Consider the following 230,686-nt stretch of genomic DNA (forward strand, 5'->3'; position numbering starts at 1 on the left):
AGGTCAGCTCCAGTTTCTGCTCGCCAATCCACTCTACATCTATGACTTTTAACATACACTACCCATATCCTCTAACTTGCCGGGGTCGGAACACGGACTGATTTTTTGTAAAATGCTTTGATTAAAGCTGCTAACGGTTACCGTAATTTCTAACTATCGAGTTCAATCCTGAAAGAATCCTTTGCCATTCTATCAACTTCATTTTTAAGATGGGCGGGAAGATTACTAATGAAGCTTATTGCTGGGCCTGCATGAAAATATCTAGGGGCTAAAGAAAGCGTCTGCGCAAAAATAAGATGTTTTGCAATTCGATACCAACCATCGGAAAATAAATCCTCTGCTTCGGTTAATTCGGACAATCTCGCATAATTTTTATCAATTCTCATAGCTAGCAACTTTAATCTTGCGACATCATGTAAATATTCAGTAATTATGATGAGATCGATAGCTTCATTTTGGCTAATTTTTTTAACTTGTTCTTCAAGACACAACTCAGTTATTCGGCCTTCCTGCATATGTCTAGCTTCTCGTATTGAATTACCAAATATTTCAGCAATCGAAATGTACGATGAGGGACCTGCCGCAATTTCTGAAGTTATGGTTGTGTCTAAACCCTCTAAAATCAGTTCCATTGACGCCGTAAATCTTTGATATTCCGGTATGGCTAGTGATAAATAACGATCATTTTTTGCATTTGACGTAAACTCTCTTTGGGTATCAGACTGAATACCGATGGTGTAGAGCAGTGCGATAAATGAAGCAAAAGCCAATATAGGATTTAGCATACCACCAAAATAATCCCCCATCTGGCCCCACTGTTCAGGGTCTGAACTAAAGTCTCTAGTCCCGAATGTGTCCAAATAAAGCACTATCACTGAAAAAACAACCACTCCGAGTAATGCTATGAGAACGGGTTGCGCATAAGGCTTTAATTTAATGAGGTAGCTCGAACTATCACTTTTTAGAGACATCGCAATAACAATCACTACTACAACGATAAAAATGATCGACATTAACAATTCAAACCATACCGTACGAAAAGAATAAAAAATATCTGCCATGAGTCCTCTGTGAATGTAAATGGAATCCAGTGTCAGGTGTTGCCCCTTGCCAACAACGACTAACTTATCGCCTGAACTGGCAAAGCTCTTTCACAACGGCTTGAGTTTCTTCAGAAAATAACTCCATCTGTTTATCAGTCAATACGCCGTTATGCTTAAGCGCGGCAATTTTGAAGAAGGCGCTATTGCGTGACAGTCCATCGAACATGTCGGCTATGGCCTTATCTTCTTCTTTGATCAAAGTGTAAAGTTCAAGGTAAGTTTTATGCTGCTGCCCTGCTCTATCAGCTGAAAGCTTTTCAATACGCTGGAAAATTTGTTCACAAGCGACGTTGAGTAATTCATCTTTTAAATCTCTGATCCTTTTCCAGTCTCGTTCGGGTATGGATTTCATTTGATGAGCTCCGGGATGCAATAAGGCAAGAGCAGAGAAACTTTAACCAAAGCCTTAGTTCTGTTCGATTGGTTTGTTGTACCAAATTAACGCTGATGTACCAGTATTTCAACATGTTTTTAAGGCAAATGATCAGATTATTTCTCAACGATAAAGCTTAAAGACATTGCTCAATTGGCCTGTTTTATATTACAGGAGTAGCCATCCAAACTTCGTTGTGTTTTTTTGTAGCTCTCTGAATTACGACAAATCCCATGTTTTCATATGAAGGTTGTAAGCGATCATGAGCCAGCTGCAAAGCGATGAGCTCTAAGTTAACAATGGATGAAATTTTGCGGGCTAAAAGAATAATTTCGGCAACAATAAGTTCAGAGGCTTTGAATTGAGATTGCTCATAATACTGACCGCGAAAATCAGGTAAAACATAAAGGTATTCAATTACCATCCAGCTTGTTCTGTTGTCCGGCTTTGAAATAGATAAGCTGAAAATTCCTATGAGGTTTTGTGTATCCAGAGCTTTAGCGTAATAAAGAGTGGTTTCTTTACTCTCGGCCTGTTGAAAACAAGCCCTAAGCCAATTGCGTTCATATTCCGACTGAGGCGACAGCCTGCGAACCTCTTTCTTCACCACACTTGGTAAACGAAACGACCTGGAAACATCCTGTTTCTCGAAGACTATCATAAAATACTACTGGGTTTTGCCTTGCGCCTGGATGTATTTAATAGCATCCAGCAGTCTGTCGGACACTTTTGCGGCCTTTGCCCTTTTAATAGCTGCAGCAGAAAATACAGGCATGGTTTTAATTGGTTTATCTTGCTTAGCTGTTGAAGATTTGCTCATTTGGTCACCTCAAAGGCATAGTAGCACATCATAAATGACATTCAAGCTGGATCTGCGAACAGTCACCTATATGCACAAATAATAAGGGCGGGTATAAAACCCGCCCCTACGGCAACTGGATAATGAGGAGAGATCCCCCAAATTAATTACCAGCCAGTCAGTTCTTTCAGTGCTTTACCGATATCGGCTAAGCTTTTCACGGTTTTCACGCCTGCGTCTTCCAGTGCAGCGAACTTCTCGTCAGCTGTACCTTTACCACCAGAGATGATGGCGCCTGCGTGGCCCATGCGCTTACCAGCTGGTGCAGTTACACCGGCAATGTAAGACACAACTGGCTTAGTCACGTGTTGCTTGATATAAGCAGCAGCTTCTTCTTCAGCTGAACCACCGATTTCACCGATCATGACGATGGCTTCAGTCTGTGGATCGTCCTGGAATAATTTCAGGATGTCGATGAAGTTAGAACCTGGGATTGGGTCACCACCTATACCTACACAAGTAGACTGGCCGAAACCGTAGTCAGTAGTTTGTTTTACTGCTTCATAAGTCAGAGTGCCTGAACGTGAAACAATACCTACTTTACCTGGTAAGTGAATGTGGCCTGGCATGATACCAATTTTACATTCGCCTGGAGTGATCACGCCTGGGCAGTTAGGGCCAATTAAGCGTACGCCTAATTCGTCACAACGTACTTTAGCGTCCAGCATATCCAGTGTAGGAATGCCTTCAGTGATACAAACGATCAGCTTGATGCCACCGTTTGCAGCTTCCAGGATAGAATCTTTACAGAAAGCAGCTGGTACATAGATCACTGATGCTTCTGCACCAGTCGCTTCTACTGCTTCTTTTACTGTATTGAAAACTGGTAAACCTAAGTGAGTTTGACCGCCTTTACCAGGAGTCACACCACCAACCATTTTAGTGCCGTAAGCAATGGCTTGTTCAGAGTGGAAAGTACCCTGAGCACCAGTGAAGCCCTGACAAATTACTTTGGTATCTTTATTAATTAAAACGCTCATGGATTACCCCTTATGCCTTAGCCGCTGCAGCAGCTACAACTTTTTGTGCAGCGCTTGTCAGGTCTGTGTCAGCGATAATGTTCAGGCCGCTTTCACCCAGCACTTTAGCACCCAGTTCAGCGTTGTTACCTTGCAGACGAACTACAACTGGTACTTTAACGCCAACTTCTTTCACTGCGCCGATCACACCTTCAGCAATCATATCGCAACGAACGATACCACCGAAAATGTTGATGAATACGGCTTTCACAGCGTCATCAGACAGGATAATTTTGAAGGCTTCAACTACACGTTCTTTGGTCGCACCGCCGCCAACGTCCAGGAAGTTAGCTGGTTGGCCACCGTGCAATTTCACGATGTCCATAGTACCCATAGCTAAACCGGCACCGTTTACCATACAGCCGATGTCGCCGCCTAAAGCTACGTAGTTCAATTCCCATGAAGCAGCGTGTGCTTCACGTGGATCTTCCTGTGAAGGATCTTGCATAGCTTTTAAATCAGGGTGACGATACAGAGCATTGCCGTCGATCACCAGTTTGGCATCTAAGCAGTGCAGATCGCCAGCAGGAGTGATAACCAGAGGGTTCACTTCCAGCAGAGCTAAATCTTTATCTTTAAACAGTTGAGCCAAACCCATGAAGATTTTCACGAACTGGTTCACTTGCTTGCCTTCCAGACCTAATTTGAATGCTAATTCACGACCCTGGAATGGCTGAGCACCAACCAGTGGATCGATTGCAGCTTTCAGAATCTTTTCCGGAGTTTCGTGGGCAACAGTTTCAATTTCCACGCCGCCTTCAGTAGACGCCATAAACACGATACGACGTGAAGAACGGTCTACTACTGCACCTAAATACAACTCTTTTGCGATGTCAGTACAAGGTTCAACCAGGATACGGCTTACAGGCTGACCTTTTTCGTCTGTCTGATAAGTCACCAGGTTTTTTCCAAGCCATTTTTCAGCGAAAGCGCGGATATCTTCTTTGCTTTTCACCAGCTTCACACCGCCCGCTTTACCGCGACCACCAGCGTGAACCTGAGCCTTGACAACAAACATGTCGCCGCCGATTTTATCTGCAGCTTCTACCGCTTCTTCAACAGTTGCTGCGGCGATGCCTTTCGATACAGGCAAACCATATTGGGCAAACAGTTGTTTACCCTGATACTCGTGCAAATTCATGGCTATTTTCCGTTCATTTTGACATTGAAGGCCACACCGAAGGTGTAACCTGACCTTTAGATCGGCGCGTATTATAGTGCCAATCAGTCTGATAAAAAATGCTGTTGCCAGAAAACAACAGCACTTTTAGTTACTTTTTCCAGATATTAGATATCCAGCAGAATACGGGTTGGATCTTCCAGTAACTCTTTGATAGTGACCAGGAAGCCTACTGACTCTTTACCATCGATGATACGGTGGTCATAAGACAGTGCTAAGTACATCATTGGCAGAATTTCCATCTTGCCGTCAACAACCATCACACGGTCCTGGATCTTGTGCATGCCCAGAATAGCAGACTGTGGTGGGTTGATGATTGGAGTAGACATCAGAGAACCAAAGACACCACCGTTGGTGATAGTGAAGTTGCCACCTGTTAAGTCGTCCATAGACAGCTTACCGTCACGGCCTTTGATAGCTAAGTCTTTGATGGCTTTTTCGATTTCAGCCAGGTTCATTTTGTCACAATCGCGCAGAACTGGAGTAACCAGGCCACGAGGAGTAGACACGGCGATGCTGACGTCGAAGTAGTTGTGGTACACGATATCATCGCCATCGATAGCAGCGTTCACTTCAGGGAAACGTTTCAGCGCTTCGGTCACAGCTTTCACATAGAAAGACATAAAACCTAAACGGATACCATGACGCTTTTCAAACACGTCCTGGTACTGCTTACGCAGATCCATAATGGGTTTCATGTTCACTTCGTTGAAGGTTGTTAACATGGCTGTAGAGTTTTTTGCTTCTAACAGACGGTTAGCGATAGTCTTACGTAAACGTGTCATAGGCACACGTTTTTGTGAGCGATCGCCTTGTACCGGAGCTGGTGCAGCAACAGCAGCGGCTTTAGTAGGAGCAGCTGGTGCACCGGCCAGGAATTTTTCTACGTCTTCTTTCGTCACACGGCCATTTTTACCAGAACCCTGGATTTTAGCAGCGTCTAAGCCTTTTTCAGCAATGAGGCGACGAACAGATGGAGTTAACACCTCATCTGACTCTGCAGCAGGAGCAGCAGCGGCCACAGCAACTTCAGCTTTAGCAGCAGGTGCGGCGGCAGGAGCTGCAGCGCCAGCGTTCATGTGACCAATCACTTGTTCAGCTAATACAGTTGCACCTTCAGCGTGAACGATTTCACCCATGACGCCATCGGCCTGAGCCACGACTTCAAGTACAACTTTATCTGTTTCAATGTCCACCAGGACTTGATCACGGCTAACGGCTTCACCTGTTTTTACATGCCAGGTGGCGATTGTTGCGTCTGCAACTGATTCTGGTAGTACCGGGACTTTAATTTCCACTTTGTCACCTTTTTTTAAAAAATTGGGTTCTGAATCGTTACTTAAACTAAAGTCAGAGCGCCTTGCGGCAGCACTGACTGAATACAAAAACGGCACAACCGAAGTTGTGCCAAATTATTAAGCAATAGTTAAAGCTGCGTTGACTAAAGCCTGTTGCTGTTTGTTGTGCACAGACAAGTAACCTACTGCAGGTGAAGACGAAGCTTCGCGGCCAGCGTACGTCAGTTTTCCAGTTGCTGGGATTGAAGCCCAGAAATGGTGTTGACTGCAGTACCAGGCGCCCTGGTTTTGAGGTTCTTCCTGACACCAGACAAAATCTTTTACATGCTGGTAGTCTTTCATAATGGTTGCCATCTCTTCCGCTGGGAAAGGATACAACTGTTCAATACGGACAATAGCAATGTCTGTGATGCTGCGTTTGCGGCGTTCTTCCAGCAGATCGTAGTACACTTTACCGCTACACATCACCACACGTTTCACATCAGCTGGCTTAATTGGATCAATTTCAGCGATGGCGTTCTGGAATACACCAGAAGCGATTTCTTCTAAGCTGGAAGTAGCTAACGGGTGGCGTAATAACGATTTCGGTGACATCACAATCAGCGGACGACGCATTGGGCGTACCATCTGACGGCGGATCATGGCATACACCTGAGCCGGAGTAGTTGGAACCACAACTTGCATATTGTGATCAGCACAAAGCTGCAGGAAACGCTCTAAACGGGCTGATGAGTGCTCAGGGCCCTGGCCTTCGTAGCCATGAGGCAACAATAACGTCAGACCACATAAACGGCCCCACTTCTGCTCACCCGAGCTTAAAAATTGGTCTATTACCACTTGAGCGCCGTTAGCGAAGTCACCAAACTGGCCTTCCCAAATCACTAAAGCACGAGGTTCAGCTGTGGCATAACCATATTCGAAAGCCAATACAGCTTCTTCTGACAAGGCTGAGTCGTACACCTGGAAAGGACCTTGTGAGTCACTGATATATTCCAGTGGTGTATAGGTGCTTGCATCGTTCTGGTTGTGCAGTACTGCATGACGGTGGAAGAAAGTACCACGACCTGAGTCCTGACCGACGATACGGATACGATTTCCTGCACCCACTATAGAAGCGTACGCCAGAATTTCAGCGAAACCCCAGTCGATCTTTTTCTCGCCTTTTAGCATTAAAGCGCGATCTTCGTAGACCTTACCCACCTGACGTTGCAGCGCATGAGTTTCTGGTACGACAATGGCTTTTTCACCCAAAGCTACCAGTTCAGCTACTGGCATACTTGCATCATAAGCTGCAGTCCAATCATGACCAATATATGGAGTCCAGTCGACTGACACTTCAGTCATAGGACGCCATTCTTCAACTACGCAGTCGCCTTTGTCTAAGGCGTCACGGTAACTATCCACCATCTGCTGCACTTGTTCAGCAGTCACCACGCCTTCAGCAATTAACTTCTGAGCGTATAACTCACGTGGAGTTGGGTGCTTTTTGATTTTCTGGTACATCAGCGGCTGAGTTGCATTCGGCTCATCCGCTTCGTTGTGACCGTTACGACGGTAACACACTAAATCAATCACCACATCACGTTTAAAGGTGTTGCGGTAGTCTACAGCCAACTGAGCGACAAAAATCACAGCTTCCGGATCATCACCATTGACATGGAAAATTGGAGCCTGAACCATCTTGGCGATGTCAGTACAGTATGGCGTAGAACGCGTGTCTTCCGGGTTAGATGTGGTGAAACCTACCTGGTTGTTAATGACCAGACGGATAGAACCACCCACTTTGAAAGCACGGGTTTGAGAGATATTGAAAGTTTCAGCAACTACGCCCTGACCAGCGAAAGCTGAGTCACCATGAATGGTGATAGGCAGAGCTAAAGTACCGTCTGTGCTGCCACGGCGGTCTAAACGGGCACGTACAGAGCCCATCACCACAGGGTTCACAATCTCTAAGTGCGACGGGTTGAACGCTAACGCAAGGTGAACGTTGCCACCTTTGGTTTCGAAGTCTGATGAAAAACCCATATGGTATTTCACATCACCAGCGCCAACCACTTCGTATTTACCAGCAAATTCGTCAAACAGCTTGCCCGGGTTTTTACCCAGCACGTTGATCAACGTATTTAGACGACCACGGTGCGCCATACCGATAATACAATCTTTAGCGCCCTGCTCGCCTGCACGGTGGATCATAGCTTTGAGCATTGGCACCATGGCGTCACCGCCTTCTAAACCAAAACGCTTGGCGCCAGGGAATTTAGAAGCCAGGTATTTTTCCAGACCGTCTGCAGCCACTAAGCCTTGCAAAAGTTTGGTTTTTTCTTCTTTTCCGAGCGCACGTGAAGCCTGTTGGCTTTCTAAGCGTTGTTGGATCCAACGTTTTTCGTCCGTCGAAACGATGTGCATATACTCGGCACCTATAGAACCACAATAAGTGGACTCCAGCGCTTTGTATAAGTCGCCTAACTTCATACTGGTTTCGCCACCAGCAAAAGAGCCGACATTAAATTCGGTATCAAAATCAGCCTGAGTCAGGTCGTGATAAGACAATTCCAAATCGCGCACGCGCGGCTGCTTCCACAGATTCAGCGGGTCGAGATTTGCATGCTGATGACCACGGAAACGGAAGGCGTTGATGAGTTGCAGAACTTTCACCTGGCGCTGATCCGAACCACCAGCATTGACCGTAATGACTTCACGGTGTTTGTTTTTGGCGAGTTCAGCAAATTGCTGGCGGATATCGCTGTGACGGGATTCAAGTTCTACGCCATCAATCTTCGGCAGACTGGCAAAAAACTCACGCCATTCATCGCTGACGCTGGTTGGTTCAGCTAAATAGGATTCATAGAGCTCATCTACATAGGCCATGTTGCCACCGCCTAAATGAGAAGACTCTAACCACGCCTTCATTACACCTTCGTGCATTTAGTTTCCCTTATTCGAAGCACCTGGAAAAAATTCGCGTAAAGCGGCCTGATGGTTCAGGCCCACTTCATTTTATACCAATCAGCGCTAATTAGCTCTGACAAAGGGCGCTTAAAGCGCCCGATTTAACAGCATAGACTTGATCTGACCTATGGCTTTGGTCGGGTTCAAACCTTTTGGACATACGTTGACACAGTTCATGATGCCATGGCAGCGGAACACGCTGAACGCATCATCTAAATCGTTTAAACGCTGTTCAGTGGCAGTATCACGGCTGTCGGCTAAGAAGCGGTAAGCGTGTAATAAACCAGCTGGTCCGATAAATTTATCCGGATTCCACCAGAATGAAGGGCAAGAAGTTGAACAGCAGGCACATAAAATACATTCGTACAGGCCGTCTAACTTTTCACGATCTTCGGGCGATTGCAGGTATTCGCCTGCTGGTGGTAAATCGTCGTTGATCAGGTAAGGTTTTACCTTTTCATACTGAGTGTAAAACTGAGTCATATCTACAACTAAGTCTCGCACTACAGGTAAACCTGGCAATGGACGGATCACCAGTTTGCCGCCTTTCCCCTTGCCCAAAGCAGACAATGGAGTAATGCAAGCTAAACCGTTTTTACCGTTCATATTCAGACCGTCTGAACCACAAACACCTTCACGGCAGCTGCGACGGAAGGATAAGGTTGGGTCTTGTTCTTTTAATTTCAACAATGCGTCTAACACCATCATGTCGCGACCCTCTGGATTATCCAGAGTATAGTCCTGCATACGTGGTGCCGTATCAACGTCAGGGTTGTAACGATAGACAGAGAATACTAACTTCTTCATTCTGCATCCCTCTTAGTACGTACGTGCTTTAGGCGGGAAAGCGTCACGGAACTTAGGTTCCATATTCACTTTACGCTTAAACATTGATTCAGTATCAGGCGTGTAGACGCTGTGGCATAACCAGTTTTCGTCATCACGGTCCGGGAAGTCAAAACGAGCATGGGCACCGCGACTTTCTGTTCTGTAGTTAGCAGCAACTGCAGTAGAGAATGCGGTTTCCATCAGGTTGTCCAGTTCTAAACATTCAATACGCATGGTATTGAAATCTGAGCTCTTGTCATCCAGACGTGCATATTTCAGACGTTCACGGATTTCTTTCAGCTCTGCTAAACCTTCAGCCATAGCAGCACCTTCACGGAATACCGAGAAGTTCAGTTGCATACAGGTCTGCAGGTCTTTCTTGATTTGAACCGGATCTTCACCCTGGCCTGGCTTGGTTGCTTCCCAGCGTTGTGTACGTTCTAAAGCGGCTTGCAGATCGGAATCAGACGCAGCCCGTTGTTCTGAGGTTGCAGCTAGTGCTTCACCCAGGTGTAAACCTGTAGCGCGACCAAATACAACTAAGTCCAACAGAGAGTTACCACCTAAGCGGTTAGCACCGTGCACAGACACACATGCAATTTCACCGCAAGCGAATAAACCTGCAACTACAGTTTCAGAACCGTCAGCTTTCGGATGAATCACCTGACCATGGACGTTGGTTGGAATACCGCCCATCATATAGTGGCAAGTTGGGATGACAGGAATTGGCTCTTTTACCGGGTCAACGTGAGCAAAGGTCTTCGACAACTCACAGACACCTGGTAAACGGCTTTCTAAAACTTCAGCACCTAAGTGGTCTAGTTTCAGTTTGATGTGAGGGCCCCATGGACCATCACAACCACGGCCTTCACGGATTTCAGTCATCATAGAACGAGCTACAACGTCACGACCCGCTAAGTCTTTGGCGTTTGGAGCATAACGTTCCATAAAACGCTCGCCGTCTTTATTTAACAAGTAACCGCCTTCACCACGACAACCTTCAGTCACCAGCGTGCCGGCACCTGCAATACCTGTCGGGTGGAATTGCCACATTTCCATATCCTGCAGCGGCACACCGGCACGTAAGGCCATACCTACACCGTCACCAGTGTTGATGTGCGCATTGGTGGTAGAGGCGTAAATACGGCCCGCACCACCAGTAGCTAATACGACTGCTCGGGATTTGAAGTAAACAATTTCACCGGTTTCGATTTCAATAGCAGTACAACCTACTACTGCGCCGTCCTGGTTTTTCACCAGATCCAGTGCATACCACTCAGAAAATACCTGAGTTTTGTTTTTTACGTTTTGTTGGTACAGCAGGTGCAATAAAGCATGACCAGTGCGGTCTGCCGCAGCTGCGGTCCGAGCGGCCTGTTCGCCACCAAAATTTTTAGACTGACCACCGAAAGGACGCTGATAAACACGACCATTCTCAAAACGAGAGAAAGGTAAGCCCATGTTTTCCAGTTCTGTAATGGCTTCAGGACCAGTCTTACACATGTATTCAATAGCGTCCTGGTCACCGATGTAGTCGGAACCTTTGACGGTATCAAACATGTGCCATTCCCAATTGTCCGGGTGAGAGTTACCTAACGCAACTGTGATACCACCTTGCGCAGATACAGTGTGAGAACGGGTTGGGAATACTTTGGATAACAGAGCACAGGTTAAACCTGATTCAGTAATTTGCAGAGCGGCGCGCATACCTGCACCACCTGCGCCTATTACTACGGCATCAAATTCGCGTACTGGAATATTCACTTAAACACCCCACAGAACAAAGAGACCAACAGCCACATAGCCAAAAGCTAGGGTGTATAACAGGAACTGTAACACGCCACGCAATGCTGCGTTTTTGACGTAGTCAGTTAATACCTGCCACAAACCAATTTTGGTGTGTACTGCGATACAAGCTAAGGTTAACAAAGTGAAAGCTTTCATCAACAGGCCGGAAAACAAGGCTTTCCAGACATCGTAAGTCACTTCAGGAGTGACCAGGAAAAATCCCAGAATAAACAATGTATACAGCGTTAAAATAACGGCTGTAGCACGTAACGAGACGTAGTCTTTCACACCGTCGCGTCTTAAACTGGCTTGATTCAGAACCATAACCAAACTCCTGCTAAAACAGCTAATACAATCCACAGTACGATAGTGACGACTGCGCTCAGGTTACCGGACTTCAGTTCTTCCCAGTGGCCCATGTCCATAATCAGGTGACGAATGCCACCAATCATGTGATACAGCAATACTGTGATAGTACCCCAGGCGATAAACTTGGCGATGAAGGATTGTAATACCAGTCTGACTTGCTCAAAGCCTTCCGGAGAAGACAAAGAGACTGCCCAAGCCCAGATCACAAACACCAGAGCGAAAAACATGGCGACGCCAGTTACGCGGTGCAGGATCGATGCTAACGCAGGAGCAGGAAAAGATATTGTTGTAAGGTCTAGATTTACAGGTCTTTGCTTTTTCACAGTTTCTTGCCCATCGACGCTCTTTATAGAGCTTTGTTGTCATTATGTGTTGCTGAGTAATCAGTCAACGCCCAATGGATATACAGGCTACAGCTCAGAGTGGTTCAGCCTGTTTTTTGATCTATCAAACGCTGAACAGGTTTAAAACCCGCGACAGTATATAATTCAGTAGTTCGGATTACAATTTATGTTTGATTTGGTTATCGAATTTCTGCGTATTGGTAGAGTACAGTATTCGCTAGTGCTGACAATACGACCAGAGTCGAATACTTATTATCCAATCACGCATTAAAATTGACTTTTAGGCAGCACTTGAAGTTAGAATAGGTGCGAAAAGGTTTAACCCAATTAAAACAACAGGAGAAATCCAATGGCAGATAAAAAAGCTGTCGTGCAGATCGAAGGACAGGCACCATTTGAGCTTCCTATCTATTCTGGCACTGCAGGCACTGATGTTATTGATGTTCGTGCTCTAGGTCAGCAAGGATACTTCACCTTCGATCCGGGCTTCATGGCCACGGGATCATGCGAATCAAAAATCACCTATATCGATGGTGACAATGGCGTGTTGTTGCACCGGGGTTACCCAATAGAGCAACTGGCAGAACATTCAGACTATCTGGAGACCTGCTATCTGCTGCTGGAAGGTGAATTGCCTGCAAAAGCCAAATACGATGAATTTGTGCATACCATCACGCGCCACACTATGGTGCATGAGAAAATTGCCTCATTTTTCCAAGGCTTCCGTGTTGACGCTCACCCTATGGCCATGCTTTGTGGTGTAGTTGGCGCTCTATCTTCTTTTTATCATTCAGACCTGGATATTAATGACCCTGAGCAGCGTAAACGCAGCGCTCATCGCTTAATTGCCAAGCTACCGACTATCTCTGCGATGGCCTATAAATACACTGTAGGTCAGCCTTTTGTTTACCCACGCAATGACTTAACTTATGCAGAAAACTTCCTGCATATGATGTTCTCTGTACCAGCTGAAGACTACAACGTCAGTCCAATTGTTGCCAAAGCAATGGACCGCATTTTTATGCTGCACGCAGACCATGAACAAAACGCTTCAACGTCCACAGTGCGCTTAGCTGGTTCTTCAGGTGCAAATCCTTACGCTTGTATCGCTGCTGGCGTTGCATCTCTGTGGGGTCCTGCTCATGGCGGTGCCAACGAAGCTTGCTTAAAAATGTTACAGGAAATCGGCTCTGTAGAGCGTATTCCAGAGTTTGTGGCTCGCGCTAAAGATAAAAACGATAGTTTCCGTCTGATGGGCTTCGGTCACCGTGTTTACAAAAACTTTGACCCTCGCGCCAAAGTAATGCGTGAAACCTGTCACGAGGTATTAAAAGAGCTGAATATTAAGGATCCTCTGCTAGATGTTGCAATGGAGCTGGAGCGTATTGCGCTGTCAGACCCGTACTTCATCGAGAAGAAACTTTATCCAAACGTAGATTTCTACTCAGGCATCATTTTAAAAGCCATAGGTATTCCAACCAGTATGTTTACTGTGATTTTCGCGATGTCACGTACTGTCGGCTGGATCTCTCACTGGGACGAAATGTTGTCCGACAAGGGCCACAAAATTGGTCGTCCGCGTCAGCTGTACACTGGCTACACCAAGCGCGACTACAAAAAAGCCTAACCTGCTGATGAGGCCGGATGTTATGATCCGGCCTCATTTATTTTTGCTTTAGGTTGGCAACCTTGAACTTCGATTTATCTGCTTTACGTCAAGAATTCCCATTTTTTAGCGCTCATCCAGAGTGGATTTATCTGGATAATGCCGCCACTTTGCATAAGCCCCAAGCGGTGTTTGATGCAATGAATGAGTTTTACCGCAGCCAAAACAGCAACGTACACCGCTCTGCCCATGGCTTAAGCCAACAAGCCACAACTGCTTTCGAAACGGCCAGAACTACAGTAGCTCAGTTTTTAAATGCCCGTTTTTCGCATGAAATTATCTGGACCAGTGGTACCACAGCAGGTTTTAATCAGCTGGTATTTGGCCTGATGGGGCCTGTTTTGCAGTCAGGTGATCGTGTATTAATTTCATCTATGGAACATCATGCCAATATAGTGCCCTGGCATATTCACGCCCTGCCCTTTGGTGTGGAGTTGGATGTAGTGCCATTAACAGCTGATCACCGTTTTGACATGGCTGCTTTTGAAGAATTATTACAACTCAAACCCAAAGTGGTTAGTATCAGTCATGTATCCAATGCGCTGGGGCATATTCAGCAGGTAGCGGATATAGTGCGGCTTGCCAAGGCTGCAGGCGCTATTGTGGTATTAGACGGAGCACAGGGCATTGTTTGGCAAAGGATTGATGTACAGGCGCTGGATGTAGATTTTTATCTATTCTCAGGCCACAAGCTGTATGGGCCAACCGGCATCGGCGTTTTATATGGTAAAACCAGGTATTTAGCACTGCTGCGACCACTGCTGGGCGGTGGCGAAATGATTAAAACGGTCAGTTTTACCCAGAGTAGTTGGAACGATTTACCCTACAGACTAGAGGCAGGTACGCCCAATATTGCAGCAGCTGTGGGCCTAGGCGCCGCTATTTTGTGGCTACAACAACAAGATTTGACTGCGTTCCAGCAACATAAAACTGCCTTGGTACAACGCTTTTATGACGGTTGTAAGCAAATTCCGCTGCTAGATTTGTTATCTGGTCCGACAACTAACGCAGGAATTGTGGCGCTCAACCTGAAAAATGAGCACCCTGCCGACCTTGCAACCCTGCTAGACCAGCAAAACATCGCAGTTCGGGCCGGTACTCACTGTGCTATGCCGCTTTTTAACACAATGAATGTAAAGGGTTCTGTACGATTCTCCTTTGCTTGTTATAACAGTTTCGACGAAGTTGACCGAACTTTAGCCGCCTTAACTACAGCAGTGGAGTTACTTAGCGAATGATCCGACCAGATATCTTTACAAAAACTGCGGTTGTGCTGAAAAACATTTACGACAAGCAACTGCCAGAGTTGCGTCAAACAAAAGATTGGCAAGGTAAATACAGAATTTTAATGACGCTTGGCAAAGAATTACCGGCTTTTGACATAGAGTGGCATAGAGATGAGTTTCTGGTACAAGGCTGCGAAAGCAAAGCCTGGCTGTTACATTATCAGGATCCTATTACAGCTCGGCATTTCTGGGCCTTTGACAGTGATGCCCGTATTGTAAAGGGCTTAATAATTCTGCTGCTAGTACAACTCAATGGCCTGACAGCAGAACAGCTGGCTGAGGCGACACCAGAGTTATTGTTAAGCGAATTACAGCTGCAACAAAATATTAGTCTGTCGCGCAGCAATGGCTTACTGGCTGTATTAAATAAAATAAAGGCTGTGATCTGATTTTATTCACCGCCATCCATGGCGTTCTTCCTAAAGGACCTAGGCTCCGCGTTGTTAAACACTACTCCTGGCCATGTTTTCAGCGAGCTTTTTTAGCACTCTGGATACAGCCACAAAAGCAAAGGTGCCTGTTACTACAGTGACAGCACCAAAACCACCGCTGCAATCTAATCGCATAGGACCTTCCAGTTGTGGTTTAGTCTGACAGACGGTGCCGTCGCCTTTTGGATACACCAATTGTTCAGTGGAAAACACCGCATCTATGCCAAAACGCCTTTTGGTATTGCGACTGTAGTTGTAGTCGCGTCGCAGCGTATTACGCACTTTGGATAATAAAGGGTCATAGACAGTCTGGCTTAAATCGGCCAGCTTAATTTGCGTCGGATCCACCTGCCCGCCAGCTCCGCCTACAGTAACTATCGCAATTTTATTGCGTTTACAGTGTGCTATCAGCGCGACTTTAGCTTTGATAGAATCGATACAATCCACCACGTAGTCAAAATCTGTACTCATCAACTGAAATAAATTGTCCTGTGTGACAAAGTCTTCCACCTGATGCACAACACAATCCGGATTAATAGCTTTGATACGTTCAGCCATCACCGCCACTTTGTCCTGGCCTATAGTGCCCGACAAGGCGTGTAACTGTCGGTTAGTATTACTGATACAAATATCATCCAAATCAATCAGGGTAATTTCGCCAATGCCAGAGCGCGCTAAGGCTTCAGCGGCCCAGCTACCAACGCCACCAATGCCCACTACACAGACATGGGCCTGCTGAAAAGCTTCCAGAGCTTTGGTGCCATACAAACGGCCTATGCCGGCAAAACGTAATAAATAATCGGACACGTGAATTACTCTTTTACTCAACAACTTTAGACGTTGTTGGTTTTTGATAGGAAGGCCAATCCAGCAATACGGGTTCAGCCCAATGCTGATTCAGGTGCTGCAACAAGGGTGGCGATAAAAATTCTGTACCATCAGAGGGTGGCAACACCAGCTGAATATCAGCGCCGTTCCAGCTGAAATACAGCGCATAAGCGTGCAGGTAGAGGCGATCTGCAGCTGTCCCCTGGTACAACTCGTCGCCCAGAATAGCAGCGCTGACACTTTTTAACGCCACCCGTACCTGATGGGTTTTACCGGTAAAAGGCTTCACCAGAAAAGCTCTGCGTCCTTCTACCTCGTAAAAAGCCGAAACAAAATAACTGACGGCTGGATTCGTTAGCCCGCTGGTTAGCTTCCAGGCCGAACGGCGCGCTTGCACCATATCGCCTTTCACCCAGCCTTGTTTTTTCTTCGGTTTTTGGTCGGTCAGCGCTAAATAAAACTTTTGGATCTGCTGGTTTTGGAACAGCTCTGACAATTTTGCTGCAGCCTCGCTACTTTTTGCCAGCAGCAATAAACCCGATGTGCCTTTATCCAGCCGATGCACAGCATAAAGCTTGATGCCAAACTGATGTTCGGCCAAAGCGACTACGCCAGGTTCAAACTCGGAATGAAAACTGACACCAGATGGTTTATCCAGCACCAGAAAATCCGCATGTTCAAACACCAGTTTCAAGCTCATTTATAAAGCTCGCGCAACCAGACGGGCGCGTTCTAAATCTTCGGGCGTGTCTACTCCAACAGCAGGAGTTTCCAGCGCAGTCGCGACATGAATAGCCTCGCCTTGCCATAACACCCTCAACTGCTCTAAGCATTCAATCTGCTCAAGCTGAGACGCTGGCCAACTGACATAATCTTTAATAAAACCAGCGCGATAGGCATAAATACCTATGTGGCGACGATAGATGTCCGCTAGTTGTGTTGTAAAAGCTTTATCTCTGTCAAAAGGGATCACAGAACGGCTGAAATAGAGTGCATAGCCGTTTTTATCGCTTTGTACTTTCACCACATTTGGATTTTGTACTTCGTCTGCATGCTCGATAGGCACAGATAAAGTCGCCATTCGTGCTTTACTTTGACTGGCAAGATTTTCTGCAACCTGACGGATAATGGCAGGAGGAATAAAAGGTTCATCACCCTGTACATTTACAACTACAGTATCATCTGCCAATCCTAACAAAGATACCACTTCGGCCAGTCGCTCAGTGCCAGAGTTATGGGCCGGGCTTGTCATACAAACTTCAGCACCGAAGCATTCGCAAGCCTGTTGTACACGAACATCGTCTGTGGCGATGACAACACGTTCAGCGCCACTTTTGATGGCCTGGCGGTAGACCCGTTCAATCATACTTTGGCCAGCAATATCAGCCAGTGGTTTGCCAGGCAACCGGCTGCTGGCGTAGCGAGCCGGAATAACAACCAGAAAACCCGAGTTGATCAACGCCGGATTTACGCCCGCCATTTTTCCGCCTCATCTAAGCTTAGAGTGCGTGCCTCGGAAGTTAACAACACAGGAATATGTTGTTTTACCGGATATGCTAAACGATCTGCTGTGCAAATCAGCTCTTGCTTTTCCTTGTCCAGTTTCAGTTTGTTTTTACACAGCGGACAAGCGATGATGTCCAGTAAGGCGATATTTAAAGCCATATTAATCTCTCCATTGACGCAGCTGTTGCCGCAGCCAGAATTTAAATTCATCTGAAAGTTCGGCCTCCACCGGCAGGTAATACCAATTGGCTTTGGCAAAAGCACGACATTTGACCGCATCTTTTTCTGTCATCAGCACTGGGCCTTCGATATCCGCCAGGCTGTGTTCATCAAAGGCAAAATGGTCACGGAAAAAAGCAGTAGCTTTAATCTCAATGCCCACACTTTTGACCGTCTCGACAAAACGTTGTGGATTGCCTATGGCTGCCACTAAAGTCACAGCTTGTGTTTGTTCTGGCCAGTGGCTCTGACCGTCCAGAGCTTGCGGTGTCACTGCTTTTAACTGCATCTTGTGCTTCGCCAGTGCAAAGTCACCGCTATTCACAATGACCGCATCAACGCTTTGCAAACGTGAAACCGGCTCACGTAAAGGACCTGCAGGTAATAAGTGCTGATTCCCCAAACCACGTTGGCCATCAATTAACACCAGTTCTAAATCCCGTTGTAAGCGGTAGTGCTGCAAACCATCATCACTAATGACTATATCGCAGTCTGTGGTCGCCAACAGATATTCAGCCGCAGCAACTCTGTCAGGGCAAACCACTACCGGGCACAAGCTTTTAGCTGCCAAAAGTAAGGGTTCGTCGCCAACATCAGCTGCGAGATGCAAGGGAGTCACTCTTACAGGTTGGGTAATTCGTGCACCATATCCCCGACTGACAATGCCAGGCGTAAAGCCCTGCGAGGTTAAAAAGGCACAGAGCCACAAGGTAAAAGGGGTTTTTCCGGTGCCACCGACTGAAATATTACCGACGATAACCACAGGTTTTTCCACTGCAAAAGACTTAAACCAACCGCGCTGATAGCCCAAACGACGCAGCAGAGCAATCAGCCGGTAGAGCAGACTCAGCGGCCAGAATAACAAAGTAAAAGGGTGCTGACGGTACCAGCCTTTCTCCCACCAGTTCATCAGGCCTCGCTAAATTGCATTTTATACAACTGGGCATAATAACCATTTTGCGCCAACAAGGATTGATGATTGCCTTGCTCTACAATCTGGCCTTGGTCCATGACTAAAATTTGATCCGCATTCTCAATGGTCGATAAACGATGCGCTATCACAATGCTAGTGCGGCCTTTAAATAACTCTTCTAAGGCGCCCTGTATTTTGCGCTCTGATTCCGTATCCAAAGCTGAAGTGGCTTCATCCAAAATAAGCACTGGCGCCTGACGTAATAAAGCACGGGCTATAGCAATACGCTGGCGTTGACCACCAGATAAAGTCACACCGTTTTCACCAATTTGTGTATCCAGCCCCATCGGCATCTGGCTGACAAATTCCATCACATGGGCTTTTTCTGCCACGTTCACTAAATGCTCACGGCTTAATTCGCCACGATAACCATAAGCGATATTATTGGCGATGGTATCGTTAAAAAGTACCACCTGTTGCGACACAACGGCCATCTGAGCGCGCAATGAGTCCAGCGTACAAGCTTTGGTATTGATGCCATCGAGTAAGATTTCACCTTGCTCTATTTCATAAAAGCGCGGCAATAAGCTGGAGATGGTAGTTTTACCACTACCAGAACGGCCAACTAATGCAACGGTCTGGCCAGGCTCTACTTTGATACAGATATCTTTTAGTACCTGCTTTTCATGACCAGGGTACTGAAAGCTCAAGTTATTTATTTCGATCGCACCTTTTACCTGCACCAATTCAAAAGTACCAGTATCTTGCTCTGGTTTTTCATCCAGTACCAGAAACACATTAGTGGCTGCAGCCATACCTCGCTGGAAATCACTATTGACGGTAGTCAGCTGTTTCAGTGGTTTTAACAGTAACATCATAGCAGCGAGTATTTCGCTGAACGTACCTGGCGTCAGAGTTTCAAGCATAGCTGGAAAGCTGGCCAGATAAATCACAAAAGCCAAAGCAAAAGAAGCGATGAGCTGCACCAGCGATACACTGATGGACCGGGTTGCTTCCATTTTTACGTCCAACTGGCGGTTACGATTGTTCACAGCTTTAAATCTGTCGTTTTCCAGCTCTGCGGAACCAAAAGATAATATTACTTTATGGCCGTTTAACATTTGCTCTGAGCTGGTCGTCACATCACCCATGGCGTTTTGCATATTGCTACTGATTTTACGAAAACGTTTTGAGACATGAGTCACAATCAAGGCGATCACAGGCGCTATCAATATAAAAATAAGGGACAACTGCCAACTGTTATAAAACATCAAGCCCAAACAGCCTAAAACAAAAACCCCTTCATGGATAAGCACGACCAGTGCTTTACTGGAAGCCTGTTTTATTTGCTCTGCATCATAGGTGATTTTTGAAATCAGCTCGCCTGTAGAATGTTTGTCATGGTAACTGACTGGCAAAGCTATCATTTGGCGAAAAAGTTGTTGACGTAAGTCTTTGACTATATGGGTACCAGCCCAGGTTAAACAATAGCTGGAAATAAAATGAAAAACACCCCGTAAGAAAAACATAGCCACCACAAAAACCGGCGCCCAGGCCAGGTAATTCATGTCCTTCTGAGTAATGCCTCTGTCGATGAAACTGGAAAACTGCGAAATAAAATACACATCCACGCTGGCATAACCTGCCATCCCTAACATAGCTAATGCAAACCCAGCTTTATAGGGCCTTAAATACTGCATCAAGCGCTTAAAGGTACTGATTGAACCCGTTGTTTGTGAAGACAAATCTAACCCCAAAAGAATATCAAAACCGCGGTCATTCTACCTTGTTGTCTCTGCTCTTTCAGCAATTGTTCACTGCTTTTGCAGCCAAAAAGGTAAAGTCTGTTGTCTGTAAGGCCAGATCGCCAGCTGCTGTTCTGTTATGGTCAGCCGAATAGCCCCAAGCTCTGCAGTGTTGAACAGGGGGATTTGCAGCAAGGACAGCCGGGCTTGGACTTCTTTGCTTGGGTGTCCATAGGCATTATTCGCCGCGGCACTATTAAGAGCTACTAATGGCTGCACCTGAGCCAAAAACCTCAAGTGACTTGAGCCTTTACTGCCGTGATGCCCCAACAATAACAGGTCCGTTTTTAACTCCGGAACCCGTGTGAGCAGTTCAGCTTCTACTTTTGTACTGATATCACCGGTCAATAATATAGTCCATCCATCCACAGCTACGGCCAGTACACAGGACGAATCATTGCTATCCTGTCTTGCTGCAGTGCTTCGAAAAGTCCTTAACTGAGCGTTGAGGTATGCAGCAGGCAAAGCGTGGCAAGGTTGCTGCAAGAATCCTGTGTCAAAATCAGCAATCAACTTTACCTGAGGATAAGCCTTTAGCACTTCTGCAAAAGCACCAGTGTGATCGCTGTCGGCATGGCTTAAGACTAAATAATCCAGCTGCCGAATGCCCTGATAATGCAAATAGGGCAAAACATAAGCCTCAGTGGCATTAAAACTGCCATAGACAGGACCAACATCATACAACAGCCCCCTGTCACCTTTTTGCAATAGCAGAGCTGTGCCCTGCCCGACATCCATCAGATGTAACTGCCACTGCGGGGCTTTGGGCCATAACAAATATGTGAAAGGGAGCAACAACAAAGCCAGACACCGCTTGGAGGCTGGGACTGGCAGGAAAAAAGCCGCAGCTAACAGTAAGGCAATTAAAAGCGCAGAAACCATAGTTTGAGCAGGCAGCAACCACCAATAATCCATAGCAGCGCCGTAGAGCAACCAATGATAGAGAGGTGCTAAAATCAGCTCGGCCAATTGCCAATGCCATAGCATTTCCGCCGGTAATACCAGCTCGAGCAACAAAGCAATCAGCAAATAAGGGATCACGAGTAAAGAACACCAAGGCACAAAGATCAGGTTAGAAACTAAAGCAAGGGGCGCGATACCATGAAAAAATAACAACGTAGGTGCACTCATTAACAACGTCATCAACACCTGAAACTTAACTGCCAGCAGAAACCGGCCTTTGAAGTTATGGTCTAACAATGGATAGCGCCAGACAAACAAAAATATAAGTGCCACCGCATAGACCGTCAGCCAAAAACTAATGCTCATCACCCATAAAGGATTGAGCAATAGTAACAGACCACAAACCAGAAGCCAGCTTTGGCTATAACTTAAACGTCTGTGCTGCTGCATTAAATATACAGCCAAGGCCAATGCAACCAGAGCACGTAAGGTAGGAATGGCAAAGCCTGCCAGCAAACTGTAATACCAGGCTGCGCTCAGGGCGACAAATGGGGCTAGCTGCCGACACAGCAATAATAACGCATGACTTTTCGACAATATCACCATCAGGCCATAAACCCAGCCAAACAACAACCCAATATGAAAACCGGATATCGAAATTAAATGCCCCAGCGCTGTTGCCTGTAAACCCAACCAGAGCTCATCACTAAAAGGTCGCTCTCCAAGAGTCAAAGCCGTGATCAGAGCAAAAGCTGAAAAATCTCCGATTTTTGCTTTTAAACGCTGATACAACTGCTGCCTGTGGTCCCATACAGGATCCAGCAAAAGCGCTTCTTTTACCAGGCAATTGGCCAGGATGCCAAGCACATAGGCATTAGCCTCTGCATAAACTGAGCCTGGATTTGCTGGGGCACGAACCGCTTTACACCTTAGTTTCAGCCACCAGCGTTGGCCTTGACCTAAAAGCTCTGGCGCTTCTTGCCAGCGCAATCGGACCAGGTAACCCCGGTATGGCCCTTCATCGATTTGCCATAAAAATCTGCTGAAGTCTTGATCCTGTTGTCTGATCCCCACGACCTGCCCTTGTAGCCAAGGTTCAGATAAATGAAGTAGCTGTTTTGATTGCCACTGATGCTGCTGCACTTGCCACAGCCACAGACTGAGAGCACAGCAACAGCCGGCTAAAGCCAAAAGACGGTAATGCAAACAAAGTAGGAACAGAGAGAACAGAAAAATAAGCCATAAAAGTGCTGGCACTATCGGTAAAAATAATGACAATAGGCATCCGCTGATCGCACCGATGAAAAAACGGTTCACGTTAATTTTTCATGAATGAGTTGTAATGGCAAAGAATATAATTAAGAAATATCTACCAGATACAGAAAAAATCAAGCAACATCCTTCGCTAAAAATCTTTGGCGCTTTGTTGCATGACAACAATTTATGGCATTTTAACCGCCGCTCAGCGCGCGGAGCTTTTGCTGTGGGGCTTTTTGTTGCCTTGATACCTATGCCGTTTCAAATGGTGTTAGCTGCTGCTCTGGCAATTTTATTCAGAGTGAACTTACCTCTGTCTGTTGCGTTAGTCTGGGTCACGAATCCATTGACCATGGGACCGATATTTTTCATTTGCTATCAGTTGGGAGCCTTGATCCTGGGGCATCCTGGACATCATGTCGGAGCCGAGGTCAGTTTAAGCTGGCTCATCGACAGCCTGGACACCATAGGTAAACCTTTTCTGCTGGGCTGCCTGGTGATTGGCAGTACTTTGTCAGCCTTGAGTTATACATTGGTAGATTACTTCTGGTGTATGTCGGCCAAAAAAGCCTGGCAAAACCGCACAAAAAAACGTCAGAGCGAGACCGACTCACTCTGACGTTTTTTAAATCTGGCTTTGAAGCTATCTTTGACCTAAGACAAAAGCTGGCTGTACCTTGCTGGCATTTAACGCAGGGTAAATAGTAGCAACTAAACTCATGATCAGCGCTATGCCTATAGTCGTTACCACTTGCACAGCTTCGATTTGGGAAGGAACGTAATCCACAAAATAAATGCTGGAATCCAATAAGCTAAAACCGGTCAGATCGGTGATAAAACGAAATAGTGGTTCGATTTGCCAAGCCAATATTAAACCCACTAAGCCCCCCACTAAAGTGCCTGTTAAACCATTAAGCCAGCCTAGCCACATAAAAGCTTTCACAATGCTAGATCTGGGCATGCCCATGGTCAGCAAAATAGCAATATCTCCTTGCTTTTCCCTCACGGCCATCACCAGCGTTGCAACAATATTAAAACAGGCCACAGCCAGCACCAGGACTAACACCAGATATAAAATACTTCGCACCATCTGAATATCATTGTATAAATGCCCTTGGGTACGAAACCAGTCCAGCATATACACATAGTCCGTCGCCCTATTGCCAAGTTCACGCGACAAAAGCGGCGCTGCAAAAATATCGTCAATTTTAAACGCAAAGCCTTGAACTGCCCCTTGTGGGTAATTCAGCCATGCCCCTAATGCATTGATATTAACCCAGGCTTGTTGATAATCTAACTGCCCACCAATACTGACGATTGCGGAGACTGTTAAGCTGACGTGCTTGTGACTGGCAAGCTTACCCTCCGCTGTGACTTGCGGCAGCATCAGTTGCACTTCATCGCCAACTTTGGCTTGCACTTCTTCGGCTATGCCTTTGCCAAGCACAATCTGGTGCTCGCTGATTTCAGTCAGATCCCCAGCCACCACAAAAGACTCTAAAGCACTAATACCTTGCTCTAACTGCACATCAATACCGCGTAACGCTGCAGCTTTGACTTTAGCACCACTGCGGATCATGGTATTGGTTTTGATATAAGGCGCTCCCGCCACAACGCCAGAATGCTGTTGTAACGGCTTAATTTTTTTCTGCCAGTTTTGAATAGGGTCCGACACCGCCTGCAACTCTACATGAGGAATAACAGACAAAAGTTTATCTTTTAATGCCAGCTCAAAGCCGTTCATTACAGACAAAGCCAGAATGAGAATAGCCACACCAAGGCCAATGCCTATAGTGGACGACGCCGCAATAAAACGGATAAAAGCGTTGCTGTTCCGGCTTTTGCGATAACGCTGCGCCAGTTGCCAGGACAAACTAGCCATGAGGTAAGCCATCCATCGTTTTGCCTAAATGACCATCACGCATCCAGTATTGTTGATCCAGCTTTTTCGCCAGCGCCAAATCATGGGTCACCACAATAAAGCTGGTTTTCAACTCACGGTTTAATTCACGTAATAACTTATAAATACTTTCTGCCGTTTGATGATCCAGATTGCCTGTAGGCTCATCAGCCAAAACTAACGCAGGCTCACCCACCAGAGCCCTGGCTATAGCAACCCGCTGACGCTCACCGCCGCTCAATTCAGCAGGTCTGTGAGCCACCCTGTGGCCTAAACCTACGCGTCGTAGCATAGCTGCCGCTTTTTGCTGCGCATTTTCGTTGCTCTCTCCACGAATAAGCAGCGGCATAGCCACGTTTTCAAGCGCAGTAAAATCCATCAGCAAATGGTGAAACTGATAAATAAAACCCAGTTTTTCGTTCCTAAGCTTTGCCTTCGCATTGGCTGATAACTTAGCTACAGCTTTGCCTAACAAGGTGAGTTCACCACTGTCTGGCTGATCTAAAGTGCCTAAAATATGCAGCAAAGTGCTTTTGCCTGAACCGGAACTGCCAACTATGGCTAACATTTCTCCGGCTTTGACTTCAAGGCTGACCTGATGCAACACCGGAGTGACATTTGCGCCATCTCTGTAACTTTTACTGATGTGACGGGCCGTTAAAATACTGGTCATTAAACTCTACCCAAAGTAATTGATGTTGCGGAGCGAGAGCGCCCGGTAAACAAAACTGCGATCTCTGTTTCCTCTAAGTAATTGGAGTTGCAGCGCGACGACAAGAGATTGAGACCCCAGCAGCATAGTAGTCCTATGTGACTAGGGCGAAAGCGCGCAGTCAACAAAGCTGCGGCGCCAAGAACGACGAGGAAACTACTCATCTCTTAAAATCTCTGCTGGTTGTACTTGCACTGCCCGCCAGGCTGGATAAACCACAGCCAAGGCCGTCAGCACCAAAGCTGATACCACTATAAAAAAGATCTGCACGGGCTGAATATCCACAGGCAAAGCCACCCCGGCCACCACGCTAATACCCAAAAGCGATAAAATATCATTGAGCTGCCATGCGATGACGATACCAGCCATAGCGCCACTTAAAGTGCCAAGCAAGCCGTTATTCATACCCTGCACGGCAAAAACGGCAAAAAGCTGAGCGTCTGTCATGCCCTGAGTTTTTAAGATAGCCACTTCACGTTGTTTTTCTGTCACCATCATCACTAAAGCAGAGACTATATTAAAAGCTGCAACTGCCACAATCAGCAGTAACATCAACCACATCATGGCTTTTTCCATCGCCACGGCAGCAAATAATTTGCCATGACTGTCCCGCCAGTCTGTAACTTTTTCTACAGCAGGAAATCTGATGATGTCCTTCGCTAAAGCCGGAGCAGCAAAAGGCTCAGCTAAACTAATACGCCACTGCGGAGCCTCCTTCAGCCTGCTGCTTAATCGTTTTAAATCAGGTAAATGCACTAAGGCAACGCTATTATCTACTTCAGATCCAGTGTTAATTAAACCCGCCACAGTGAATAAGCGTTGGCGAGGTAACCAGCCCATCGGCGTGAAACTACCTCCTTCGGCTAGCAATAAACGAATTTGTTGACCAGGACCAACCTTCAACTCATCAGCAAGACCAGCACCCAAAATCACTGAATAGGGTTGAGTCGTTAGGGCAGACCAGTCACCGGACACCAGCGCTTGCTGCAAAAATATCGGGATTTGGCCAGGTGTTATACCTTGCAGTAAAACAGCGGTCAGCTGGCCAGGGCTTTGTGCCAGAGCCTCCAGTTGTAAATAAGGCGTGGCCTGCTGAATTTGTTGGAACTGCCTTTGCAGAGCACTGATATCAAGCTCTGGTTCTGCCGAGCTTTGTACTATCAGGTGAGGGACCACACCCAAAATACGTTTTTTCAGTTCTGCCTCAAAGCCATTCATCACTGAGCTGACAATAGTAAGGGCCATCACCCCCAAAAAAATACCAGTGACCGAAAACAGCGTAATAAAGGATAAAAAACCCTGTCCTTTGCGGCTTTGGCTGTAACGCAAACCTATGCGCACACTCAGAGGGAATTGCAAGCTTTTCACAGACTTCCACTTGGGTTGGTGAAGAAATTGCTGCGATAATAGTGATTATCCGTTAAGGTTACAAGCTTGCTACCCGAGGTATCCTTATGCAACAGCCAGGCACTACAACCCTAGCCGCAGAATTAGTAGACGAATTTGCGGACTACTTTCAAATTGAGCATCAGACTACTGTGAATTTAGTCCCCTTTCCCGAGCCTTTGCCGGACCAGGACAGTTTCTTACGTCTGATCCCTGATGCATTTAAAATGACCAGTGAATTGAGTTTGCTGAATAATTCTTCAATTCGCACCTTTAACGCAGTAAAAGATATATCTGTTGATTTAGCGCATTATTTACAGCAGCAAGCCCGTAAACTCGATGCGCTCACTCACTATGTATTGCGATCTCAAGATGATGCTGCCTGTCGATTTTTCACCTTCAGCTATGGTGGCTCAGGTGTTCAGGTCTGGATGGATAAAGCAGTGGCTTTAGGCCAACTCTATGAAGTGAAACTGTTTTTAGATAATAATGATGGCGCGTTATTTTGTTTAGGCCAGGTGCTGGACCTGACAGAACAACCCACGACACAACCAGAACAAAAAGCTCGCTATCTGGTCAAGATTTTGTTTCGCCGTATTCGGGATGAAGACAGAGATATGGTGGTTCGCGCCAGTTTGCATGAACAATCCAGACAATTAAAACGCAAAGCTGAACAACGGCAATTACAGGCTCAGCAAAATCAGCGATAAAGCAGCCTGGCTAAGGCCGAATGTAACGGACTAAACCCAAACAACGAGACTGACCGTAGAATGGACCGTCTTTTAATAACGAGTAAAGAATTTCCCTGATGATCCGCATTGAAGCATTACCAGCCCCCACCTCCAGCACCGATCAAAAACAATGGGGCCGCCTGACTGGCGCTGCCTTGCCCTGGGCTATTTATCAGCTGTATCAACGCCAGAAGGGCCTGTATGTCATCATAGTGCCGGACACCACCACTGCGCTGCGCTTAGAGCAGGAGCTAATGGTGTTTTTTCATGAAAACGCTCCTGATGTCTGGACTTTTCCTGACTGGGAAACTTTGCCTTATGATGTTTTTTCACCGCATCAGGATATTATTTCCCAGCGTATAAAAACTCTGTACAGCTTGCCTCGTTTGCAGCACGGTGTAGTGATAGTGCCGCTCAATACGGCATTGCTGCGTCTAACAGACGCAAGCTATTTACAGCAACACAGCCTGGTACTGAAAAAAGGCCAGCAACTGGATTTAACAGCACTGCGTCAGCAACTGGCCGCTGTCGGTTATCGTGCTGTGGATCAGGTGATGGAACATGGCGAATTTTCAGTGCGTGGCTCCTTGCTGGATCTCTATCCTATGGGTAGCAGCCTGCCTTATCGCATCGACTTTTTAGACGATGAAATTGACGGTATTCGCCTCTTTGATCCGGATAACCAACGCACAGTGCAGCAAGTCCATGAAATTGAACTCTTACCTGCCCACGAATTCCCGCAGGACAAAGCGGCAATAGAACGCTTCCGTATTCGTTATCGTGAGCGCTTCCCGGCGCGTAGCGAAAAAGAATCGCTCTATATGCAAGTCAGCCAGGGCCTGATGCCTGCTGGTATTGAATATTACCTGCCGCTGTTTGCTGAACATTCCGCACCTTTGTTTTCAATGTTACCCAAAAACACAGTGATGCTGGCTGTAGGTGATTTGGAAGCTGCAGCCGAGCGTTTCTGGCACGACTTACAACGTCGTTATCAGGACAGGGCTATCGATTTACTCAAGCCTATTTTAAAACCGCAAGAATTGTATTTAGCGGTGGATGAGTTTTTTGCTCAGTTAAAACAATGGCCACGCCTGCGGTTAAGCCGGGCTGAATTGCCGGAACGCGCGGGGCAATCCAACGCCGCTGTGGCTGATTTGCCTGAACTTACCGTCAATCATCAGTTGAAAAACCCGCTGGAAAAGCTGCAGCAATTTATTGTTGAGACCAAAAAGCAACAAGGCCGTGTGCTGTTTTTTGTCGAATCTGAAGGCCGGCGCGAAAGCTTGTTGCAGCTGATGCAGCGTAATCAAATTCGCTTGCAGCAATTTGCCTCGGTCGAAGAGTTTTTAACAGATCAGGTAGATTTAGGCATAGTCATAGGGTCGTTGGAGCAAGGTTGTTTATTGCAAGCCAGCTCTTCACAAGCAGTATCCGGTAAAGCCAAGGCCAAAGCAGGTGAAGAGCCTTTAGCCTTAGTCAGCGAAAACGAGTTATTTGGTCAAAAAGTTACCCAAAGACGTAAACGTAAACACAGCCAACAAATCTCTGGCGACACTATAATCCGCAATTTGGCTGAGTTGTCTGTTGGCCAGCCTGTGGTGCATTTACAACATGGTATAGGCCGTTATCAAGGACTGCAGGTATTGGATGCTGCGGGCATCAGCGCAGAATTTGTCACCATTGAATATGCAGGTGGCAGTAAGTTGTATGTGCCAGTGTCGTCTTTGCATTTAATCAGCCGTTACACAGGCTCTGATCAGGACAATGCACCGCTTCATAAGCTTGGCAACGACACCTGGGAAAAAGCGCGGCGCAAAGCAGCAGAAAAAGTGCGGGATGTAGCAGCAGAGTTACTGGATGTGTATGCCCAGCGCGCCGCCCAGACAGGTTATGGCTTTAAAATCGAAGCCGATCAATACGAGGTTTTTGCCGATGGCTTCCCTTATCAGGAGACGGTCGATCAGCTTGACGCCATTGCCGCAGTACTGGCCGATATGCAGGCCGAACGCGCTATGGACCGACTGGTGTGTGGTGATGTAGGTTTTGGTAAAACTGAAGTCGCAATGCGTGCTGCTTTTGTCGCAGTCAACGACAATAAACAAGTGGCGGTGTTAGTACCGACCACGCTTTTGGCACAACAGCATTTTGAAAACTTCCGTGACCGCTTTGCTAATTGGCCGGTGAAAGTGGCTGTACTGTCGCGTTTTATCAGCGCTAAAGAGCAAAAAGCTATATTGGAAGAAGCAGAACAAGGCAAAGTAGACATTTTAATTGGTACTCATAAGCTGCTACAGGACGATATTAGGTTTAAAGATTTGGGCCTGTTAATTGTTGATGAAGAACACCGTTTTGGCGTACGGCAAAAAGATAAAATCAAAGCCTTGCGCGCTAATATCGACATTCTGACCTTAACAGCCACCCCTATTCCCCGAACCTTAAATATGTCGATGTCCGGCATGCGCGATTTATCTATTATTGCCACACCGCCCGCCAAACGTTTAGCCGTCAAAACCTTTGTGCGGGAGCATGAAGAAGGCTTAATACGTGAAGCAGTGCTTAGGGAAATCTCCCGTGGTGGCCAGGTGTATTTCCTGCACAATGACGTAGCAACTATAGAAAAAGCCGCTGCTGATTTAGCCTTGCTGCTGCCTGAAGCATTAATTGGCATAGCTCATGGTCAGATGCGGGAACGAGAGCTTGAGCAAATCATGGCGGATTTTTACCATCAGCGTTTTAACCTGCTGCTCTGCTCCACCATTATCGAAACCGGCATCGACGTGCCCACTGCCAATACCATTATTATCAACAGAGCAGATAACTTTGGTCTGGCGCAATTACACCAGTTACGAGGCCGTGTTGGTCGTTCGCATCATCAGGCTTATGCCTATCTGTTAACTCCCCCGCCAAAACGCCTGACCAAAGACGCCGAAAAGCGCCTGGAAGCTATTTCCGCTTTAGAAGATTTAGGCGCAGGTTTTGCGCTGGCCAGTCAGGATATGGAAATTCGTGGCGCGGGCGAGCTATTGGGAGATGAACAAAGTGGCCAGATTGAATCTGTCGGCTTCAGCTTGTATATGGAAATGCTGGAACAAGCTGTGGAGGCGTTAAAAGCTGGCAAAGAGCCTAGTTTGGATGCCCTTTTAACCCAACAAACCGAACTGGATATGAAGCTGCCTGCCCTGTTGCCGGATGCTTATATTCCTGATGTCAGCTTACGTTTGTCCTTTTACAAAAGGTTAGCCTCCTGCCGCGACGAGCAGGAACTGGATGACGTGCAGGTAGAATTGATTGACCGTTTTGGCTTGTTACCAGATGCTGCGAAAAACTTAGTCAAAATCACAGAGTTAAAAATGCAGGCTCAGCAGCTTGGAATAAAACGTTTGGAAGCCAACAGCAAAGGTGGTGTGCTAGAATTCGCCGAACGGACGTCAGTGAACCCGTCTTACATTATCAAGCTTATCCAGACTCAGTCGAAAGTCTTTAAGCTCGAAGGTGGTAGTAAACTGAAATTTATTAAAGATTTACCTGATACCAATAGCAGATTCGCCTTTGTCAGCTTTATGCTCGAAGACTTTGCTAAACATCAGATAGGAGCACCATGAAACATCTGCGTTTAACATCGCTGGGTTTGGCTTTAGTGGGTTTAGTGGGTTTATTCACTACTACAACAGTTTTTGCCAACAGCTGGTATGAAATTGAGCTGATCGCTTTTAGCCGCACTACGGATAAAAGTTTAAAAGAACAGTTTGAAGCACCTACCGAGGAGCTGAAAACCAGCAATGCGATGGACTTAATGCGTCCATATGTGCAACCAGCGGTAGCAGACTTAATAAAAACTATCCCAGCCTGTGCACCTGCACAAGCCGATCCAACACTGCCTGCTCCACCTGCTGCAACCCCGGTATCTGATGCTGTCCAACAGCAAGTTCAGCAACTATTAACCGAGCATCAGCAGAACAAACAACCAGTAGCAGTAGTTGTAGAGGATTCACTCGATGTGCAATTAGAGCCAGAGCTCCCTTTCACCTCTTTGTTTCAGCTGAATTTTCAAAACTGTCTGATGGAACAATGGGACCTGGATGGCCAGTTGATCAGTCGTCCCCTAAGTGCTGAAGAATTAGCGTTGCAGTTACCAGCTCCAGCGCAAATTCCAGCAACTTTTACCGGGGATGGCTTAACGAAAAATAGTGCTTATCTGGTCGGTCCTAATGACTTGAACCTTAAAAATCTGGCCTATCAGTTACAACGCGAAGCAGGCAAGCAACTACTGCTGCACACGGCCTGGCGTCAACCCTTGATCTCTGGACGTAACAGCCGTACTCACTGGTATGCAGGTTTGTATCTCGATGAAAGGACATTACAAAGTGAGACGGACACAACACTGCAGATTGATTTGATGCAACAAGTACAGCAACAACTGGACGCAGTGCAACAAGGGCAGAGTAGTTTGCAGCAATGGTTTAGTCCGTGGCAGTTCGACTCCTTAGTTCAACTGCGGTTGGGCCGCTTTATTCAATTTGATGGCACCTTTTACTTGCGTCAAACTGAAGACCCGGATCAGCCGGCACAACTTGCAATTAAACAAAGTAACCGCTTAACTTTAGGCCAAATTCATTATTTGGATCATCCACGTTTAGGTGTGATTATCCAGGTGAAACGCTATACACCGCCAGATACAACTCTGGCGAGAACACCTTAAGCTATAAATAACACAAGGAATCTGTTATGAAAAAAATCGTGATTTTGTTGGCAGTTCTGCTATCTGTTGCTGCCTGCAGCAAGCTGACCCAAGACAATTATGACCAGGTAAAAGCGGGTATGACCTATGATGAAGTGAGCCGTATTTTAGGGAAAGCTACTCATTGTGACGAGGCTGTAGGCACTAAAAGCTGTCGCTGGGGGGATGACGCGAAAAATATCAAAATCACCTTTTTAGCGGACCGCGCTACAGTATTTTCTAACCATGGTATTCAATAAGTTTTGATATCCCCCTTATTGAACCGGGCGGCTTTTGCCGCCTTTTTTCTGTGAGCTTTGACTTATGTTTGAGCTTCGCTCTTATCAACAACAAGCAGTACAGTCTGTTTTAGTGCATTTCCGTCAGAAGCAGGATGCTGCAGTACTGGTACTACCGACTGGAGCGGGCAAAAGCCTGGTGATCGCTGAACTGGCGAGATTAGCTCGTGGCCGTGTCTTGGTGCTGGCTCATGTCAAAGAGTTAGTTGAACAAAACCATATCAAATACCAAAGTTATGGTTTAGAGGCTGCTATTTTTTCTGCCAGTCTGGGCCGTAAAGAAACTGCAGCTAAGGTGGTCTTTGCTTCTGTACAATCTGTCGCCCGTAACCTGAATGAATTTACTGAACAGTACAGCTTATTGGTGATTGACGAATGCCACAGAGTGGGCGATGACGAAGACAGCAGCTATTTAAAAGTGATCCGGGCTTTGCAGGGCGAAAATCCGGAGTTAAAAGTACTAGGACTGACAGCAACGCCTTATCGTTTGGGCTCTGGCTGGATTTATCAGTATCACAGCAGAGGTCTGGTCCGCACTAGTGAACCGCGTTTTTTTAAATATTGTATTTTTGATCTGCCAATCCGTTTTTTGCTGAGTGAAGGTTATTTAACACCAGCTGTCCTGATGGATGCGCCAGTGCTAAGTTATGACTTTGCTGGCTTGAAACCTACAGCCAGCGGTTACTTTAAAGAAGCCGATCTGGATTTGCGCATTAACCAGCAGCAACGTGCTACACCACAAATTATTCAGCAAGTGATACATCAGGCACAAAGCCGTTTGGGCGTGATGATTTTTGCAGCGACTACCGCCCATGCCCGCGAAATTTTAGGTTATTTACCTGCCAGCCAAACTGCGCTGATTTTAGGTGATACTCCACAAAAAGAGCGGGATGCACTGATCCACAGCTTTAAGCAAAGACAGCTGAAATACCTGGTCAATGTGGCGGTATTAACTACGGGCTTTGATGCGCCACATATAGATTTAATCGCTATTTTACGCCCCACCGAATCTGTCACTTTGTACCAACAGATTGTAGGTCGTGGACTGCGTTTAAGTCCGGGAAAAACCGATTGTCTGGTGCTGGATTATGCTGGAAACAGGTTTAATCTGGAGCAACCTGATATAGGCGAACTTAGACCTGAGCCTGGTACAGAGCTGGTCACAGTCCCCTGCCCACTTTGTGGTTTTTTTAATAACTTTTGGGGCAAAACCGACGACAGAGGCCTGGTATTGGAACATTACGGTCGCCGCTGTCAGGGTTATAAAGATAATGAGCTGGGTCAGCCTTTAGCTTGTGGCTATCGTTTTAAAGCCAAGTTTTGCCCTGATTGTGGTGCTGAAAACGATATAGCCGCCCGTCATTGTGGCGAATGTGGTCTGGTGTTGGTCGATCCGGACAAAAAACTGAAAGAAGCCTTAAGCTTAAAAGACGCCTTAGTACTTTACGTAACACGAATGCAGCTACAAAGCCATCAAAACAAAGAAGGTAAAACCTCACTCAAAGTCAGTTACTTTTCTGATGAAGGCGCTGAAATAGCTGAATACTGGAGTTTGCAGACTAAGGCGCAAAAACAAAAATTTCTAACGTTGTTTGTGCCACCTCATCTGGTCGACAGGCACAGAGTCTTTACTGCAGCTACAGTCAATAAAGTCTTACAACAAGTTCATCGACTGCAACCACCAGAGGCCATCATAGCGCGCAAGGACGGGCGTTTTTGGCAAATTCGTGACAAGCTGTTTCAAATTCAGGGGAAAGATGCTGAATAATCCCCTTTTATGAACAAGATAAAAAATTCTTTTGGTTAACTACTGGCCAAAGCTGATAAAACTCACTAATAATCAAGTTGTTCGTCAATTAGCAATAATTATTACACCACACTGATAGTTCTCTTTTTTTCACAAGGTCGCAGTTTATGTCAAACGAAAACGCGTTATTAAGCTTGCTGGTTGAGAAAATTCAAAATGATACCTTGGTGCTGCCAAGTCTTCCCGAAATTGCTTTACGGATCCGCAAAATGGCGGAAGATCCAAATGTAAATTTAAACCAGATGGCGGACATTATTTCTCACGACCCAGCCATGTCTGCCCGTATGATGAAAATTGCCAATAGTGCGTTTTTAGGTCGCTCTGTCCCTATCAATTCACTGCAGCAAGCCGTCACACGTATTGGCCTGCGTTACATCAAAAATATAGTCACAGCCATGGCTATTGAGCAATTGTTTGTCTCTCATTCCAGTTTAATCAAAGGCATGATGAGCAAGGTCTGGCAAGACACCCTAGAAGTCGCAGCAGTAGCTTTAGCCACGATGCAGTTATACAACAGCAACTTAAAAGTAAGCCCGGTAAATTTTGACACCATGACTCTAGCTGGTTTAATTCACAATATTGGCGCTTTGCCTATTCTGACTAAAGCCGAAAAATATCAGGGTCAGTTTGGTAACAAAGACTTTATTGAAGGTTGCATCACAGATTTAGCCAGCGGCATAGGTGGCAGTATTTTACGTAAGTGGGAATTCCCGGATGAATTGGTCGAAGTTGCAGAGCAATGGAATACCAAATTACCGCACGCTGACAAAGTAAATTATCTGGACTTTATTCGTATTGCTGCCATTCAAAAAGGCTTTGCCAAAGATAAAACGGAACCTCGTTTGGCGTTAAAACCTTTTGTGGACCGTGGTTTAATCACAGGTGTTGATTTCTATCGCTCACCTGAATTTACTGTGACTTATCAAGAGATGAAGCAGCTGTTTGTTTAATTGAAAATGGGGTCAGATCACATTGTTAACTGTTAACAATGTGATCTGACCCCATTTTAGTTTTTAATTAAATAACTTCTGGTGCAGCTCTTTCACTACTGCAGCAGCTGACGCATCCTGTACTAAAAAGCACAGGTTGTGGCGCGAAGCACCATGACAAATCAATCGCATATTAATTTGCTCCAAGGCGCTAAACAGTTCACCCGTCACCCCTTTGGTACTGTGCAAATGATTACCTATCACAGCAACAAGACTTAAGCCCTGCTCTACCGTCACTTCACAGAAGCTTTTTAGCTCATCTAGCGCAGGTTCAATCGCCGAATTAAAAGCGCTCCCTGAAGACTCGTCTAGCGTTAAGGCGACTGAAATTTCCGACGTAGTGACTAAATCTACCGAAATCTGATGACGACTTAAAATATCAAAAACCCGGGCCAAAAAGCCTGCTGCATGCAGCATTTCCGGGCTTTTCACCGTGATCAGAGTTTGTGATTTACGCAGTGCTATAGCGCGGTATGCTGGTTTATGTTCCACAGTTTTCGCAATCCAGGTGCCACCCGCTTCAGGTTCACGACTGGAACCGACAAAGACTTTGATATTGCGGCGCATCGCCGGAATTAAGGTGGCTGGGTGCAATACCTTAGCGCCAAAAGTCGCCATTTCGGCGGCTTCATCAAAGCTGATTTCATTGATACAGCGGGCATCTGATGTCAGACGTGGATCTGTAGTAAATATCCCAACTACATCAGTCCAGATTTGTACGATGTGCGCATTTAAAGCCTCACCCAATAAGGCTGCGCTATAATCCGAGCCACCGCGGCCCAGAGTTGTAGTTTGCCCTGTTTCATCAGCACCAATAAAGCCCTGAGTCACGATTATCTGCTCAGACAATAAAGGCTGCAAATGGGCTTGCGCTAAATCAGCAATATGCTTTATTTGGGGTTCACCTTTGCCAAATCGACTGTCGGTGCGAAGCACCCGGCGTACATCAAAGCACTGTGCTGCAGCACCTCGCTCTATCAACACCTGAGTAAATAATACGGAGCTTAAACGCTCACCAAAGGACTGGATCAAATCTTTATGAGCACCGGAATACACAGCTCCCCCAGTTTCAATCAGGTTACGTAAATCAGCCAATAAAGTATTGATTTGCGCAGCCACAGCTTCGGGTTGTTGCAGAGCATTCAGCACAGCCAAAGTAATACGCTCAATGCCCTCAAAAGAGGCATAACGGGCCTGAATTTCAGTTTGCTTGGTGATATCGACCAATAAATTGGTTACGCCTGAGCTGGCGCTGACGGCGACCAGACGAATATTAGAGTCGGCTAACACAATATCAGCACAACGGGACATAGCCGGAAAATCGGCCACTGAAGTTCCGCCAAATTTGGCGACAATAAGTTGATTAGACATTCGAGTCTCTCCTTATCAATAAGTCATAAGGCAGAGCATGGCATTTGCAGGCAGTAAATAAAGTTGTGGTGCAGGCATGATGCTGCATACAACTGATCACAGACACACAAAGGCCAGAAGCTCTCCACCACAAAAAACAGGTGACAGTCGTAAGGATTCAGCCTTAACAACCGGACCATCTGCCGCTACAGCATCTGGTCCTCGGCGTTAATCCCCCTCAAACATCCTGCGGCTTGTAGCAGCCTGAGATGTTCTACCTGGTTAACGCTCCTCTTCTGGTCTATACCCGTTGGCATTACACGGGCGGGGGTAAACCCCGCCCCTACACACATCGGGTATCTCATAATCACGTATGATTGACGGCGCAGAGCTTAAGTGACTTTTTTACAAAAGGCAACAGCCGTTTAGCCGTCTTTTCAGAAAAACTGTAATTTAGTTACAGTTTTTCATCCTTAAGCCAAAGCAAACTGCCCGACAAAATAGACGCCGACATAACCCAGGCTGTAGCAGCCCAACAGATAACCTGCCATTTTGAAGTAAGTACCAAAAGTCAGTTCTTTAACTTTACTCATGGCAATAATACCGGCCGCTGAACCTATGATCAGAATAGAACCACCTACCCCAGTGGCATAAGTTAAAGTCAGCCATTCCGCTGTCGTCATGGTTAAATCTGCTTTTAACAAAGCCGCAGTTAAAGGCACGTTGTCGATCATCGCAGACAAAACACCCATCAGGTAGTTGGCTTGCACTGGCTCTAAATACTGATACAAATGCGTAATATTGGTCAGCACACCAATTTCTTTCAGAATGCCAACCAGCAGCAAAACCCCTAAAAAAAACAACAAGGTATCAAACTCTACCTCACGGATGTAATTCAAAATATTTACCCCAGTCTTTTTACGCAGCAGGTACTGAGCCGCTAAAAACATCACGCCTAAACCAAACAGGAATGTCAGTACAGGCGGGATCTGGAACAGGATATTAAATACCAACGTTGCACCTATAGTCGCAGCAAAAATACCTGCAATAATGACATCGGCTTTTTCTATTGGTCTAGGGGACTTCTCCAGCACAATACGGCCTGTCATTTTGCGTGACAACAGAATAGCCAATACAGCAACGGCAAATAACGAAGGAAGAATTAACAATAACAGGTTAGTGATGGTCACTTTACCGCCCAAGAACAACATCAGGGTAGTGACGTCACCTGTGATCAATGACACGCCACCGCTATTGACCGCAAAAATAATCAAGGTGGCGTATTGAATACGTTTTTTCACTTCCAATTTAATACTGCTGATGACAGCGATAGACACCAGAGTCGCGGTGACGTTGTCGGCAAATGACGAGAAAATAAAAGCAAACACAGCAATGATAAACATCAAACGGCGTTCAGATAACTCGGCAGGTAATAAACGCTGCACAATTTGAGAAATAAAGCCTTTACTATTGAGATAAGCGACAAAAGTCATAGTTGACATCAGAAACAACCACAAAGTGGCTATTTCTAATAAGTTATGGTTCAACTGCTCACTGATTTCGCTACTTGTAGCGCCATGCATTGGAAATATAAAAGCGAGGATCCAGCAAAGAGTACCGAAAAAAAGTGTCGTTTTTGCCTTGTTTACGTGGATAATATCCTCTATAACGATCATCACAAAGGCTATTGCCACCAGAGCCAAAATTACTGCGCTTACCATGATGTAGTACCAGCTTTATTGTTGTGGAAAAGGAAGGATTTTGCGGGGTCGTATTCTAACAGCCCAAACCGCATGCCACTACCCTACCAAAGTCAGATTTGTGAAATATTGATGAAAAGCATGAAAAGAAAGGACAAATGATAGCGCCACGTAAAATTATCCGCTGCTTAGATGAGCACTGGACTGTCATTGAGCAGTTGGTCGAACGAAGTGCCAACGGTAACTTCAGTTTCCAGGATGTACAGCATCTGATCCTGCGCCATAACAATGGCATGAGCAGTGAGCAGGTGTTCCGTGAAGCCCAGCGTTTTTTGCAACTCGAAATTCTGATCCCTCTGGCTAAATCCAGCCAGTTGGAGCTGAATCGCTCCGTGCTGGAATTTGCCCAGCAGTTAATGCAGGAACAGCAGTTGGGGTTAGCGACCGATATCGAAAGCCGAATTCTGGAGCTAAAACGTTTATCAGAACGCATGCGAGAAGCGGCACAAAGTCGAGATAGTAGCGAGCTGCGCCGCTTCTCCAGGGTGATGGATGAACGTATTCGTGAAGTACTAAAGCATTTTGGCCAAAATGAAAGCGCCATTTTATCACTTGTCGAGCGCGCCAAAGCAGACGAAGGCAAATTGAGCCTGGCTCGGCGTTATGCCGCTGTGATGGATGCTTTTGATGACTATATAGATCCTGTTTTAGCACTGGTGGATATCAACGGCCCTTTCCAGAAAACTGTGTCAGATGTGGAGGCTATGCTCAGCGACTTGCTGCAAATCATAGAAGTGACAGGCACACTGAATACAGAAAAAGAAACTTTAATTCAGCTGCGAACTCGTTTAATTGAAATGAATCAGCTGGGCCGTGAAAGTTTAAGTCGTTGTGCGGATTTGCTGATGCCACTGCGTGATGAACTGCGCCGAAACACACTACTTTCCCGTAATGCCAGCTTTTTATTGGGACAGATGCGCAAAAAGGGTATAGATCTAACGCTGGAACCTTTAGTTCCAGCCATCAGCTCTGACAGCCAGCGCTTCTCCTTAGGTTCGGCCAATCAAATCACCAGCTATATGGCAGAGCTGTGTCAGTACGAACACGATGCCTATCAGTTACCTGAAGAAATCCTCAGCAATCACAGTATGCTGATGCAAGTACCTGAATTAAAAGATGTAGTACACAAAGCCAAAGCCTTAAAAAAACTGCCTGATTTAAGCCGTTGGCTGGCAGACAGTTACCCTGAATTGCCAGTGGATGAACTGCTTTTCCTGTATCAGGAGCTTTCTCGCTCAGACGAGCTGATACTACAACACAGCGAACACAACACTGAATTGACACTCAATGGCTATAAGCTGACCTTACACCCTTTTCAAAGCAGCGAAGCCGGGACTTTATAAATGCAATTAAACTTAGATGAACTGACTCAGCTGGCTGAAATCAGCAAAAAGCTGTCGAACGGTTACCATATCAGCGAACAGGATTTTGCCTTGTGGCAGGAACTGGATCAGCAGGAAGACTCCTACACAGCTCTGTTTGGTGCTTTAGGTAATACGCTAAAACGCGACAGTCGTGGTTTCTTTTATTTTGAAGTGGATGATGCCACTGCCAGCATGGGCAAAATCTCCAGGCTTTTTGCCCTCACCTTATTCGCTTTAGTGGAGTTTTATGCCGACAAAGGCCAGGATCCGCTGCGGGCTTTGTTTGAACATGAAATTACCACAGAAATCTGGGGCCAGTTGCTGCAGCAGCAATACCACTTATTTGAACAACTGGAAATTTTTTCAGTCACAGATATGAAACGTGAAATAGCCAACCGCTTCTTGCGTTACGGCCTGGCGCGGCCAAGCGGCGATCAAATCAAATTATTATCCCCTGTGTATCGTTATTTAGACGCGCTGATGGATGTGGATCACAGCGCTGTAACAGAGGAGAATGCAGATGTCTGAGCAGCTTAATTTAACAAAATCAGAGCTGTATGGCTTAACCAAACTGGCACTGCTCAACACTGCTGGCTACGCCAAATGTGTGATCCCTCTGGATGACTCTTCGTCCATTTGCGCGCCCAATAATACGGGCAAAAGTTCGGTGATCAACGCCCTGCAGTTCCCGCTGATTAACGATTTGCGTTTAACCGAATGGGATGGTCACGACTTAGACGAAACCCGTAAGTTTTACTTCGGCACAGACCAAAGCTACATCCTGCTGGAAGCCAATTTGCCAGACGGCCCTGTGGTGATAGGTGTAGCAGGTCGCGGTAAAATTGCAGGTTATGCCTTCCAGTATTTTTGCTACAAAGGCAAGCTGGATTTAAACCACTATTTAGACGGCAAAAGTTATGTGCGGTACAACAAGCTGGACCATCATTTACGTGGTTTAGGCTTTGACCCTATTGAGTTAAAACAGTCTGAACTGAATGCCATGCTGACAGGTGGAGCTACGCCTTTTGACAGCCGCATTAATCTTCGGATGATCCCACTGGCAAACGTGTCTGATGCGCCGGTATACAAGGATATTTTCCGCCGTATTCTGAACCTGCACCGCTTAACAGCACAGGATGTAAAACGTCTGCTGTTGCCGGTATTTGCAAGGCATCTTGGCGATCCTAAGGTCGACTTTTATCAGGTGTGGCACAACGCTTTTGAAAAGGTCAATAAAGACAGACGTGAACTCAAAGCGCTGGAAAATCAACAGGAAGCTGTTACAGCTTTAGAGAGTCTGCTCGACAACCGCTCAGTGCTCAAAGGTCGCTTAGCCACTTATGCGCCTAAACTGGATGTGGCCTTAACTGAATTTCATAGCTACTTTGACGATCAGCAAGAGCTTCTGAACGAGCAGCTGACCGGCTTATTGGCAGAGAAAAGCCAGCTGGAAGAACGTCAGCGTTTGTATGTTGGTCAGATTAAAGAATTGTCTGGCCGTCAGCAGCAGTTGCAGCAATGGTTTGGCGAATTTGATGGTCTGTCACAAAAATTCAGCTTAAGTAACGAAGCGACCTTACAGACGAACTTAAGCAATATCCGCGCAGCCTACGAGCAGTTAAGCCATAGCTTGCAAGGAGCAAGTCAGGTCAATGCCACCACTTTAGCGCATCAAAAAAGCCAAAGTGCCAAGCAGCTGCAAAGCTTAAAGCTGCAACTGAAAAACCTGGAATTTAACCTGTATTCCCGTTTACGCGAAGACTTAAGCCTGCCGGAAGTACAGCAAATGACCCGCATTCTGAATCCGGATTTGTTGTCGCTTTCGACTACGGGTGGCGGTGATATTGAAATTCTGGACGATGCGCTGTTTTCAGAGCAACTGGAGAAAATTGCCGATTGCTTTAAACAAGGCAAATTGCATTTACCTGGAGTTGTGATTGACCTGCATCATTTGCAGCCGGTCGAGCAAAATAGCTTAGAGAACAAAATCCAGCTAAAAGAGCAAATAGACGCGCTGCAGCAGACCTTGCATACGCTGGAACAGCAGCTCGCTGTTGCTGGCGACCTGGCCGGTAAAACCCGCGAAAAAGACCGCTTGTATCAGGATCTGTTGCAAGCCGAAGAGGACATTAAGAAGTTTGGCCGCTACCAGCAAATGCTGGAAATCAGTGACGAGCAACAGGCGCTTCAATCCGAACTTGAAATTGAAGAAGACAAGCTGCAAGAGCAGCTGGCTGAAGTACAGCACAAAGCCTCGACCCTATCTGATCGCCGCAACTTAGTCGGCAATAAGCAGGAGCAAATTAAACGTCAGGCCGAACGTATTGAGCAGGAGAAAAAAGAGCGTATCGACTTCCAGCTCGACTTCTACTCCGGTAAAGTCACACCTTATCCTATTGAAGTGACTTTGGATTTTGACAACTTAGCCGACGTATTACGCGACTTTAATAAGCAGTGTAATGAGCTCAAACTGATTGATGTCAATATCAAAAATACCTACCTGTTTATTTTTAACGCCGGTATCACCAAGTTTGAAGTCGAGACGGACGAAGAGCTGAAGTTCCAAAAACTGATCAGCGCCTTCCATCATCTGGACAAAGAGCGGGAAGCTATTGAACGTCGTGCCCGCGTTGCTTTGACTGAAGTAGCGTCCACGCTCAAAGGTTTACGTGATGACTTAAACCGTCTGCACCGTGAGCTGAATAGCTTTAACCGGGGCATCTGGCGTCATCAAATTTCCAACCTGCAGGATTTTAAAATTGAAATAGTTGACCGCGCTTTATTGGTTGGTCATATAGATACCATCCTGACTACCTCAGAAGCTTATCAGCAAGGCGATACGCTGGACTTATTGGCACCCAACGCCAGCAGCAACGAGCGTGAAGTGCAAGCTGCGAAAGACTATTTAATTCAGGCTGCCAGTGAAAAAGGTGGTTTAACTTTATCTGACTTGTTTGATATCCGCTTTAAAGTAGTGAACCGTGCTGGTGAAATAGAGTTCTTCGACAAAATTGACTCGGCAGGCTCCAACGGGACACGTATTACCATTAAGTTATTGTGCGGTATGTTGTTTATCCGCCAGTTATTGTCCGAGCGCGAACGCGGTAAATACCGTATTCCTATTTATATCGACGAAGCGGCTGATATTGACCCACATAACCAGCAGGCACTGATCGAAACAGCGCTGAACTTTGGTTTTGTGCCGATCTTTGCTTCGGTGAAACCTCAAACCTCGTGCCGTTATATAGTTCCAATTCGCACTGTAGCTGGTGGCGCACAAAACTGGGTGGATGAAAAAGACTGGATTTTATGTGAAAAAATTCCGGTAGCGGGTGAAATTGAAGAACAAGTTTCGGCAGCAACAGAACCTGCCTGATCCTAAACACACCATCAGCTCAGCCGTTTTAGCATAGAAAGCGGTTGAGCTGATGGTCAGATGGCGTCAGCTTTCGTCTGATAAATAGTACCCTATGCCTCTTAACGTTCTGATGTAACTCTGGCCAAACGGCTCATCCACTTTTTTTCGTAAACGCCTGACATAAACATCGACCACGTTAGTCAACGGATCTTCATTAATACCCCACACCGTTGCCAGCACTCGTTCACGACTAAATACTTTTTGTGGGCTGGACATCAGTAGCTCCAGTACAGCCAGCTCTTTGGCGGTCAGCTGCAACAGTTGGCCTTGTCGTCTGGCCTGCATACTGTCCAAATCTAATTCTAAATCACCTACTGTCAGTTGGCGCCGAACCGCAGCAAAAGGATTACGTTTAGATAACGCCTCAATCCTTGCTAGTAATTCTTCAAAAGCAAAAGGCTTCACCAGGTAGTCATCAGCACCAGCTTTTAAACCATCCACCCTGTCACAGACTTCAGCTAAAGCAGATAACATCAATACTTTTACCGGTAATTGTTGTGAACGTATTAAACGACAGATCTGCAGTCCATCCATTCTCGGCAGCATCCGGTCTAGAATGACTAAATCTGGTTTTTGTGCCAGCAGAGCTGGCAAAGCCTCGCTGCCATCTCCCACCCAATCGACAAAATAACCTTCAGCTTTCAGCCCTCTGATCAGAAAATCTGCCACTTTTTTTTCATCTTCTACAATCAGGATATGCATGCGTTGTCCTCTTCAACTAAAGGTAAAATGACAGTGACACAGGTCCCCTGCTGATAATCACTGCTCACTGTCAGCTTTGCATGCTGACTTTGTACTAAGGTCTGACACAATGATAAACCTATCCCAAGTCCGTCAGGCCTGAGCTGGCGCGCATTATCTGCTCTAAAATAGCGATCAAACACATGAGGTAAATCACCAGGCAAAATACCTATACCATGGTCCTGCACCCGAATAGTGCACTGCTCTGCCACTGTGACACTTAATTCAACCTGTTGCCCGGTACTACTATACCGCACTGCATTATCGAAGATAATTTGTAATGCCTGCAGCAACTTATCCAGATCAAGCCATAACAATTCTGTGGCTGCGTTATCAGGTAATTCTACACACTGGATCTGCACTGATTGGCTGGCAGACAACTGCCGGGCTAATGCAGTGATCTGTTGCCATAACTCGCCAAGAGTTAAAGTACGAGGCCGCAACTGCAGTTGTTGTGTGCCTCGCACCAACATCAGTAGATCATCAATACGACTGGATAACTGCACACTGGTTTGAGCTATCCGCAACAAGCTGTCCTTATAAAAATCAGCGGTTTTGTCTGCACCACGCAGACTGATTTCGGCTTCTCCCCGAATCGCTGTCGCTGGAGTACGCAACTCATGGCTAACATCAGCCAAAAAACGTTGCTGTTGCTGTTCTGCATGCTGTAGCTGTTCAACCGCATGTCGCAATTGCGCAGTGCGCTCTGCGACCTCAAGCTCAACTCTGCGGGTATGATCTTCTTCTTGTTGTCTGGCTCGCTCCAAACCTGCAGCCATCAGATTAAAGCTACGAGCGAGCATGCTGAACTCAGCCGGCCCCTGCTCTGGCAAACGATAATTCAGTTGGCCATCAGCCAGAGCTGAAGTGCCTGTCAGTAACTGCTGCACTGGCTGATACAAAGCTCTGGATAACACAAGTGCAAGACTGACAGCACAAGCCACGCCAAACAAAGACACAACCACGACCAGAACCTTGACCTGTTGCAATGCTGTCGCCGCTTTTTCTTCGGCTTGCTCTGAGCGCTGGCGTTGTAATTCAATAGAGTCAGCAATCAGATGCTTCAAATCCAGCCCTTCCAGATTATCGAAAGTTTGGATCAGCAACCGCCATATCTGCGCTTCATGCTCGGGTCTGACTTGCTTATTCTTTAAACTTTGCTCCAAAGCTGCGACGTTCGTCTCAAGAATAGACAGGGACTTTAGCTGCTGGCTGATAGCAGCAAAGTCATCCAAATGTTCCGACAAACGCTGATCATGCTGCAACAAGGTATTTAAACCAGCCAAACTTTGCTGCATTTGCCCAAGGTATTTATCCCGTTGCTCTACAGTGCTGTCTTTGGTCAATAACGATTGGGCAAGCCAGACTTTAAGCCGCTGTTTATCAGCTCCAAGTGTAATAAATTCAGCCAGCATCTGATTGGCAACCCGACTGCGCTCTACATGATAACTGGCTACACCGGAAGCCCATATCGCAAGGCCAGCCTGCACTAAGGTGATTGCCAGCAACAAAAAAAACGCAATATACAATTTACTTCGAAACACAACGCCTCCGAGTTAGCGCCTTCTATGCTGACAGAGTAATGCAAGTCATGCTCAAAGGCTGCTTTGTTCATCTGTTTTTAATCTTCAGTGCAGACAAACTTCATGTCAGATGCAGCCAATTGCACAGCTGACTGGCCGATACTAAGCCCGGACCAAAGATTGAATAGAGCAAGGAAAACATATGAACCTTAAAATGAACAGCATACTCGGACTGACTTTTGTAGCCTGGTGCGCTCCACTGGCCTATGCCAACACAACCATAACGGAAGCCGAGGTGAAGGCGGCCCAGGACGCCTGGGGAAAAGCGCTGATCCAGATCAGCTCTGATTACGAAAAATCTGGGCTTGAAAAAGCAAAAACCACCGCAAAAACTGTGCTGGACACGGCTTATGGTTACAATATAACCCCAGTGTTATTTAAGCCAACCCTGGCCACAGGTGCTCAAACTTTCCGTCCTACCTATCAGGGAGCATTGTCGTATTTTGTTGGTGACGATAAAAACTTTCCTGCAGACACAGGTTTTGCACTCAAAGGCTGGATAGCTTACGACTATAAAAATGCCGCGGTTTATATCAATGGTGATATGGCTCTGACCATGGGTCATGTGATGCTGAGAGATAAAAATGGTAAAGTTACCACTGTAGATAAAAGCTGGGGCTTTAAAAAAGATGCTGATGGTAAATTACGCATAGTACTGCACCACTCGTCTTTGCCTTATCAACCTCAGTAGCACGAGCAGGTTAAAACGGTATCAACTCCAGAGCTTGCCAACTGGAGTTGATACCGAAAAATGTTGAGCCACCTGAGCCTGAAATAATTCAGCACAGGCAATGGCGTCTGTCACCGCATGATGAGGTTGATAAGCAGGTAACTGGTAACGCTGCCGGCAATCAGCCAGTCGTAAAGATGGCTTGGCTTGGGCTGTCATACTTCGCCACCAGCCCTGTAAACCTGACTGAGTAAAACCCCGTTCTAACGCCAAAGTATCAATGATTGGAAAAATAACACCTTCACCTAAACGACTCATCACACCATGATACAAAAAAGCGCGCTCGATAGGCAGATGATGCACCAGCACCACTTTTCCTGCCAAAGCCTGCAATAGAGGCTCAATATAGAGTTCTAAATCAGCAGCCTGCGCTATAGCACTGTCGGTAATGCCATGCACTATGACTGAACGTTCGTTAAGCTGTACTCTGGGTTTTACCAGATAACTTTGAGCTTTACTGCTGTGAATTCGATTCAACGTCAGCGGCACCAGCCCTATGCTGACGATGCCATCACGCACAGGATCTAAGCCTGTGGTTTCAAAATCTAAAGCGACAAAACAGATATCTTGCAAAGCAGTATCAGCAGCTACAGCTCCGGCCTGATAAAACGCCTTTAACCTGGCGTCTTTGGCTTTTAGCTCCAACTGCTGCATGGTGTTTTGCCAATTTTTGCTCAGCATCTGCAGTGGATCTGTTTTTAATTCCTGCTTCTTCAGATAAAACATAACACCTCTGTTACTGTCGCCCGCCAGGGTAACGAAACTTCAGAAACTTTTGCGCGAAGCTTAGAATTTGAAAGGCTTCTTTTAAGGTTTTACGTTCAAAGGCAGAGAGTTCTTCAGGTTTGACTTTGTTATCTGCCGATCTGCCCGCTTGTAAGGATTTGGCTTGCTGACGAATTCGTACCATAGCTATCACTTCCAGTGCATCAATCAAATCATCAGCCCTGCCCTTGGGTAAAATTCCGGCCGCTTTGACTGCCAATAAACGCTCATAGGTATTGGTTGCAGCGCAGCCAATAGACAAAGCATGCACTCTGACCAAATCGGCCAATGGCGCTGTACCTCTGCGTTTAATATCCAGTGAGTTATTTTGCTGACCATCATTTTCCAGCACAAAATCTTTAAAGAAACCTAAAGGTGGCGTCCGGCTAATGGCGTTGCGCGCCATACAGGCTAAAAAATCCGCATTGGCTTTGACCTGACGCCTGATTTGTTGATTCAGCTGTTCAGCCCAGTGCAACTCACCCCAGACCCCTTCTAAATCAAAAAATATAGCGCTGTTGAGCAATCGCTGCGCATCAGGTTTCTCAATCCAGTCGGTGAAATACTGCTGCCAGACTCGTAGCGGCTGTCGCCATTGGCTATTGGTGGCCATAATATCGCCACTGCAATAGCTGTAACCACAAAGGGCCAGACCATCACAAACAAATTCAGCCAGCGCAGCAAAATAATCCTGATGCAACAGAGGGTCGTAGTCATTGTGCAGCACCAACGCGTTATCCTGATCCGTCACTATCAGTTGTTCATCCCGCGCCATAGAACCCAAGGCCAAAAAACAATAAGGCACAGGCGGTGGCCCCAGGTGCTGCTCTGCCAGCTCAAGCAAACGTTGCTTAAAACTACGGCCTGTCACCGCCATAGCAGCACCAATCATTCTGGAGTTGGCATCTTCATTCACCATGCGGACAAAACAAGAGGCTAATTCAGTGCTCAGGCTTTGTAGCTCAGCTACAGTCTGCTGGCGGAAAATGCTACTGACAATGTACAGGCTGTTTTGCGATTCATAACGGATCACATCAGCAATAGAGATGATACCAAGCACCTTGCCTTGGTCCAGTACGGGCAAATGGTGCACATTGTGCCGCAGCATCACTAACATGGCCTCAAATACAAACTGGTTTGATTCAATACACACCAGCTCTTTCGTCATGATAACGGAAACAGGCTGCTGATAATCCAAACCTGCTGCTATTAGTCTGTTACGTAGATCCCGATCAGTGACTATGCCGACCAGAGCAGCGTCTTTTGACTGGTCCGCCACAATCAGTAAAGAAGACACCGACTCTTGTTGCATCAATTGCGCTGCCTGCTGCACTGTGGCATCTGCGGCTAAAGTCACAGCAGCTCTGCCAATCAACTGGCGAACTTCTGAACTCATTAAATCATTGCTACTTTTGTCGGCAAGAACCCCACTCTTTTTGCGTTGGGTATCACCTATTTCAACATAATCGGCAAAGACTTCATCGGATTGATACAGCAATTCAAAACAGGCCACAGGAATAAAGTAGATCAGGCTGTCTTCTATCGCTGTTGCAGGAAAAATAACAGTTTTATCGCGCAACAAACCTTGCTCAGCAAAAATGCCGCCTTCGCTAAGTCTGTTGTACAACACGCCGTTGCGCCTGTAGGTTTCGACTGCACCGCTGCGAACCAGATGCAGAGCCTGTAACGGCTCACCAAAACGCAATATCGGCGTACCGGCTTTAAAATAACCAATATCTACCTGCAGTGCAGTCTGGTGCAACAAGTCATCCGGCAGCTCTTTAAAAGGGCTGTAGCGCTTTAAGAAATTCAGAATTTCTATTTGTTCTATCTGCATTCGCTTGCCTTCTCCATGAAAGCAGGAGGAGTGATATCCTCCCACTTTGATCATCCTGCGGTTAACTACGAGGCTCTGATCTCAGCCCTATCACAACAGACACACAAGAGGCTAATAACACCAAAGCAAAAGGAAAGCCTGTAGAGACAGCCATGGCTTGTAATGCCACTAAGCCACCGCCCAGCACCAGCGCTATAGCAACCAAGCCTTCGAAGGTGCACCAAAATACCCGCTGCGCCACAGGTACATTCACTTTACCTCCAGCCGCTATGGTATCGATCACCAGTGAGCCTGAATCAGAGGAGGTAACAAAAAACACCACCACCAGCACTATGGCAATAAAGGACGTGATATTGGCCAGTGGTAAAGCCTGCAGCATTTGAAATAACTGCAGTGGCAATTCGGCAGAGACCGCGGCCTGATAACTATCCTGCACTAATTGATGAATAGCAGTAGAACCAAAGACTGTCATCCACAATACACAAGCGAAAGAAGGCACCAGCAGTACTGAAATTAAAAACTCACGCACAGTACGGCCTCTGGATACACGAGCGATAAACATGCCGACAAAAGGCGACCAACTGATCCACCAGGCCCAGTAAAAAGCCGTCCAGCCTTGCAAGAAGTTGGTATCTTCACGGCCGACAGGATTGGCTAGCGCAGGCAAATACTGCAAGTAAGCCCCAAGGTTATCCAACACGCCAGTTAAAATCACCAGCGTTGGCCCAAGCACTATCACAGCTAACAACAATAGTGCCGCCAGAGCCATATTGATTTCAGATAACCGTTTTACGCCAGCATCCAAACCTGCAACTACTGAAACCAAAGCAATCAGCGTAATGACCACCACTAATACGATTTGGGTTGTCTGACCTTCAGGCACACCAAACAACAAATGCAAACCTGCGGCGGCCTGAGCAGACCCCAACCCAAGCGACGTAGCCAAACCAAATAAAGTGGCAAATACAGCGAGAATATCAATGCAATGGCCCGGCCAGCCCCAGACTCGCTCTCCTAACAGGGGGTAAAACACCGAGCGTATCGTCAGCGGCAAACCTTTGTTAAAGGAAAACAGCGCCAAGCCCAGCGCTAAAATGGCGTAAATGGCCCAGGGATGCAGCGCCCAATGGTAAATAGTCGCTGCCATGCCCAAACGTGCAGCTTCGATAGGATCGCCGACAGCACCAGCAAGGGGCGCCCAGTCAGTACGACTACCGTTTTCCAGTGCTGGCCCACTTAAAGCGCTGCTGAAATGGGATAAAGGTTCTGACACGCCATAAAACATCAGGCCTATGCCCATACCGGCGGCAAATAACATCGAAAACCAGCCCAAATAACTGTAATCGGGTGTGGCCTCTGTGCCGCCCAGACGCACTTTACCCAGTGGCGATACAATCAGCGCCAGGCAAAGCAGCACAAAAATATTGGCGACACTGATAAAAAACCAGTCCAGATTGCTGGTCAACCAGCCACGCATAGCTGAAAACACTGGGGCAGTCTGGTTCTGGAATAACAAAGTAATAATGACAAAAGCCACAATACTCAGGCCTGAGATCAAAAATACTCTGTTATGAATATCCAGACCAAAAGGGCCAAGTTTCACCAGTATATTGTCTTGCCCGACCTGATAGTCGGTGTCGATAGCATTGACCCTGCCATCGGGGATCATCGGATCTTTTTGTTCGTTCATTCTGTACCTGCTGTAGTTTTAATGTGCGCCTGCACCGCTCCCCTTTTGAGTGAGCAGTTAGTGCGGATCACGCGGTTAAAATGTCAGGAAAAAGACCGGCTAAAAGTAATAGCCAATGTTGATGTTAAAACGTTGTTCCTCGTCGCTACTGTTTCCGGCCATACTGCCACCGACAAAAGGCTGGTTACGGGCGTGCGCGTAATCCACATAGGTAAAAAGTGAACCTGCAGCAATAGAGAAGCCTGTGACATTCATCAAAGTGCTGCGACTTTGATCGGATTTGTCATACACCAAACTGTAGTTGTTATAAAACTGCAAATCTGTGATAGGGCCCCACTGCACTGGTAAGTCATAGGCCAGGTTGACTGTGGCTGATTTTGCTTCGGCTGCTATCGAGTCATAAAAACCATAAGCCCCAACAGCGACGCGCTCTATGTCATCCAAATCATAATGGTACTGGCTATGTTGCAGTTGTAGCTGCCAGCGCTGATAACGGCTGTTCAGATGCAAGGCAAAAGCCTGATAATCGCCAGCATTGCGAGCACCATGGTGCAACTTGCCGGAAAGCACAGAAAAACCAAGTTCGGTATTTAACTGGCCTTGCGCTACGTGATAACCAAAACGGCTGGCAAAGGTATTGGTTTCAGCCAAGGCCTGAACAGGTTCGCCATAAATATCTTCGGTCGCACCGCGAGCGCCGACTATATCGTAGGAATAGCGGTCGGTTTTATCACCAACATAACCATCTATGCCACCGAGTTCATCGTTTTTGAAAAAGCCGATATCCAACTGCCACTGATCAGAACTCAGCCGTTTAAACAGCAAACCCAAATCGTGGTCATCTTCTAAACCCAAGTAATAATTACTGCTGAAAAAGTAGTTATTTGAGTTGTAAGGCCAATTGCCAAAAGGCACCTGAGTGATCCCCAACTGGGCTTGCCACAGCTCATCCAACTGATAAGCCACATAAGCTTTTTTTACGGCAGTCATGTAATCAAAAAAACGAATTTCGGCATTTAAGCTGACATCCCCTACAGTGCCGCGAAAATCTAACCGAAGCAGGTCGAAGTCAAAATCGCCACCGCGGTTTTTATTGCCTTCATCATAGGAGGTATGGCTGAAATTTGTCCGCACTGCACCACCAACCTCGATGCCGTCTGCCGGTTTTTCATCTACATTTTTTTCAACTGCAACTGGTGCAGCATTTTGCTGATTTTCCGCTGCAGTTTGTTGTTTAGCTTGCTCTGCTAAACGGCTTTCCAAAGCCTCAACCTGAAGTTTAAGTTGCTGTAGCTGTGTCGCTAAGTCCTGCTGAGCATCCGTTGCTGCATAAACAATAGAAGGACAGGCCGCTGCGATAGACAGAGCCAGAAGTGTGGGCTTGACCATTGAATAACCTTTGGTAAGTAGTGAGAAGAAATACCCAAGTACAGAAACAGCTGAGTCAACAACGCTGTTATTGTTTGCTTTAAACAAACATTACTTTGGGCATAGAACGCTTTTATAGGGTAACGCAACACCAAGCTCAGGCCAAATTTCAAGCGGAAAAACGGGATAAATGGGGAGCTCAGCAGGATAGATGGCTAATTAGAGGATTATTATTTATGTTAATTGACTACTGAATTCAAAAAATTCAGTTTTTTCGATACTGTTCACAGAATATGAACCTGGCAACATAAACTGTAAAGTGGGCATTATTAACTCTGACTGACCAGCTAGAGCTGTATCGAAACACCAAGGCAAATGGCAGGTTTTAACAACAGCTGTGATGGCAGAGGTTCAAGCGCTTGGGTAGCCACAGAATTTAGATCAGCAGCTGGCTCTGACTAGTCAGAGCCTTGCCACTAAAGCCTGTTACACCAGCAACCCCCAATCGTCATAAGCCTCTTTAGCCAGTTGTTCCCGAAATTGTGGAGCTGCTATCTCAATTAACGCTCTGGCTCTTTCGGTCAAACTACGCGCCCGCAAATTAGCCACACCAAACTCTGTAACCACATAGTGCACATGAGCCCGGGTGGTGACCACACCAGCACCAGGCGCCAATAAAGAACTGATTCTGGATACTGTGCCGCCAGCTGCTGTGGCTGGTAAAGCAATCACAGAACGCCCGCCTTCAGACAAAGCTGCACCACGGACAAAATCCATTTGGCCACCTACACCGGAATAAATACGGGTTCCCAATGAATCCGCACACACCTGACCGGACAAATCTACCTGCAAAGCGCTATTGATCGCCATCACCTGCGGGTTCTGCCGGATCACAGCAGTGTCATTGGTGTAAGCCACATCTAAAAACACCACTTCAGGGTTGTCATCCACAAAGTCATACAAGGCCTGACTGCCCATCGCAAAAGTAGTGACTATTTTGCCCGGATGTTTTTTCTTATTTCGGTTGGTAAACACACCTTTTTCCAGCAAAGGCAAAACACCATCAGAAAACATTTCGGTATGAATACCTAAATGTTGCCTGTCGCCAAGGCAAGCTAAAGTGGCATCAGGAATAGCCCCTATACCCATTTGCAGGCAATCGCCATCGCGCACCAGGCTGGCGACATGACGGCCTATCTGAGCTGTCACAGGATCAACAACAGCAGGTAAATGCAAAGGAATCGGACTCTCGAGTTCTACATAAGCCGCAAAATCTTTCAGATGCACAAAAGAATCGCCATGAGTACGGGGCATATTCGGATTGATCTGCGCTATGATTTTTTTCGCAGACTGCAAAGCCGCTCTGGTGGCTTCCACTGAAATACCAAGGCTACACAAGCCATGTTTATCCGGCGGCGATACCTGAATAATAGCGGTATCGAGCTTTTGCTCCCCGCTGCGGAATAATTTAGGGATCTCAGATAAAAAAGCTGGTACATAATCCGCCAGACCAGTGTTCACTGCAGGACGACTAGGTCTGCCGACAAAAAACACCCGTTGGCGTAAATGACCTTTGAGCTCAGGAGCACACAAAGCTTCGCTGTGTTCTGTATGCAGGCTAAGTAAGGTCAGATTGTGTTTGTCCAACGCAACACGGGCAAGGCCATTGAGCATGGCGTAGGGAGTGGCCGCCATCGAATGACACCAGATAATTTCATCATTTTGGATTAACGAAAGTGCTTGTTCGGCCGAATAACAACGCATAAAAGTCCTGAGTTATCAATGAAGGATGACTGCAGTCTAGTTGGTTTTTATCAGACAAATACTGATAAGGATCAACAGATGCTCTGTTCTGGTTGTTTTTCTAATACATAAATGTTTACAAACTTTTTTAAAACAACAATTTACACCTTAACATCAATCAATTTACACTTCGCCCGCAAAAAAAACACACAAGGAATTGTAATGAGAAACATATGTAAGTTATTGATGGCACTACCTTTACTTTCTGTTGCTCCTTTGGCTTTAGCTGAAACAACAGGCTTTGCTGTTATTGCGGATCTGGGTTCTGCCCGCCAGTCTGCCGAAGGAGATGCAGGCAATGCAGCTTCAGCTTCTTTAGGCCTGAGCTACCAATTCAGCCCTAACTGGTCTGCCAGCCTGAGCTACATCGACTATGGTAATGCTGATGTTTTTAAATTTTCTGACAGCTTCGGTGATGATATTATTTACCACGCCACTCTATCAGCAGACAGCTCCGGACTGGGTTTGCATGCTCAGTATATGACAGACTCTGTGGCAGGACACTGGTCTTTTGGCGGCCGGGCCGGAGTGGTTCGCTGGGATACAGATATTAAATTAGCCATTGAACAAACCGGAGCAGGCGGAACTGTGGCTTCTGATTCTGGCATTGCGTTCTCTGCCGGCTTAGTCGCTGCTTATAGCATCACAGAACAACTGGATATCACGCTTAGCGCTGACTTTATGCGATACAGCATAGAAATCGAAGACGAAAAAGGTGATATGGACAATAGCCGTTTGGCTCTGGGTCTGAAATACCAGTTCTGATAAGTCCCCTGGAACCCCGGTTCAGACTTTTGAGTCCCTTTGCGGACAAAAACTAAACCGGGTTTTCTTTTCTCAGAGTCGTTCAATCAATAAAGCAATGCCCTGCCCGCCTCCGATACACATGGTGATCAAGCCATAACGCCCTGCCGTTCTTTGTAATTCAGCCAAAGCTTTTACCACTAAAATAGACCCAGTCGCTCCAACTGGATGCCCAAGTGCTATAGCGCCGCCGTTTGGATTTACTTTACTGCAGTCAAACCCCAAAGTTTGACTGACTGCCATCGCCTGTGAAGCAAAAGCTTCGTTGGATTCAATCACGTCTATCTGTTGCAGCGAAAGGCCGGTCTGACTCAATAACTTTTGCACTGCGGGTATAGGCCCAAGCCCCATCAGCGCGGGTTCCACACCAGCAAAACTATAACCTATTAAACGGGCTGCGGCTTTTACACCAAGACGATTGGCTTCACTGACGCTGGTTAACACCAAAGCAGCCGCACCATCATTTAAACCAGAGGCATTACCAGCTGTGACCAGACCGTCTTTTTTAAATACAGCGTTGAGGCGACTTAAACTCTCTTCTGTGGTATCCGGCCTGATATGTTCATCTTGTGTGACCCACAATTCGTTCTGACGGGATTGAAGCACTACAGGTGCAATTTGTTCGTCGAAATAGCCTTGCTGCTTCGCATAAGCTGCACGGCGCTGACTTTCGCAGGCATAAGCGTCCAGCTCACTACGGCTAAAGCCGTATTGAGTCGCAATAGTTTCAGCAGTCATCCCCATATGACCCGAGCCAAAAGGGTCGGACAAAATCCCCAGGGTTAAATCTGTCACTGCAGCATGACCAAGGCGTAAACCTCTGCGCACCGCAGGTAGCAAATAAGCACCATTGCTCATACTTTCAGCGCCACCAGCCAAAGCAATCTGGCTTTGCCCTAGTTGGATCAACTGGGCAGCAGAAATCACGGCTTGCAAGGCAGAGCCACATAATCTGTTGACATTAAATGCAGCACTGGTCACAGGCAAGCCCGAGCTCAGCGCTATATGACGGGCTAAATAGGCATCTGCAGTTGCTGTAGTAATAATATGACCAAAAACCGCATGGTCGATTTGCTCTGCGGCCACACCACTGCGACTGATGGCGGCTTTAGCGGCCACAGTGCCTAACTCTGCAGGACTTAGCGAGGACAAAGCGCCGGCAAAACTGCCAATAGCAGTTCGGGCCGCCGCCAAAATCACAACTTCCGATAACTGCATCATTTACCTCACGGAATTCAAAGGCCGAACAATACAGCAGAGTACCCTGCATTCGCAGTGATCACCAGCCTGTAAAAAAGCCATCCCGGTCTGGATGGCTTGCGTCGCTATGGATTATACCCAAAACCAGCTTTAGTTGATTTTAAACTTTCCCACTAAACCAAAAAGTACATCAGACAACTGCCTTATATCTCCTGATAACTTAGTATTTTCCTTGGCCACATCACCGGCTGCGCTGGCTTGGTCATGCAAAGCATATAAGTTTTTAGTGATTTCTTCCGAAACTACAGCTTGCTCTTCTGTCGCAGCAGCGGTTCGGATTGCCATATCATTCACCTGGACTGAAGACTGCATAATCTGACGAAATACCTGTTCGGCCTGAGCGAAGTTAGCCACTGTTAAGTCGGCGTTATGTTTACCGCTATTGATGGCCTGCGTCGACTCACTTACACGTTTTTGCAGCTGGGCAATAATGTCCTGAATATGATTGGTACTTTGCTGAGTACGGGAGGCTAAGGTTCTGACTTCGTCTGCAACCACAGCAAAACCACGACCTTGTTCACCTGCCCTTGCCGCTTCTATAGCCGCATTGAGTGCCAGTAAATTGGTCTGGTCAGCAATACTGCGGATCACTTCCAACACCGAACTGATAGTACCGGAGCTTTTTTCTAAATCGGCTGAGAACCCCAGGGCAGCATCCACGTCAGCGGTCAACTTGCCCATACTACCCGTGACTTTATCGACCACTTCCAAACCTAACCCTGCACTTTTGCGCGCCTGATCCGATTCGCCAGCTGTCTCTGTTGCCACTTGAGCCATTTCTTTGTTCGCCACCGTCATTTCATGAACAGCGCTGACAATAGAATCAGAAGCGATATTTAACGAGGAGGTAATAGTATTGCTTTTTAGCGCTGAGTCTGACAGCTCTGTCGTTAACTGACTTAACTGACGTGCCTGCTGCAAAATAGCAGCAATCATATTGCACTGATTGGCAATAAAGTGGTTGAACTGACAGGCCAGGTCAGCAAACTCATCTTTGCTGCTAATCTCAAGACGAGCGGTTAAATCACCGTCGCCACTGGCTATCTCGGATAAGCGTTGAGTTAAAGCATTGATTTGTAGAGTCAGAGCTTTCGGCCCCTGGTAACTGAACCAGCCTGAGATCAACAGTAAAATCAGTGTAAAGCTGTAGGTTAGCAGGTTAAAAAATTGGATTTTCTCATGCAGCAGAGCCTGCTCTGATGCTGATAATTCGAGTGCAGCCTCACCCGCCAGATTGAGTATGGCCCGCAACTGGGTAAATTTACGCTGTTCCTCTGATTGCAGCTCATTAAGGTCTGTTTCAGACTGAGTTACCAATAAGCTTTCAGCACTAACCAGCCAACTTTTATAGCTGGTCTCAAAGTCAGTAAATTTAATGCCTATATCAGGGTAGGCTGATAAAAATGCCAGGTATTCAGCGAAACGTTGCTGGACTTGTAACGCGTTTTCGTCAAAGTCCTGACGAGCAGCATCTTGCTCCGTATCCGAACTAACCTGGACATGAGCTAAGGCGACTTTCGCCTGATACAAGTCCCGATCCGCGTTCAGCACTGCAGATACGGCTGGCAGGAAGTTTTCGGCCTCAATTTTTAAAGCGTTTCGTTGTAGTAGGTTCAGATAACTGAACAGAGCTATCACGACCACCACTGTTATTGCCATCAAGGCTGTCGGAATACTACTTTTTACCCTAATACTATTGAAGTTCATACCACACCTGACCATGTATCGACTTTATCATTTATACCATACAATAAAATAGAAAGGTATCACTTTTATCATTTAAGGCATGCAAAATGCTAACCGGCCGCATGTCTGAAGCTAAAGTACAGAGAGTGAGGAGCCAGACTGCAGTAAAATCACTGTCAGTCACAGAAGAAAAGTGCAAAGCTCTTTAAGATAAAACAAAAGATGAACTGGCAAAAGCAACGGAAAACAACTCACTGTGCGGGGCGCTCAGTATCACCAACAGACAAGGCTTAGAACACTAAAACAAGCTGCACCACAGCACAGCTCTGCTTCAATGTGAAATGAACTCTGGTGCGTTCTACACTCATTATTCCGTGCTATCACAGGGATTCAACATTACAATCGATCGGCTGGACCACATAAAGCTAAAGTGTTCATTTCCTGTTCCGTAGCGCTATCATTGCATTCACCAATGATGCGCTCGTACCCCTGCTCAAAACGACTATCGAGTTCAAAATAGCCCTCTTTGCAAAAGGCTTTGGTTTGCATAAATTCGGCCAGTTCTTCGTATAAAGGACCTTCACCAGGTTCCTTATCATAGGGTTCAGCAATGGCCCTGCGAGCTGTTCGACCTTGCATTTGTCGTTCTGTGGCTATGCGCTGCAGCATCACTTTCTGCTCTATGTGCATAGGACGACCTTTGCGGTAGCTAAATTGTTTGCTCTGATCCGGATGCACACAAGCAGTAAAAACTGCAGGAGCGTCAGAACGTCTGTGATAGGTTGACGAACATCCCATCAGCAACAGAGCTGCGCCTGTGCAGAGTATCCAATACCTTGTTTTCACCTGACTATTTTCCTCGTATCAAGCTGTTTTACCAGCTTAAAGTTTACAACCTGAGACACCAGACTCAGGATAAAGCATTAGGTTCCTTCTAAGATAAAATTTTACTGACTGGCAGCACTATCTTCCAATTGACAATAAATAGCCTTGTAGCTGGCAAAATGTAAAACAATAGTCCGAAAACATGCTTAACAGAGAAGCGCAGCTATACTGGCCTGACGCTGTGTTAATCATCGAAATCCCCCATTGCAGCACTGTTTTCCTGTTGCCTTTTGTTACCTTAATGACACAACTCACTCTGCTACTGCCCCCAAAGCTAAAAATGAAGAAACGAGCCTTACTTTCAATTCAAGCAAGAAACCCAATCAAGCAAAAAACCGGATGGCTTCAGCTGAATTTGCCCTGAATTTATGTTTATTTTTTTCGCTTTTTTATCTAACCAGCGGAACCAAGCCACTTTGAGTGAGGTCAGAGCACAGGAATGAGAACTCCTCCCGGAGTGAGAGAAGTAGTACACCACCAGGGACCATTACTAAAAAGCGCTAAACCGGAGCTCAACCCATGATGACAAGTATCCGTAACCGTATTTTGGCTTTTTTAGATCTGGCACACTGCCAGTACAAAATTGAAGGTAACACCATCACGACCTCTAATGCAGTATTAGCTTTTACTGCACATCATTTATCTATTTTGCGCGAAGGCAAACCAGAACGTTTAATGCCTTATGAGAAGCTGAATATGGATAAGATCCTGTTTTTGCTGACAACTCAGTCGGATAAAAACCCGGCGCACTGAACGCTCAGTTCACCACAACAGCTTGTTGTGGTGCTGCAGGCACAAGATGCTCGCGGATAAACTGCTTGAGTTGCCATGCCGCCTGTTCAGGTATGGCCTGAAGTAAAAAATGCGGGGCATCCAATCTGACAAGTTGCATTTTAGGCTGCAGCTGCTGTAGTGTTTTTGCATTAAAAGCCCAGATCAGTCGGTCATGCCTGGCTTGCAGGTACAACAAAGGCAAGGTCAAACCAGCAAATTCAGCCAGTACATCCACCTCTAATGTTTGTTTTGCCCTGTGCTTAATCACTTGTTCTGGCACTATGGTGAGCGCATTGCCCATTAAAGTGGATAACTCTGGACTGGCATAACGCCCTTGCAACCATAAGGCTGTCCAGTGATGGACCAGTTCATTCCATGGTAATTTGTCTACAGCACCCACCAATCCTTTGATCACAGGCAGCGGATTGCGGCCAAAAGTACAGCAGAGTACCAGACCTTTCAGACTGGGTAGCTTTTCTGCTGCCAGCACTATGCCAAGTGGACCGGAAAAAGATTCAGCTAACAGCACAAAGGGAGACTTTGGCAGCTGCGGGCGGATATACTCCAGCAACTCTGTATAACCCCATAACTGATCCAAAGGATAAGCTATTACCTGTAACTCGAACTCAGGTGCCAGTTGATCAGCCAGTTGCTGGTACAAAGTGCCAGTACCGTCTAGGCCCGGCAATAGCACGATCTTCAGTTGGGTTTTGATAGTCATAAGTCCCTTCCCGCTCTGATAACCCAGTATTTCATTCTAACCTTAGCAGATGACAAAGTGCTGACAGACGCCATGAACCAGTTCAAAGTTAATAATTTGTCACATTTTTCTACTGTTAGTCCGGCTTTGCCATTGATATGCTGGACATCAACTGATATTCCGCCATTTTACAAGGACAGATCATGCTCAGGATTTCTGCAGATCAAATAGAAAAAAGTTACAGCACAGTCAAAGCTGTAAATGGTATTAGCTTTGAGGTTCAGTCAGGCCAGATCTTTGCACTGCTTGGCCCTAACGGTGCAGGTAAATCCTCACTGATCCGTATGCTTGTGGGATTAACCCGACCCGATGCCGGCGAAATAAGCATTGAATACAAAGGAGAAAAACTCAGCACATTGCCACAGCGCTGCTACGGCTATTTACCAGAAGACAGAGGCTTGTATCTGGACAGAACTGTACGGCAAAACCTTAGCTACATTGGTAAATTACGCGGTATGAGTGCGACAGACATCAGCGAGGCTTTATTATATTGGTGTACCCGACTTGATGTACTAGAAAAAATGGATGACAACCTGACGAAATTATCCAAAGGGAATCAGCAAAAAGTCCAGTTGATCAGCTGTGTGATGCACAAACCTGATTTGTTAATATTGGATGAACCGTTTTCAGGGCTGGATCCAGTCAATCAGGAACATGTGCTATCTATCCTGACCGAATTAAAACAAGGTGGTACTACTGTGATTTTAAGCGCACATCAGATGGCGCTGATTGAACGTTTAGCTGATCAGATGTTGCTATTGAACAAAGGAAAGTTGGTCGCTCAGGGCAGCCTGTCCGAAGTCAGCAGGCAACTGGATCCACAACAATGGTTTGAAGTGAGCTTTGCGCAGCAACCGCAAACTGAGGCATTGCAGCTTTTATCTGCAATAGCAGCAACAAAGCTCATCGATGATCACAAATTTCAGCTGACATTAGCGCCAGGCTCCAGCGTCAGTCAATTACTACAGCAGTTGAGCTCTGTGGCGGAGCTGACAGATTTCAGCCGTATTCAGCCCAGTTTGCATCAGCTTTATCTGGCCGCAGTACAGCAACACAATCAACAAACCACAGCAGATGCAGAAGGAGTTGCAGCATGAACTTATGGACCATAGCTGTCTTTGAATTTCAACGATACTTTAAATGGAAACAAGAGCTGATCACTGTCGCTATAATGGCGGCCTTTTTAGTGTTTTCTGCCTTCTGGCCAGTAGTAAAAACCTGGCTGGATAATGATTATAAAATAGCATTGGTCAGTCAGGTGGCAGCACCTAAGGTCAGTGGTTACAGTTTTAGCCAGATCCCCGCTGACTCAGTGGCCACAGCGCTTGCCGGTGTAGGGGATGTTTGGGACTTAGTGGTGCAGGTACAAGACAATAAGCTGCTTATGACAGCAGAATTTAGTGCCAGCTGGCAGGAAAAATTGGGGCCTGAGCTGCAGAACTGGTTACAAAAACAACGTATTAGTGAATTGCCTCTGAGCGCTGAGCAGAAAAAAGTCGTAGATCAATTGCCTGACACAGAACTGGTTTTTCTGAAAAAGGACTCTGTACAACAGAATAAAGAGCAAAAACTGGTCAGTGGTGGTTTGTTGCTGCTGATGATAATAGGGGTATTTTCAGGTTTTGGTTTTATGTTTACCGCCATCACCACTGAAAAACAGCAACGAGTGACTGAACAATTACTAACGCTGATCAGCACAAAAGAGTGGATTGACGGCAAAATTTTGGGTATTTCATTATTTTGTTTAAAAAGTATGGTCACTACTGGTTTATTTTTTTACATCATGTTGCAAGCCATTTCTATGATGAAAGGCAAAGGTATGTTTGTATTGCCTATCAGCGTTGCAGAGTTGGCTAGCGCTCTTATTTTTGTCAGTTTAGGCTTGTTGTTAATCAACAGTTTTATGGCGGGTTTCGCTGCAACTATTGACGACCCCAACCATTCCAGCCGTTCGATCATTATGTTTTTACCCAGCGTACCTCTGGGTATAGTGTACAGCGCTATGGATAATGCAGAAGGCAGCTTGATGCATATTCTCAGCCTGTTTCCTCTGACCTCTTTCGCTGCAATGCCGATGCGGATGGCAACAGTCTCAGTGCCTTGGTGGGAGTGGGTTCTGTCCTTAGTTTTGCTGATTGCCTGTCTGTTTTGGTTGAAAAATGCCGCCAGTAGAGTCTTTGAACTAGGCATTCGTATGTATGGAAAAGAGCCCGAATGGTCCTTGCTTTTAAAAACTTTTTTATTTGCCCGGGTGAAGCATTAGTCTACACAATTGGTCTGTTAAACGTTTGAAAACGCACTGAACTCTCTGTGGCTGTTATACTCTTAAAGCCAAGCCGGACCTCGATGGTCCGGCATTAACACAAAGGACAGTTCGCATTTTGTTGTACAGGACTCTGCTCATTCTTACGCTACTTGCCGCCTCTGCCGCCGCAGCACATCCCCAAATTGAACTCAAGGGCGTTTCAGGTTCCCTTGCGCAGAACATCGAACTTTATCTGGACCGGCTACCGGCTAAAAATAACCTGGGCTCCAGACGCTTTCAAAACAAAGTGATTGAAGATGTCAAACTTGCAGCCCGGGCTGTAGGTTATTATCGTATGAACATCGAGCCCAGCCTGGTTGGTAAAGCTAACAAACAAAAATTGCGGTTAACCATTAAGCCTGGCGAAGCCTTGCGCTTAAAATCTGTCAAAGTAGAAATCTTAGGTGAGGCATCGACTGATGCTGAATTTATCCAATTAGTAAAAAAAGTTGGACCCAAGGTAAATCACAGAGTGCACCATGGCCGCTATGAAGAAATTAAAAACCAGTTGAACTCTTTGGCGCTTCGACGTGGCTATTTTCAAGCGAAATTTGTAAAACAAGAACTCTCAGTTGCACCGCGTCTATTGCAGGGCTTTATCCATATTCAATTTGATTCTGGCCCACGTTATCACTTTGGGGAAGTCGCGTTTGAAGGCAGCCAAATTCGTAATGAACGCCTTCGTTCTTTACTGCCTTTCAAACCAGGCGAACCTTATCTGTCGAGTCAGTTGGGCGAACTGAATCAACGACTGGCAGAAAGTAACTGGTTTCGCAGTATAGATGTCACTGTAGATGAACCAGAAAACTCCGAACAGCAACTGGCGGTCACTGTTAAAGTAGAACCACAAATTCGTAACACAGTAGAAACTGGTGTGGGTTACTCCACCGATTTAGGTCCACGCGTCAAGCTGAACTGGAACAAACCCTGGCTGAATGACAGAGGCCATAGTTTTAACAGCAAAATGGCGTTATCTGGTCCTGAGCAAACGGTTGAAGCTGGCTACAAATGGCCAAAGAAAAACGTCAGTAACGACTTTTACAAACTGAACTTTGGTATAAAAAATAAAGATCTGGAAGATACCCGCAGCCAAGAGTACAACACAGCGCTGGAACGACACTGGTTGTTGGCAGACGACTGGTACAGAACAGTATCTCTGCGCTGGTTGTACGAAGATTACAAGCAAGGACTGGATTCTGGCAGTGCCAATCTGATTATGCCTGGTATCAGTTTTAGTCGCAGTTGGGACAGTGGCGGCAGCATGCCATCCGAAGCAAGCCGCTACTTGATTAATACTGAAGTGTCAGATCCTATATGGGGTTCAGACAGCAGCTTTGTGCGGATACGCAGCAGAGTTGGCTGGATAGGTTCCATTTCTGAAGACCATCGTTATCTGGTACGTTTTGATGCAGGAGCCATACTCAGGGAAACCCTTACCGAACTGCCGCCTTCATTACGCTTTTTTGCCGGTGGTGATAACAGCATCCGAGGTTATTCCTACGAGTCTATTTCTCCTGTCGATGCCGATAACAACCTCTTGGGCGCCCGTTACCTGGCCACTGCAGCACTGGAATACCAGTATAGAGTATCGGGTAACTGGTGGGCAGCCGCATTTTTTGACGCAGGCAGCGCCTGGAATGATAAAGCTGAGATTTACCGGGGTGTAGGTTTAGGTGTGCGTTGGGCCTCCCCTGTTGGCCCTATTCGTATTGATGTGGCCTGGGGATTGGATCTGCCCTCCAATCAGGCCTTGCAGTTGCATTTTAGCTTGGGGCCTGAGTTATGAGCGAAAAGAAGAATACAGGATCTGATGTACAGAACGTCAGTTCAGCTTTTAGTGTTAAAAAATTCTTTTTAGCCTGTTTTTTAATGCTGTTGTTATGTCTTATTGCGTTGTTTTATACCAACAAACCCCTGCAACTCCTACTCAAACTAGTACCAGAGCATAGCCCGGTTCAAGTGAGCCAGATCAGCGGCACTCTGGCGGAAGGTTTTACGCTGACTGATTTACAATTTGCACAAAACGGCATTGAACTCAGGGTTAACACTCTGACGGCGAAAGTGAGCTGGTATTGTTTAGGCCGCCTCGAGGTTTGTATAGATAAAGCCACAGTGCAAGGTGTGCATCTTGTGCTCAGTCCGGCTGCTGAACCCGAAGCACAATCGGAAGATAGCCTACTGGAATTACCCAAAGTCAGTGTTAGCCAGTTGCACGTCAGTGATCTGAGCTTGCTACAAGGTGATCTGCAACTTAGCCTGAAAAATTTCAGCACAGAGCTGAAACTAGGTGGTCAGCAGATATCGCTTGGGGACACCTTGCTGGAGCAATTCCAACTGCAGTTGCCAGAAACGTCTGAGCCAACACGCGCAACTGCCAGCACGCAAGCCTGGTGGCATTATCAGGTGCCAGAACTTCAGCGTATTGAATTGCCTTTATGGCTCAGTGTAAAAAAACTTACTCTGTTGCAACCTAAAGTCAGTGGTGTTCAACAATTCTCAGCAGAGCAGCTTAGTTTTTCACTGCAAGCCACCCCTGATCAGTTTGAATTAACAGCGCTGCAACTGACCGGACTGGAAACCAGCCAGCCCGACTTGCAAGGCTATGTTTTCAATGCCGAAGCACAACTCAGCCTGACCAACGCCAGTCCTTTTACACTGCAGGGTTTTATCAAAGCAGACAGTGGCTCATTAGTGCTGGACAGCAGCATTGCAGGTTCACTTAAAGAGTTACAACTCAAGCTCGCGTTAACTGGCGCACAACAAGCCACAGCACAGCTAGAAGTTGCACCGCTAAGCATCGGATTACCACTGTCACTGCAACTGAACGCCAGCAATTTGCAGTGGCCACTGCAAGGCGATGCCTTATACAAATTACATTCAGTGGCTTTAGATGCAAAAGGCTCATTAGCAGAGCTGCGACTTTCAGTGCAAAGCCAGCAGCAATTGCCACAACTGCCAGACAGCAAGCTACAACTGACAGCGTTATGGCAGGCGCCACTATTAAGTTGGTCAAGCCTGACACTCACCTCTTCTTTGGGCTCAGTCAGCAGTGCCGGAACTTTGGATTTAACTAAAGACTTAGCCCTTGACGCTACCTTGGCACTGGACAAACTGCAACTAGACCCCTGGCTAAAAGAGTATCCTGGCCAAGTCAGTGGTGATGTCGCGCTCAAAGCCAGTTACCACCAGCAGCAGTGGCAACTAAACTTGCCTACTTTAGCTATTCAGGGCCAGGTGCGTCAGCAACCATTGTCTTTGTCCGGTCAACTGGCCGCCAAAGGAAAAGCCTTATCTGTGGAAACACTCAGCAGCAAAACGCTGATACTGCAACATGGCAACAACAGCATCAAAGCCGAAGGTGAAGTGACGGATCAATGGAAAATGCAGTTTTCTGTCACAGCACCAGATCTGGCAAGTTCAATTGTTGGCGCTCAGGGCAGCCTGACTGCAGAAGCGAAGGTCACAGGGCCACAACAGCACCCTGCTGTAGATATCAAATTACTGGCTGAAAAGCTGCGCTATAAAAAATTGCTGCGTCTGCAGAGCATGAGTCTGAATGCGCAAATCAACAGCAATAACCTGGATCATCAACTCGAACTGACCCTGGGTAAAGGCATACTGTCAGGCCAGACCTTAAACTCTGCCCAAGTCTTAATGACAGGCAATAAAAACAGCAGTGATCTGGTGCTGCAACTGGATGCTACTGACTACAAAGCCCAACTACAGGCAGCAGCCACTGCTAAACCTAAACAGCAGTGGCAGATCAGCCTACAGCAAGCTCAGTTGCAAACCCCTGTAGGTCACTGGGCTTTGGTCGACTCCCTTCTAATAGCACTGGATTGGCCTAAACAACAACTGGCGTTACCTGCGCATTGCTGGACTTCTGAACCTGGCCAGCTTTGCCTGGAAAAATCAAGCAAAATAAGTACTAGCCAAGGCGATTTATCAGTCAGACTACAGCAGTTTCAACTCGCACTGTTAGAGCCTTTTATTGGTGAATCCCAGCAACTAGCGGGTGAAGCAAGTGCAGATCTGAAACTGAACTGGGGTAAAAAACAAGGCTTAAATGCATCAGTGAAGCTCACAGGCACAGCTGGCCGTTGGCAACAAACCGATGTGAATCCGTTGCAACTGCCGTGGCAAAGTTGGCATGCAGCCTTGCAACTGACGCCAAAAAAGCTATCCAGCGATTGGCACATGCAGTTTAGTGAAGAGCGTTCTCTTCAAGGCTCGGCTTCATTACCGGATTTAAGTGCAAAGGATAAAAAACTTGAAGCAGAACTCACCTTAAGCCGACTGGATTTAAGCTTTTTACGGACTTTGTTACCAGAGCAAAGCGAATTTGTCGCCAGCTTAAACGGTCAGGTTCGTGCCAGCGGTACGCTGAACCGACCTTTGTTATCAGGTCAGCTGACCGTCAGTGAGGTAAGACTGCATGGCATTAATGCGCCACTGGACATAGAGCAAGGCAGCATGCGGCTGGATTTTTTACAGCAAAAGGCCATATTGACCGCTGATATTCAAAGTGGTGAAGGCAAAGCCCAGTTGTCAGGCTATGCCGATTGGTTTGACTTAAAAAACTATCAGGCCCGGCTTGCTTTAACTGGCCAGGCATTACCACTGAACTTGTCGCAAGGTGTGGTGTATATCAATCCAGAAGTGACAGTACTGGCGCAAAATCAGGTGGTTGCGGTACAAGGCACAGTACAGATCCCACGTGCTGATCTGGCCATAGATGACTTACCGCAAAATGCTGTACAGGTTTCAGATGACGAAATTTTGCTGAATAAAGAGCTGGAAGTCCGCCGTGGTGCTGTCACCAGTCCTATTAAATTAGTCACTGAAATGCGTTTGATTTTAGGGGATGAGGTAAAGTTGCAAGCTTTTGGCTTAAAAAGCAGACTCAAAGGCCAGTTGCTGTTTAGTCAGAATAAGCAGCAACAACGCTTAAGAGGTGAAGTGAATATTCTGGACGGTACTTTCCGTTCTTACGGACAGGATTTACTGATCCGCAAAGGCAAGCTGACCTTTAACGGCCCTGTTGATCAACCCTTTTTAAACATTGAAGCCATTCGTAACCCCTCTTCCACTGAAGATGACGTCATAGCAGGGATCAGAGTCAACGGCCCTGCCGATCAAGCCTCTGTGGTAATTTTTTCTGAGCCTTCCAAACCTCAGGCCAACGCCTTGTCTTATCTTTTAATGGGCAGGGACTTATCAGGCAGCGGCGACAGCAAAAGTAACCCACTAACCAGCGGTTTAATTGGCCTTGGTATTGCCAATAGCAATGGTATGGTCAGCCAGTTAGGCCAGGCATTAGGATTTGAACAATTTACACTCGATACTGCTGGCACAGGCGATGACTCACAAGTGACCGTCAGTGGCTATTTATCACCCAAGCTTCAACTGAAATATGGTATGGGCATTTTTAACTCTCTGGGCGAATTCACCCTACGCTACGAGCTAATGAAAAATCTGTACCTGGAAGCTGTTCAAGGTTTAGACAGTGCTGTGGATGTACTTTACAAGTTTGAGTTTGATTAGGGCCTGTTGACGTTTCAGGCAGCTCATCTGCGGCTTTGTTATGTTACAAGCCCGCAGTAATGCTTACTCAGTGCCCTCTGACTGCCTCTTTGTTCATCTCTTGTTACAAGCTTAGGTTTTGCCGGACGCGCCTAATGTGGTTTACTTGTCAGTGAATCAGAACCACACTAGGGACAGACTATGTTTAAACCTCGTTACCTTGCGCTATTTTGTGCACTCGCCAGCACCTCTGTATTGGCATCTGAGGGCACAGCCTTGCTGCGCCAGCCTGATATTTCGGCAGAAGCCCTGACTTTTGTTTACGGTGGTGACATCTGGATCAGCGATAAAAATGGGCAAAACCCTCGTCAGTTGACCAGCCATCCGGCCAGCGAATTTGCGCCTAAATTTTCACCTGACGGCAAGTGGATCGCGTTCTCTGCCAGTTACGATAACAATACTGATGTGTATTTGATGCCAGCAAGCGGCGGAGCGGCCACCCGACTTACCTTCCATCCGGGCGCGGATACAGTGAATGGCTGGAGCCCTGATGGCAACAGTGTTATTTTTGCATCCAACCGCGAGATAGCCAATAGCCGCAGCAATCAGCTGTATACTGTGCCTGTCACAGGTGGTTTTGAGCACAAGCTGATGGAAGCCGTTGCCTTTGAAGGCGACTTGCATGCCGATGGTAAGAAACTGGTCTACAGGCCTAACAATATGGCCTACAGTGGCCCTAGTGGCTGGCGTTTGCATCGTGGTGGCAGCACGCCTCCGGTGTGGATCATCGATTTAGAAAAACAGCAGCTGGAAAAAATCCCTCATCCTAATGCCAATGAATTTAGCCCGTTCTGGCTCGGCGACAATGTGTATTTCCTGTCTGATCGCGACAATACTGCGGTGAATCTGTTTCGCTACAGTGAGAAAAAAGTGGAACAGCTGACTAAGAACACCGATTGGGACCTGCGCAGTGCAGCAGGCTATAACAATCAAATAGTGTATGAAGCTGGCGGCTTTTTACATAGCTATGACATCAGCAGCGGTCAAAGCACACCTATCCCAGTTCATATTCAAAGCCAATCCGTGCAAAAACGTCCGCAGTGGAAGGATGCCAGCAAAACGCTGACGAATGCCCGTTTGTCTGCCACAGGTCAACGTGTTGTCATCAGCGCCCGCGGTGATGTGTTTACTGTGCCAGTAAAAGATGGCAGTACCCGCAATCTGACCCAAAGCAGCGGTATCAGGGAATTCGATGGTTTATGGAGCCCGGATGGTCGTTTTGTGGCTTTTATTTCAGATGTAACTAATAAACATCATTTAGTACTGCAGGCTCAGGATGGTTTAAGTAAAGCTGAATCCTTTGTGTTGTCTGATACAGGTTATTTTAACCTGCTGAGCTTTTCACCTGACGGTAAGCTGATTGCCTACCATGACAATCATCTGAACCTTTATGTCTTTGATCTGAACACCAAAAGCAGCAGAAAAGTGGACAACTCTGAACGCCGTACCGAGTTTAAAGTCTCCTTTTCACCCGACAGTCGTTATCTGGCTTATACAGTTTCAGCTGCAAATTATTTTAGCCAAATCAAACTCTTTGATTTTCAAAATAACAAAAGCACTCTGATCACTGACGGCATGAGTCAGACTGATGATCCTGTATTCACTCAGGATTATCTGTATTTTACCGCCTCGGTTAATACAGGTCCTGCTCAGGTTGGATTGGATTTATCCACCCGTGAACGCCCAGTACGTAAAGCCCTTTATGCTTATGTTCTGTCCGCTGAAGGCAAATCCCCGCTATTAGCAAAAACAGGGGATGAACCATTAAAGAGCACTGAGAAAGACGACACAAAAGATAAAAAAGACGATAAAGCCGTAAAAGCAGTTCGTATTGATCTGGACTCACTGCAAAACCGCATTGTCGCCCTGCCCCTGCCTGAGCGTAACTATGACAGCTTAGGTGTAGCAAGCGATGGCGCTTTGTTTTATCTAGAGCGGCCACAAGCAGGAGCCAGCAATGAACTGCCTGGCAGCAACGGCCAGAACAACGGCACTTTGTATCGTTTTGACTTTGAAGAAAAAAAGTCAGCAAGCATCAAAGAGGGCCTAGCCGGCTATAACCTGAGTAACGATGGTAAAAAATTGCTTTTGATCAGTATGCCAAACAGCTTGCAAGTGGCTGATGCCAAAGAGAAACTGGATGCAAAAGCTGTCAATCTGGCGGATGTACGCAGCTTTGTTGACCCACAACAGGAATGGCAGCAAATATTCAACGATGCTTGGCGTATGCAAAAAGACTATTTCTATGACGCAAAACTGCATGGCGTGGACTGGCAGGCTGTTTATGCTAAATACCAGCCGCTACTGAAAGATGTGCAACGCCGTGAAGATTTAAACGAGCTGCTGGTGGAGATGATTGCAGAGTTGCAAGTCGGCCATAACAGGATTGGTGGTGGTGATGTGCATCAGGAAACCCCAAGTAAAGCTGGTTTGTTAGGTGCTGATTTTGTCATTAACGATGGCAAGTATCAGTTTAAAACTGTGTTTGAAGGCGATCGCTGGAGTCCATTTTTAAAGGCACCATTAAATGTGCCAGGAGCGAGCGCCAAAGCCGGTGATTACCTTTTAGCCATCAATGGCCGTGAATTGACTGAACAGCAGAATATTTACGCCTTTCTGGATAACACGCTGGGCAAACAAGTTGTGCTAACCATCGCAGACAATGCCAGTGGCAAAAATAGCCGTTCTATTACCGTTGAACCGGTAGCAAACGAAAGTCAGCTACGTTTGTGGCATTGGGTGGAAAAAAACCGGCAACTCGTTGAAAAACAAAGCGATGGAAAAATCGCTTATGTGTATTTGCCGAATACAGCAGAGGGTGGATTTTATTTCTTTAACCGTATGTTCTTTGCTCAGACTGACAAAGCAGCCGTCATTATTGATGAACGCAAAAACGGTGGCGGTCAGGCGGCAAACTATATCACTGAAATTTTAGGCCGCCCTTTCCTGTCCGGCTGGAAAGATCGGGATGGTTTAGTCTTCACTACACCTGGTGCTGGTATTTATGGTCCAAAAACCATGCTGATTGATCAGGATGCAGGTTCAGGGGGGGATTTCCTGCCATGGGCTTTTAAACGTCTGGGTTTAGGTAAAACCATCGGAACCCGCACCTGGGGGGGCTTAATCGGCATCTCCACCAACCCTGATATGATTGATGGCGGCTTCCACGTCGTTCCTTTCTTCCGTTTTTATACACCTGATGGCGAATGGCGTGTAGAAAACGAAGGCGTTGCTGCAGATATCGAAGTGGAATTAGACCCTGTTGCAGTGAACAAAGGCCGTGATGTACAGCTGGAGCGGGCTATAGCTCACACTTTAGCAGAACTCAAAGCCAATCCGCCTGAAGATCATCGTCAGGCTCCTGCTATGCCCACTCAGTTGGGAAAATAAACGCCTCTCTGTAGTTTATCGCAGGCTTTAAAAATCGCTGCTTGTCAGCGATTTTTTTATCTACAACAAAAAACTCATGATAGCGGATAGGGTACATAAAAAAATGCCCGGCTGATAAGGCCGGGCCAGAACGTGGTCTTTGGATGGGCAAAGACTTCGGAGTCAGACAACAACAGCAGAACAGTTGTTGTCATAGGGTCACTACAAGTAACAGAGCGTTTATCCGCCTACGAAATCAAGTCGCCTTCCTGGCAGGGTGCAGACTTCCCACTTGATTGCATACTTTGCAAATGATAACCGTTCGCATTACGAAGTTAATCATAACAGCTTTATTCAGCACCGCAACTGTTTTTTCACATTTAATTTTCGACTAAGGAAAAAGGTTACAAAGCCCGAAGTAACAGGTGCTGATACCGCCCTATAGAGGCATAAGGTTCTTGTCTGTTGTATTGCAGTTCAAGCTGCAGCAACTTATCAAATTCAGTTTCCTGCTCAGAGCGGTCACGCAGATAGTCATGGAAACAACGCACTCCGGTTTTGCCTTCAATCGCAAAACCAGCCTCTTTGCACCAGCGATAGACGTCGTCAGGTTGCAGCGGATTTTGCGGGCTTAAACTGACTTTTTTCTTAAAGGCCAAATCACGCAGCACATAGTTAAAATTGCCATAAATAATATTGCTCAGACGTTTAGCGTCTTTGTTATAAAACATCAGTGATAACAAACCGCCTTTTTGTACTAAAGCACGCAACTGCTTGATCGCCTCTGCCGGCTCATGCAGCCATTCCAACACCGCATGACATAACACCACAGGAAACGGCTGCCACTCTTGCTCAGACAACTGCTGCAAGGCCAGAGCATGGCATTGGATCTGCGTTTCCACTGCGCGATCTTTGGCATCCTGCAACGCCATATCCAGCATATCCTGCGACAGATCAGTTAACGTAACCTGATGGCCTTGCTCTGCTAAAGCCAGCGCCAGTTGGCCCTGCCCTGCACCTACATCCAGAATACGGCTGGGCTGCTGTAAATCGGCACATTCAGCAAAGTCCCGTAACAGCACGGCCTGGCGCACCCGGCCTTTGGTGGTTTGGTAAATGTTTTTCTGAAACTTGCCCGCTATACCGTCAAAATTGCGGTCCTGCTGCTTTTTAGTCACTGTTTATTACTCACTTGGTAAAACCCTTAAGCCGGATTGTCGATATCAATAAATTCACAGACCACACCGGTTTTCTGCTGCACATATGCAGCTAAAGCTTTGATGCCATAACGCTCAGTGGCATGGTGGCCAGCGGCAATAAAGTCGATACCCAGCTCGCGGGAGCTATGAATAGTTTGTTCCGACACTTCACCGCTGATAAAGAGTTCTGCGCCTGCGGCATAAGCCTGGTCGATATAAGACTGACCACCGCCCGTGCACCAGGCCAGTTGTGTTACAGGCTTATCCAGCACTGTGTGCAACAGCGGAGCGCGATTGAGCTCATAATGCAATCGATCTGCAATCTGCTGGCTGGTCATCGCCTTAGCTAAAGTGCCACGCATCAAGACGCCTGCCGGGCTGACACCTGGCACGGCATGCCACTGGGTTAAGCCCAGCTTTAATGCCAGTTGGGCATTGTTACCCAGCAGCGGGTGCACATCCAGCGGCAGATGGTAAGCAAGCAGGCTGATATCGTGTTTTAACAAGGTTTGTAAGCGGCGTTTTTTGATGCCAGTGATCACATAGTCTTCGTTTTTCCAAAAATAACCATGGTGCACCATAATGGCATCAGCACCAGTTGCTACAGCTGCATCCAGCAAAGCCTGAGAAGCAGTGACTCCAGCCACTATTTTTTTTATCTGGCTTTTGCCTTCAACCTGTAAACCGTTGGGGCAATAGTCTTTGATCAGGCTGCTTTGTAGTTCCAGATCCAAGAGTTGAACTAACGCCTGACGGCTGATTTCACTCATCTGTTGTCTCCTGTGCAAGGCTGTGTTTCAGCTCTGCCAATTTAGTTTTTGCTTCGATCCACTGCGCCATAAATTGTGTGCTGCGATGCTGATGATGCCTGAGCATAGCGCCAGTGAAGTTCATTAATCTGTGCTGTGACAGCTGTTGCTGCACGTCCATCAGTTGCTGCCAGACGCGGGGCTGATGTTGTACCAACGTGAAACGCTCTGCCAGAATGCGAAAGCCTTGCTGCTGCTTTTGCTGCCATAAAACCTGGTCCTGATACAAAAGCACAGCGGCCTCAGCGATTTGTTCAGCAGTTTCGCCAATAAGCCCGCCCCATAATCCATGATGCGCCATGCCTTCAGCCCCTATGGCCGTGGTGACACTAGGAGTGCCCTGCACCATGGCGTCAATAAATTTGCCTTTCAGGCCAGCACCAAAAGCCAAAGGAGCCAATAACACCCGGCAACTTTTAACCACTTCAGCTGCGCTTTCAGCCCAGCCTTTGAGCAGAAACCCCTCTTTAGGCTGATGCAACTGCGTGGCTTTAGGCGGCGGATAAGCGCCATAAATATGCAGCTCAGCCTTGGGCAACTGCTTACGGATTAGAGGCCAGATCTGCTGTTTAAGCCAAAGCACAGCCTGCCAGTTCGGTTCGTGCCGAAAATTACCAATAGAGACAAAATGCTGACGTTGTTCAAATAGCGGCAACTCAGTCAGAAGCTCTGCTTCTGCTGATGTTTCAAGCCAAAACGGGCTGTAACACAGCAGCTCTGTTGGCACCTTAAAATGTTCGATCAGTAACTGCATTTCCGCTTCTGAAATAATCAACGTCAGATCAGAGCGGTAAATAGCAGCTATTTCACGCTGCGCCTGCTCGCTGTGTAAATCATCCAGTGTCACAGCCCTGCCTGCTTTAAAAGCCTGCTGACGGGCTAAACGTAAAAAATGCAGATCTTCAGTATCTAATAATCGCAGCGCATCAGGGCATTGCTGCTCAACACGCCAGCCAAACTGCTCCTCCAGCATAAACCGGTCAAACATCACCACTGTGGGCTGCCACTGTTTTAATTGCTTATCAAAACTGCTGTCGTTTAACTGGATCTGCTGTTCAGCAATTTGCCACTGGCTTAAATCAAAACGGTGCGGGCTTTTTTCGGCTGGACTGGCAAAAATAACAGTCCAGTTCTGCTGGCGAAACATCGCCAGCAAAGACAACATGCGACTGCCGGCAGCAGAAGAATTAGGTTCGGGCCACACATAACCCACCACTAAAAGCACAGACATAAAGCCGATTTAATCCTGAAAAAACAAAGATAACTAGTTTACCTTTATCTCCGGAAAATAACGAATTGCATTGGATGCTTTTCCTAGCTCAGTGTTACCATAGCACTTTACAGCTCAGACCAGATACAACAGATCATGAAAGCAGTCACCAGCTATAGCGCAACGGAAGAAGTAAGCCATGCCATCAGTCATGGTGTAGGAGTATTCGCAAGTCTCATTGGCTTGTATCTGATGCTGGAGCTTAGCGCCGAAGCCGATATATGGCGTCAAATAAGCAGTTGGGTGTTTGGTCTGAGTTTAATTTTACTCTATGGCAGTTCAACCTTATATCACGCCATCCACAATCAGCAGCACAAACTTTGGCTGAGAAAGCTGGATCATTCGGCGATCTTTGTTTTGATTGCGGGCACCTATACCCCATTTACCTTGATCAGTTTAAGAGAGAACTGGGGCTGGTGGCTTTTTGCATTCGTCTGGACTGTTGCTCTGATTGGCGTGCTGTTGAAACTTTTAACCGGCGCAAAATACCAGAAACTATCTTTGGCTATGTATCTGCTTATGGGCTGGACTGTGATAGTAGCTATTAACCCTATGCTAACCTATGTGCCAGCAGCGGGCTTGTGGTGGCTATTGGCCGGCGGTGTACTCTATTCAGGTGGCGTAGCGTTTTATGTGCAAAAAACTTTATTTATGCATCATCTGATCTGGCACTTATTTGTACTCTCTGGCAGTGTTTGCCATTTCCTGGCCGTGTATTGGTATGTTTTGCCCCAGACAGTGGTTGGTTAAACTACCACTGTCTGGATAGGTGGTTTTACAGGTAGTTCGAACCAAAATAAGGCGCCATGCTCAGGTTCACTGTCAAAACCAATGGTGCCATGATGAGCTGCAACAATAGTTTTGCAAATGTTTAATCCCAGTCCTGTGCCTTCAGCTTTCCGACTGCTGGAGGCATCAGCCTGAGAAAACTTTTCAAAAATACGGTCGCGAAAATCATGCGGAATACCAGAGCCCTGGTCCTGCACTTCAAAGCGCACAACGCTTGTCTGTTGCATCAACTGCACCCTCACAGTCTGACCCGAGCCAGAGAACTTAATCGCATTGGATAATAAATTATCGACTACCTGCCGTATTCTGGTCTGATCGGCCACCACCTGGCACTCAACAAGCATCGTCTGAAAACTTACCTGATATTTAGCAGCATAAGGCGCAATGTTATCCAAGGCCTGCAGTATCAGAGGTTTTAACTCTATTAGCTCCAACGATAAGTTGAAATTACCGGATTCAAACTTTTGTAAATCTAACAGGTCGTTAATAAGCTGAGACAATCTTTCACTGTTGCCCAGGGCTGTTTGAAGCAAATGCTGGTAATGCGCAGAACTCTGGTCAACAGCATGACTGGCAAGTAAACCAACAGCTCCTCGTATGGAAGTTAAAGGGGTTCGCAGCTCATGGCTTACAGTGGAAATAAACTCATCTTTAAGATTATTCAATCGTTTTAGTTCTTTGTTATTTTCTGCCAGTTGCAACAGGCTCTGCTCGAGCTGTTTAGAGCGCAAGGACAAGGTCGCAGTGCTATCCTGCAACGCTTTGGTACGTTCGGCCACCATAGCTTCTAACACCGTCTGATTCGTCGCTCTTTCCTGCACTGATTGTTGCAATAACTTGTTAATTTGCCGCATATGCCGTAATCGATAAGCATGCCCTCCTAACAGCAGCAACAGCAAAGCCAGCACGAATATCACTATGACCCAGGTTCGTTGCCACCACAAAGGAAGCACGTCGATTTGCAGAGTTTGAGCCTGAGCTGCATACAAACCATGCTGATTTGAGCCCAGCACATTAAATTGATAGCTACCCGGCTCTAACTGACTGTAATTTACTTTGGTATAGCCAGTATTGTGTTGCCAATCGTTATCTACGCCTTTCAGCTGGTACATAAATTGATTTCGTTTAGCGTCATGAAAATCGAGGCTGGCAAGCTCAAGACTGATACTTTGTCCGGGTTTTAATTCAACAGAAGACCACGGTTTTTGCATTAAACCCGGTTTCAACTTTTTTTGGTCAACCCAGATGCCTGAAACCCGGGTTGTGGTTTTGTAATTATTAAGCCAAAGACGGTCTGTATTCACTATGGCTAAGCCCTTGGCAGTAGCAAGATATAAATCATTACTAGTTGATACTGAAAATGCTTTAAAAATCATTTCTTTGCTATTTAGGCCATCCTGCTCAGTAAAAGTAATTAAACGCCCCTGCTGGTAAGGTTTTAAAGTTAAACCGTAAGCCGACAGCAACCAGATATTGTTTTGTTTATCTGTATAAGCACCAAGTAACTCAGTGCTTGGAAGCTTTACCGCTTCAATCAGCACCGACAAAGCGCCAGTATCCAGATCTACACTGAGCAAGCCATTTCGGCTGCATATCAGTACCGTATTGTCTGGGCCCGGCGTAATACACTGAATATCTGCAGCGTGCTTCTGAGGTAACTTTGGGTTTAGGGACTCCAATTGCATGCTGACAGGATCCACTACAAATACTCCGGAGTAGCGGGTACCCAACCAGATTTTGCCCTGGATCTGCTGTACTACTTGCACCGCATCCCCAACTTTATTCTGAGCCATATCCTGCAACCAGTGTTGATGGTTTCCAGCCGGATCCCATCGCATCAAACCGTTTTGCCACAATCCTAGCCATAAACTTCCATCGGACAGACTAATGAGGTCCCGAACATTTTGCCACTGAACCCCCTCTTTGTTCTGACTTGAGTCAAGTTTACGCAACAGCTGACTTTGCTCATCAAACTGCCACAAGCCATTGTCAAGCCCAAGGTAAAGTTCTCCCCGAGCAGTTCTGGTGATTGCATTAACCCGAGCTGAGGTTGCAAAAGAGGCGACAGCACCTGTTTGGCGGTTGAGCTGATAAAATTGATCGGCAGCACCTAACCATAAAAAATTGTCTTCGACTTTTACCGCTGTGAGTGGCTTCGCAGCCAGGACAGCGGCTTGTTGGCCCCACTGCCTCAAATCAGTAAAAGCAGAAGGCTGATGCCTGCCGTAGAACAAACCTCTTTCTCTGCTGCCAATCCACAATAAACCACTTCGGTCGACCAATAAGGATCGTACATTGATGCCTGGTAATAACTGAGGACGCTCACCAAAAGGTTCAAACTGAGCGGTAGCTAAAGCTAATTTGTAGACGCCGTCAAAAGTCCCTACCAGCAGATTGCCTTGTTGATCATCGATCAGCACATTGATAATCGGCGTTTTGGCATCGCCATAAAAAGGCACGGTGCGAAACTCTGCAGAGGCAGGATCGAACTGGAGCAAAGCTGTGCGACCCCCGACCCAAATGTGCGAGCCATCGCTATACAAGGCGCGCATTTCATTATCAGCGCTTTGCGGACCATAGGCCTGATAGGCAACACTGAGTCCATCATTGACTGTCCATTGATGTAAACCTTTGCTGGTGGCAATCCAGATAGTGCCATCTTGTGTTTGCTCCAGCGCCCAAATTCGTTGATGAATAAGAGGTCGAGCACTCTGCGCTTCACCTATAACCTGCAATTGTCCATCGGGTGATAAACGTTGCAGACCATTGTTTGTGCCTATCCATAAAGCTCCGGTCTTATCGAGTAATAAAGTTTGAATATAATTACTGACTAAAGGCAGCACACTTTGAGGTTGGTCGGAGAAATGAGTGATGTGACCTGTCCGGATATCAATTTTACTCAACCCCATACCCCAGGTACCGACCCAGAGTTGTTGGTTTTTATCTATTAACAAGGCATCAATATCAGGCACCAACATATTTTCGCTGACTGAAGACGGCAGTACATCAAAAGCTTCCAACTCATAACCGTTGTATCGCAGTAAGCCCGTATTGGTCGAACCCAACCAAATATAGCCGTCATCATCCTGCAGTATTTTATAAATACTGGCATTGGGCAATCCATCATCCACACTAATACGAGTAAACTGCGCATCAGCACAGAGCATAAAGCTACAACTCACTAGCCACAGGGTCAGAATATAATGATGGAGCCTGACTTTCATTCATTCAGCCCTTTTCAGTATTAAAAACAGAATACAGATAACGCAATTTCAGCATAAGTAGAGCAGCTGCAGCAAATAGGTGTAAACAAACAATACCATAGCAACGGATCTTGACCAGAGCCTGAAATGGAAAAAATGCAGTTATGCTTTATCTCGCTGTTGCAATGCCATAAAATCGGCCCCATTGAATGATCAACTATGTGATCACTGATTTAAAATGCCGGAGTAATGCATGTCGACGATAAAACACAGCCGTTTATTGATTTTAGGTTCAGGCCCTGCGGGCTACACTGCGGCTGTTTATGCTGCGCGCGCCAATTTAAACCCGGTGCTGCTGACTGGTATGCAAGCAGGCGGTCAATTGACCACCACTACTGAAGTAGAAAACTGGCCGGGCGACCCACATGGTTTAACAGGACCAGCGCTGATGGAGCGTATGAAAGCTCATGCTGAAACGTTCAACACAGAAATTCTGTTTGATCATATCCACACTGTGGATTTCCAACAGCGCCCTTTTATCCTGACAGGTGACAACGGCCAGTACAGCTGTGACGCGCTGATTATCGCTACAGGCGCTTCAGCCAAGTATTTAGGCTTACCTTCAGAAGAAACCTACAACGGCCGTGGTGTGTCTGCCTGCGCCACCTGTGATGGTTTCTTTTACCGCAATCAAAAAGTTGCAGTGGTAGGTGGTGGTAATACTGCAGTTGAAGAAGCTCTGTATTTAGCCAATATCGCTTCAGAAGTGCATTTAGTGCACCGTCGCGATACCTTCAAAGCTGAAAAAATTCTGGTTGACCGTTTAATGGCGAAGGTCGCTGCAGGCAACATTATTCTGCACACCCACCGTGAACTGGAAGAAATTTTGGGTGACGATATGGGCGTCAACGGTATGCGCTTAAAGTCTACCAATGGCCAGCCAACTGAAGATGTAGCCGTAGCTGGTGTGTTTATCGCCATAGGTCATAAACCAAATACCGACATTTTTGCCGGTCAACTGGAAATGAATGGCGGTTATCTGAAAGTGCAAAGTGGCACTGAAGGTAACGCCACTCAAACCAGTATTGAGGGCGTATTTGCAGCAGGCGACGTGTCCGATCATATCTACCGTCAGGCTATTACCTCTGCAGGCACTGGCTGTATGGCTGCTTTAGATGCTGAGCGTTATTTAGACGCTTTAGCTAAATAACTATCCCGACCTTTCAAAGGGTAAATAGTGGTGATTTATTTACCCGAATTGTCAAAAGCGTCGCTTGAATTCCCTCCGGTCAGTCAGGCTCTGACTGAACCGGATGGTTTATTGGCCATGGGTGGTGATTTATCGCCAGAGCGTTTGTTAAAAGCCTATCAAAGCGGCATTTTCCCCTGGTTTAGCCCGGGCGATCCACTGTTGTGGTGGAGTCCGTCACAACGCGCCATTTTTAAGCCTGGTGTATTAAAACCTAACCGTACCTTGCGAAAACTACTGCATCATTCCAGTTTCCAAATCAGTATCAACAAAGCTTTTGCGCTGGTGATCAAAGCCTGCAGTGCACCACGGCCCTCACAGCAAGGCACCTGGATAGTACCGGATATCCAACAGGCTTATATTGCTTTGCATCAGCAAGGTCATGCTCACAGTATTGAAGTCTGGTCTGATGGCGAACTGGTCGGTGGCTGTTATGGCGTGATGGTCGGCCAGCTGTTTTGTGGTGAATCCATGTTCAACACTTTGCCTAATACAGCAAAAATTGCGCTTGCGGCCTTACAACAGCATTTATCAAGCTTTGCAACAGGCTATATTGATTGTCAGATGATGAATCCTTTTTTACAGCAGTTAGGAGCAGAGCCTTTGGCTCGCAGAACTTACCTGACTTTACTGGCGAACCATAAAACACTGTTCTGCCCCGCTGATAGTTGGCGTAAGCAGGATATTCAGTTGGAGCTTTAAGATGTCTGGCCTAAAACTGGGAGTTAGTCAGCAACAGCCATGCAATTATCTGCCCGACCGACAGGAGCGTTTGTTATTTACTCTGCCGGATGAGCCTTTGGATGCTCAGTTTTATCAGCAACTACTGACGCTGAATTTCAGGCGCAGCGGTGAACAGATTTATACCACCTACTGTGAAGGCTGCCAGCAATGTCAGTCGGTGCGGCTCGAGGCAACAGCATTTCAATTCAACAGCAGCCAACGTCGGGTCTGGAATAAAGCCAAACGCACGAGCTGGCGATATCAGTTAGTACAGCACAGCAATACCGAAGATTGTACAGAAAAGTATTATGCCCTGTATCAATGCTATATCGACAGCAAACACGCCGAAAGTTCGATGTCTCCGACCAGTCCGGAACAAATGACTTACTTGTGGCAAGCCAACTGGCTGAAGATACAGTTTTTAGAGCAATATATGGGCGACGATCTAGTGGCTGTGACCGTAGTCGACACTACTGCCGATGCCTTTTCTGCTGTCTACACTTTTTACCAGACTGGTCATACTTTGGCTTTTGGCACCCTGGCAATTCTGGCACTGATTGAACAAGCCAAAATCGAAAACATCAATTTTGTTTATCTTGGTTATTACATCCAGCACTGCCAAAAAATGAACTACAAGGCAAAATTTTTGCCACAGCAACGCTTTATAGCAGGAGAATGGCACTCATTTCGCTAAATCTGTCTATGTTGCTTTACTTATCTGCCCTTTTTCGGCAAAATCTGCGGCAGTTTTTTGAACTACTGAATTTAAATAAGAGGCTGGCACGCTGAATGGCGAAAGAAGACGTAATTGAAATGCAAGGGACTATCTTAGATACCCTGCCAAACACCATGTTTAAGGTCGAGTTAGAAAACGGCCACGTAGTTATTGCCCATATTTCAGGCAAAATGCGTAAAAACTACATTCGCATTTTGACAGGTGACAAAGTCACTGTTGAATTAACTCCTTACGATTTGACCAAAGGTCGCATCGTGTTCCGTCAACGTTAAGATTTGACGGAACCAGATAGCGCTAACGCTATTTGCTTTTCTAAAGAAAAACCCGGCAAGCCGGGTTTTTTCGTATTCTCGATGTGTGATGCTGTTTTATACCCAAGTAATTGCAGTTGCAGCGCGGCGGCAAGTGCGCGAGACCCCAGGAGCATAGTTCACCTATGTGACTGGGGCGAGATGGCGCAGTCAACAAAGCTGCAACTTCAAGAACGACGGGTATAAAGACCCAAGTAATGGGAGTTGAAGGGAGGCGACAAGCCAGAGAGACCCCAGGAGCATAGTTCACCTATGTGACTGGGGCGAGATGGCGCAGTCAACAAAGCTGCAGCTTCAAGAACGACGGGTATATCAGACTAAAGCTTCTTCTTCGTTGTAATCAAATTCCAACTCATCGCCTTTCAGATCAATCCGCACATCACCACCCTGCGCCAGTCGTCCAAACAAAATTTCGTTGGCCAAAGGTTTTTTCAGTTGCTCCTGAATCACCCGAGCCATAGGACGGGCACCCATTGCCTGATCATACCCTTTATCGGCCAGCCATTGACGGGCAGTACCACTGAGTTCCATCGACACTTGTTTTTTATCCAGCTGCACCTGCAAGTCGCAAACAAACTTATCAACAATTTGCAGAATAATGTCGCGGGATAAATGTTTAAACCAAATGATGCCATCCAGACGGTTTCTGAACTCAGGACTAAAAGTGCGGTTAATTTCGGCTAAAGCGTCGTGGCTGTGATCCTGTTGTTTAAAGCCGATGGTTTTACGCACCGTCTCCTGCACACCAGCATTAGTGGTCATCACCAAAATCACATTGCGGAAATCGACTTTACGGCCGCTGTTGTCGGTTAAAGTACCATGATCCATCACCTGCAACAGAATGTTATAGATATCAGTGTGGGCTTTTTCAATTTCATCCAAAAGTACCACTGAGTACGGATGTTTTGATACTGCATCGGTCAGCAAACCGCCCTGATCAAAACCTACATAACCAGGAGGCGCACCAATTAAACGGCTGACGGCATGACGTTCCATGTATTCGGACATGTCAAAACGCAACAACTCTACACCCATGATTTTGGCCAGCTGTTTAGTGACTTCGGTTTTACCTACCCCTGTTGGGCCTGCAAACAAGAAGTTACCAATAGGCTTTTCTTCGTTGCCTAAACCAGAGCGGGATAAACGAATAGCCGAAGTTAACACTTCAATAGGTTCATCCTGGCCAAAGACCACAAGTTTAAGATTACGATCTAAATTCGCCAGCACATCTTTATCTGAGGCAGACACTGACTTTTCAGGGATCCGCGCCATCTTGGCAATAATGTGCTCAATTTCTGGCACATTAATGACTTTTTTACGTTTGGAGACAGGCAACAAGCGCTGACTGGCACCGGCTTCGTCAATCACATCTATGGCTTTATCCGGTAAATGACGCTCGTTGATGTACTTAGCCGACAGCTCAGCTGCAGCACGCAAGGCCTTTTGGGTGTAACGGACGCCATGGTGCGCTTCGTAGCGCTCTTTTAAACCCTGCAGAATTTGCGTGGTATCATCGACGCTTGGTTCAACCACATCAATTTTCTGGAAACGGCGCACCAGCGCAGTGTCTTTCTCAAAGATGTTTTTAAATTCCTGATAGGTGGTTGAACCTATGCAACGTAAACGACCACTGGATAACAGCGGTTTAATCAGATTGGATGCGTCCATTACCCCACCGGACGCTGCACCAGCACCAATAACCGTATGAATTTCGTCGATGAACAGTACTGCATCTTTTTCGTTTTCGATTTCTTTCAACAAGGATTTTAAGCGTTTCTCAAAATCACCACGGTACTTGGTGCCTGCCAGCAAAGAGCCCATATCCAGCGAGTAAATAGTAGCGTTGGCTATGACTTCCGGGACTTGTTTGTTGACGATGCGATAAGCCAGACCTTCAGCAATGGCGGTTTTACCCACCCCCGCTTCCCCTACCAGTAACGGGTTATTTTTCTTGCGACGGCACAACACCTGAATGGTTCGTTCCAGCTCCATATCACGGCCAACCAAAGGATCGATCTGACCATTTTTTGCCAGCACATTCAGATTGGCTGTGAAGCTTTCCAGGTATTTGTTTTCTTCAACCTGCACATCACCATTTTCATCTTGCTGCTCATCCTGCTGCTCGATTTTTTCGGTTTTAATCACACCATGAGAAATGTAATTAACGATATCCAACCGGCTGATATCGATTTTTTTCAGCAAATAAACAGCTTGTGATTCCTGCTCACTGAAAATAGCGACTAATACATTAGCGCCCGTAACTTCGGATTTCCCCGACGACTGCACGTGAAACACAGCTCTTTGCAGCACACGCTGAAATCCAAGCGTAGGCTGCGTGTCGCGGTCCGTATCGTCCTCTGGTAACAGAGGGGTGGTTGTATCAATAAAATGCGATAAATCGAGCCGCAGACGGTCTATATTGGCTCCACAAGACTTTAATGCTTCGCCTGCTGCCGGGTTATCCAATAACGCTAACAATAAATGTTCTACCGTCATGTATTCATGACGTTTTTCCCGCGCAAATCGAAATGCCAGATTTAAGGTTAACTCAAGATCTTTGTTCAACATACAACATCACTCCTAATCCACCTGAGTTACTACAGCAGTTGTTTGGCGTTAAGCTCGTTCCATAGTACATAACAATGGATGTTCGTGCTCTTTCGCATAAATGGACACTTGCTGAACTTTGGTCTCCGCTACCTCGGCTGTGAACACCCCACAAACCGCCATACCCTCGTAATGCACTTGCAACATAATTTCACTGGCTTTTTCATACTGCATATTAAAAAACCGGGTTAACACATCAATGACAAAATCCATTGGAGTATAGTCGTCGTTGTGAAGTATCACTTTATACATAGAGGGTGGTTTAACCTGTTGCCGGGTTTTATCCACCACTCCGTGATCTAGTACGTTGTTTTCTTTATAACCGCTCATAAACTATAGCTACGCCTGTTCAAAGCATCAAAATTGCATTGATGTATTTTTGTTGGACCTAAAGCCACTACGACCTTTACGGCCACATGTATTCTGTATCTTATAGATAGTATCTGCGGCCTCTGTTTACAAGTCTGCAAAAAACTTGACTAGTTGCACAAATTATCTACAGTGAATAGTGGAGTCTGCCAGCAGCTCCCCGTTGCTCCGCTTTAGAATACAGAATTTAGCTAACTTAGAGAAGGAAGTAGTATGGCTACCGGTAAAGTGAAATGGTTCAATAATGCCAAAGGATTTGGGTTTATTCGTGAAGATGGTCGTGACGAAGACATCTTTGCCCATTATTCAACCATTAACATGGATGGCTACCGTACGCTGAAGGCCGGCCAGGACGTGGTGTTTGACCTGTCTGAGGGCCCAAAAGGTTTACATGCAGTAAATATAGCACTGCCAGATGGCGAGAAGCCTGAATGACCACCTGAAGCTCACATATCCATATGAAATGCCGGCTAAAGCCGGCATTTTTCTTTGCTCTCTAATTAACTATGGTTCGTCTTAAAATTTGATACGGGCAGGTTGTAGGGGCCGCGGCTTGTCCCGGCCCGTCCATAAGCACCGCGGTATCATTAGACGGGAGAGGACAAGCCTCTCCCCTACAGTGAATTACAGTGCAGCTAATGCCTGATTAAAGGTATCGCTTGGACGCATAGCTTTTGACGCTAACACTTCGTCTGGTTTGTAATAACCACCTATATCTACTGCTTTACCTTGCACAGAATTTAATTCCTGCACAATTTTGGCTTCGTTTTCAGCTAAAGCTTTAGCCAGTGGAGCAAACTGAGCAGCTAAGGCTGCGTCTTTGCCTTGTGCGGCCAGAGCTTCAGCCCAATAGAAGGCCAGATAGAAGTGGCTGCCACGGTTGTCTAACTGCCCCAGTTTACGGGTTGGTGACTTATCGTTATCCAAGAACTTGGCGGTTGCCTGATCCAAGGCGTCAGCCAGTACCTGAGCTTTGGCATTGCCCGTGACCTGGCTTAAATGCTCCAGAGAAGCCGCCAAAGCCAGGAATTCACCTAACGAATCCCAACGTAAGTGGTTTTCTTCAACAAACTGTTCAACGTGCTTAGGAGCAGAACCACCGGCACCAGTTTCAAACAAACCACCACCGTTCATCAGAGGCACAATAGACAGCATCTTGGCGCTGGTACCTAATTCCAGAATTGGGAATAAGTCTGTTAAGTAGTCACGTAACACGTTGCCTGTGACAGAAATGGTATCCAGACCTTCTTTGATACGTTTTAACGTATGACGGGTTGCGTCTTCCGGTGACATGATCTGAATATCTAAACCGCTGGTGTCGTGATCTTTTAAATAACGTTCTACTTTAACAATCAGCTGAGCATCGTGAGCACGGTTTTTGTCTAACCAGAATACCGCAGGAGTTTTGCTTAAACGGGCACGGTTAACCGCCAGTTTGACCCAATCCTGGATTGGAGCATCTTTGGCCTGACACATACGCCAGATATCGCCTTGCTCAACATTGTGTTGAATCAGCACAGTACCAGCGGCATCGACTACCCGCACCTGACCTGCTGCTTTGATTTCAAAGGTCTTGTCGTGTGAGCCGTACTCTTCGGCTTTTTGCGCCATTAAACCTACGTTTGGCACTGAGCCCATAGTACGAGGGTCAAAAGCACCGTGTTCACGGCAGAAGTTGATGGTTTCCTGATATACGCCTGCGTAGCAACGGTCAGGGATAATAGCTTTGGTATCTTTTAACTTGCCATCCGGGCCCCACATCTGGCCAGAAGAACGGATAGCAGCAGGCATAGAAGCATCAATAATCACATCGCTTGGCACATGCAGGTTCGTGATGCCTTTATCAGAGTTCACCATCGCTAAAGCGGGTTGCGTGGCATACACAGCTTTGATGTCGGCTTCAATTTCAGCTTTTTTCTCAGCTGGCAGTTTGGCGATTTTTGCGTAGACATCACCTAAACCGTTGTTGGCGTCGACACCTAATTCAGCAAAAGTAGCGGCGTGTTTTTCAAACACGTCTTTGAAGAACACAGTCACCACATGACCAAACATAATAGGGTCAGACACTTTCATCATGGTGGCTTTTAAATGCACAGACAGCAATACGTCTTTGGCTTTGGCATCCGCAATTTCTGCGGCGATAAAATCACGCAGAGCTTTTTTGCTCATGGCTGAAGCATCAATGATTTCGCCGGCTTTTACTGCGGTTTTTTCTTTCAGAACTGTCACACTGCCATCAGCTGCTACATGCTCAATACGCACCTGACCTGCCTCAGCAATAGTGACTGACTGTTCGCTGCCGTAGAAATCACCAGCGCTCATGTGAGCCACATGAGATTTCGACTCTTTGCTCCATGCACCCATAGAATGTGGGTTCTTACGGGCATACTGTTTAACAGAAGCCGGAGCACGACGGTCAGAGTTACCTTCACGCAATACAGGATTCACCGCACTGCCTTTGACTTTGTCGTAACGGCTGCGGGCTTCTTTTTCTTCCGCTGTTTTTGGGTCTTCTGAGTAATCAGGCAGCGCATAGCCTTTGGCTTGCAATTCTTTAATAGCAGCCACTAACTGTGGGATGGAAGCACTGATATTCGGTAATTTGATGATGTTGGCTTCTGGCGTATTCGCCAGCTCGCCTAAACCTGTTAAGGCATCTGGCTGACGCTGTGCTTCAGTCAGAAATTCAGGGAACAAGGCAACAATACGGCCAGCCAGAGAAATGTCCTGAGTTTCAACGTCAATGTCAGCAGTTTTGGCAAAAGCTTCCACTACAGGTAAAAAAGAATAGGTGGCGAGTGCCGGGGCTTCGTCCGTAATAGTGTAGATAATTTTTGAGGTGGTCATATCGTTTCCTGGATTTACAGCAAAATTGAGTCGTTAGCCAGGCGCGTCTCACTTGATGCGGCCTATGCTGTTTAAAACGTTACAGTTACTCGTGGTGTTCGAGTATAACAGCGCTCATTCTAAGAGCCTAGTCAAGGACATGCGCTTTACGACAGAAGTAGTAGATGCCCAAACTCTGACGCGCTTTATATTACTTAAATGTCAGCCGGAAAACAGAGTTATGCGGCCCGACCACTTGAGCAACGTTAACGATTTATGGGCGTTTTGCATCAATTACAACAAAAGATCGGTTTTTTTGTTCATATATGGCATAAATAGACTGTCTTGTTGTTTTTTCGTCGTCTTCTTTTAATTCCAAGTCCTCATTTAAGGAGCCTGCTGTTTATGTCTCGTCCTTTATTACATTTAACTGTCGCCGCTGTGTTGTATTTTCAAGGGCGTTATTTACTGGTGGAAGAAAAAGATAAAAGCTCCGGCCGCCTGGTACTGAATCAGCCTGCAGGCCACGTCGAGGAAAATGAGGATGTAATCAGTGCTATTAAGCGGGAGTTACAGGAAGAAACCGGGCTGAGCTTAGAGCCTGATGCCTGGCTTGGTATTTCTCAACTCAAAGCTGCCAATGGCCATTTTTATGTGCGGGTGAATTTTGTCTTTACCCCCACCAAATTACCCGTTGTTTATCAGCCGCAAGACTCTGATATTCTGGCGCTGCATTGGTTAAGTCTGGCTGAGCTGAACGCACATCCCCTGCCCGTACGCAGTCAACTGGTGCTTGATGCCATTACGCAGTTTGAGCAAAAGCAGTTGCTGCCACTGAGTCAGATTAAAAACCCGATCATCCATTCAGATTAGAAACACTGTCGCATATTCCGGCTTATTAACATTTTTTGCTAAAGAATTTGGTGCTATAATCCGCGCCCGTTCCCATCCAGCCAGTAAAAAGTGCGGTGTAATGTCAGATAACAGCAGCAAAAAAGTCATTGTCGGTATGTCCGGTGGTGTGGATTCCTCAGTGTCCGCTTATCTTTTGATCCAGCAAGGCTATCAAGTAGAAGGCCTGTTTATGAAGAACTGGGAAGAAGATGACGACAGCGAATACTGCGCTGCTGCTGACGACTTAAGAGATGCTCAGGCGGTCTGTGACAAGCTGGGTATCAAACTGCATAAAGTCAACTTTGCCGCTGAATACTGGGATAATGTGTTTGAATATTTCCTTGAGGAATATAAAGCCGGCCGTACGCCTAATCCAGATATCATGTGCAACAAGGAAATTAAATTTAAAGCTTTCCTTGAATTTGCTGCCGAAGCTTTAGGTGCCGACTACATAGCTACAGGCCATTATGTACAGCGCCGTGAAGTCGCAGGTCATTGGCAGTTATTGCGGGGCCTGGATAGCAATAAAGATCAAAGCTATTTTCTCTATACCATAGGTGAAGAACATGTGGCGCAAACCCTGTTCCCTGTCGGTGATCTGGAAAAACCTCTGGTACGGGCTATTGCGGAAGAACAAGGTTTAATTACGCACGATAAAAAAGACAGCACAGGCATTTGTTTTATCGGCGAACGTAAATTTAAAGATTTCCTGCAAAAATATCTGCCGGCTCAGCCTGGTGATATTTACACAGTAGACGGCGATAAAATTGGTCAGCACGATGGCCTGATGTATCACACTTTAGGCCAGCGTAAAGGTTTACGTATTGGTGGCTTAAAAGATGGTGATGATCAGCCCTGGTATGTGGTGTCAAAAGATTTGAGCAATAACCGTCTTATTGTTGCTCAGGGCCATGACCATCCAAGTATGTTCTCCAAAGGGTTAGTTGCGAACCAATTGCACTGGGTCGATCGTACAGGCCCACAGCAGGCACTGCGCTGCACAGTCAAAACCCGTTATCGTCAGACCGATATTCCATGCACCCTGACCCCTATGCCGGATGGCACTGTGGTTGTGGTATTTGATCAGCCTCAAAAAGCCGTTACTCCTGGTCAGTCTGCTGTGTTTTACAGCGACGAGATTTGTTTGGGTGGTGGCATTATTAATTCGGCCATACAGTAAACTATGCAACACAGTATTCAGACTCAAACCCTTGCTCTGGCCGGTATGTGCCAAGCACTCAAGCTATTACAGCAAGTCACCCGTACCAACGATGTAGCACTGGCTGATTTGCAGTTGTGTTTAGCCAGTATCGCTAATTTATCCCCGGCTGAGCCGTTGGATATTTATGGTAAAGATCTGGCGAACTTGCGCGCAGGTTATCAGTGTCTGGTGGATCAGTTAGGTGACAATCAACGCAAAGATGTGGAACTGACCCGTTATGTGGTGTCCGTCATTGCACTGGAGCGTAAGCTGACAAAAAACCGCGACAATCTGGATAATCTGGGTAAACGCTTATCCCGTTTAGAGCAGCAACTGCAGCATTTTGCTATTACCGATGAAAACATTATTGCCAATCTGGCCGATATTTATGTCGAATGCATCAGTTCTTTAGGTACCCGAATTCAGGTCGCTGGTCAGCCAGAACTGCTAAAACAGCAATTGGTACAGCATAAAGTTCGCGCTTTGCTATTGGCCGCTATTCGAGCTGTGGTGTTATGGCGCCAGTCCGGTGGCAGCCGTCTGCATTTTATCTTCAAACGCAAAGCCCTGCTGAATGAAGCCAAATCCGTTTTACACACTATTGCCCCAACCCATTCATAGGAGCACCTAATGGAATTATCAGCATTAACCGCCATCTCCCCTGTAGATGGCCGCTATGGCTCAAAAGCCAGCGAGCTGCGTGAGTTTTTTAGTGAATATGGTTTAATCAAATTCCGGGTGACTGTGGAAGTACGTTGGTTGCAAAAATTAGCAGCCACAGCAGCTATCACTGAAGTTCCGGCTTTATCCGACAGTGCCAATGCGCTGTTAAACGGAATTGTCGACAATTTCAGCCTTGCTGATGCACAGCGTGTGAAAGACATTGAGCGCACCACCAACCATGACGTTAAAGCTGTTGAGTATTTATTAAAAGAAAAAGTAGCAGATCATGCTGAATTAGCAGCAGTCAGTGAGTTTATTCACTTTGCCTGTACTTCAGAAGACATCAATAACCTGTCGCACGGTTTGATGTTAGGTGCAGCCCGTGATGAAGTGCTGCTGCCACTCTGCGATCAGTTATTAAACGAAATCAAAGCCTTAGCTCATAAGTACAAAGCTATCCCTATGATGGCCCGTACTCATGGTCAGCCAGCCTCTCCTACCACTTTAGGTAAAGAGATGGCGAACGTGTATATGCGTTTAAAGCGTCAACGTGAGCAAATTGCCAAGGTTGAATTGCTGGGTAAAATCAACGGCGCTGTAGGTAACTACAATGCGCATTTATCCGCTTACCCTAACCTGAACTGGCATCAATTTGCAGAAGAGTTCGTGACAAGCCTTGGTTTAAGCTGGAACCCTTACACTACGCAGATTGAACCTCATGATTATATTGCAGAGCTGTTTGACGCTATCGCGCGTTTTAATACCATACTGCTCGACTTCGACCGTGACGTCTGGGGTTATATCGCTTTAGGTCACTTCAAACAGCGCACTATTGCCGGTGAAATTGGTTCCTCTACAATGCCGCATAAAGTGAACCCAATCGACTTTGAAAACTCCGAAGGTAACCTGGGTCTGGCTAACGCCATATTCCAGCATTTATCGTCCAAGTTACCGGTATCGCGCTGGCAGCGTGACTTAACAGACTCGACTGTGCTGCGTAACTTAGGCGTAGGTTTTGCGTACACTGTCATTGCTTACCATGCCAGCCTTAAAGGCATCAGCAAACTGGAAGTGAACGAAGCCAACCTGCTCAGCGAGTTGGATCAGAACTGGGAATTACTGGCAGAGCCGGTACAAACAGTGATGCGTAAATATGGCATTGAACAGCCGTATGAAAAGCTGAAAGAGCTGACCCGCGGCAAACGTATTACACCAGCTGACTTAGCGTTGTTTATCGATAAATTAGAGCTACCTGCAGAAGTAAAAGCAGAATTAAAAGCATTGCGTCCTGATAACTACTTAGGCGCAGCAATCGAACTTGTTGATTTATTAAACTAAACTAATCAGCACTTCAGAACCTTCAACAGGGCGATTCAATCGCCCTGTTTTTATGGTGAATCAGAACTATGTACCAATTATTTTTAAATGAATTAACTCCAGCACAGTTTTTAGCAGAGTACTGGCAAAAAAACCCTTTGCTGATCAAAGCCGGTTTTAAAAACTTTATCGACCCTATCAGTCCGGATGAACTGGCTGGTCTTGCCGGTGAAGAAGAAATCGAATCCCGTATTGTCAGTAATAAAAATGCGGTATGGGATATGGAAACCGGTCCTTTTGAAGATTTCAGCCATTTAGGCGAAGAAGGCTGGACTTTGTTAGTGCAGGCTGTCGATCACTGGCATCCGCACTCTGCTGCATTGATAGAGCCGTTCCGGTTTATTCCAAACTGGCGTATTGATGATTTGATGGTGAGCTTTTCTACCGCTGGTGGTGGTGTAGGCCCGCACTTGGACCAATACGATGTCTTCATTATCCAGGGCCAGGGCAAACGCCATTGGCGCGTGGGTATGCCAGACAGCAGCTTACAACAGCACTGTCCTCACCCACGTTTATTGCAGGTCACTCCTTTTATCGACTGCATTGATGTGATCACTGAACCTGGCGATATTTTATATATCCCGCCGGGTTGCCCACACGATGGTATCTCTTTGGACCCGTCACTGAACTACTCTGTCGGCTTCCGCGCTCCTGCGCAAAAAGATTTACTGACAGGTTTGGCTGATCATCTGATTGACCAAGACATCACTGGCCGTCGTTTCACCGATCCAGAGCGTCAAATACCAGCGTCAGTCGGAGCGATCAGCGAACAGGATCTGAGTCAGGTTCAGGATTTACTACGTCAATTAGTAGAAGACAAAAATCTTGCCGCTCAGTGGTTTGGCAGTTATATCAGCCATGCTAAACATGAACTGGATACCACAGAGCCTGATCCTCATTATGAAACTGATGAAATTGCAGAGTATCTGGAAGAAGGTTCAGTGCTCGCCAAATTAGGTGGCTTACGCACTTTGTACTATCAGAGCAATCCAGCTGAAGATATTCAACTTTTTATTAATGGCGACCGCTTCTTGGTACCGGTGACAGAGCTTGAGACCGTGAAAAAACTGACCGATCAGATCAGCCTTAGCCAGGAAGACTGCCAGCATTTTGCTGCTGATAACGGCCGCTTACAGCTCCTAACACTGCTGATCAATAAAGGCTACTGGTACTTTACTGAATAGCTTCTGACCTGCTGGTGACCTGAAGAAAAAAACCGCCGATGGCGGTTTTTTGTCTTCGAACGCATGTAAAGATTTATATACTAGCAGCACATTTAACTCTGCTTGCCCCATAACTCTTCTTTATCAAAGAGTTCATACAAACCATGGGCACGCTGAACTAATAGATTGGCAAAATCCACTTTAGTTTGATCCAAAGTACCTGCATTTATCAGTTGTTCAGCTTTTAATTGCCAATTGAATGAAAAAGCGCGCACAGCCTCCCGAGCATCTTTTGCTGCAGAGAGGGGCAAATGGTCTGTAGGTAAATCACCACTTATTACCCAATATTGTTGACGGTTTTGTGCTGTAATCTTCCACACCGCTACTATTGGTGTTAAATAACGAGATTCTGACACAGCAACATTGTCAGGCAATATGCCTTTTTCGGCCAGGTATTGGTTTGCTTTTTGAAACTGAGCACGAACCCAGTCGTTGTTTGCCTGGTCTTGTTGCTCTGGATTTATCTGATCAGTCATTACATTTTCCTCTGCTAAAGTCGCGCTACTTTATGTGACTCAATCCAGACAATCAAGGCTTGGCTTTAATTGTCGACAATCACCTGGTCTTACCAGATTTTGTTTTTACAGAACGATGGCGAAAGTCTAATTGAAATGATACATTCCGCGGCGCAAAAAGTCCCTTATCCTGCCCTGCAAGGTGCAGTGAGTTATATCAACGGAGAACAAGTCGTGGCTGTATTTAACCATCCTGAATTTGATAACCATGAACAAGTCGTATTCTGCAGTGATGAAAGCACTGGCTTAAAAGCCATTATTGCGATTCACAGCACAGCCCTCGGTCCTGCAACAGGTGGCTGCCGTATGTGGGATTATGTTGCGGATGAAGATGCATTAGTCGACGTACTGCGCTTATCCCGCGGTATGACTTACAAAAACGCTATGGCAGGCCTGCCATTAGGCGGTGGCAAGGCAGTTATTATTGGTGATGCAAAGAAAATCAAATCTGAAGCCTTATTCCGTAAATTTGGTCAGTTTGTACACTCCTTAAGCGGTCGTTATGTCAGCGCTGAAGATGTGAATATCACAACCGGTGATATCATGATCGTCAATAAAGAAACGCCTTATGTGGCTGGCTTAGAAGGTTTGAGTGGTAATCCGGGCCCCTTTACAGCACTTGGAACTTATCGTGGCATCAAGGCTGCTGCAAAGCATAAGTTTGGTACAGATGATTTAAATGGCCTGACTGTTGCCGTTCAGGGTTTAGGCAGTGTTGGTTTTTATCTGTGTGAATACCTGCATAAAGAAGGTGCCAAACTGATCGTCACTGATATCAATCAGGACGCTGTCAGCCGCGCCGTAACGCAGTTTAACGCCACTGCTGTAGGCTTAGATGACATCTATGCTGTAGAGTCTGACATCTATGCTCCTTGCGCTTTAGGTGCCACTATTAATGACATCACTATCACTGAACTGAAATGCAAAATTATTGCTGGTTGCGCAAATAATCAACTGAAAGAAAGCCGTCACGGTGAAATGTTGCGCCAGAAAGGCATTCTGTATGCACCTGACTATGTGATCAATGCAGGTGGTATTATCAATGTGGCGATGGAAATGCGTGCTCAAGGTTATAACGAAGAAGAGTCCACCACCAAAGTGAACCAGATTTACCATACGCTGCTTAATATCTTCGAACGAGCAGACGCACAACTGAAACCAACCAATGAAGTAGCTGATTTAATGGCGCAGGAAATTATCCGTAACGCTCGTTAACAGTAAAAGGGTCAGGCCTTGAATGTTGAATTCAACATTCAAGGCCTGACGCTACTATTCAAGAACGCGGGGTATACCAGTCAGTCCAGTCTTTCGTTAGCCAGTAGACTTGTAAACTTGCAGTTTCAGCAGCGAGCTTAGAAAACAAATCATAGTTCGATAAATTCACTGTCAATAAACAATTCCAGCCACAATTCACTGGTCTGAAGGTTGCGCTGGAAGCCGCATACACCTGCGCATTCAACTGATGCATTTGCGATAATTTTTTTACTCTGAGCGCATGATAATCACTGCTGATAAACAAATAGTTTTTGGTTTTATCCAACCTCTGCGATAAAGCGGCAAACTCATGATAAGTTGTTGAGCCACCATCAAAACACTGGATAGCCGCATATTCGGTTTTTTGTTTCAACAGCTCCTCGTAAGGCGCACAGTGCAAGGTGGTCATATAAATATTGACTGGCCGCTGCTGAGCATTAATCATCAGAGCCAGCTGATTAATTCGATTACTGGCGCAATCTGGCAAGCTGTGTTCATTGCCTCCACAGCCTAAAAGTACATATTCACCGGTAAAATTAGCTGGCAGCGCCGTCGTACTGATTTGCGTGTTGTACCAATCCCGCACCTGATTGGCAACCAGCGTATTGCCTGCCAGATAAAACCAAATCAGCAACAACCATAACCCTTTGCGGCGATAGTACAGGCAGGCGAAAAAAAACAACCAGAGAAATATATTCTGTGGGTATAAAAAGGGTTCTAAAAAATCTTTCACTTTGATTCCTTCCACTGAACTGGATCTGTCACTACTTATACCCAAAGTAATTGATGTTGTAGCGAGGCGACAAGTTTGCAAACCCCGAGCAGCATAGTACTCCTATGAGCAATTGGATTGAAGCGAGAACTCGCTGGTCATGCCAACAATCAGGTACCACACATTACCGGGGCGAGACATGCAATCAATAAAGCTGCAGCTTTAAGTAAGTAGGCTATCACGATACCACAGACAGAATCAGTCACCATTCAGCTAACACTGTTATTTTATTAAAAATTTTCCAGAAGCAGCCATCTGTCATCTAAGCTTTCTGGCGTGCTGTGATAATATGTTGGCAAATAAAAACCCATGTTGCAGGTTAATGGAGTTCAGTATGTTTAAAACGGTATCGGTGATTGGTTTAGGCTATATAGGCTTGCCTACGGCAGCCATGTTGGCATCACGCAAGCTGCGGGTTATTGGTATAGACGTGAATCAACACGCAGTAGATACCATCAATCAAGGTAAAATTCATATAGTAGAACCTGAGCTGGATATGCTGGTTCACGCTGCCGTGACTGGAGGTTATTTATCAGCTCAAACCAACCCAGTGGCTGCTGATGCTTTTATGATTGCGGTCCCAACGCCATTTTTTGATGACCTGTCGCCAGATTTGACTTATGTTGAAGCGGCGGTTAAATCTATTGCGCCAGTGCTGGCAAAAGGTAACTTAGTGGTACTGGAATCAACCAGCCCGGTCGGTACCACTGAAAAAATCTGTCAGTGGATCAGTGAAGCCCGTCCTGATTTAACAGTACCTACAGACTCATCCCAGCCAGACATTCACGTGGCCTATTGCCCTGAGCGTGTATTGCCAGGCCGTGTTGTGTATGAACTGATTGCCAATGACCGTATAGTCGGTGGTTTAACACCAGCCTGTTCTGAAAAAGCCAAAATGCTCTACCAGACTTTTGTTACTGGGGATTGTTTAATTTCTGACGCTCGCACTGCAGAGATGTCAAAACTGACCGAAAATGCTTTCCGTGACGTGAATATAGCTTTTGCCAACGAACTGTCTTTAATTTGTGATGAGCTGGACATTAATGTCTGGGAACTGATTAAAATGGCCAACCGTCACCCTCGGGTAAACATTCTCACACCCGGCGCTGGTGTAGGCGGACACTGTATCGCTGTTGATCCTTGGTTCATAGTGCACTCAGCACCAGAGCAAGCGAAACTAATTCGCACAGCCCGGGAAGTGAACGATTTTAAACCTCAATGGGTACTGCAGAAAATTTTATCTACTGTAGCTAATCACTCGTTACACAAGCCTTCTGTGGCCTGTTTTGGTTTAGCCTTTAAACCGGATATCGATGACTTACGTGAAAGCCCAGCCTTGCACATTGTGAATGAGTTAGCCTCAGCCTATCAAGGTAAGATTTACGCAGTGGAACCTAACGTTGATCAAACCAATAAGCTGGCTGACAATGTCGAACTGGTCTCTGTTGAACAAGGCTTAAAATCCGACATTATCGTTATCCTGGTGAATCACAAAGGGTTTGGCGATTTAGACTTCAGCAAAAACAGCCTGATCAACGTGGTTGGCCCACTGCGCTCTGCGCATTAAGCTAACCTGTTAGATCTGCACCGGGCCGATTCATCAAAATCGGCCTTTTTTATCGCTTCGAAACTTCAGATCTGCGCAATACCTGTTGCCGGACTTCTGCATAAGCACTTTCCCGCCAGGATTTAGTTGCCTCATGCATCCAAGAAAACATAGCGATCTTGACGTTGCTCTATTGCCACACAATATCCAGCACCTTATTTATTTGAGCAATAAGTTGCTCTCCTTGAGGGCTTTTGTTGCAAGTCATTTAGGATACAGCATCAGGAGAGGCATCTGAGACTGCCCTACTCTGCGACTGACTTTGTTCATGTTGTTGATTCTACTTCTGGCAAAAACGCCAGTCGCTTTTGCTACTCCACAACATAATCTACCCGCCTCGGTAATAGTAAAGCAGCGGCATTGATTTGGCTGATGAACTTCTGTGAAATAGCGTTGGCATGCTACACAGCATCCAGCACTGAGGATGGATAAGATCGATTTGGCTGATACACCCGGGGTCTTGTTTTATCCTGCACCAACTGAAGCAAATCGACACTGCAGTTGCGCTGAATGGCTTGATGCTATTTTAAATCCGGGCTTTACATGAAATGCACAGCCAAACCTGACAGCACGGCAACAGCTTTCGAATAGCTGCGGGTTGCTGCTTTTTCCCGGTAAAAAGTGCGCCAAAGCTGCAAAGATTCTGGCTGTTCTGCAGAAAAGCTTGCTCCAGTCTTGGAAAGTTAACCACTTTCACCTGATGTGTCAGATGAACTAAACCTGCCATCACCAACTTTTGCTGGCCTATCAAAAGTACCTTGATGCTGATACAAAACCCTGGTGAATTGATAAGGAAACCAATCCGTTTTCAGCCTGGTCACCTGTGCTTCCATAGTGTTTTGACAGCAGAAAAAACCTGAAGACTGATTAGCTCAGCGAGACGCTGCCTTTACTGTTTTGTTGTTGTCTGATTTGCCACAAGCAAGCGACGACCAACATGGAGGTGATCAACAGATTACCGCTTAAAAATAACCAGGCCGTCAGCTCAACTGTTAAGTCATAGTTAAACCAGCAATAGGCCAAAGCAGTGAAGATCACAGCCAATGTCACCAGCATGGCCTTGTAATGGTTCGCACCTAATGAGGTCAGCAATACTTCAAAGTAGGTTTTTAGCAAAGTGATCCACAAGGTTGCCAGTACCAGATGCAGCATTAACAGATGACTGGGATCCAAGGCTTCATTGAAGGAAATTTGATACAACCAGTCACCCAGCGGCCACATCAGCAGATAAGGCAGCGACAGTACCGGCAGAGTGAACAGAAACACCTTACGGAAAAACTGCAGTTTGGCTGTCAGTTCGGTCAGTCGACTTAACCGGCTTAAAAACACCTGCGAAAAAATGACCGGTAACAAGGTGATCGGCATAAACAAAATAAACAGTTTTCTGAACTGCCCAAGCGCCAGCAAGGTGCTGAACAAGGCCAGAAAGATAAAAGGAATATTGGTCATAATAATGGCGAATACATCATGCAGTGCAAAATGCAGCCGATGTCGTATATCCTGCCAGCCAAAGTAGCTGAAAAAATTGCGGGAGTAAGGCCCCACGCCAGCTTTTAGCTCGGGCCACAGCACATTCAGCCCCATCACCACAGGCAGCAAACTCGCCAGCAACACAGCCTCGAGCATAGCGTCCAGTTCTGTAATCACTCCACCGAATAACAACCCCACCACTACCAGCAAACTTAAAGCGCCGATAAACTGAGATTTTACTTCGACAAAAAACTGCTGACGGCCTTTGAGGTAACAGAATATAGCCTGACTGACAGCCCAAACCAAACCTATCAACAAACTCAGCAGGTACAGATAATAAGGCACGCTGTCGTTGACCCAATAATCAATACCGACCACCGCAAAACACAACAGCAAAAACACAGTAAAACTCAGTACAAGGCTGTTGAATAACAAACTGATTTGCTGCTGCTTTGCTGAATAGTGGATCAGGTAAAAACTGACACCAAAAGCTATGGTTGGGAAAAACAAATTGGCCAGCATGTAGACATAACTGAAGACTCCAAAATCGTTCGCCAGCAGTTGTCGCGCGACCAGCAGATTCAGTAGCCAGCGGGAACCAAAATTCAGACCATGTGCCAGGCTGTTATTCAGCAGCTTTTGCGCAAAATCACTGCGTAACATGAGCAAACTCCACTTTTTTTGGGGTTGTATCAACAGAGCAATGGATCAACGCCGCTGCATTGATAAAACCCCAGACCGGCCATAACATCCCAGAGCTAATAACATGACCTGCAATACAGGCCACCAGCAGCAATAACAGATTTAACAACACCAAAGTTGCAGCTAAATCGCTGGAAAAAAGCCGGATTAATTTTAAATTCTGAGCAATAAAACCGATAAAAATCCACAAAAAAAACATCAAACCAGCGACACCATAAAACATAAATAAATCAAAAGGATCCGACTCAGCCCAGTACTTCCAAAGATGTTCTGAGACACCAATAAGCCCAACCCCAAAAAATCTGTGGCCTTCGCTGTAATAAAAACTCACCACATGCCAGATCTCTGCAGCATATTTGTCGCGGTTAGATAACAAGACACCCAGTAAACCTTGCTGCTGATAAATGTGCTGTAATTTTTCAGCCAGTCCCAGCTGAGTTAACAGTAAAGGCGCCTGCCACAGCAGTAGGCTGGCCGTAACCAGCAACAGCAGTACCATCAGTGCCAAACGCGACCAGTTCAGACGGATAAGCAGCGGCATCAGCGGGATCAACAGCACCAAAATCGCAGTTCCAAGCAACCCCGTTTTAGTCAGCATTAAACTGGCGCACCAGACTGAGCTAACAGCTACCGCCAAAAAAAACAGCTTTTGCTGATGCCAGTAGTACTGCAATAACCAAGCGGATAACACCAAAAGCACTACAGACAACTCATTCGCTGCATTAAAAAAACCTTTGCTGCCCAAATCGACCTGAGTCAGATGTTCTTGCGGCAAATAAGAGGTGTAGCCATAACCCAGGGCACCAAGAACAAAATTAACTAATACAATTAGATAATTAACCACGAAAACCTGATGCATGGATTTCAGCGCAAAAGCTTTATCCAGCTGAGCCAGACTGAGCAAATAATAAAAGGCGATAAAAGGAGAAATCAGTTTGAGCATCAAGCCCATATCTGCAGCTAAAGAACCGCCCAATTGTAGCCAGCTATAGAAAGGCCCTGGCACCAGCAGCACAAACAGGGCTGGAAACAGCAAAAAGGCCTTTCTAGTCCGCAGGCTTAAGCAGATGAGCATAAGATTCAGGATCAACAGCTTGTACAGAGCAGACAAACCGAAACTACGGCCAAACTGATTCAGTAAAAAGCCATTAAAAGCATCCACTAATAAATAGCAACTGCACAATAACAGGATCAGTTTATCCAGCGGCAACACCTGCTGGAAATATGCAGATAACCGCATTAAAGCCGCCATAACATCAACAAAATAAAAGCGCAGCTAAAGCCAAAAAATGCACCAAACAATAACATCAGCCACAAGGCTGGACGCTCACTTTGTTCTGGTGCTTTTGGGATCTCTAACTGGTGCAACGCAAAAGGTTGAGCTTTTTTCGCGTAGTCGAGCTCATACACTGTGCGGTTTTGCTGTTGCAGCACCAGATCGGTGATAGGAACTTGTTGTAAGGTCGCTAACTCTTGTTGTTTTTGCTGAATAAACTGCTGACGCCAACGCTGATCCCAAAGTCCGAGCACCAACGCCAGTTCAGTTTCTGCATTGGTCGCTGAATTGCTTTTCCACTTCAAGGTCACCAGATTACCGCGCCTTTTGTGCTCCACACTTAACTGCTGCGCATTGGCTGAACGGGCCAGCGACTGAAAAAAGTCAGGGTCTTTTAACCACAATAAAGCTCTGGACATGGCATCTGCTGAAGCGCCACCTACATTGGCCGGATTTTTATCGTTTGGATCATCACGTCGCGTTAAGCGTTCAGTTTGCCAGTCGGTTAAGGTGACAACAGCAGTTGCCTGATAAGACACAGCGGTACTAAGTTGCACTATATACAAGGCTGCCGCGCCTAAAACCGCTGCAGCCAGTAACAGCAACCAAAACCGTCTGAGCAATACAGCGCTCAGGCTGATAAAATTGGACTGAGCTAATAAATTCTGACTCATTTTTTTGAAAACAACCCTTTCATGCCTTTGCTCAACAGCTGCTGGCGGAGTTTAATCGCCCATTGCAGTTTTTGCTTCAGGTAGTAGCGGATTTTAGTGGACCACAAGCCATAACGGCAAAAAAACAGCAGACGACCAAATGAGAGCTTTCGCTGCTCCATCACCAGCCGATAAAACTGTTGGTTTTGAATGTTACGCTCATTCATCAGAGGACGATGTTTTTCAACAAAATAACTTTGTGCAACCAGACGTTTGGGTGAGGTGGTAATACGGCCCAATTCATGGCCGACATGGACAACATAGGTGGCTTCAGCCAAACGCAACGCTTTACCATAGGCGGCTACTAAGCGGATCCACATGTCGTAGTCCTGAAAAGCAGCCAGAGCAGTGTCAAAGCCTCCTTGAGCCAACATGCGACTGCGTTTAACCAAAACCTGATTGGATAAACAGTGGACATCCAATAGCTCATTTAAACCCACAATAGCTGAATCCGGATACAGCTGTTTACGCACAGTACCGTAGTCCCAAAAATAGCTCGAACATACAAAGGCATATTGATCGTCATAGGCTTGAAATAGCGAACTCAGGCGGTTGGGCAAGAACTCGTCATCATCGTCCAGGCCGGTGACAAATTCACCTTTGGCTTGAGTGATCGCAAGATTGCGTGCGGCACAAGCGCCCTGGCCCTTGTCCTGGCGGAACAACCGCACACGTGGTTCGTCAGAGTACAGCCGGTTTAACGTAGCCCAAGTGCTGTCTGTAGAAGCATCATCTACAACCAATAACTCGAGACATGGGTAATCTTGCTGCAGTACCGAAGCAATGGCACGCTGCACCATATCAACCCTGTTAAAAGTGGGCATGTAAACGCTGATCATAGGTAAGTCGGACTGTTGCTGCACTGAGTTTCTCTCTGTGATTCGTTTTCTTTAATAGTTATATGATCAGAGTTTATTGGTTAAATACAGCCAGGCATACGTCAGTAGATTAGTTTGACGACCAATGCGGGACGGCTGAGACAATAAGCGATAAGCCCACTCTAAATGTAACTTACACCACAAAGCAGGCGCTCGTTGCACATGCCCAGTGAACACGTCGTAAGTTCCGCCCACCCCCATGTAATAAGCATCGGGCAATTGTTGCTGGCATTTACCAATAAAAATCTCTTGCTTTGGCGATCCCATAGCTACTGTGACTATTCTGGCACCACTCTGAGCTATACGGCTGATCAGCTCGTTTTCATCTTTAAAGTAACCGTCCTGCGATGCAACCACGTTGACGCCCATAGCCCGCAGTTTTTCTAAGGTTTCAGTCATAACCTGAGGCTTGGCCCCGACTAAAAATACCGGTGTCTTAGTGACAGCAGCCTTGGCCATCAATGCCTGCCAAAGCTCACAACCAGGAATACGTTCTACTTTACGGCCTAATTTACGCCGCATCACTTTCACTACGCCCATGCCGTCCGCATAGCGAATATCAGCGTTATTCAAAATGGCCATCAGTTCAGCGTTTTTACTGGCGGCTATCACCTTCTCCGGATTCATTGCTATCGCAGAACCAGCAAAGATACTTCCGTCGTCCCCGATAATGTAGTTGACCAATTCCGCCATATTGCTGAACGCCATCACCCCAATGCCACCAACTGGTACCACTTCAGGTTGAACTGTCATACTTGTATTTACCTTATTCTATGATTGTTATTCAGAAAACAAATTTTGATACAGCTGCAGTATTTTCGCGGCCACATCATCGACCAGGCAGTTTCTTGCGTGCTGATGAGCGGACTGCTGTAATGCGGTATAGTCTGAGTCTGACAAACTTAATAGCTGCTGAATTTTTTTAAGCAGGTTTTGCTGCAAAGCATGCTCATCTGCCTGATCTAACACCCAAAATGAGTCTGCACCTAACTGCTCTGTCGAACCATCGGTCAGGGTAGCAATCACAGGGGTGTAACACGCCATGGCCTCTGTCATCACCAAACCAAAAGATTCATTGCGCGATAAGCTCAGGAAACATTTGCTACGTTGATACAACTCTTTTAATTGCTCAGCACTTTGCCCTGCCTCCAACTGTAAGTTTGGATAGTCTTTGCTCAGTTGCTGAAATTGGGCCTGATAGACTCCTGTACCAACGACACATATTTTTTTGTCTCTTAATTCAGGTAACAGCGCTATCAACCTGTCCATTCCCTTGTTTTTATCTAAAGCTCCGACATAGAGCAAGTCGATATCCTTTTCAGCTCTGGCGAACAGTCTTGCTTGGGCGTAATTTTGCGCTATGCCAGCGGACAAGACCATAGCTTTTGGAGCCGAGGTAAAAGCTTTACGCTGAAGTTTTTCACTGGTAAAAATCCACTGATCAACATAACCAGAGCAGTAACGATACAAAAAACTAAAAGGCTGATAATGATAAATGTCACTGCCATGGCAGGTCACTACTATTTTGACCGAAGGCTTGCGGAAAAACTTATAAGCTAAAGCCAACCAAATAGTTGGATAATAAAAATGCACATGAATAATATCGAAACTTTTAAAACTCAGAATATAAGACCAAAAAAATTGTGCAAAGAGCACAGGGTACTTCAACAACCGATTCAACGGGCTGTCATTATGCCAGCTCATGTAAAAATAATTCAGTGCCAGGCGTTTCTGCAGAGCATGCACCTGATTCTTTACAAACTGGCCTTGAAAAGGCGAAGAGGGCTTAGGCCCCATATTAGTAACAACTAACACTGCTTTGGTCACAGTAGGTATCCTGCGTCAACAGCACGGCTTCTGGGGATGAAAACTCCAGAAATGCTGTGCTCTTCTATAGAATTAGGTTTAGTCAACACCTTGATTAACAGCGTAAAATTCCATCAGTCCCTGATGCAGTTATACCAAGTGTGGTAGAAATAACAATTAGAGCATTATTTTCCGACAAAGTCGTTATTCCTTTCAATTTTATCTCTGGCGTGCCGTAGTCAGCACAGCATTCTTCACCTATAATCAGGCCAAATTCGTTTGAGTCGGTTCGCATTATTTCAGGCAAAAAAGCCAATGGAAACTTCATGACAGAACATCTGCAGCTGTTTATCACCACTTTTGTTCTCACTCTGACTGCCATTTTTATTTTGATCCCCCTCTCCGTCAAAGTGGGATTGGTAGATAAACCCGCGGGCCGTAAACAGCACACAGGTTCTGTGCCACTGATAGGCGGTATTTCTATATTCATCGGCGTAGGACTTACCCTGGCCTGGTTCGGGCTGCCGGAAGATATTCACTATTATTACCTGCTGTGTGGCGGCACTATTGTCATTTTGGGCGTATTTGATGACTTTATAGACCTTAGCGTTAAATTACGGCTTTGTGTCCAACTACTGATTGGCTCCGCCATGGTCTACGGCCTGCAACTGCATCTGGGCAATTTAGGTAATTTGTTTGCTCTGGGCGATGTAAATCTGGGCTACCTCGGCATTCCTGTCACTTTGATCGCCGTTATTGCCGCAATTAACGCCTTTAATATGATTGATGGTATAGACGGTCTGGCCGGCATGCTCAGTGGTGTCACTTTTGTCTCTGTTACTCTGATGATGGGCATAGGCGGACAACTGGAACAAGCTGTTTTGCCTATGATACTGGTGTTTGCACTTATCCCGTATTTGCTGTTTAACCTGGATATAGTAGGAAAAGGCAAAGGCAAAATTTTTATGGGTGATGCCGGCAGTATGCTAATCGGATTGACCGTAATTTGGCTGCTAATCATAGGCACGCAAAGTGATTCCGCTAGTTTTCGCCCTGTCACTGCCTTGTGGGTGATTGCAGTGCCGCTGATGGATATGGTGGCTATTATGCTGCGCCGTATTCGTAAAGGTCAGTCGCCCTTTTTAGCAGACCGTGAACATTTGCATCATATCTTCTTACGTCTTGGCTTAAATTCCCGTCAGGCATTAGTCGTGATCACTAGCTTCTCTTGTATGTTGGCCACCTTGGGAATTATTGGCGAGTACCTGGTCATACCGGATCTGATTATGTTGATACTATTCCTGCTAGTGTTCAGTGTTTATTCATACACTTTGCAGCATATTTGGCGTATTAGCAGAGCGATAAAACGTTACAAAGCGAAACGTCGTGGTTAAGTTTTTAGTTAAAATCGCCAAAGCCAAGGCTGTTGCTTTATTGGGTGAACGTTTAGTTAAGCTGGCTGCAGGGGCGTTAATCACTATTATTGTGGCGCGCATGCTGGGGCCGGAAGCCACGGGCTATTACGCTATTGTGATGACCTGGAGTGCATTTTTAGCTCCCTTAGCCAATTTAGGCTTAAACAATCTGGTGCAAAAGTCGGTGCAGTCTGCCACTGACCCGCGCACAGGCCAGCAAATCTTATTTACCGCAACCTGGCTTCGATTAATAGCAGGCTTTGTATTCGCTGCATTGATGTTTGTTGCTTTTAGCTGGTATCTGCCCACAGAATTTGAACCTTATCAGTTGGGCGCCGCGGTGCTTTTCGTCGGCCAGTTGTTTAATGCTTTTATTTTATTTGAATACCACCAGAATTATTTAGGCCATTTCCGTACCCTCGCCTACAGCAAATTGGGACTGGGCATTTTAGGTCTGGCCGCTAAATTAGCAGTACTTTGGTATGGCTTAGGTATAGGCGCTTTATTTTGGATTGTAGGTCTGGAGTTTGCAGCGACAGGCGTGCTGCAGTATCAGATTTATAAAAGCCACAGCACAAAGGCAAAAGCAGAAACGGGCCGTTTAACCCCAGCCTGGTTTAACTGGCAGCACGCCAAAGACTTATTACGCCGTTCCAGCTGGTTATGGGTCTCTGGTATTTTATCTGTGGTCTATCTGCGTATTGATCTGATTATGATTGAACGCCTGCTTGATATTGAAGCCGCTGGTGTTTACGCTGCTGTCAGCCGTATTTCAGAACTGTGGTATGTCATACCAGCGACATTGGCAGTGCGATATTATCCTGAGCTTCTGAAAAGCCATCAGGGCAGCTGGTCAGGTTACTTATTACTATTGCGCAAATATTGCGGTTACTTTTTTGCAATGGCGCTGACTATAGCTGTGGTTGTATTTATTGTGGCTCCTCCTTTGGTGCCACTGATCTTTGGTGACAAGTTTCAGGCAGGTATTTCAGTACTGCAAATTCATATCTGGGCCGGTGTGTTTATTTTTATCCGTTACCTGATAGGACAACATTTAATTATTACCGGTCAGGAGCCTTTGTCTCTGGCCAGTCATGGCGTAGGGGCAGTGTTAAACGTACTGCTGAACTGGTGGCTCATCCCCATTATGGGCATTGATGGTGCGGCCTGGGCAACGCTGATTTCTTATGCCTACGCTTCATTTTTCTTTTTATTTTTTTCCGGCAGAACCCGTCGTCAGTTGTGGCAACTGATCAAGGTAAACAAATCCGGTGTGGTGGTAGAGAAAGAGACGGTATGAAAAAACAACTCCAACAAATCAGGCAAAAGCTCGATAAGGTCTTATTACCTTACGCAGCCAAAAGCCGTCTGGCGGCAACGCTGTATTACGCATTTTTTAACCCGCATTTTCGCCGTGAGCAACATGCCACAGCGGCGGGCCGTCATCACTATCACCTGCATGAAGAAAGTAGCAGTATAGCGACAGTAATTTTACGCCGTAATATTCATCGGCTGGAAAAAGGTTTAAGTATGGTTCCGCGCAAGTCATTGTTTGCGTTGGATTATATTGATGAGACTTTAACTGCATTGCAAAACCTGTTGGCCGATCATCAGGCATTGGATTTAGTACTGCTGAAATACTGTCACGATGTGATGGACAGCTACTTCTCTGTGACAGAGTGGCCGGAGGGTGCCAGTCAACCTGTGATTTTTGCCGCCTTAAAAGCACAGATAGCACCACGTTTAGCACAAAGCCGTCCTTCTGCACCAGCACCTTATGTACAAAGACCACGGGCTGACATCAGCTACGAGCAGTTTTTGATTTTGTGCCAGCAGCGCTGTTCAGTCCGTACCTTTTTACCTCAGAGCGTGCCTAGAATAGTTCTTGAACAAGCAGTTGCCGCTGCAGCTCAGGCACCCAGTGCCTGTAACCGTCAGCCCTTTCGTTATATCGCCGCCACTGAAGGCGAGATGCTAAACAAGTTAGCCAACTTACCTATGGGTACTGTGGGTTATGCCAATGGCATTCCAGCGCTGCTTGCTGTGGTTGGTGATTTAAGTGCTTATCCTTTTGAGCGCGACCGCCACGTGATTTATATCGACGCCAGCTTATCCAATATGCAACTGATGCTGGCGTTAGAGACTATGGGTCTGGCCTCCTGTTCCATCAACTGGCCTGATATAGAAAACTACGAAGCCAAAATTGGCCGCCTACTGAAATTACAACCTTTCGAACGAGTCGTGATGCTGATTGCTGTGGGTTACCCTGATCCGCAGGCGTTGATCCCTCACTCCGAGAAGAAAACCGCTACGGAGTTATTAACTTATGTCTGAATCAAAAGCCCTATTAGTCGAAATCAAAGGGGTGCAGTTCCGCAATAAAGGCGCTTACCTGATGTTGCTGGCTTGCTTACAGGGCTTAAAAACCTTAAACAATACCGAGTTGGTGTTATCGCCTGGCCCTAACCTGCCCTACCGCGAACGAGCATTATTAGGTGCCTGGCAAAAGGTATCATTTCGCCGTAAAGCTCTGGATTTAACCCCATGGTTCGGTAAATTGCCTGTATCATTACGAAATCTGATGAAACGTTATGGCATGGTGACTGAACGTGATGTCGACGTGATTTTAGAAGCCAGCGGTTTTGCGTATGGCGATCAGTGGCCTTTGAAGTTTCTGCAAAATACCGCCCGTGAAGTCAAACGTTTTAAGGAGGCAGGCAAGCCTTTTGTCTTTATGCCTCAGGCTTTTGGGCCTTTTAGCAGTGACGAAAGTAAAGCGGCGATGCGCGATATTATTCACAGCGCTGCACTGATTTATGTGCGTGACCCTGTGTCCTTCAGCCATTTACAAAGTTGTGAAGCCAATCTGCCGGATACCGTCAAGTTAACGCCTGACTTTACTGTGGGTTTAAAAGGCCACAGCAGCGCGGCATTACCTGAAATTGAAGGTAAATTTGCAGCTCTGATCCCAAACAGCAAAGTAGTGTCTAAGTTTAACCACGCTAATGCTGAAGCTGAGCGCACCAACTATGTTGAAGCTTTTGCTGCCGCCGCGAATCAATTAGTAGAGTTGGGTTATGCAGTAGTTCTGGTCAATCATGAAGGCAAAGAAGATCAGCTGTTGTGTCAGGAAATTGCCCGCTTAGCGCCTTGTGAGATTATTCAGATTGAAGACCCCTTGGCTGTTAAAGCCTTTATCGGCCAAAGCTCTGTAGCAATCAGCTCACGTTTCCACGGTGCTATTAATGCGCTGAGTCAGGGTGTACCTTGTATTGCCACCAGCTGGAGCCATAAGTACCACGCCATGATGTCAGATTTTGGCATGGCGGATTATTGTTTAGAGCAACTTTCTGCTGTTAGTCTGACCCAAAAGGTCAGTCAGTTGCTGGCTGAACAGCAAGAGATAGCACCTCGTCTGGCAGAAAATGCTGCTAAACTTAAACAAAAAAATCAGACTATGTGGCAGGGGTTGTATAACACGCTGGATAAATATTTTAGCAGTTAACCTCAATTAATGAGGCTTAAAAGATGTATCAATGGAGTTGCACCCTGCAGGCGATTGCATAGCAGGCTGCAACTTCCCTTATCAGTTTTTTCATTTAATCACTGTTTTCAAACTTTTCGAGAAAAATACATTTCAATATTTTCACATTTCCATTTATTGGTCTAAGCTTTAGTTAAAATTAAAGGAGCTGTATATGGCTATACCAATTACTATTGCAGATGATTCTGCGCTGTCTCGAAAAACAATAAGGCGCGCCTTACCTCCGGAATGGGAAGTCAGCATTTGCGAGGCTACTAATGGTAAAGAAGCAATCACCGCTGTTGAAAATGGTCTGGCAGAGGTGCTATTTCTTGACCTCCAAATGCCTGAAATGGATGGATATCAGGTGCTCACTTATCTTAAGCAGCATCATGAAAAAGCCGTGGTTATAGTGATCAGCGCTGATATTCAACCTGAGGCTCAAGCTCTAGTTAACGCTCTTGGCGCGTTCAGATTTTTGAAAAAGCCACTTGAACCTGCTTTACTAGGCCAAACCCTCAAAGAGCTTGGTTTGTTATGAGCAGCTACTTCATATCTGAAGAGCAAAAAGATGCGCTGCAAGAGGTATTGAATATCTCTATGGGGCAAGCTGCAGATGCTCTTGCACGGCTCATACAAACCCAGGTGCACTTGTCTATTCCTTCGATCAAGCAAAGTAGCAGCGACCATTTTATAGAGCGCCTCAAAAATCCGGATCAACAACTTGCGCAACAATCATTCCTCGGTGAGCTGAGTGGCGAAATGATATCTCTGATGTCAGACGGTGATAATGCCGCCATTGCAGAATTAATGAACTACGACATTCCGCTGGTCGAACACGAAAAACAGGAGCTCATGCTGGAGCTAACCAATATATTGGCCGGCGCCTGTCTGCATGGCCTGATCTCTCAGCTCAATTTTAAAATCCAACTTGCAGCCCCCGTATTGCTTAACCCGGCCTCCATTTGTATTGAGCAACTGAGCTGGCAACAAGCTTTGTTGATGGAAATTTGCTTTCAAATACCACAGAGCAGCTTCAATGCAGAGATACTGATCTGTTTAAAGCAAGACTCTTTGTTACCTTTAAAAAACCATTTAGACATGCTGCTGCAGTAACAGCGGTCAAGGGGGGCCTATGATAGATGATAAGTTAGCTTTGCAACTAATCAGGCAATTACCTATAGGCGCGTGTTTAGTTAGTACGGATTACACTATTCTTCTGTGGAATGATTTTTTTTCTGAACGTTTGCAACTAGTGCCTGAGCAAGCCTTGGGGAAAAACCTACTTGAACTCTTCCCGGAGCAAAGTAAATTCCTGAAAAGAAAACTTGATTCAGTTCTCGTGCTAAAAAATACCAGCTTCAGTTACTGGGAACAACGTCCACATATTTTTCATTTTAAAAGCTCCAGGCCAGTCACAGGGCATGAAGAACTCATGTATCAAAACATGGAGATTTTGCCTATTACAAACACAGCAGGTGATGTGAGTTATCTGTTTATTGCCATTATGGACGCAACGACCACAGCCTCATACTCCCTGGCGTTGAAACAAGCGCTTAGTCAACTTGAAGAGGAACACAAAGCTCAGGCTGAATTAATCAGAAAACTAGAAGAGGCACATAATCAACTGTTGCAGGCAGAAAAAATGGCGTCTATAGGCCAGTTAGCTGCTGGAGTAGCCCACGAAATCAATAATCCTATTGGGTTCATCTCTTCTAACATGGAAACTTTGCAGCATTACTGCGAAAGCCTGATCCAGGCAATCAACTTCGCAGGCTCACTGATCTCACAAAGTAATTCAGCTGAATTATCTAAACAATTTGCAGATTTTGGCAAACAACGTAACCTGAATTTCTTACTGCAGGACATGCCAGAGCTTATCACTGAGTCTTTAGAGGGCACTGGCAGAGTGATGTCGATCGTAAAAAGTTTGCGCGAATTTTCTCATGTCGATAGTTCTGAATGGAAAGAGACGAATCTGATCGATGGTATAGAAAGTACCTTACGAATCATCAACAATGAACTTAAATATAAGGCTGAAGTACATAAAAACTACCAAAAGGATATGCCGCTGGTCTATTGCCAGTCGATGCAGATCAATCAGGTTTTTATGAATATTCTGCTCAACGCAGCACAAGCTATGGAGCAGATGGGCTTTATTTACATAGATATTGCCACTGAAGGGGATTTCGCAAAAGTCAGTATTCGGGACACTGGTCCTGGCATAGAAGTGCAGCATTTAAATAAGATTTTTGACCCATTTTTTACCACGAAAGCCGTCGGAGCAGGCACAGGTCTGGGTCTTTCACTGTCTTACAGCATAGTACAAAAGCATAAAGGTAAAATTAGTGTGCAGAGCCAGATAGGCCAAGGCGCAGAGTTTACTATTTTATTGCCTTTGCACCAGCAGCATGAGGAGCAGCCTGAAGCTGATTCGTCAGTGGAAAATATACTGTAAAACGACTATACAGCCCTAGCTCACTCTCAACGTCAATCCGACCGCTGTGCTCCATCATAATACTGTGACAAAGGGATAAACCAAGTCCGGTGCCAGTGCCTACCGTCTTAGTGGTGAAAAAAGGGTCAAACACTTTGGTGATATGCTCAGCTGCGATCCCCATTCCATTATCCCGAAAAGAGACCCAAGCCTCCTGCCCCGCTATACCAGAGCTTATGATCAATTCACCATGGTCATGCTGAATAGCTTGACTGGCATTGACAATGATATTTAAAAATACCCTACTGATCTGGTTCGATTTACCTGTGACATACAAGGCTGCAGGATACAGATTTTTGTTCAGTAACAACGAATGTTTGATCTCGCCACCGACCATCTTAATGGTCGACTCCAGATTATCATTCAGATTCACTAATTCCACCTGATCAGTATCAGGGTGAGAAAAACGTCTTAAACTTTGGACTATATCCCTCACTCTGATAGCACCCTCAACTGAGTCTGCTATCAAAGTATTGCTATCCTCAAGTAAAAAAGGGATGTTTTCATTCTCACGCAGGGTCTTGATTTCCAACTTAGCTTTTTCTTTTACCTCTTCAGTCTGTTGGTCGTCACAAAGCAATTGATAATTCACCAGTAAATTTTTAAAGATTGTCATGTAGGTTTCAAACATGTGAATGTTGCTTAACAAAAAACCTATAGGGTTGTTTAGTTCATGCGCAACACCGGCAGCCAGCTGCCCCAAAGAGGCCATTTTCTCTGAATGAAGCAAACTTTGCTCTATTCGATGCTGGCGGTCTTTCAGAGCCTGGGAGCTCAGATACAATTTCTTGTTTTCAACACTGGCAATAGTACTGGCGACAAAACTAATGAACTGACTGACAATACGTTCATCAGACGGACCAAAAGCAGAGATAGAATAGGAGCCTAATATCAATAGGAATCGTTGATCTCTGGTCTGGATACTCTGAAATAATGCTGAGTGAACTCCAGGCCACCAATGCAGTGTTGATTCGCCCCAACGAGGTAACAGACCAAGGTTAAAGATGGCCACGACATTTCTCTTCGATAAAATACCGGCTAAACTTTCAGTTCCTAAATTCGCTTGACTTGGCCAGTCCGGCGCATGTTGACTGGCTATCAGCGTAAAATGTTCTGGCTCTAATCTGAGTAACACCGCAGTATCAAATTGCACGCACTCAGCCATGACGCCAAAAAACTTAGCAAAGGTATCCTCCAGCGTATCTGATCCCAGAATAGCATCCAGGCCTTTTTGCAGAAGCTGATTCAATCTTACATGCAGTAGCGCATTATCTCTTTCAAAGGTCAGCTCCAGAACTTTTTCTCTTAGCTTTTCAATGTCAGCCATCTACTTCTCCGAACAAGACGGTAGCGTACATCAGATTCCCATGTCTGTTCGTTTGGTCAACAGCATACCCCTGTTCGCCAAAAGTAAAAGCTATTAAAAAAGGCGCGCCATTCAAAGCTTCAAGTACATTAGTGTGAACCACTGAAATCTGTTCTTTGATACTCAGCAAACAAGCACCACAAAATATAACTATACCTCCGCTTACCTTTTGTTCGGGTAATGAACTTCGGGCACATTCGCACATAGTGCCGGCCCGACTCAGCAGCCGGGGAATTTCACTGGTCATCAGACAAAGCTCTTTACCTTGCTGCACTTCCGCGAATAACTCTATGCTGCCATCAGCATGAAAATTGGTGGGTAAACTGAGCATATACAAAGGAATACCCAATTGCTCTTGTTCGATAATAGACCCCAGAGGGCTGAGAGTTGTCTCTTGCATGTAATTACTATGAATACGCCTGTTTAACCAACTACTATAAACCTCAATAGCTGGTTTTTCGTCTATCTCTTGCAATAAGCGCCCCTGAGCCTTGGTCACTATACCTCTGGATTCTGTTGGAATATAACCTGAGTGAAAAAAGTGGCTAATAGCCACGGATGGGTAAAAGACGGCTATCACAATAGCTTCCTGATAAATCGATTGTCCGTCAAACTGCAACCACTGACCTGAAACATCGTCGTCCGCGCTACTGCCGCCATACACCGGCACTTTTTTACCCAGCATCCGTTCTATTTCTAACAACACCACTTCTTCGGTGCCGGGTGGCTGCATACACCAGACTAACTTTGGCACTTCATAAGGACGTCCTGCTTTGTTTAAGGCCGCTTCCAGCGCAACTCGGGTTGCCTTCGCGATGTCCTGACCTTCTATCACAGCACTGCCACTGCCATAGTGGCCATTCTCATCAGTAATCATCAAAACAGCAAGACTGTCCTGATCTAAAAATACCCCTTGTTCAGTCATCACACCTAAGCAGGAGCTACCGCCCAGCCATTGCTCAGCATAATCAGTCAAAGATAATTCAGGAAGAATTCGGATCCTGCTGTGGTGCCCCATCACTAAACCAAAATCAAACTTTTGCTTACCGAGCTGACTCTCCAGATCTCGCAACATAGCGTCTGGTTCCTTTGCTTTGCTATATGCAGTTTTTATTTCAAACATAGATTAAGACTCCACACTAGCCTTAGCTGATGAGACTAAAAACAGCCACTTTTTCTGTCTTCTTGATTCAATCTGACGCAATTTAGCAATACTAGCGTCAGTCAGAACGTGACCTCGGGGCAAAAGTAAAACTTTGTTTTCATTGTATAAAGGCCGTTCCAGCACCATGCCTTTTTCAAGCTGCTCTATCGTCAGCTCCTTATGCGAAGAAGATACTATTTCTGCACCAAACAACTCGTCTGACGACAAAGTGGACAGTATCTGCAGTAGCACAGGGTCGTACGAGCTGCCTTGTTGCATTTTTAACTGCTGTACCACGTTAGAAAAATCGCTGTCATTATGGGCGCCAAGCTTCTCCAACATTAGCCAAAAGTCTCTGGCTAACGCAATAATGCGAGCTCCCAGAGGTATATCGGTTCCGACCAGATGGTCTGGGCTACCCGAGCCGTTATAACGCTCAAACTGATGGTAAATTGCATCCGACATCAGAGCCAGATGAGTTGCAGGCAATAGCATTAACTGGGCCATAGCTGGATGTGTCAAAAACTGCTGCCGCTCAGAACCGTCCAGTTCATGGAAGGGTTTATTGTAAAGCGCAGTGTCCATTCCAAGTAAGCCAAGCTGGGACAGTAAACCCGCCATAACAATTTGCTGTTTCTCTTTTGGCTCAAGCTGCAAATGTACACATAGCAAATGACAGGTTCTGGCGATGTGCTGAGCAAAATGGCCGTTCAAATTAGGATTAATGCTAATAAAGTTAAACAATAAGTCCAGTAAAGATTGATGCTCTTTCTCTAGCTGCTTCAACACATTTCGTAACTGGCTGGTTCGCTTGGTCACATGTTGCTCAAGCTGAAGATTCATCTCTTTTAATTTACTGTTCTGAATACTCAGTTTGGTTTGCAACTCTCTGTTTTGCTTGACCAACTGGTACTTTTCTACCGAGTCTTTGACCTGTACTATCAGCTCCTCATTACGCCAGGGTTTTTGAATGTAACGCTGGATTTGTCCTCTGTTAATAGCGATGATGGTAGAGCTTATATCGGCATAGCCTGTTAACACCAAACGCTGACTGTCCGGAGCTTTTTGAGCGGCAATTTGCAAAAACTCTTCTCCGGTCATACCAGGCATGCGCATGTCACTGATAATGACCGAAAATTCTTGTTTATCCATCAGAGACAAGGCCTGCTCCCCTCCGGCAGCAGTCACTACCTCTAAGCCGCTACTGGCCAGTAAACGATGTAACGACTTGAGAATACTGATTTCATCATCAACACAAAGTACTGGCGGCGCTGCAGATGAAACGTGACTTAGTGGTTGATCAGAATTCATTGGAACCTCGGCTCGACATAATTCGTCTCTTCTGTCTCTTGTGTCGCATTTAGCTTAAAGTTATGCTAAATTCAGTCTGAGTGCAAGAACAAGGTCAAAAAACCACCATGAAAACTTTGACACCAGGTGAAATAGCCCAGTATTGTGATGTGCATCAACGCACAGTCAGTCGATGGATAGCCTGTGGACAACTAAAGGGCTTCAAACTTCCGGGTAGAGGAAATTATAGAGTAGTATTGGCTGATTTTATTGAATTTTTACAAAAGCAAAGGATCCCCGTGCCGCCAGAATTAAGTGAGGCCACGTCCGTGCTGGTGGTGGATGATGAAGTGGCTTATCAGCACGCTATACAGCGTGTGCTGAAAGCTGCTGGCTACGAGGTTTTACTGGCAGCGGACGGTTTTCAGGCTGGAGTGCTACTGTTAGCAAATAAACCCAGACTAATGACTTTGGATTTACAGATGCCTGGACTCAACGGTTTTGAAATACTTAAATTTATTCGCCAGCATCCAGATCTCTCACATACAAAAATTCTGGTGATTTCAGGTTTGGGTCAAGCTGAACTGGAGCAAGCCAGAATAGCCGGAGCGAACGCAACTTTGGCAAAACCTTTTGATAATGCGTTGTTACTCAGGTCAATAGCACATTTGCTTGATTAAGGAAATAAATCGGAGCTTAGGATGACAAGTACAGTACTGATCGTTGACGACGAAGCCGCGGTGCTTCGGAGCCTGGAGCGTCTATTGGTTCGGGCTGGTTACAAGGTCATTGCCGCTTGTGGCGCTGCTGCAGCACTTGAATTACTCAAGCAGCACCAGATACAGATTATCCTGACAGATTTTCGGATGCCTCTGATGTGTGGTAACGAGCTGCTTAAAGAAGTTAAACAGAGTGAGCCACAGATAGTAGGTTTAATTTTAAGCGGTTATGCCGACTTTAATGCTGTGGTGGAGACATTAAACTCAGGTGTAGCCTACAAATTTCTGCAAAAGCCTTGGACAGACGAATTATTGCTGTCTGAGATCCGGTTGGCAGAAACTGAATATAAACGCAGAACCCAACCCGATTTACACACTCAACTATTGATCAGCAGTCAGGATGCTCTGATGGAGTTGGATGAAAAAGGTGATATCCTGCGGATCAATGCAGCTTTGGCTAAATTGTGGCAACTCAATGCAACAGATGTAAGTCACAGCCAGTTATCAGATTTTTTGCCCAATCTATCAGCAGTGCAACTGCAACAGTTTCTGGCCCAGCCACAAACTACGATACTGTGTTTAGACCGCCAACAACATGAAATTGAGTTAAGCCACAGATCCTCTACAGAAGATACATTACTGCTAAAACTGGAAAGATTGACCCCCTTGCCGCAGTTCAACTCAGATTTGTCTAATTTGAGTAACCTGTTAAACCACCAGCATGTCTGTCAGTTGATAGATTCTCATATCTCAGCTCAACCCGGACTTATAGCCGTTGCAGTGCTTGATATAGGTAACTTTAGTTTAATCAACGACACCATGGGCTATGACCAAACAGATATGCTGATCAACAAAGTAGCATCTCTGTTGTTACAGCAACTGAAAGCTGATCAACACCTGGCTTATTTATCTGGCGACAAATTTGCGCTGATATTTACCAACTGTGCTGATGAAATGGCGTTACAACTTCAGATCACAGAGTGTTTATCTGTTTTTGATCAACCGCTGTTACATGAAGACAGACTCATGCAACTCAATTTCAATCTGGGTTATGCCATAGCCCCAGAGGACAGCACTGTAGCGGAAAAACTGCTGTGGTACGCTAATCTGGCCTGCAGAACCAACAGAAGCAACCAGCATCATTTTTACATGCGGTTTGAACAAGCCATTCTGGACAGCAAACAACAGCAGTTTGAAATCAGTAATGCGCTCTATGGCGAGTTGGAAAATAATGGTTTTAGCCTGAACTTCCAGCCCAAAATATCACTTTGTGACGGCAGAATACGCCAGGCTGAGGTTTTACTGCGCTGGAACCATCCGACACTTGGCAGTATTTCTCCGGCTTTATTTGTGCCAATTGCCGAACGGGATGGACAAATCATTCGTATTGGATTCTGGGTGCTTGAGCAAGCCTTACTCTCTCTTCGTTCTTTTTATCAGCAAGGACTGGAGATTGACTGGTTAAGCGTCAATGTGTCGGGACGTCAATTACAAGATCCGGCGTTTAGCGACCAATTGCAGCACCTGCTCACAAAATACCAGATCAAGCCTGAGCAAATTGAGTTAGAAGTGACAGAGACCTATTTAATGGAAGATTTGCAGCTAAGTAACAAAGTCTTGTCTGAGTTACATCAAACTGGTGTAAGAATTTCAATGGACGACTTTGGAACTGGTTATTCCTCTCTGGCTTACCTGACCAAGTTGCCTATTGATGAAGTTAAACTTGACCGCTCATTGCTTACCGAATTAAGCAGTGATCTCCAGAGTCAGGGAATGGTAAGGAATATCATCCGGATGGCGCATGAGCTTGGCCTTGTGGTTACGGCGGAAGGTATAGAAACATTAGAACAGCAGCAATTACTCCAGATGATGGACTGCGACCTGATTCAGGGCTATTTCTACAGCAAACCTCTGAACATGCAGCACTTTGTAGAAATACTAAAACAGCAACCTTTTGCTGGAGAACACTCCGATGTCAACTAAAGAATTTCTGGTGTTATTGATCGACGATGAAGAATTAATCTTAAGAGCATTAAAACGCACGCTCAGCCGTTTAGTGCCGCACTGGAGAGTGGAAACCTTACAAGATGGACACTTAATGACAGAAGTAGTCTCCAAGGGGCTGCAGCCGGACGTGGTTATCACGGACAGATTAATGCCTGGCCTGAATGGTGAACAGCTGTTATTACAAGCAAAGCAACTTTGCCCTATTGCGCTTCGCTGCATACTTACAGCGGACAACTCTGCGGATTTGCTGCTGCAGGATAGTGCTTTAATTCACTTTTATCTGGCCAAGCCTTTTACCGACGAGCAGTTACTGAAGATTTTTTCCTGTGCAGAACAATTACACAGCTTAGATTTCCCTGCACCAGAGCGTGCTTTTCTCGGTCGGTTGGCGGTGTTGCCAGTGCTACCGCCTTTGTACCAGAAAATACAGAATGTGTTGAATGACACTGAGTTTCAGCTCAAAGATGTGGCTGAACTAATCAGCCACGACCCTGTCGTCAGCAGCAGGCTGCTACAATTAGCCAACTCTGCCTTTCTGGGCTTCTCCCGTTCCACAGTGTCTTTAACTGAAGCCATTAGTCGGCTGGGACTGGATATGACTAAATCTATAGTACTGGCGCTGAAGAGCAGTCTGGCCTACCAGGGCCCTATCAATGTGGAGCAGCATCAACGAATAACAGAGAAAGCTTTTCATCAGGCTTGTATGGCTCGTTATCTGTGCAAGCAAGCTGGGCTTGGTGCCGAAATACAGGATTATGCCTTTTTGGCGTCGTTATTTGACTGTCTGGGCTGGATGGCTGAACACTTACAGCAACCCTCTATGTCAGATGAGGACTCCTGCCACTTCTCCTTGATCTCAGCGTATTTACTGACACTCTGGGGCTTTGAGCGCAGCATAGTGCAAGCCGTAATACTGCCTGAGGATTTGGCAGACTGTACCTCAATCCCTGGCGTGGTGCATTGGTTGGCGCATAAAGTAGTGCATCACAAAAATTACCAACTCACTGAGGTGGATCAACATATAGTCGAATCGCTGCAGCTCGATTCCGCATGGACAGAGCTGCTTACAGGACTAAAAACCAGCTGAGTGGGCGACATGATTGAATAATGGCTCACCAGAGCGTGTATTAGATATCTGTGTGCCTCTGTTGTAAAACAAAAGGGAGCGAATCCTAAACCCGGCCTGTACTGCAGACCTCTGCACCCTGCCCCCTCTGAAGTCATAGCCGGCCTCAGAGGAGCAAGCTCCAGCAGATTTTACTCTTTAGCAGATGCTATCACCTAGCCTTGGTACAAGGTTAAGTTCTGGCAGATCTATGGAGAAATAGTGTGAGAGCCATAGCTCCTTGTGCCGCGTTTTACATAGCACCAGCACAGAATTTGTGCTTTTTGTCCAAGTCTTTCGGTTCACAGACAAGAAGCTTCAGCTTTAACGGTGTGGTTTTTGCTTGAATCCTCCCCTCTCAATTGCTGCTACAAACAAGGCTACAGCTATGAAATGGCGCAAAGAATGACGCTTTTCGAACGAAAAATCCGCTTTCAAGAAATTTAGACAAAATAATCGTATAAACCCGGTGTAATTTTCAAACAAAACCTCTACTATCTAAGTATCATTTTTTTCAAATAATTTTAATGTGCGATGTCAATAGTACCGGACCCCTACAAGAGCATGGTTCAGCCACATAAACTGTTCAGTGTTGCTGCTCTGAGTTTATTTGGCCTCATTGCTAACCTACTGGCTCTTGAGCTGCCACTCACCACACCTCTGTTGTTGGGTAATCTGGCATTTATTGTTATTTTGCAGCGCCATGGCCTCTGGTGGGGTTTGGCGTCGGCCATTCTGGTGTTATTTCCTCTGGATTCGCCCTTGTATTGGCTGTGCTCATTATTGCAACTGCTGACAGTTCTGCTATTCAGTCGTGTTACCCGCAGAAAGTGGCTGTTGCTCCTGTTGTATTTCCTGTGTTGCCTGCTGGTGTTATTCTGGTTTCCTGTGCAAAAACAACCTTTTATCGCAGTGTTGCTAAGTGCTCTGATACTGACAAGTACCTTAATGATACTGCAACATTTCGCCCGACTTTTTATATTTCAATCAGCAAGCCAGCAAACAAAACGACAGCAACCTCTGCAAAAGCAGCTAGGTAGCCGAATCGCAATTATGGCAGCCATTCCCTGGTCATTGATGATTAGCGCGCTACTGCATGGCTCTGTAGTGCTGAATCTGTCAGGTTATGTCAATGAACTTGCAATGCAACAGCAACAGATAGAAAGCCAGTTAAAACAAAAACTCATGTCCTATCAGGCGGAACTAAGACTTGCGTCCAGTTATGCCAGTTTGGTTGGAGATGAACAAAGCTTGCAGCAACTGGTCTACAGTCAACCTGAGTTTATATCGGCACTACGCACAGATGCTGCTGGTATAGTTCGCTCCTTTTTTAAAGAACAGGCAGCACAAGATATAGCAGGACATTCAGTAGCTCACAGAGACTACTTTATCGAACCACAGCGCACAGGCCAGGCTTATATCAGCGACGTATTTCAAGGCCAGAGACTGGGGACAGATCTGCTATTTGCCTTGAGCTTACCTTTATTTCAAGAGCAACAGTTTGCAGGCGTATTGGAACTATCCGTTGCTCTTGAGCGGCTGACCACTGCACTTAAACCCCGTTATCAGGACAATCATCTTCAGGTTATACTGATGGATGGTCAACAGATCAAAATCTGGGGGTATGCCGCGCCACAACTACCAGGGCAAAAAATGGCGCTGGATCATGCGTCTGTGGCCAAATCCAAAGCTTATTTGACCCACAGCCCCTTCCATAGCCCCGGCGAACTGTATTTTAATCAGCAAGGCAATAAAATCAGATTAGAAAGCCAAATAGAAGGCACCAACTGGCCACTGCTGCTTTTATGGGACTACAGCCATCTGGCATTGTTTTATCAGTTGCTGACGTTAGCAGCTTTGTTATTGATGTTGGCTGGTTTTGAGTTGTTGTCCCGCAGTAGCCGGCGTTTTGCCAGCGGTTATACCGGCGCTTTGCAACAACTGATGAATGCTATTGAGAACATGCAACTGCACTCTGTTGAACCCGCTAAACTCGTGTTAAAAAACTCAGCCCTTGAATTTGAACACTTATTGGCAAGTTTTACCTCATTGCAGCAACGCTTACAATCCGGTCATAAAGCCCTGCAGTCTGCTCTGGAAGAAAAAACAAACCTGAGCCAACAATTGGAACAAAGAGTCACAGAACGCACCGCTGAATTATCCATTGAACGCGATAAAGCACAACAACTGGCGTCCACTAAAACCAGATTTTTAGCCAATATGAGTCATGAGTTGCGTACTCCCTTAACTGTTATCCTGGGGTTTATTCAACAAATTATGACCAAGCCTCACGACTCTTTACTGCAAAGTCAGCTACAAACTATTGATAGTCAGAGCAAATTCTTACTACAAATTGTCAACGACATTCTCGATGCCGCCAAAATGGATGAAGGTAAATTACCACTTGAGTTATTGGATTTTGAATTACAGCAACTGCTGAATGAATTACACCAAAGTTTGTTGCCTGCAGCTCAGGCTAAAGCTTTAAATTTCTGCCTGGACATTAAATATCCATTACCGCGCACTTTGCACAGCGACCCGCTAAGACTGAAACAAATTCTGATGAATTTGCTAAGTAATGCACTCAAATTTACGCAGCAAGGTGAAGTGCGGCTATCTGCTACCATAGCGCAAAACCAGTTGCATCTGGTGATCTCTGATACAGGACCAGGGATCAGCTCTGAGATGCAGCAAAAACTCTTTGCCGCTTTTGAGCAGGGTGATCCTGGTGTTAGTCGCCAGTTTGGGGGGACAGGGCTGGGTTTGTACATTTGTAAGCAACTAGCTGATTTATTGGGCTATCAACTCACTTTACACAGTACTCTGGAGCAAGGCACCCAATTTACTTTAGCCATTCCTTTGACAGTTCACACTGAGCTTTTACTAAAGGCGCCACTACAAAGCACCAGAAACAGTATGCAAGCTCAGCAACAACTTCCTACCTTTGTTGGTAAAGTGTTGATCGTCGATGATGTTCCAGATTTGCGTCTGCTGTTCAGTACTTTGCTCAAAAGCACTGGATTGGAGATACAAACAGCGCTCAATGGATTAGATGCGATTCAAAAAGTAACTTTAGAGACTTTTGATTTAATTTTGATGGATATGCACATGCCTGTCATGGATGGCTTAACTGCAACTTTAGAATTGCGAAGGCTTGGTTATCAAATCCCCATTATCGCACTCACTGCGGATGTTCAGGCTGAACAAAAGCGGCTTTGCCTGCAGGCGGGCTGCCAAACTGTATTGACTAAACCTGTACAAGCAGAACATTTGTACAGCAAAATAGCTGAATTTCTGCCTGTCAAACAATCAGAGAAGGCAGAAACTGCTATTCAGCAACAGTTAGATGAGTTGACAGCGATGTATCGTGAAAGCCTGCCGTCGGTAGCACTAGACCTGGAAAAACTCATGCAAGTAAAGGACCCTGTCCCTACTGCTGCACTATTGCACAGGATCAAAGGCACTTCAGCCTGCTTTGGTTTCAATCGTATCAGTAGTCTGGCCGCAGCAGCTGAACGAGCTCTGGCAGAAAACAACTGGCCTTTAGAGCAACTAAAGGAATTGCTTATCGCCATACAACAAGAAAATCCTTAAAGCCGCACATCGCCCTGGCGCTGTACTTTTAGCTCCACAGCTTTGGCTAACAATTCTGCTTTGCCGCAAATTAAACTAAATAATTTTGCGGCTCTGGTAATGCCGGTGTAAATCAGTTCACGCGTCAATACAGGACTAAACTGATCCGGTAAAACCAGGACCGCATGACGGAATTCTGAGCCCTGAGATTTATGTACCGTAATAGCATAAGCCGTTTCGACTTGCTGCAAACGGCTGGGTAAAACCCAGCGCACCGCTTTGCTGCTGTCCTCAGAAGCAAAAGCCACAGCCAGTATCCATTTGCCCTGATAAGGCCGAGCTAAACAAATACCGACATCACCATTCATTAAGCCAAGCGCATAATCGTTTTGCATCACCATTACAGGCCGCCCGGCATACCAAAGACTGCCCTGCCTGGCACTGTGTTGGCTGCTATAGTGAATAAGTCCAGCCTGATGCAAAATTCTCTCTACTGTCAGATTCAGCTGCTCCACCCCCAAAGGTCCTTGTCTCACAGCACAAAGCAACTGAAAAGCTGAAAAATCCGTGAGCACCTGCTGCGCCCAATGATCAATCTGCAAATCTGTAGCATCTAAAGCAGGGGGTTGTGCTGCAATCTGCAGATAAAAACTAAAACCCGCAGCATCTGGTCGTTGCTTTTGCACCTGTCCGGTCAACACCAATTGCTTGAGCTGCGGAAATTCTGCTGCCGCCAGATACTGCAGATCGGCATACTCAGCCCGGCAAATAGCAGCTACTTCCGTACTTTGACCGCTATTGACCGCAGTCGCCAGTTTGGCGATGCCGCTCTGTGGGTCAAATCTGTGGCTAACTCTGAGCATACCAATTTGCTGCTCCAGCGCTTTGCCTTGTTGGCTGATTAAATGCACTGGAATCGCCGCAGAGGACAACTGTTCAAGCCAAGCCGCAGTTGCGGGCCAATACTGCCCTTGCTCAGCCCACTGACACAGCTCTGCCATTAAAGCGCCCGCTTCAACCGACGCCAGCTGGTCTTTATCGCCCAATAAAATCAGCCGCGCATGAGCTGGTAAGGCCGACAATAAAGCCGCCATCAGCTCGACATCCAGCATAGAGGCTTCATCCACTACTAATAGATCGAGCGCCAAAGGCTCCAGTGCATTTTGTTTAAACTGTCGGCTTTGCGCTCTGGCCCCCAACAACTTGTGCAAGGTCGACACATCGGTCGGCACCTGGCTTTTGATCTCAGCCGAAGCTGGCAGCTTATCTAAGGTGTTACGAATCGAGCTGCGAAGCCGCACTGCCGCTTTGCCCGTAGGAGCAGCCAGTTGAATGGTCAGAGGCGCAGCACCTTGCTGTTGCTGCAATTGCTGCAATACCAACAGCAACTTGACGACTGTGGTGGTTTTGCCAGTACCGGGGCCCCCAGTGATCACACTAAAACTACTGCTGGCAGCTATGGCGCAGGATAAACGTTGCCAGTCAGGTTCAACTTGTGTTGCTGCAGTGGCAGGAAATAACGGCTCCAGCAACTGATTCAGCAGAGCCGGATTGATAGCCTGACGCAGCTGCTGACTGCGCTCGCTGCTTTGCTGTAAATACTGGGCTATCTGCTGCTGATAACTATAATAACGCCGCATATACAAGGCATTATTGGCATAAACAAAAGGCTGATTATCATCCCGCTCCAGCTGAAACAAAGCCGGATACAACGCCATCAAAGCCTGCCAGTCTTGTTCGGACTGCTGCGGCATACGTTTAACTGATAAACACAAATGACCGGCAGAAAGCGCAAAGCTGCATTGGCCGATCAATAGCGCAAGCGCAGCGGGTAGCTGCTGTTGCTCGCGGAAAAAAGTCACCAGAGCTTTATCCAAAGCCCGCCAGTCCTTGCCCTGCATCTGCAGTTCAAGTTGTTTCTCAGCCCATTCAATATCAGACATCAGCCAGCTCCTTCGTGATCAGCTGACCTTGCAGCAACGCATCCAGTTTATTCACTAAGTCCAGCGGAATATCCACCGCCAGCACACCTTTATTTACTGCATTTCCACCACGCAGGAACCAATACAAAGCGCCGCCTAAGTGTTCCTGTGGCTTATAGTCCGCCAAACGACTTTGTAATAAACGATGAATGGCCACAGCGTATAAAGCCGCCTGCACATCGTAGCGGTGCGCCAGCATTTGCTGAATTAAGGCGGTGCTGTCGTACTGGCCATCGGCGATAAAATTCGATTTGTAATCCAGCACCCAGTATCTGCCATCCTGCTCCAGCGTTAAGTCGATAAAGCCCTTCAGCATCCCCTGCAACTGAGTGGTACGAAGCGCTGGTCGTGGCCATTCTGGCCATAAATACTGCTGCACTAAAGCATCCAGCTGCGCACTGCTGCAGTGCTGAACTGCTAACCAGAATTCAAGTTCAGCGCGGTAACTGCCTTCGTTAAGTGTGCTTAAGCTGCTGTTGTGATTCGGCCAGAGCTGGGTTTTTATCAGCTCCTCGAGCCACTGCTGCACTGGCAGTAAAGCGCTGGCTAAATCTGCAGTTTCGGGGTAAGGCGCTTGTTGCTCAGCCCAATAGCGGATTTGCCATCTGTCGTCAGGTAATTGCTGCAATAAGCCGTATTTCTGCATCAAGGGCGTTAAGCCCTGTTGCCATAAGTGTGGCTGCTGCGCTAATTCGTCAAAACCCTGTGCCGCGCCCCACTCCAACATATCATGTAAAAAAGTACCGGCCTGACTGCCCCGGACAAAACCCTGAGCCAATGTGATAACCTGCGGTTCTGTTGGCTCAGCAGCATCCTGCAATTGCTCTGGCGCAAGCTCTTGCTGTAATTCCTGAAACAGCTCAGCCGCTTTGCTGTCCTGCTGATGTTGCTCCAGCAAAGCACTGTAACTGGCTATCCACCAGAGCTCTTTCACAGAACGGGTCATCTGAGCATAAGGCAATAGCTCACTCGTCTGGTCCAACATCAGCACTTGCGTACGCTGCTCTGATAAGTTTTCGGCAAGGCCAATATCAGGCTGTGCAACCAGAGGCGCTAACTGTTCCTGCAAAGCCACAGACGATACCAGCGCATCATCTGAGAGCACATAGCCTATGGCGCTTTGCTCTTTCACTGGCATCAAGCCCACCCAGCAATAATGCCGGGCGCGAGTTAAGGCCACATACAACTTACGCATATCTTCGGCCAAACGTTCCCGCTCTGCTTGTTGGGCTTGCTGCTCGTTGGCTTGCAGCACCACCATCAGCTCACCGTCCTGATGGTAACTGACAGGGCCTTTGTCGGCATCGACAGCTCGGGCTAAGGCGATAAAAGGCAAAAACACCAGCGGGTATTCCAGACCTTTGGATTTGTGAATAGTGACAATTTTAATCAGGGCTTCGTCGCTTTCTAACCGCAGTTTTTGCTGCTCAGCCGCTAAATCACCTTGCCCCGCCAAATGCTCGGCCAGATAACGAATAAGCGCAGCCGGGCCTTCCAGCTCCATCGAACGTTGCTGTAACAGCTCCGCCAAATGCAGAATATCGGTCAGTAATCGCTCGCCTGATGGCTGCTGCTGTAAAAACTCGGCCACAGCAAAATCACGCATCAGCTGCCATAACATCACCAGCACACCTTGCTGTTGCCAGAGTTGCTGATAGCTGACAAAACGCGCCAGTTGTTGCTCCCATAGCAGTTCGTCCTGCAGCAGCTGTTCAAGCTCGGAATAACTTAACGACAAGCTCCAGCTCGAGAGCGCAGAGCGCACCAAAGCTTCGCGTTGTGGCTCAGCGCAAGCGCGTAGCCAGAGCAATAAATCGAGGGCTACCGGGCTTTCAAATACAGCGCCTTTGTCGGATAAATACACCGAAGCCAGCGCCCGCTCTGCCAGAGCTTTTTTAATGGCATTGGCTTCCTGCTGGTTATTCACCAACACTGCTATATCGCTGGTTTTAAGGGGCGTGAATGTGTCATCCTGCACAAAGCCAGCGCTACCCGTTAAAAACACTGCAATTTGCTCAGCACAAGCCTGCGCCATTTCAGCTAAACAGGCAGCTTTACTAAAAGGCTTGCCATCGGGGGATTCTTTAATACAAAACTGCACCGCTGTGACAGGCTGTTGCTCTGCAACAAAAGTTTCTTTCCGCCCTTGCGCTTCTACCGGGTAAAAACTTAATAAATCTGGTCGGCCTAATACAAAAGCGCCTAAAGCGCGCTGTTCTGCGTAGCTAAATAAACGATTGACCGCGCTGACCATTGCGTGGGTTGAACGGAAGTTTTTCGGCAGCTGAAAATGCCTGCCTGCTGTGGCTTGTTTGGCGGCTAAATAACTATAAATATCAGCGCCACGGAAGGCGTAAATGGCTTGTTTGGGGTCGCCTATCAACAAAATGCCGCAATCTGTTCTGTTTTCATTAAGCTGATACACAGCATCAAACAGCTGATACTGCACAGGGTCTGTGTCCTGGAATTCATCGATGAGTGCCAGCGGGAATTTACGCCGTAATCGCTCGGCCAATAAGCCAGCTTCATCTTTTTGTAACGCCTGCTGCAAGCGGCTTAACAGCTCATCAAAACCCAGTTCAGAGCGTTCTAATTGCAGCTGATGGAAACGCCGCGCAAACCAAAAGGCAGCATGCAGCACTAAATCCTGCTGAGGATCCGGCAAAGCCGCCAGTGCATCAGCCAGTTTTGCCATAGCCTCAAAAGCCGGATGATGCGGCACCGGGCCTTTAAAGGCCTCAGCTAAACCTTCTGGCGTTAAGCGGCTTTGGCCTGTTTTTAAATCCGGGTCGACCATCTCAGGGTCGGTGATCCAAGCCACTAATTTTGCCAGCCAGCTGTCGAGATAACGCGCCTGCAATTTACGGCCATCCACCTCTTTACGCTCAATAGCGCCATGCAGCAAAATCCGGATCTCACTGATCCAGTTATTCCAGGGCGCTTTAAGCTCTGCCAGTTTTTGCTTACGCTGCGCTTTGACTTCAGGCAGTAACACAGCTGGTATCGCAGGTTCGGTAAACAACGACAGGTGGCTTATCAGCGGTAGAATTTTTCTGCGTAAAGTGTCAGGGTTTTGCAGCTGTTGCCAGACGGTTGCTATATGCTCTTCCGGCAGCGGATAATAAAAATTACGCCAGTAATCGCGCATCACATCCAGTTGCAACTGCTCAACGTCTGTCACCAGATTTTGCTCAAACAAATAGCCGCTGGAGAGGGCAAATTCGGCCAGTACTTTATTACACCAACCGTGAATAGTCGAAATGGCCGCTTCATCCAGATACTGCACCGCCAGCTCTAACTGATAAGCACAATGCGGCCATTGCTCTGGGGTAAATTCGCGGCGCAGACTTTGTAAAAAGGGATCCGCCTGATCTTTATTTAAAGCGTCTGTCTGTTCTCTGAAATAACGGGCGGCGTCTGCTAAACGCTGGCCTATACGTTCGGTCAGCTCCTGAGTTGCAGCTTCGGTAAAAGTCACCACCAGGATATCAGGTGGCAATAAGGCTTTACTGGTGCCATGGCCCAACACCAAACGTAAATACAAAGCCGCTATGGTAAAGGTTTTGCCTGTACCAGCACTGGCTTCAATCAGCTGACTGCCGGATAACGGAAAAGACAGTAAATCCAGATTGGCTATAGCTGGTGTTATAGAGGTATTCATGCCGACACCTCGCTGTAACTGATAGCCAATAATGGTCCGTATAAAGCTCTGGCGTTATCTGCGAATTTGCCTTCTTGCCAAAGCGCATCAAACTGGGCAAAAGCGCGTTGCAAATAAGGGCTACGTTGCAGAGCTCCTGCGTTGAAGTTATCGCCCAGATATAAAGGTTCCAACTTCGTCAGCAGTTTGTCATCCAAAGCCGAGCCTTTTTCCAGCTGTTTCACAAGTTCGATACCAACATTAAATTCCAGCGCCAAAGGTGCCGATAACCCTTGTTGCATCAGCTGTAAAATCTGGGTCAGTTGCCGTTCTGCCTGTTGTTTTTCAATAGGTTGCAGCACCAGTTGACCAACTCGAGACAGCACATAAAGCGTAAGCGGCACACCGCTGGCAGAGCATAAAAGCAGTTTCAGATAAGGCGCAACTAAATGGCGCCAGTTGATGCTGCGGTCTTTAATCAGGGCAACAGGCAACAGTTCGGCATAAGCCAAAGCTGCGTTGTTCGCACTTCGCCTAAAACCTGTTAACTGCTCAGCCAACTCGCCGTGCTGACAAACAAAACGCAGCGGATAAAAACCTGTGTCCGCTATTGGAAAAGCGGTTAAAAAACCCAGATAGCCTGAGGCCAGCTCGTCAAGCCCAGCCAGCAATTCCTGCTGCATTAAGGCAGAGCCAGAACCCACAGCCAAACGGCCTTGCAAACGGAATAGCTCCAGCTGCTGCTCCGCCTGTTGTTGCCACTGCCCATTTTGTTCGACACCGCGCTTGAGCTCAGCCACCAACTGCTGCTGCATTTGCCAGCGCTCCAGCGGATCCAAAGCAAAGACTTCATCGTTAATACTGGCCAGTTCAGGCAATTCCAGCCGTACTTTTAAGCGTTCATTAAAAAAGAACCGCACCGGCTCACGCATAAAATCGCTGGCTTGTTTTAAGGTCCAGTGCAAATCGTCAAGCTCTGCAAGCGCCTCGCCCTGCTCTGCAATACCAGCTTTTTGATGCAAGCTGGCCCATTCCTGCTGATAGCTGACAAGACCAGATCCTGCTTCCCGGTAACGACGGCTAAAAGGCTGCAGAGGGTGTTCACAGGTGATTTGCTCTAAAAGTTCAGAACCATCCTGCATAGCCCAGCCTGTAGACAAATGATCACGCAGCTGACTCACCAGCACTGAAGGCGCGCGAGCGCTATTATCAAAGACGCTAAAACCTACCCAGCTGATATAAAACTGCTGGCGAGCTGATAACAAAGCTTCGAGTAATAAATAACGATCATCGTCACGGCGCGACCTGTCGCCACTGCGATAATCCAGCGCCATTAAATCAAAGTCCTGTCGCTGCTGCACCCTGGGATAAGCGCCATCGTTCATGCCTAATAAACAAATAACCGCAAAAGGAATAGAGCGCATCGGCAGCAAGGTGGCAAAATTAACGCGACCACTAAAAAACTTTTGCTGCAAACCGCCAGCCTGCATAGGCTCTAACAAAGCCTGACGGGCAATTTGTAAACTTAATTCTTCTTCAAGTTCAGCGCCAGTGGTGTTATCAAGCCAGCTTTGCAACTGAGCCTGTAATTGTTGCACGAGCTGCTGGCTTTCCAACTCGTCGGGGGCAAAAAAGTCCTGCAGCAGCTGAGTAAAAAGCAAATGCCAGTCGGCCGGGCTGCGTTTTACGCTAAGTTGCTGCCATAGCTCGTCGATTTTTTGCAGCAGCACCAGCACAGGGCCAAGTTCGGCCGCTTCTAAACCTGCCACATCGGCATAAGGCGCTATGCCTTGCCATGGCGCTGTATCGCCCGCCACATAGCCAAGTAGCATACGGCGAATACCAAACAGCCAGCTGTTTTGCTCAAAACTATGCTGTAACCCCAGTTGCTGACGATGCTTTTGATCCAACCCCCAGCGAATACCAGCCCCTTCAATCCACTGTTTAATCTTGGGTAAAGCGGCAGCTTTTAAGCCAAACCTTTGCTGCAAGGCGCTGATATCCAGCATATCGAACACTGTACTGGCATTTAAGCGCTGTTGCTCTGGGCTTAACAGCACTTCTAACGCCTGCAGCAAAGGCTGCTGCTTTTTGCTGTTTTGATCGGAAATACTGTAAGGGATATAGCGCAAATCGCCCATCGGCACTTTGCCAAACACAGCTTCAATCAGAGGCGCATATAAATTAATGTCCGGCACCATCACCATCACATCTTTAGCGCCAAGCGCCGGGTTATCAGTAAAGAGCCTCAGCAGGTGATCATGCAGAATTTCCACTTCGCGAAGTGGGCTATGGGCTTTTTGAAAGCTGATGCTGCGCGCCGCTTCAGCTGTTAAAGCGGGCCATTGGCTTTGGGTTTCAGTGATGGATCGCAGCTGCAAAATATCGTCCTGCAACTGACCTAATAGATGGTTAGTGTTGGGGCTTTCAAATAAATCGACTTTTTGATGGGCAAACAGCTCTTTATGGGCGGCAGTTTCGTCAAACTGATCCAGCAAGCGAATATAATCCCGCCCTTGCTTGCCCCAGGCCGCCAGCAAAGGCTGTGCCTGGCCTGATAACTGCTCTGCACTGGCAAAAGGTAAAAAACCGGCCTTTTGTGGCTGGCGTTTTTGCGCAGCTTTAACTTTGTCTTTTTCGGCAATAATATCAGCCCAATACAACTGACAAGGGTTCAGCACAGCCAGTAAAATCTGACAATAAGGTGCGAGTGCCGACAACACCTCCAGCATTTGTTGCGGCAAAGACGAGATACCAAAAATAATGACGCGACGTGGTAAATTCTTTGGCGCTTTTTTCCAGCTTTTTACTTGCTGTAAAAAAGCCTGATGCAAGGAAAACCGGCTTTGTTGCTGCTGTTCTGCGGGCAGCTCAGCTAAAATCGCCTGCCAGAGTTTGGCTTGCCACAGCTGATCATCCGGCATTGCTTTCGCGTCACCTTCCATTTGCGCTAAGCGATACAACCCCTTGGCCCAATCGGCCAGCCAATCAGCACGGTACACCTGATACTGGTCAAATAAATCCGCCAGTTTTAATGCCAGCTGTGAGCGTTTTTGCTGATCGTTATCGTCACTGATAAAACGGCGCAGCAGCTCAAATTCATCTTGTGTGACTAAAGCAGGCAATAAACGGAAAATACGCCAGCGTAAACTGTCTTTACTAAAGACTGATAAATCAGGCAGTTGCTGCTCTGGCAGCGCCAACTGATACATGCTCCAGATAAAGCGGCCCGGCAACTGCACCTGCATAGCAGCGGCTATGCCTAAACCACGCTCATAGGGATCGGCCTCATCCGGTGACGCAGCAAAGGCTAATTTCAGCCACTGCGCTATACCGTTGCTTTGCACCAGCACCTGCTCCAGCTCTAAGGGCGAGAGCGGATAACGCTGACAAAACTGCACCAGAAGCGAGCGCAGCTGCTCCAGCTGATTGGAATGGATCACTAAAAAACCAGGCTCAAGTGCCAATGCGACAGTACTCCGTTAGTATTTATACCCAAGTGACCTCAAGATGCGAGTTTCAGAGCCGCTGGGCGCTTGCAATGCAAGGCAGCCTGGCGAAGCAATGTCGACTACCTTGTGAGACAGGCTAACACCGCAGTGCAATCGCCCAGCGACTCCCTTCGGGCGGGGCTAAAAGCGCTTTATGCCGCGTTAACTGTTGTCGCTTTAGAACCACTAAAGCTTCCAACAGCGGCCTTGCCTAAAGCGCTTTTATCTCCCGCTGAATTCTGCATCTTGAAGTTACTTGGGTATATTAGTTTGCTGTTTTAGCTATAAAAGCGATTGTGCCACAGAGGGTTAGCTTCGACTATCGGGTTTTTCTCGAATTTAGTGGCTTGGATAGATTTAGGGCTGAATATTAAAAAGGTAGCACTTGATGCTAGCTTTTAGCCATGCAAACCAGGGGCTCTAAAACACGCTTTTTTCTAAGGCGGCCAAAAAATCTGGGCTCTCAGATATAGTGTGTTGTGGATCAATCGTAAGCGTCACAACAACCACACCTTGCGGTAGGGTTGTTGTTTCGTTCAGTACGGCAGCAGTTTAGCTAATGCTTCAGGCGTTTTTGCTGTTGGCAGTTGCTCAAACAGCTGTGTTAGATAGTGATAAGGCTCTAATCCGTTGATTTTGGCCGTTTCGACCAGACTGTATAGCGCAGCGCTGGCTTTGGCTCCGGTTTTTGTGTTGGCAAACAACCAGGCTTTTCGACCGATGACGAAGGGCTTTACTGCCCGCTCTGCTCTGTTGTTGTCGATGTTCAGTTGTCCATCGTCCAGATAGCGTATCAACTTCGGCCACTGCTTTTGCGTGTAGCTGATGGCTCTGCCCACCAGGCTTTCTTTGGGGATGGTGTCTTTCGATTTTTCCAGCCAGTCCCAGAGTTGTTTCAGGAGCGGTGCGGCAAGCTGTTGACGTTGCTGCTGTTTTACCTCGAACGATTGTGTTTTCAGTTTGCTTTCCAGCGCATATAACTTCTGGATTTGGTTGATGGCCCAGTCGGCTTTGCCGGTTTTACCTTTGCCTTGTGCCTGCTGCGCTTCAATAAACTTACGACGCGCATGTGCCCAACAACCTGCTAAGGTGGCAGAGGTTTGTTCATAACCGGCATAGCCATCGACTTGCAGATAGCCATTGTAACCTTCAAGGAACTGCGCGGCATGCTGACCGCTGCGGCCATCCTGGTAATCGAACAGCACCAGTTTTGCACCGGCTGAGCCTTCTACGCCACAGCCGTACACCCACATGTAGCAAGTGCTTTTATCAACCTCCAACACATCTAATGTGGTCTCATCGGCCCACAGGACGGATTGCTTTAACAGTTCCGTTTTCATCAGGGCTAACAACGGCTCCAGTTTGTCGGCGCAGCTAATCAACCAGCGGCTCATGGTCTGGCGGCTCAGTTCAATACCTGCCTCGTTAAACATTTTTTCCTGCCGGTACAGCGGCAGACCATAGTGCATTTTGGCGCTGATGATTTGGGCCACTAAGCTGGGGGTCGCCATACTTTTGGGGAAGAGGGTGTCAGGGACATCGGCAATGTGTATCGCAACTTCAGTGCTTTCCCTCTCACAGGTGCGGCAACTGTATTTTGGGCGTACATGCTTTATCACGCGGATTTCAGCAGGGATAAACTCAATCTGCTCGCTGACTTCCTCACCCATCCGGTGCAATTCATTTCCGCAGCAGGTGCAGGTTTTCTTGTCGATATCGTGCAGCACTTCAATACGTGGCAGCTCTGGTGCAATGCGTGGGCGACGCACTTTGGCAGGCTGTTTATATGTCGTTTCGTCGGCTAGCGTTTGTGTTTCAGATGGCTGTAGTGCTTCAATTTCAGCGACTTGTTCCGCTTCGTTAAAAACCTGACCATCACCTTCATAGCTTTCACTGCTTGGGCTAAACCGCTTGTGCTGCGCCAGGTTCAGGACTTCTTCAAAGCGCTGAATGCGCTCCGTCAGCTTTTGATTGAGCGTCTCTAGTTTGACGATGCGTTTGTCTTTTTTAGTGAGCTGTTGCTCATGTTTAGCAAGAAGCTGCGACTGCTCAAGCAGCATGTTCTTGAGCAGTTCAACATCGTCCGGCAATTCAGAAGGTATCTTTTTCATGGCCGTTATTGTAACGGCCCGTTTGGCTAAGTGCTTGTCCTGATTTAGATTGTTTCAGCTGCGATCCGAAGGATTTATAGCTGATCTGCATATCAGCCCGCGCTCTGGTAACTCAGGGGCTGATGCGGCGTTAACTTTTGGATATCAATGCCTTGTAGTAGCCAGTGCCACTGTTGTTCGCTGATAGAGAGTACCTTCCCCGACATCAGGCGTGGCCAGCGGAATTTATCTTTTTCCAACCGTTTGTACCACAGGCAAAAGCCGGTCTGGTCCCAGTACAGCACTTTTAAGCGCGAACGCTGTTGGTTACAGAAGACAAAGAGTGCGCCGCTAAAAGGCGACAGCTGCATTTCCTGCTCAACCAACAAGGACAAACCATTGATGGATTTTCTAAAATCGACAGGCTGTTTATGCAGATAGATTTTTGGCGCATCGATAAACATCTTCATCACGACATCGCCCTGAGCAAGGTGGCGAGCCATACGGCATCGGTGCAAGCAGGCAGATGCAGTTCAATATCCCGCTTTTTTAGCAGCATCGGTTGGCAAAACACCATGCCGTGCGGCGTCAGCTCAACAAAGCCATCATTGTCATCCTGTTGCCAGGCGAGCAGCTGCCGCTTGCGAAGGCTGAAATAACTTGGATCGATACTCTGTTGTTTTGCAAATTCGGTCTGGGTTAAACCGCTGGCTTTGCACTGGTCAAACAGCGCCAGCCATTGTTCGGAGGTTCTGCGGATCATAAGAAACCCTGCTTGGTGAATGATACAAACAGGGTATGGTGGATTAGCTAAAACTGGAATGTGGGGTTCGTGTTACGCTTACGATCAATCAAAGAAGTCCTGGCGAAACAAGCCGTTGATTTTGGAGGCATATGGAAAAAGAGGCTGAACCGGGATCAGGACTGCTCTATTGTTTTGGCGAGGGGCGGCCAGCTATAGATATTTCAGTATCTGTTTCTTAAAAAAGATAAGCCATTTATTGATCGGGCTAAATTAAAAGGATTAAGCAACTGGCCAAAATATTCGAGCGACTAACTCAACATCAGCTTACCATACATTTGAAGGAGCTGGCAGCGGAGGCTTGCAGAAGCTGAATACGCCTGTTAGCTGTTTTTAAGCAAAGCATCTACGACTTCTGATGCATCTTTTAAAGCTGCACCTGTAATTTTTCGATATAACCTGATAGCTTTTAACCTCTGACCAGACTTGATAGCCTTGTTAACTTCAAGCGGAACCAGGCTGTTGTCATCAAACTCAATACCAGTGAGCTTGATCAAAGCATCTACTTTGACTTCCAGAAAGCGAATTTTTTTACGATAAGTGTTTAGTTGGGTGTAAATACCTATGCCAGCTACTAAGAAAAAACTAATCAATACACCTATGCTGTTATCCACTTTCTCTACTCCTTAAAACACATAACTGATACCCAGTGCAGGCAGCCCCGACACAGTCGCAAAACACAGGGGCAAACGTCTTAGACGTTGACACCGCGGCTGCAGAAGGCAGCAAGCCTTGCGCTTTGTTCTCTTTATTTTGAAGACACACTGACTTTTGTCGGTGAGGATTTTGCCAACTCTAAAACCTCGTAGTAATTTAAACCGTCAATTTTTTTACCAATAATGAAATAGTTTATTTCGTCAGTCATAGTCGGGTCACCTAATATGTCATAAACACTGGTCACATCTGAAAACTGTATGGCCATTAAAGCCATTAAAAACTCCAATCGCTGTGCAGGCTTTAAGCGCTTGCTGACTGCTAAAACCCCCTGCTTCGTTGATTCAACTGTAGAACCATCAAATACATACTCGCTTTTTGTGCTGGCGCAACCAGCAACAATAGTAATAAAAAAGGCAAAGACTATATGTTTCATCGAATATCCCTATAAATACAACGCGAATTAAGCCTGATAAACCGCGCATCGGCGGCGTTTTTCAAGCTAGTGGTCACAATCAGCACTTTTTGCTGTCGTTAGCCCAACAAAATTCAACCCCAGAAAACTCAGCAAAAAATTAACATAGTGATCTGGTATCGTGTTTTGATTCAGGAGAAAGACAAAAATACCAGACCATACAAAATAAACTGAGTGAGAGCACCGTAGTTAACCAATTTCTTGGAGAGCATATTAAATCCCTGCAATAGTGCTAACACCCGCCACAAACCCCAGCAACTTTTTGCGCGCTGAGCGCCTAAGCCTTTTTGTGCTGGCCTTTGTTATAGCGCGATGTCTATAACAACAGCGATTCCAAACAAGAAAAAACCACTCGTAAGAAGCTGCTCGGAGATTTTTTCTATCTTGCTTTTTCCGTCTGATTGAAATGCCTTTGATGCCTTAGAGGAAAAATACTCAGGAAATAAAGCCATTGATACCAGAACCAAAAACAAACCAAAATCTTTTATAACATCAATTGTGTCTGAACTTTGCTCATAAATTTCAAACACTGTGTTTGCTAAAGTAGCTATAGCCAAACAAAGCAAGATTGCAGAAAAAACTTTATGCTTAAGTGTAGTGCCAAACATGAATGTCCTTAGAAAGGTTATAGCGCCCGCTACACAGGCGAGTAACTTATTACGAGTCAAGCCACGAAGCGGCGTTTTGATTGCGATTGTTAGTCGCTTTTAACTTTAAAATATACTCTCACAAAATCAGAGATTAACAGCTCATATTTCTTCAGCCAGGAACTAGCAAAATCGAGATCCTGAGGGTGCCTATCAAGCCGAATAACATTACCTGTTTTTTACTTCCATCCAGTTTTTCAACGAAAATTTGAGTTTGCCCATTCGTCGTAGCGCCACAATCTGCATTTATCACGACTGCTCGGCATTTTTCTGTCTGGGGAGTGATCCTATTTATATTCATCGACTTAACAACCGCTAAACAATATTGAACCCAGCCCCTAAATACCCAAATACCAGCGACCGTAGGGAACTAGTGCTGCGTATTGTTATGTGCATTAATCATTATCCTAATTTAATCGGCCTTTACTTACTGAATTGGCGGAGTTGAATATGGTTACCATCACGATCAGCGATGTTTGACACTTTAAATATTGGATTACTCCACTCCCCCTCGAATGCTTGGCCACCTAATTTAACAGCTTCTTCTCTCGACATGGCCATATTATCTACCGTAAGGAAAAGCTTAATAGGGCTGAATACTATAGTCGGCATCTCGAATGGTGGAACATGAATGATTAAATTGAAACCATTAGCTTCCAAGCTAATAAAATCATTGGTCTTGCGAACAACTCGCATCCCGAAAAGTTTTTCATAAAACTCTGATAAGTTGCTCAAATCACGAGAGTAGATAAGAACACCGTTTTGCGCTGGCCCTGACATGTGCTTTTCCTTGCCTTGTGCTGTTGATTGAAATAATGCAGATAAAACAAATAGTACAAAAGCAAAATAACTAAACTTGTTGCGCATAGATGCCTCCAGGCACATAACGTATTACTAATGGGCTGCCCCAGCGCAGCGCAGGCAATTACGTCGAGGCCGCGTTGTTTGTAGCCGGAACGACATTAAGTAACTTGTCAGCATGACAATGCACCGAGCTTGATTACAGTTACATTTGCTACTTTAAATGGGCCTCGAACCCAATATCCTTTCGTGCCAATTTTTATGCGTTTACGATGAAACTCACGCATTTCCTCAGAAAGAATCCACATATTCGCTCTAGCTTGATGTAGTGCGCTTCCAGGAATTTTATCTTCGATAACTTGGCCATTCTCGTCGAGTAACTCAGGCCAAATCATATAAACGCCGTCTAACTGAGGGTCATCACCATCGTACAAAAAGTCTGTCCGCATACCCTGATGAGGTTTGGCATTTTTCATTTCATCGCAAAGATCAATTTCATATTCAACAACAAAATCAGGTTGTCTATATTGCTCATCTTCGAAGGGATAATGCATAAGAACCTTTCGTCATGCTAACGCCGCAAGCAGCGGCGAGCGTTAGCGAGTCCAGCACCAGAGGTGCGATGCTGACTTGCCTTGTTAGTTTTTTGATAATAATTCTATAAGCCTTATTTTTTGTTTAGAGGCTTCGAACCAAAATCCGCCTGACACTAATGCTACACCGAAAATTAGCATTCCAAATGGTATTAACATCGGCATTGAAAACCTGTCGAGGTGTGCAAGGACTGCGATACAACCAATGCTTACTCCCGAAAACCAAATAAACATAAAGCATATTACCGCCAAGTGCAGACGCATTGAGATTGTTACACGCGCACCAGTGCTAGTTTGCTCAACTTTTCCTTGAATTACTGGAAGAAATGAATTCCGATATGAAATATTTTTCGTAATCTCAAACTCTCGTTCGTTAATATGACCACTAAATTCATGAGAAGATCGGAAACTAAAAAGCTTCCTTTCTCCGGTGCACTGTTTAATCCGTTGCAATACCTCAGCAGCAGATAAGCCTGAATCAATTTGGAATTTTTCGTATGGGATTAACTTCATAGCTTCCTAGAAAACTAACATTTGTATATTGTGCAGACACGCTTTCACTGGTTGTACCAGATCAGCAATAAAACTCAGTTTATTGATAAAATACAACTCATTCCAATCAGTCAATGCAAGCTGTGATAAAAAGCGTGCTGGCACATTATTACTTTTGTCTGACCTGTTATTTTTAAGTTGGTCCGTTCTAAGTGGCTAAATTAGAAGATTTTCCTTCTACAGCAACAACTAAATGCGCCTGTTCATTTGACCAAAGCGAGCCTGTTTTTTTATAGTGAAAACAAATAACACTGTGTATTCATCCACTCATTTAACAGCCTCAGCTGACTTGATCCCCTTGAGCCAGGCAGAACGCTTAGCTTTTGTCCTCGACTTTGGGATGCTGTACGTAAATAAGTTGATTCGTATCAAAACCGCGCTGTTTTGACATCTGGATAAACTTATCCATGACTTCAGGCGCAACAGAGGGCGTGCGCGACAGCAACCACAGATAATCTGTATCAGGGCCTGAAACGAAAGCGTAGCTATAATTGTCTTTGTCCAGCTCAAAGACAACATAAGAGCCATAAAATGGACCAAAAAACGATACTTTTAAATACCCCTCTGTCACATCATTGACAAAGTAGGCTTTGCCTTCCGCTTCCTTCCATTTTTGCTCTGCCTCCGAATACCCCCTGTTGATCACAGCAACACCACCGTCTTGCCGCAGGCTGTATTCTGCGGTAACCTGGCTTAAACCCCGTTCAAATGAATGGTCCAATCGAGCCACTTCGTACCATTTACCCAGGTAATTATTCAGCTCAAAACCTGATACTGGTTTTACCATTTCAGGCATGCCCAAACAGCCGCTTAGAATAAATAGCGCTATTGCTACCACAAATCTTTTCACTATGCTTCCACCTATTTACAGCCTGCGCCTTAATGCACTGAGCTCAGTTCAAAGCTAACGCTTCTGTCACTTTACTTCAATAGATTTAGCCCGGATCACCAGGGCTGAACTCACTTACAGCAGTTATTAAACAAAATAGCAGTGCAGCTCTGTCAGATTGCGGCGTTGCGCGCCAGTACCACAGAGCTAAGGTGGTACTGGCCTTTGACGCATTTTTTACTTGGCTTGCAACTGATATTGCCAGGACAAGCCAGTGTCATAACGTGCAGGAAAACCTAACCAACCGCTGCTGTTTTCTGTTGCTTTAGCTGCGGCATCAGTCGGAGTTGCTGCTAATTTCAAGTACTCACATTGTTTGCTAATGGCTTTAACATGACAGTCCAGCATCGCCAAGGCAAAATGTTTATTGATGTCGTTGATGCTTTGCGCCGACCAACTGGGTTCATGGTAATGACCAAAGTCCAGTTTGTTTTGCCGTGCTACAGCAGGTGCCGGATGAGGGGCAATATTGTGACGGGCGTTGTGATAGGTCAGCATGTATTTGCTGTTGCTGTTACTGCTGCTGGCTTGGCGGCCAGTTTGGCTATACAGCCACTGCATACCTTCATAACCCGACACATCATCCTGATCTCCAGCAAAGTACAGCATTGGTACTTTGATAGCTGCCAGCGCATCGGCTGAAAACAACTTATGCTGACCTCCCCAAGGCGCTATGGCGATAGCCGCTTTCCAGGCTGAGTCTACTTTTAACTCTGTCGCTGTTTTTGGGTATTGCCCACCAGCACAGCTATTTAGCAATTGCTTTAAAGCCGCGTTAGTGGCCTGGTCTTTACTGCCGGTAAAGGCCTGAACACTTTGCTCGGTAAAGTTAAAACAGCCCCCTACTGTATTAATAGCGCCATAACCGCCCATTGAGTAACCAATTACAGCAGCTACATCAGTGTTGATCACGCCTTCTAGCGCCTTTGGATGCTCGCGAAAGTAGGACAATACAAACTGCTGATCGCGCGAGCGATGATACAAAGTAGCTGGAAAACCGGCATAAGGCGCTTTGATGGCATCCACTTCGGCATTAGTCGATTGTGGGTGATCAATAGCAGCCACCACATAGCCGTGGGAAGCTAAATGCTCGGCCAGATAAAACATCAAAGTTCTGTAGCCCACATAACCATGAGACAACACCACCAGCGGGTATTTCTGATCAGTTTTGGCTTTAGCATCACGCAGGGCCTTGGCCTGAATACTGAAAGGCTGATGGCTTTTGGTCACATTGTCATAAGTCGCTGGCTGCGCTGCTGCACCAGTTGGCAAAGTTTTTTCTGCCGGGTACCAGAGTTCCAGCAGCATTTCACGGTCTTGTTTTTGCTGGGTCAGCAGGTTTAATTGCGCAGGGTTGGTGATACGTAAACTAGTCACACCCACTTGCTGTGTTCCTGTAACAGCAAGTTGCGGTTGCATTTCCACAGGGCGTGGCTGATACAGCTGCTCTGCGGCTGTTGCAGCCGCGGTATTCGCAGTGGCAAAAGCAGAAAATAGACTGTTTGTTATGGACAAAGCTAAAAAAGACAGGGTAAAGAGGCGCATCAATGGCTCCTTAAAAAAGCGACATAGTCTGAACAGAAAATAACGAAAGCTGCGATAAGAAAAGCCCTGTATTCCGAGCCTCTCCCACCGCAGCTTTTTATAAAGCTCTGTTACATAAAACGTTTGGTAAACTCAATACCAAAAAAGGCTGGTGCAGCCGGCACAAAGCTCGGATAACCGAAAGCCCCGCCTGTATTACCCGCATCGACCAGATATTCCTTATCAAATAAGTTGCTGGAATACAAAGTGACAGACCAGTGTTGTTGAGTATTTTCCAGGCCAAAACGCAAGCTGGTGAGCTGTACAGCACCCTGAGTAATATCAAAACCTGCCACAGGTACATTGGCCTCTTCAAAGAAAATATCGCTGCGGAAACTGTACAACAACGAGCTGTTTAACAGATATTCGCCGCTCAACTCGTAGGAATGTAGCAGGCCTGTACCTGCAGTATATTCCGGTTGCAGGCGGAATCTGTTGCCCGCCAAGTTGCCGTTGCTGCTGTCATCGTCAATTTTGGCGTCAATCCAGCCCAGGTTGGCAAACCATTCTAAATCAGGCGTAAGTGTGGTGTTCAGTTCAGCTTCTATGCCTATATTCTTGGCTTTACCGGCATTAGCCGTATAAGTAGCACCGGCATCATCGCGCAAGCTGACCTGGAAATTCTGATAATCCTGGTAAAACATTGAGACTGCATAACGCACCTCGTTGTTTGCAGTGCTGCCTTTAATACCAGCTTCATAGTTCCAAATCGTTTCGGCAGGAACTTCTGTCACTCGCGGCACTACTCCAGCTGGGCTATTGGCAGAACCTACGTCCATCAACTCTGAACGACGGCCCTTTGAAACTGTGGCATAAAGGTTAAATTGCTCGTTCATACGATATAGCGCGTTAAAACGCGGTAACCAGGCGTCAAAATTACCTTCGGCGCTAAAAATTTGACCACTGGTTGACACTACAGGCAACAGCGGTGCTTTTGCCAATACAGAATTGGCAAAATTTGAAGCGTAACGGCTGGTTTTGTCTTCATCAACGTAACGTAAACCAGCAGTCAGCTCCAGCTCATCCGTAACGGCATAACTCATGTCGGCGAACACAGAAAAGGCTTGGTTCTCGCCAAAGTTCTGAAAACTGCCCTGATAAGGTAATAATTGTGCTTTACCTTCTGTCAGTAGCGGCGTCAAAATGTTTACTGTGCCATTGGGGTTAATGCAAGGCTGGTTAAAAGCCGCTAAACGTCCGATGCAGTTCAGGAACACGGATTCTTCTGTACTAAAAGGCACTAATTGCGAGCCGTCTTCGTCAAAGTAACTAATACCAAAAAAACTATTGAGTTTGTCACCGTTATAGTTAAAGCGTAATTCCTGACTGAATTGTTCGCCCACAGCATCTTCAGCAAATTCTAAAAACCAGGCCTGGGTGCCATCTGCATCAAAAACCTCCAGTGAATCGAAGCTACGCTTGGCACTGATGCTGGTTAACCGCCACTGCTCACTGAGATCCCAGTTAACGGTCAGATTCAAATCTTTCACGGTACGCTCTACACCCAGATCAGATTTACCAAAGACCTTATCAGCTACAGGACTACCCGTTGCTTCAACAAAGCTATAAGGACTGGTATCACCGCCTGTAGGCGCAAAGCGACGACTCTTAAACGCAGTGCCTGTATCGTTATTTTTTTCGTAGTTGTAAACCAAATCGACCGTTAAATCATCATTGGGAGTAAGACGCAGCGAAGGTCGGATCCCTGTGCGCTCAATACCATGCAGGTCCGGCTGGTTTTGCGCGATATTTTCTACATAGCCATCGCGCTCTTTGTAAGTAAAAGCCAGACGCCCTTGCACTTTTTGCTCGCCGCCTGTGACATAACCATTCATATTTTTTGCAGCGAAATTTCCTGAGCCCAGGGTAACAGCTGCTTCAAACTCTTCTTGTGGCTTACGGGTGGTGACACTTAAAGCGCCGACAGAGGCCGCTGTGCCAAATAATGTTGCCTGAGGCCCTTTCACTACTTCAACACGCTCAATATCAAAGAGTTCAAAGTAAGAGCCGCGCGAGCGAGAAATGTCAGTGCCGTTGTAATACACAGAAACCCGCGGGGAGGATTGCGCTGAACCACTGTCAGAGGTGATACCGCGAATAACAAAACCCGGATTGTTTGGACTTTGTTCCTGGATCACTAAACCCGGGGTAATTTCGGACAATACATCCAAATCAGCAATACCCAGTTGCTCCAGCATTTCACCGGTAAAAGCCGTGACAGTCACTGGCACATCCTGGATAGCCTGCACCCGTTTTTGAGTGGTTACAGTGATACGTTCTATTGCAGCTTCATCGCCTTCTTCTGCCATGGCTGCGAAGGCGCCACTCGCAAAACTGGCCACGATCAGTGAGCTTAACATCTTCTTTTTAAATTGTTTTTTTGTGGAATACGTCATGACTAAAATCCATCTGGGTGAGTTTAACAGCGGATTAAAGTAATGGCTCTAAATGACACTGGAACTACTTTTTGCTTACAATTTAATGACGGTTCTGCTCTATCTGTTGCATAAAGTATAACTATCAGTAGCCGCCTGCCGGTTAAACTTTGCCAGACAGCGATAAGACTGGCTTAACCTTGCACTTTAATTTTGCTCTAAACAGAGTCACGGATCTAAAAACAGAGCTGACTTTTATTGACAGATACCCGCACGAAATGATTGATTTGGCTAGAAAGAGCCTGGATATCTGCAGGGAAAAAGAACGAAGCGAAGGCAAGACTGTAAAATTTCAGACGCCATTTTGAGTAGCTTAACCGCTCTGCTGAGAACAAAGCAGCGACCCCAACACACAAAAATCAGGCGGAGGCAACAGCAAGGGAATGATTTGAACGGCCTGGTGCAGCCTTGTCAATCTGAGTTCGAAGGTTAAAAAACAGCAAAACTAAACAGAGTCCCCGAACAAGCCGGGGATAATGAACAGAGATTGGCAGCCGACAAAGCTCAGGGCAACACCTTTTTGAACGGCTTCACTACAGAGTTGGCGTAAACACCTGCCGTTATGTAGGGATCAGCAGCAGCCCAGGCTTTGGCCTGCTCTAAAGATTCAAACTGTGCTACAACTAAAGAGCCGGTAAAACCTGCTTCTGCAGGATCTTCTAAATCCACTGCAGGCAGAGGGCCAGCCACCAATAAACGTTCCTGAGCTTTTAACTCCAGCAAACGGGCTAAATGCTGTTCACGCACTTGCTTGCGCAATGCCAGACTATTTGGCACATCTTCCGAACAAATCATGTAATACATCCGTCTCTCCACTTTATTCTGCCGGGCAGTGATTGAACACTACACCCGGTTGTCGTGTATTCAGACGCAGCACCATAGCAGAAGCCGCTACTCAAACCAAGCCGAATGCGGCAATGCGCAGAGACTAAAGCCTGTTATACAGCGTACTGAAATTGAGTTTTACGCTCGTTATAAAAATCAACCATTTGCTGCATCACAGTCTCTTCATAAGGCTGCAAGCTGCTTAAAATAATTCGTTTTTCACCACGGCCAATGACTTCGCCATTGTCGACCAACTCAAAACCTAAACGAGCCAAACCTCGTTTTCCCTCGACGGTCAGATCGTTGTGGGCTAAACGTAATCCAGGTGGTGCTTCTGAGAATCGATCGAATTCAAGTGTCATACTTTCGTAAATCACCAGCGGACGCTGGGCATTGATCATCACCTGGTGCTGCTGCATTAAAGGCTGCAAAATATGCGGGAAGTTTTGACCAGAAAAACGCACATAATCTTTCACTAAGGATTCTATGTAGCCCAGTTCATGATAAACATCGCCTTGCTGGCGCAAAATTAAATAATTTTTGTTTTGCTGATCACACAAGCGCCATTCATCACCCTGCTGCTCTGAATGCAGCAGTACGTCGGAGCTGACCATACCAGCGAAGCTGCAGTGCAACTTTTGCGCTAAGCCATGTTTACTGACCATATGGGCAAACAACAAGTCACCCGGCACACAGAATCTTTTGCTGTCGGCGTCGTGGATAGGATTAAAATCAGCAGCCACCTCTTTGGCAAAACGGCAGGCCTGCTGACGACTAAAACTAACTTCGTGATTATGCTCGGTAATAAACTGCTTTAAAAACATGGGTCCCCGTCCTGACGACTATCGAAGTGGTGCAGTGTACCTCAGCTATCAACCTGAATTGGTCTAGCCAGTCATTTCGTTGATAAACGTATTCTGGCCAGGCCCACGTCGGCGTGAGATAAACAAAAAATTCCCCTGCGGCTTTTTCGCCTGTGTTTTGGCATCACTCGCCAAAGCGGCTACATCATGATGACAAACACATAACCTGGGATCTGGTGACACTACTCCAACAGCCAGGCTGAGTAAAGGATAAAACACTTGCTCACCGCTACGATTCTGGCTGCTGATCCCCCCAGCCTGCAGATGGGATCTTTCGTAATAAAACAACACCCGCTCGGCAAATTCATTCAATACTTGCTGACATAAGGCCTGCCATTTGTCACTGGTGAAGATCACCACAAAATCATCGCCCCCGACATGACCAACAAAGTGTCCGTTCGCCCCGGCTATGCTGGTAAGCAGCTCAGCGACCAGTTGGATGACTAAATCACCTTTGCTATAACCGTATGTATCGTTATAAGGTTTAAAGTCATTTAAATCAAAATAAGCAATATGGAAACTTTTTCTTCGTTGTAGTAAACCGTCAATTTCCCGGTAAATAGGTACGTTTCCCGGTAATAAGGTCAGGGGATTAGCGTAGCGCGCATTCTGTAATTTACTTTCAGTAATTCGTTTTAATAAAGCCCTGACTGACCCCAATCCTAAATACTTCTGGTTGCGGGTAACAACAAAATACCAACTCCCCTCTTCATCCTGATCCGTCACTTGCTGACTAAGCTGATCCAGACTGCAATGCTCGTCCACTATTACCGCATCTTGATCCATCAAAGCTTTCACTGTTTTCTTTTCATACAAAGCGCGGCCATAAGGACTGGAGAACAACTCAAATAACACAGACTTTTGGATAATACCCACGGGTTGCTCTTTTTCAACCACGGCCAGGCTTGACCACTGCGGGTTTTTAACAAAAACATCAAAAAGTTGAGCTACTGTTGTCATACTTTCTACCGCTGGCACACTGAGGAGTAATGCACCAACCTGCTCAGTCGAATTCAGAAGAGCACTACCCTGATTAGGATTTAGTTGATAACAACCAGTAGCTACCGAATTCATCACCGCATGAGGGCGTCCCAATAAGTAACCTTGACCAAAGTCAGCACCCAACTCCTGACAGAGCAGTAACTCTTCACGGGTTTCTATGCCTTCGGCTACCACAGCCGACCCTGTACTTTTTGCTAAGGCGATAATACTGCGGACAAATTCTTTTTTGGTCGGGTCTGCATGGACCTGACTGATAAAATAGCGATCAATTTTAATTAAGTCAGGTTTCAATTCAGACCAAAGCTTTAAACCGGAAAAACCGCTGCCTAAGTCGTCAATTGCGATACGAAACCCCAGCTCCCGATAGTGATGCACTGCATTTACCAGCACTGAAGAGTCATCCACCTGATATTGCTCGGACAGTTCAATAACAACCCGACTTGGGTCTAATCGGTATTGCTTTAACAATGCCAAAGTTAACCCAGAAGGATGATCGTTTGACAGCAATAGCAGTGGGTTGACGTTTAAGTACAAGTCACCTTGCACTGCGGCCGCTGAAAATGCAGCAATACTCAATTCACGACACAACATTTCCAGCTCTGGCAATAACTGGCAGTGATGAGCCACTTTGAACAACACCAAAGGTGAATGCAGTGGACTATCGGATGGACCGCGGATCAGCGCTTCATAGCCCTGAATACGGCCAGTATTAAAATCCAGTACAGGCTGGAACAGCGGATGCAACTTGCGCTGTTGTAAAATACTAACCAATTCTTGCCTGTAACTTTCATCTGTCCACATCTGACTACGCTCACCCTGGATTTATAGGCGAAGTGTAAGAAGGCTGTGTGACAACCATATGACTATGCCCTATTTCTGCGACAAGGGACCAAGACCAGGTTTGGCTCAATTCTGGCATGCGATGCAACTGAGTAAATAGCGTCACCCTGTTTACTGTCAGAAATCCGACAGAAGACAGTACAGAGCGACTCAAAAACTTGACCCCACCAATTGCCTTGGGTCTAATAGCGCGCTTTTTCAGAATCGGACTTTGTATTTATGCCAACAGCACAGCTTGTACGACCGGAATTTACCGGTATTGATGATTTAACCCTGGCGGAAGTGGACGTCAGATTAAAAGAACATCAGCAATTACTGCAGGTATTGCTGCAATCACCAGGCAGTATGCTGTCATATTTACCGCAGAAGGATGCAGCTTCGGTTCAGCAGGTTGAAACAGATCCGCAGGACGCTGAGTTACTTTTTCAGCAGGCTGTCGCATTGGCGGCACAACAAGACCAGCACCAGGCTGCCAGCTTGTATTGTCGAGCAGCTTACAGCGGTCATCTGCAATCTCAGGTGCAACTAGGCCACTGTTACTTGAAAGGAGCTGGAGTACCCAAGTCAGCTGTCTTTGCTTATAGCTGGTTTATTCTGGCAGCACTGCAACAGGACAGTACAGCTGAACAAGCTTGTACCGTCCTGTGTAAACACTTAACAAAGCTGGACCAACAACAAGCTCAGCAATTAGCCGCAGAACGCTTTGAAAAAATTATATTGCAAAACAACAAGTAACATTTCTTCTTTATAAAACGAAGAGAAAACAGCCAAAAACATTGCAAAAAGAGCTTGCTTTTTAAACAGCAGAAAACTACTGTATATCCATACACTGTAAATACAAACAGTACTGGAGCATAGCGATGTTGAATATAAATAAAGCAGTTCAGACCTACTCTTCACTGAAGCCAAATCAGTCACAGCATCTAATAGGTCAAACAGCTTTCTATCAGAGGTTGCAGGTGACTGCAGGTCAATTGGCTCTGCCTGAGCTGCTGTTTATTATTCAGCAACATCAACAACAAAGCGGCTGGGTGCTGCTATTAGCACCTACGCAATTACCGGATAAATCAACTTTCAGTGGTTTTGATCTAGATATGTCCAAAGTACTGATGATCCAGCAAAAACAAATCAGCAATATTGATACCGTCTTGTGCGATGCGCTAAGCAGCAGTACTTGCAGCGCAGTTGTGGTATGGCAGGATCAGTTCAGCGAAAGCTCTTTGCAGCATTATCAACAGTTGGCTGAGCAATACCAAACCTGCTTTTATCAGATGAGCAGTAGCAAAAAAACAGAGTCTCAGAGCGCCAAACAAACACAGCCAGCTCATCACTAAATCAGCATTAAAGCTTGTGGCTAAGTCTGGCCTGCTTGGCTGCGGATACTATATTGCTTACACTAGGCTCTGATAAAAGTAATTACTCTATAGAGTTGAGCAAGGCTGCACTGAAATCTTTTGTTCAGGCTATAGAAATACAGTGAGAAAACTAAGTGTCAGCAGTATTACTATTTCCATGTTACTGCGGTTCAGGCCAGATTTTTTCCGCCTGTTGTGAGCCGCTGATCTCTGGTCAAGCCAAAGCACAAAGCCCAGAAGAATTAATGCGCTCACGATACAGTGCCTATTGTCATCATCATAAGAATCCGCAATGTTATCGTTATATCATGGAGACTTACCATTCCAGCGTCAGGGCTGCACATACTGAAACAGAGATTGCCGACTTTGCCAGAGCAGTGCATTTTGTTGGTTTAAAAATTCTTTCTGACTCCTCACAAAAAAAGCCACAGCCACAAAGCAACCAAGTTCATTTTGTTGCCTCTTATCTGGTGGGCGATAGATTAGAAAAGCTGGACGAAGTATCAGATTTTGAAATGGAGCAAGGCCACTGGATGTATCGCAGCGGTGTGCTCACTGAGCATCCAGCAGTGCGACTCTCCCGCAACGACATTTGCCCTTGTGGCAGCGGTATTAAATTTAAGAAATGCCAACATCAGGTGTAGAAGGCTGATGTTCAGACATGCAGTTGATTTAAAATCTCGTACAAAGCGGTAGGATCGGCCTGCACCATGTCTGGTTTTTGCTGCAGCACATGGCGTTTTGTATGAAGACTTAAAGCCGATTTCACCTCATCCTGCAGCTTATATTTATTGTCTTCCATAACCAAAGGTGCACCTTGCAAACAGTGCATTAATCGCAAGGAGGCAGCGCCTCCTTGCTGCAAGGCGATGGCCTGCTGTTTTAGATACAGCTCGTCCTCAGGCAGGAAATTAAAAGGCCTGGCCTGCTGTATACCCAACTGTTGGTACAAGTCTGGTTGAAATCTGGCACTTTGTGTATCTGGTGTGTAAAACTGAGCAAACTCATCTACCGCAGGCGATAAAAATGCCAGCCAAAGTGAAAAGTCACTTTGCCTGTGCTGCTGTATTGCTTCATTTAACCTTACACCGGTTTGCCACTCATTTATCAGCATATAATCTGCACAAAAACGCTCAATTGTTTGCTTTATCGGCAGTCAGACAAAAAAGTTAAGTAATTTCCTTTACATAAAAATGTTTTTTGATAAGATGCGCACCACACTTGTGGAGGGGTTCCCGAGTGGCCAAAGGGATCAGACTGTAAATCTGCCGGCACTGCCTTCGAAGGTTCGAATCCTTCCCCCTCCACCATTTCCTTCTCGCGTTTCAGCTCTGTTTAAGCTTCTAAATTTTTCTTGCTAAAATCAGACATATTATCAAGACTTGCGATAATTTAATCGATAGGTTTGCTGCATGTCGTACAAAACTCTCGAAAACCTTCGAGTTCTTATTGTTGATGACCAACGTCCCTTCCAGTTACTGCTCAAAGGCATACTGTACTCCATGGGTGCAACCAATATCGCCTTTGTTATGACAGGTGAGCAGGCCTTATGGAAATGCATGCATGGCTCTTACGATGTGTTATTTGTTGATTACAACCTGGGTTCAGGTAAAAATGGTCGTCAGTTGCTGGAAGATTTGCGCGAGAAGAAACTGTTACACCCATCGTCTGTTTATATGATAGTCACTGGGGAAAATCAGTTGCCCATGGTGGTCGGTGCTGTCGAAGCTGAACCAGACGATTACATCATTAAGCCTTTTTCACAAAGTGTACTACGTACCCGTTTGGTTAAAATTCAGAATAAGAAAAAACAACTTGCCCCTATCTACAAGGCTTTGTTTGATGAGCAGCCTGAGCTCGTGATCGAGGCCTGTAAACAAGAACGTGAACGGGCTAGTCGTTATCACTCCTTGTGTGGCCGTATTCAGGCAGAAACTCATTTAAAACTAAAACAATTTCAGCAAGCTGAAGCCTTGCTTTCGGAAACACTGTCTTTCAGCCGCACAAACTGGGCTTTATTGCTTCAGGCACGTCTGTGTTACGAGCAAGAACGTCTTGAAGAAAGCCTGGAGCTTTGTAATGAGGCTATTGATACCAATAGATATTTTGCAGAAGCTTATGATCAGAAAGCGCGCACTCTGGTGGCTCAGGGCTTAATGGAAGAGGCGATGGAGGTGGTCACTCAGGCCATTGTCATTTCACCTTTTTCTGTCAGCCGGCAAAACTTGCTGATGGACATTGCAAGAGCTATGGATGATTTAGCCAGTTTAGTTCAAGCCAGTAAGCAGATTTACGAGATCACCAGACGATCTGCACGTCAGGAAGTGGTGCATCTGTTGAACTACATAAGGACTGTGATAGATGCTGCTTCACGTTCTGAAGAGCTGAACCAGCGTAACAAGTACCAGCAAGAAGCATTGATGGCGATTCACAGAGCAAAACGTGAAGATACTGTGATCCGTGATTTTGACTTCGACTTGTTTGAAACCTTGTGTCAGGCCCGTTTAGAGTCCTTAAGCGGCCAGCAATATCTGGCAAAAAAAACCTTTGCTACTGTTTCTAGCCGCATTGACGCCCAACTTGAGACAGAGATCGATCCGGATAACCCGGATGAAATACCTGCTCTACCGCACTGTGCTGCTGATGCCGTTTTGTTGTTAAACCAAATTGGTGAATTCGAACAAGCATCCAGCCTGACGCAAAAGCTCCAAAGCCTGACAGGTGCCATCGACCCTATATTGGAAAAGCTTTTTAGTGAACAACAAAGCCGCTCATTGAGCCGCCAGGCTAGCTTTAATGAATTAAACAAACAAGGTATTCAGTTCTACAAAGAAAGCAATTATGAACAAGCTTTGATCCGTTTTGAGCAAGCCTTGGAAGTCGCTCCTATGAACACAGGCAGTGCCTTGAACTATATCCAAACCGCCATCCAAATGATGGCGGAACCTAAACGTAAAAAACCACTGGAGTTGGCGGAAAAGTGCCGCAAGACATTCAGAATTGTGGACAATATGCCATTGCCTGAACATCATCGCATTCGTCATCAAGAGTTGTTGCAGCAGTTTAATAAACTTAGAGAAGAAAAACGTTATAGCCGCTAACAGTGCTTTCAGCGGCTCGACACAAAAAGGCGTTAATAATCCAGCTGTTGGCTTAAATCATTTAATAAAGCACTGGCGCCTAAGCGCATAGCATCAGGTGTGGCCAGGTTACCTGTTAATTCCTCAAATAAGCCTACCAACCTGAGTGCAAACTCGACTGAACGCACCCCACCTGAGGCTTTAAAACCTACTGGGCGATCTGAAGCGGCGATCACCGCCAACATAATGCGTGCTGCTTCTTCAGTCACACCAACCTTGACCTTGCCAGTGGATGTCTTAACAAAATCGGCGCCCGACTCCACCACCAGCTCTGTCGCTTTACTGATTTGCTGACAGGTCACTAACTCACCCGACTCAATAATAACTTTCAAACTAAGCCCTGCAGAAGCTTGTCGAACTGCAGCTAAAAACTGCCGCACTTGCTCTGTCTGACCAGATAACAGGGCCTGATAGGGCAAAACACAGTCAATTTCATCAGCACCTGAAGCTCTGGCATGTTGGATTTGCTCCAACACCTCTGCCAGCGGCAGAGTGCCAGTGGGGAAATTCACTACTGTAGCCAGCTTTACGGCATATTGACCTTGCTGTAAAAAGCTTTTGACTTGCGCCAGATACGCCGGATACACACAGACAGCAGCGGGCAAAACTGCAGCTCCAGCTAAGTCCTTGTCCAGCCACAGCTGCATTGCATCAGCATCGTCCTGATCCGTTAAACGGGTTAAATCCACCAGCTTCATCAGCTGCTGTATACGCAGAGGGTTCGTCATATTGTAGTCCTGAGAAAGAGAATACCGGCTCTTGCGGCCAATTTGCTGTTGATTGATTTCACTGTGTAAGTGAGGTTGCCGCGAATTAAAACAGAAAACACTACCTGCTGAAAAGCTCCTGTTGCGCTTTAAATCCAACTAAGTACGAAGAAAAGTACGCAGATCAAAAAAATAAAAAGAAAAATGGAATCTTTTGCAACAGCCTGAGTCTGACTAAGTGAATCATCCTTACTATTCTCCCAAGATGTAAACTTTGCCGACCTTAGGTCGGCTTTCTTTTTATCTTTTCAGTCATGACAACCGCATCCAGTGTTGATTTTGTTTCAACCAGAGCCGTGCTTTGGCAGCGTCCTGATTAAACTGACTGACTAAAGCCCAAAAGCTTTTACTGTGATTCATATGAGCAAGATGAGCAAGCTCATGGACCACAACATACTGAGCGACCCAGGCTGGAGCCATTAGCAGGCGCCAATTAAAACTCAGCACACCAGATGAATCGCAGCTGCCCCACTTGGACTTGAAATTACAGACCCTCACTGCGCGGCTGGTAAGCAACATCCGCTGTTGCTGGTAGCGCACCTGCTGCTCAAACCATAGCTGCCCATGCTGCAGGTAAAAGTCGCTGACCAGCTTTTCTATCCATTTATCCTGACTTTGTTTTTTGTTTCGATTTGATAACTGCAACCATAAACAATCGCCGTCCAGACTAAACTGGTTGACTGTGTCCTGTACTATTTTCAGTTGCAATTTATCCTCGAATAAAGGAATTTGCCGCTGTGCTAACCAACCTGGAGTTGAGAGCTGTTGCTGTTGATTAAGGTGTTTGTCAATCCAATCTTGTTTTTGCTGGATCAATTGCTGGATCAATTGCACATCGCAACCTGCGGGCGCAGATACCCACAGCTGACCCGACTGAATTTTCAGCTGAATACTGCGTCTTCGATTGGAAAACTTTAAGTGGTAAACAGGTAATTCAGAACTCACAACATCAGACTCATCAAAGCAAAGCCATAGCTTAAAGTTTGTCAACAGACTGAGCAAGTCTGCGGTTCACCTCAGGGCAGACAAAATGCTAGTATAAGGGCCAAAGGCTATTACTCTTATCTGGATCAAAGCATAGTTATGAAAATTATTTCTTTTAATATAAATGGCTTACGTGCCAGACCTCATCAAATCGAAGCCTTACTGGCCAAACATTCTCCTGATTTTGTCGGCTTGCAGGAAATTAAAGTGCATGATGATGAATTTCCGCTCGAAGAAATGCAGAAATTTGGCTATCACTTGTATTATTTTGGCCAGAAAGGTCATTACGGCGTAGCTATTCTGAGTAAAAAACCTGCTTTGACAATGCTTTATGGTTTTCCAACAGATGCTGCCGATGCTCAGCGTCGAATGCTCATAGGCACCTTTTCGCTCGACAATGGTAAAACTCTGACCTTATTAAATGGCTATTTCCCGCAAGGTGAAAACCGCAGTCATGAAACTAAGTTCCCGGCTAAGCAAAAGTTTTATGCCGATTTACAGCACTATTTAGTCAGCCATCACAGTCCTGATGATTATGTTGCTGTCATTGGTGACATTAATATTTCTCCGGAAGACCTGGATATAGGTATTGGCGCTGCGAACGCCAAGCGTTGGTTAAAAGAAGGGAAATGTTCATTTTTACCGGAAGAACGTCAAATGTTAGCCACTTTAAAGGGCTGGGGATTAATTGATACTTTCCGTGCTTTGCATCCGGATGCAACCGAAAAATACAGTTGGTTTGATTACCGCTCTAAAGGTTTTGATGACAACAGAGGTCTGCGTATTGATGTGGTAATGGCAACTCCACCTCTAGCTGCCTTATGCACAGAAAGTGACATAGATTATGAAATTCGCGCTTCTGAGCGCCCCTCTGATCATGCGCCTGTCTGGTCTAGTTTCGATCTGAGTTAAATGCTACTGACTGCATTTTTTCTGCTGTTGTTGGCAGCTTTATTATTCAGCCGCGACTTCTGGCGCGAATTGCCTTACAAAGCTGTGCCCTGGCCTGTTGCCGGGGCCAGTGTCTGCGCTCTTGCTCTGTTATGGCAAACTGATGCCGCTGTGCTGGATGCGTTATCGATCCACTTTCTGGCACTGACTACTCTGGTGCTGTTGTTTGGCTTACGCTTAAGTTGCCTTTTTTTTGTGCTGGTCATCACCCTGCAATGGCTTATGAATACCCAAGACATTCAGACCTTGGTCTGGACTTTGGCCTGTGGTTGGTTGGTAATGGCGCTGAATTACGCTGTATACCTGCTGTGCTATCACTATTTGCCACGACACCTGTTTATCTATTTATTTGTAGGCGCCTTTTTAAACAGCGCTCTGGGCATGGTGGTCTTTATGATGCTGCAAGCCTGGTATCAAGCCGATCAATACAGCGCGCACCAGCTCTACGACAGTTACTTAATTTTCATTCCACTTGCAGCTCTGCCTGAGGCCTTGCTTAATGGCATGGCAATGACCCTACTGGTCATTTACAAACCAGAATGGGTCTATACTTTTTATCAGCGGATTTATTTAGCCGGAAAATAACAGCGCCGAGTCACGTCAAAATGCAGCGGAAACAGCAGTAGTCAGCAAGGTTGTTGCTGTGAAGGCCCATACTGGGCCCTGGTTGCTTGGTCATATTATACAACCGGGCTCAAGCGCGCAGACAATCAGGCAGAGGCTTCAGGTCCAGCTGATCTGTTATAGCCAATCGCGAAGAAAGGTTTTATCCAGTTGGCCAAAAGCCTGTTTGAGCAGCAACGCCAGATCCGAATAACGTAATTTGTGTTGAGGATTTTGAGTCTGTAGGCCTTGCGCCTGCATCTTTTGTTTAATTTCACCATACCAGCTATTCAAGCTCGGGGGCAATTCCGTCTGCGCTCTTTTTCCCAGCCAGTACCAGCCCTGCAACGGCAGAGATAGAATAAACAGCATCATCGTCAGGATTAACGGCAACTGATTTGTGCCAAGCTGATTGAACTGCACCAGGGCTCCAATCACAGCGATCACAGGCAGAGTTTTTTGTGCAAACACCGTCATCCGAATAATTTTGTTTTCCGGGAAAACAGCATTTAGTTGAGGAACTACAGGCCAGTCACGACTGTACTGCATCCCGGCTTTGAGTGTCGAAAACATAACTGACATCACAGGCACTCCTCTTGATGATGGCTGTATTGACAACAAGGGCATTAATCCGGAGTCTAACCCTAGTTTTTACTATGGTCCAGCCTTGGCGAAAACTAAAGCAGACATTTGCGTTAACTCTAAGTCACCTGTGAGCAGGGTAATGAGCCTCGGATACACTGCATGTAACTTTACAAACCATGTTTGTCAATCATCAACAGCAACTCATTGTTCTCAGCAGCTTGAGACTTGACTGCATTCACAGCATTTTGCAGAGCGTCAGTCGCTTTGTAGTAAAGCAGAGTGGACTCTGCCAAAGAGCTCAGGGCGAAAATGCACTAAGACTCCACCGTCAACGGCATGCCGTATGCTTCACATCAGTCTGACTACCGTTCATTTACGGGACAAGAGAGCGCAACGATCAACATTCTTAACACAAAAACAGCGCAAATGTTTTAGGGTGAAAGATTCAGATTGGAGATAAAAAACTATCGGTTTACTGCCTTTGCTCAGTTATTTACCAAGGACCTCACTAAACAAATTTTGTGCCATTAGTTTTTTTTCATTACATTCATACAGTTAACCTAGTTAAACATAACAACACACAAAGTTATCCACAGAATCTGTGGACAACCGTAACAAAGAATGCATAAGGCTTTCATGGTTTTGTCATTAAAAATAACTTTCACTTATTCGCTTTTCGTGACACTTTCATGTTCAAACAACAGAATTTCTATCTTTTATTAAGTGAAGCTGCTCTGCGTAAGTTCGTCAGCGCAAAGAACTGCAGAATCAGTACTAAGTCTTGCAGGAAGTCTTCGCCAAATTATGTTTTTTTCGTTACTATCAGCCTATCTTTTTTTTTATGTTTTAGCCCATGTTCAGCCCTTTTAGTTTGTTGCACTGGCATACGAGTCTTGACCCACAGTTAAAGTTAAGGATCAGAAGTCCGGTCGACGCCTTCAGTCACAACCGTATGGCAAGCCCTGAGCCTTTGATGGCATCTGGCTTGTCAGGTGATGGGCTATGGCTTGAATTAAGAGGTACTACCTTATACAGCCCCTTTACCGCCTTATTCAGCCGTAGCAATCATACAGGCCAACATCTGCAATTTATCCATTCCAGCGGACTGAAGTTAGTGTTAGATTTCCCACTTTATTGTCGGGATAAACATGGGGTTGGTTTTCATTGGTTGGTCAGCGAGCAAGCTCAGGTACAAGCAGGGCAAGCACTTTTGCATTACGACAAGGCACTGCTTAGCAAACCAGGCCTGAGCTTCGGATTATTTTTACGTATTGCTCCTCACTCCAAAATTCAAAGTATTCATTGCCGCGCAGGTTATCATCAGGCGCTACAAGATGACTTGCTGGCTATCCAATTGGTTAGCGCTTAGGAATTATGACTGTATGGCCCGCATTTATGGCATTAAAAATTGTGACACTATTAAAAAAGCCCGCAAATGGCTGGAACAGCAGCAGCTGCCACACCACTATATTGACTACCGTCAGGATGGAATTAGTGCGGCTCTTTTAGCAGAATTTATGCAGCAGTTGCAGTGGCAACAACTGCTGAACACCAAAGGCACCACCTACAGAGCTTTGCCAGATCAAGACAAACAAGACATGACGGCAGACAAAGCGGTAGCACTGATGCTGGCGCAACCTGCGCTGATTAAACGACCAGTGCTTGAACACAATGGCCAGTATCATCTTGGTTTTTCAGAACAAAATTATCAGACAATTTTTGGGATCTCCGCATGAGTACAGCAGTATTAGATCTGACCAAAGACTTAATCAGCCGCCAGTCGGTCACGCCGGAAGACGCCGGTTGCCAACAATTGATGGCAAAGCGTCTTGAAGCTTTAGGTTTCACTATCGAATCCATGTTCTTTGAAGACACCCTCAACTTATGGGCTCGCAGGGGTCAGGGCAAACCTTTGTTTTGTTTTGCCGGCCATACCGACGTAGTGCCAACAGGACCACTGGATCAGTGGACCAGCCCGCCATTTGCGCCTGAAATTCGGGATGGCATGCTGTACGGCCGTGGTGCTGCAGATATGAAAGGTAGTCTGGCTGCTATGGTGGTGGCAACAGAGCGTTTTTTAGCGAGCAATCCAGAGCTTACCGGTGATATCGCATTTTTAATTACCAGCGATGAAGAAGGCCCCTTTATCAATGGCACCAAAAGAGTCATTGAAGTACTGGAGAGCCGGCAGGAAAAAATAACATGGTGTTTAGTGGGTGAGCCATCCAGCAGCCAACAATTGGGTGATGTGATTAAAAATGGTCGTCGGGGCTCTTTAACTGGTTATCTGACCGTCAAAGGTATTCAGGGCCATGTGGCTTATCCACACCTGGTGGACAACCCTATTCATAAAGCGGCTCCTGCGCTGGCGGAATTGGCACAAACGGTCTGGGATCAAGGCAATGCTTATTTCCCTGCCACCAGTTTTCAGATCTCCAATATTCATGCAGGTACTGGTGCCACTAACGTAGTACCTGGCGATGTGCAACTGACCTTCAACTTCCGCTACAGCACTGAAGTGACAGCAGAACAGTTGCAACAGCGGGTTCTGGAGATTTTAGAAAAACATGGCCTGAACTATAGCATCGACTGGATCCTCAACGGCCTGCCCTTCCTGACTGATAGCGGTGAATTGGTGGCTGCTGCGGTACACGCAGTACAACAAGTTAAAGGCTTTGCGCCATCGCTGGAAACTACGGGCGGTACTTCAGATGGTCGTTTTATCGCGCCTACTGGTGCGCAGGTGCTGGAATTAGGGCCTTGCAACGCCACCATACATAAAATTAACGAATCTGTAGCAGTCGCTGATTTAGAGCCTTTAGCCGATATGTACCAGCATATATTGCAACAACTGGTCGCCAAATGAGTCTGGCCAGGCTTCTGACAGGTTTTGATGAAACTGCTCTGGTTGAACTGGAGCAGCGACATCGTTTATTGCCGGACGTCAAAGCCGCTTATCAGCAGATGCAGCAGGCTGCAGCTTTAGATGGCATCGAGTTGGCCCTCGTATCGTCTTATCGCTCTTTTGCTCAACAAGCGCGCATATGGACAGCTAAATATAGCGGTCAGCGCGCTGTTTATAACAAAGCCCAACAGCAAATCGATATCCATAACTTAACAGGCTTTGCCAAACTAGAAGCTATTTTGTTGTACTCAGCTTTGCCCGGCGCCAGTCGTCATCATTGGGGCACAGATTTTGACTTGTATGATAAAGCAGCGGTAGCTGCCGATTATCAGGTTCAGTTATTGGATGCAGAATACCAACCCGCTGGGCCTTTTTACGGTTTGGATCAATGGCTAAACCAGCATGCTGCACGCTTTGGTTTTTTCCGGCCTTATCAACGCGATCAAGGCGGCGTAGCCAAAGAAGCCTGGCATATTAGTTATCGCCCTTTGGCAGAGGACTATTTGAACCACTTTAACGAAACTATGCTGGCTGAGGTTATAGCACTGAGCGAACTGCCTGATACAGCCTTGTTGCTTGAGTATATACCCCTTATTTATCGACGTTATGTTTGTAACATTTGTAAGGAATGAAGAATGACCCTGACATTGTGGTGGACCCTTTTTATTATTATTGGCTTGGTCATTGCCAACTTATGGTTACTGCGCCGTAACAAAAAACTACAACAGCAAAAACCAAAAAGAGAAATACGCCCAAAAAATACTGCGCAGGGTGCTGTAACCGGAACTTTAGCCGCAGGCAGCGGCACAGATGGCAGCCGGATTAAACAAGTAGATACCGGCAACCACCACAGCTCATCAGAGGGTGGCTCTGATGGCGGTGGTGGCTCTGACTAGCATTTTTCGGCAGGCGTTTTAGCCTTTGTTGTCAAAGCTGGAAAAGCCTTTTAAAAAGCGTTGTAGCTGATCTTTTAAGTTCGGCGGCACGCCTTGAATAATCAGCAAATCTTTGTCCATATCGTAGCGGATACGTTCGCCTAAATGCTTTTGTTCAAAGCTGATACTGACGCCACCACCAGCGCCTGAAAACTTCACTAAGGTTTTTAACTCTTTGACATCGACTGGGAATTGGTCTGGCACTTCGATATTCTGCTCTGCGCAGTAATCGGCAAAAGCGCGGGCATCACTGCTGTCGATCGTGGCCGACAGCTCCTGTAAATGCACATCCAGGCCTTGTTTGGTTTGCTCTTCACAGTAGTCATAGACTTGTTTACGTACGGCCGACTTTTCGCTGGCATCGTAATCAGAAGCCGACAAATACTCTTCCACAGAAGCCAACACCACTTTACTTTGTTCTTTGGCGACCATGCCTTCGGCACAGCCTAAAAAGTCGAGGAAAAAATCTGCGACTTTACGCCCTGCTCTGCCACGAATAAAAGAGATGTATTTGTTTTGCTCTGGGCTGGTTTGGTATTCAGTTAAATCAATACGGGCTGCCAGCTGCATCCTGGCTATATCCAGATGCTGATCGGTCGAAAGTAATAACTCAGGCGTCACACTGAAGTGATCTTTGCTGCCTAATAAAGTCACCAGCACATACTCCGTAGCCAGATAACGATAATGGCATAACATAAAATAGCCGGTTTCCTGAATTTGGTGCTGTACCAGTTGCACTACCAATTGGCTGGTAGCTTGTTCTGCCAACTGCAAAAAGCTGCGCTCCTGCGCTTGCCACTGCGCTAAAGGCAGCGCCATTCTATCCTGTAAATCATCAGAAAAGGTCGCATACCCTTTGGCTGGTTTGCCGTTATAGGCTAAATGCAATTGTTCAATTAAATGCGCCACAGATTGCGATACAGGGACCAACTCCTGACGAAATTGTGCCTGCAACTGCTCACTTTCAGTACTTTCGATAAAATTTATTGCCAGATGCAACACATCAACGGACATATATTTTCCTGTTCTCAGCTAATTCTGCTAGTATTCCCCGCTGTTCCATTTTATTTCGAGCAGAGACCTTCATGCCTATTGTATCAAAGTATTCGACCGACCAAATTGAAAAGATCGTTAACACTCTGCTGGAGCAATTACGCTCAGAGGAAGCGACAACGGAATTAAGCCTGATGTGTTTAGGTAATACCATTAGTCATATTATCAATACCAGTGTTCCTGCAGCTCAGCGTATGGATGTGGTCACTCATTTTGGTCAGGCTTTGAAAGACGCCGTTAACAGCAAGAAACAATAACTCTATGGTGCTGGAACAAAACCTGTCATTGGTGAATAAAGTAAACCGCCTGCTGAACTGGGGTCATTGGTTTACTTTTTTTAATATCCTGCTGGCGCTGGTGATCACATCAGCCTACTGGTGGGCAGAACCTTTGCCACAAAGTATCACTGGCTGGTTGTATCTGGTGACCAACTGGCTGGGCCACACCGCCTTTTTGTGTTTTTTGTTTTTTATTCTGACGATATTCCCTGTTACTCTGATTTTTCCATACCAGCGCCATGTGCGCGGTATAGCGGCAACTTTAGCAACGCTCGGGCTGGTGGCGCTGATTTTTGATGCTTATGTGTATCAGGCGCTTGGCTACCATGTCGGCAGCGCATCCAGTGAACAAACCATAGATTTATTGCGCCAGCAAGTGGTTACTAATCTGCGTAATTTTATTCTGATCACCTCTGTAGTGGCTGCATTATTGCTGGCGATAGAGCTGGTACTGAGTAATTTATGCTGGAAAAAAGTGCCACGACTGCAAGCATCAGGTTTAGGTCAACCCGCGCTTTATCTGTTTTTAGGCTGTTTTGTCACCAGCCACAGCTTACATATATGGGCAGATGCCCAGTTGGATCTGGATGTGCTGAAACAGGACAATGTATTGCCTTTCACTTACCCGGCGACAGCTAATACGTTTTTAGCCAAATACAAAGTATTGGATTTATCACGCTTACAAGAAAATAAAGCAGAACAGTTGCAGCGCCCCACTAACTGGCGTGAACCTGAAGCTTTGCAGTGCACAAATCAATCAATGGACGCTGTCACTGTGCTAGTTGTGCCTGCTTTATCTGCTGCTGACATTGCACTTTTAGAGCAACGGAACTTTAAAGTACATCAACACCATTTTGCACCGGTCGAAGCACCCAGTGCATTGCTGAATTTACTGTATGGCAGTATGCAGCTGAATAAAGACATGACTAGCGTTTTACAACAAGCTCCTGTCTGGATGGCGCAAATGCCAGCAGGGCAACTGAGTATCAGTGCCAGTGATGCGCAATTCCAACAACTACTGCCTTGGTTAGCCTTGACCCCGGATGCACCTGCGTCAGTGCAGATAAAATTCAGCAGCGATTTAGCAACAGACTTAGTTCAGTCCGATCAAGGACAACATCTAGTGGTACTCACTCAACAGGCAGCGGATTCACAATTTGATTTAGCTCCCGCTCAGCTTTACAGCCGCTGGCCTGCTCTGCATCGGGCTACATCCGATACAGTGACCCAACATCTGGATCTGATCCCTACTTTGTTGGCTCAACTTGGTTGCCACACTAACTGGCCTGGTGATAATTGGTTCAAACCTTCAGCCTATCCAAAACTGAATTTATTACCTCACCAAATGGTTAGTTTTAAAAAAGACAAAATGATTTTAGTGCGGGATGATGGCAGTTACGGCGTTTGGTCTGCTGGTACTCTGGTACCGCTAAATGAAAAACTGGATATCCCTCAGTTGACCGACGCATTAAAACGTGTGCAACAGCAGTAGCTGCAAAACAAGGCAATAAAAAACCACCGGGCGGTGGTTTTTTATTGCCTGCACCTATTGAAGTGTTTTTGGCGCTTTAATCAATCGGTCACGTTTGCCCTGTAGCTCAAGCTCAGCCAGATGAAACAAATTAGTGAACACCAAAGCCGGAGCCTCACGCTGAAAGGTTTCTTTAAAAGCTATAGTAGCTTCTGCAATCAACTGGTTCACCTTTTGATCATATAAAGAATAACCGTCATAACTATAGGGTTCGCTCAATTCAGCCAATTGGTGCTGCTTTTGCTGACGCATAAACCAATTAATTAAAAACTCATACTCTTTGACATCCAAAAATTCACGGCAATCTAACCCCATCAGGGTTTCTCCTGTCTTTGCACCCAGCGCTGGAGGCGCGGCCTTAATTTCAAAAACAAGCTATACAGCCTATCAGCGCACCAGGTCACGGGCGGTACCTTGAGTAAGAGGCCAAGCATACGCCAATAAGCAAACTGCGACCAGAGCGTAGCAAAAGCAGCGGCCCCTTTGTAATAGATTTGACCGTTTACCCGCACATGCATTCGCGCAAGTGCGCTGCATCTGTCAAGCTCTGGTGGCAGCTGTGCATGTACATCGGTTAAATCCAGCCAGATAATAGGCACCCTACTTTTCAGTGCGCGAAAGTAACTAATCTCGCGCCGGCACAAGGGGCAACCGCCATCATAAAAAACTTCTAGTGAATTCATCCTATGCTCCTGTTAGTTCAGATAATACGTTCGAATATCACTTCAGGATCGGCTGAACATAAAAAACGATAGCGGCGATTGGATTAATTCGTTTTCGATGAATAGCACAGCAGGCTAAGCTCACTACATATTAAGGCATCTGGAGCCACATCATGTTAAAAACTATGACTTTTGCTGTACTACATTTTAGTGTTGCTTTTAGCGTCACCTATTTATTAACCGGAGATCTGTTGGTGGGTGGTTTAGTGGCAACCATAGAGCCAGCCATCAATACTGTCGCTTACTTTTTTCACGAGAAAGCCTGGAACCGTATTGCTCTGCGGCAAAAGCAGCATCATCAACTGCAAGCCTGAGCAGCTTAACCTCAGGCTATTACACAAGCTGCATTATTCCTACGAACAAGGTACACTAGCGCCCTTTTGATTTGTTCCGCGGATTTGTTATGGCCTTAAAGGCAACCATTTTTAAAGCAAGCCTTGCTGTGGCCGACATGTCGCGCCATCATTATCAGGACTATAACCTGACACTTGCCCAGCACCCTTCTGAAACCACAGAGCGTATGATGTTACGTCTGCTGGCCTTCGCTTTGTGTGCCCATGAAGATTTAACCTTTGGCAAAGGCATTTCCGATGACGATGAGGCAGCTGTTTATCGTCAAAACCTGACAGGTGATTATCAATTGTGGATTGAGCTGGGTTTGCCGGAAGAAAAGCGTCTACGTCGCGCCAGTCATAAAACAGAACAGTTGCTTTTAGTTGCTTACGGTGGCACAGCAGTGGATAAATGGTACAGCTCTGAGCAAAAAGCCCTGAGTCAGTTAAAAAACCTGACCATAGTAGCTGTCTCCCCGGCAGATACAGCAGAACTTGCCAAATTATGCGACCGTACTATGCAGTTACAATGCACTATCAACGAAGGTCAAATCTGGCTTGGTAATGCAGCCCACAGCGTACAAGTCCAACTACACTTTATTCAACAGTCAAATCCAGCTTTGCTGGCATCGGAGTAATTACATGACCCAACTCGCTTTAGGCAAACTGAATAAACTGGCGGTAAAAAAGCAGGTCGAATTTGGCGTGTACTTAGATGGCTTAAGCTGGGGTGATATTTTATTGCCTAAACGTTATGTACCTGTCGGCACAGAGATTGGTACAGTGCTTGAAGTGCTGCTGTATCTTGACTCTGAAGATCAGCTGATTGCCACTACAGAAAAACCTTATGTGATGGTCGGTCAGGTGGCACAGCTAAAAGCTGTGGCCATCACCAAAGTAGGTGCTTTTTTAAATTGGGGTCTGAAAAAAGACTTGCTGGTGCCTTTTAGCGAACAACAAATTCCAATGCAGCTGGATAAATATTATTTGGTGTACTGTTATGTTGATAAAAGTAACCGCATTGTCGCCTCAGCCAAACTGGACAGATATATAGGCAAAGAGACGCCGGATTACCAACCAGGTGATGAAGTGCAGTTTTATGTCGCGTCTCAGACTGATCTTGGCTACAAAGTAGTAGTAGATCATCAGCACTGGGGTTTATTGTATAAAAATCAGGTCTTTAAACCACTGCGCATCGGCTACAAAGGCACAGCTTATGTGCAGAAAATGCGTGACGACTTCCGTATTGATTTAATGCTGGATAAACCTGGGTATGAAAAAGCGCAGGCCTTTACTGATGTGATTTTAGAGCGCTTAAAGCACAAAGGCGGCAGCTTGCCGCTATCAGATAAAAGCACGCCGGAGCAAATATATGGTGAGTTTGGTGTCAGTAAAAAAATGTTCAAACAGGCCATAGGCGCTTTATACAAAGCAGGAAAAATCGTGATTGAAGCAGAGGCCATCCGCCTGGTTTAATGTGGCCCGCTTTAAATCGGATTTTAACCGGATACGGGCGGGTACAAGACCAATAAAGATTTGTTTGGAATTCGACACGGGCGGGGATAAACCCCGCCCCTACAGGTCCGCAGTATTTAACGCAGCCATTTGATGGCGTCTATTGCTGGCAAAGCCTTAGCAAACCAATAACCCTGCCCTGCATCGCAACCCAGCTCTTTTAATAATTGCCGTTGTAAACTGGTTTCTACCCCTTCAGCCACTACCTTTAAATTCAGAGTTTTAGCCAAAGCAATCACAGTATTCACCACCGGATTGTCCTGTATGCTGGGCTTCATATTGGCAATAAAAGAGCGGTCAATTTTCAGTACGTCCAGCTTAAACTCATTTAAATAACTTAAACTGGAATAGCCGGTACCAAAGTCATCCAACAGCACACGGACTCCATGCTGGCGCAGTTGCTTTAGACACAAACGTGCTTGTTCAATATTTTCAATCAGTGCCCGCTCGGTAATTTCGATCGCCAGATAACGGGCTGGTACATCCGCTTCGGCCAGTTTCTGGATCACAGCTGTGGCGAAATCAGGTTCAGAAAACGCCAGTCCTGACACATTCACACTGACATAAAAAGCTGCAGCGTAGTCCTGCATCCAGAGTCGGATCTGTTCGATGCCATGCCTCAATACATAATGGTCAATCAAACCTATCAAACCATTTTTTTCCGCAAAGGGAATAAATTGATCGGGCGCGATCACGCCCTGAGTCTGGTGAGTCCAGCGAATTAAGGCTTCAAAACCCAGAGTATCGTCGGTTTCAAGACTGACAATAGGCTGATAATGCAGTACAAAATGCTGCTGTGCCAAAGCTGCCTTAATTTCCAGCCCTAGCCTGAATTCCTGGCTCTCCTGTGCCTGCATATCCGCAGAATAAATACGATACACAGCACGACCATCCTGCTTGGCCTGATACATAGCGATATCAGCACGGCGGATCAGCTCGTCCGCCGATTGCAATTGGTCCTCAGAACTGGCCAGCGCTATACCAATACTGCAGGATGTAAGCAGCAGATGCCCACCCACCAGCAAAGGCTGCTGCAACGCCTGAATGATACGTTGAGCAACCTCTATAACATCGTTAAGCCCGGCTACATCCTCCAATACCACGGCAAACTCGTCTCCGCCCAGACGTGCCAGTGTATCGCTCTGACGCATACATGTCTTCAGAACTCGTCCGACCTGAATTAGGAAATCGTCGCCGACCTGGTGCCCCAGAGTATCATTGACTGTCTTAAAGCGATCTAAATCCAGATACATCACGGCCAGATGATTGGCTGGAAAACGTTGCATCCGCCGAAACGCCTGGGCAATTCTATCCATCAACAAACCGCGGTTCGGCAAAGAAGTTAACGCATCATGCAGAGCCTGATATTGTAATCGTTTTTCAGAAAAGACCCGCTCCAGCGCATTTGATATGTGCTGAGAGACAAAAATCATCAGCTCCAAATCCCGCTCAGTATACTGAATATTGGCGACATAACTTTGCACCACCACTACACCACGCACAGTTTCACTGGACTGAAAGGGCACACCTAACCAGGCCTGAGGCTTGGAACCATAGGAATTGACCTTATACTCCTGCTCAAAGCCTGCTAGTTGGTTACCTAAGATTAATAAAGGTTTATTCGTTCGAAATACATAGCCCGTCAGACTGCGTTCCAGCAGATCTTTGCCAAAAACCTGATCGGGATGTAAATCATCCTCGGTATCAGCAAAATAGGGAAACTGCAGTAACTCTGTTTCTTCATCGTACAAAGCAATAAAGAAATTCGGAGCATAAATCAACGAATTTACAATCTGATGCATTCTTTTGTAGAGATTAGAGAAGTCGTTAGCGAAACAAGAAAAGGAAGCAATCTCGTACAAAGCTTTCTGTAGTCGTTCTGCGTATTTAAGTTTACTAACTGAAGACTCTAGCCTGTCTACTATCTCAGACTTTCGCAGTTTACTAGCTAGAATTGAGGCGACTACTTCAAGAATTTGCTGATGTTCAAGCGTAAAATAATGGGTATGAGAGTGTTCACAGTCAATCACTCCCAGCAATTCATCCCCATCCAGAATAGGAACAACCAACTCAGACAAGCTTGGGACTAAATCAGCCAAATAATGGGGGTCGTTTCGGGTGTCAGACACTAACACAGAAGCTTTTACACTCGCAGCATATCCCACCAGTCCATCGCCTATTTTTAATTCAGCTATGCCTAAATGGGAAGGTAAATCACGGGTACCTGTTGCTGCTTTACGGATAAGACTTTGTTGATCATCAGCAAGAATAAAAATGGCACAATCGACAAAACCTAAACCTGCGACCACATGTTTCGCTGTGTATGTAAGAATTTGGTCCATACCTGTCAACTCATGCAGGTCAATGGCAAACTGATTAATTAAACGCAGTCTGGCATTATCCTGCTGTAACTGCTGGAGTTGAAAATGAAGACTACGGATATCAGATTGATGCTGCGAGGTGGTCAGGGTCGTCATACAGACTCTACTAGATTAATCCGTAGAAAGTTATAAACGACCCTAGTTTAATAATCAATCAAAAGTTAGATTTTGTTCCTATTCAAAGGCTTAGTGAACACTAAATGTACAGCGCTTGTGGCTCGCTCCAAAAAACCACCTTCGCAGTAACATAAGTAGAAATGCCACAACCGGATAAATTGGTCGTCGTACCCTAACTGGTGCAACTTATCGCGCGATGCCATAAAGTTATGACACCAGTCCTGCAGAGTTCGGGCATAATCCATGCCGATGTCCTGCACCTGGCGGAGCACTAAATCAGTGTAACCCGCTACAGCATTACTCATTCTCTGAATAGAAGGCAAACAACCACCCGGGAATATGTAACGCTTAATAAAGTCAACTTCTTTGACATAGTGGCTGTAGCGCTGGTCGGCTATGGTTATAGCCTGTAACACCATCAGTCCGTCAGACTTAAGCAAACTGGAGCATTTAGCAAAATACTGATCAAGAAAATCATCGCCCACAGCTTCAATCATTTCAATAGATACCAGTTTGTCGTAAGTACCGGTTAAATCGCGGTAATCCTGGAACAATAGTGTGATTTGGGATTCAAGACCAGCTTGACGGATTTTCTCCGCTGCATAATCGTGCTGTTCTTGCGAAATAGTAGTAGTCGTGACTTTACAGCCATAATTCCGAGCAGCGAAAATAGCCATGCTGCCCCAACCTGTACCAATTTCTATTAAGTGGTCACTGGGTTTTAATTGAAGCTTGTCACAAATAGATTTGAGCTTATTCATCTGGGCCTGCTCCAGAGTGCAAGTATCAGTTGCATAGACAGCACTGGAATACATCATGCTAGGATCTAAAAACAGTTGATACATCTCGTTACCTAAATCGTAATGAGCGGCGATATTTTTGCGAGACTGTTGTTTAGTGTTACGATTGCGCCAATCAAGTAACTTTAAGGCGGGCTTGCTCAATCGCGCCCAAGCTGATTCAAGTTTATCCAGCAGCGAAGAATTCCGCGCTAATAGTTGCACCAACACCGTTAAATTATCGCTGCGCCACTGGCCAAGAATATAAGACTCTCCAGCACCAACTGAACCTGCAAACATTAGCTTTTGATAGAAGTCAGGGTCTAGCACTGTGAGGGTACATTGCAGTTCCCCCTGAGCATCGCCGAGTAAAGTTTTTTCCTGGCCTTCAACCAGTAATATTGCACCATAGTGCAGCTGGCTTAAATGAGTAACGACCAGCTTCCTGCAGGTTTTGTCAAACCAACGCAAATTCTGAAAAGGACATTGTTCGGTGATCAAAACCGTCATCTTGGTGTTTCCTTTGACTTAGGGTGGCCGTAAACAGGTACTGCTTTGATAAACAGCTTTACTGCATGCCAATAAATTCGTGTCATAACTTGTACGTTTTGCCATGGACGGCGGATCAGTAGACCTTTAAGCGAGGCGAGACTGAATGGCTGCATCCGCAAATCAAACCAGGCACTAAATATTTTTTGCTCAGCTTTGAAATTAGTAATGCTTAACTCCAAACGATCAGGCTCTGCACAAACAGACCAATGATACTGCATATCCATAGGATTAAAAGGCGACACATGGAAGGCTTTATCATGCTGATAATAAGAACGTGCTGCGTCAGTCACAGGCACCAGATAATAATGCCGTTCATTCCAGGGCGTGTTGCTGACCTCAGCCAACAAAGCTACAAGTTGAGCACTCTGATCGAAGCAGTAATACAAGGTCAGTGGACTAAAGTAGTAGCCCCAGTTCGCCAAGGGGCTCATCATACAGACTTTAGCCACAGTGCCTGTAAAACCCAGCTCACACACTTTTTGCCGAACAGCAGCAGTTAAATCTGTAGCTCCAGCTAAATAATCGGCTCGCCTGTAACTGCAAGCGGCAAACCTGGCTTTTGACCACAACCAACCTTTGGCCGGAATACGCTCAAGCTCATCCAGATCAAGCCAGAAATAATGCACCTGGTAGTCAAACCCATGGACTTTAGGCAGATAGCGCTTATGCCCTACCTCCCCCATTAATAATGCATGCCCTGATGGGATCAAAACTCCACTCCCATGGCACGAGCTATATCTACAGCACTGCGAACCCCATCTTCGTGGAAGCCGTTGTACCAATAAGCACCGCAAAACCAGCTGTTGTTAACACCATTTACCTCAGCACGGCGTTGCTGTGCTGCAATAGTACAGTGATTAAATACCGGATGGTCGTAGTTGAAACGTCTCAAAATTTTGCTTTGGTCAATAGCATGACTGTGGTTCAGGGTAACAATAAAAGTAACAGGAGCCGTGATATTCTGCAAAATATTCATGTTGTAGCTTAAAGTAGCATGGCTGGATAAATCGTCAGTCAAATGATAATTCCAGGCCGCCCAGGCCGCTTTGCGTTTAGGCAAAATCCGCTGGTCTGTATGCAGTATTACCTCATTTTTTTGATACGCAATACCACCTAACACTTGTCTCTCAGCCTCGCTGGGGTCCTTTAACAGCGCCAACGCCTGATCACTGTGACAAGCAAAAACAACTTGATCAAAAGACTCTGTCCGACCGTCGGCAAATTCCAGAGTGACCCCCTTATTGTCTCGAGAGACTGCTTTGACCGGACTATTGAGTTTTACCTGCTCAGAATTAAGCGTATCTAATAAAGCGCGCACATACTGACGTGACCCGCCTTTAATGACCGACCACTGAGGCCGGTCTGCCACATTGAGCAAACCATGGTTTTTAAAGAACTGCAGGAAAAAGCGCAGTGGAAAAGATGGCATATCAGCCAAGCCAGATGACCAAATGGCGGCCCCCATAGGCAGTAAATAATCATTCCTTAGCGCTTTGCCTAAATTATGCTTCGCCAAAAATTCATCAATCAGCAAGTCCAGATCAGGATGATTTTGCTCCAGCAGCTGCTTGCCCAGACGGTTAAACTTCACTATGTCGGTCAGCATGCGCCAAAACGACGGGCGAAACAAATTACGGCGCTGAGCAAATAAAGTGCCTAAAGTATGACCATTATATTCAAGACCAGTATCGGCTTTTTTCACCGAAAAGCTCATTTGCGTATGCTGAGACTCTACTTTCAGCTCATTCAGGAACTTATTAAACAGTGGATAAGTCCAGTTATTGAAAACAATAAAGCCAGTATCTATCGCATACTCTTTACCCTGAACATTCACATCTACTGTTGCGGTATGGCCTCCCAGATAAGAACCAGCCTCGAACACAGTCACCTGATGCTGGCGCTGCAACAAATACCAGCTCATCATGCCGGAAATACCACCGCCTACGACCGCTATCCTCATTTATGTATCCTTTGCCATTTTTTGTTTAATTTTGTTAGTGACCCAGCCCAGTAACGGAATATGCCCCACTATCATTTCATTTAAGTCGTAGTAATCTCTGTGGTAGGCAATTTTACCTTCGCTGTTCCAGTGAACTATGGAGCAACCATGCACTGAAATGGCTTTGCCATTACCAATAGCTTCATGGGTAAAGGTCATGATCCAGCTCAGACAACCTTGATCCTGATCGGCAATTTTTGCTGTAGCCACAAAAGTACAACTGCTTAACCGCGCATACGCATGTGAAAAATACTGCAGCAACTGCTCCAGACCTATAATGTGATGCACAGGATCGACAAATTCTACATTGTCAGCATAAAGCTGCGATAGGGAGTTCAGGTTGTTTTGGCTTAAGCTATTGTAGAAATCTAAAAAAAGCTGCAGTCGTTCTGTCGCGTTATTTTTATTCATGATCCAATACATCCTGCGGTTTTTTTACGGTATGGAACAACTCTAAGGTTTTTAACCGCGCTTTGCCGTGGTCCACTATGGGTTTGACATAGTCGCTCCACAATGGCAAAGGATGGGGCCAGTGAATTTGCTTTTTAGCCACATCCGCCAGCTCAGGCAACATACGTTTTATAAATACCCCATCCGGGTCAAAACGTTCACTTTGTGTAACGGGGTTAAAAATACGGAAATAAGGTGCAGCGTCAGTGCCAGTTGAAGCTGCCCATTGCCAACCGCCGTTGTTGGCAGCAAAATCGCCGTCAATCAACTTCGACATAAAATACTGCTCCCCCCAGCGCCAGTCGATATGCAAGTCTTTGACTAAAAAACTGGCCACTATCATACGTAATCTATTATGCATCCAACCCGTTTGATTTAATTGGCGCATAGCTGCATCCACTATAGGATACCCCGTCTGACCATCACACCAGGCCTGAAACAACTTTGTATTATTCGGCCACACAATGCCATCTGTATCTTTTTGAAAAGCCTTATGTTTAATCAGTTGTGGAAAAGCCATCAAAATATGATGATAAAAATCCCGCCACACCAGTTCAGATAACCAGACAGCAGCACCGGATTTTTCTCTGTCCCAGTCATTGGCTGCTTCCAGTTGCAAACGACTGATGCACTGCTGGGCTGACACCACTCCAATAGCAAGATAAGCAGACAATGATGATGTACCTTGCAGAGCAGGAAAATCACGCTCAGCTTGATAATGAGCCACTTTATCCCTGCAGAATTGCCGCATCTGCTCCAACACAAGTAGCTCATCTACTGCATAAGCAAGCGAAGTGCCATCTCCTTTCTTCATCAAAGGCAATTCAGGCAGCTGAAGTTTTGTCTCAGCTAAAGCTTTGGGTTTAGGAAAACAACCTATACCAACCTCACGCAAACGCGCCAGCCAGGTTTTCTTAAAAGGGGTAAAAATCTGATAAATGCCTCCTGTTTTGCTGAGGATAGTCCCAGGCGGCATGACCGCTTTGCGATCAAACCAAAAACAGGCTTTGCCTGAACGAGCAAAAATATCGCTACTCTTGCGATCGCGCAGACGCTCGCGCAGTTCGTATTCATTATGGCCATACAAGGCCTCTGCACCAGCTTCTATCAACTGCTGCATTAGTTCTGGTACAGCAGCGTAATCACTACCTTCAATTGCCAGTAACGGAATATTCAGTGCCGCCAGCTCAAGGCCTAGTTGCTGAACACGACGACGAATAAAATCTTGCTTGATCGGAGCCATACTATGCGCTTGCCAGCTGTCCGGCGTGGCAATAAAAAGCGCCACCACAGGCAAACCAGACTGACAGGCTTCAAACAAGGCCTGATTGTCATAGACACGCAAATCATTACGCAGCCAGACTAAAGAAAATGCGGTGTGATTCATCAGGCGCGTAACCCCAATTCGTCCGGGAATGGCTGCAAGTATTGCTGCGCTGCCAGATATTGGTGTGGATGTTGAGCCAAATGATGACGTAACAGAGTTAATGGAGCTAACAAAGGCAAATGCCCCTGCCGATACTTATGGATCAGGGTCAAAAGCTCCTGTTTAGCACTGCCACTGAGCATTTTCTTGAAGAAGCCTTGCAAATGCATTAATACATTCGCTTGCTGTTTACGAGTGGCTTGTTGCTTTAAGGCCTGCATTAAATCCAGCAAATAACGCTGCGCCAATTCGTCAGGAGCAAACAGTTTCGCCTGAGCCACTAAGCGTCCTAATTCGCGGTACGCTGTAGGACTATGCGCCATGACTAAAAACTTGTAACGGCTGTGGAAAGCCACCAATTTACCGACACTAAAACCCGACTGCAACATCTGCTGGTAGTCATGACAGGCAAAGATCCGGGTCACAAAGTTCTCTCTCAGATTGCTGTCGAGTAAACGACCATCCTCTTCCACTGGCAACCAAGGATAACTATTCATCAGTTGCTGGGTAAAAATACCGACGCCAACTTTACCTAATTGATTGCCGTTTTGATCATTTAGCCGCACCCGCTCCATACCGCAGCTCGGGGACTTAGCGCAGACAATATAACCTGATAATTGCGTAAGTTGTGGCAACAGTTTTTGGGTAAACCGCAGCATAGTCTCAGTGTGGTCAATACTGCTGTCTTTGCTGTTGACCAATCGTACTTGCTGAGCGGAATTGAGCTGAAGCCGAATTGCTGGACGTGGTACACCCAGACCAATTGCTTGCTCAGGGCAGACAGGTACGTAGGATACAAAAGGCGCCAAAGTACTATTACAAAACTCTGACGCTTTATGTCCGGCATCAAAACGCACTTTTTGCCCAAGCACGCAAGCGCTGACGCCAATTTGGATACTCATAATAATTACTCGCAGAAAAAGCACGGAGATGAATAGTTTTGTTTACAGTTCCGCTGCTTCATTGGATCACCACAAGAGAAAATTTTGACAACCAAGGCTAACACATGGGCAGGCTAATCTGAGCTTATCTGCCAGCCAGGACTTTGGCACCGGCACTACAGATATGCAAAGCAACACAGCTGCTGTTTATGCACACAAAGCGCAGCGACTGTAACCGCTATGAGCAAAGCCGGTTTATCCCCGTCCTCCTTGAAGCTAGAGTGCTTTCGACTGCGCTGTTTCGTCCAATTCGTATAGATTAACTATGCTTCAGGGGGTTCATTGCCGCCCTGCATCCTGAGGTCATTTGGGTATATACGGCCCCCTAACGGAGCATAGTTAGAGCCAGTGGCAGAGCTACTAACCCTAGAGTTTTGTCGAGGTAAAATAAACAAGCTGCGCCTGAGAACGCAGCTTGTTTATTTTTTGTTTAACAGACCTCTTATTGATACGAATAACTGAAAGTTAGACCACTAAAAGTCGTATAGGCTCTGACGCCAATATGCCAGGTACCAGCCTGAGGGTTTGAGATAGTGCACTGCTCCATATTGCCATCCAGATAAGGACGACAATCGTATTGGCTGGTGGAAGGTTGGCTGTTGTATCTGACATACAAATCAGCGTCACCTGATCCACCTGCTATGTTGAAACTAAGACTATTGACTCCCGAAGGAATGCTATAAGAACCCCGCAACCAGTTACCTGAAGTCGCTGATAAGTTTTGGAAAGTTTCACCGCCTGTTGGAGCTGTATTACCTCCACCGCTACAGCCGTTGACCGCCAGATAATCTGCTGCTGCTTTGGCCTGAACTATGCCAAAACCAAAAGAGTTATCACGACCAGTACTACCTCTGTCCTGCGCTGTGACTTGCAAAGCAGCACGAATTTGTCCTGCCGTACACTGTGGATAGTTACTCCAGACTAAAGCCGCCACAGCTGCAATATGGGGAGACGCCATAGAGGTGCCGCTGATACTATTGTAACCGCCATTGTTCCAGGTTGAGTTTACAGCAACACCAGGGCCTGCTAACTCGACTTGTGCGTTACGCTGAGAGAAACTGGCAAGGTTGCGGCCTGAGTCAACGGCAGCCACAGACACCACTGCATCATAAGAAGCAGGATAAGATAAACTGGTATTGCCGGCGTTGCCTGCGGCAGCAATCAATAACATGCCACTATTGTAAAAGTTAGTCATGGCTGTTTGTTCGGTTTGACTTGAACTGCCACCACCTAAACTCATATTCACCACTTTAGCGCCTGCATCCTGACAAGACTGAATGCCATCAATCAAATCAGAGGCAAAAGTCCAGTTACCTGAGTCGTTAAAAATTTTAACAATGTGAACTCCAGCCTGGCCAGAGGGTAAAACCCCGACCACACCATCATTATTGTTCAGCGCTACCATAGTTCCGGCCACATGAGTACCATGACCACTGCCATCTGTTGACCAAGTGCCATGGCCTGAAAACGCAAAACCTGTCACTCCTGAACTCGGTAAATCAACATGATTTAAGCGATACCCCGTATCAATCACACAAACCGGGGTATTAGCAGCATTGTTGTCGCTGACCAAATTAGCCTGAACCATGGCAATCCCATAAGGCGTGCTTTGCGCCATTGGCGTGATCAGATCAAACAGATAACGTTTTTGATCCACTTCGATGAACTGTACTTCAGGGTCGGACACCATAGCTTTTAACTGGCTTGGATTTAATTCCAGCACGCTGGATTTGACTGAACTTAAGTGTCTGATCACCTTTCCTTTGTATTTACGTGCGAAAAGTTCAGCCTCTTGCTCAGAGAATACAGCTGTTTGAACACCATTTTGTACGGAAACTGTAGCACCATCTTTAAATCTGACTATGTATCTGCTGATGCTGTCATCAGTTGGATCAATAGTGGCAAGACTGGCTGCAGTAATAAACTCTGGCCCATCGACAGCTGCATTCACAGCCATTGAGATAAAGGATAAAGCAAAACAACCAGCAGTTCCCAATAACAGTACTTTGTTTGTATTTTTCATATCTGTACCTTGTAAGAGTATTGAAGTCCGTGATGTGAAATTGCGTCCTGCGGCTCCAAACTTAGCAAGGCATCCAAATTAGTCTTTACATATGTGTTATATATTTATTATATATTCTTTATAATTCATTGAATTTATTAAAATTTATGACTTGTTTTGCATAAGGTCTATGCTTTTAACACAACAGACTACTTGGGTGGCAGGGAGGCGCAAAAATCTGCGCATTCAGTCAGTAAAGAGATCAGTTTTTTAAAAAGATACTTTTACTTCTCTGATTTTATTAATTAAATCAACAATGGTCGACACTCATTATCCCGAGCTTAAGTTAAATAGTCCGTCACTCTAAACAACAGGATTTGATAAATGTAAAGACAGAGGCAATAAAAAAGGAGTGCCTTTAAGGTACACTCCTTTTTAATCACACAACAACAAGGTTACTTTTTGGCGGTGCCGACTTCGACTCTGCTTTTTAACTTTTGACCTGGTCTGAAGGTCACCACACAACGGGCTGAGATAGGAATATCTTCACCTGTCTTTGGGTTACGACCAGGTCGCTGGTTTTTCACACGCAGGTCGAAATTACCAAAACCCGAGAGTTTTACCTGGTCGCCTGCTTCCAAAGCAATGCGGATCTCTTCAAAAAAAGATTCGACTATTAATTTTGCATCGCGCTTGCTGATGCCAAACTTGGTAAATAAACGTTCTGCTAAATCGGCTTTGGTAAGCGCCATTCTTAATCCCTCAACGTTGCGTTGAACTCATTGCTCAGCACCTCGACCACAGAAGAGATAACCTGTTGGATATCTTTATCTTCAAGCGTTCGCGCCTTGTCCTGCAAGGTTAAAGCTATTGCCAATGACTTGTGGCCTTGTGCAACACCCTGCCCTGTGTAGACGTCAAACAATTTTAGGTCAACTAATTGATTTCCGCCAACTTTTCTAATAGTAGCAAGGATATCTGAAAAACGCACATCAGATTTCACAACAATAGCTAAATCGCGACGGTTTGCAGGGTATTTTGAAGTTTCCTGAGCTAAAACAATGTGCTTATCACCAAATGCTTCCAGCTCTATTTCAAATAAAAAGGCTTTGCCCTTAATACCCAGTTTGCGTTCCGCTTCAGGATGCAAGGCTCCAAGGAAACCTACAGTTTTACCATCTCGATTTAACACAGCCGTTTGACCAGGATGTAAAGCGCTGTGCTCTCCTGTGCTGAAAGTAAAACGCTCTGCAGCTGAAGTGCAGCTTAACAGCGCTTCCACATCACCTTTAACATCATAAAAATCAACGGCGCGCTCTGCGATAGTCCAGTGTTCGTTGCCATAACTGCCAACAATAACACCACCTAACACCGGCACCTGACGTACACCACCTTCTGCGCTGGCATCAGGGATAAACTTCAGGCCATATTCGAATAAACGAATACGGGTCTGCTGACGGTTTTGGTTGTATTGCACGGCTTGTAACAAACCTGGCCAGAGGTTTAAGCGCATCGCCGACATATCGACAGAAATTGGATTTGGTAGCACCAAAGCAGCCTGACCAGGGAATAAAGTTTCCTGCACTTTAGGGTCAACAAAGCTATAGGTAATAGCTTCCTGATAACCACGGGCAACCAGCACATCGCGTAAGCTGTGCACAGCAATACGGCTTTCCTGATGTTTGCTCATCGCAAGAGATGCTTGTGGCGCTACATTTGGAATATTGTTGTAGCCATAGACCCGGGCGACTTCTTCGATTAAATCTTCAGGGATTGAAATATCAAAGCGGTAGCTTGGTACTGTGACTTGCCACTCATCACCTGATACCTGAACCTGCATCCCTAAACGCTGGAAAATCTCAGTCACTGTCTCTGTTGCAATAGAAATGCCTAAAATACGGTCCAGCTTAGTGCGGGTTAATGCAATTTGGGCTGCTTTAGGTACATGAGTCTCTGACACTGCTTCAACCACAGGGCCAGCTTCGCCGCCAACAATAGCGAGCAGCAGGGCTGTTGCCCTTTCCATCGCAGTGCGTTGCAATTCAGGGTCGACACCACGCTCATAGCGGTGTGAAGCATCAGTATGTAAGCCGTACTGACGAGCTACACCTGCCATCTCAACAGGAGAGAAGAATGCGCTCTCAAGGAAAATGTCGCTGCTGTCTTTCGTCACACCACTGTGCAAACCACCAAAGATACCAGCCATGGCTAAGGCTTTTTGACTATCCGCAATCACCAGCGTATTGGCTTTTAACGTCACTTCGTTGCTGTCTAAAAGAGTTAGCTTTTCGCCTTCTTTGGCCATACGCACATCAATATCACCCTCGATTTTTGCTAAATCAAAAGCGTGCATCGGATGACCCAGTTCCAACAAGACGAAGTTGGTCACATCCACCACAGCATCGATAGACCTAATACCTGAACGGCGTAATTTTTCCACCATCCACAAAGGCGTTACAGCAGCTGTATTGATGTTGCGAATAATACGGCCTAAATAACGTGGACAAGCTTGAGGCGCTGATAACTGGATGGCTTTCACATCGCTGATTGTTGCTGCAACAGCAGCAATCTCAGGCTGGCACACATCCAGATTGTTCAGTACGCCTACTTCACGGGCTAAACCTTTTAAGCCTAAACAATCAGCACGGTTTGGCGTTAAATCCACTTCAATGGCGTTGTCGTCTAACGTCAGGTACTGACGAATATTCTGACCCAGCGGCGCATCAGCGGGCAATTCAATAATGCCTTCTGAGCTTTCAGCCATGCTAAGCTCAGACAAAGAACACAACATGCCATTGGAAGGCTGACCACGTAACTTAGCGGCTTTAATTTTAAAATCGCCCGGCAATACAGCACCTACTGTCGCAACCACAACTTTTAAGCCCTGACGGCAGTTGGCTGCACCACAAACGATATCTAGTAATTCACCAGTGCCAATGTCCACTTTGGTGACTTGTAATTTGTCGGCTTCAGGATGACGACCACATTCAACCACATGGCCTACCACTACACCGCTAAATTCACCGGCAACAGGTTCAACACCGTCTACTTCCAGACCGGCCATCGAAATTTGTTCTGCTAACTCATTGGTCGATAACTGCGGGTTGACCCACTCACGTAACCAGGATTCACTGAATTTCATTATCTGCTCCCGCTTATCTGAATTGCTTTAGAAAACGCAGATCGTTTTCGAAGAATGAACGAAGGTCTGTTACGCCATAACGCAACATGGTCAGACGCTCAACGCCCATACCAAAAGCAAAACCGCTATACACCTCTGGGTCTATGCCAACAGAACGTAGTACATTTGGATGCACCATACCGCAGCCTAATACTTCCAGCCATTTGCCGTTTTTACCCATCACGTCCACTTCAGCGGATGGTTCAGTAAAAGGGAAAAAGGACGGACGGAAACGGATTTGCAAGTCTTCTTCAAAGTAGTTATTCAGGAAGTCGTGCAAAATGCCTTTAAGTTCAGTAAAGCTGACGTTTTTGTCGACCATCAAACCTTCCACCTGATGGAACATCGGGGTGTGGGTTTGATCGTAGTCATTACGGTACACACGGCCTGGGGAGATGATCCGCAGTGGTGGCTGTTCTGTTTCCATAGTACGGATTTGCACACCAGAGGTCTGAGTACGCAACATCTGCTTAGGATTAAAATAAAAGGTATCGTGATCAGCACGGGCCGGGTGATGAGCCGGAATATTCAGCGCATCAAAGTTATGGAAATCATCTTCGATTTCCGGGCCATGCTTCACTTCAAAACCCAATTCACCAAAAAAGCTTTCAATTCGGCGAATGGTGCGGGTCACAGGATGCAAGCCACCTGCTTCTAAAGCACGGCCTGGTAGAGTCACATCAATCTGCTCTTTTGACAGTTTTTGTGCCAACTCAGCCTGTTGCATCTGATCACGTTTAGTGTTTAACGCGTCCTGCACTTGCTGTTTTAAGTCATTGATCTGCTGACCTGCAATTTTGCGGGTTTCCGGATCCATGGCACCTAAAGATTTCAGCAACTCAGTGATGCTGCCTTTTTTGCCCATAAAGGCCACTCGCACATCGTCCAGTGCGTTGATATCGTTCGCTACAGCGACTGCCTGTAAGGCTTCTTCTAAAATGGCGGTTAAGTTCATCGCTATCCTCAGACCAGCGTTAATTCCCTGCATACATAAAGCTGTAGCGTTATGTGCTACAGCTTCAATCTGTTTGGGCAAAGATGTCGTATAAAAAGGTGGCAATAATACACCAGATTTTCGCTCAGAGCTTGCGTAAAATAAGGCTTTTTTTGTATTTGCGCGCTTATTTGAACAAGAAAGAACAACCAAAAATCAGTGAGATAAGCTCAGCATATCTTTAACAAAAGGAATGGTCAGCTTACGCTGATGCACTATAGAGGCTTTATCCAGTAAATCGAGAATTTGCACCAGTTCACGAATATCACGTTGCTGACGGTTCAGTAAAAACCGCGCTACTTCGTCCGGCAGCTCCATGCCACGTAAACGGGCTTTTTGTTGCAGCAGTTTTTGTTTATCTTCATCGCCTAACAAGCGCAGCTGGAAACTGGTACAGGCCTGCAAGCGCGATACTAAATCCGGCAAGGTAATACCCAGCTCGGTCGGCGCTTGATCGGCGACAATAATCAGAGCTTTACCCTGCTCTGTCATGCGGTTGTATAAATCAAACACCGCCACTTGCCAGCTAATATCCCCTGCTATGGCCTGAATGTTATCCAGACAAACCAGATCCAGCTCTTCAAGCTGATCCAATATCCGTGGACTCCAGGCTTTAAAATCCTCCAGACTTAACAGCTGACTGGTTAAACCCAGCTCCTGTGCCTGCACACAAGCGGCGTACAATAAGTGCGATTTGCCGCTGCCACTGGCGCCGAATAAATACACAGGCAGGCGATGTTCAAAAGGCCTTGTTAAAAAATGTTTGATATAACCCACTACAGGGCTGGTGTCAGCCCCATAAAAGGTGTCAAGAGTTTCATCTTCCGGGAGTGTTACTGCCAGAGTATATTGCACTGGAGTCATTAGTTCGGAACATACCTGTAACGTAACGAGGCAGGCACAGCATCTGACAGCAAATCCGTAGGAACAGTTGTCGTCTGATCTATCATCTCTGCAGCCATTTCATAAAACAATTGATCAGCGGCATCAGTTGACTGTACAGCTTCTGGTGGCAAAGCAGGTTCGAGTTGCGCTTGTAGCGATTGTAACCGGCGCTCTAATGACAGAGAGTTAATAAAAGCGCTACGATCTGCCGCCAGCTTCACTTTAAACTTGAGTAAATCTGCCTGACGCTCTACCACTGTCACTTGTCTCACCGTCAACATAGCGCCAAGTAACTGCTGCACTTTGACCTGATCAACAAAATTAGTTAAACCTTCAATATCAAGCTCTAACTCGCTTTCGCCTTGCTGACTGCCAAGCTGAACTGCAAATTTGCCGGCAAGCTGGGCCGTCAGACTGGTTAAAAACTGTTTTGCCAATTCTTGTTGTGAATCTGCCAGCAACTCATTACTGACGAACTGGTCGGCTTCATAACCTTGCCAGGTCAGTCTGTATTGCCCTGCTGAAGGCTGATCAAACAACAAAATTAGTGTTTGATCTGCATTAAACGGCAAGCTGGCCTGTTCAATCAGCAACCAATTCGCAGCCCAGACTTCGTCTTGAGATAAAGGAGCTGTATAGGTGTCACTTGCCGTAGGTATATCCAACGGCAAGCCTATAGCTGAGGCCAACTGTTGTATCTGACTGAGCACTGGATGATTAGCACCTTGCATAAATAGACGACTGTCCGCAGTTTGCTCCACAGCCCAAAGAACCAAAGTAGGTCTTCTGCTGCCCCAAATCGCAATCTGATTGACGCTTAACAAGTACTGTATTTTCTGTTCATCCAGCCCAACTTTTAACGCAGGTCCCTGCTCTGAACTCACCGCAGCAAATGTTTTGATATAATTGCCCGCATTTTTTAACTCAGCTTTGATCTCTGGATGCTCTACTACATCAGGATTGACTGCCACTTTAATCAGCACCTGAGCCAAAGCCTGTTGTTGCCAGACACTTTGGCTTTGACCTGCAGGTACAACAGCCTGATACAGGTCGTTCAACGTTTTTGCATCTGCATTGCTGATGCCGAACACAAAACATAGTGTCGCAATTAGTAATCGCATCTTTTATCCTCAACCCGCTAACACAGGGAAAATGCCCTTTAAGCCAAGACTAATAAATTCTATAGAAATAGCAGCCAGAATAAGCCCCATCACCCTGGTGATAATATTCATGCCAGTTTGCCCTAGTCTATTGGCTATTTTACCTGATAAGCGCATCAGGGTCGCCAGAAGAATGCCAACAACAATGATTTCTGTAGAAATAATTAAGTAATGCTGCCAACCGTCGGCCCTGTTTGCATACAAAATAACAGAACTGATAGCTCCAGGTCCGGCAAGCATCGGCATTGCCAGTGGCACCACCGCAATAGAAGACTTTTGAGTGGCTTCCTGACGTTCAGCTTCGGTACTTTTGGCCCCACTGGTTTGAGCGTTCAACATTGAGATAGCCATCAGTAAGATCAAAATACCGCCGCCTACCCGGAACGAGTTCACGGAAATGCCAAAAAAACTAAGGATAAATTCGCCAAAGAACAGTGTGACTAATAAAATAACAGTGGCTGCTTTCGCTGCTGTCATCGCCACATGCTTTTTATCTTGCGCACTATGATCCGCAGTTAAAGACAAATACATAGGCAAAGCGCCTAAAGGATTTAAGATAGCAATAATGCCGATAAAAATTTTCAGGTAATCCTGTATATCAAGCATTTACTGTCCCTTATTAATGTCTTGGCCTGATTTAATTGAGCCTAATCATAGCGTTATTTTTTTCATCCTGCATCGTTTGACCTGATACAAGAGTATTTTAACCGCTGTTGCGACGCTTATACCTGGTAAAACCTAATAAAAAAACCACCCGCAGGTGGTTTTTAACTGGTGATGACTGGATCAGAGCACCATATTACACAGCTATGACTTTTTGACTATGTCGCACGAAATACGAAACTACAGTCCAAACCAGAGTCTTTGACTCAGTTAAAGCCTCGAGTCCATGGTCTAAAGCCTAAAGTTCGATATTGTCTTTTCTAATAATCTGCACCAAAGCTTGATGCAAAGCGGTAATTTGCTCGGCCGTCAGTACTTTGCCAGAACTATCGCGCCAGCTAAGGCGGGTTCCAACCTCAGCCTTTGATAAAACCAACTGATAATCACCTGCTGCCAGTGGCACCACAACCGAATTCTCAGTACCCCATAAGGAATCCCAGAATCCACTGTCTGGCTGTTGATAAGACAGGAAAAAGATATATTTGGTTCTATCCAGATCGTTGACTAAAAACCCGTTCTGTTCAAACATCAATTCTAACTGTGACCAGGCTAAATCAATAGGCTGACCAGTCAGCATCGCTGCATTGCCCTCTGCATCAAAGCCAGTAGTCAGAGTGATCTGACGAGATTGAGCTTTCTTCAGCTTAATTTGTGCCAACTCGACCGTAGCCACTTTGTCTACCAGACGATTGAGGAAGTACACTTCTTCTCGTTTTTGCGCTATGGCTGACAACTTAGCGTTATTGTCAATGAAACGATGCTCCAGTAACTGTACCCGAACTCCTACAGAACGACCGTGAGTTTTTGGTTCAAGAACCACCAGGAAACGGCTTTGTTCTTTTTCAACCATATCTTTCCACAGCCAAAAACCTTCCTCTTCAAAACGGCTGACCCAGCCTGTTTCAAAAACTAAAGCATCCTGATCTTTCTGTGTGATTTCGATTTGTTTCTCTGCACCAAAATCCTGCACATTCTTTCTCAGATAAGGTAATAACTCGCCGGTAAACTCCGAACGTTCAAACCAAATGCGGGCTTCTTTTTCTTCTTCCTCCACCCTGCTATTGGTTGCAAGCGCCAGTACCTGCATGGGTGATTTCAGTTCCACTTCCGTCACGGGGGCGTTTGGAGCTGCAGGAATATCGAACTGTGCAGGTCTTTTCGCTGCCACCAATCCGGCTGGTACTTTTAACTCAGCCACTGGTTTTGCCTCTGCCGGAGCTTGCTCAACCACGTCGTCAGGGAACAAAGAACAACCAGAAATAAATAAAGAGGCAACTAAGCTTGCCGGTATCCAATACTGCACTATAAAACTCCTACACATTAATCTGGGCTTGTCTCAGCGCTTGTTCGATTACGCTTTGGTGAATTGGTTCCAACCGGGTCAAAGGTAATCTCGCCATATCATCAGCGATTAACCCCATTTTCAGCAGTGCCCACTTACTCGGGATAGGATTGGCTTCGATAAACAACTGATGATGCAAGCCTTGCAGCTTGTGATCGAGTTGCGTTGCCAATTCAGTATTTTTTTCAAGGGCTGCTTTTGACATCTGAGCCATCAAAGCAGGCGCGATATTAGTGGTTACAGAAATAACACCATGACCACCTTTTAACATAAATTCGCAGCAACTGGCATCGTCACCACTGAATAATAAAAAATCTGCCGGACACAAAGCCTGTAATTGAGCCAGACGTTGCATAGAGCCAGTCGCTTCTTTAATACCGACAATGTTCGGGGTTTTCGCAAGTTCAGCCACAGTTTCCGGTAATAAATCAACCCCAGTGCGGCCTGGCACGTTGTATAAAATAACAGGCTTGTCTGTAGAAGCAGCAACAGCCTGATAATGCGCCAACATGCCTTTTTGCATAGGTTTGTTGTAGTAAGGCGTCACTGTTAAAAAGCCAGCTACTGGCAATGCGGATAAAATTTTTGTTTTCTCCACCGCATCAGCAGTCGAATTCGAGCCATTGCCCGCTATCACAGGAATGCGACCATCGACCTGGGCCAAAACCGCCTTGAGTACTTCTAACTGTTCGGAAAAACTTAAAGTAACGGATTCGCCTGTGGTGCCCATAATCACCAAAGCATCGGTCTGATTGTTCAGATGGAAATCGACCAGCCGCTTCAGGCTGCCATAGTCCACAGCACCATCAGTATCCATCGGGGTGATCAAAGCAACAATACTTCCGCTAAACATGCTAAAGGCTCCATAATTTTCAGGCTGCCTATGGTAATGACGAGCGGCAACAAACACAAGCAAGTGACTGTCACAGAGGTGAAATTTACGCTAAATATGCTAAACTTCGCAGCCGTTTTTCATTCAGAGACATCAACTTAGCATGCCACAACAATTGGTCGTCACTGCGATAGGCGCAGACAGAACAGGGCTGGTCAGTCGTCTCGCACGTCTGGTTACGGATTGTAATTGCAATATAGTAGATAGCCGTATGGCAATTTTTGGTAGTGAATTCACTTTTATTATGCTGCTATCGGGCGATGCAGTGGCGATCAGCCGAATTGAATATTTATTACCAGGTTTAGGCTATGAACTTGATCTGCTGACCATGACCAAACGTACTACAGCACGGCCTACAACAGCCATCAGCGCACATTATGTGCTGGAATACACAGGAAAAGACGAAGTAGGTACTTTAGGCGCTATCACAACTTTGCTGGCTAATCACCAGATCCATATTGGGGCGCTGCGTACTGAAACATTAACTGCCCCAGAAACTGGACAGCTGTTAAATCATTGCACCATGACGGTTCAGCTGCCACAAGGCGCGGTGGTTGAAGCCATTAGGCACGAACTCTTTGTGTTACTTCAAGAGTTACAGCTGACAGGACGCTTTGAAGCACAGCTATAGAACTCATTTAGCAGGGATAAGGAACCACAATGAACAGATTAACTACAGGACAAACAGCTCCGGATTTTAGTTTGCCAGACCAATCAGGCCAGTTGGTGCAACTCAGCACTTTACTGCAAAAAAGCCGCGTCTTAGTGTATTTTTACCCTAAAGCAATGACTCCAGGCTGCACAGTACAAGCCTGTGGCTTGCGTGACAGCAAACAACAACTGGCAGATTTTAATGTACAAGTAGTTGGCATCAGTATTGATGCACCTGCTCGTTTAGCCAAGTTTGTACAAAAAGAGCAATTAAACTTTAAGCTGCTTGGTGATGAAGACCACAAAATAGCGGAAGCTTTTGGTGTCTGGGGTGAAAAAAAGTTTATGGGGAAAATCTATGACGGCATTCACCGCATCAGTTTCCTTATCGAGCAAGATGGTAAAGTCAGTCAGGTCTTTGATGACTTTAAAACCAGCAATCATCATGACGTCGTTTTGGCATATCTAAAAAGTACGGTGTAGGTCGGTTAATCTCATTCATTTGGACGTCAGCCGCATTTTCGCTCTTTTTTCAGGCTATCCATTATGCTGAGTTTTTTAATCTTTTTGTAAAGCTTTGTAAAAGGATCTTTAGTATGCACAAATCCGCCTTGCTAGGCCTTGTTATGAGTCTGGCTGCACTGCCACTGCAGGCAGAATCCCTGAAAACTGAGAAAGTTACCTTGGATATGCAAACTCTGGCTTCGGGATTAAATCATCCCTGGGCTATGCAGTTTTTGCCTGATGGCTCTTTATTAGTTACTGAGCGCGCAGGATCCATGCGCTATATCAGCAAAACTGGTGTAAAAAGTGACGTCATTCAGGGCTTACCTGCTGTGCATGCTCAAGGCCAGGGTGGCTTGCTGGGTTTGGTGTTGGATCCTGACTTTGCAAAAAATCAAACCATTTACTTTAGTTTCAGTGAACCACGTGATGGTGGCGTCAATGCAACAGCTGTCGCCAGTGCCATTCTGGATGGCCAGACTCTGAAACAAGTGAAGGTTATTTTCCGTCAGGCTGAAGCCATTGACAGCAACTACCACTACGGTGGTCGTCTGGTATTTAGCCCTTCAGGTGAGCTATTTATTACCTTAGGCGATCGGGGCTCACGTCGTGATGGGGCACAAGAGTTGTCAGGTCACTTTGGTAAAGTCGTCAAAGTCAATAAAGATGGTACCCCTGCTGCGGGTAACCCTTTTGCTGACAGAGCCGATGCGAAACCAGACGTCTGGTCTTATGGGCATCGAAATATCCAGGGGGCTGCAGTTCACCCACAAACCGGCGTGCTATGGACACATGAACATGGTCCTCAAGGCGGTGATGAAATCAATATTCCAGCTGCAGGAAAAAACTATGGCTGGCCGGTAATTACCTACGGTGAAGAATACGGTGGCGGTGTGATAGGTCAAAAGACCAAAGCAGGCCTGGAGCAGCCACTGCATTTATGGGTACCTTCTATCGCCCCTAGCGGTATGAGCTTTTACACTGGAAGCCAAATTAATGGCTGGCAAAATAACCTTTTAATCGGTTCACTAAAATTTGGCCAACTGGTCAGGTTAGAACTGACAGGTGATAAAGTCAGTCATGAAGAACGTATACGGATAGGCGCACGTATTCGTGACGTGCAGGCAGGTCCAGACGGCTCTGTCTATCTGCTGACTGACGAAGATGACGGTAAGTTATTACGTTTATCACCACAATAAAGAGCAACTTCTCTGCATGAACACATTACCTTTTAAACTGAGCGCTTTAGCGCTCAGTTTTTTTTCTGTCGCAGCCAGCGCAGAAGAAACCAAAGTACCCGATGAAATTATAGTAGTCACAGCTCAGGGTCAGCAATCGCCATGGCTGGGTAGTGCTGCCAGCAGTTTTCGCAGAGACCTTGCCAACGCGTCGCTGCAAATTGATGCGGCTGCTCTGTTTCAGCATATTCCAGGCATTCAGGCAGACAGCAGGGCAAACTATGCACAAGACAGCAGATTAAGCGCCAGAGGTTTTGGTAGTCGCAGCAGTTTTGGTATTCGCGGCATTCGCTTGTTGCAAGACGGTATTCCGCTATCCAGCCCGGATGGGCAAGGCCAGCTGAGTTCTGTATTGTTGGATCAACTGGAATCCGTTGAAGTATTGACAGGTCCTCTCGCTGTTTTGTACGGCAATGCAGCTGGCGGAGTGGTCGCGTTGCAAAGCCGCTGGCCCACAGAAAACCTTGCATCAGTGCAGCTCAGTCATAGTCAGTTTGCCCGCCAACAGCTACTATCAGGCGCTTTAGTACAAGGTAAGCATGCGTTATCCATTAGTCTGAAGAATGCTGAGTTACAAAGCCCACGCCAACACAGCAATGCAAAAAAGCAACAAGCGCAGTGGTTATGGCAAAGTGCTTTTGATAACGAGCTAAAACTACAACTGCGCTACGATTGGTCTTACGATCCTTTGTTGCAGGATCCACTGGGGTTGACCTTACAAGAATGGCAAAACGACCCTCGTCAGACTGCCGCCAATGCACTGAGATTTAACACCCGAAAATTTAGCAAACAACAACAATGGAGCCTGAACCTGTCGCAACAACTGGAGCAGCAAAGCTGGCGTCTGGCCGCATGGGCAGGCCAACGTGATGTGGGCCAATATCTGGGCTTTGATGGCGTTGCCCCGACTTCAGCGGGTGGTGTGGTTGATTTAAGCCGGCCTTATCAGGGCTTGGATGCATCCTACAGCTGGCAACTTGGGCAATTGCGTTTAACTGCAGGGGCAAGCCTGGAACAAAGCACGGACAAACGTCGCGGTTATGTGAATAATCAGGGCGTACAAGGTGATCTGCGCCGGAACGAGGAAGGCGAAGTACAGTCAGTCGACTTATACAGCCGTTTTGTCTGGGATTTAACCCCAGATTGGCAGCTTAGTGGAGGGGTAAGACACTCTGAGCTGGATTTTGATGTGACTGACTTCTATATCACAGCACAAAATCCGGACGACAGCGGTTCGACATCGTTCAACAAAATCTCCGCTGCTTTAGCCGTCAATTTTGCTCAGTCTGAGCATTTATCCTGGTACCTCAGTACAGGTCGTGGTTTTGAGACCCCTACTTTTACTGAAATGGCTTATCAGACCGATGGAGTTGGCCTGAATTTGGGCCTCCAGGCCAGTACCAATCAGCAATGGGAATTGGGAAACAAATGGCTGCAACATAACTGGCGTTCCAGTGCCGCCGTATTTTTGGTCAAAAGTGAAAATGAGTTAGTGGTAGACAGATCAATAGGCGGTCGCACCAGCTACAGAAATGCCAGTGAAACAAAGCGAACAGGGGTGGAATTGTCAGCCTTATGGTTCGCTTCCGCAGCGTGGCAACACCAATGGACTTTGACTCAACTCAATGCCGTTTTTCAGCAAGGCGAGCTGGATGGTAACTGGCTGCCGGGTGTCGCCAGACAACAAGCTCAATGGCAAATCAGTTGGATGCCGCAACAAAGCTCTGACTTGACGGTACAGCTTACAACTTTATATCGTAGCAAGGTAGCAACCAGCGACCAAAATCAATTGTTTGCGCCCGCTTCTACTGTTTATCACCTCAAACTGATGGCGGAATCCAGCCTGGCTGATCTGGCATTGAAGTACTGGTTGGGTGTAGACAATCTGACAGATAAAAATTACGTTGGAGCTGTGGTAGTCAATCAAGCTAATGGACGCGCATTTGAACCTGCGTTACCCCGTTCTGTCTCCATGGGGCTGAACCTGAGTTTTTAATCACACTACTCTTATCTCAGTGCAGAGCTTAACTATCACGGACTAAGCTCTGCCTGCTGCTAAAATGCAGATTATGTTGAACTTCATAGGTTTTTTCCTGCCAAAGACAGTGAAATTAGCAAGTGATTTAACAGGTTCGAGCTGAACCACTGTAGACTCCGTTTTTCTCTGGCCCTATCCATTGCCATAAGCCAAACCTAAGATGGTTTCGGTGCTTAATGCCAGGGTAAATGGATGAAAAAAAGCTGGGGTAAGCGAACCAACTGAATTAAAATCGCCCGTGTTTAACGCAGATATGACTGAGTTCAAAAAATAAATGAAGCAAATTGCAGTAAAAAGACATCTCGTGAAGCTTAGCCTGTTTGGTTTATGTTTAGCTTTGACCTCCGTGACCTCAGTTCAGGCCAATAATGCGTTACCTGACATAGGGGGTAATGCTTTTTCAACTTTAACACCGGATAAAGAAAAACAACTTGGTGATGTGATGATGCGTCAAACCAAAGGCCAATTGCCTATGGTATATGACCCTCTGCTGGATGAATACCTGAACTCTATGGGTAATCAAATGGTGGCGAAAGCACAGGATGTTAAATTCCCGTTCAGGTTCTATTGGGTCAATGACAAAAACATCAACGCTTTTGCCACTCTTGGCGGCAATATAGTGTCCCACACCGGCACCTTGGCGGTTTCTGACAGCGAAAGTGAATTTGCTTCTGTAATAGCACACGAAATTTCTCACGTCACACAGCGCCATATAGCCCGTTCTGTTGAAGCCCGATCACAAAACGGCCCTCTCACACTGGCTGGTATTTTAGGTTCAATTCTGCTGGCTACAGTGAATCCTGAAGCAGGCATGGCGGGTATTATGGCTGCTCAGGGGCTGGCTCAACAAAGCGCAATCAATTTTACCCGCAGTAATGAGCAAGAAGCAGACCGTATCGGTATTCAACTGTTGGCAGACGCTGGTTACAACCCTTATGCTGTTCCTGAATTCTTTAACAAGCTGGCGGAAAAAAGCCGCTTTGCCAATACTCAACTGGCTTTTTTATACACCCACCCTTTGTCACAATCCCGGGTAGCTGATTCTCGCTTAAGGGCTGAGCAGTTTCCCAAACGTTTTGTCGCTGATAGTCAGGATTATGTCTTATCTAAGGCGCGTGTTATGGCCAGATACCACTATAAAACCGAAGACGCGCAAAACCATTTTTTACGCAAACTCGCTGAGCCAGGTGGCAATACCAAGGCCAACCAATATGGTCTGGCTATTGCTTATTTTGATGATAAACAAGTGGACAAAGCCGAACAAATCATCACTAAACTACTTCAACAAGAACCTGATAATTTGTATTACATCGATGTCTACACTGACATATTGCTATCGCAAGGCAAAACTGAAAAAGCCATGACCATGCTCGAGCAACAGTACTTGCTCAAACCTAATAATCAGGTCGTGACACTGAACTATGCCAATGCCGCTATTCAGGGCAAAGCCTACCGACTGGCCATACATTTATTACGTAACTTACTGTATTACAAGAATGATATTTTCCCAGCCTATGAAATGCTGGCGGATACTTATAAAGCGATGGAGGACTTCGCTCGTTATTACGAAGCCAGAGCTGAGTTATATTACCAAATGGCTATCTACCCCAAAGCTATTGATGATTTAAATGAGGCATTAAATCATCTGGAGCCAAATAACAGTTTGGAAAACCGACGTATTGAAGCCAAGAAAAAACAATGGCAAACAGAACTAAACCGTCTGAAACGTTTGTAACATCAAGGCATTATTTATGATTACCCTGTATCACAACAATCGCTGCTCAAAAAGTCGTGAAGCTTTGGCTCTACTGGAACAAAGCGGCAAAACCTTTTCAGTTCGCTACTACCTGGAAAACCCTTTATCTGCTGACGAGCTAAAGGTTTTACTCGCTGCTCTGCAGTTGCCTGCCCGTGAGCTGTTGCGTAGTAAAGAAGATGAGTACAAAATTCTGGGCCTGGCCGATCCGGCGTGTTCTGAGCAGCAGCTGATTGAAGCGCTGGCGCGTCATCCAAAACTAATGGAAAGACCCGTTTTACAAGTAGCAGACAAAGCAGTCATAGCACGCCCTGCCGATAAAATGCAGGCATTGCTGGCATGAAAACACTGGTACTGATTTTGTATTACTCGCGCCATGGCTCTGTGACGGCATTGGCTGAAAAAATTGCTATTGGCGCACAGCAAGCCGGTGCTGAAGTCCTGGTGCGAACAGTACCAGCTCTGGATGGCTCGACATCAGGCCGACATCCGGTTGTCACAGAACAAGACCTGCTGGCGGCAGATGGTTTTGCCTTTGGTAGCCCGGTACGTTTTGGCAATATGGCCGCACCACTGAAAGCATTTTGGGATAACACCAGTGGCTTATGGCTTAAGGGGGCTTTGATGGATAAGCCTGCCGGTGTATTTACCTCCTCCGGTAGTATGCATGGCGGTAATGAAGCCAACTTACTCAGTATGATGCTCCCTTTATTGCACCATGGCATGCTGGTGATCGGCTTGCCCTACCTGGAGCCAGAACTGCATCATACCCAAAGCGGCGGTACCCCTTATGGTCCAAGCCATATCAGTGGTTTATCGGGTTCAGATAAGTTAAGTAAAGATGAACATCAACTGGCCATTCAATTTGGCAAACGTTTGGCATTGGCAGCCATAGCACTAAAAACTTCGGGATTCACTACTTTATGACACTCTCTCCTGTGGCGATGGCCCCCTCCACCCGCCTTTATCTCTGGCTTGGTCGCATCGGCTTCACCGGACTTTTCATCCTGATCCCCGCCTGGGTACTATGGTTAGCGCCGCCTGAGCTTGGCAGTGCTAAGGTATTGCTGGCACTCTTATGGACGCCATTGTGGTTTCCACTTTGGGGTATGATCAGGGGCAAAGCTTATACCTTTGCCTGGGCCAATTTTATTGTGATGCTGTACATGATCCACAGCCTGACCCACTTATGGGTCAGTTCTGGCACAGAGTTTTTGTTGGCGCTGCTGGAATTGCTGTTTTCCTGCCTGATGTTTGTCGGCTGCACTTATTATGCCCGTAACAGAGGCAGAGAGCTGGGTTTAAAAATACCCAAACTGAAAGATGATCCAATAAGAACAGCCAAAGACTAATCTAAAGCCACACAGGTTGCGTACATAACCGCAGAGTAGTTAACGACATGCGGTTATGAACCCAACAATAGCTTTATTTCCACTGAATACCTTGCTTCTGCCTGAAGGCAGAATGCGTTTGCGTTTATTCGAGCCACGTTATTTACGTTTGATGAAAGAGGCCAGCAGTGGTGTACGCTCTTTCGCTATGGCCAGTATTAACCCTCTGGTGAGTCAGCACCATCAAGACAGGATCTGTCCTGAAGTAACGCTAGTGTCTATTGTTGATTTTGAACAACTGCCTGATGGTTTACTTGGCATCACAGTCGAAGGTATAGGCCGTTATCAAATCAGCAAAAGGTGGCAAGAATACGATCAACTGCATGTCGCAGAGCTGAGCCCTGTGTCCTTCTGGAGTCCTGACAATACCACAACAGAGCAACAGGAGTTATGGCACAAATTACAATTGGTGTTTAAACAATACCCGGAATTGGCCACACTTTACCCACAACCCGCTCCTGAGAATTTATGCTGGTTGGTCTCACGCTGGATGGAACTACTGCCACTGACTCCTCATTTAAAACAACAGTGGTTAAAACAAAGTTTGACAGACACAGCCAAAGATCTGCAGCTTTGGCTGGAAGACAGTCTGGAAGATAGTCTGGAAGAGCACAGTTAGCGAACAGGCTCAGTTGATACCCAAATACTTGTGTACCTGAACACTCAATCGCCAGTTGTGCTGTTTACAGAATTCTATTGCCAGCTGAGTTGCTTTAGCTTTTTGACTGATAGGTTGCAAATACACCAGCTTATTTGTTAAATCCAGGCCCTGTAATAGTGCTAATAGCTCCTCTACATGTTTTTCCATGGCCACCGGGTGTTTAATTTCGTTGGCTCGCTCCATTGCTGTGCGAAGCACTTGATAGCCTCCCTTCATATTCACTTTAGGTGATACTGTGACCCAGGTGCTATCCGGTGCCAGAACTTCAAAAGTACCGCTGGTTTCAATCTGGGTTGAAAAGCCCTGGCTATGCAGCAGCTCACACAGAGGTCGCAAATCGTACATACAGGGCTCGCCACCTGTGATCACCACATGCTTTGCTCTGTAGCTTTTATCAGCAAAAAGTTGCACTACTTCAGCTGAAGTTAAACTGCACCAGTGATCAGAATCGGCTTTCTTTTCCAAAATAGCAGCTGGGCTTAATTGCAACTCAGGGTCGATCTCCCAGGTTTGTTTGGTATCGCACCAGGAACAGCCCACAGGGCAGCCTTGTAAACGCAGAAAAATAGCTGGGGTACCGGTATAACTGCCTTCACCCTGAATGGTCTCGAATATCTCGTTTACTTTATACACTTTATGGGGTTTTCCTTTAGCTACAGGCTCAGATACAGTACAATGCGCGCCCGAAATTTTGCCTATTATAGCGAGAGAGCCTGACAGATGCCGCAAAAAGTTGTTGTGATCTATTCCGGCGGTATGGATTCATTTACCGTGTTGCATAAAGCCATAGCTGATGGTCATGAAGTCTATGCGCTGTCTTTTAACTATGGGCAGCGCCACGTCAAAGAACTGGTCTGTGCTAAGAGCGTCTGTGAAGAATTAGGCGTACCACACAAAATCGTAGATATTTCAGCGATAAATCAGCTACTGGCGGGTTCCAGCCTGATGGCACCGGACAGTACGCATGAAGATATTCAGATCCCTGAAGGCCATTACGCTGCGGATACTATGAAATCGACCGTGGTGCCGAATCGCAATATGATTTTATTATCCTTAGCCGTAGGCTATGCAGTCTCGCTGAATGCACGCGCTGTGTATTATGGCGCTCATTCTGGTGATCATTTTATCTACCCGGATTGCCGTCCTGATTTTGTGCATAAAATGAATGAAGTTTGTCAGGTGGCTAACTACGAACCCGTAGATATTGTCAGCCCTTATTTAAGTCAGACCAAAATTGAAATTTTACGCGATGGTTTAGCTATGGGGCTGGATTACAGCAAAACCTGGACCTGTTACAACGGTCGTGAAAAAGCCTGTGGTAAATGTGGCTCTTGTCAGGAACGACTGGAAGCTTTTGAGCTAAATAATGCGACAGACCCGTTAATTTACGAAGGCTGATGCAGCCTTATTTGCTCCAACAACTGTCGCAGCGGGTTAGCCTCTTGCTGCCCCTGCCGACAGGCTGCATACATAGTTCGAAATAAACCTTGCTCTCCAATAGGGATAACAGCCAGCAGGCCCTGAGCCCGATAAGGCTCCATTAGCCAGCGTGGTAATAAAGCAACCCCCTGCCCGGCAGCAATCAACTGCAAAATCTGGCTGCTTTGCGCCACAGTTCTGAATTTAGCGTCCAAGCCTTGTGGTGCCAGCACATAACGGTATAAATCCTGCCTGTCCAAAGGTAATGGATAACCCAATAAACTCTCTTGCTTTAGCAACTGCGCCTGCACAAATGGCTGCTGCGCCAGCGCATGGTCCATGCTAACACCAAGACACAATTCCATTTCAAATAAAGCTGAAAAATGGCAGCCTGTAAGCTCGCGTTGGTCTGTCGTCAGCACCAAATCCAATTCATCACTTAATAAAGCATCCAAAGCGTTGTGTTCAATTTCTGCAGAAAACTCAACCGGACAGTCGGGTTGCTGCAATCCAAATGCTTTAACAGCTGGCATTAACCAGTGGAAACAGGCATGACATTCTACAGCGAGTCTAATACGACTTAAGGCCTTTCCTTTGAGCTGAGCTTCGGTCTGCGCTACCAAAGGCAGGATGTGAGCTGCCAAGTCCAGTAGCAGCTGACCTTGAGCACTAAAACAGACTGGCTGGCTTTTACGTAGGTAAAGTGCGGCGCCAAAGTAAGACTCAGCTTCTTTGAGTTGATGCGACAAAGCCGACTGAGTCAGGCAAAGCTGATCTGCTGCAGCCACTAAAGTGCCCGTTTGTTGTAACGCCTGCAAAGTGCGCAACAGCTTTAAATCTATCATAGCCCCATTCCTTTAAAGCCTATTTTTTATAACAAGAATAGTCTTGATACTGATCATGCAACCCATTTGTATGTTTCTGTTTAGAACAACTAGCAATTTTAGACATTTAAACACCTAGATGTCTACACTTAGAAATAAAATAACGAGTTAAACAGCGCGTTGCATGATGGAATTGCGGCAATAACTTGCCCCTGAAGAGCCGAAACAACAAAGGGCCAATTTGGCCCTTTGTTGTTATCAGCACAAGCTACTTCACTGGTAGCTCAAACTTGGCAAACATCCGGTCTATATCGTCCTGATTGCGCAGTAAATTGGCCTTTTCTACCACCTCGCGTGTTAAGTGTGGTGCAAAGCGCTCAATAAAATCGTACATATAAGTACGTAAAAAAGTGCCTTTTCTAAAACCAATTTTTGTAGTGGAAGCAGCAAATAAATGACTCGCCTCTACAGAGACTAAATCTTTGTCTAATTCCTTATCCATAGCCATGGAAGCAATGACCCCCACACCTAAACCCAAACGCACATAGGTTTTAATCACGTCTGCATCTGTGGCTGTGAACACAATCTTAGGCTCTAAACCTTTTTCACCAAAAGCACGGTCCAATTCAGAACGGCCAGTAAAACCAAACACATAAGTGACAATAGGATGTTCAGCCACATCTTCTACAGCAATTTTACGGCCTAAGTTTGCCAAGGGGTGATCATGACGCACTATGACGCTGCGGTTCCAATGGTAGCAAGGCAGCATCACCAAGTCGTTAAACAGATGCATAGCTTCAGTAGCTATGGCGAAGTCTGCATCACCGCGGGAAGCCGCTTCAGCAATTTGTGAGGGGGTACCTTGGTGCATATGTAAAGATACTTTGGGAAACTTCTTCATAAAACCACTGATCACAGGAGGCAAGGCATAACGTGCCTGTGTATGAGTAGTAGCTATGTTGAGCTTACCCTGATCAGGCAAGGTATGTTCTTTGGCAACGGCCTTGATACTCTCAACTTTTCCTAGTATTTGTTGAGCAATTTCAATAACATCTCTGCCAGCTGGCGTAACATGAGTTAAATGTTTACCCGAACGGCCAAAGACCTGGATACCCAGTTCATCCTCCAGCATCCGTACCTGCTTACTGATGCCGGGTTGTGACGTATATAAGCTCTCTGCTGTTGCAGAGACATTCAGGTTGTGATTCAAAACTTCAACAATATAGCGCAGCTGTTGTAATTTCATGTGTCAGTGATCCGTTCTTGGCATATGATATAAACACTATACATATTCATCTGGATATTCCAACTTATTTTGATTTACTTGGAATATATAACCAATAGTAACTAAAAAATGCAGTCTATTGGTTAACACTATGACAACAGAAGCAGCAGGGGACCCTATGTCGGCGCCAGACTTATCCATCGACTTTGCGACAGTGCTTGCATCAGCCGCACATGACATGAAAAACTCGTTGTGCTTACTGATCCAGTCTATTGATAACCTGCAACAAGAGCAGCAACATCTGGATAGCAATGGCCGCGAAGAGTTATCCCGAATTCATTACGAAGCAAACAGACTTAATATCAATTTGCTGCAATTATTGTCTTTATACCGAATCGAGAAAAACCAGCTTCCTTTGCAAATTGATCAGTATTATATCTCCGATTTATTTGAAGAAATCTTTCTTAAAAATGAAATGTACAGTACTCAAAAAAACATTCAGGTGGAAATACAGGATGGCAGTGATTTACTCTGGTATTTTGACAGCGATCTGATCAGCAATCTGCTCAATGATATGTTTGTAAACGCACTACGCTACACCAAGAGCAAATTAGTATTAAGAGCCGAATTAACTGAGTATGGTCTGGCAATAGAACTGCATGATGATGGTCCGGGATATCCTGAATTTATGCTGGAAAATGCCGATACCTTAATGAAAGATTTAAATTTAGCCGCAGGCCGCACAGGTTTAGGCCTGTTTTTTGCAGGGTTAATCGCAAAAGCACATAAAAACCATGGTAAAACTGGCTTTATTCGTTTAAGTAATGGCGGTTTGTACGGCGGCGCTATGTTTAGCCTGTATTTGCCCTGATCGAACCTTTAGATAGTTATTTTTCAACGCTCAGCTTAAAATCAAGTCTGGGCTGACATTACCCGGAGACTACGGGAGCAACGGAGTTTGGATGCTTTTTACTATTATCATTGTGCTGGTTATTGCACTGGTGATTATCGCCGTCATAGTCAACGCTGTACAGCAACATAAAGAGCGGCTGGCTGCGCTGAAAAGAGCAGAGTTTTCTAAACTCCGCACTTTGCTGGAAGAAACAGAAGACATTCTGCTCAACGCCGCCAATGTCCCTATGACGAAAGGCATCATGCAAATGCTGCTTAAACGTATAAATGTTACGCTCAAAGCTATGTTGGAGCTGGAGCCTACTTCTAAAGACCTGAAAAAACGCATTGGCGAAACGGAAGCCCGTTTAAATGACGCATCAGCTGGTGGTGACACAGCAGTTGAAGGCTTAACCATGCCAGATAATGATAAACAAATTATCGGCATGATCCAGGGGATCAAGAAACTGCGAACTATATTACGGAGCGAACATGCCCGTGGCAATATTGACACTCAAACCGTAGTACAGGAAGACAGACGACTGGAAATGCTGCAATTACGCATTAACGTGGAAAGTCAGATCAAAAGAGGCAATCAGGCAAGATCGGGCAATATGCTTGGATCAGCTCGACAATGTTATGAAAAGGCGCTTACCACCTTATCCAATTGTGCTCATGCTGATGACTATATCACCACTCGTAAAAGCGAAGTCATGACCATACTCGAAGACATTGCGACTGAACTTAAAGAGGGTAATCTGCGCGATAGACAGAAAAAAGCTGAGCAGGAAAATAATGATTTGGATGTACTATTTGCCCCGAAACGTAAGTGGTAACTCCCCTTCGTCCTTGAAGCTGCAGCTTTGTTGACTGCGTGCTTTCACCCCAGTCACATAGGTCACTATGCTCCTGGGGTCTCAATCCCTTGTCGCCGCGCTGCAACTCCAATGACTTTGGGGATGTCCCCTTTGCCCTTAAAGCTGCAGCTTTGTTGACTGCGTGTTTTCACTAGTCATTTTCAAAATATAAGCTTGGTCTGGCATGCAAGCTTTGACTTCTATCCAAGTGCATATAGGTTAACTCTGCTGCTTGGGTCTCAATAACTTGTCGCCGCTGTGCAACTCAAATGACTGCGGGTATAACTGCTCAGATAGTAAAAAGGCGCTCGAGGCGCCTTTTTACTGTGTTCAATCACTTCTCTTTTTCTTTAGTCACAACCCAGCGACCATTCTCATACCAGGCTGACCAGCCAGTGGCTTTGCCTTCTTTTTCTGTCATCACGTATTGCTGTTTAGTCTTGCGACTCCAGCGAATGATAGCCGGATTGCCCGAAGCGTCAGCTGACGGAGCTTCTGCCAGATAATGGAACTTCGGCATAATCCGGTCTTTAAAACGCGCCAACTCAGACACCAGTGGCGCTCGTGTTTCCCTTGATTTAGGGAAAGTAGCAGCAGCAAGGAATAAACCTGCAGCGCCATCACGCAGCACAAAATAAGTCTCTGACTTTTCACATTTGAGTTCAGGCAAATGCACCGGATCTTCTTTAGGAGGTGCCGCTTCACCACTCTTTAACAGCTTACGGGTATTTTTGCAGGCATCGTTGGTACAACCAAAGTATTTACCGAAACGACCTGATTTGAGCTGCATATCTGAACCACACTTCTCACATTCGATCAGCGGGCCGTCATAGCCTTTGAGTTTAAACACACCAGCTTCAACCAGATAACCGTCACAACCCGGATTATTACCACAGACATACAGCTTACGCTGCTCGTCGATCAGGTAATGATCCATAGCTGTGCCACATTTAGCACAACGTTTTTTATGACGCAGTATCTCGGTTTCTAATTCATCTTCATCAGCCACTTCAACAGCGTCATCACCAGGAGTCAGGTTCATTGTCGTGGTGCAGCGTTCTTTTGGCGGCAGGTTGTAACCTGAGCAACCTAAAAACACACCGGTAGATGCAGTACGAATACCCATCTGGCGACCGCAAGTTGGACAAGCAATATCCGTCAGCACAAACTGATTAGTGCGCATGCCACCCTGCTCTGGGTCAGATTCCGCCGTTTTTAACTGCTGCGAGAAATCGCCATAAAACTGATCCAATACCTTACGCCATTGCAGCTCACCGTGAGCTATGTCATCAAGACGCACTTCCATATTGGCAGTAAAGTCGTAACTCATTAAATCGCCGAAGTTTTCAACTAAACGGTCTGTAACAATTTCACCCATTTTTTCGGCGTAGAAACGGCGGTTATCGACTTTGACATAACCGCGCTCCTGGATAGTTGAAATAATGGCAGCATAAGTGGAAGGACGACCTATACCGCGCTTTTCCAGCTCTTTGACTAAGCTGGCTTCGCTAAAACGAGCCGGTGGTTTGGTGAAGTGCTGAGCAGGAGTTAATTGCTCCAGCGTTAAACTTTCACCCGGTTTTACATCCGGCAATTCCAGCTCTTCTTCGTCTTTGCGTTTCTGCGCAGGCTGTACTTTAGTCCAGCCATCAAAACGTAATACCCGGCCTTTGGCTTTTAATTCAAAATCTGCTGCAGCCACTGTGATCACTGTCACATCGTATTGTGCAGACGGCATCTGACAGGCCACAAACTGGCGCCAAATCAGCTCGTAAAGTTTACGGGCATCGGCTTCCATATCTTGCAGGCTGCTGGCCAGTACAAAGACATCTGATGGGCGAATGGCTTCGTGCGCTTCCTGGGCATTGGCTTTGCTGCCATAACTTAATGGCTGTTCCGGCAAATACTTAGCGCCAAAATTTTGTTCAATATAATCACGACAAGCCGTCAGTGCATCCAGACTCAGGTTAGTCGAGTCGGTACGCATATAAGTAATGTGACCCGCTTCGTATAAACGCTGCGCCAGCATCATGGTCTTCTTCACACCATAACCTAAACGGGTACTTGCAGCTTGCTGTAAGGTTGACGTAATAAAAGGCGCCTGAGCTTTACTGCTCGACGGCTTATCTTCGCGCTCAGTGACCTGGTAGCTGGCTTTTTGCAGCACAGCCACAGCAGCATCAGTCTGGGCTTTGTTTTCTGGTCTGAAGGCTTTTCCGGCTTGTTTAGCCACATCCAGCTGCAAAGCTACACCGGCCTTAGTTTGCGTATCCGCAGCAACAGTCCAGTATTCTTCCGGCACGAAGGCTTTAATTTCACGCTCCCGCTCGACCACCAACCGCACAGCTACAGACTGGACACGACCAGCAGATAAGCCACGGGCTACCTTTTTCCATAGCAGTGGAGACACCATAAAGCCGACCACCCGGTCCAAAAAGCGACGGGCTTGCTGAGCATTAACGCGGTGCTGATTGACTTCACCTGGTTCAACAAAAGCATTTTTTATAGCATTTTGGGTAATTTCGTTAAACACCACCCGCTTAAACTTTTGATGCTCACCACCAATAATCTCCTGAAGGTGCCAGGCTATCGCCTCCCCTTCACGGTCTAAGTCGGTTGCCAGATAAACAGTGTCTGCTTTTTCAGCCAGAGCTTTCAGCTCTTTGACCACTTTCTCTTTGCCAGGCAAAATTTCATAGCGGGCTTGCCAGTTATTGCTTGGGTCTATGCCCATACGCTCAACCAGAGCCTGGTACTCTTTTTGCTCTTTGCTCAGCTTAGTCTTGTCTTCTTTGACTTTATCCTTATTGCTGCTGGTGGGCAGATCGCGGATATGACCAACACTGGATTTGACGATAAAATCGTTTCCCAGATATTTATTAATAGTTTTAGCTTTTGCCGGTGATTCGACTATGACTAGTGATTTCGCCATTTTGTGATTGAGATCCCTGACCTTTTAGCGTGCCGGAGGGCACTTCTTTTTTAACGTATATCCGCAAACTCAAGTTGTGACAAGAGAATAAGTTCATTATTATGCCAGAAGGTCACAATTTAGTGACTTTTCGCTGAATAAATCAGCGGGACCTGTATAAAGTAATAAAAGTCGCAACGAGGCGGCAAGCGAGCGAGACCCGGGAGCATAGCTATCCTATGTGACTGGGCCAAGTAGCGCAGCCAACAACGCTGTGGCTTTAAGTACGCAGGGTGGTTGCCCAAAGTAATTAAAGTTACAGCTAGGCGGCAAGCGAGCGAGACCCAGAAGCATAGCTATCCTATGTGACTGGGGCAAGTAGCGCAGCCAACAACGCTGTGGCTTTAAGTACGCAGGGAAAAAATGAAGCAACGGCCGCAACAATAATAAAAGCAGAGCCCCTTCCCAAAAATGAAGGAATAAAGCAAAAATGAAGTTCTTTGAAGCAAACTTTGACGGCCTGGTCGGGCCGACGCACAACTATGCCGGATTATCCATCGGCAATGTTGCCTCGCTAAATAACGCCAAAAACACCTCCAGTCCGAAACAAGCCGCTAAGCAGGGTTTGCAGAAGATGAAGTCTTTGTCTGAATTGGGCTTAGTACAAGGTGTGTTGGCACCACAGGAGCGACCTGATGTCTATACGTTAAGACGTTTAGGTTTTACTGGTACTGACAGTGAAGTGATTAGCAAAGCGGCAAAACAAGCGCCTGCAGTACTGAAAGCTGTTTGCTCAGCCTCCAGTATGTGGACAGCAAACGCCGCTACTATATCCCCCAGTGCAGATACAGCGGATGGTAAAATTCACTTTACGCCAGCAAACTTAACCAATAAGTTTCACCGCTCACTCGAACCTGTGACCACAGGGCGTATCCTCAAAGCCATGTTCAGTGATGACAAACACTTTGCGCATCATCAGCATTTGCCGGATAACGATCACTTTGGTGACGAAGGTGCTGCCAACCATACCCGCTTGTGCAGCGAATATGGTGCAGCAGGTGTTGAACTCTTTGTGTACGGTCGGTATGCCTTTGATTCGTCTAAGCCAGCGCCTAAACGCTTCCCTGCCCGACATACGCTGGAAGCCTGTGAAGCCGTCGCCCGTCTGCATGGCTTGTCCGAAAACGGCGCTGTGATGATGCAACAAAACCCGGATGTGATTGATCAGGGCGTATTTCACAATGACGTAATTGCGGTCGGTAACCAAAACCTGTTGTTTTTTCACGAGCAAGCTTTTGTTGATACACAAAGCAAACTGGATGAAATTCGCCGTAAGTTTGGCACCTCAGCTGATCTGCACTTTATCGAAGTGAAAACTTCGGAAGTGTCAGTATCAGAAGCGGTGAAAACTTATCTGTTTAATACCCAATTGGTGACTTTACCAAACGGCGATATGGCCATTATTGCGCCGACAGAATGCCGGGATAGTGCCACTGTATCCGCCTATCTGGAGCAACTCACGGGGCGCGGCACTCCGGTACGCCAGGTGCATTACTTTGATGTGAAACAAAGTATGCAAAATGGCGGTGGGCCAGCCTGTTTGCGTTTGCGGGTGGCGATGAGTGAAGCAGAGCATCAGGCGGTAAATCCAGCAGTACTGATGAACGACAGCTTGTTTATGCGGTTAAATCAATGGGTAGATACACATTACCGCGACCAGATCAGCGAGGCCGATCTGGCCGATCCGCAGTTACTGATTGAAAGCCGCCAGGCGTTAGATGAACTGACCCAAATTTTACAATTAGGTTCTGTCTATCCATTCCAGCGCAATTAAAGAGTGAGCAGTTGACACTTCAGACCTCATACTGACACTACAGAGGTCTGAAGTCACAGCTGCAATCACTTGCCTTACCTGAGGCAGATGTTCAATCTGCCTTCACTAGCCTGAACCCGGGCTGGTTGTGTTAACTTAGTCGCTAAGCTCAGACGCACAATAATTCAGTTAGTAGCGATTTTGCTTTTGCCTCACAAACTGGTAGGCTAAGCAGCATTTTTCCGAACTAAAAAAGATAAAAATGGCTTTAAAAAATAAATTAGGTCTAACCCCTCGAATTCTGATTGGTATGGCACTGGGCATTCTGGTCGGTGCTTTTTTTAAATTCCTGCTGGCAGGTGAAGCGGAGCTAACTTTAAGTTTGTTTGGCGCTGAACTTGGCTTGAAAGCATTTTTTGTCGACGGTATTTTTCATGCCGGTGGTCAAATTTTTGTCGCCAGTTTAAAAATGCTGGTCGTGCCATTGGTTTTTGTCTCTCTGGTCTGTGGCACCAGCTCACTGAGTGATGGCAGCACACTAGGTCGTCTTGGAGGCAAATCTGTTGGCTTGTACATCCTTACTACAGCTGTTGCTATAGCGCTTGCCATCTTTTTTGCGCTGCTGGTGTCGCCTGGCACCGGAGTGCAAATGACTGCAGATACCAGCTTTAGCGTGCAACAAGCACCTTCTATTACTCAGGTGTTTATCAATATGTTCCCAAGTAACCCGGTGGAAGCCATGGCGAAAGGTGAAATGTTACAAATCATTGTATTCTCGGTACTTTTTGGTTTAGCCGTTGCATTAACCGGAGAAGCAGGCGCAAGGATCAGGTCTTTGTTTAATGACTTAAACGAAGTGGTAATGAAACTGGTTGGTTTTATGATGGCTTTAGCACCTTATGGTGTGTTTTTTCTAATGGCTAAACTTTTTACCAGCTTAGATCTAAAAAATCTGGAAAGTCTGGGATGGTATTTTAGTACTGTACTTTTTGTGCTGTTTTTCCATGGTTTTATTGTCTATGGCTTATTTATCTCCATTTTAGGTCGTTTAAACCCTCTGATGTTTTTCCGTAAGATGAAAGATGCTGCTTTATTTGGTTTTAGTATGTCCAGCAGCAATGCCACTATTCCGGTGAATATGGAAACTGCCACCAAAAAGCTAGGTGTTAGTAACAGCGTTGCTTCTTTCACTATCCCTCTGGGTGCAACCATCAATATGGATGGAACCGCCATCATGCAAGGTGTGGCTACTGTATTTATTGCTCAGGTGTTTCAGGTTGAACTCACCACCATGGATTATCTGATGGTTATACTCACCGCCACTTTAGCCTCAGTAGGTACTGCTGGTGTTCCGGGCGTAGGTCTGATTATGCTGGCCATGGTCTTGCAGCAAGTGGGTTTACCCGTCGAAGGTATAGCATTAATTATCGGTGTAGACCGTTTACTGGATATGACCCGCACCGCAGTCAATATTACAGGGGATGCAATGGTGTCCTGTCTTATCGCAAAAAGTGAAAACCAGTTTGATACAGAGTGTTTTAATAACCCGGATGCCGGAAGAAACAGTTAATAATAATGCAGAAAAACGCCGCTTTATGCGGCGTTTTTTATGCTTTATGCTCAGACGAAAATTACCAGTAGATCACAAAAGCTTTTTCCAGTAGTTGGCTGAGATTAAACTGACGCTGGGCAAAAGGTCTGCCGGTTAAATTGCGCACTGCAACTAACTCTATTGAGGCTGCAAAATCAAACAACTGCCTGACTTCCTGCTCTGTCACAGAAAATGGCGGACCAGCTAATTCATGCTGTGGATACTCCAGGCTTAATAACACCATGCAGACAGAGCCTGGACATAATTGTTTTAGCTGCTGTACATAATCAATCCGCATCTGACGAGGCAAAGCGATCAGAGCTGCTCTGTCATAAATCAGCCCAACCTGGCCTAATTGTTCAGGCGCTAAAGCAAAATAATCACCTTGCCAGATATCCACAGCGGGGTGACTAAACCGCTTGAACTTATGCTGGGATTGCACCATGTAGTCTTGGCCCTGCTGCTGGTAAAACTGCTGGCAGGCCAGCTCTGATAATTCAGCGCCTATGACTTTGCCATGCTGTGATAACCACCAGAGGTCAAGACTCTTACCAGACAGAGGCGCAAATATCGCGCCAGACTTGTCCCAACTCAGCTGAGAACACAACACCGGCAACAATGGATGTATCTCGCTTTGATGAAATCCTATTCGCTGTTGCTGCCAGCAGTTATGCCAAAATTCAGCCTGCATCTATCAGCGCCAAAAACTAAGTTGCGACAATGAATTCAGGCTACGGGTCAGGACAGTGCTCGCCGCTAAACCAACCTTTTCCGCCAGTTTACGTTTGAGCTGATATTTCACCTGCACCACCTTTTTCGTATGAAATTGCTGCACAAGATAATCATCACTGGTTTGCAACTGGTCGATTAAGTTTAACTCCAACGCCTGATAACCAAACCAATGCTCTCCAGTAGCCACTTGTTCCATCACCAGTACAGGTCTGTGTTTAAACACAAAATCTTTAAATAAAACATGAGTCTGCTCTAATTCTTGCTGAAATTTCTCACGGCCTTTATCGGTGTTTTCGGCAAAAACTGTTACGGTTCGTTTGAATTCACCTGCAGTAAACTGCTCTACATCTATGTTATTTTTTTTCAAAAGCTTATGGAAATTAGGCAATTGAGCGACAACACCTATAGAACCAACAACAGCAAAAGGCGCAGCTAAAATACGATCAGCAATACAGGCCATCATATAGCCCCCGCTGGCGGCTACCTTATCGACTGCTACTGTCAGCCGGATGTTTTGTTGTTTAATTCTGTCGAGCTGCGACGCCGCCAAACCATAACCATGCACTACCCCACCCGGACTTTCCAAGCGGATTAATACTTCATCTGTTGCAGTGGCAACAGCAAGCACTGCTGTGACTTCTTCACGTAATGCTTCCACTTCATGCGCATCCATACTGCCATTAAAATCCAGCACAAAAAGCCGCTCTTTTGGTTCATCCTTTTGTTTTTGGCTTTTACTCCAAGCCTTATAGGCTTTTTTATCCAGCAGTTGGTTCTGCAGATCTGCGGTTAATTCACGGTATTCTTCCGACAGATCGCTAAACTCCAGCTCGCCTTTTTTAGCCTTTTGTTTGGCCGAAACTACCAGGGCAATAATCACTGCAATAGCGATAACCACAGTAGCTGTTTTCGCCAGAAACAAACCGTATTGATATAAAAATTCCACTTCCATTCCTTTTTAACAAAAACTAACGGCATTGTAGCCTGAGCTTCGCCACAAGTAAAAATGGGGCCAGATCACATTGCTAAGAGTTAACAATGTAATCTGGCCCCATTTTGTATGGGTGTGAACTATTAGTTGGCAGGAGCCATTACAGCACCATTGGTAACAACCACAGCTGCACCGCGGCCCATAAAGAAGCTTACGCTTTGGGCTTGCATTTCAGCTGTCGCTGCAGCACTGCCTGTTGGACTCAGGATAGAGCTGTGGTTGCCCGCAATAAAACGGCTTAATGCTGTGCCCGTCACCGGATACGTCCCAGCCACATTGTTTAGAGCTGCAGCTCCTAATAAAGCAGCCAGAGGCTCAGTGCCTGCCAGAGGCATAGCAGCAGAGCTATTTGGGATCACCTGGTCAGGTAACTGATCAGAACCGTTGCCAACCACTTCAATGATATAGGTTGGAGTTGCGGAAGCTACCAGCATAGAAGCATAGTTATTTGGGTCACCAGCATCTGTGACTGTCTGAGCAGCAAAAGCAAAAGACGAGAACGAGGCGTTTAATGCAGCCAGTGCAGCAGGATTAGACACCGCCAATGCCTGAACAAAATCATTGAAACAAGCAGCATAAGGTGCAGTTTGCCCTGTTCCGCAGGAGTTGCTTGTAGCATAGGCTATATAGCCCTCAGCTGTTGCACCACCGGCACCTAACAATACACTGGCTTTAATGGTTGGGCCAAAAGCTGCAGAATCCAACAAGAAGTTGGCAACAGCACCGCCAGGCATAGCTAAAGTTGCAGACTGGACTTTGTATAACGCATCCAGTTGAGCATTGCCCGTTGTACTATTGGCTAAAGCCACCATAGAGGTCCCGGTAATAGCACCTAAAGAGTGCCCTAAGAACTGGACGTTCTGGCTATTCAACAAGCTAGTTTGGTTATTAAAGTTTAAACCCAAACGCAGACCTAACATATCTGCAATACTTTGACGCAGGTTGTCACGGGTCACCAGCAGATTGGACAGATTCATATATACTGTTGCATTGCCGTTGCTGGCGTTTAACGCACCAAAACCACGGCTACCATGTAAAGGGTGGTCAATAGCGATGGTGGCAAAACCACGGGCCGATAAAGCGCCGGTAATAGCCAACATGTCTTCTTTTTTCGAGGTTATGCCGTGTTGCAATATCACAACAGGCCAGCCTGCCTCTGGTTTAACTAAACCTAATGCTGCACCACGAACCTCATCAGGCACTGTAACCTGCACAGCCAGTGTCTGAGTGCTGTTCACTTTTGGGATCGTATTAAACTGGGTCAAATGACGTTGTTTATCCAAACCGAAGTCGCGTAAAGCACCATTAGAGGCTCCGTTACAGAAGGCATCATTACCCATCTGGGCTGGATCAGTCATAGCAGCTTCTAAAGCTGTTTTCTCAGCGTCGGTCAGTTGGGCAATAATAGCACCCGAATCACAACGCGCTTTCCAACGTGTGTTTAAAGGAGCCATTGGCTCTTCAGTAGTAGCTGCCCCCAGATAATAAGGTAGATTGATAGTACCGCTGTATAATTTTGCCAGTTTAAATATAAAACGTGGGTCTGCCGCGCTATCCGCAATAGGCTGACCGGGGAACAGCAGGTCAGACACTAACCTGCCCGTATCAGCAATAAGAACTTGAGGAGGCGTGTTGTTGTTCAAGGCACTTGGCGCCATCAATCGTTTGATCGTGCTAAATACAGGAGCTGTAGACTGAGTGGTAATAGCTGCAGTGTAAATAATGCCAGCTTTGTTAATAGACTGTGTAGAGACTGCATTCTCAAATCCATTAATCACACTTTGCAATGCTAATTGAGATGCTGTTCCCAAAGGCTTGGTCGCTATGTCTTGTTTTACCAATTCATAAGTCACGGATGGAGAAACAGACCGGCCTTCACTGTCTTTCAAGCTGTCTGTAAATACTAAAATGTAGGTCGTAGCCGGCTTTAATGGTTTTAGTGGTATCACAGCGACATTGTTTCCGCTGGCTCGGCTTACATAATCTACACCAAAGGTCAGAGCTTTTACCGCCTTACAGGCTGCTCCGCGCGGCACTACGCGACAATCGGCATCAGGAGATGCAGGGTCGCCCATTAATGTTTCGACTAGATAGACCGAACCTGGTTGCTGTACGCTGGCTGCATCCAAACTTACGCCAGTGGCGAAGCTCAGTGCTACAGTGAATGGTTGTTGCGTAGACCAGCCATCAAGGGCACCTAAAGCTGTTGAAGGGTCGGCATAGTTAGGAGCCGCCAGATGCGCACCCGCAGCATCTTTTTCAGTAGGCATAAATAAAGTACCGTCTTTGGTACCTTGCAATAACAAATCGTTAGGTGCGGATAATATGCCGTTGGCTGGGTCGTAAATAATACGTGATAAAGGGATCTGAACCTCACCACCTGTTTGAGTATCTTTTTTAATGTCGTCCAGTGATTCGCCACCACAACCGGCCAAACCTAACGCACTGGCAATAGCAAAGCTAAGCAAAAGCTTGTTCATATCTTCTCCCCGTGTCCTGTATTTTTCTTATTCTGCCCCGATAGTTACCTAAAGGAGTCATTCGTTTTGTAATGTGAGCTGTTAACAGCTACGACCAGTTAAACTTAACCCAATCAGATAAAATTCGCTAGCTCAAATTAAAGCTTGTTGAAGAAAGGTGCAAAATTAGTACAGAGCAGGTATGCTGCCGCCGTTTTTCAACGTCTGGGACCCTTTTTATGTTTAATTATCAAGCGAAGCCACAAGCACTGGCAGACAAAGTTATTCTGGTAACAGGCGCTGGCGACGGCATAGGCAAAGCAGCGGCGCTTTGTTACGCCAAACACGGCGCGACTGTGATTTTACTGGGAAAAACCACAGCCAAACTCACGGCAGTGTATGACGAAATAGTCGCTTCTGGCTGGCCAGAACCCGCTATAGTTCCGCTGGATTTAAAAGGAGCAACCGCCAAGCATTATCAGGATATGGCCAGCACTATTCAGGCTGAGTTTGGAAAATTAGATGGCGTGCTGCACAACGCAGGTTTATTAGGGGTCTTAAGCCCTTTTGAACATTTAGACTTACCGACATGGCAGGATATTTTACAAGTGAATGTCACTGCAGCCATGCTGATGAGCCAAGCACTTATCCCTGTTTTAAAGCGAGCGCCGCAAAGCTCTGTGGTATTTACTTCTTCAGGCGTCGGCCGTCAGGCCAGAGCCTACTGGGGTGGTTATGCCGTATCAAAGTTCGCTACTGAAGGTTTAATGCAACTGATGGCGGCTGAGTATGAAGGCACAACGCTGCGGGTTAATGCGATTAACCCGGGAGCAACCCGCACAAAAATGCGCAGTAAAGCCTACCCTGGTGAAGATCAGTTAAGTTTGCCAACGGCTGAACAGATTATGCCTTTATATCTGTATTTAATGAGTGACGACAGCAAAGCTGTCAATGGACAGTCGCTGGATGCGCAGCAAAAATAGCACAGCTGTAGTGTTCAAAACAGCAGCACACTGTGCTGGCCGTTCACTATAACTTTATGGTAGCAATAAAAAAACCGGCTCTGATTAAAGCCGGTTTTTTTTAAACTTCGAACAATTATTTCTTCGACAGAATTTCTTCGCCGTTGGCCTGAGCCCACAGATTCCAGACATCCACTTTACTATTGAAATTTTCAACAGCCTGAGTGCCTGCTTCAGCTAATAAAGCTTCGATATCTTTGCTGTATTTGCTTTCCACTTTGTGAAATGGCACAACGCTAATACCACGTTCAAGCAATGCCTTTTTCATCGTATGGGTTTTCAGTAAATTTAATTGCCCAGCATCCACATAGAAGAACTGACTTTCTTTGTTAATCGTTTTGAATTTTGGCTTTACCGGGCGCTTGCCTTTTGGCTCTGACTCATCATCATCATGACTGACAATAACGTCAGCATTTAATTGATAACCAAGTTGTTCCAGAGTAAAACCCTGGGCTTTAGCCAGAGCTCTGATCTGAGATAATACTTCCGTTTCTTTTTGGCGTTCAACCAAAACAGAGTTTAATATCTCAATCACTTCATGCAGTTTAACCGTCGTAATTTCTTTGGCGGCTTTTTTCAGTTCTTTTTTATCAAGTAACAATGACATGAAAATCTCCAGTGAATACATATTATTGATGATAGTACAGAATCATTTTGCCTAATTAAAGCATAAATACAATCTTATTTAAAAAATAACAGTGTAAGTCGACAAACTGAGACAAATCTATGAAGCGTTATCACCCATTCTGCTGCGTCACACAATGATGAAGTAGTGACACAGCCGAATCATCTTTTTCGCATTAGTTTTTTAGCAGATATAAATCTTTTAAATAACTTCGGAACTCAGCCGACAGTTTTTTATCCTGCAACGCATATTCTACGATAGCCTTGAGATAACCTATTTTACTGCCACAGTCATGTGACTTGCCTTGTAAATGATAAGCTTCTATTTGCTCAATCAGTAATAAATGATGTAAAGCGTCTGTCAGTTGAACTTCACCGCCAGCACCAGGAGCAGTTTTGCGTAATAAATCCCAAATTCTTGCTGATAAAACATAACGACCGGTAATAGCCAGATTAGAAGGAGAATCTTCAATGTCAGGTTTTTCAACCATGGTTCGAATGGAAACAGATTGTCCCTGTTGCAGCTCCTTACCGGCAATGTCGACTATGCCGTATTTATTCACTTCCAGCGCTGGTACAGGTTCCACCATAATCTGACTGGCACCCGTTGTTTCAAACCGCTCTATCATGGCTTTTAAATTGTGAATACGAGCGTCTGCATGATACTTGTCTATTAATACGTCCGGCAAAATCACGGCAAAAGGTTCATTGCCCACCACGGGTGCTGCACATAACACCGCATGGCCCAAGCCCAAGGCAACAGGTTGGCGTACTGAAATAACTGTCACATTTTTAGGGTTAATAGAACGTACTTCGTCCAGTAAAGAACGCTTTACCCTATTTTCTAACTGTGTTTCCAGCTCAAAGCTGGTATCAAAATGGTTCTCTATCGAGTTTTTACTGGAATGAGTCACCAATACGATTTCAGTGATCCCTGCCGCTGCGGCTTCCTCTATCACATACTGGATCAAAGGTTTATCCACTACTGGCAGCATTTCTTTTGGAATAGCTTTAGTGGCAGGTAACATTCTAGTCCCTAAACCTGCCACTGGGATCACTGCTTTTTTTAACTTCACCATCTTATTTAGTTCCTTCACTACGGACTTCGGTTATGGTTCTATCATACTCTGGGCACCAGTTCGCAGCCAGACTGTTTTAAAGCTACTCTGACTATTTAACCTGAACTCGGGATAAGTCGACACTCATTATCCCGAGTTCATGTTATTTAAGGGTATAAATCTAGATTGCTTCGCCAGGCTGCTTTGTATTGCAAACTCCCTGCGGCGCTGAAACTCGCATCTTGAGGTCAGTTGGGTAGAAATAGTCGTTTCGCTATTAATTGCTGGTCGGTGTTCTCCCACAGGTAAGATCTGTTAAGGTAGCGCCAGTTTTTTATAAGGTGATTCCATGCGTTCGTTAAAACACTTATTTGCCAATAACAGATCATGGGCTGAGCGGGTTGAGCTGGAAGCTCCTGGCTTTTTTAAGCAACTCTCTGAACAACAAGCGCCTGAATATTTATGGATAGGCTGCTCTGACAGCAGAGTTCCTGCCAACGAAATCGTAGGCTTGTTACCAGGTGAACTTTTTGTGCATCGAAATGTGGCTAATCTGGTGCTGCACTCCGACATCAATTGTTTATCTGTACTGCAATACGCTATCGACATTTTAAAGATCAAACACATTATTGTTTGCGGACACTACGGCTGTGGCGGCGTTGCCGCTGCAATGAATAAACAACGTATTGGCTTTGTCGATAACTGGTTACGAAATATTAAAGATGTGTATGCGCTGCACAGAGAAGAGCTGGACGGTTTTGCTGATGATGGTGAACGGGTGAACCGTTTGTGTGAGCTGAACGTGATGGAGCAAGTGCGTAATGTCTGCCATACCAGTTTTGTGCAGGATGCATGGGAGCGTGGTCAGCCGCTGACTGTACATGGTTGGGTATACAGCCTGCGCAACGGTCATATTAAAGATTTACGCGTCAGTCATTCCAGCGCTACACAAATAGATAATATCTATGCACTGGAACCTACTGAAGAATTTGTACCCTAAAAATTACAGATTTCAGCGAAACTTCAGTTCGGTCTGGGGCACAGCTTTATACAAAGCGCTGTGCCCTTTCACCCATTTACCGTTTTGTAAATACTCTGAACTAACTTCCAGTTTTCCGCTTTGATCCAGCACTGAATGTGACCGCACTTGCGTGATCCCCTGAGCATTGTTTTCTACTTGCTCTACAGCCTCAATACTATTAGTAACTGGGCTATAGCTCATAGTGCCATGGGTATAGGATGAAAAACTGAAAAGTGCGAGGACTAAACATTCACTGCTGTTTCTCCTGATAAAAATCCAGCATGTTTTGTTCTACTTCTTGCGAAAAAGCTTTGGTTTTTTCTGCATAACTTTGCAAAAATTTGTCTTCTTCGGTTTGAGGTACCCAGGCAGGCACTGTCGCTGTGTTCCCTTCTGCATCCAACGCAACAAAGCTGATGATGCAATGATTCGTCTCCAGCATTTCGCCGCCTTTGGTATCACCTGAGCGCACCTGCACCAGCACGTGCATACTGCTGTTTCCTGTATAAACAATACGGGCGATCAACTCTACCTGATGCCCTACCAGAATAGGTCTTCGAAACCGAATAGTGCCCACTGAGATAGTAACGCAATACAAACCACTCCAACCGGCTGCACAGGCATAAGCCACTTGGTCTATCCATTTCATGACCATACCACCATGTACTTTGCCGCCAAAGTTCACATGAGTAGGTTCAGCTAAAAATCTGAATTCAACTTCTCTTTTGCCTGACATTTGAAGGGTGCCTTATTTTGTTTTCCAGAGCCTAGCCGTTTTAGCGAAAAAATCGAGACAAGCCACTGATCTGCGGCCTGTTTCATAAAATACCTGCTACAAAATCACTGTTTTATTGCCATGCACAAAGACCCGGTCTTCGAGCACTAACTGCAAAGCTTTACTCAGCACGTTTTTCTCTACATCACGGCCTGCTTTCACCATATCCATAGCGCTGTAGGTATGATCAACCGGAGTCACTAACTGCTTAATAATAGGCCCCTCATCCAGATCATCTGTGACAAAGTGGGCTGTAGCACCAATAATTTTCACCCCTCTTTTGTGCGCCTGATGATAAGGATTAGCACCAATAAAAGCCGGTAAAAAACTGTGGTGAATATTAATAATGCGCTCTTTATAGTGAGCCACAAAAGCCGGGCTTAATACCCGCATAAACTTAGCCAGCACCAGATAATCTGCCTGATAAGGGTCTATTACCTGCTGCAACGCCGCTTCATGTTGTTCACGGCTCAGGTCGATGTGACTGACAAAGTGATACGGAATATCAAACTTCTCTGCCAGGCTTTGTAAATCCGGGTGATTTCCCACTACAGCAGCTATATCCAGCTTTAAGGAGCCGTCATACACCTTCATTAAAATATCACCCAGACAATGCGCCTCTTTGGTGACCAGTATCACCACTTTTTTTCGCCCTGCTGCTACTAGCTGACGACTACTGCCATCAGGCAGAGCGCGGTCTAAATCCAGCATTAAGGTCTTGTCGTTAAAAATACCTTCGAGCTGAGTGCGCATAAAAAATTGACCAGAATCCGGGTCGACATATTCGGTATTACGAATAATATTCAGCTGGTGTTTGTAGCAGATATTGGTAATTTGTGCGATTAAACCTTTTGAATCCGGGCATTCAATCAATAAAACTTTCTTTTCCATCATAACTCTCGTTAACGCATAGCAAGACCAGACACAGCACAAAGCTGCTGCATCAATACAGTGATTTCAGGTGGTTTTGGTTGTTTTTATGGCGGCTTATACCGCTCTTCGCTGCTAAGTGCTATCTGATGACTGAGATGATAATCAGGACAAAGCATGTACTTACTATTAATCCCAAGTTTTAACTCCGTTGTAAAGTTATTTTCAACTTCAGGCTTTTACCACTTTGCTTGTCCTTTAACTCGTGCAACGCCATAATAGACGTCGTTTTTCGCCGTCTGCTGGCTTTTTCACCCACTGAGGATCTGATGCCCTCTTATCAAATGCAGGTGCTGGGCACCATTCGCTCACCCTACAAACAAAAATTCGCCATACCCCGCCAGCCGGGCCTGATTGCCGAAGCTAAAGCTGAATTGGTGTTGGAGCCTGGTTATGATGATGATGCCATAGTAAGGGGCATTGAAGCCTTCAGTCATTTGTGGTTGGTGTTTGTGTTTCATGAAACCGCTGACAAAGGCTGGTCACCGCTGGTGAGGCCGCCACGTTTGGGTGGCAATGAAAAAAAAGGCGTTTTTGCCACTCGCGCCACATTCAGACCAAACCCAATTGGCCTTTCTGTCGTAAAACTTGAAGGCGTAGTGCGTAAACAAGGCCGTTTGATTATTCAATTATCCGGTGTAGACCTGCTGGATGGCACGCCCATATTGGATATTAAACCTTACCTGCCTTATGCCGATGCCTTACCGAATGCAGCTGGTGGTTTTGCTGACTCAGCACCAGAAACTGATATGACGGTTAGCTTTGAACCTGCAGTGCTGGAATTTTGCCAGCGGCAAAAAGATCAACCGGAATTAGCAGTATTGATAGAAAAGGTGTTAAAACAAGACCCGCGCCCTCCTTACAAAAAACAAAAAGCGGAGCAACAAAGCTACGGCATGACGCTGTATCACTTTAATATCAAATGGACAGTGAACGGAGTACACAATCATGTTACAGAAATCAGGCATGTTAAAGAAAAACAACAAGGTCATGAAGTTCAGCCTCTGTCTGACTCTTAGCACACCTTTATGGCTTCATGCTGCTGAATTACCAGCCTTACCTGAAGCCGTCAGTAACAATCTGGTGATGAGCACCAGTGTGGCGGGCCGCACCTATGTCAGCAGTTTTATGGGACTCTCTGCAGGGAAAACCCACGCCGATGTCCATAACAGAGTTTGGCAATGGACAGTAGGTGACCCCACCTGGCTGAAAGCACCCGTAGTGCCGAGCCGTCAACGTTTAAGTGGCCGGTTGGCCAGCACTGGCGTCACCTTACAAAATCACTTTTTTATATTTGGCGGCTACACAGTAGCGGCCAATGGCACAGAAGTATCCAGTAGCGAAGGCTACCGCTACAGCCCTGTCACCAAAGCCTATAACAAACTGCCGGACATGCCGGTTGCGGTGGACGACAGTGTGGCTTTGGCTTATAAAAACAGGTACATTTACCTGGCCAGCGGCTGGTCTCAGGATGGAAACGTAAACCTGGTTCAGCTGTTCGATAACTTCACGCAAAAGTGGAGTCAGGCGACACCTTTTCCGGGCACCCCGACTTTTGGCTTGGCAGGCGCTTTATCAGGTCAGCATATGCTGTTGTGTGATGGGGTAAAAGTCAATTATCAGACCTTACCACGCCAGTACGAAACTGAAGCTCAGTGTTGGTTAGGTGAAATCAATGCATCCAACGCCAACCGCATCAGCTGGCAGCAAATTCAGCACCCGACAGGCAAAGCCCGTTACCGCATGGCAGCTGCTGCGGTCAAACAGGATGGCAAAGACTTAATCGTATTTATTGGTGGCAGCGAAACCGCTTATAACTACAATGGCATAGGCTACAACGGCACTCCGGCTGAACCTTCAGCTCAAGTCTGGGCTTACTCCATTACAGACAAAAGCTGGCTGAAAGCCGAAAATACCACTGCTGTGATGGATTTACGTACCTTAGTCACTATGAACAATGAACTCTACAGTTTAGGTGGTATGGTCGCAGGACAAAATCTGACCGCAGAATGGATAAAACATCAGATTAAGCTTCTGCCAAACTAACAGCCTTGTTACACTCTACCCTTCGTACTTGAAGCTGCAGCTTTGTTGACTATAGTTGTTCGCCCCAGTCACATAGGACAACTATGCTCCTGGGGTGTCATCTACTTGTCGCCTCCCTGCAACATCAATTACTTAGGGTAAAGCAGCAAATTAATCTGAGTACAGCGGTCAATTTCCAAAGCAATTAAACTTAAAAAACACGGAACTATTTATTTATGCGGACAAGTCAGTATTTACTCTCCACTATGAAAGAAACCCCGGCCGATGCCGAGATTATCAGCCATCAATTGATGTTACGTGCCGGTATGGTGCGTCGTCTGGCCTCAGGTTTATACACCTGGTTGCCCAGTGGCTTGCGGGTTTTACGTAAGGTAGAGCAAATCGTTCGCGAAGAAATGAACAAAGCCGGTGCTATCGAAGTTCTGATGCCTGTAGTACAACATGCCGAACTGTGGCAGGAATCAGGTCGCTGGGAAAAAATGGACGCTGAACTGCTGCGTTTTAAAGACCGTCACCAGCGTGACTTTGTATTAGGCCCAACGCACGAAGAAGTGATCACAGATTTAGTGCGCAAAGAAATCAGCAGCTACAAACAACTGCCTATCAATCTGTATCAGATTCAAACCAAGTTCCGTGACGAACGTCGTCCGCGTTTTGGTGTGATGCGTGCCCGCGAATTTTTAATGAAAGACGCCTACTCTTTCCATTTAAGCCAGGACAGTTTGCAGCAAACCTATGACGCTATGTACCAAGCCTACTGCAATATCTTTACCCGTTTAGGTTTAGACTTCCGTCCTGTATTGGCGGACACAGGCGCTATTGGTGGCAGCATGTCACACGAATTCCATGTACTGGCAGCTTCTGGTGAAGATGCCATCGTTTTCTCTGATGCCAGCGATTATGCCGCCAACATCGAAAAAGCCGAAGCTTTACCCCCTCAAGGCCAGCGCCCGGCTGCGGTTCAGGCTAAAACTGAAGTCGCAACGCCTGATGCTAAAAGCATTGAAGAAGTGTCTGCTTTTTTAAAGGTGGAGGCATCTTCCATAGCTAAAACCCTACTGGTGCAATTGAACCCGGATTTAAGCTTTGATGAGCTCACAGCTTTGTTGAGCTATGCAGGTGCCGAAACGATTGAAAACACCTGGCGCTCAAAAGTGGTTGCCCTGATACTGCGTGGCGATCACGACTTAAACGAAATTAAAGCTGAAAAACACCCATTGGTTGCTTCTCCGCTGCAATTTGCATCAGAAGAAGACGTCATTGCGGTAACAGGCGCTAAACCAGGCTCCGTTGGCCCTGTAGGCTTAACTATTCCTGTGCTGGTCGACCATGCAGCAGCCCACTTAGCTGACTTTGTCACGGGTGCAAACAAAGACGGTTTCCACTTTACAGGCGTCAACTTTGACCGCGATATCACCACTTATCAGCTGGCTGATTTACGTAATGTAGTCGAAGGTGATCCAAGTCCGTGCGGTAAAGGTAATTTAGTGATACGTCGTGGTATTGAAGTCGGCCATATCTTCCAGTTAGGTGACCGTTACTCTTCAGCAATGAAAGCAGGCGTGCTGAACGAAGAAGGTAAACATCAGATCATGACCATGGGCTGTTACGGTGTTGGTGTTTCCCGCATTGTGGCCGCAGCTATTGAACAAAACCATGACGACTACGGTATTAAATGGCCTGCAGCCATAGCTCCTTTTCAGGTCGCTATAGTACCGATGAACATGCATAAATCAGTGCGGATACAGGAAGCTGCAGAGCAGCTGTACAAAGACCTGACTGCAGCAGGTTTTGAAGTACTGTTTGACGATCGTAAAGAGCGCCCGGGCGTCATGTTCGCTGATATGGAGCTGATCGGCGTCCCCTATCAAATCATAGTAGGCGAACGCAACCTGGACGAGCAGAAAGTAGAACTGAAAAACCGTCTGAACGGTGATAAGCAGTTACTGAGTCTCGCTGATGTCGTCACTCAGTTAAAAACCTTCTGATTGAAGTTGAGTGAATGAAAGGCCCTGTATTGGCAGGGCCTGTGTTTACGGAGTTTATCTTATGTATTTTAGTAGTCAGAATATTCCTGAACTCAAAGGCCTTAAGTTTGCACAGCGCATGCAAGTGATCCGCAGCGCAACAGAACAGGTAGCAACACCACAAAAGCTGCTGCTGAACCTACTGAAACTAGCCATTCTAATTCCGTTATTTTTGACGATAGCGCAATGGCACTCTTGGCAGAGCACCTTGACTATAGTGGTTTTACTGGCAGCCTATCCGCTACTAACCCGCCCTTTGACTTTTGCTTTATGCAGCCCTCACTTACATCAGGCACGAATCAAACTTAAATTAGAATAACTCTGCTCTACTTAGATCCAGCTCAGGGGTTTGCTAGTTCAGCGCAGAATAAAACATCAGACTTTACCAAAGCTCGGGATATGAGGCAGCAACACTGGCGGATATACCTGGATAGGAAAACTGTTTTTTATGCTGAAGTTTTTGTGTGATATCACCAATACCAGTCAACAAAGCCGTAAAAGATCGTCAGAACAGCGGGTCAGCAAAAAACAGCAAGCTATAGCAGAGCGAGAACAAGAGCTGCTGCAGATAGCGCAGCAGTTAGTTGAAGCTGAAGGATATGCAAATCTGACAATGGACAAGCTAACCTCAGCCAGTCCTTATTCCAAAGGTACTATTTACAATCATTTTTCCAGCAAAGAGGACGTGATCACCGCACTGTGTAATTCAGCCTTGCGCCATGAAATCAGTTTGTTTAAAAAAGCTGGCTCATTTAACGGCAATAGCAGAGAAAAAGTGCTGGCTTTACACCAGGCCTACCTATTATCCGCCCAAATGCAGCCAATTTTATTTAGCTGCCTACTGACGGCTAAGTCGCCCTGGGTACAGGAAAAAAGCTCGCAAGCCCGGTTAACTGTGCAGCGGGAACTTGAAAAAGAAGTGACAGCTCTGGTTGATCTATTGCTGCAGCAAGCCGTAGCAGCCAAAGAGTTACAATCCAAAGCCGCAGCGACCCCAGACTTAATGGCCTTTGCGAATTGGGCTGTCTCTTTTGGCAGCATAGCGCTGTTAAGCAGTGCCAGTAACACTCTATCTATTGAACGCTTGCAAGGCACCCAGCCTTTTCTGTTTAACTTAAATTGTCTGCTCGACGGTATGAACTGGTTGCCACTGAGCTCAGACTGGGACTATCACCAAAGCTGGATACGTATTGAACAAGAGATCTTCAGCTCTGAACTTCAACTCCTGGCAAAAACTGAAGCAGAAAGTAGTAGCTCAAACTGAAGTTGGGATAAGCCGCGCCACTGAAGAGTTCAGCTTTTTAAAAATACACTTTTACTTCTCTGATTTTATTGATTAAATCAACACTGCTCGACAGTAGTTATCTTGAGTTCAGCTGAGATAGATTTTCGGCAACTCAGCGTATATTTTTTGTCTGATGCAACTTTTTCCTATAAATGAATACAAATCAATGCAGTAAAGCTGATGATCCAATTCATGCTTTACCAGTATAATCATCAATCTATTATTTCCCCCTCAACGGATGCAAATTTATGGTCTTACGCATAAAGCCTTTTTTACTGTCATGCCTGGTGCTGTTGATAGCTACGGGTTGCTCCAGCAAAAAAGCAGCAGATGAGCAACAAGCACACTCCAATTATCAGGACCCGCGTGACCCATTAGAAGCCGTGAACAGGAGTATTTGGGATTTTAACTACGAAGTACTGGATGCCTATGTATTGCGCCCTGTAACTGTCGGTTATATGGCTGTGGTTCCCAAACCAGCCCGCACCGGCATAGCCAACGTGATCAATAATTTGGATGAACCTACCAATTTCGTTAACGCAACGCTTCAGGCTAAACCTAAAAGCGCCGCCATCAGTCTGGGTCGTTTTGTCTTAAACAGCTCTCTGGGTTTATTTGGTTTGTTCGATGTGGCCAGCCGCCTGGATCTGCAAAATCAGGACGAAGATTTTAATCAAACCTTAGCCACCTGGGGTGTAGCAAACGGCCCTTATCTGATGTTACCAGCCTTAGGCTCAACCACAGTGCGTGATACCACAGGTACTGTGGTAGACAACCTGTATTTCCCGTCAACCTGGTTAAATACGCCTCTGTCTATCACTAAAGCCGTTTTTAGTGTGTTAGATGCTCGTGAGCAGGTGATGTCCGTAGAACAACTGCTGAACGACTCAGTCGACCCTTATGCTTTTATCAAAGAAGCCTATTATCAACGTAAAGAATTCCAGATCCACGACGGTAATCCGCCGAAAAAGGTGGAAGAAGACGACGCTTATCTGGACGAATACCTGCCTTAATAAAAATGGGGTCGTAACACATTAGCTATGAGTAACTAATGTGTTACGACCCCATTTTCAGCTGTAGCGGATTGTTAACCTGAACTCGGGATAAGCAGCGCCGCTGAATAGCCATCTTCTCGCGCCCCTCTGCGTTGCTCCGTCCGGCCATAGCTTGCTATGGCGTACGACAAAGCGCCTTGAGATCCACAAAAATCTGTACATTCAATCAGCAAAGACTTTGTTTGCTTGACGTAATAATTTTACTTCGTTGATTTAATTCATTACATCGAAAAAATTCGACGCTCATTATCCCGGGTTCAGGCTAGTTACTTTTTCCAGTACAGCGCTGGTTTGCTTCAAACCCGCCACAGTAGCGCCCCCTATCACATAAATAGCATCATCCAGAGTCACAGCTCCTAAACCATGACGGGGAACCGGCATTTCACCTTGCTGTTGCCAACTGTTGTCTGCTGGTGAATAAGACCAGACTTTACTGAACACGCCACCTCCCTGCTGAAAAAACTCACCGCCAAACAGCCAAATCTGTTGATCCAGCGCAGCAGCAGCTAACCCAGCCTGTGCCATAGGCATAGTTTTTTGCAAAGCCCATTGCTGGCTCTTGGCATCAAAACTGTGCACCTGATCGGTATTACCGCCTTGCACCTGTCGCCCGCCAAAAAGATAGCCAACTCCATGCAACTGAAGGCCAGCGGCACTATTTTTTACTTCTGGCAAAGCAGCGGCCACTGCAGTAGTGAAGCTTTTCAAATCAAAGACCCAGTGTATGGCTACATCGGCCTGATCCTGCCACTGTGCATTGGCTGCAGCCGCAGGAGAGCGGCCGGACACTAAATGCACTTTGTCCTCCCAGACCCAACTGACAGTCTCACTTAAAGGGGCAGGTAATGTCGCCACTTTTAGCCATACTTGTTGCTGTAGATCTAAACGCAAAACATCCGCACTGGCACTCCAGTGGCCGCCATTGGCTGAGACAAAACCACCAAACAAATACAACTGGCCGCCGGCAGCCACCAACTGACCATGGTGACGGCCTTCAGGCAAACTAGGACCAAAACGCCATTGATCAGTGGTTGGGTTATAGATCTGCACCTTTGCGGTCATCTGACCTTGTTGCTTTGGCAACTCTGAACTTAAACCACCAGCTACATAAATTTCGCCTTGGAATACTGCAGGGTAAATCTCCTGTACTGGCAACAATAAGTCGGTTTTTCTTTGCCAATCCAGACTTGCTGCCAACAATGGAAAACTTAAGCAGCACAGCACTGGCAGAACAAACTTGATCATTTTACTCTCCAAAGAAAACAAAAAGGCCAGAAGACGCTGCTTCTGGCCTTTTTCAACCCGATTAAAAATTAGCTTTGCATACGCTCTGCGCCATGCATCCAGCGTACTAAAGTACCGGATAACATCCACAGTAAGGCGGCAAAAAACACCAGAGCAAAGGCAATACCGCCAAACACCACCAATAAACCGGCATGAGCAGCTTGTATACCAAAAGAAGCGGCAAATTCAACCACTGCGCTGTTTTCACCCGCTGTGTCTGAGTAAGCCCCGACAAAACCGGCCAGGTAATGCGCAACAGCAGGCATCAGGAACCAGACCCCCATAATCAGTGAAGCTAATTTCACAGGTGCCAACTTAGTCATTAACGACAAGCCCACCGGAGAGATACAAAGCTCACCCAAGGTATGGAATAAAAAGGCTAAAGTTAACCACATCATGCTGGACTTAGCTGAAGGGTTCACCTGCATCTCAAATACACCGACGATCAGGAAAATAAAGCCGATAGAGGTCAGCAACATACCAAACAAAATTTTAACAGGTGCATCGGGCTGTTTGTTCATCGCATTTAGTTTCACCCATAACCAGGCAAAAAGTGGTGCAAACATCAGAATAAACAGCGGGTTTAATGACTGAAACCAGCCCGCTGGCACTTCAAAAGCACCCACCATACGGTCGGTATGTTCCGCAGCAAACAGGCTCATTAAACCACCAGCTTGCTCAAAGGCCAGCCAGAACATAGTGACAAACACAAACAGGAATAACACCACACGTAAACGATCAAATTCTACTTTGGTTAAAGGCGTTGGCGTACCCGAAGCGTTACGGGATGAAATACGACCTGGCACTTTACCTAAGTCACCTAAGTACTTTTGTGCAAACAGCAACTGGATAACTACAGATAAAGTCATACCAATACCAGCGGCTAAATAACCGTAACGCCAACCGTAGGCATCACTTTCACCTAAAGAAGAGGTGACTAAGGGCGCAATAAAAGCACCTAAGTTAATACCCATATAGAAAATGGTGAAACCGCCGTCACGACGGGCATCGCCCTGTGGATACAAGTCACCCACTATGGCAGAGATATTTGGTTTAAATAAACCGTTACCGGCAATAATAAAGCCTAAACCAACGTAAAACAGCGACATGCTGTGTGGTGTGGCAGCAAACAAAGTGTATTGGCCAATGGCCATCAAAGCGCCACCCAAAATAATGGATTTCCTCTGGCCAAGCAGGTTGTCAGCGATCAAACCACCAAATAAGGTTGCGGCATAGACCAGACCTGTATAGTAGCCATATAACAATAAGGCATCGCCATTACTCAAGCCAAAACCCGGGTTAGTCGATTCTGTAGCGGCAACTAAAGTCAAAATAAGTAAAGCGCGCATCCCGTAATAGGAAAAACGCTCCCACATTTCTGTGGAAAAAAGCAGGAAGAGTCCTTTCGGATGACCGAATAAAGTCCCCGAAGCTGGCGGTTGATTCATAACGTGATCCTAGATTGTGGGTTTATTTTAATAATGTTGAAGGTAACAGACTGCCCGATACAGACCGCAAAGTGCAGAGCTAAACAGCGGACAGACTTTTTAAAGCTGCCGTGTTATAGCGTATTGCAGATCAAATGAAAAGAGGCAACAAGACAGAAGGAGGGCGCAAAAGGTCGGGATCAGACCTTTTGCTTATTTAAACCTCAATTTTTATCCAGTTTTATGGCAAATTTCAGTGCGGGTTAAGGCTGCAAATTCAGGCTCAGACTCAGTTCTTCACCCTCTAATGTCAGGACCCCGGACTGCACTTGTGGACCATCTTCATCATTCAGTACCTGGCCCGACAAAGACAAACGAGCAGTGATTTGAATACGATCGGCATTGGCTAAAGTCCAGCCTGGTTGCATGGCCTGAGCTTCGGTCAACTGAACAGTCTGAACACCACTAAAAACCGCCAATTTTTGCACAGCCAAAGGTAAAGACGGCCCATCCACAGCTTTTGCAAATACAAACAAAGTACCGGTGTTGTATTTCTCAGCAAGTTCAGGGCTGATGTTTAATTCGATACTGACCCGACGCCCTGATACCTGCTCAGTGCTGTTTTGCTTCGCAGCAGGTGCCAGACCCAGTTTTTGCCTTACCATCTCATGACGCGGATCCGTCACCTCAAGTTTCGGCAATAACAACTGCCATGCTTGTTGAGCCTGATCTTGATCGCCCCGCTCTTCCGCCACCATCGCCAGCATGGAAAGCGCGTCTGTGTTATCCGGATCCTGCTGCAATACAGCAGATAAACTACGAGCTGCTTTTGCCAGATGTTCATCGCTGCCAGCAACCAACAAAGCCTGACTGTAACTAATCAACACATTAATGCGATTGGGAGTTAAAGCCAGTGCCTTTTCAAACGCTTCTATCGCATCATCCAGCATACCTTTGGATAACCAAATGCGGCCAATCACAAACCAGGCTACAGCGTCATCGCCTTCTTTGCTAATTTTGGTACGCAGCGCCAAAGCAAACAGACTGATTTCTTCATCTGTTAATGGCTCGCCTTTGTTCAGCAGCGCCCGTTCACCGTACTCGGGCAACTTTTGCTGCGCAGTTTGCCAGTTTTGCAGCGCACTAAAATGACCGGTTAAACTATACAGCCAGACTGTACCCAGCAATATCAACACTGTAGTGCCAAGCACCCAGCCGATTGCAGAACCAGAAACCCGCTGGTGATTTTGTTGCTGCTGCAGGTATTGGTTTTTTAATTCAGCTGCAGCCTGAACGAAGTCCTGCTCTGCTAATTCACCCTGATCACGGGCCTGGGACAGCAACTGAAGTTTCTCTTCAAACTGCAGTACCGGGCTTAACTGCACAGCTGCATCTTTGCGGCGAAAAAACAGCAGCAACACAAGAATAAGCGCCAGCATTATCGCGCCAGCAAAACTTAACGACATCAGCATCAGCTTTTCCTCCTGTACTGCTCAATCAGTTGGTCTAATTGCCGTTCTAACTGTTTCGGCTGCGCACTGTCTTCCTGCTCTGGTGCAGAGGTTGCAGTTCTGCGACGCACCAGTAATACCAGAACTAAGCCAACAACCATCAACGCAGGTAACAACCATAAAATCAGCGTAAATTTATTCAGCGGTGGCTGGTAATGCACAAAATCGCCATAGCGGCTTTTCATATATGCCAGCACCTGCTCTTTGTCTTGCCCCTGCTGCACCAGCTCCAGCGTTTTATTGCGCATATCCACAGCCACTACAGCGTTGGAATCAGCAATATTCTGGTTTTGACATTTAGGGCAACGCAACTCTTGCGTCAGCTGCTTAAACAAAGCTTGCTGCTCCGGGCTTTGAAACTCTATCAACGCTTGTGAGGCTTGGGCTGTTGCTGCAAACAACAGCAGGCTTAGAAAAAATGCTTTCATGCCCTACTCCTCCAAACTTTGATAAGCAGCGGCCAGCTTCTGTTGCCAGACTTGCGGGTTAATATCACCTACATGGTGGTAACGAATAATACCTTTGGCGTCGATCAAAAAGGTTTCAGGCGCACCTGTGACCCCTAAATCAAAAATCAGCGTGCGGTCTTTATCCAGAATATTCCACTGGTAGGGATCGCCTTGTTGTTGCAGCTTCAGCGCCACTTCCTGTTGCAGTTCAGCCAGGTTAAATACCTCGCCAAAAGCCGCATCACTGGGTTGTTGATAGTACAAGCCGATGATCATCACGCCCTGCTCACGCAGTTCGGTCAGATAAGCCAGCTCTGCATTACAGGTCACACACCAGGTGCCCCAGACATTCAGCAAATAAGGCTTACCTTGGAGTTTCTGTTCAGTCCATATAGTGTCTGGCCGCTGCAGATCCGGCAAAGCAAAGGCTGGCAATGCTTTGTTCAATACCGAGGACTCACGTTCCATAGGGTCAGAAAACAAGCCACTAAACAAAAATACCGACAAGCCAAGAAAGAGTGCAAATGGGATAAAAAATGCAAGTTTACGCATCAGCGGCGCCCTTTTGTTCTGTGGCATCTTTTTGTTCAACCACGCGACGGCGATAGCGCTTATCGCAAAGCGCAATTAAACCACCTAACGACATCAGTAAACCGCCTAACCAAATCCAGCGCACGAAAGGCTTTACATACAAACTTAAAGCCCAGCTGTCTTCAGACAGTGACTCGCCTAAAGCCACATACAAATCACGGCTTAAACGGGCATGCACTGCAGCTTCGGTCATAACGCTGCGCTGCACCTTATAAAAACGTTTTTCCGCATGTAAATGGGTAACGTAGTCGCCCTGGTAACTGACATCCAGCTCAGCAGCTTCACCGTTGTAGTTCGGACCTTTTAAGTCATAAACTTCCACCAGCTTAAACTGATAACCGGCCAACTCGACCTGATCGCCAGCTTTCATTCGGACCTGAGTTTCCACACTGTAGGTTTTGGTCATAGCAACCCCAACCACCAGCACAGCAAAACCTATATGAGCTAACGTCATACCGAAATGACTGGCATTGAGTTTAGTTAAGCCTTGTTTCACAGAACCAAACTGCTGTAAACGCTGCAGCAACTCGAAAATAGCAGATGAACCAACCCAGGCTCCCAACAACAAACCTAGCAGAGCCAAATTGGCCTGAATACTCTGAGTGGCAGCCATAGTTCCCAAAGCTAGAATTAAAGTCGCGATAGCCACTAAACTCATAGGCTTTAACAGAGGTTGTACTTGCTGCTGTTTCCAGCGCACCCAAGGCCCTAAACCTAACAATAAGGAAAATGGGATCACCAGATAGTAAAACAACTGGTTAAAAAATGGCTCACCTATCGAAATAGAGCCTAAGCCCAACTCTTTATGCACCAGTGGGAATAAAGTACCCAACAACACCACCAAAGTAGCGGTTAACAGGAAAATGTTATTGCCCCACAGCAACACTTCGCGGGAAAACAGTTCATAACGGGCCTGACTGCGCACTGAGTTCATCCGAATGGCATAGAGCAGCAAAGAGCCTCCAATCACCACCAGTAAAAACGCCAGTAAGTACAAGCCGCGGTCCGGATCAGCTGCAAAAGAGTGCACTGAAACTAAAACCCCCGACCGCACTAAAAAGGCACCTAACAAACTCAAGGAAAATGCGCCTATGGCCAACAGCACTGTCCAGGATTTAAAGGTGCCACGTTTTTCTGTCACAGCCAAAGAGTGGATAAGCGCAGTCCCCACCAGCCATGGCATAAAAGAAGCGTTTTCAACCGGGTCCCAGAACCACCAGCCGCCCCAGCCCAGTTCAGCATAAGCCCACCAGCTGCCGAGCATAATGCCCAGAGTAAGGAACATCCAGGCCGCTAAAGTCCAGGGTCTGGCCCAACGAGCCCAGGTACTGTCAAACTTACCGCCCATCAGCGCTGCTATGGCAAAAGCAAAAGAAACCGCAAAACCTACATAGCCCATGTACAGCATGGGTGGGTGAATAATCATGCCAAAATCCTGCAACAATGGATTTAAATCACGACCATCCACAGGGTAATACGGCAAACTGAGCATAAAAGGGTTGGACATGAAAAGCACGAAGGCATAAAAACCGACCGCTATTAAGCCCATGACGCCTAAAATCCGCCCCTGAAACTGCAAAGGTAAACTGCGGGAAAATAAAGCTACTGCAGCTGTCCAGCCAGCGAGCACCAGCAACCACATTAACATCGAGCCTTCATGCCCGCCCCAGACCGCCGTTAAGCGATAATACCAGGGCAGTAAAGAATTCGAGTTGCTGGCCACATAGACCACACTGAAGTCATTGCTCCAGAAAGCATAAGACAAAGCCCAGAATGAAAAAGCGGTTAGAAAAAACAGGGCATAAGCCAGAGGATTCCCCAGATCTAATGCCGTTTGATTGCCTTTAAAGCTGCCATACAAAGGCACCACAGCTAAGGCCAGAGAAACACAAAACGCAAACGTCAGCGCCAGTTGACCGTATTCTGCAATCATGGCTGCTGACCTTTATCAGATTCTTTATACAACTGTGATGGAGGTACATGCTTAATGCCCTTCATCGCTTCAGCCACTTCCGGTGGCATATACTCTTCATCATGTTTGGCTAACACCTCTGAGGCCAGTATGGTGGTTGCATCCACCAACACACCTTGAGCTACTATGCCCTGCCCCTCACGGAATAAATCCGGCAGTATGCCCTCGTATTCCACTGTCACTATAGGACCTGTGTCGACTAAATCGAAGCTGACTTTCAGTGACTCCGGCGCGCGGCGCACCGAGCCTTTCACCACCATGCCTCCTATACGCAGGCGTTGGCCCACTTCAGGTTTTACTTTGTCTTTGCCTATACCTTCAATCAATTGGCTTGGGGTGTAAAATAAATCAATATTCTGCTGCAATGCATACAGCATGGCGCCTATGGCACCTCCTAACAACAACACAAAGGCTGTTACAGCCACTAAGCGTTTCTGACGTCTCGGATTCATCTACTTCTCTCTCTCCTGATGTTGCCGCACCCGTTGCTCCCGCGCTGCTTTGGCGCGGATTTGTTGTTGTATAGAGTGATGTTGCCGCTTGCTGTACCACCACAGACCAAGCAACAAAGCATAAGTTGTACCGAAAGATAGCCAGACAAACAGTGCATAACCGCCCATCTGCCAAAAGTCTGCCCAGGATGTAAAAGCCATTAGTTTTGCTCCTTCTGACTGGAGTCACCCTTGGCATCAACCAGCTGTCGTACCCAGGGTCTGTGCTGTTCAAAGATTAAAATTTGACTGCGTAATCGTAAACAAGTGAGAGCCGCCAGCAGCAAGGCAAAACCTAACAAGCTGATCAACAGTGGCCATAACATAGAAGGGTCAATCGAAGGTTTGGCAAACTTGGTAATAGTGGCGCCCTGATGCAGCGTATTCCACCACTCCACCGAGAAGTGGATAATAGGTAAGTTCACCACCCCCACTATGGCCAGCAAAGACGCTACTTTAATACCACGGGCAGCCTCGGAAAAAGCACCAGCTAATGCAATGACACCTAAATACAAGAACAACAAGACTAATTCCGATGTTAAACGCGCATCCCATACCCACCAGGTACCCCACATAGGTTTACCCCAGGCAGCACCAGTGATTAAAGCGATAGCGGTATAGACAGCACCTATAGGAGCTATGGCCAGCACAGCCCACTGCGCCACACGGATTTGCCAGACTAAACCAATAAAAGCTGCAATAGCCATACTACTGTAGGCACCCATAGACCAAATCGCTGAGGGCACATGAATGTAAATAATCCGATAACTGTCACCTTGCTGATAATCGGCAGGGCTAAAAGCAAGGCCCCAGATATTGCCCAGCAGCAGGGTAAACAGAGCCAGTCCCATCAAATAAGGCAATAAGCGGCCACACAAATGGTACAAAGTTTCAGGTTTGGCATAAGGATCTAACCAACGGAACATACTACCCCACATTCATTCGAAGTGCCTGACGCACGGCCAGAGGCACCAGCGCTAAGGCAAATAATAAAAAGGCCAGCAGCACAGCCAGTTGCCCGGTGTAAGGCAAAGCTGTAGCTGCGGCTTCCATAGCACCACTGGCAAAAATCAGCAGTGGAATATACAAAGGTAAAATAATCAGTGCCTGCAATATACCGCCTTTGTCAGCCGCCATAGTGAGCGCAGCGCCCAACACACTGAGCAAGCTTAATACGGGCGTACCCAGCACTAAGGTCACTACTAATACCTGCCAACTGTCAAAATTTAACCCCAGCAACACAGCGATTAAAGGCGATACCAGAATAAGCGGCACACCAGTGGATAGCCAGTGGCAACAAATTTTTGCCGTGACGTAACTGAATAAGCCCTCTCTGCCAGCTACTAATTGCTCTATCACCCCATAACGGTAATCATCTTTAAATAAGCGTTCAGCAGATAGCAACACACTTAACAGCGCTGCAATCCAGACTAAACCTGGCGCTATTTGTTTCAGCATGCCGGGTTCAGGCCCAATGCCCAGCGGAAACAAGCTCAGCACCAACAAAAAGAATACCAGCGGATTCAACCAATCTGCCTTTTGCCGACCGAGCAATTGTAATTCGCGTTTAATTAAAGAGCGCCACATCACCATCTGTACTCCAGTTCTAACGCCTGAAGCTCTGGGTAAGAAGCAGACAACGCCTGATGACTGGTCAAAACAATGACGCCACCTGAGGCCAGATGCTGTAAAAAATGCTGTTCCAGTTTGGCAATCAACTGCTGATCCAAGGAAGTAAAAGGTTCGTCCAAAATCCAAAGGGGTTTAGTTGTGAACCACAATCGAGCCAGAGAGACACGGCGCTGCTGTCCGGCAGACAGCATAAAACAGGGAATATCTTCCAAACCAGCCAAACCCAAAGAGCCCAACAGTTGATAAGGATCTGCAGGCTGCTGCGCGGTTAAAGCAGACCAAAAGGCTAAATTTTGCAAGGCGGTCAGTTGAGGATGAATGCCACTTTGGTGGCCGATAAACAGCAGTTGCTCCGCAAAATGCTCTGCAACTGCACTCAGAGGTTTACCATGGAATAAAATCTGACCGTCTTCAGGCGAGCTTAAACCCGCCAGCAGTCGCAACAGCGAACTTTTACCGGCTCCATTTTTTCCCTGAATATAAAGTACTTGCCCTGCACTTAACTGAAAATTTAAGTTTTCAAATAACACTCTGTCCTGGCGGACACAGCTTAGTGCTTCGGCGGCCAAAATTATCGACAAAGGGCAAACTCCCAAAAAAAGTCGCGGCATCTTAGCATATTGGCAATAGAATACGAATGCGCTATAACCTTGAAACACTGGGCTTTGTAGAAATTAATGTTTCAGATCAAAGCCTGTAAGCCGATAGAAGTCTGACGAAATGCCCGATGACTGCCAATGGAAAAGAAATCAGTGAACCAGATAACCATAGATAGCGCCTTAAGTGCCCAACCCAAAGGGGCTGTACCCGCTGCTGTGCTGGTGGAAGAACACAACTATCAGGCGCTGTTAAATATTGGCAAAGATGGCATAGGCCAGTTAAAGCTACAGACTCCTGCTGGTCTGGTGCTGATTCAGGATGCCAAACTGAATTTACCGGCCTTGCAAGGTCAGCTCATGGTGCAATTGACTCAGGCCTTGTCAGGCCAGCTGCAGTTAAAGCTCAGTCAGAACGGCCCTCAGCCTATGCCGGTGCAGTTAACCCAGCCGCAATTGCAACAGTTAGTGACACAACTCAGTGCGCAGATGTCGGCACAGCCCAGCGCCCAACTCAGTACTCAACTCACCACTCAACTTAACACGCCATTGGCAGCCCAGCTGCACACCCAGCCAAGCACTAACCTGGCCAAAGTTGTACAAATACAAGTACAAATTCAGCGTCAGGATCAGCAACTGATTTTGCAGTTGGGACAAAACAAAGTGCAATTCCCTTTACCTGCCGCCTTACAAAGCTTGCCGCCAAGCCAATGGCTGGAGGCTAAACTGCAGTTAAAAGCCGGGCAATTAAGCCTGGTGTTGCCAAAAGCCGCCTTGCTACCAGCTTCGGCTGATACCAGTCAGGGCAAAAACTCTGGCCCATTATCCGCAAAAGCGCCTGAGTTGCTAACTGTTGCGCTGAAAAGCGAAGCCACATCAGGCCAGATAAAAACTCAACTGCAGACTGCTGTATCGGCACAGACCGCAGCGCCGACTGCAGCACCGACAAAAACACCAGCAGCTGGCTCAGCTC

202 protein-coding genes, 1 tRNA gene and 1 riboswitch (1 of these 204 cut by a window edge) are annotated in these 230,686 nt (G+C 46.2%); of the genes, 85 read left to right on the forward strand and 118 right to left on the reverse strand.

What is annotated here, in order from left to right; all coding sequences use genetic code 11:
• Positions 1-149: 149 nt before the first annotated feature.
• The 12 genes from EMM73_RS00005 to sdhC form a co-directional block, all read right to left on the reverse strand.
• On the reverse strand, positions 150-1,061 hold the full coding sequence (locus EMM73_RS00005) for a hypothetical protein (RefSeq protein WP_127684409.1): 912 nt from the start codon (positions 1,059-1,061) through the stop codon (positions 150-152).
• Between the two features lie 64 nt (positions 1,062-1,125).
• Entirely contained in the window at positions 1,126-1,455 is a 330-nt protein-coding gene (locus EMM73_RS00010; protein ID WP_127684410.1) for a hypothetical protein, read from the reverse strand.
• Positions 1,456-1,639: 184 nt separating this feature from the next.
• Positions 1,640-2,137 carry a GNAT family N-acetyltransferase gene (locus EMM73_RS00015; protein ID WP_127684411.1) on the reverse strand — a complete coding sequence of 166 codons (498 nt, stop codon included), beginning with the start codon at positions 2,135-2,137 and terminating at the stop codon, positions 1,640-1,642.
• A gap of 6 nt (positions 2,138-2,143) precedes the next feature.
• Positions 2,144-2,296, reverse strand: coding sequence for a hypothetical protein (locus tag EMM73_RS19955; RefSeq protein ID WP_186435070.1), 153 nt, complete (start codon positions 2,294-2,296; stop codon positions 2,144-2,146).
• Positions 2,297-2,442: 146 nt separating this feature from the next.
• Positions 2,443-3,315 (reverse strand): succinate--CoA ligase subunit alpha, encoded by an 873-nt coding sequence (gene sucD / locus EMM73_RS00020; RefSeq protein ID WP_008899439.1) that lies wholly within the window; start codon positions 3,313-3,315, stop codon positions 2,443-2,445.
• 10 nt (positions 3,316-3,325) lie between these two features.
• The gene (sucC, locus tag EMM73_RS00025) at positions 3,326-4,495 is read right to left on the reverse strand and encodes an ADP-forming succinate--CoA ligase subunit beta (RefSeq protein ID WP_127684412.1); all 1,170 of its coding nucleotides are present in this window, start codon (positions 4,493-4,495) and stop codon (positions 3,326-3,328) included.
• A 146-nt stretch (positions 4,496-4,641) separates the two neighbouring features.
• Entirely contained in the window at positions 4,642-5,832 is a 1,191-nt protein-coding gene (gene odhB / locus EMM73_RS19960; RefSeq protein WP_186435071.1) for a 2-oxoglutarate dehydrogenase complex dihydrolipoyllysine-residue succinyltransferase, read from the reverse strand.
• 117 nt (positions 5,833-5,949) lie between these two features.
• Positions 5,950-8,757 carry a 2-oxoglutarate dehydrogenase E1 component gene (locus EMM73_RS00030; protein WP_186435072.1) on the reverse strand — a complete coding sequence of 936 codons (2,808 nt, stop codon included), beginning with the start codon at positions 8,755-8,757 and terminating at the stop codon, positions 5,950-5,952.
• Positions 8,758-8,868: 111 nt separating this feature from the next.
• Entirely contained in the window at positions 8,869-9,588 is a 720-nt protein-coding gene (locus EMM73_RS00035) for a succinate dehydrogenase iron-sulfur subunit (RefSeq protein ID WP_127684413.1), read from the reverse strand.
• Positions 9,589-9,600: 12 nt separating this feature from the next.
• The gene (sdhA, locus tag EMM73_RS00040) at positions 9,601-11,373 is read right to left on the reverse strand and encodes a succinate dehydrogenase flavoprotein subunit (protein ID WP_127684414.1); all 1,773 of its coding nucleotides are present in this window, start codon (positions 11,371-11,373) and stop codon (positions 9,601-9,603) included.
• Positions 11,374-11,721 (reverse strand): succinate dehydrogenase, hydrophobic membrane anchor protein, encoded by a 348-nt coding sequence (sdhD, locus tag EMM73_RS00045; protein WP_127684415.1) that lies wholly within the window; start codon positions 11,719-11,721, stop codon positions 11,374-11,376.
• The gene (gene sdhC, locus EMM73_RS00050) at positions 11,712-12,089 is read right to left on the reverse strand and encodes a succinate dehydrogenase, cytochrome b556 subunit (protein WP_127684416.1); all 378 of its coding nucleotides are present in this window, start codon (positions 12,087-12,089) and stop codon (positions 11,712-11,714) included. The genes sdhD and sdhC overlap by 10 nt, the downstream gene beginning before the upstream one ends.
• Positions 12,090-12,459: 370 nt before the next feature.
• Here sdhC and EMM73_RS00055 point away from each other — a divergent pair, with 370 nt between their 5' ends.
• The 3 genes from EMM73_RS00055 (at position 12,460) to EMM73_RS00065 (ending at position 15,451) form a co-directional block, all read left to right on the forward strand.
• Positions 12,460-13,737 carry a citrate synthase gene (locus tag EMM73_RS00055; protein WP_127684417.1) on the forward strand — a complete coding sequence of 426 codons (1,278 nt, stop codon included), beginning with the start codon at positions 12,460-12,462 and terminating at the stop codon, positions 13,735-13,737.
• A gap of 62 nt (positions 13,738-13,799) precedes the next feature.
• Positions 13,800-15,014 (forward strand): aminotransferase class V-fold PLP-dependent enzyme, encoded by a 1,215-nt coding sequence (locus tag EMM73_RS00060; protein ID WP_127684418.1) that lies wholly within the window; start codon positions 13,800-13,802, stop codon positions 15,012-15,014.
• Positions 15,011-15,451 (forward strand): SufE family protein, encoded by a 441-nt coding sequence (locus EMM73_RS00065; RefSeq protein WP_127684419.1) that lies wholly within the window; start codon positions 15,011-15,013, stop codon positions 15,449-15,451. The genes EMM73_RS00060 and EMM73_RS00065 overlap by 4 nt, the downstream gene beginning before the upstream one ends.
• Before the next feature lie 54 nt (positions 15,452-15,505).
• Here the strand turns inward: EMM73_RS00065 and tcdA are convergent, their stop codons facing one another.
• From tcdA to EMM73_RS00100, 7 genes are all read right to left on the reverse strand, one after another.
• Positions 15,506-16,300 (reverse strand): tRNA cyclic N6-threonylcarbamoyladenosine(37) synthase TcdA, encoded by a 795-nt coding sequence (gene tcdA, locus EMM73_RS00070; protein ID WP_127684420.1) that lies wholly within the window; start codon positions 16,298-16,300, stop codon positions 15,506-15,508.
• Between the two features lie 13 nt (positions 16,301-16,313).
• Entirely contained in the window at positions 16,314-17,021 is a 708-nt protein-coding gene (locus EMM73_RS00075; protein WP_127684421.1) for a TIGR01621 family pseudouridine synthase, read from the reverse strand.
• A complete protein-coding gene (kdsB, locus tag EMM73_RS00080; RefSeq protein ID WP_127684422.1) occupies positions 17,022-17,801 on the reverse strand; it encodes a 3-deoxy-manno-octulosonate cytidylyltransferase in 780 nt (259 codons plus the stop codon).
• A complete protein-coding gene (locus tag EMM73_RS00085; protein WP_127684423.1) occupies positions 17,789-17,986 on the reverse strand; it encodes a Trm112 family protein in 198 nt (65 codons plus the stop codon). Before EMM73_RS00085 ends, kdsB begins: the two co-directional genes overlap by 13 nt.
• Before the next feature lies 1 nt (position 17,987).
• On the reverse strand, positions 17,988-18,956 hold the full coding sequence (lpxK, locus tag EMM73_RS00090) for a tetraacyldisaccharide 4'-kinase (RefSeq protein ID WP_127684424.1): 969 nt from the start codon (positions 18,954-18,956) through the stop codon (positions 17,988-17,990).
• Positions 18,956-20,704: a lipid A export permease/ATP-binding protein MsbA gene (gene msbA, locus EMM73_RS00095; RefSeq protein WP_261373286.1), complete on the reverse strand. Its 1,749-nt coding sequence runs from the start codon at positions 20,702-20,704 to the stop codon at positions 18,956-18,958. Before msbA ends, lpxK begins: the two co-directional genes overlap by 1 nt.
• A 69-nt stretch (positions 20,705-20,773) precedes the next feature.
• On the reverse strand, positions 20,774-22,945 hold the full coding sequence (locus tag EMM73_RS00100) for a DNA internalization-related competence protein ComEC/Rec2 (protein WP_186435073.1): 2,172 nt from the start codon (positions 22,943-22,945) through the stop codon (positions 20,774-20,776).
• Between the two features lie 64 nt (positions 22,946-23,009).
• Here EMM73_RS00100 and EMM73_RS00105 point away from each other — a divergent pair, with 64 nt between their 5' ends.
• The gene (locus EMM73_RS00105; RefSeq protein ID WP_127684426.1) at positions 23,010-23,543 is read left to right on the forward strand and encodes a DUF2062 domain-containing protein; all 534 of its coding nucleotides are present in this window, start codon (positions 23,010-23,012) and stop codon (positions 23,541-23,543) included.
• A 24-nt stretch (positions 23,544-23,567) separates the two neighbouring features.
• Here EMM73_RS00105 and EMM73_RS00110 read toward each other — a convergent pair whose 3' ends face one another.
• The 3 genes from EMM73_RS00110 to EMM73_RS00120 all read right to left on the reverse strand — a co-directional run bounded on the left by EMM73_RS00110 (position 23,568) and on the right by EMM73_RS00120 (position 26,904).
• Positions 23,568-24,806 (reverse strand): lipoprotein-releasing ABC transporter permease subunit, encoded by a 1,239-nt coding sequence (locus EMM73_RS00110; RefSeq protein WP_127684427.1) that lies wholly within the window; start codon positions 24,804-24,806, stop codon positions 23,568-23,570.
• On the reverse strand, positions 24,799-25,497 hold the full coding sequence (gene lolD, locus EMM73_RS00115) for a lipoprotein-releasing ABC transporter ATP-binding protein LolD (RefSeq protein ID WP_127684428.1): 699 nt from the start codon (positions 25,495-25,497) through the stop codon (positions 24,799-24,801). Before lolD ends, EMM73_RS00110 begins: the two co-directional genes overlap by 8 nt.
• 195 nt (positions 25,498-25,692) lie before the next feature.
• Positions 25,693-26,904 (reverse strand): lipoprotein-releasing ABC transporter permease subunit, encoded by a 1,212-nt coding sequence (locus EMM73_RS00120; RefSeq protein ID WP_127684429.1) that lies wholly within the window; start codon positions 26,902-26,904, stop codon positions 25,693-25,695.
• Positions 26,905-26,990: 86 nt separating this feature from the next.
• Here EMM73_RS00120 and EMM73_RS00125 point away from each other — a divergent pair, with 86 nt between their 5' ends.
• From EMM73_RS00125 to EMM73_RS00150, 6 genes are all read left to right on the forward strand, one after another.
• Positions 26,991-27,632 (forward strand): PilZ domain-containing protein, encoded by a 642-nt coding sequence (locus EMM73_RS00125; protein WP_127684430.1) that lies wholly within the window; start codon positions 26,991-26,993, stop codon positions 27,630-27,632.
• Between the two features lie 98 nt (positions 27,633-27,730).
• The gene (gene mfd / locus EMM73_RS00130) at positions 27,731-31,255 is read left to right on the forward strand and encodes a transcription-repair coupling factor (protein WP_127684431.1); all 3,525 of its coding nucleotides are present in this window, start codon (positions 27,731-27,733) and stop codon (positions 31,253-31,255) included.
• Positions 31,252-32,352: a CsiV family protein gene (locus EMM73_RS00135; protein WP_127684432.1), complete on the forward strand. Its 1,101-nt coding sequence runs from the start codon at positions 31,252-31,254 to the stop codon at positions 32,350-32,352. Before mfd ends, EMM73_RS00135 begins: the two co-directional genes overlap by 4 nt.
• 26 nt (positions 32,353-32,378) lie before the next feature.
• Positions 32,379-32,630 (forward strand): DUF3862 domain-containing protein, encoded by a 252-nt coding sequence (locus EMM73_RS00140; protein ID WP_127684433.1) that lies wholly within the window; start codon positions 32,379-32,381, stop codon positions 32,628-32,630.
• 64 nt (positions 32,631-32,694) lie between these two features.
• Positions 32,695-34,437: a DEAD/DEAH box helicase gene (locus tag EMM73_RS00145; RefSeq protein ID WP_127684434.1), complete on the forward strand. Its 1,743-nt coding sequence runs from the start codon at positions 32,695-32,697 to the stop codon at positions 34,435-34,437.
• A gap of 146 nt (positions 34,438-34,583) precedes the next feature.
• Entirely contained in the window at positions 34,584-35,426 is an 843-nt protein-coding gene (locus EMM73_RS00150) for an HDOD domain-containing protein (RefSeq protein ID WP_127684435.1), read from the forward strand.
• A 63-nt stretch (positions 35,427-35,489) separates the two neighbouring features.
• Here EMM73_RS00150 and lysC read toward each other — a convergent pair whose 3' ends face one another.
• Positions 35,490-36,836 (reverse strand): lysine-sensitive aspartokinase 3, encoded by a 1,347-nt coding sequence (gene lysC / locus EMM73_RS00155; RefSeq protein WP_127684436.1) that lies wholly within the window; start codon positions 36,834-36,836, stop codon positions 35,490-35,492.
• 109 nt (positions 36,837-36,945) lie between these two features.
• Positions 36,946-37,119: riboswitch (Lysine riboswitch) on the reverse strand.
• Between the two features lie 169 nt (positions 37,120-37,288).
• Positions 37,289-38,536 carry a sodium:proton antiporter NhaD gene (gene nhaD / locus EMM73_RS00160; RefSeq protein ID WP_127684437.1) on the reverse strand — a complete coding sequence of 416 codons (1,248 nt, stop codon included), beginning with the start codon at positions 38,534-38,536 and terminating at the stop codon, positions 37,289-37,291.
• A gap of 137 nt (positions 38,537-38,673) precedes the next feature.
• Here nhaD and EMM73_RS00165 point away from each other — a divergent pair, with 137 nt between their 5' ends.
• From EMM73_RS00165 to EMM73_RS00175, 3 genes are read left to right on the forward strand one after another with little or no spacing between them, the layout of a single operon-like run.
• Entirely contained in the window at positions 38,674-39,918 is a 1,245-nt protein-coding gene (locus tag EMM73_RS00165) for a hypothetical protein (RefSeq protein WP_127684438.1), read from the forward strand.
• Complete coding sequence (locus EMM73_RS00170) at positions 39,919-40,467, forward strand: condensin complex protein MksE (RefSeq protein WP_127684439.1); 549 nt, start codon at positions 39,919-39,921, stop codon at positions 40,465-40,467.
• On the forward strand, positions 40,460-43,315 hold the full coding sequence (locus EMM73_RS00175) for an ATPase (RefSeq protein WP_127684440.1): 2,856 nt from the start codon (positions 40,460-40,462) through the stop codon (positions 43,313-43,315). The genes EMM73_RS00170 and EMM73_RS00175 overlap by 8 nt, the downstream gene beginning before the upstream one ends.
• Positions 43,316-43,381: 66 nt before the next feature.
• Here EMM73_RS00175 and EMM73_RS00180 read toward each other — a convergent pair whose 3' ends face one another.
• Positions 43,382-44,059: a response regulator transcription factor gene (locus EMM73_RS00180; RefSeq protein ID WP_127684441.1), complete on the reverse strand. Its 678-nt coding sequence runs from the start codon at positions 44,057-44,059 to the stop codon at positions 43,382-43,384.
• Positions 44,047-45,642 (reverse strand): sensor histidine kinase, encoded by a 1,596-nt coding sequence (locus tag EMM73_RS00185; RefSeq protein ID WP_127684442.1) that lies wholly within the window; start codon positions 45,640-45,642, stop codon positions 44,047-44,049. Before EMM73_RS00185 ends, EMM73_RS00180 begins: the two co-directional genes overlap by 13 nt.
• A gap of 181 nt (positions 45,643-45,823) precedes the next feature.
• On the opposite strand from EMM73_RS00185, the gene EMM73_RS00190 reads away from it, so the two are divergent.
• Entirely contained in the window at positions 45,824-46,372 is a 549-nt protein-coding gene (locus tag EMM73_RS00190) for a phosphoribosyl-AMP cyclohydrolase (RefSeq protein ID WP_127684443.1), read from the forward strand.
• A gap of 21 nt (positions 46,373-46,393) precedes the next feature.
• On the opposite strand, the gene EMM73_RS00195 is transcribed toward EMM73_RS00190, so the two are convergent.
• From EMM73_RS00195 to EMM73_RS00215, 5 genes are all read right to left on the reverse strand, one after another.
• Complete coding sequence (locus EMM73_RS00195) at positions 46,394-47,137, reverse strand: 3'-5' exonuclease (RefSeq protein WP_127684444.1); 744 nt, start codon at positions 47,135-47,137, stop codon at positions 46,394-46,396.
• 10 nt (positions 47,138-47,147) lie between these two features.
• Complete coding sequence (locus EMM73_RS00200; protein ID WP_127684445.1) at positions 47,148-49,013, reverse strand: putative nucleotidyltransferase substrate binding domain-containing protein; 1,866 nt, start codon at positions 49,011-49,013, stop codon at positions 47,148-47,150.
• A 61-nt stretch (positions 49,014-49,074) separates the two neighbouring features.
• A complete protein-coding gene (locus EMM73_RS00205; RefSeq protein WP_127684446.1) occupies positions 49,075-50,703 on the reverse strand; it encodes a BCCT family transporter in 1,629 nt (542 codons plus the stop codon).
• Positions 50,704-50,802: 99 nt separating this feature from the next.
• The gene (locus EMM73_RS00210) at positions 50,803-52,092 is read right to left on the reverse strand and encodes a porin family protein (protein WP_127684447.1); all 1,290 of its coding nucleotides are present in this window, start codon (positions 52,090-52,092) and stop codon (positions 50,803-50,805) included.
• A gap of 465 nt (positions 52,093-52,557) precedes the next feature.
• Complete coding sequence (locus EMM73_RS00215) at positions 52,558-53,835, reverse strand: acetyl-CoA hydrolase/transferase family protein (protein ID WP_127684448.1); 1,278 nt, start codon at positions 53,833-53,835, stop codon at positions 52,558-52,560.
• 201 nt (positions 53,836-54,036) lie between these two features.
• Between EMM73_RS00215 and EMM73_RS00220 the strand changes: the two genes are divergently transcribed.
• Entirely contained in the window at positions 54,037-54,639 is a 603-nt protein-coding gene (locus EMM73_RS00220) for an outer membrane beta-barrel protein (protein WP_186435074.1), read from the forward strand.
• A 72-nt stretch (positions 54,640-54,711) separates the two neighbouring features.
• On the opposite strand, the gene bktB is transcribed toward EMM73_RS00220, so the two are convergent.
• From bktB to EMM73_RS00235, 3 genes are all read right to left on the reverse strand, one after another.
• The gene (gene bktB / locus EMM73_RS00225; protein WP_127684450.1) at positions 54,712-55,896 is read right to left on the reverse strand and encodes a beta-ketothiolase BktB; all 1,185 of its coding nucleotides are present in this window, start codon (positions 55,894-55,896) and stop codon (positions 54,712-54,714) included.
• Between the two features lie 132 nt (positions 55,897-56,028).
• Complete coding sequence (locus EMM73_RS00230) at positions 56,029-57,645, reverse strand: methyl-accepting chemotaxis protein (protein ID WP_127684451.1); 1,617 nt, start codon at positions 57,643-57,645, stop codon at positions 56,029-56,031.
• A gap of 375 nt (positions 57,646-58,020) precedes the next feature.
• On the reverse strand, positions 58,021-58,470 hold the full coding sequence (locus tag EMM73_RS00235) for a hypothetical protein (protein WP_127684452.1): 450 nt from the start codon (positions 58,468-58,470) through the stop codon (positions 58,021-58,023).
• Between the two features lie 558 nt (positions 58,471-59,028).
• On the opposite strand from EMM73_RS00235, the gene EMM73_RS00240 reads away from it, so the two are divergent.
• Positions 59,029-59,262: a hypothetical protein gene (locus EMM73_RS00240; RefSeq protein WP_127684453.1), complete on the forward strand. Its 234-nt coding sequence runs from the start codon at positions 59,029-59,031 to the stop codon at positions 59,260-59,262.
• Between the two features lie 4 nt (positions 59,263-59,266).
• On the opposite strand, the gene EMM73_RS00245 is transcribed toward EMM73_RS00240, so the two are convergent.
• Positions 59,267-60,004 (reverse strand): alpha/beta fold hydrolase, encoded by a 738-nt coding sequence (locus EMM73_RS00245; RefSeq protein WP_127684454.1) that lies wholly within the window; start codon positions 60,002-60,004, stop codon positions 59,267-59,269.
• Positions 60,005-60,186: 182 nt separating this feature from the next.
• On the opposite strand from EMM73_RS00245, the gene EMM73_RS00250 reads away from it, so the two are divergent.
• From EMM73_RS00250 to EMM73_RS00270, 5 genes are all read left to right on the forward strand, one after another.
• Positions 60,187-61,140, forward strand: a complete 954-nt coding sequence (locus EMM73_RS00250; RefSeq protein WP_127684455.1) for an ABC transporter ATP-binding protein — start codon at positions 60,187-60,189, stop codon at positions 61,138-61,140.
• Positions 61,137-62,306 (forward strand): ABC transporter permease, encoded by a 1,170-nt coding sequence (locus EMM73_RS00255; protein WP_127684456.1) that lies wholly within the window; start codon positions 61,137-61,139, stop codon positions 62,304-62,306. Before EMM73_RS00250 ends, EMM73_RS00255 begins: the two co-directional genes overlap by 4 nt.
• A 118-nt stretch (positions 62,307-62,424) precedes the next feature.
• Positions 62,425-64,134 (forward strand): autotransporter assembly complex protein TamA, encoded by a 1,710-nt coding sequence (tamA, locus tag EMM73_RS00260; protein ID WP_186435075.1) that lies wholly within the window; start codon positions 62,425-62,427, stop codon positions 64,132-64,134.
• The gene (tamB, locus tag EMM73_RS00265; RefSeq protein WP_127684457.1) at positions 64,131-67,892 is read left to right on the forward strand and encodes an autotransporter assembly complex protein TamB; all 3,762 of its coding nucleotides are present in this window, start codon (positions 64,131-64,133) and stop codon (positions 67,890-67,892) included. The genes tamA and tamB overlap by 4 nt, the downstream gene beginning before the upstream one ends.
• Before the next feature lie 180 nt (positions 67,893-68,072).
• A complete protein-coding gene (locus EMM73_RS00270; protein WP_127684458.1) occupies positions 68,073-71,321 on the forward strand; it encodes a S41 family peptidase in 3,249 nt (1,082 codons plus the stop codon).
• 383 nt (positions 71,322-71,704) lie between these two features.
• On the opposite strand, the gene EMM73_RS00275 is transcribed toward EMM73_RS00270, so the two are convergent.
• From EMM73_RS00275 to EMM73_RS00285, 3 genes are read right to left on the reverse strand one after another with little or no spacing between them, the layout of a single operon-like run.
• The gene (locus EMM73_RS00275) at positions 71,705-72,478 is read right to left on the reverse strand and encodes a methyltransferase domain-containing protein (RefSeq protein WP_127684459.1); all 774 of its coding nucleotides are present in this window, start codon (positions 72,476-72,478) and stop codon (positions 71,705-71,707) included.
• Between the two features lie 26 nt (positions 72,479-72,504).
• The gene (locus EMM73_RS00280) at positions 72,505-73,269 is read right to left on the reverse strand and encodes a Nif3-like dinuclear metal center hexameric protein (RefSeq protein WP_127684460.1); all 765 of its coding nucleotides are present in this window, start codon (positions 73,267-73,269) and stop codon (positions 72,505-72,507) included.
• Complete coding sequence (locus tag EMM73_RS00285) at positions 73,262-74,539, reverse strand: glycosyltransferase (protein ID WP_127684461.1); 1,278 nt, start codon at positions 74,537-74,539, stop codon at positions 73,262-73,264. Before EMM73_RS00285 ends, EMM73_RS00280 begins: the two co-directional genes overlap by 8 nt.
• A 135-nt stretch (positions 74,540-74,674) precedes the next feature.
• On the opposite strand from EMM73_RS00285, the gene trhA reads away from it, so the two are divergent.
• Positions 74,675-75,328, forward strand: coding sequence for a PAQR family membrane homeostasis protein TrhA (gene trhA, locus EMM73_RS00290; protein WP_127684462.1), 654 nt, complete (start codon positions 74,675-74,677; stop codon positions 75,326-75,328).
• On the opposite strand, the gene EMM73_RS00295 is transcribed toward trhA, so the two are convergent.
• The gene (locus EMM73_RS00295) at positions 75,325-78,591 is read right to left on the reverse strand and encodes a sensor histidine kinase (RefSeq protein WP_127684463.1); all 3,267 of its coding nucleotides are present in this window, start codon (positions 78,589-78,591) and stop codon (positions 75,325-75,327) included. The two genes, trhA and EMM73_RS00295, sit on opposite strands and share 4 nt — an antisense overlap.
• 232 nt (positions 78,592-78,823) lie before the next feature.
• Between EMM73_RS00295 and trxB the strand changes: the two genes are divergently transcribed.
• The 4 genes from trxB (at position 78,824) to infA (ending at position 81,550) form a co-directional block, all read left to right on the forward strand.
• Positions 78,824-79,780 carry a thioredoxin-disulfide reductase gene (gene trxB / locus EMM73_RS00300; protein ID WP_127684464.1) on the forward strand — a complete coding sequence of 319 codons (957 nt, stop codon included), beginning with the start codon at positions 78,824-78,826 and terminating at the stop codon, positions 79,778-79,780.
• Positions 79,781-79,807: 27 nt separating this feature from the next.
• A complete protein-coding gene (gene aat, locus EMM73_RS00305) occupies positions 79,808-80,521 on the forward strand; it encodes a leucyl/phenylalanyl-tRNA--protein transferase (RefSeq protein WP_127684465.1) in 714 nt (237 codons plus the stop codon).
• Position 80,522: 1 nt separating this feature from the next.
• The gene (locus EMM73_RS00310) at positions 80,523-81,236 is read left to right on the forward strand and encodes an arginyltransferase (RefSeq protein ID WP_127684466.1); all 714 of its coding nucleotides are present in this window, start codon (positions 80,523-80,525) and stop codon (positions 81,234-81,236) included.
• A gap of 95 nt (positions 81,237-81,331) precedes the next feature.
• Positions 81,332-81,550, forward strand: coding sequence for a translation initiation factor IF-1 (gene infA / locus EMM73_RS00315; RefSeq protein WP_008610216.1), 219 nt, complete (start codon positions 81,332-81,334; stop codon positions 81,548-81,550).
• A 351-nt stretch (positions 81,551-81,901) separates the two neighbouring features.
• Here infA and clpA read toward each other — a convergent pair whose 3' ends face one another.
• Together clpA and clpS are read right to left on the reverse strand one after the other, a co-directional pair.
• Entirely contained in the window at positions 81,902-84,157 is a 2,256-nt protein-coding gene (clpA, locus tag EMM73_RS00320) for an ATP-dependent Clp protease ATP-binding subunit ClpA (protein WP_127684467.1), read from the reverse strand.
• Between the two features lie 48 nt (positions 84,158-84,205).
• Positions 84,206-84,526 (reverse strand): ATP-dependent Clp protease adapter ClpS, encoded by a 321-nt coding sequence (gene clpS / locus EMM73_RS00325; RefSeq protein ID WP_127684468.1) that lies wholly within the window; start codon positions 84,524-84,526, stop codon positions 84,206-84,208.
• Positions 84,527-84,778: 252 nt separating this feature from the next.
• On the opposite strand from clpS, the gene cspD reads away from it, so the two are divergent.
• Positions 84,779-85,000, forward strand: coding sequence for a cold shock domain-containing protein CspD (gene cspD, locus EMM73_RS00330; RefSeq protein WP_008899354.1), 222 nt, complete (start codon positions 84,779-84,781; stop codon positions 84,998-85,000).
• A 189-nt stretch (positions 85,001-85,189) separates the two neighbouring features.
• Here cspD and EMM73_RS00335 read toward each other — a convergent pair whose 3' ends face one another.
• On the reverse strand, positions 85,190-87,412 hold the full coding sequence (locus tag EMM73_RS00335; RefSeq protein ID WP_127684469.1) for an NADP-dependent isocitrate dehydrogenase: 2,223 nt from the start codon (positions 87,410-87,412) through the stop codon (positions 85,190-85,192).
• A gap of 384 nt (positions 87,413-87,796) precedes the next feature.
• Between EMM73_RS00335 and EMM73_RS00340 the strand changes: the two genes are divergently transcribed.
• The 5 genes from EMM73_RS00340 (at position 87,797) to EMM73_RS00360 (ending at position 92,710) form a co-directional block, all read left to right on the forward strand.
• Positions 87,797-88,264, forward strand: coding sequence for an NUDIX domain-containing protein (locus EMM73_RS00340; RefSeq protein ID WP_127684470.1), 468 nt, complete (start codon positions 87,797-87,799; stop codon positions 88,262-88,264).
• Between the two features lie 100 nt (positions 88,265-88,364).
• A complete protein-coding gene (gene mnmA / locus EMM73_RS00345; protein WP_127684471.1) occupies positions 88,365-89,465 on the forward strand; it encodes a tRNA 2-thiouridine(34) synthase MnmA in 1,101 nt (366 codons plus the stop codon).
• Positions 89,466-89,468: 3 nt separating this feature from the next.
• Positions 89,469-90,107, forward strand: a complete 639-nt coding sequence (hflD, locus tag EMM73_RS00350; protein WP_127684472.1) for a high frequency lysogenization protein HflD — start codon at positions 89,469-89,471, stop codon at positions 90,105-90,107.
• A gap of 9 nt (positions 90,108-90,116) precedes the next feature.
• Positions 90,117-91,487 carry an adenylosuccinate lyase gene (gene purB, locus EMM73_RS00355; RefSeq protein ID WP_127684473.1) on the forward strand — a complete coding sequence of 457 codons (1,371 nt, stop codon included), beginning with the start codon at positions 90,117-90,119 and terminating at the stop codon, positions 91,485-91,487.
• Positions 91,488-91,555: 68 nt separating this feature from the next.
• On the forward strand, positions 91,556-92,710 hold the full coding sequence (locus EMM73_RS00360; protein ID WP_127684474.1) for a ribosomal protein uL16 3-hydroxylase: 1,155 nt from the start codon (positions 91,556-91,558) through the stop codon (positions 92,708-92,710).
• A gap of 92 nt (positions 92,711-92,802) precedes the next feature.
• On the opposite strand, the gene EMM73_RS00365 is transcribed toward EMM73_RS00360, so the two are convergent.
• Positions 92,803-93,225, reverse strand: coding sequence for a DUF4826 family protein (locus tag EMM73_RS00365; protein WP_127684475.1), 423 nt, complete (start codon positions 93,223-93,225; stop codon positions 92,803-92,805).
• A 69-nt stretch (positions 93,226-93,294) separates the two neighbouring features.
• On the opposite strand from EMM73_RS00365, the gene EMM73_RS00370 reads away from it, so the two are divergent.
• Positions 93,295-94,479: a Leu/Phe/Val dehydrogenase gene (locus tag EMM73_RS00370; RefSeq protein ID WP_315851030.1), complete on the forward strand. Its 1,185-nt coding sequence runs from the start codon at positions 93,295-93,297 to the stop codon at positions 94,477-94,479.
• Positions 94,480-94,537: 58 nt separating this feature from the next.
• On the opposite strand, the gene EMM73_RS00375 is transcribed toward EMM73_RS00370, so the two are convergent.
• The gene (locus EMM73_RS00375; RefSeq protein ID WP_127684476.1) at positions 94,538-95,251 is read right to left on the reverse strand and encodes a hypothetical protein; all 714 of its coding nucleotides are present in this window, start codon (positions 95,249-95,251) and stop codon (positions 94,538-94,540) included.
• Between the two features lie 373 nt (positions 95,252-95,624).
• On the opposite strand from EMM73_RS00375, the gene wecC reads away from it, so the two are divergent.
• Positions 95,625-96,857 carry a UDP-N-acetyl-D-mannosamine dehydrogenase gene (gene wecC, locus EMM73_RS00380; RefSeq protein ID WP_127684477.1) on the forward strand — a complete coding sequence of 411 codons (1,233 nt, stop codon included), beginning with the start codon at positions 95,625-95,627 and terminating at the stop codon, positions 96,855-96,857.
• Between the two features lie 906 nt (positions 96,858-97,763).
• On the opposite strand, the gene EMM73_RS00385 is transcribed toward wecC, so the two are convergent.
• From EMM73_RS00385 to EMM73_RS00415, 7 genes are all read right to left on the reverse strand, one after another.
• The gene (locus EMM73_RS00385; RefSeq protein WP_127684478.1) at positions 97,764-99,029 is read right to left on the reverse strand and encodes a lipopolysaccharide biosynthesis protein; all 1,266 of its coding nucleotides are present in this window, start codon (positions 99,027-99,029) and stop codon (positions 97,764-97,766) included.
• Complete coding sequence (locus tag EMM73_RS00390) at positions 99,016-100,308, reverse strand: O-antigen ligase family protein (RefSeq protein ID WP_186435076.1); 1,293 nt, start codon at positions 100,306-100,308, stop codon at positions 99,016-99,018. The genes EMM73_RS00385 and EMM73_RS00390 overlap by 14 nt, the downstream gene beginning before the upstream one ends.
• Positions 100,308-101,018 carry a hypothetical protein gene (locus EMM73_RS00395; RefSeq protein WP_127684480.1) on the reverse strand — a complete coding sequence of 237 codons (711 nt, stop codon included), beginning with the start codon at positions 101,016-101,018 and terminating at the stop codon, positions 100,308-100,310. The genes EMM73_RS00390 and EMM73_RS00395 overlap by 1 nt, the downstream gene beginning before the upstream one ends.
• Entirely contained in the window at positions 101,015-101,920 is a 906-nt protein-coding gene (locus tag EMM73_RS00400; protein WP_222422559.1) for a glycosyltransferase, read from the reverse strand. Before EMM73_RS00400 ends, EMM73_RS00395 begins: the two co-directional genes overlap by 4 nt.
• Before the next feature lie 42 nt (positions 101,921-101,962).
• Positions 101,963-102,688: a WecB/TagA/CpsF family glycosyltransferase gene (locus EMM73_RS00405; protein ID WP_127684481.1), complete on the reverse strand. Its 726-nt coding sequence runs from the start codon at positions 102,686-102,688 to the stop codon at positions 101,963-101,965.
• A gap of 27 nt (positions 102,689-102,715) precedes the next feature.
• Entirely contained in the window at positions 102,716-103,762 is a 1,047-nt protein-coding gene (locus EMM73_RS00410; RefSeq protein WP_127684482.1) for a glycosyltransferase family 4 protein, read from the reverse strand.
• 94 nt (positions 103,763-103,856) lie between these two features.
• Positions 103,857-104,069 (reverse strand): hypothetical protein, encoded by a 213-nt coding sequence (locus EMM73_RS00415; RefSeq protein ID WP_127684483.1) that lies wholly within the window; start codon positions 104,067-104,069, stop codon positions 103,857-103,859.
• Between EMM73_RS00415 and wecA the strand changes: the two genes are divergently transcribed.
• The 7 genes from wecA (at position 104,068) to EMM73_RS00450 (ending at position 111,137) form a co-directional block, all read left to right on the forward strand.
• The gene (gene wecA, locus EMM73_RS00420) at positions 104,068-105,135 is read left to right on the forward strand and encodes a UDP-N-acetylglucosamine--undecaprenyl-phosphate N-acetylglucosaminephosphotransferase (RefSeq protein WP_186435077.1); all 1,068 of its coding nucleotides are present in this window, start codon (positions 104,068-104,070) and stop codon (positions 105,133-105,135) included. The genes EMM73_RS00415 and wecA overlap by 2 nt on opposite strands.
• Complete coding sequence (locus tag EMM73_RS00425) at positions 105,128-106,456, forward strand: flippase (protein ID WP_127684484.1); 1,329 nt, start codon at positions 105,128-105,130, stop codon at positions 106,454-106,456. The genes wecA and EMM73_RS00425 overlap by 8 nt, the downstream gene beginning before the upstream one ends.
• Positions 106,453-107,490 carry a nitroreductase family protein gene (locus EMM73_RS00430; RefSeq protein ID WP_127684485.1) on the forward strand — a complete coding sequence of 346 codons (1,038 nt, stop codon included), beginning with the start codon at positions 106,453-106,455 and terminating at the stop codon, positions 107,488-107,490. Before EMM73_RS00425 ends, EMM73_RS00430 begins: the two co-directional genes overlap by 4 nt.
• Positions 107,483-108,661 carry a polysaccharide pyruvyl transferase family protein gene (locus tag EMM73_RS00435; RefSeq protein WP_127684486.1) on the forward strand — a complete coding sequence of 393 codons (1,179 nt, stop codon included), beginning with the start codon at positions 107,483-107,485 and terminating at the stop codon, positions 108,659-108,661. Before EMM73_RS00430 ends, EMM73_RS00435 begins: the two co-directional genes overlap by 8 nt.
• Before the next feature lie 193 nt (positions 108,662-108,854).
• Positions 108,855-109,220, forward strand: a complete 366-nt coding sequence (locus EMM73_RS00440) for a response regulator (protein ID WP_127684487.1) — start codon at positions 108,855-108,857, stop codon at positions 109,218-109,220.
• On the forward strand, positions 109,217-109,795 hold the full coding sequence (locus EMM73_RS00445) for a chemotaxis protein CheC (protein ID WP_127684488.1): 579 nt from the start codon (positions 109,217-109,219) through the stop codon (positions 109,793-109,795). Before EMM73_RS00440 ends, EMM73_RS00445 begins: the two co-directional genes overlap by 4 nt.
• Positions 109,796-109,814: 19 nt before the next feature.
• Positions 109,815-111,137 (forward strand): sensor histidine kinase, encoded by a 1,323-nt coding sequence (locus tag EMM73_RS00450; RefSeq protein WP_127684489.1) that lies wholly within the window; start codon positions 109,815-109,817, stop codon positions 111,135-111,137.
• On the opposite strand, the gene EMM73_RS00455 is transcribed toward EMM73_RS00450, so the two are convergent.
• Genes EMM73_RS00455 through EMM73_RS00465 form a run of 3 tightly spaced genes read right to left on the reverse strand, consistent with a single transcriptional unit; the run spans position 111,064 to position 114,997 of the window.
• Positions 111,064-112,503, reverse strand: a complete 1,440-nt coding sequence (locus EMM73_RS00455; protein ID WP_127684490.1) for a sensor histidine kinase — start codon at positions 112,501-112,503, stop codon at positions 111,064-111,066. The two genes, EMM73_RS00450 and EMM73_RS00455, sit on opposite strands and share 74 nt — an antisense overlap.
• A complete protein-coding gene (locus EMM73_RS00460) occupies positions 112,496-113,665 on the reverse strand; it encodes an FIST signal transduction protein (RefSeq protein WP_127684491.1) in 1,170 nt (389 codons plus the stop codon). Before EMM73_RS00460 ends, EMM73_RS00455 begins: the two co-directional genes overlap by 8 nt.
• 3 nt (positions 113,666-113,668) lie before the next feature.
• On the reverse strand, positions 113,669-114,997 hold the full coding sequence (locus EMM73_RS00465; RefSeq protein WP_127684492.1) for an HD domain-containing phosphohydrolase: 1,329 nt from the start codon (positions 114,995-114,997) through the stop codon (positions 113,669-113,671).
• A gap of 107 nt (positions 114,998-115,104) precedes the next feature.
• Here EMM73_RS00465 and EMM73_RS00470 point away from each other — a divergent pair, with 107 nt between their 5' ends.
• From EMM73_RS00470 to EMM73_RS00485, 4 genes are all read left to right on the forward strand, one after another.
• Positions 115,105-115,656 carry a response regulator gene (locus EMM73_RS00470; protein WP_127684493.1) on the forward strand — a complete coding sequence of 184 codons (552 nt, stop codon included), beginning with the start codon at positions 115,105-115,107 and terminating at the stop codon, positions 115,654-115,656.
• 21 nt (positions 115,657-115,677) lie between these two features.
• Positions 115,678-117,678 (forward strand): GGDEF/EAL domain-containing response regulator, encoded by a 2,001-nt coding sequence (locus EMM73_RS00475; protein ID WP_127684494.1) that lies wholly within the window; start codon positions 115,678-115,680, stop codon positions 117,676-117,678.
• Positions 117,668-118,789 (forward strand): HDOD domain-containing protein, encoded by a 1,122-nt coding sequence (locus EMM73_RS00480; protein WP_127684495.1) that lies wholly within the window; start codon positions 117,668-117,670, stop codon positions 118,787-118,789. The genes EMM73_RS00475 and EMM73_RS00480 overlap by 11 nt, the downstream gene beginning before the upstream one ends.
• Before the next feature lie 582 nt (positions 118,790-119,371).
• A complete protein-coding gene (locus EMM73_RS00485; RefSeq protein WP_186435078.1) occupies positions 119,372-122,401 on the forward strand; it encodes an ATP-binding protein in 3,030 nt (1,009 codons plus the stop codon).
• Here EMM73_RS00485 and recD read toward each other — a convergent pair.
• From recD to EMM73_RS00580, 18 genes are all read right to left on the reverse strand, one after another.
• Positions 122,398-124,323 carry an exodeoxyribonuclease V subunit alpha gene (gene recD, locus EMM73_RS00490; RefSeq protein ID WP_127684497.1) on the reverse strand — a complete coding sequence of 642 codons (1,926 nt, stop codon included), beginning with the start codon at positions 124,321-124,323 and terminating at the stop codon, positions 122,398-122,400. The two genes, EMM73_RS00485 and recD, sit on opposite strands and share 4 nt — an antisense overlap.
• Positions 124,316-128,023: an exodeoxyribonuclease V subunit beta gene (recB, locus tag EMM73_RS00495; RefSeq protein WP_127684498.1), complete on the reverse strand. Its 3,708-nt coding sequence runs from the start codon at positions 128,021-128,023 to the stop codon at positions 124,316-124,318. The genes recD and recB overlap by 8 nt, the downstream gene beginning before the upstream one ends.
• Complete coding sequence (gene recC / locus EMM73_RS00500; protein ID WP_127684499.1) at positions 128,020-131,469, reverse strand: exodeoxyribonuclease V subunit gamma; 3,450 nt, start codon at positions 131,467-131,469, stop codon at positions 128,020-128,022. The genes recB and recC overlap by 4 nt, the downstream gene beginning before the upstream one ends.
• A 560-nt stretch (positions 131,470-132,029) precedes the next feature.
• Positions 132,030-133,604, reverse strand: a complete 1,575-nt coding sequence (tnpC, locus tag EMM73_RS00505; protein ID WP_127684500.1) for an IS66 family transposase — start codon at positions 133,602-133,604, stop codon at positions 132,030-132,032.
• A gap of 92 nt (positions 133,605-133,696) precedes the next feature.
• Positions 133,697-134,053 (reverse strand): IS66 family insertion sequence element accessory protein TnpB, encoded by a 357-nt coding sequence (gene tnpB / locus EMM73_RS00510; RefSeq protein ID WP_261373298.1) that lies wholly within the window; start codon positions 134,051-134,053, stop codon positions 133,697-133,699.
• Positions 134,053-134,346, reverse strand: a complete 294-nt coding sequence (gene tnpA / locus EMM73_RS00515) for an IS66 family insertion sequence element accessory protein TnpA (protein WP_261373291.1) — start codon at positions 134,344-134,346, stop codon at positions 134,053-134,055. Before tnpA ends, tnpB begins: the two co-directional genes overlap by 1 nt.
• A gap of 362 nt (positions 134,347-134,708) precedes the next feature.
• A complete protein-coding gene (locus EMM73_RS00520) occupies positions 134,709-134,999 on the reverse strand; it encodes a hypothetical protein (protein WP_127684502.1) in 291 nt (96 codons plus the stop codon).
• 134 nt (positions 135,000-135,133) lie between these two features.
• Positions 135,134-135,475, reverse strand: a complete 342-nt coding sequence (locus EMM73_RS00525) for a hypothetical protein (protein WP_127684503.1) — start codon at positions 135,473-135,475, stop codon at positions 135,134-135,136.
• 341 nt (positions 135,476-135,816) lie between these two features.
• Positions 135,817-136,122, reverse strand: coding sequence for a hypothetical protein (locus EMM73_RS00535; RefSeq protein WP_127684504.1), 306 nt, complete (start codon positions 136,120-136,122; stop codon positions 135,817-135,819).
• Between the two features lie 462 nt (positions 136,123-136,584).
• Positions 136,585-137,028 (reverse strand): VOC family protein, encoded by a 444-nt coding sequence (locus EMM73_RS00540; protein ID WP_127684505.1) that lies wholly within the window; start codon positions 137,026-137,028, stop codon positions 136,585-136,587.
• A 107-nt stretch (positions 137,029-137,135) separates the two neighbouring features.
• Positions 137,136-137,516 carry a hypothetical protein gene (locus EMM73_RS00545; protein ID WP_127684506.1) on the reverse strand — a complete coding sequence of 127 codons (381 nt, stop codon included), beginning with the start codon at positions 137,514-137,516 and terminating at the stop codon, positions 137,136-137,138.
• A gap of 84 nt (positions 137,517-137,600) precedes the next feature.
• A complete protein-coding gene (locus EMM73_RS00550) occupies positions 137,601-138,068 on the reverse strand; it encodes a hypothetical protein (RefSeq protein ID WP_127684507.1) in 468 nt (155 codons plus the stop codon).
• Between the two features lie 355 nt (positions 138,069-138,423).
• Complete coding sequence (locus EMM73_RS00555) at positions 138,424-138,957, reverse strand: lipocalin family protein (protein ID WP_186435080.1); 534 nt, start codon at positions 138,955-138,957, stop codon at positions 138,424-138,426.
• A gap of 216 nt (positions 138,958-139,173) precedes the next feature.
• A complete protein-coding gene (locus EMM73_RS00560; protein WP_127684508.1) occupies positions 139,174-140,541 on the reverse strand; it encodes an alpha/beta hydrolase family protein in 1,368 nt (455 codons plus the stop codon).
• 110 nt (positions 140,542-140,651) lie between these two features.
• Positions 140,652-142,976, reverse strand: a complete 2,325-nt coding sequence (locus tag EMM73_RS00565) for a TonB-dependent receptor (protein WP_127684509.1) — start codon at positions 142,974-142,976, stop codon at positions 140,652-140,654.
• Positions 142,977-143,519: 543 nt separating this feature from the next.
• Positions 143,520-143,819, reverse strand: coding sequence for a YciI family protein (locus EMM73_RS00570; RefSeq protein WP_127684510.1), 300 nt, complete (start codon positions 143,817-143,819; stop codon positions 143,520-143,522).
• Between the two features lie 134 nt (positions 143,820-143,953).
• Entirely contained in the window at positions 143,954-144,664 is a 711-nt protein-coding gene (locus EMM73_RS00575; RefSeq protein ID WP_127684511.1) for a DUF3581 family protein, read from the reverse strand.
• Positions 144,665-144,727: 63 nt separating this feature from the next.
• Positions 144,728-146,506 carry a GGDEF domain-containing protein gene (locus EMM73_RS00580; RefSeq protein ID WP_127684512.1) on the reverse strand — a complete coding sequence of 593 codons (1,779 nt, stop codon included), beginning with the start codon at positions 146,504-146,506 and terminating at the stop codon, positions 144,728-144,730.
• Between the two features lie 258 nt (positions 146,507-146,764).
• On the opposite strand from EMM73_RS00580, the gene EMM73_RS00585 reads away from it, so the two are divergent.
• The 3 genes from EMM73_RS00585 (at position 146,765) to EMM73_RS00595 (ending at position 148,544) form a co-directional block, all read left to right on the forward strand.
• On the forward strand, positions 146,765-147,280 hold the full coding sequence (locus EMM73_RS00585) for an SEL1-like repeat protein (RefSeq protein ID WP_127684513.1): 516 nt from the start codon (positions 146,765-146,767) through the stop codon (positions 147,278-147,280).
• Positions 147,281-147,405: 125 nt separating this feature from the next.
• The gene (locus tag EMM73_RS00590) at positions 147,406-147,879 is read left to right on the forward strand and encodes a SulA-like leucine-rich domain-containing protein (protein ID WP_127684514.1); all 474 of its coding nucleotides are present in this window, start codon (positions 147,406-147,408) and stop codon (positions 147,877-147,879) included.
• Between the two features lie 155 nt (positions 147,880-148,034).
• Entirely contained in the window at positions 148,035-148,544 is a 510-nt protein-coding gene (locus EMM73_RS00595) for a YchJ family protein (protein ID WP_127684515.1), read from the forward strand.
• An 11-nt stretch (positions 148,545-148,555) separates the two neighbouring features.
• Here EMM73_RS00595 and EMM73_RS00600 read toward each other — a convergent pair whose 3' ends face one another.
• Positions 148,556-149,014, reverse strand: coding sequence for a VC2046/SO_2500 family protein (locus tag EMM73_RS00600; RefSeq protein WP_127684516.1), 459 nt, complete (start codon positions 149,012-149,014; stop codon positions 148,556-148,558).
• Positions 149,015-149,125: 111 nt separating this feature from the next.
• Here EMM73_RS00600 and EMM73_RS00605 point away from each other — a divergent pair.
• A tRNA-Tyr gene (locus EMM73_RS00605) sits at positions 149,126-149,210 on the forward strand.
• A 102-nt stretch (positions 149,211-149,312) separates the two neighbouring features.
• Positions 149,313-151,001: a tetratricopeptide repeat-containing response regulator gene (locus EMM73_RS00610; protein ID WP_127684517.1), complete on the forward strand. Its 1,689-nt coding sequence runs from the start codon at positions 149,313-149,315 to the stop codon at positions 150,999-151,001.
• Positions 151,002-151,033: 32 nt separating this feature from the next.
• Here EMM73_RS00610 and deoC read toward each other — a convergent pair whose 3' ends face one another.
• Together deoC and EMM73_RS00620 are read right to left on the reverse strand one after the other, a co-directional pair.
• Complete coding sequence (gene deoC, locus EMM73_RS00615; RefSeq protein ID WP_127684518.1) at positions 151,034-151,768, reverse strand: deoxyribose-phosphate aldolase; 735 nt, start codon at positions 151,766-151,768, stop codon at positions 151,034-151,036.
• Positions 151,769-152,059: 291 nt separating this feature from the next.
• A complete protein-coding gene (locus tag EMM73_RS00620) occupies positions 152,060-152,752 on the reverse strand; it encodes a M48 family metallopeptidase (protein WP_186435081.1) in 693 nt (230 codons plus the stop codon).
• 138 nt (positions 152,753-152,890) lie between these two features.
• Here EMM73_RS00620 and xthA point away from each other — a divergent pair, with 138 nt between their 5' ends.
• Together xthA and EMM73_RS00630 are read left to right on the forward strand one after the other, a co-directional pair.
• Positions 152,891-153,703, forward strand: coding sequence for an exodeoxyribonuclease III (xthA, locus tag EMM73_RS00625; RefSeq protein WP_127684520.1), 813 nt, complete (start codon positions 152,891-152,893; stop codon positions 153,701-153,703).
• A complete protein-coding gene (locus tag EMM73_RS00630; protein WP_127684521.1) occupies positions 153,704-154,327 on the forward strand; it encodes an energy-coupling factor ABC transporter permease in 624 nt (207 codons plus the stop codon). It begins immediately after the preceding gene.
• Positions 154,328-154,483: 156 nt separating this feature from the next.
• Here the strand turns inward: EMM73_RS00630 and yfbV are convergent, their stop codons facing one another.
• Positions 154,484-154,927 (reverse strand): terminus macrodomain insulation protein YfbV, encoded by a 444-nt coding sequence (yfbV, locus tag EMM73_RS00635; protein ID WP_127684522.1) that lies wholly within the window; start codon positions 154,925-154,927, stop codon positions 154,484-154,486.
• Between the two features lie 856 nt (positions 154,928-155,783).
• Between yfbV and EMM73_RS00640 the strand changes: the two genes are divergently transcribed.
• The 5 genes from EMM73_RS00640 to EMM73_RS00660 are packed head-to-tail and all read left to right on the forward strand — an operon-like array spanning position 155,784 to position 158,731.
• Positions 155,784-156,299 (forward strand): PTS glucose transporter subunit IIA, encoded by a 516-nt coding sequence (locus tag EMM73_RS00640; protein WP_127684523.1) that lies wholly within the window; start codon positions 155,784-155,786, stop codon positions 156,297-156,299.
• Positions 156,300-156,312: 13 nt separating this feature from the next.
• The gene (locus tag EMM73_RS00645; RefSeq protein WP_127684524.1) at positions 156,313-156,666 is read left to right on the forward strand and encodes an ArsC family reductase; all 354 of its coding nucleotides are present in this window, start codon (positions 156,313-156,315) and stop codon (positions 156,664-156,666) included.
• On the forward strand, positions 156,663-157,796 hold the full coding sequence (gene dapE, locus EMM73_RS00650) for a succinyl-diaminopimelate desuccinylase (protein WP_127684525.1): 1,134 nt from the start codon (positions 156,663-156,665) through the stop codon (positions 157,794-157,796). Before EMM73_RS00645 ends, dapE begins: the two co-directional genes overlap by 4 nt.
• The gene (locus EMM73_RS00655; RefSeq protein ID WP_127684526.1) at positions 157,793-158,467 is read left to right on the forward strand and encodes a M15 family metallopeptidase; all 675 of its coding nucleotides are present in this window, start codon (positions 157,793-157,795) and stop codon (positions 158,465-158,467) included. Before dapE ends, EMM73_RS00655 begins: the two co-directional genes overlap by 4 nt.
• A gap of 3 nt (positions 158,468-158,470) precedes the next feature.
• Positions 158,471-158,731, forward strand: a complete 261-nt coding sequence (locus EMM73_RS00660) for a hypothetical protein (protein ID WP_127684527.1) — start codon at positions 158,471-158,473, stop codon at positions 158,729-158,731.
• Positions 158,732-158,749: 18 nt separating this feature from the next.
• Here EMM73_RS00660 and yejK read toward each other — a convergent pair whose 3' ends face one another.
• Positions 158,750-159,784: a nucleoid-associated protein YejK gene (gene yejK, locus EMM73_RS00665; protein ID WP_127684528.1), complete on the reverse strand. Its 1,035-nt coding sequence runs from the start codon at positions 159,782-159,784 to the stop codon at positions 158,750-158,752.
• 71 nt (positions 159,785-159,855) lie between these two features.
• On the opposite strand from yejK, the gene EMM73_RS00670 reads away from it, so the two are divergent.
• Positions 159,856-160,080: a YejL family protein gene (locus tag EMM73_RS00670; RefSeq protein ID WP_127684529.1), complete on the forward strand. Its 225-nt coding sequence runs from the start codon at positions 159,856-159,858 to the stop codon at positions 160,078-160,080.
• Positions 160,081-160,084: 4 nt separating this feature from the next.
• Entirely contained in the window at positions 160,085-161,593 is a 1,509-nt protein-coding gene (locus EMM73_RS00675) for a DUF3413 domain-containing protein (protein WP_127684530.1), read from the forward strand.
• A gap of 54 nt (positions 161,594-161,647) precedes the next feature.
• On the opposite strand, the gene EMM73_RS00680 is transcribed toward EMM73_RS00675, so the two are convergent.
• Entirely contained in the window at positions 161,648-161,947 is a 300-nt protein-coding gene (locus tag EMM73_RS00680; protein WP_127684531.1) for a hypothetical protein, read from the reverse strand.
• Positions 161,947-162,315 (reverse strand): thiol-disulfide oxidoreductase DCC family protein, encoded by a 369-nt coding sequence (locus tag EMM73_RS20495; protein WP_127684532.1) that lies wholly within the window; start codon positions 162,313-162,315, stop codon positions 161,947-161,949. Before EMM73_RS20495 ends, EMM73_RS00680 begins: the two co-directional genes overlap by 1 nt.
• Before the next feature lie 152 nt (positions 162,316-162,467).
• Between EMM73_RS20495 and EMM73_RS00690 the strand changes: the two genes are divergently transcribed.
• From EMM73_RS00690 to EMM73_RS00700, 3 genes are all read left to right on the forward strand, one after another.
• Positions 162,468-162,668: a DUF2061 domain-containing protein gene (locus EMM73_RS00690; RefSeq protein ID WP_127684533.1), complete on the forward strand. Its 201-nt coding sequence runs from the start codon at positions 162,468-162,470 to the stop codon at positions 162,666-162,668.
• A gap of 89 nt (positions 162,669-162,757) precedes the next feature.
• A complete protein-coding gene (locus EMM73_RS00695; RefSeq protein ID WP_127684534.1) occupies positions 162,758-163,324 on the forward strand; it encodes a YaeQ family protein in 567 nt (188 codons plus the stop codon).
• A gap of 4 nt (positions 163,325-163,328) precedes the next feature.
• Complete coding sequence (locus tag EMM73_RS00700; protein WP_127684535.1) at positions 163,329-164,162, forward strand: CvfB family protein; 834 nt, start codon at positions 163,329-163,331, stop codon at positions 164,160-164,162.
• A gap of 116 nt (positions 164,163-164,278) precedes the next feature.
• Here EMM73_RS00700 and EMM73_RS00705 read toward each other — a convergent pair whose 3' ends face one another.
• From EMM73_RS00705 to dapA, 16 genes are all read right to left on the reverse strand, one after another.
• Positions 164,279-166,678 carry an EAL domain-containing protein gene (locus EMM73_RS00705; protein ID WP_127684536.1) on the reverse strand — a complete coding sequence of 800 codons (2,400 nt, stop codon included), beginning with the start codon at positions 166,676-166,678 and terminating at the stop codon, positions 164,279-164,281.
• 65 nt (positions 166,679-166,743) lie between these two features.
• Positions 166,744-167,988, reverse strand: coding sequence for an SAM-dependent methyltransferase (locus EMM73_RS00710; protein WP_127684537.1), 1,245 nt, complete (start codon positions 167,986-167,988; stop codon positions 166,744-166,746).
• Positions 167,985-168,740 (reverse strand): DUF1365 domain-containing protein, encoded by a 756-nt coding sequence (locus tag EMM73_RS00715; protein WP_222422560.1) that lies wholly within the window; start codon positions 168,738-168,740, stop codon positions 167,985-167,987. The genes EMM73_RS00710 and EMM73_RS00715 overlap by 4 nt, the downstream gene beginning before the upstream one ends.
• Positions 168,737-169,990, reverse strand: a complete 1,254-nt coding sequence (locus EMM73_RS00720) for an NAD(P)/FAD-dependent oxidoreductase (protein ID WP_127684538.1) — start codon at positions 169,988-169,990, stop codon at positions 168,737-168,739. Before EMM73_RS00720 ends, EMM73_RS00715 begins: the two co-directional genes overlap by 4 nt.
• The gene (locus EMM73_RS00725) at positions 169,991-170,440 is read right to left on the reverse strand and encodes a nuclear transport factor 2 family protein (RefSeq protein WP_127684539.1); all 450 of its coding nucleotides are present in this window, start codon (positions 170,438-170,440) and stop codon (positions 169,991-169,993) included.
• Positions 170,433-171,866, reverse strand: a complete 1,434-nt coding sequence (phrB, locus tag EMM73_RS00730; protein ID WP_127684540.1) for a deoxyribodipyrimidine photo-lyase — start codon at positions 171,864-171,866, stop codon at positions 170,433-170,435. The genes EMM73_RS00725 and phrB overlap by 8 nt, the downstream gene beginning before the upstream one ends.
• Complete coding sequence (locus tag EMM73_RS00735) at positions 171,866-172,807, reverse strand: YbgA family protein (RefSeq protein ID WP_127684541.1); 942 nt, start codon at positions 172,805-172,807, stop codon at positions 171,866-171,868. The genes phrB and EMM73_RS00735 overlap by 1 nt, the downstream gene beginning before the upstream one ends.
• A gap of 481 nt (positions 172,808-173,288) precedes the next feature.
• Entirely contained in the window at positions 173,289-174,869 is a 1,581-nt protein-coding gene (locus tag EMM73_RS00740; protein WP_127684542.1) for a S8 family serine peptidase, read from the reverse strand.
• Positions 174,870-175,303: 434 nt separating this feature from the next.
• Positions 175,304-175,600, reverse strand: coding sequence for an integration host factor subunit alpha (gene ihfA, locus EMM73_RS00745; protein ID WP_008898181.1), 297 nt, complete (start codon positions 175,598-175,600; stop codon positions 175,304-175,306).
• A 2-nt stretch (positions 175,601-175,602) separates the two neighbouring features.
• Entirely contained in the window at positions 175,603-177,990 is a 2,388-nt protein-coding gene (gene pheT / locus EMM73_RS00750; RefSeq protein WP_127684543.1) for a phenylalanine--tRNA ligase subunit beta, read from the reverse strand.
• A 13-nt stretch (positions 177,991-178,003) separates the two neighbouring features.
• Complete coding sequence (gene pheS, locus EMM73_RS00755) at positions 178,004-178,984, reverse strand: phenylalanine--tRNA ligase subunit alpha (protein WP_127684629.1); 981 nt, start codon at positions 178,982-178,984, stop codon at positions 178,004-178,006.
• Between the two features lie 195 nt (positions 178,985-179,179).
• Positions 179,180-179,887, reverse strand: coding sequence for a DnaA regulatory inactivator Hda (gene hda / locus EMM73_RS00760; protein WP_127684544.1), 708 nt, complete (start codon positions 179,885-179,887; stop codon positions 179,180-179,182).
• The gene (locus EMM73_RS00765; RefSeq protein WP_127684545.1) at positions 179,887-181,029 is read right to left on the reverse strand and encodes a DUF2066 domain-containing protein; all 1,143 of its coding nucleotides are present in this window, start codon (positions 181,027-181,029) and stop codon (positions 179,887-179,889) included. The genes hda and EMM73_RS00765 overlap by 1 nt, the downstream gene beginning before the upstream one ends.
• A 9-nt stretch (positions 181,030-181,038) precedes the next feature.
• Entirely contained in the window at positions 181,039-181,674 is a 636-nt protein-coding gene (locus EMM73_RS00770) for a YchE family NAAT transporter (protein WP_127684546.1), read from the reverse strand.
• A 295-nt stretch (positions 181,675-181,969) separates the two neighbouring features.
• The gene (bamC, locus tag EMM73_RS00775) at positions 181,970-183,034 is read right to left on the reverse strand and encodes an outer membrane protein assembly factor BamC (protein WP_186435082.1); all 1,065 of its coding nucleotides are present in this window, start codon (positions 183,032-183,034) and stop codon (positions 181,970-181,972) included.
• A 10-nt stretch (positions 183,035-183,044) separates the two neighbouring features.
• Positions 183,045-183,926 carry a 4-hydroxy-tetrahydrodipicolinate synthase gene (gene dapA / locus EMM73_RS00780; protein ID WP_127684548.1) on the reverse strand — a complete coding sequence of 294 codons (882 nt, stop codon included), beginning with the start codon at positions 183,924-183,926 and terminating at the stop codon, positions 183,045-183,047.
• Between the two features lie 142 nt (positions 183,927-184,068).
• On the opposite strand from dapA, the gene EMM73_RS00785 reads away from it, so the two are divergent.
• The 9 genes from EMM73_RS00785 (at position 184,069) to EMM73_RS00825 (ending at position 192,162) form a co-directional block, all read left to right on the forward strand.
• Positions 184,069-184,596 carry a glycine cleavage system transcriptional repressor gene (locus EMM73_RS00785; RefSeq protein ID WP_127684549.1) on the forward strand — a complete coding sequence of 176 codons (528 nt, stop codon included), beginning with the start codon at positions 184,069-184,071 and terminating at the stop codon, positions 184,594-184,596.
• A gap of 29 nt (positions 184,597-184,625) precedes the next feature.
• On the forward strand, positions 184,626-185,099 hold the full coding sequence (gene bcp, locus EMM73_RS00790) for a thioredoxin-dependent thiol peroxidase (protein WP_127684550.1): 474 nt from the start codon (positions 184,626-184,628) through the stop codon (positions 185,097-185,099).
• A gap of 113 nt (positions 185,100-185,212) precedes the next feature.
• A complete protein-coding gene (locus EMM73_RS00795; protein WP_127684551.1) occupies positions 185,213-186,319 on the forward strand; it encodes a PQQ-dependent sugar dehydrogenase in 1,107 nt (368 codons plus the stop codon).
• Between the two features lie 16 nt (positions 186,320-186,335).
• The gene (locus tag EMM73_RS00800; protein WP_186435083.1) at positions 186,336-188,354 is read left to right on the forward strand and encodes a TonB-dependent receptor family protein; all 2,019 of its coding nucleotides are present in this window, start codon (positions 186,336-186,338) and stop codon (positions 188,352-188,354) included.
• Positions 188,355-188,700: 346 nt separating this feature from the next.
• Positions 188,701-190,131 carry a beta-barrel assembly-enhancing protease gene (bepA, locus tag EMM73_RS00805; RefSeq protein ID WP_261373292.1) on the forward strand — a complete coding sequence of 477 codons (1,431 nt, stop codon included), beginning with the start codon at positions 188,701-188,703 and terminating at the stop codon, positions 190,129-190,131.
• Between the two features lie 16 nt (positions 190,132-190,147).
• Positions 190,148-190,495, forward strand: a complete 348-nt coding sequence (gene arsC / locus EMM73_RS00810) for an arsenate reductase (glutaredoxin) (RefSeq protein ID WP_127684554.1) — start codon at positions 190,148-190,150, stop codon at positions 190,493-190,495.
• The gene (gene wrbA / locus EMM73_RS00815; protein WP_127684555.1) at positions 190,492-191,079 is read left to right on the forward strand and encodes an NAD(P)H:quinone oxidoreductase; all 588 of its coding nucleotides are present in this window, start codon (positions 190,492-190,494) and stop codon (positions 191,077-191,079) included. The genes arsC and wrbA overlap by 4 nt, the downstream gene beginning before the upstream one ends.
• Entirely contained in the window at positions 191,076-191,504 is a 429-nt protein-coding gene (locus EMM73_RS00820) for a DUF2069 domain-containing protein (protein ID WP_127684556.1), read from the forward strand. Before wrbA ends, EMM73_RS00820 begins: the two co-directional genes overlap by 4 nt.
• 55 nt (positions 191,505-191,559) lie before the next feature.
• Positions 191,560-192,162 carry an LON peptidase substrate-binding domain-containing protein gene (locus tag EMM73_RS00825; protein WP_127684557.1) on the forward strand — a complete coding sequence of 201 codons (603 nt, stop codon included), beginning with the start codon at positions 191,560-191,562 and terminating at the stop codon, positions 192,160-192,162.
• A 9-nt stretch (positions 192,163-192,171) separates the two neighbouring features.
• Here the strand turns inward: EMM73_RS00825 and queE are convergent, their stop codons facing one another.
• On the reverse strand, positions 192,172-192,837 hold the full coding sequence (queE, locus tag EMM73_RS00830; RefSeq protein WP_127684558.1) for a 7-carboxy-7-deazaguanine synthase QueE: 666 nt from the start codon (positions 192,835-192,837) through the stop codon (positions 192,172-192,174).
• A gap of 87 nt (positions 192,838-192,924) precedes the next feature.
• Between queE and queC the strand changes: the two genes are divergently transcribed.
• On the forward strand, positions 192,925-193,602 hold the full coding sequence (gene queC / locus EMM73_RS00835; RefSeq protein WP_127684559.1) for a 7-cyano-7-deazaguanine synthase QueC: 678 nt from the start codon (positions 192,925-192,927) through the stop codon (positions 193,600-193,602).
• Here the strand turns inward: queC and EMM73_RS00840 are convergent.
• Both EMM73_RS00840 and cysB read right to left on the reverse strand, forming a co-directional pair.
• Positions 193,590-194,468, reverse strand: coding sequence for a LysR substrate-binding domain-containing protein (locus EMM73_RS00840; protein WP_127684560.1), 879 nt, complete (start codon positions 194,466-194,468; stop codon positions 193,590-193,592). The genes queC and EMM73_RS00840 overlap by 13 nt on opposite strands.
• Positions 194,469-194,715: 247 nt before the next feature.
• Positions 194,716-195,693: an HTH-type transcriptional regulator CysB gene (cysB, locus tag EMM73_RS00845; protein ID WP_127684561.1), complete on the reverse strand. Its 978-nt coding sequence runs from the start codon at positions 195,691-195,693 to the stop codon at positions 194,716-194,718.
• Between the two features lie 130 nt (positions 195,694-195,823).
• On the opposite strand from cysB, the gene EMM73_RS00850 reads away from it, so the two are divergent.
• Together EMM73_RS00850 and EMM73_RS00855 are read left to right on the forward strand one after the other, a co-directional pair.
• Positions 195,824-196,543 carry a sensor histidine kinase gene (locus tag EMM73_RS00850; RefSeq protein WP_261373293.1) on the forward strand — a complete coding sequence of 240 codons (720 nt, stop codon included), beginning with the start codon at positions 195,824-195,826 and terminating at the stop codon, positions 196,541-196,543.
• 91 nt (positions 196,544-196,634) lie between these two features.
• On the forward strand, positions 196,635-197,399 hold the full coding sequence (locus EMM73_RS00855) for a hypothetical protein (RefSeq protein ID WP_127684562.1): 765 nt from the start codon (positions 196,635-196,637) through the stop codon (positions 197,397-197,399).
• A gap of 355 nt (positions 197,400-197,754) precedes the next feature.
• Here EMM73_RS00855 and topA read toward each other — a convergent pair whose 3' ends face one another.
• The gene (gene topA, locus EMM73_RS00860) at positions 197,755-200,352 is read right to left on the reverse strand and encodes a type I DNA topoisomerase (protein ID WP_127684563.1); all 2,598 of its coding nucleotides are present in this window, start codon (positions 200,350-200,352) and stop codon (positions 197,755-197,757) included.
• A gap of 469 nt (positions 200,353-200,821) precedes the next feature.
• Between topA and astB the strand changes: the two genes are divergently transcribed.
• Together astB and EMM73_RS00870 are read left to right on the forward strand one after the other, a co-directional pair.
• Complete coding sequence (astB, locus tag EMM73_RS00865; protein WP_127684564.1) at positions 200,822-202,165, forward strand: N-succinylarginine dihydrolase; 1,344 nt, start codon at positions 200,822-200,824, stop codon at positions 202,163-202,165.
• 241 nt (positions 202,166-202,406) lie between these two features.
• Complete coding sequence (locus tag EMM73_RS00870; RefSeq protein WP_127684565.1) at positions 202,407-203,714, forward strand: dicarboxylate/amino acid:cation symporter; 1,308 nt, start codon at positions 202,407-202,409, stop codon at positions 203,712-203,714.
• A gap of 61 nt (positions 203,715-203,775) precedes the next feature.
• Here EMM73_RS00870 and tmpT read toward each other — a convergent pair whose 3' ends face one another.
• The 3 genes from tmpT to EMM73_RS00885 all read right to left on the reverse strand — a co-directional run bounded on the left by tmpT (position 203,776) and on the right by EMM73_RS00885 (position 207,938).
• Positions 203,776-204,426, reverse strand: a complete 651-nt coding sequence (tmpT, locus tag EMM73_RS00875; RefSeq protein WP_127684566.1) for a thiopurine S-methyltransferase — start codon at positions 204,424-204,426, stop codon at positions 203,776-203,778.
• Between the two features lie 3 nt (positions 204,427-204,429).
• Positions 204,430-205,419 carry a protease SohB gene (gene sohB / locus EMM73_RS00880; protein WP_222422561.1) on the reverse strand — a complete coding sequence of 330 codons (990 nt, stop codon included), beginning with the start codon at positions 205,417-205,419 and terminating at the stop codon, positions 204,430-204,432.
• 122 nt (positions 205,420-205,541) lie between these two features.
• Complete coding sequence (locus tag EMM73_RS00885) at positions 205,542-207,938, reverse strand: VolA/Pla-1 family phospholipase (RefSeq protein ID WP_127684568.1); 2,397 nt, start codon at positions 207,936-207,938, stop codon at positions 205,542-205,544.
• Positions 207,939-208,156: 218 nt separating this feature from the next.
• Between EMM73_RS00885 and EMM73_RS00890 the strand changes: the two genes are divergently transcribed.
• Entirely contained in the window at positions 208,157-208,900 is a 744-nt protein-coding gene (locus EMM73_RS00890) for a YciK family oxidoreductase (protein ID WP_127684569.1), read from the forward strand.
• 115 nt (positions 208,901-209,015) lie between these two features.
• Here the strand turns inward: EMM73_RS00890 and EMM73_RS00895 are convergent, their stop codons facing one another.
• On the reverse strand, positions 209,016-209,546 hold the full coding sequence (locus EMM73_RS00895; protein ID WP_127684570.1) for an H-NS family histone-like protein: 531 nt from the start codon (positions 209,544-209,546) through the stop codon (positions 209,016-209,018).
• Positions 209,547-209,739: 193 nt separating this feature from the next.
• Positions 209,740-210,642, reverse strand: coding sequence for a UTP--glucose-1-phosphate uridylyltransferase GalU (gene galU, locus EMM73_RS00900; RefSeq protein ID WP_127684571.1), 903 nt, complete (start codon positions 210,640-210,642; stop codon positions 209,740-209,742).
• 328 nt (positions 210,643-210,970) lie between these two features.
• On the opposite strand from galU, the gene can reads away from it, so the two are divergent.
• Positions 210,971-211,621, forward strand: coding sequence for a carbonate dehydratase (gene can / locus EMM73_RS00905; RefSeq protein ID WP_127684572.1), 651 nt, complete (start codon positions 210,971-210,973; stop codon positions 211,619-211,621).
• 12 nt (positions 211,622-211,633) lie between these two features.
• Here can and EMM73_RS00910 read toward each other — a convergent pair whose 3' ends face one another.
• The 3 genes from EMM73_RS00910 to purU form a co-directional block, all read right to left on the reverse strand.
• Complete coding sequence (locus EMM73_RS00910) at positions 211,634-211,843, reverse strand: hypothetical protein (protein ID WP_186435084.1); 210 nt, start codon at positions 211,841-211,843, stop codon at positions 211,634-211,636.
• Positions 211,844-211,892: 49 nt separating this feature from the next.
• The gene (locus tag EMM73_RS00915) at positions 211,893-212,378 is read right to left on the reverse strand and encodes an acyl-CoA thioesterase (protein WP_127684573.1); all 486 of its coding nucleotides are present in this window, start codon (positions 212,376-212,378) and stop codon (positions 211,893-211,895) included.
• A gap of 96 nt (positions 212,379-212,474) precedes the next feature.
• Positions 212,475-213,308 carry a formyltetrahydrofolate deformylase gene (gene purU / locus EMM73_RS00920; RefSeq protein ID WP_127684574.1) on the reverse strand — a complete coding sequence of 278 codons (834 nt, stop codon included), beginning with the start codon at positions 213,306-213,308 and terminating at the stop codon, positions 212,475-212,477.
• Positions 213,309-213,616: 308 nt separating this feature from the next.
• Between purU and tsaA the strand changes: the two genes are divergently transcribed.
• The 6 genes from tsaA to EMM73_RS00950 all read left to right on the forward strand — a co-directional run bounded on the left by tsaA (position 213,617) and on the right by EMM73_RS00950 (position 219,718).
• Entirely contained in the window at positions 213,617-214,366 is a 750-nt protein-coding gene (tsaA, locus tag EMM73_RS00925; RefSeq protein ID WP_186435085.1) for a tRNA (N6-threonylcarbamoyladenosine(37)-N6)-methyltransferase TrmO, read from the forward strand.
• A complete protein-coding gene (locus tag EMM73_RS00930; protein WP_127684575.1) occupies positions 214,296-215,393 on the forward strand; it encodes a Kelch repeat-containing protein in 1,098 nt (365 codons plus the stop codon). The genes tsaA and EMM73_RS00930 overlap by 71 nt, the downstream gene beginning before the upstream one ends.
• Positions 215,394-215,608: 215 nt before the next feature.
• On the forward strand, positions 215,609-217,381 hold the full coding sequence (locus EMM73_RS00935) for a proline--tRNA ligase (RefSeq protein WP_127684576.1): 1,773 nt from the start codon (positions 215,609-215,611) through the stop codon (positions 217,379-217,381).
• Positions 217,382-217,442: 61 nt separating this feature from the next.
• The gene (locus EMM73_RS00940) at positions 217,443-217,739 is read left to right on the forward strand and encodes a DUF6170 family protein (protein ID WP_127684577.1); all 297 of its coding nucleotides are present in this window, start codon (positions 217,443-217,445) and stop codon (positions 217,737-217,739) included.
• A gap of 129 nt (positions 217,740-217,868) precedes the next feature.
• Positions 217,869-218,684, forward strand: coding sequence for a TetR/AcrR family transcriptional regulator (locus EMM73_RS00945; RefSeq protein WP_127684578.1), 816 nt, complete (start codon positions 217,869-217,871; stop codon positions 218,682-218,684).
• 269 nt (positions 218,685-218,953) lie between these two features.
• Positions 218,954-219,718, forward strand: coding sequence for an MlaA family lipoprotein (locus tag EMM73_RS00950; protein WP_127684579.1), 765 nt, complete (start codon positions 218,954-218,956; stop codon positions 219,716-219,718).
• Between the two features lie 288 nt (positions 219,719-220,006).
• Here EMM73_RS00950 and EMM73_RS00955 read toward each other — a convergent pair whose 3' ends face one another.
• From EMM73_RS00955 to ccmA, 11 genes are all read right to left on the reverse strand, one after another.
• Entirely contained in the window at positions 220,007-221,005 is a 999-nt protein-coding gene (locus EMM73_RS00955; RefSeq protein ID WP_127684580.1) for a Kelch repeat-containing protein, read from the reverse strand.
• A 68-nt stretch (positions 221,006-221,073) separates the two neighbouring features.
• Positions 221,074-222,492, reverse strand: coding sequence for a peptide MFS transporter (locus EMM73_RS00960; protein WP_127684581.1), 1,419 nt, complete (start codon positions 222,490-222,492; stop codon positions 221,074-221,076).
• A gap of 242 nt (positions 222,493-222,734) precedes the next feature.
• On the reverse strand, positions 222,735-223,943 hold the full coding sequence (locus EMM73_RS00965; RefSeq protein WP_127684582.1) for a tetratricopeptide repeat protein: 1,209 nt from the start codon (positions 223,941-223,943) through the stop codon (positions 222,735-222,737).
• On the reverse strand, positions 223,943-224,410 hold the full coding sequence (locus EMM73_RS00970) for a cytochrome c-type biogenesis protein (RefSeq protein ID WP_127684583.1): 468 nt from the start codon (positions 224,408-224,410) through the stop codon (positions 223,943-223,945). The genes EMM73_RS00965 and EMM73_RS00970 overlap by 1 nt, the downstream gene beginning before the upstream one ends.
• 3 nt (positions 224,411-224,413) lie before the next feature.
• Entirely contained in the window at positions 224,414-224,983 is a 570-nt protein-coding gene (locus tag EMM73_RS00975) for a DsbE family thiol:disulfide interchange protein (RefSeq protein ID WP_127684584.1), read from the reverse strand.
• A complete protein-coding gene (locus tag EMM73_RS00980; protein ID WP_127684585.1) occupies positions 224,976-226,955 on the reverse strand; it encodes a heme lyase CcmF/NrfE family subunit in 1,980 nt (659 codons plus the stop codon). The genes EMM73_RS00975 and EMM73_RS00980 overlap by 8 nt, the downstream gene beginning before the upstream one ends.
• A complete protein-coding gene (ccmE, locus tag EMM73_RS00985; RefSeq protein WP_127684586.1) occupies positions 226,952-227,446 on the reverse strand; it encodes a cytochrome c maturation protein CcmE in 495 nt (164 codons plus the stop codon). Before ccmE ends, EMM73_RS00980 begins: the two co-directional genes overlap by 4 nt.
• Complete coding sequence (gene ccmD, locus EMM73_RS00990) at positions 227,447-227,647, reverse strand: heme exporter protein CcmD (RefSeq protein ID WP_127684587.1); 201 nt, start codon at positions 227,645-227,647, stop codon at positions 227,447-227,449.
• On the reverse strand, positions 227,647-228,411 hold the full coding sequence (locus EMM73_RS00995; protein WP_127684588.1) for a heme ABC transporter permease: 765 nt from the start codon (positions 228,409-228,411) through the stop codon (positions 227,647-227,649). The genes ccmD and EMM73_RS00995 overlap by 1 nt, the downstream gene beginning before the upstream one ends.
• Before the next feature lies 1 nt (position 228,412).
• Positions 228,413-229,078, reverse strand: coding sequence for a heme exporter protein CcmB (gene ccmB / locus EMM73_RS01000; RefSeq protein ID WP_127684589.1), 666 nt, complete (start codon positions 229,076-229,078; stop codon positions 228,413-228,415).
• Complete coding sequence (gene ccmA, locus EMM73_RS01005; RefSeq protein ID WP_222422562.1) at positions 229,072-229,698, reverse strand: cytochrome c biogenesis heme-transporting ATPase CcmA; 627 nt, start codon at positions 229,696-229,698, stop codon at positions 229,072-229,074. The genes ccmB and ccmA overlap by 7 nt, the downstream gene beginning before the upstream one ends.
• A 156-nt stretch (positions 229,699-229,854) precedes the next feature.
• Between ccmA and EMM73_RS01010 the strand changes: the two genes are divergently transcribed.
• On the forward strand, positions 229,855-230,686 hold the 5' end (the start) of the coding sequence (locus tag EMM73_RS01010) for a hypothetical protein (protein WP_127684591.1). Its footprint extends 1,166 nt past the window's final position; 832 of the gene's 1,998 nt are visible here — the first part of the coding sequence; it begins with the start codon at positions 229,855-229,857; the stop codon falls past the right edge of the window.

Source organism: Rheinheimera sediminis (genome assembly GCF_004005375.1).
Lineage (GTDB): Bacteria > Pseudomonadota > Gammaproteobacteria > Enterobacterales > Alteromonadaceae > Pararheinheimera.

Bases quoted from the DNA above. Each gene is read 5' to 3' on its own strand.
- EMM73_RS00005 (WP_127684409.1), bottom strand. From the start codon at position 1,061: ATGGCAGATATTTTTTATTCTTTTCGTACGGTATGGTTTGAATTGTTA.
- EMM73_RS00010 (WP_127684410.1), bottom strand. From the start codon at position 1,455: ATGAAATCCATACCCGAACGAGACTGGAAAAGGATCAGAGATTTAAAA.
- EMM73_RS00015 (WP_127684411.1), bottom strand. From the start codon at position 2,137: ATGATAGTCTTCGAGAAACAGGATGTTTCCAGGTCGTTTCGTTTACCA.
- EMM73_RS19955 (WP_186435070.1), bottom strand. From the start codon at position 2,296: ATGAGCAAATCTTCAACAGCTAAGCAAGATAAACCAATTAAAACCATG.
- sucD (WP_008899439.1), bottom strand. From the start codon at position 3,315: ATGAGCGTTTTAATTAATAAAGATACCAAAGTAATTTGTCAGGGCTTC.
- sucC (WP_127684412.1), bottom strand. From the start codon at position 4,495: ATGAATTTGCACGAGTATCAGGGTAAACAACTGTTTGCCCAATATGGT.
- EMM73_RS00030 (WP_186435072.1), bottom strand. From the start codon at position 8,757: ATGCACGAAGGTGTAATGAAGGCGTGGTTAGAGTCTTCTCATTTAGGC.
- EMM73_RS00035 (WP_127684413.1), bottom strand. From the start codon at position 9,588: ATGAAGAAGTTAGTATTCTCTGTCTATCGTTACAACCCTGACGTTGAT.
- sdhD (WP_127684415.1), bottom strand. From the start codon at position 11,721: ATGGTTCTGAATCAAGCCAGTTTAAGACGCGACGGTGTGAAAGACTAC.
- EMM73_RS00055 (WP_127684417.1), top strand. From the start codon at position 12,460: ATGGCAGATAAAAAAGCTGTCGTGCAGATCGAAGGACAGGCACCATTT.
- EMM73_RS00065 (WP_127684419.1), top strand. From the start codon at position 15,011: ATGATCCGACCAGATATCTTTACAAAAACTGCGGTTGTGCTGAAAAAC.
- EMM73_RS00075 (WP_127684421.1), bottom strand. From the start codon at position 17,021: ATGAGCTTGAAACTGGTGTTTGAACATGCGGATTTTCTGGTGCTGGAT.
- kdsB (WP_127684422.1), bottom strand. From the start codon at position 17,801: ATGGCGGGCGTAAATCCGGCGTTGATCAACTCGGGTTTTCTGGTTGTT.
- EMM73_RS00085 (WP_127684423.1), bottom strand. From the start codon at position 17,986: ATGGCTTTAAATATCGCCTTACTGGACATCATCGCTTGTCCGCTGTGT.
- lpxK (WP_127684424.1), bottom strand. From the start codon at position 18,956: ATGAACTGGTGGGAGAAAGGCTGGTACCGTCAGCACCCTTTTACTTTG.
- EMM73_RS00105 (WP_127684426.1), top strand. From the start codon at position 23,010: ATGGCAAAGAATATAATTAAGAAATATCTACCAGATACAGAAAAAATC.
- EMM73_RS00110 (WP_127684427.1), bottom strand. From the start codon at position 24,806: ATGGCTAGTTTGTCCTGGCAACTGGCGCAGCGTTATCGCAAAAGCCGG.
- lolD (WP_127684428.1), bottom strand. From the start codon at position 25,497: ATGACCAGTATTTTAACGGCCCGTCACATCAGTAAAAGTTACAGAGAT.
- EMM73_RS00125 (WP_127684430.1), top strand. From the start codon at position 26,991: ATGCAACAGCCAGGCACTACAACCCTAGCCGCAGAATTAGTAGACGAA.
- mfd (WP_127684431.1), top strand. From the start codon at position 27,731: ATGATCCGCATTGAAGCATTACCAGCCCCCACCTCCAGCACCGATCAA.
- EMM73_RS00135 (WP_127684432.1), top strand. From the start codon at position 31,252: ATGAAACATCTGCGTTTAACATCGCTGGGTTTGGCTTTAGTGGGTTTA.
- EMM73_RS00140 (WP_127684433.1), top strand. From the start codon at position 32,379: ATGAAAAAAATCGTGATTTTGTTGGCAGTTCTGCTATCTGTTGCTGCC.
- EMM73_RS00145 (WP_127684434.1), top strand. From the start codon at position 32,695: ATGTTTGAGCTTCGCTCTTATCAACAACAAGCAGTACAGTCTGTTTTA.
- EMM73_RS00150 (WP_127684435.1), top strand. From the start codon at position 34,584: ATGTCAAACGAAAACGCGTTATTAAGCTTGCTGGTTGAGAAAATTCAA.
- lysC (WP_127684436.1), bottom strand. From the start codon at position 36,836: ATGTCTAATCAACTTATTGTCGCCAAATTTGGCGGAACTTCAGTGGCC.
- nhaD (WP_127684437.1), bottom strand. From the start codon at position 38,536: ATGGTAAGCGCAGTAATTTTGGCTCTGGTGGCAATAGCCTTTGTGATG.
- EMM73_RS00165 (WP_127684438.1), top strand. From the start codon at position 38,674: ATGATAGCGCCACGTAAAATTATCCGCTGCTTAGATGAGCACTGGACT.
- EMM73_RS00170 (WP_127684439.1), top strand. From the start codon at position 39,919: ATGCAATTAAACTTAGATGAACTGACTCAGCTGGCTGAAATCAGCAAA.
- EMM73_RS00175 (WP_127684440.1), top strand. From the start codon at position 40,460: ATGTCTGAGCAGCTTAATTTAACAAAATCAGAGCTGTATGGCTTAACC.
- EMM73_RS00180 (WP_127684441.1), bottom strand. From the start codon at position 44,059: ATGCATATCCTGATTGTAGAAGATGAAAAAAAAGTGGCAGATTTTCTG.
- EMM73_RS00190 (WP_127684443.1), top strand. From the start codon at position 45,824: ATGAACCTTAAAATGAACAGCATACTCGGACTGACTTTTGTAGCCTGG.
- EMM73_RS00195 (WP_127684444.1), bottom strand. From the start codon at position 47,137: ATGTTTTATCTGAAGAAGCAGGAATTAAAAACAGATCCACTGCAGATG.
- EMM73_RS00200 (WP_127684445.1), bottom strand. From the start codon at position 49,013: ATGCAGATAGAACAAATAGAAATTCTGAATTTCTTAAAGCGCTACAGC.
- EMM73_RS00205 (WP_127684446.1), bottom strand. From the start codon at position 50,703: ATGAACGAACAAAAAGATCCGATGATCCCCGATGGCAGGGTCAATGCT.
- EMM73_RS00210 (WP_127684447.1), bottom strand. From the start codon at position 52,092: ATGGTCAAGCCCACACTTCTGGCTCTGTCTATCGCAGCGGCCTGTCCT.
- EMM73_RS00215 (WP_127684448.1), bottom strand. From the start codon at position 53,835: ATGCGTTGTTATTCGGCCGAACAAGCACTTTCGTTAATCCAAAATGAT.
- EMM73_RS00220 (WP_186435074.1), top strand. From the start codon at position 54,037: ATGAGAAACATATGTAAGTTATTGATGGCACTACCTTTACTTTCTGTT.
- bktB (WP_127684450.1), bottom strand. From the start codon at position 55,896: ATGCAGTTATCGGAAGTTGTGATTTTGGCGGCGGCCCGAACTGCTATT.
- EMM73_RS00230 (WP_127684451.1), bottom strand. From the start codon at position 57,645: ATGAACTTCAATAGTATTAGGGTAAAAAGTAGTATTCCGACAGCCTTG.
- EMM73_RS00240 (WP_127684453.1), top strand. From the start codon at position 59,029: ATGATGACAAGTATCCGTAACCGTATTTTGGCTTTTTTAGATCTGGCA.
- EMM73_RS00245 (WP_127684454.1), bottom strand. From the start codon at position 60,004: ATGACTATCAAAACCCAACTGAAGATCGTGCTATTGCCGGGCCTAGAC.
- EMM73_RS00250 (WP_127684455.1), top strand. From the start codon at position 60,187: ATGCTCAGGATTTCTGCAGATCAAATAGAAAAAAGTTACAGCACAGTC.
- EMM73_RS00255 (WP_127684456.1), top strand. From the start codon at position 61,137: ATGAACTTATGGACCATAGCTGTCTTTGAATTTCAACGATACTTTAAA.
- tamB (WP_127684457.1), top strand. From the start codon at position 64,131: ATGAGCGAAAAGAAGAATACAGGATCTGATGTACAGAACGTCAGTTCA.
- EMM73_RS00270 (WP_127684458.1), top strand. From the start codon at position 68,073: ATGTTTAAACCTCGTTACCTTGCGCTATTTTGTGCACTCGCCAGCACC.
- EMM73_RS00280 (WP_127684460.1), bottom strand. From the start codon at position 73,269: ATGAGTGAAATCAGCCGTCAGGCGTTAGTTCAACTCTTGGATCTGGAA.
- EMM73_RS00285 (WP_127684461.1), bottom strand. From the start codon at position 74,539: ATGTCTGTGCTTTTAGTGGTGGGTTATGTGTGGCCCGAACCTAATTCT.
- trhA (WP_127684462.1), top strand. From the start codon at position 74,675: ATGAAAGCAGTCACCAGCTATAGCGCAACGGAAGAAGTAAGCCATGCC.
- EMM73_RS00295 (WP_127684463.1), bottom strand. From the start codon at position 78,591: ATGAAAGTCAGGCTCCATCATTATATTCTGACCCTGTGGCTAGTGAGT.
- trxB (WP_127684464.1), top strand. From the start codon at position 78,824: ATGTCGACGATAAAACACAGCCGTTTATTGATTTTAGGTTCAGGCCCT.
- EMM73_RS00310 (WP_127684466.1), top strand. From the start codon at position 80,523: ATGTCTGGCCTAAAACTGGGAGTTAGTCAGCAACAGCCATGCAATTAT.
- infA (WP_008610216.1), top strand. From the start codon at position 81,332: ATGGCGAAAGAAGACGTAATTGAAATGCAAGGGACTATCTTAGATACC.
- clpA (WP_127684467.1), bottom strand. From the start codon at position 84,157: ATGTTGAACAAAGATCTTGAGTTAACCTTAAATCTGGCATTTCGATTT.
- clpS (WP_127684468.1), bottom strand. From the start codon at position 84,526: ATGAGCGGTTATAAAGAAAACAACGTACTAGATCACGGAGTGGTGGAT.
- cspD (WP_008899354.1), top strand. From the start codon at position 84,779: ATGGCTACCGGTAAAGTGAAATGGTTCAATAATGCCAAAGGATTTGGG.
- EMM73_RS00335 (WP_127684469.1), bottom strand. From the start codon at position 87,412: ATGACCACCTCAAAAATTATCTACACTATTACGGACGAAGCCCCGGCA.
- EMM73_RS00340 (WP_127684470.1), top strand. From the start codon at position 87,797: ATGTCTCGTCCTTTATTACATTTAACTGTCGCCGCTGTGTTGTATTTT.
- mnmA (WP_127684471.1), top strand. From the start codon at position 88,365: ATGTCAGATAACAGCAGCAAAAAAGTCATTGTCGGTATGTCCGGTGGT.
- hflD (WP_127684472.1), top strand. From the start codon at position 89,469: ATGCAACACAGTATTCAGACTCAAACCCTTGCTCTGGCCGGTATGTGC.
- purB (WP_127684473.1), top strand. From the start codon at position 90,117: ATGGAATTATCAGCATTAACCGCCATCTCCCCTGTAGATGGCCGCTAT.
- EMM73_RS00360 (WP_127684474.1), top strand. From the start codon at position 91,556: ATGTACCAATTATTTTTAAATGAATTAACTCCAGCACAGTTTTTAGCA.
- EMM73_RS00365 (WP_127684475.1), bottom strand. From the start codon at position 93,225: ATGACTGATCAGATAAATCCAGAGCAACAAGACCAGGCAAACAACGAC.
- wecC (WP_127684477.1), top strand. From the start codon at position 95,625: ATGTTTAAAACGGTATCGGTGATTGGTTTAGGCTATATAGGCTTGCCT.
- EMM73_RS00385 (WP_127684478.1), bottom strand. From the start codon at position 99,029: ATGTTACGCAGTGATTTTGCGCAAAAGCTGCTGAATAACAGCCTGGCA.
- EMM73_RS00390 (WP_186435076.1), bottom strand. From the start codon at position 100,308: ATGCGGTTATCTGCATATTTCCAGCAGGTGTTGCCGCTGGATAAACTG.
- EMM73_RS00395 (WP_127684480.1), bottom strand. From the start codon at position 101,018: ATGAGTCAGAATTTATTAGCTCAGTCCAATTTTATCAGCCTGAGCGCT.
- EMM73_RS00405 (WP_127684481.1), bottom strand. From the start codon at position 102,688: ATGACAGTTCAACCTGAAGTGGTACCAGTTGGTGGCATTGGGGTGATG.
- wecA (WP_186435077.1), top strand. From the start codon at position 104,068: ATGACAGAACATCTGCAGCTGTTTATCACCACTTTTGTTCTCACTCTG.
- EMM73_RS00415 (WP_127684483.1), bottom strand. From the start codon at position 104,069: ATGAAGTTTCCATTGGCTTTTTTGCCTGAAATAATGCGAACCGACTCA.
- EMM73_RS00430 (WP_127684485.1), top strand. From the start codon at position 106,453: ATGAAAAAACAACTCCAACAAATCAGGCAAAAGCTCGATAAGGTCTTA.
- EMM73_RS00435 (WP_127684486.1), top strand. From the start codon at position 107,483: ATGTCTGAATCAAAAGCCCTATTAGTCGAAATCAAAGGGGTGCAGTTC.
- EMM73_RS00440 (WP_127684487.1), top strand. From the start codon at position 108,855: ATGGCTATACCAATTACTATTGCAGATGATTCTGCGCTGTCTCGAAAA.
- EMM73_RS00445 (WP_127684488.1), top strand. From the start codon at position 109,217: ATGAGCAGCTACTTCATATCTGAAGAGCAAAAAGATGCGCTGCAAGAG.
- EMM73_RS00450 (WP_127684489.1), top strand. From the start codon at position 109,815: ATGATAGATGATAAGTTAGCTTTGCAACTAATCAGGCAATTACCTATA.
- EMM73_RS00455 (WP_127684490.1), bottom strand. From the start codon at position 112,503: ATGGCTGACATTGAAAAGCTAAGAGAAAAAGTTCTGGAGCTGACCTTT.
- EMM73_RS00460 (WP_127684491.1), bottom strand. From the start codon at position 113,665: ATGTTTGAAATAAAAACTGCATATAGCAAAGCAAAGGAACCAGACGCT.
- EMM73_RS00465 (WP_127684492.1), bottom strand. From the start codon at position 114,997: ATGAATTCTGATCAACCACTAAGTCACGTTTCATCTGCAGCGCCGCCA.
- EMM73_RS00470 (WP_127684493.1), top strand. From the start codon at position 115,105: ATGAAAACTTTGACACCAGGTGAAATAGCCCAGTATTGTGATGTGCAT.
- EMM73_RS00475 (WP_127684494.1), top strand. From the start codon at position 115,678: ATGACAAGTACAGTACTGATCGTTGACGACGAAGCCGCGGTGCTTCGG.
- EMM73_RS00480 (WP_127684495.1), top strand. From the start codon at position 117,668: ATGTCAACTAAAGAATTTCTGGTGTTATTGATCGACGATGAAGAATTA.
- EMM73_RS00485 (WP_186435078.1), top strand. From the start codon at position 119,372: ATGGTTCAGCCACATAAACTGTTCAGTGTTGCTGCTCTGAGTTTATTT.
- recD (WP_127684497.1), bottom strand. From the start codon at position 124,323: ATGTCTGATATTGAATGGGCTGAGAAACAACTTGAACTGCAGATGCAG.
- recB (WP_127684498.1), bottom strand. From the start codon at position 128,023: ATGAATACCTCTATAACACCAGCTATAGCCAATCTGGATTTACTGTCT.
- tnpC (WP_127684500.1), bottom strand. From the start codon at position 133,604: ATGAAAAAGATACCTTCTGAATTGCCGGACGATGTTGAACTGCTCAAG.
- tnpB (WP_261373298.1), bottom strand. From the start codon at position 134,053: ATGAAGATGTTTATCGATGCGCCAAAAATCTATCTGCATAAACAGCCT.
- tnpA (WP_261373291.1), bottom strand. From the start codon at position 134,346: ATGATCCGCAGAACCTCCGAACAATGGCTGGCGCTGTTTGACCAGTGC.
- EMM73_RS00525 (WP_127684503.1), bottom strand. From the start codon at position 135,475: ATGAAACATATAGTCTTTGCCTTTTTTATTACTATTGTTGCTGGTTGC.
- EMM73_RS00535 (WP_127684504.1), bottom strand. From the start codon at position 136,122: ATGTTTGGCACTACACTTAAGCATAAAGTTTTTTCTGCAATCTTGCTT.
- EMM73_RS00540 (WP_127684505.1), bottom strand. From the start codon at position 137,028: ATGCGCAACAAGTTTAGTTATTTTGCTTTTGTACTATTTGTTTTATCT.
- EMM73_RS00545 (WP_127684506.1), bottom strand. From the start codon at position 137,516: ATGCATTATCCCTTCGAAGATGAGCAATATAGACAACCTGATTTTGTT.
- EMM73_RS00550 (WP_127684507.1), bottom strand. From the start codon at position 138,068: ATGAAGTTAATCCCATACGAAAAATTCCAAATTGATTCAGGCTTATCT.
- EMM73_RS00560 (WP_127684508.1), bottom strand. From the start codon at position 140,541: ATGCGCCTCTTTACCCTGTCTTTTTTAGCTTTGTCCATAACAAACAGT.
- EMM73_RS00565 (WP_127684509.1), bottom strand. From the start codon at position 142,976: ATGACGTATTCCACAAAAAAACAATTTAAAAAGAAGATGTTAAGCTCA.
- EMM73_RS00570 (WP_127684510.1), bottom strand. From the start codon at position 143,819: ATGTATTACATGATTTGTTCGGAAGATGTGCCAAATAGTCTGGCATTG.
- EMM73_RS00575 (WP_127684511.1), bottom strand. From the start codon at position 144,664: ATGTTTTTAAAGCAGTTTATTACCGAGCATAATCACGAAGTTAGTTTT.
- EMM73_RS00580 (WP_127684512.1), bottom strand. From the start codon at position 146,506: ATGTGGACAGATGAAAGTTACAGGCAAGAATTGGTTAGTATTTTACAA.
- EMM73_RS00585 (WP_127684513.1), top strand. From the start codon at position 146,765: ATGCCAACAGCACAGCTTGTACGACCGGAATTTACCGGTATTGATGAT.
- EMM73_RS00590 (WP_127684514.1), top strand. From the start codon at position 147,406: ATGTTGAATATAAATAAAGCAGTTCAGACCTACTCTTCACTGAAGCCA.
- EMM73_RS00600 (WP_127684516.1), bottom strand. From the start codon at position 149,014: ATGCTGATAAATGAGTGGCAAACCGGTGTAAGGTTAAATGAAGCAATA.
- EMM73_RS00610 (WP_127684517.1), top strand. From the start codon at position 149,313: ATGTCGTACAAAACTCTCGAAAACCTTCGAGTTCTTATTGTTGATGAC.
- deoC (WP_127684518.1), bottom strand. From the start codon at position 151,768: ATGACGAACCCTCTGCGTATACAGCAGCTGATGAAGCTGGTGGATTTA.
- xthA (WP_127684520.1), top strand. From the start codon at position 152,891: ATGAAAATTATTTCTTTTAATATAAATGGCTTACGTGCCAGACCTCAT.
- EMM73_RS00630 (WP_127684521.1), top strand. From the start codon at position 153,704: ATGCTACTGACTGCATTTTTTCTGCTGTTGTTGGCAGCTTTATTATTC.
- yfbV (WP_127684522.1), bottom strand. From the start codon at position 154,927: ATGTCAGTTATGTTTTCGACACTCAAAGCCGGGATGCAGTACAGTCGT.
- EMM73_RS00640 (WP_127684523.1), top strand. From the start codon at position 155,784: ATGTTCAGCCCTTTTAGTTTGTTGCACTGGCATACGAGTCTTGACCCA.
- EMM73_RS00645 (WP_127684524.1), top strand. From the start codon at position 156,313: ATGGCCCGCATTTATGGCATTAAAAATTGTGACACTATTAAAAAAGCC.
- dapE (WP_127684525.1), top strand. From the start codon at position 156,663: ATGAGTACAGCAGTATTAGATCTGACCAAAGACTTAATCAGCCGCCAG.
- EMM73_RS00655 (WP_127684526.1), top strand. From the start codon at position 157,793: ATGAGTCTGGCCAGGCTTCTGACAGGTTTTGATGAAACTGCTCTGGTT.
- EMM73_RS00660 (WP_127684527.1), top strand. From the start codon at position 158,471: ATGACCCTGACATTGTGGTGGACCCTTTTTATTATTATTGGCTTGGTC.
- yejK (WP_127684528.1), bottom strand. From the start codon at position 159,784: ATGTCCGTTGATGTGTTGCATCTGGCAATAAATTTTATCGAAAGTACT.
- EMM73_RS00670 (WP_127684529.1), top strand. From the start codon at position 159,856: ATGCCTATTGTATCAAAGTATTCGACCGACCAAATTGAAAAGATCGTT.
- EMM73_RS00675 (WP_127684530.1), top strand. From the start codon at position 160,085: ATGGTGCTGGAACAAAACCTGTCATTGGTGAATAAAGTAAACCGCCTG.
- EMM73_RS00680 (WP_127684531.1), bottom strand. From the start codon at position 161,947: ATGGGGTTAGATTGCCGTGAATTTTTGGATGTCAAAGAGTATGAGTTT.
- EMM73_RS20495 (WP_127684532.1), bottom strand. From the start codon at position 162,315: ATGAATTCACTAGAAGTTTTTTATGATGGCGGTTGCCCCTTGTGCCGG.
- EMM73_RS00690 (WP_127684533.1), top strand. From the start codon at position 162,468: ATGTTAAAAACTATGACTTTTGCTGTACTACATTTTAGTGTTGCTTTT.
- EMM73_RS00695 (WP_127684534.1), top strand. From the start codon at position 162,758: ATGGCCTTAAAGGCAACCATTTTTAAAGCAAGCCTTGCTGTGGCCGAC.
- EMM73_RS00700 (WP_127684535.1), top strand. From the start codon at position 163,329: ATGACCCAACTCGCTTTAGGCAAACTGAATAAACTGGCGGTAAAAAAG.
- EMM73_RS00705 (WP_127684536.1), bottom strand. From the start codon at position 166,678: ATGACGACCCTGACCACCTCGCAGCATCAATCTGATATCCGTAGTCTT.
- EMM73_RS00710 (WP_127684537.1), bottom strand. From the start codon at position 167,988: ATGACGGTTTTGATCACCGAACAATGTCCTTTTCAGAATTTGCGTTGG.
- EMM73_RS00720 (WP_127684538.1), bottom strand. From the start codon at position 169,990: ATGAGGATAGCGGTCGTAGGCGGTGGTATTTCCGGCATGATGAGCTGG.
- EMM73_RS00725 (WP_127684539.1), bottom strand. From the start codon at position 170,440: ATGAATAAAAATAACGCGACAGAACGACTGCAGCTTTTTTTAGATTTC.
- phrB (WP_127684540.1), bottom strand. From the start codon at position 171,866: ATGAATCACACCGCATTTTCTTTAGTCTGGCTGCGTAATGATTTGCGT.
- EMM73_RS00735 (WP_127684541.1), bottom strand. From the start codon at position 172,807: ATGAGTATCCAAATTGGCGTCAGCGCTTGCGTGCTTGGGCAAAAAGTG.
- EMM73_RS00740 (WP_127684542.1), bottom strand. From the start codon at position 174,869: ATGAAAAATACAAACAAAGTACTGTTATTGGGAACTGCTGGTTGTTTT.
- ihfA (WP_008898181.1), bottom strand. From the start codon at position 175,600: ATGGCGCTTACCAAAGCCGATTTAGCAGAACGTTTATTTACCAAGTTT.
- pheT (WP_127684543.1), bottom strand. From the start codon at position 177,990: ATGAAATTCAGTGAATCCTGGTTACGTGAGTGGGTCAACCCGCAGTTA.
- pheS (WP_127684629.1), bottom strand. From the start codon at position 178,984: ATGAACTTAACCGCCATTTTAGAAGAAGCCTTACAGGCAGTCGCTGTA.
- hda (WP_127684544.1), bottom strand. From the start codon at position 179,887: ATGACTCCAGTGCAATATACTCTGGCAGTAACACTCCCGGAAGATGAA.
- EMM73_RS00765 (WP_127684545.1), bottom strand. From the start codon at position 181,029: ATGCGATTACTAATTGCGACACTATGTTTTGTGTTCGGCATCAGCAAT.
- EMM73_RS00770 (WP_127684546.1), bottom strand. From the start codon at position 181,674: ATGCTTGATATACAGGATTACCTGAAAATTTTTATCGGCATTATTGCT.
- dapA (WP_127684548.1), bottom strand. From the start codon at position 183,926: ATGTTTAGCGGAAGTATTGTTGCTTTGATCACCCCGATGGATACTGAT.
- EMM73_RS00785 (WP_127684549.1), top strand. From the start codon at position 184,069: ATGCCACAACAATTGGTCGTCACTGCGATAGGCGCAGACAGAACAGGG.
- bcp (WP_127684550.1), top strand. From the start codon at position 184,626: ATGAACAGATTAACTACAGGACAAACAGCTCCGGATTTTAGTTTGCCA.
- EMM73_RS00795 (WP_127684551.1), top strand. From the start codon at position 185,213: ATGCACAAATCCGCCTTGCTAGGCCTTGTTATGAGTCTGGCTGCACTG.
- EMM73_RS00800 (WP_186435083.1), top strand. From the start codon at position 186,336: ATGAACACATTACCTTTTAAACTGAGCGCTTTAGCGCTCAGTTTTTTT.
- arsC (WP_127684554.1), top strand. From the start codon at position 190,148: ATGATTACCCTGTATCACAACAATCGCTGCTCAAAAAGTCGTGAAGCT.
- wrbA (WP_127684555.1), top strand. From the start codon at position 190,492: ATGAAAACACTGGTACTGATTTTGTATTACTCGCGCCATGGCTCTGTG.
- EMM73_RS00820 (WP_127684556.1), top strand. From the start codon at position 191,076: ATGACACTCTCTCCTGTGGCGATGGCCCCCTCCACCCGCCTTTATCTC.
- EMM73_RS00825 (WP_127684557.1), top strand. From the start codon at position 191,560: ATGAACCCAACAATAGCTTTATTTCCACTGAATACCTTGCTTCTGCCT.
- queC (WP_127684559.1), top strand. From the start codon at position 192,925: ATGCCGCAAAAAGTTGTTGTGATCTATTCCGGCGGTATGGATTCATTT.
- EMM73_RS00840 (WP_127684560.1), bottom strand. From the start codon at position 194,468: ATGATAGATTTAAAGCTGTTGCGCACTTTGCAGGCGTTACAACAAACG.
- cysB (WP_127684561.1), bottom strand. From the start codon at position 195,693: ATGAAATTACAACAGCTGCGCTATATTGTTGAAGTTTTGAATCACAAC.
- EMM73_RS00850 (WP_261373293.1), top strand. From the start codon at position 195,824: ATGACAACAGAAGCAGCAGGGGACCCTATGTCGGCGCCAGACTTATCC.
- EMM73_RS00855 (WP_127684562.1), top strand. From the start codon at position 196,635: ATGCTTTTTACTATTATCATTGTGCTGGTTATTGCACTGGTGATTATC.
- topA (WP_127684563.1), bottom strand. From the start codon at position 200,352: ATGGCGAAATCACTAGTCATAGTCGAATCACCGGCAAAAGCTAAAACT.
- astB (WP_127684564.1), top strand. From the start codon at position 200,822: ATGAAGTTCTTTGAAGCAAACTTTGACGGCCTGGTCGGGCCGACGCAC.
- EMM73_RS00870 (WP_127684565.1), top strand. From the start codon at position 202,407: ATGGCTTTAAAAAATAAATTAGGTCTAACCCCTCGAATTCTGATTGGT.
- tmpT (WP_127684566.1), bottom strand. From the start codon at position 204,426: ATGCAGGCTGAATTTTGGCATAACTGCTGGCAGCAACAGCGAATAGGA.
- sohB (WP_222422561.1), bottom strand. From the start codon at position 205,419: ATGGAAGTGGAATTTTTATATCAATACGGTTTGTTTCTGGCGAAAACA.
- EMM73_RS00885 (WP_127684568.1), bottom strand. From the start codon at position 207,938: ATGAACAAGCTTTTGCTTAGCTTTGCTATTGCCAGTGCGTTAGGTTTG.
- EMM73_RS00890 (WP_127684569.1), top strand. From the start codon at position 208,157: ATGTTTAATTATCAAGCGAAGCCACAAGCACTGGCAGACAAAGTTATT.
- EMM73_RS00895 (WP_127684570.1), bottom strand. From the start codon at position 209,546: ATGTCATTGTTACTTGATAAAAAAGAACTGAAAAAAGCCGCCAAAGAA.
- galU (WP_127684571.1), bottom strand. From the start codon at position 210,642: ATGGTGAAGTTAAAAAAAGCAGTGATCCCAGTGGCAGGTTTAGGGACT.
- can (WP_127684572.1), top strand. From the start codon at position 210,971: ATGCGTTCGTTAAAACACTTATTTGCCAATAACAGATCATGGGCTGAG.
- EMM73_RS00910 (WP_186435084.1), bottom strand. From the start codon at position 211,843: ATGAGCTATAGCCCAGTTACTAATAGTATTGAGGCTGTAGAGCAAGTA.
- EMM73_RS00915 (WP_127684573.1), bottom strand. From the start codon at position 212,378: ATGTCAGGCAAAAGAGAAGTTGAATTCAGATTTTTAGCTGAACCTACT.
- purU (WP_127684574.1), bottom strand. From the start codon at position 213,308: ATGGAAAAGAAAGTTTTATTGATTGAATGCCCGGATTCAAAAGGTTTA.
- tsaA (WP_186435085.1), top strand. From the start codon at position 213,617: ATGCCCTCTTATCAAATGCAGGTGCTGGGCACCATTCGCTCACCCTAC.
- EMM73_RS00930 (WP_127684575.1), top strand. From the start codon at position 214,296: ATGTTACAGAAATCAGGCATGTTAAAGAAAAACAACAAGGTCATGAAG.
- EMM73_RS00935 (WP_127684576.1), top strand. From the start codon at position 215,609: ATGCGGACAAGTCAGTATTTACTCTCCACTATGAAAGAAACCCCGGCC.
- EMM73_RS00940 (WP_127684577.1), top strand. From the start codon at position 217,443: ATGTATTTTAGTAGTCAGAATATTCCTGAACTCAAAGGCCTTAAGTTT.
- EMM73_RS00945 (WP_127684578.1), top strand. From the start codon at position 217,869: ATGCTGAAGTTTTTGTGTGATATCACCAATACCAGTCAACAAAGCCGT.
- EMM73_RS00950 (WP_127684579.1), top strand. From the start codon at position 218,954: ATGGTCTTACGCATAAAGCCTTTTTTACTGTCATGCCTGGTGCTGTTG.
- EMM73_RS00955 (WP_127684580.1), bottom strand. From the start codon at position 221,005: ATGATCAAGTTTGTTCTGCCAGTGCTGTGCTGCTTAAGTTTTCCATTG.
- EMM73_RS00960 (WP_127684581.1), bottom strand. From the start codon at position 222,492: ATGAATCAACCGCCAGCTTCGGGGACTTTATTCGGTCATCCGAAAGGA.
- EMM73_RS00965 (WP_127684582.1), bottom strand. From the start codon at position 223,943: ATGCTGATGTCGTTAAGTTTTGCTGGCGCGATAATGCTGGCGCTTATT.
- EMM73_RS00970 (WP_127684583.1), bottom strand. From the start codon at position 224,410: ATGAAAGCATTTTTTCTAAGCCTGCTGTTGTTTGCAGCAACAGCCCAA.
- EMM73_RS00975 (WP_127684584.1), bottom strand. From the start codon at position 224,983: ATGCGTAAACTTGCATTTTTTATCCCATTTGCACTCTTTCTTGGCTTG.
- EMM73_RS00980 (WP_127684585.1), bottom strand. From the start codon at position 226,955: ATGATTGCAGAATACGGTCAACTGGCGCTGACGTTTGCGTTTTGTGTT.
- ccmE (WP_127684586.1), bottom strand. From the start codon at position 227,446: ATGAATCCGAGACGTCAGAAACGCTTAGTGGCTGTAACAGCCTTTGTG.
- ccmD (WP_127684587.1), bottom strand. From the start codon at position 227,647: ATGGCTTTTACATCCTGGGCAGACTTTTGGCAGATGGGCGGTTATGCA.
- EMM73_RS00995 (WP_127684588.1), bottom strand. From the start codon at position 228,411: ATGTTCCGTTGGTTAGATCCTTATGCCAAACCTGAAACTTTGTACCAT.
- ccmB (WP_127684589.1), bottom strand. From the start codon at position 229,078: ATGGTGATGTGGCGCTCTTTAATTAAACGCGAATTACAATTGCTCGGT.